The 226,423-nt window shown below is 72.2% G+C and carries 199 protein-coding genes, 6 tRNA genes, 4 pseudogenes and 1 riboswitch (2 of these 210 cut by a window edge); of the genes and pseudogenes, 95 read left to right on the top strand and 114 right to left on the bottom strand.

Annotated elements, in window-relative coordinates; translation table 11 throughout:
- Positions 1-6, top strand: partial view of an RdgB/HAM1 family non-canonical purine NTP pyrophosphatase gene (rdgB, locus tag ABZ567_RS04965; RefSeq protein ID WP_360784793.1) — the 3' end only. Its footprint begins 597 nt before the window's first position; the window shows 6 of its 603 coding nt (coding positions 598-603); the start codon falls outside the window, past its left edge; the stop codon is at positions 4-6.
- A 43-nt stretch (positions 7-49) separates the two neighbouring features.
- On the opposite strand, the gene ABZ567_RS04960 is transcribed toward rdgB, so the two are convergent.
- The 4 genes and pseudogenes from ABZ567_RS04960 to bcp form a co-directional block, all read right to left on the bottom strand.
- Positions 50-136, bottom strand: a tRNA-Leu gene (locus tag ABZ567_RS04960).
- A gap of 20 nt (positions 137-156) precedes the next feature.
- Positions 157-264 (bottom strand): annotated as a pseudogene (locus ABZ567_RS04955) (HNH endonuclease); the annotation flags it as partial.
- A gap of 10 nt (positions 265-274) precedes the next feature.
- Positions 275-1,771: a glycine betaine/L-proline transporter ProP gene (gene proP / locus ABZ567_RS04950; protein WP_360784791.1), complete on the bottom strand. Its 1,497-nt coding sequence runs from the start codon at positions 1,769-1,771 to the stop codon at positions 275-277.
- Between the two features lie 111 nt (positions 1,772-1,882).
- Entirely contained in the window at positions 1,883-2,365 is a 483-nt protein-coding gene (bcp, locus tag ABZ567_RS04945) for a thioredoxin-dependent thiol peroxidase (RefSeq protein ID WP_360784789.1), read from the bottom strand.
- A gap of 136 nt (positions 2,366-2,501) precedes the next feature.
- Between bcp and ABZ567_RS04940 the strand changes: the two genes are divergently transcribed.
- From ABZ567_RS04940 to ABZ567_RS04930, 3 genes are all read left to right on the top strand, one after another.
- Positions 2,502-2,843: a DUF3618 domain-containing protein gene (locus ABZ567_RS04940; protein WP_360784787.1), complete on the top strand. Its 342-nt coding sequence runs from the start codon at positions 2,502-2,504 to the stop codon at positions 2,841-2,843.
- 56 nt (positions 2,844-2,899) lie between these two features.
- Positions 2,900-3,238, top strand: coding sequence for a co-chaperone GroES (locus ABZ567_RS04935; RefSeq protein ID WP_073807849.1), 339 nt, complete (start codon positions 2,900-2,902; stop codon positions 3,236-3,238).
- 48 nt (positions 3,239-3,286) lie between these two features.
- A riboswitch (guanidine-III (ykkC-III) riboswitch) is annotated at positions 3,287-3,358 on the top strand.
- Between the two features lie 33 nt (positions 3,359-3,391).
- Complete coding sequence (locus ABZ567_RS04930) at positions 3,392-3,712, top strand: multidrug efflux SMR transporter (RefSeq protein WP_028811654.1); 321 nt, start codon at positions 3,392-3,394, stop codon at positions 3,710-3,712.
- Here ABZ567_RS04930 and ABZ567_RS04925 read toward each other — a convergent pair.
- Positions 3,706-5,997: a transglycosylase domain-containing protein gene (locus ABZ567_RS04925; protein ID WP_360784785.1), complete on the bottom strand. Its 2,292-nt coding sequence runs from the start codon at positions 5,995-5,997 to the stop codon at positions 3,706-3,708. The genes ABZ567_RS04930 and ABZ567_RS04925 overlap by 7 nt on opposite strands.
- Before the next feature lie 139 nt (positions 5,998-6,136).
- Between ABZ567_RS04925 and ABZ567_RS04920 the strand changes: the two genes are divergently transcribed.
- The 4 genes from ABZ567_RS04920 (at position 6,137) to ABZ567_RS04905 (ending at position 10,103) form a co-directional block, all read left to right on the top strand.
- Positions 6,137-6,940 (top strand): ABC-2 family transporter protein, encoded by an 804-nt coding sequence (locus ABZ567_RS04920; protein ID WP_360785053.1) that lies wholly within the window; start codon positions 6,137-6,139, stop codon positions 6,938-6,940.
- An 82-nt stretch (positions 6,941-7,022) separates the two neighbouring features.
- Positions 7,023-7,799 (top strand): ABC transporter permease, encoded by a 777-nt coding sequence (locus ABZ567_RS04915; RefSeq protein ID WP_360785052.1) that lies wholly within the window; start codon positions 7,023-7,025, stop codon positions 7,797-7,799.
- Between the two features lie 43 nt (positions 7,800-7,842).
- The gene (locus tag ABZ567_RS04910; RefSeq protein WP_360784783.1) at positions 7,843-8,823 is read left to right on the top strand and encodes an ATP-binding cassette domain-containing protein; all 981 of its coding nucleotides are present in this window, start codon (positions 7,843-7,845) and stop codon (positions 8,821-8,823) included.
- An 11-nt stretch (positions 8,824-8,834) separates the two neighbouring features.
- Positions 8,835-10,103 carry a DUF445 domain-containing protein gene (locus ABZ567_RS04905; protein WP_360784781.1) on the top strand — a complete coding sequence of 423 codons (1,269 nt, stop codon included), beginning with the start codon at positions 8,835-8,837 and terminating at the stop codon, positions 10,101-10,103.
- Between the two features lie 3 nt (positions 10,104-10,106).
- Here ABZ567_RS04905 and ABZ567_RS04900 read toward each other — a convergent pair whose 3' ends face one another.
- The 4 genes from ABZ567_RS04900 to ABZ567_RS04885 all read right to left on the bottom strand — a co-directional run bounded on the left by ABZ567_RS04900 (position 10,107) and on the right by ABZ567_RS04885 (position 12,782).
- Positions 10,107-10,409 carry a hypothetical protein gene (locus ABZ567_RS04900; RefSeq protein WP_360784779.1) on the bottom strand — a complete coding sequence of 101 codons (303 nt, stop codon included), beginning with the start codon at positions 10,407-10,409 and terminating at the stop codon, positions 10,107-10,109.
- A 38-nt stretch (positions 10,410-10,447) separates the two neighbouring features.
- Complete coding sequence (locus ABZ567_RS04895) at positions 10,448-11,491, bottom strand: hypothetical protein (protein ID WP_360784777.1); 1,044 nt, start codon at positions 11,489-11,491, stop codon at positions 10,448-10,450.
- 239 nt (positions 11,492-11,730) lie between these two features.
- Positions 11,731-11,937, bottom strand: a complete 207-nt coding sequence (locus tag ABZ567_RS04890) for a DUF397 domain-containing protein (protein WP_360784775.1) — start codon at positions 11,935-11,937, stop codon at positions 11,731-11,733.
- The gene (locus ABZ567_RS04885) at positions 11,934-12,782 is read right to left on the bottom strand and encodes a helix-turn-helix transcriptional regulator (RefSeq protein ID WP_360784773.1); all 849 of its coding nucleotides are present in this window, start codon (positions 12,780-12,782) and stop codon (positions 11,934-11,936) included. The genes ABZ567_RS04890 and ABZ567_RS04885 overlap by 4 nt, the downstream gene beginning before the upstream one ends.
- A gap of 167 nt (positions 12,783-12,949) precedes the next feature.
- Here ABZ567_RS04885 and ABZ567_RS04880 point away from each other — a divergent pair, with 167 nt between their 5' ends.
- Together ABZ567_RS04880 and ABZ567_RS04875 are read left to right on the top strand one after the other, a co-directional pair.
- The gene (locus ABZ567_RS04880) at positions 12,950-13,591 is read left to right on the top strand and encodes an ATP-binding protein (RefSeq protein WP_360784771.1); all 642 of its coding nucleotides are present in this window, start codon (positions 12,950-12,952) and stop codon (positions 13,589-13,591) included.
- A 72-nt stretch (positions 13,592-13,663) separates the two neighbouring features.
- Positions 13,664-14,794 carry a DUF3578 domain-containing protein gene (locus ABZ567_RS04875; protein WP_360784770.1) on the top strand — a complete coding sequence of 377 codons (1,131 nt, stop codon included), beginning with the start codon at positions 13,664-13,666 and terminating at the stop codon, positions 14,792-14,794.
- 7 nt (positions 14,795-14,801) lie between these two features.
- On the opposite strand, the gene ABZ567_RS04870 is transcribed toward ABZ567_RS04875, so the two are convergent.
- Complete coding sequence (locus ABZ567_RS04870) at positions 14,802-15,803, bottom strand: SEC-C domain-containing protein (protein ID WP_360785050.1); 1,002 nt, start codon at positions 15,801-15,803, stop codon at positions 14,802-14,804.
- 412 nt (positions 15,804-16,215) lie between these two features.
- Between ABZ567_RS04870 and ABZ567_RS04865 the strand changes: the two genes are divergently transcribed.
- Complete coding sequence (locus ABZ567_RS04865) at positions 16,216-16,350, top strand: hypothetical protein (protein ID WP_360784768.1); 135 nt, start codon at positions 16,216-16,218, stop codon at positions 16,348-16,350.
- Here ABZ567_RS04865 and ABZ567_RS04860 read toward each other — a convergent pair.
- Positions 16,308-17,756: an MFS transporter gene (locus ABZ567_RS04860; protein WP_360784766.1), complete on the bottom strand. Its 1,449-nt coding sequence runs from the start codon at positions 17,754-17,756 to the stop codon at positions 16,308-16,310. The two genes, ABZ567_RS04865 and ABZ567_RS04860, sit on opposite strands and share 43 nt — an antisense overlap.
- Before the next feature lie 102 nt (positions 17,757-17,858).
- On the opposite strand from ABZ567_RS04860, the gene ABZ567_RS04855 reads away from it, so the two are divergent.
- The 4 genes from ABZ567_RS04855 (at position 17,859) to ABZ567_RS04840 (ending at position 20,606) form a co-directional block, all read left to right on the top strand.
- The gene (locus ABZ567_RS04855; RefSeq protein ID WP_360784764.1) at positions 17,859-18,401 is read left to right on the top strand and encodes a helix-turn-helix domain-containing protein; all 543 of its coding nucleotides are present in this window, start codon (positions 17,859-17,861) and stop codon (positions 18,399-18,401) included.
- Positions 18,402-18,496: 95 nt separating this feature from the next.
- Positions 18,497-18,793 carry a DUF6412 domain-containing protein gene (locus ABZ567_RS04850; RefSeq protein WP_360784762.1) on the top strand — a complete coding sequence of 99 codons (297 nt, stop codon included), beginning with the start codon at positions 18,497-18,499 and terminating at the stop codon, positions 18,791-18,793.
- Positions 18,794-18,891: 98 nt separating this feature from the next.
- Complete coding sequence (locus ABZ567_RS04845; RefSeq protein WP_360784760.1) at positions 18,892-19,611, top strand: YidC/Oxa1 family membrane protein insertase; 720 nt, start codon at positions 18,892-18,894, stop codon at positions 19,609-19,611.
- A 137-nt stretch (positions 19,612-19,748) separates the two neighbouring features.
- On the top strand, positions 19,749-20,606 hold the full coding sequence (locus ABZ567_RS04840) for a fumarylacetoacetate hydrolase family protein (protein ID WP_360784758.1): 858 nt from the start codon (positions 19,749-19,751) through the stop codon (positions 20,604-20,606).
- Between the two features lie 93 nt (positions 20,607-20,699).
- On the opposite strand, the gene ABZ567_RS04835 is transcribed toward ABZ567_RS04840, so the two are convergent.
- Together ABZ567_RS04835 and ABZ567_RS04830 are read right to left on the bottom strand one after the other, a co-directional pair.
- On the bottom strand, positions 20,700-21,164 hold the full coding sequence (locus ABZ567_RS04835) for a heme-degrading domain-containing protein (protein ID WP_360785048.1): 465 nt from the start codon (positions 21,162-21,164) through the stop codon (positions 20,700-20,702).
- Between the two features lie 266 nt (positions 21,165-21,430).
- Positions 21,431-22,540 carry a Gfo/Idh/MocA family oxidoreductase gene (locus ABZ567_RS04830; protein WP_360784756.1) on the bottom strand — a complete coding sequence of 370 codons (1,110 nt, stop codon included), beginning with the start codon at positions 22,538-22,540 and terminating at the stop codon, positions 21,431-21,433.
- A 56-nt stretch (positions 22,541-22,596) separates the two neighbouring features.
- On the opposite strand from ABZ567_RS04830, the gene ABZ567_RS04825 reads away from it, so the two are divergent.
- From ABZ567_RS04825 to ABZ567_RS04795, 7 genes are all read left to right on the top strand, one after another.
- Positions 22,597-23,817 carry an ROK family transcriptional regulator gene (locus tag ABZ567_RS04825; RefSeq protein WP_360784754.1) on the top strand — a complete coding sequence of 407 codons (1,221 nt, stop codon included), beginning with the start codon at positions 22,597-22,599 and terminating at the stop codon, positions 23,815-23,817.
- A 125-nt stretch (positions 23,818-23,942) separates the two neighbouring features.
- Positions 23,943-25,148, top strand: a complete 1,206-nt coding sequence (locus ABZ567_RS04820; RefSeq protein ID WP_360784752.1) for a hypothetical protein — start codon at positions 23,943-23,945, stop codon at positions 25,146-25,148.
- A 106-nt stretch (positions 25,149-25,254) separates the two neighbouring features.
- Positions 25,255-25,386: a hypothetical protein gene (locus tag ABZ567_RS04815; protein ID WP_360784750.1), complete on the top strand. Its 132-nt coding sequence runs from the start codon at positions 25,255-25,257 to the stop codon at positions 25,384-25,386.
- Positions 25,387-25,494: 108 nt separating this feature from the next.
- Positions 25,495-26,274 carry an HAD-IIA family hydrolase gene (locus ABZ567_RS04810; protein WP_360784748.1) on the top strand — a complete coding sequence of 260 codons (780 nt, stop codon included), beginning with the start codon at positions 25,495-25,497 and terminating at the stop codon, positions 26,272-26,274.
- A gap of 75 nt (positions 26,275-26,349) precedes the next feature.
- A complete protein-coding gene (locus ABZ567_RS04805) occupies positions 26,350-27,003 on the top strand; it encodes a hypothetical protein (protein ID WP_360784746.1) in 654 nt (217 codons plus the stop codon).
- A gap of 2 nt (positions 27,004-27,005) precedes the next feature.
- Positions 27,006-27,686 carry a class F sortase gene (locus ABZ567_RS04800; protein WP_360784745.1) on the top strand — a complete coding sequence of 227 codons (681 nt, stop codon included), beginning with the start codon at positions 27,006-27,008 and terminating at the stop codon, positions 27,684-27,686.
- Positions 27,687-27,924: 238 nt separating this feature from the next.
- On the top strand, positions 27,925-28,989 hold the full coding sequence (locus tag ABZ567_RS04795; protein ID WP_360784743.1) for a glycoside hydrolase family 6 protein: 1,065 nt from the start codon (positions 27,925-27,927) through the stop codon (positions 28,987-28,989).
- A 67-nt stretch (positions 28,990-29,056) separates the two neighbouring features.
- Here the strand turns inward: ABZ567_RS04795 and ABZ567_RS04790 are convergent.
- Positions 29,057-29,130, bottom strand: a tRNA-Lys gene (locus ABZ567_RS04790).
- A 184-nt stretch (positions 29,131-29,314) separates the two neighbouring features.
- On the opposite strand from ABZ567_RS04790, the gene ABZ567_RS04785 reads away from it, so the two are divergent.
- The 5 genes from ABZ567_RS04785 to ABZ567_RS04765 all read left to right on the top strand — a co-directional run bounded on the left by ABZ567_RS04785 (position 29,315) and on the right by ABZ567_RS04765 (position 36,096).
- Positions 29,315-30,733, top strand: coding sequence for a peptidoglycan-binding protein (locus ABZ567_RS04785; RefSeq protein WP_360784741.1), 1,419 nt, complete (start codon positions 29,315-29,317; stop codon positions 30,731-30,733).
- An 881-nt stretch (positions 30,734-31,614) separates the two neighbouring features.
- Positions 31,615-33,312, top strand: coding sequence for an SPFH domain-containing protein (locus ABZ567_RS04780; protein ID WP_360784739.1), 1,698 nt, complete (start codon positions 31,615-31,617; stop codon positions 33,310-33,312).
- 156 nt (positions 33,313-33,468) lie between these two features.
- Positions 33,469-34,062: a lytic polysaccharide monooxygenase gene (locus ABZ567_RS04775; RefSeq protein WP_360784737.1), complete on the top strand. Its 594-nt coding sequence runs from the start codon at positions 33,469-33,471 to the stop codon at positions 34,060-34,062.
- A gap of 139 nt (positions 34,063-34,201) precedes the next feature.
- A complete protein-coding gene (locus ABZ567_RS04770) occupies positions 34,202-35,503 on the top strand; it encodes a sensor domain-containing protein (RefSeq protein ID WP_360784735.1) in 1,302 nt (433 codons plus the stop codon).
- The gene (locus tag ABZ567_RS04765; RefSeq protein ID WP_360784733.1) at positions 35,434-36,096 is read left to right on the top strand and encodes a response regulator transcription factor; all 663 of its coding nucleotides are present in this window, start codon (positions 35,434-35,436) and stop codon (positions 36,094-36,096) included. Before ABZ567_RS04770 ends, ABZ567_RS04765 begins: the two co-directional genes overlap by 70 nt.
- Positions 36,097-36,149: 53 nt before the next feature.
- Here ABZ567_RS04765 and ABZ567_RS04760 read toward each other — a convergent pair.
- A tRNA-Lys gene (locus ABZ567_RS04760) sits at positions 36,150-36,223 on the bottom strand.
- Positions 36,224-36,308: 85 nt separating this feature from the next.
- Positions 36,309-37,067: an IclR family transcriptional regulator C-terminal domain-containing protein gene (locus tag ABZ567_RS04755; RefSeq protein ID WP_360784731.1), complete on the bottom strand. Its 759-nt coding sequence runs from the start codon at positions 37,065-37,067 to the stop codon at positions 36,309-36,311.
- Between the two features lie 408 nt (positions 37,068-37,475).
- Here ABZ567_RS04755 and ABZ567_RS04750 point away from each other — a divergent pair, with 408 nt between their 5' ends.
- Complete coding sequence (locus ABZ567_RS04750) at positions 37,476-38,552, top strand: LLM class flavin-dependent oxidoreductase (protein ID WP_360784729.1); 1,077 nt, start codon at positions 37,476-37,478, stop codon at positions 38,550-38,552.
- 354 nt (positions 38,553-38,906) lie between these two features.
- On the top strand, positions 38,907-40,607 hold the full coding sequence (locus tag ABZ567_RS04745) for a glycosyl hydrolase family 18 protein (protein WP_360784728.1): 1,701 nt from the start codon (positions 38,907-38,909) through the stop codon (positions 40,605-40,607).
- 93 nt (positions 40,608-40,700) lie between these two features.
- Here ABZ567_RS04745 and ABZ567_RS04740 read toward each other — a convergent pair whose 3' ends face one another.
- Positions 40,701-42,581, bottom strand: coding sequence for an EAL domain-containing protein (locus tag ABZ567_RS04740; RefSeq protein ID WP_360784726.1), 1,881 nt, complete (start codon positions 42,579-42,581; stop codon positions 40,701-40,703).
- A gap of 354 nt (positions 42,582-42,935) precedes the next feature.
- Between ABZ567_RS04740 and ABZ567_RS04735 the strand changes: the two genes are divergently transcribed.
- Positions 42,936-44,183 (top strand): M6 family metalloprotease domain-containing protein, encoded by a 1,248-nt coding sequence (locus tag ABZ567_RS04735; protein ID WP_360784724.1) that lies wholly within the window; start codon positions 42,936-42,938, stop codon positions 44,181-44,183.
- Positions 44,184-44,245: 62 nt separating this feature from the next.
- Here the strand turns inward: ABZ567_RS04735 and ABZ567_RS04730 are convergent.
- The 8 genes and pseudogenes from ABZ567_RS04730 to ABZ567_RS04695 all read right to left on the bottom strand — a co-directional run.
- A tRNA-Lys gene (locus ABZ567_RS04730) sits at positions 44,246-44,319 on the bottom strand.
- A complete protein-coding gene (locus ABZ567_RS04725) occupies positions 44,310-44,954 on the bottom strand; it encodes a hypothetical protein (protein ID WP_360784723.1) in 645 nt (214 codons plus the stop codon). The genes ABZ567_RS04730 and ABZ567_RS04725 overlap by 10 nt, the downstream gene beginning before the upstream one ends.
- Positions 44,955-45,088: 134 nt before the next feature.
- Positions 45,089-45,445 carry a hypothetical protein gene (locus ABZ567_RS04720; RefSeq protein WP_360784721.1) on the bottom strand — a complete coding sequence of 119 codons (357 nt, stop codon included), beginning with the start codon at positions 45,443-45,445 and terminating at the stop codon, positions 45,089-45,091.
- Between the two features lie 118 nt (positions 45,446-45,563).
- The gene (locus tag ABZ567_RS04715; protein ID WP_360784719.1) at positions 45,564-46,007 is read right to left on the bottom strand and encodes a TetR/AcrR family transcriptional regulator C-terminal domain-containing protein; all 444 of its coding nucleotides are present in this window, start codon (positions 46,005-46,007) and stop codon (positions 45,564-45,566) included.
- A 13-nt stretch (positions 46,008-46,020) separates the two neighbouring features.
- Complete coding sequence (locus tag ABZ567_RS04710) at positions 46,021-47,352, bottom strand: AAA family ATPase (protein ID WP_360784717.1); 1,332 nt, start codon at positions 47,350-47,352, stop codon at positions 46,021-46,023.
- A complete protein-coding gene (locus ABZ567_RS04705; protein WP_360784715.1) occupies positions 47,349-48,938 on the bottom strand; it encodes a hypothetical protein in 1,590 nt (529 codons plus the stop codon). The genes ABZ567_RS04710 and ABZ567_RS04705 overlap by 4 nt, the downstream gene beginning before the upstream one ends.
- On the bottom strand, positions 48,929-50,077 hold the full coding sequence (locus tag ABZ567_RS04700) for a hypothetical protein (RefSeq protein ID WP_360784714.1): 1,149 nt from the start codon (positions 50,075-50,077) through the stop codon (positions 48,929-48,931). Before ABZ567_RS04700 ends, ABZ567_RS04705 begins: the two co-directional genes overlap by 10 nt.
- A pseudogene (locus tag ABZ567_RS04695) lies at positions 50,010-50,415 on the bottom strand (phosphatase PAP2 family protein); the annotation flags it as partial. The pseudogene ABZ567_RS04695 and the gene ABZ567_RS04700, both read right to left, overlap by 68 nt.
- 226 nt (positions 50,416-50,641) lie before the next feature.
- Here ABZ567_RS04695 and ABZ567_RS04690 point away from each other — a divergent pair.
- Entirely contained in the window at positions 50,642-51,262 is a 621-nt protein-coding gene (locus ABZ567_RS04690) for a histidine phosphatase family protein (protein ID WP_360784712.1), read from the top strand.
- A 119-nt stretch (positions 51,263-51,381) separates the two neighbouring features.
- Here ABZ567_RS04690 and ABZ567_RS04685 read toward each other — a convergent pair whose 3' ends face one another.
- A complete protein-coding gene (locus ABZ567_RS04685) occupies positions 51,382-52,668 on the bottom strand; it encodes a tetratricopeptide repeat protein (RefSeq protein WP_360784710.1) in 1,287 nt (428 codons plus the stop codon).
- A gap of 229 nt (positions 52,669-52,897) precedes the next feature.
- On the opposite strand from ABZ567_RS04685, the gene ABZ567_RS04680 reads away from it, so the two are divergent.
- Positions 52,898-53,341, top strand: a complete 444-nt coding sequence (locus ABZ567_RS04680; RefSeq protein ID WP_360784709.1) for a hypothetical protein — start codon at positions 52,898-52,900, stop codon at positions 53,339-53,341.
- A 45-nt stretch (positions 53,342-53,386) separates the two neighbouring features.
- Positions 53,387-54,262 (top strand): fused MFS/spermidine synthase, encoded by an 876-nt coding sequence (locus ABZ567_RS04675; RefSeq protein WP_360784707.1) that lies wholly within the window; start codon positions 53,387-53,389, stop codon positions 54,260-54,262.
- A 24-nt stretch (positions 54,263-54,286) separates the two neighbouring features.
- On the opposite strand, the gene ABZ567_RS04670 is transcribed toward ABZ567_RS04675, so the two are convergent.
- Positions 54,287-54,865 carry a hypothetical protein gene (locus tag ABZ567_RS04670; protein WP_360784705.1) on the bottom strand — a complete coding sequence of 193 codons (579 nt, stop codon included), beginning with the start codon at positions 54,863-54,865 and terminating at the stop codon, positions 54,287-54,289.
- Positions 54,866-54,944: 79 nt separating this feature from the next.
- Here ABZ567_RS04670 and ABZ567_RS04665 point away from each other — a divergent pair, with 79 nt between their 5' ends.
- The 3 genes from ABZ567_RS04665 (at position 54,945) to ABZ567_RS04655 (ending at position 58,793) form a co-directional block, all read left to right on the top strand.
- Positions 54,945-55,676 (top strand): response regulator transcription factor, encoded by a 732-nt coding sequence (locus ABZ567_RS04665; protein WP_360784703.1) that lies wholly within the window; start codon positions 54,945-54,947, stop codon positions 55,674-55,676.
- A complete protein-coding gene (locus ABZ567_RS04660) occupies positions 55,673-57,082 on the top strand; it encodes a HAMP domain-containing sensor histidine kinase (RefSeq protein WP_360784701.1) in 1,410 nt (469 codons plus the stop codon). The genes ABZ567_RS04665 and ABZ567_RS04660 overlap by 4 nt, the downstream gene beginning before the upstream one ends.
- 193 nt (positions 57,083-57,275) lie before the next feature.
- Positions 57,276-58,793, top strand: a complete 1,518-nt coding sequence (locus ABZ567_RS04655; protein ID WP_360784699.1) for a cellulose binding domain-containing protein — start codon at positions 57,276-57,278, stop codon at positions 58,791-58,793.
- Between the two features lie 84 nt (positions 58,794-58,877).
- Here the strand turns inward: ABZ567_RS04655 and ABZ567_RS04650 are convergent, their stop codons facing one another.
- The 5 genes from ABZ567_RS04650 to ABZ567_RS04630 form a co-directional block, all read right to left on the bottom strand.
- Positions 58,878-60,527, bottom strand: a complete 1,650-nt coding sequence (locus ABZ567_RS04650; RefSeq protein ID WP_360784697.1) for a bifunctional aspartate transaminase/aspartate 4-decarboxylase — start codon at positions 60,525-60,527, stop codon at positions 58,878-58,880.
- Positions 60,528-60,598: 71 nt separating this feature from the next.
- On the bottom strand, positions 60,599-60,739 hold the full coding sequence (locus tag ABZ567_RS04645) for a hypothetical protein (RefSeq protein WP_360785065.1): 141 nt from the start codon (positions 60,737-60,739) through the stop codon (positions 60,599-60,601).
- Positions 60,740-60,815: 76 nt separating this feature from the next.
- A complete protein-coding gene (locus ABZ567_RS04640; protein ID WP_360784695.1) occupies positions 60,816-61,640 on the bottom strand; it encodes a carbohydrate ABC transporter permease in 825 nt (274 codons plus the stop codon).
- Positions 61,640-62,644: a sugar ABC transporter permease gene (locus ABZ567_RS04635; RefSeq protein WP_360784693.1), complete on the bottom strand. Its 1,005-nt coding sequence runs from the start codon at positions 62,642-62,644 to the stop codon at positions 61,640-61,642. The genes ABZ567_RS04640 and ABZ567_RS04635 overlap by 1 nt, the downstream gene beginning before the upstream one ends.
- 6 nt (positions 62,645-62,650) lie before the next feature.
- On the bottom strand, positions 62,651-64,120 hold the full coding sequence (locus ABZ567_RS04630; RefSeq protein ID WP_360784692.1) for an ABC transporter substrate-binding protein: 1,470 nt from the start codon (positions 64,118-64,120) through the stop codon (positions 62,651-62,653).
- A 167-nt stretch (positions 64,121-64,287) separates the two neighbouring features.
- On the opposite strand from ABZ567_RS04630, the gene ABZ567_RS04625 reads away from it, so the two are divergent.
- Entirely contained in the window at positions 64,288-66,927 is a 2,640-nt protein-coding gene (locus ABZ567_RS04625) for a cellulose binding domain-containing protein (RefSeq protein ID WP_360784690.1), read from the top strand.
- 47 nt (positions 66,928-66,974) lie between these two features.
- Here the strand turns inward: ABZ567_RS04625 and ABZ567_RS04620 are convergent.
- The 4 genes from ABZ567_RS04620 to ABZ567_RS04605 all read right to left on the bottom strand — a co-directional run bounded on the left by ABZ567_RS04620 (position 66,975) and on the right by ABZ567_RS04605 (position 69,810).
- Positions 66,975-67,047: transfer RNA gene (locus ABZ567_RS04620), tRNA-His, on the bottom strand.
- 129 nt (positions 67,048-67,176) lie between these two features.
- Positions 67,177-67,779, bottom strand: coding sequence for an oligoribonuclease (gene orn, locus ABZ567_RS04615; RefSeq protein ID WP_360784689.1), 603 nt, complete (start codon positions 67,777-67,779; stop codon positions 67,177-67,179).
- Positions 67,780-67,910: 131 nt separating this feature from the next.
- A complete protein-coding gene (locus ABZ567_RS04610) occupies positions 67,911-69,080 on the bottom strand; it encodes a helix-turn-helix domain-containing protein (RefSeq protein ID WP_360784688.1) in 1,170 nt (389 codons plus the stop codon).
- Positions 69,081-69,522: 442 nt separating this feature from the next.
- The gene (locus ABZ567_RS04605; RefSeq protein WP_360785046.1) at positions 69,523-69,810 is read right to left on the bottom strand and encodes a hypothetical protein; all 288 of its coding nucleotides are present in this window, start codon (positions 69,808-69,810) and stop codon (positions 69,523-69,525) included.
- A gap of 510 nt (positions 69,811-70,320) precedes the next feature.
- Here ABZ567_RS04605 and ABZ567_RS04600 point away from each other — a divergent pair.
- Positions 70,321-70,842 carry a universal stress protein gene (locus ABZ567_RS04600; protein ID WP_073807719.1) on the top strand — a complete coding sequence of 174 codons (522 nt, stop codon included), beginning with the start codon at positions 70,321-70,323 and terminating at the stop codon, positions 70,840-70,842.
- A gap of 211 nt (positions 70,843-71,053) precedes the next feature.
- Positions 71,054-71,620 (top strand): GPR1/FUN34/YaaH family transporter, encoded by a 567-nt coding sequence (locus ABZ567_RS04595; protein WP_360784685.1) that lies wholly within the window; start codon positions 71,054-71,056, stop codon positions 71,618-71,620.
- Positions 71,621-71,786: 166 nt separating this feature from the next.
- Here ABZ567_RS04595 and glmS read toward each other — a convergent pair whose 3' ends face one another.
- Positions 71,787-73,604: a glutamine--fructose-6-phosphate transaminase (isomerizing) gene (gene glmS, locus ABZ567_RS04590; protein WP_360784682.1), complete on the bottom strand. Its 1,818-nt coding sequence runs from the start codon at positions 73,602-73,604 to the stop codon at positions 71,787-71,789.
- A gap of 36 nt (positions 73,605-73,640) precedes the next feature.
- A complete protein-coding gene (locus ABZ567_RS04585; protein ID WP_360784679.1) occupies positions 73,641-73,916 on the bottom strand; it encodes a hypothetical protein in 276 nt (91 codons plus the stop codon).
- 196 nt (positions 73,917-74,112) lie between these two features.
- On the opposite strand from ABZ567_RS04585, the gene ABZ567_RS04580 reads away from it, so the two are divergent.
- Complete coding sequence (locus tag ABZ567_RS04580; RefSeq protein ID WP_360784676.1) at positions 74,113-75,753, top strand: beta-N-acetylhexosaminidase; 1,641 nt, start codon at positions 74,113-74,115, stop codon at positions 75,751-75,753.
- A gap of 58 nt (positions 75,754-75,811) precedes the next feature.
- On the opposite strand, the gene ABZ567_RS04575 is transcribed toward ABZ567_RS04580, so the two are convergent.
- Both ABZ567_RS04575 and ABZ567_RS04570 read right to left on the bottom strand, forming a co-directional pair.
- Positions 75,812-76,021 (bottom strand): DUF397 domain-containing protein, encoded by a 210-nt coding sequence (locus ABZ567_RS04575; protein WP_360784673.1) that lies wholly within the window; start codon positions 76,019-76,021, stop codon positions 75,812-75,814.
- Positions 76,018-76,797, bottom strand: a complete 780-nt coding sequence (locus ABZ567_RS04570) for a helix-turn-helix transcriptional regulator (RefSeq protein ID WP_360785045.1) — start codon at positions 76,795-76,797, stop codon at positions 76,018-76,020. The genes ABZ567_RS04575 and ABZ567_RS04570 overlap by 4 nt, the downstream gene beginning before the upstream one ends.
- 8 nt (positions 76,798-76,805) lie before the next feature.
- Between ABZ567_RS04570 and ABZ567_RS04565 the strand changes: the two genes are divergently transcribed.
- Positions 76,806-77,189: a hypothetical protein gene (locus tag ABZ567_RS04565; RefSeq protein WP_360784670.1), complete on the top strand. Its 384-nt coding sequence runs from the start codon at positions 76,806-76,808 to the stop codon at positions 77,187-77,189.
- A 605-nt stretch (positions 77,190-77,794) separates the two neighbouring features.
- Here the strand turns inward: ABZ567_RS04565 and ABZ567_RS04560 are convergent.
- The 9 genes from ABZ567_RS04560 to ABZ567_RS04520 form a co-directional block, all read right to left on the bottom strand.
- A complete protein-coding gene (locus tag ABZ567_RS04560) occupies positions 77,795-79,582 on the bottom strand; it encodes an IucA/IucC family siderophore biosynthesis protein (RefSeq protein WP_360784668.1) in 1,788 nt (595 codons plus the stop codon).
- Positions 79,579-80,109, bottom strand: coding sequence for a GNAT family N-acetyltransferase (locus ABZ567_RS04555; RefSeq protein ID WP_360784665.1), 531 nt, complete (start codon positions 80,107-80,109; stop codon positions 79,579-79,581). The genes ABZ567_RS04560 and ABZ567_RS04555 overlap by 4 nt, the downstream gene beginning before the upstream one ends.
- Positions 80,106-81,389, bottom strand: a complete 1,284-nt coding sequence (locus ABZ567_RS04550; RefSeq protein ID WP_360784662.1) for a lysine N(6)-hydroxylase/L-ornithine N(5)-oxygenase family protein — start codon at positions 81,387-81,389, stop codon at positions 80,106-80,108. Before ABZ567_RS04550 ends, ABZ567_RS04555 begins: the two co-directional genes overlap by 4 nt.
- Positions 81,376-82,815 carry an aspartate aminotransferase family protein gene (locus tag ABZ567_RS04545; protein WP_360784659.1) on the bottom strand — a complete coding sequence of 480 codons (1,440 nt, stop codon included), beginning with the start codon at positions 82,813-82,815 and terminating at the stop codon, positions 81,376-81,378. The genes ABZ567_RS04550 and ABZ567_RS04545 overlap by 14 nt, the downstream gene beginning before the upstream one ends.
- A 144-nt stretch (positions 82,816-82,959) precedes the next feature.
- Positions 82,960-83,808 (bottom strand): siderophore-interacting protein, encoded by an 849-nt coding sequence (locus tag ABZ567_RS04540; RefSeq protein ID WP_360784656.1) that lies wholly within the window; start codon positions 83,806-83,808, stop codon positions 82,960-82,962.
- Between the two features lie 217 nt (positions 83,809-84,025).
- The gene (locus tag ABZ567_RS04535; RefSeq protein WP_360784653.1) at positions 84,026-85,201 is read right to left on the bottom strand and encodes an acyl-CoA dehydrogenase family protein; all 1,176 of its coding nucleotides are present in this window, start codon (positions 85,199-85,201) and stop codon (positions 84,026-84,028) included.
- Positions 85,202-85,209: 8 nt separating this feature from the next.
- Entirely contained in the window at positions 85,210-86,145 is a 936-nt protein-coding gene (locus tag ABZ567_RS04530) for a hydroxymethylglutaryl-CoA lyase (RefSeq protein ID WP_360784650.1), read from the bottom strand.
- On the bottom strand, positions 86,142-88,070 hold the full coding sequence (locus ABZ567_RS04525) for an acetyl/propionyl/methylcrotonyl-CoA carboxylase subunit alpha (RefSeq protein ID WP_360784647.1): 1,929 nt from the start codon (positions 88,068-88,070) through the stop codon (positions 86,142-86,144). Before ABZ567_RS04525 ends, ABZ567_RS04530 begins: the two co-directional genes overlap by 4 nt.
- 14 nt (positions 88,071-88,084) lie before the next feature.
- Positions 88,085-89,692 (bottom strand): carboxyl transferase domain-containing protein, encoded by a 1,608-nt coding sequence (locus ABZ567_RS04520; RefSeq protein ID WP_360784644.1) that lies wholly within the window; start codon positions 89,690-89,692, stop codon positions 88,085-88,087.
- An 86-nt stretch (positions 89,693-89,778) separates the two neighbouring features.
- Between ABZ567_RS04520 and ABZ567_RS04515 the strand changes: the two genes are divergently transcribed.
- Positions 89,779-90,366, top strand: a complete 588-nt coding sequence (locus ABZ567_RS04515; RefSeq protein ID WP_360784641.1) for a TetR/AcrR family transcriptional regulator — start codon at positions 89,779-89,781, stop codon at positions 90,364-90,366.
- A gap of 50 nt (positions 90,367-90,416) precedes the next feature.
- Here the strand turns inward: ABZ567_RS04515 and ABZ567_RS04510 are convergent, their stop codons facing one another.
- The 6 genes from ABZ567_RS04510 to ABZ567_RS04485 all read right to left on the bottom strand — a co-directional run bounded on the left by ABZ567_RS04510 (position 90,417) and on the right by ABZ567_RS04485 (position 96,801).
- Positions 90,417-91,454, bottom strand: coding sequence for a TauD/TfdA family dioxygenase (locus ABZ567_RS04510; protein ID WP_360784638.1), 1,038 nt, complete (start codon positions 91,452-91,454; stop codon positions 90,417-90,419).
- Between the two features lie 66 nt (positions 91,455-91,520).
- Positions 91,521-92,495, bottom strand: a complete 975-nt coding sequence (locus tag ABZ567_RS04505) for a ThiF family adenylyltransferase (RefSeq protein ID WP_360784635.1) — start codon at positions 92,493-92,495, stop codon at positions 91,521-91,523.
- Positions 92,492-93,379: a hypothetical protein gene (locus tag ABZ567_RS04500; RefSeq protein WP_360784632.1), complete on the bottom strand. Its 888-nt coding sequence runs from the start codon at positions 93,377-93,379 to the stop codon at positions 92,492-92,494. Before ABZ567_RS04500 ends, ABZ567_RS04505 begins: the two co-directional genes overlap by 4 nt.
- Entirely contained in the window at positions 93,376-94,587 is a 1,212-nt protein-coding gene (locus ABZ567_RS04495) for an acyl-CoA dehydrogenase family protein (RefSeq protein ID WP_360784629.1), read from the bottom strand. Before ABZ567_RS04495 ends, ABZ567_RS04500 begins: the two co-directional genes overlap by 4 nt.
- Before the next feature lie 43 nt (positions 94,588-94,630).
- On the bottom strand, positions 94,631-94,951 hold the full coding sequence (locus ABZ567_RS04490; protein ID WP_360784626.1) for a hypothetical protein: 321 nt from the start codon (positions 94,949-94,951) through the stop codon (positions 94,631-94,633).
- Between the two features lie 407 nt (positions 94,952-95,358).
- Positions 95,359-96,801 carry an MFS transporter gene (locus tag ABZ567_RS04485; RefSeq protein ID WP_360784623.1) on the bottom strand — a complete coding sequence of 481 codons (1,443 nt, stop codon included), beginning with the start codon at positions 96,799-96,801 and terminating at the stop codon, positions 95,359-95,361.
- A gap of 114 nt (positions 96,802-96,915) precedes the next feature.
- Here ABZ567_RS04485 and ABZ567_RS04480 point away from each other — a divergent pair, with 114 nt between their 5' ends.
- From ABZ567_RS04480 to ABZ567_RS04470, 3 genes are all read left to right on the top strand, one after another.
- On the top strand, positions 96,916-97,335 hold the full coding sequence (locus ABZ567_RS04480; protein ID WP_360784620.1) for a MarR family transcriptional regulator: 420 nt from the start codon (positions 96,916-96,918) through the stop codon (positions 97,333-97,335).
- 245 nt (positions 97,336-97,580) lie between these two features.
- Positions 97,581-98,975 (top strand): BTAD domain-containing putative transcriptional regulator, encoded by a 1,395-nt coding sequence (locus ABZ567_RS04475; protein ID WP_360784617.1) that lies wholly within the window; start codon positions 97,581-97,583, stop codon positions 98,973-98,975.
- Positions 98,976-99,072: 97 nt separating this feature from the next.
- Complete coding sequence (locus ABZ567_RS04470) at positions 99,073-99,849, top strand: phosphatase (RefSeq protein WP_360784615.1); 777 nt, start codon at positions 99,073-99,075, stop codon at positions 99,847-99,849.
- Positions 99,850-99,886: 37 nt separating this feature from the next.
- Here ABZ567_RS04470 and ABZ567_RS04465 read toward each other — a convergent pair whose 3' ends face one another.
- From ABZ567_RS04465 to ABZ567_RS04450, 4 genes are all read right to left on the bottom strand, one after another.
- A complete protein-coding gene (locus tag ABZ567_RS04465; RefSeq protein WP_360784613.1) occupies positions 99,887-100,813 on the bottom strand; it encodes a cation diffusion facilitator family transporter in 927 nt (308 codons plus the stop codon).
- Between the two features lie 21 nt (positions 100,814-100,834).
- Positions 100,835-101,707: an acyl-CoA thioesterase II gene (gene tesB / locus ABZ567_RS04460; RefSeq protein WP_360784611.1), complete on the bottom strand. Its 873-nt coding sequence runs from the start codon at positions 101,705-101,707 to the stop codon at positions 100,835-100,837.
- 5 nt (positions 101,708-101,712) lie between these two features.
- Positions 101,713-102,870 (bottom strand): acyl-CoA dehydrogenase family protein, encoded by a 1,158-nt coding sequence (locus ABZ567_RS04455; protein WP_360784608.1) that lies wholly within the window; start codon positions 102,868-102,870, stop codon positions 101,713-101,715.
- Between the two features lie 90 nt (positions 102,871-102,960).
- Positions 102,961-104,181, bottom strand: coding sequence for a helix-turn-helix domain-containing protein (locus ABZ567_RS04450; protein WP_360784605.1), 1,221 nt, complete (start codon positions 104,179-104,181; stop codon positions 102,961-102,963).
- A gap of 163 nt (positions 104,182-104,344) precedes the next feature.
- Here ABZ567_RS04450 and ABZ567_RS04445 point away from each other — a divergent pair, with 163 nt between their 5' ends.
- Positions 104,345-104,950: a hypothetical protein gene (locus tag ABZ567_RS04445; RefSeq protein ID WP_360784603.1), complete on the top strand. Its 606-nt coding sequence runs from the start codon at positions 104,345-104,347 to the stop codon at positions 104,948-104,950.
- Between the two features lie 357 nt (positions 104,951-105,307).
- On the opposite strand, the gene ABZ567_RS04440 is transcribed toward ABZ567_RS04445, so the two are convergent.
- Positions 105,308-105,520, bottom strand: coding sequence for a DUF397 domain-containing protein (locus tag ABZ567_RS04440; RefSeq protein ID WP_360784600.1), 213 nt, complete (start codon positions 105,518-105,520; stop codon positions 105,308-105,310).
- Complete coding sequence (locus ABZ567_RS04435; protein ID WP_360784597.1) at positions 105,513-106,307, bottom strand: helix-turn-helix transcriptional regulator; 795 nt, start codon at positions 106,305-106,307, stop codon at positions 105,513-105,515. Before ABZ567_RS04435 ends, ABZ567_RS04440 begins: the two co-directional genes overlap by 8 nt.
- A 201-nt stretch (positions 106,308-106,508) precedes the next feature.
- On the opposite strand from ABZ567_RS04435, the gene ABZ567_RS04430 reads away from it, so the two are divergent.
- A complete protein-coding gene (locus tag ABZ567_RS04430) occupies positions 106,509-106,826 on the top strand; it encodes a hypothetical protein (RefSeq protein WP_360784594.1) in 318 nt (105 codons plus the stop codon).
- Positions 106,823-107,137, top strand: coding sequence for a hypothetical protein (locus ABZ567_RS04425; RefSeq protein WP_360784591.1), 315 nt, complete (start codon positions 106,823-106,825; stop codon positions 107,135-107,137). The genes ABZ567_RS04430 and ABZ567_RS04425 overlap by 4 nt, the downstream gene beginning before the upstream one ends.
- 27 nt (positions 107,138-107,164) lie before the next feature.
- Here the strand turns inward: ABZ567_RS04425 and ABZ567_RS04420 are convergent, their stop codons facing one another.
- Positions 107,165-108,604 (bottom strand): PucR family transcriptional regulator, encoded by a 1,440-nt coding sequence (locus tag ABZ567_RS04420; RefSeq protein WP_360784590.1) that lies wholly within the window; start codon positions 108,602-108,604, stop codon positions 107,165-107,167.
- A 131-nt stretch (positions 108,605-108,735) separates the two neighbouring features.
- On the opposite strand from ABZ567_RS04420, the gene speB reads away from it, so the two are divergent.
- Positions 108,736-109,710 carry an agmatinase gene (speB, locus tag ABZ567_RS04415; RefSeq protein WP_360784587.1) on the top strand — a complete coding sequence of 325 codons (975 nt, stop codon included), beginning with the start codon at positions 108,736-108,738 and terminating at the stop codon, positions 109,708-109,710.
- A gap of 123 nt (positions 109,711-109,833) precedes the next feature.
- Positions 109,834-111,516, top strand: coding sequence for a thiamine pyrophosphate-binding protein (locus ABZ567_RS04410; RefSeq protein ID WP_360784584.1), 1,683 nt, complete (start codon positions 109,834-109,836; stop codon positions 111,514-111,516).
- 55 nt (positions 111,517-111,571) lie between these two features.
- Here ABZ567_RS04410 and ABZ567_RS04405 read toward each other — a convergent pair whose 3' ends face one another.
- On the bottom strand, positions 111,572-111,946 hold the full coding sequence (locus tag ABZ567_RS04405) for a hypothetical protein (RefSeq protein ID WP_360784581.1): 375 nt from the start codon (positions 111,944-111,946) through the stop codon (positions 111,572-111,574).
- A 192-nt stretch (positions 111,947-112,138) separates the two neighbouring features.
- Between ABZ567_RS04405 and ABZ567_RS04400 the strand changes: the two genes are divergently transcribed.
- From ABZ567_RS04400 to ABZ567_RS04390, 3 genes are all read left to right on the top strand, one after another.
- Positions 112,139-115,885, top strand: coding sequence for an ABC transporter ATP-binding protein (locus ABZ567_RS04400; protein ID WP_360784579.1), 3,747 nt, complete (start codon positions 112,139-112,141; stop codon positions 115,883-115,885).
- A gap of 132 nt (positions 115,886-116,017) precedes the next feature.
- On the top strand, positions 116,018-116,419 hold the full coding sequence (locus ABZ567_RS04395) for a hypothetical protein (protein WP_360785043.1): 402 nt from the start codon (positions 116,018-116,020) through the stop codon (positions 116,417-116,419).
- A gap of 99 nt (positions 116,420-116,518) precedes the next feature.
- On the top strand, positions 116,519-117,967 hold the full coding sequence (locus ABZ567_RS04390) for an aminopeptidase (RefSeq protein WP_360784577.1): 1,449 nt from the start codon (positions 116,519-116,521) through the stop codon (positions 117,965-117,967).
- 73 nt (positions 117,968-118,040) lie between these two features.
- Here the strand turns inward: ABZ567_RS04390 and ABZ567_RS04385 are convergent, their stop codons facing one another.
- Both ABZ567_RS04385 and ABZ567_RS04380 read right to left on the bottom strand, forming a co-directional pair.
- Positions 118,041-119,855: a glycoside hydrolase family 3 protein gene (locus ABZ567_RS04385; protein WP_360784574.1), complete on the bottom strand. Its 1,815-nt coding sequence runs from the start codon at positions 119,853-119,855 to the stop codon at positions 118,041-118,043.
- A 632-nt stretch (positions 119,856-120,487) separates the two neighbouring features.
- Positions 120,488-121,534: a LacI family DNA-binding transcriptional regulator gene (locus ABZ567_RS04380; RefSeq protein ID WP_360784571.1), complete on the bottom strand. Its 1,047-nt coding sequence runs from the start codon at positions 121,532-121,534 to the stop codon at positions 120,488-120,490.
- Positions 121,535-121,645: 111 nt separating this feature from the next.
- Here ABZ567_RS04380 and ABZ567_RS04375 point away from each other — a divergent pair, with 111 nt between their 5' ends.
- The 3 genes from ABZ567_RS04375 to ABZ567_RS04365 are packed head-to-tail and all read left to right on the top strand — an operon-like array spanning position 121,646 to position 124,745.
- Complete coding sequence (locus ABZ567_RS04375) at positions 121,646-122,797, top strand: Gfo/Idh/MocA family oxidoreductase (RefSeq protein WP_360784568.1); 1,152 nt, start codon at positions 121,646-121,648, stop codon at positions 122,795-122,797.
- Positions 122,794-123,945 carry a dihydrodipicolinate synthase family protein gene (locus ABZ567_RS04370; RefSeq protein ID WP_360784565.1) on the top strand — a complete coding sequence of 384 codons (1,152 nt, stop codon included), beginning with the start codon at positions 122,794-122,796 and terminating at the stop codon, positions 123,943-123,945. The genes ABZ567_RS04375 and ABZ567_RS04370 overlap by 4 nt, the downstream gene beginning before the upstream one ends.
- Complete coding sequence (locus ABZ567_RS04365) at positions 123,942-124,745, top strand: sugar phosphate isomerase/epimerase family protein (RefSeq protein WP_360784563.1); 804 nt, start codon at positions 123,942-123,944, stop codon at positions 124,743-124,745. The genes ABZ567_RS04370 and ABZ567_RS04365 overlap by 4 nt, the downstream gene beginning before the upstream one ends.
- Positions 124,746-124,847: 102 nt before the next feature.
- On the opposite strand, the pseudogene ABZ567_RS04360 reads toward ABZ567_RS04365, so the two are convergent.
- A pseudogene (locus ABZ567_RS04360) lies at positions 124,848-125,006 on the bottom strand (PIN domain-containing protein); the annotation flags it as partial.
- A gap of 161 nt (positions 125,007-125,167) precedes the next feature.
- Between ABZ567_RS04360 and ABZ567_RS04355 the strand changes: the two are divergent.
- Positions 125,168-125,314 carry a hypothetical protein gene (locus tag ABZ567_RS04355; RefSeq protein ID WP_360784560.1) on the top strand — a complete coding sequence of 49 codons (147 nt, stop codon included), beginning with the start codon at positions 125,168-125,170 and terminating at the stop codon, positions 125,312-125,314.
- A gap of 70 nt (positions 125,315-125,384) precedes the next feature.
- Here ABZ567_RS04355 and ABZ567_RS04350 read toward each other — a convergent pair whose 3' ends face one another.
- Together ABZ567_RS04350 and ABZ567_RS04345 are read right to left on the bottom strand one after the other, a co-directional pair.
- Positions 125,385-125,609, bottom strand: a complete 225-nt coding sequence (locus ABZ567_RS04350; protein ID WP_360784557.1) for a DUF397 domain-containing protein — start codon at positions 125,607-125,609, stop codon at positions 125,385-125,387.
- Entirely contained in the window at positions 125,596-126,420 is an 825-nt protein-coding gene (locus ABZ567_RS04345) for a helix-turn-helix transcriptional regulator (RefSeq protein ID WP_360784554.1), read from the bottom strand. Before ABZ567_RS04345 ends, ABZ567_RS04350 begins: the two co-directional genes overlap by 14 nt.
- Before the next feature lie 117 nt (positions 126,421-126,537).
- Here ABZ567_RS04345 and ABZ567_RS04340 point away from each other — a divergent pair, with 117 nt between their 5' ends.
- The 4 genes from ABZ567_RS04340 to ABZ567_RS04325 all read left to right on the top strand — a co-directional run bounded on the left by ABZ567_RS04340 (position 126,538) and on the right by ABZ567_RS04325 (position 130,870).
- Positions 126,538-126,843 carry a hypothetical protein gene (locus ABZ567_RS04340; RefSeq protein WP_360784551.1) on the top strand — a complete coding sequence of 102 codons (306 nt, stop codon included), beginning with the start codon at positions 126,538-126,540 and terminating at the stop codon, positions 126,841-126,843.
- Complete coding sequence (locus tag ABZ567_RS04335; protein WP_360784548.1) at positions 126,840-127,121, top strand: hypothetical protein; 282 nt, start codon at positions 126,840-126,842, stop codon at positions 127,119-127,121. Before ABZ567_RS04340 ends, ABZ567_RS04335 begins: the two co-directional genes overlap by 4 nt.
- A 54-nt stretch (positions 127,122-127,175) precedes the next feature.
- Positions 127,176-129,401, top strand: a complete 2,226-nt coding sequence (locus ABZ567_RS04330) for an ATP-dependent RecD-like DNA helicase (protein ID WP_360784545.1) — start codon at positions 127,176-127,178, stop codon at positions 129,399-129,401.
- A 179-nt stretch (positions 129,402-129,580) separates the two neighbouring features.
- Entirely contained in the window at positions 129,581-130,870 is a 1,290-nt protein-coding gene (locus tag ABZ567_RS04325; RefSeq protein ID WP_360784542.1) for a citrate synthase, read from the top strand.
- 406 nt (positions 130,871-131,276) lie between these two features.
- Here the strand turns inward: ABZ567_RS04325 and ABZ567_RS04320 are convergent, their stop codons facing one another.
- Together ABZ567_RS04320 and ABZ567_RS04315 are read right to left on the bottom strand one after the other, a co-directional pair.
- Positions 131,277-133,484, bottom strand: coding sequence for a heavy metal translocating P-type ATPase (locus tag ABZ567_RS04320; RefSeq protein WP_360784539.1), 2,208 nt, complete (start codon positions 133,482-133,484; stop codon positions 131,277-131,279).
- 73 nt (positions 133,485-133,557) lie between these two features.
- Entirely contained in the window at positions 133,558-133,782 is a 225-nt protein-coding gene (locus tag ABZ567_RS04315; protein ID WP_360784537.1) for a cation transporter, read from the bottom strand.
- Between the two features lie 110 nt (positions 133,783-133,892).
- On the opposite strand from ABZ567_RS04315, the gene ABZ567_RS04310 reads away from it, so the two are divergent.
- Entirely contained in the window at positions 133,893-134,051 is a 159-nt protein-coding gene (locus ABZ567_RS04310) for a hypothetical protein (RefSeq protein ID WP_360784534.1), read from the top strand.
- On the opposite strand, the gene ABZ567_RS04305 is transcribed toward ABZ567_RS04310, so the two are convergent.
- Entirely contained in the window at positions 134,029-134,757 is a 729-nt protein-coding gene (locus ABZ567_RS04305) for a TetR/AcrR family transcriptional regulator (RefSeq protein WP_360784531.1), read from the bottom strand. The two genes, ABZ567_RS04310 and ABZ567_RS04305, sit on opposite strands and share 23 nt — an antisense overlap.
- Positions 134,758-134,920: 163 nt before the next feature.
- Here ABZ567_RS04305 and ABZ567_RS04300 point away from each other — a divergent pair.
- Positions 134,921-137,119: pseudogene (locus tag ABZ567_RS04300) on the top strand (MMPL family transporter); the annotation flags it as partial.
- A gap of 662 nt (positions 137,120-137,781) precedes the next feature.
- Here the strand turns inward: ABZ567_RS04300 and ABZ567_RS04295 are convergent.
- Positions 137,782-138,717, bottom strand: coding sequence for a sugar phosphate isomerase/epimerase (locus tag ABZ567_RS04295; RefSeq protein ID WP_360784528.1), 936 nt, complete (start codon positions 138,715-138,717; stop codon positions 137,782-137,784).
- A gap of 142 nt (positions 138,718-138,859) precedes the next feature.
- On the opposite strand from ABZ567_RS04295, the gene iolC reads away from it, so the two are divergent.
- The 6 genes from iolC (at position 138,860) to ABZ567_RS04265 (ending at position 148,015) form a co-directional block, all read left to right on the top strand.
- Entirely contained in the window at positions 138,860-139,972 is a 1,113-nt protein-coding gene (iolC, locus tag ABZ567_RS04290) for a 5-dehydro-2-deoxygluconokinase (RefSeq protein ID WP_360784525.1), read from the top strand.
- A 9-nt stretch (positions 139,973-139,981) separates the two neighbouring features.
- Complete coding sequence (gene iolB / locus ABZ567_RS04285; protein ID WP_360784522.1) at positions 139,982-140,806, top strand: 5-deoxy-glucuronate isomerase; 825 nt, start codon at positions 139,982-139,984, stop codon at positions 140,804-140,806.
- Positions 140,803-142,662 (top strand): 3D-(3,5/4)-trihydroxycyclohexane-1,2-dione acylhydrolase (decyclizing), encoded by a 1,860-nt coding sequence (gene iolD, locus ABZ567_RS04280; RefSeq protein WP_360784519.1) that lies wholly within the window; start codon positions 140,803-140,805, stop codon positions 142,660-142,662. The genes iolB and iolD overlap by 4 nt, the downstream gene beginning before the upstream one ends.
- 14 nt (positions 142,663-142,676) lie before the next feature.
- A complete protein-coding gene (gene mmsA / locus ABZ567_RS04275; RefSeq protein WP_360784517.1) occupies positions 142,677-144,179 on the top strand; it encodes a CoA-acylating methylmalonate-semialdehyde dehydrogenase in 1,503 nt (500 codons plus the stop codon).
- A gap of 207 nt (positions 144,180-144,386) precedes the next feature.
- A complete protein-coding gene (locus ABZ567_RS04270; protein ID WP_360784515.1) occupies positions 144,387-147,134 on the top strand; it encodes a CocE/NonD family hydrolase in 2,748 nt (915 codons plus the stop codon).
- The gene (locus ABZ567_RS04265) at positions 147,131-148,015 is read left to right on the top strand and encodes an ABC transporter permease (protein WP_360784513.1); all 885 of its coding nucleotides are present in this window, start codon (positions 147,131-147,133) and stop codon (positions 148,013-148,015) included. The genes ABZ567_RS04270 and ABZ567_RS04265 overlap by 4 nt, the downstream gene beginning before the upstream one ends.
- Positions 148,016-148,058: 43 nt before the next feature.
- Here the strand turns inward: ABZ567_RS04265 and ABZ567_RS04260 are convergent, their stop codons facing one another.
- Entirely contained in the window at positions 148,059-148,781 is a 723-nt protein-coding gene (locus ABZ567_RS04260) for a DNA-binding response regulator (RefSeq protein WP_360784510.1), read from the bottom strand.
- A gap of 215 nt (positions 148,782-148,996) precedes the next feature.
- On the opposite strand from ABZ567_RS04260, the gene ABZ567_RS04255 reads away from it, so the two are divergent.
- The 4 genes from ABZ567_RS04255 (at position 148,997) to ABZ567_RS04240 (ending at position 154,605) form a co-directional block, all read left to right on the top strand.
- Positions 148,997-150,649, top strand: a complete 1,653-nt coding sequence (locus ABZ567_RS04255; RefSeq protein ID WP_360784507.1) for a von Willebrand factor type A domain-containing protein — start codon at positions 148,997-148,999, stop codon at positions 150,647-150,649.
- Positions 150,650-150,682: 33 nt separating this feature from the next.
- Positions 150,683-151,150, top strand: a complete 468-nt coding sequence (locus tag ABZ567_RS04250) for an anthrone oxygenase family protein (protein WP_360784504.1) — start codon at positions 150,683-150,685, stop codon at positions 151,148-151,150.
- Positions 151,151-151,538: 388 nt separating this feature from the next.
- Positions 151,539-152,423, top strand: a complete 885-nt coding sequence (locus tag ABZ567_RS04245) for an AfsR/SARP family transcriptional regulator (RefSeq protein WP_360784501.1) — start codon at positions 151,539-151,541, stop codon at positions 152,421-152,423.
- Positions 152,424-152,577: 154 nt separating this feature from the next.
- Complete coding sequence (locus ABZ567_RS04240; RefSeq protein WP_360784498.1) at positions 152,578-154,605, top strand: helix-turn-helix domain-containing protein; 2,028 nt, start codon at positions 152,578-152,580, stop codon at positions 154,603-154,605.
- Between the two features lie 151 nt (positions 154,606-154,756).
- Here the strand turns inward: ABZ567_RS04240 and ABZ567_RS04235 are convergent, their stop codons facing one another.
- Positions 154,757-156,019, bottom strand: coding sequence for a transposase (locus tag ABZ567_RS04235; protein WP_360784495.1), 1,263 nt, complete (start codon positions 156,017-156,019; stop codon positions 154,757-154,759).
- A 384-nt stretch (positions 156,020-156,403) separates the two neighbouring features.
- Between ABZ567_RS04235 and crcB (ABZ567_RS04230) the strand changes: the two genes are divergently transcribed.
- From crcB (ABZ567_RS04230) to ABZ567_RS04205, 6 genes are all read left to right on the top strand, one after another.
- Positions 156,404-156,817, top strand: coding sequence for a fluoride efflux transporter CrcB (gene crcB / locus ABZ567_RS04230; RefSeq protein ID WP_360784492.1), 414 nt, complete (start codon positions 156,404-156,406; stop codon positions 156,815-156,817).
- Complete coding sequence (gene crcB, locus ABZ567_RS04225; protein WP_360784489.1) at positions 156,814-157,167, top strand: fluoride efflux transporter CrcB; 354 nt, start codon at positions 156,814-156,816, stop codon at positions 157,165-157,167. Before crcB (ABZ567_RS04230) ends, crcB (ABZ567_RS04225) begins: the two co-directional genes overlap by 4 nt.
- Positions 157,168-157,423: 256 nt before the next feature.
- Positions 157,424-157,513, top strand: coding sequence for a K(+)-transporting ATPase subunit F (gene kdpF, locus ABZ567_RS04220; RefSeq protein ID WP_033204243.1), 90 nt, complete (start codon positions 157,424-157,426; stop codon positions 157,511-157,513).
- Between the two features lie 9 nt (positions 157,514-157,522).
- Positions 157,523-159,187 (top strand): potassium-transporting ATPase subunit KdpA, encoded by a 1,665-nt coding sequence (gene kdpA / locus ABZ567_RS04215; RefSeq protein ID WP_360784486.1) that lies wholly within the window; start codon positions 157,523-157,525, stop codon positions 159,185-159,187.
- Complete coding sequence (gene kdpB, locus ABZ567_RS04210; RefSeq protein ID WP_360784483.1) at positions 159,184-161,289, top strand: potassium-transporting ATPase subunit KdpB; 2,106 nt, start codon at positions 159,184-159,186, stop codon at positions 161,287-161,289. Before kdpA ends, kdpB begins: the two co-directional genes overlap by 4 nt.
- A gap of 23 nt (positions 161,290-161,312) precedes the next feature.
- Positions 161,313-161,978, top strand: coding sequence for a potassium-transporting ATPase subunit C (locus ABZ567_RS04205; protein ID WP_360784480.1), 666 nt, complete (start codon positions 161,313-161,315; stop codon positions 161,976-161,978).
- A 57-nt stretch (positions 161,979-162,035) separates the two neighbouring features.
- On the opposite strand, the gene ABZ567_RS04200 is transcribed toward ABZ567_RS04205, so the two are convergent.
- Entirely contained in the window at positions 162,036-163,187 is a 1,152-nt protein-coding gene (locus tag ABZ567_RS04200; RefSeq protein ID WP_360784477.1) for a winged helix DNA-binding domain-containing protein, read from the bottom strand.
- A 359-nt stretch (positions 163,188-163,546) separates the two neighbouring features.
- Here ABZ567_RS04200 and ABZ567_RS04195 point away from each other — a divergent pair, with 359 nt between their 5' ends.
- The gene (locus ABZ567_RS04195; protein WP_360784474.1) at positions 163,547-165,112 is read left to right on the top strand and encodes a DUF2079 domain-containing protein; all 1,566 of its coding nucleotides are present in this window, start codon (positions 163,547-163,549) and stop codon (positions 165,110-165,112) included.
- A gap of 9 nt (positions 165,113-165,121) precedes the next feature.
- On the opposite strand, the gene ABZ567_RS04190 is transcribed toward ABZ567_RS04195, so the two are convergent.
- Positions 165,122-165,757 carry an endonuclease gene (locus ABZ567_RS04190; RefSeq protein ID WP_360784471.1) on the bottom strand — a complete coding sequence of 212 codons (636 nt, stop codon included), beginning with the start codon at positions 165,755-165,757 and terminating at the stop codon, positions 165,122-165,124.
- A gap of 586 nt (positions 165,758-166,343) precedes the next feature.
- The gene (locus tag ABZ567_RS04185) at positions 166,344-166,712 is read right to left on the bottom strand and encodes a metalloregulator ArsR/SmtB family transcription factor (RefSeq protein ID WP_360784468.1); all 369 of its coding nucleotides are present in this window, start codon (positions 166,710-166,712) and stop codon (positions 166,344-166,346) included.
- Between the two features lie 678 nt (positions 166,713-167,390).
- On the opposite strand from ABZ567_RS04185, the gene ABZ567_RS04180 reads away from it, so the two are divergent.
- On the top strand, positions 167,391-167,594 hold the full coding sequence (locus tag ABZ567_RS04180; RefSeq protein ID WP_004986771.1) for a cold-shock protein: 204 nt from the start codon (positions 167,391-167,393) through the stop codon (positions 167,592-167,594).
- A gap of 287 nt (positions 167,595-167,881) precedes the next feature.
- On the opposite strand, the gene ABZ567_RS04175 is transcribed toward ABZ567_RS04180, so the two are convergent.
- The gene (locus ABZ567_RS04175; protein WP_360784464.1) at positions 167,882-168,271 is read right to left on the bottom strand and encodes an ATP-binding protein; all 390 of its coding nucleotides are present in this window, start codon (positions 168,269-168,271) and stop codon (positions 167,882-167,884) included.
- Positions 168,272-169,200: 929 nt separating this feature from the next.
- Here ABZ567_RS04175 and ABZ567_RS04170 point away from each other — a divergent pair.
- Together ABZ567_RS04170 and ABZ567_RS04165 are read left to right on the top strand one after the other, a co-directional pair.
- The gene (locus tag ABZ567_RS04170; RefSeq protein ID WP_360784462.1) at positions 169,201-169,539 is read left to right on the top strand and encodes a MerR family transcriptional regulator; all 339 of its coding nucleotides are present in this window, start codon (positions 169,201-169,203) and stop codon (positions 169,537-169,539) included.
- Positions 169,540-169,772: 233 nt separating this feature from the next.
- Complete coding sequence (locus ABZ567_RS04165; RefSeq protein WP_030052720.1) at positions 169,773-169,976, top strand: cold-shock protein; 204 nt, start codon at positions 169,773-169,775, stop codon at positions 169,974-169,976.
- Between the two features lie 782 nt (positions 169,977-170,758).
- Here the strand turns inward: ABZ567_RS04165 and ABZ567_RS04160 are convergent.
- The 3 genes from ABZ567_RS04160 to ABZ567_RS04150 form a co-directional block, all read right to left on the bottom strand.
- On the bottom strand, positions 170,759-171,043 hold the full coding sequence (locus ABZ567_RS04160) for a hypothetical protein (protein WP_360784460.1): 285 nt from the start codon (positions 171,041-171,043) through the stop codon (positions 170,759-170,761).
- Positions 171,044-171,306: 263 nt separating this feature from the next.
- Entirely contained in the window at positions 171,307-173,526 is a 2,220-nt protein-coding gene (locus ABZ567_RS04155; RefSeq protein WP_360784459.1) for a DUF3987 domain-containing protein, read from the bottom strand.
- Between the two features lie 63 nt (positions 173,527-173,589).
- Complete coding sequence (locus ABZ567_RS04150) at positions 173,590-173,916, bottom strand: hypothetical protein (protein WP_360784456.1); 327 nt, start codon at positions 173,914-173,916, stop codon at positions 173,590-173,592.
- A 731-nt stretch (positions 173,917-174,647) separates the two neighbouring features.
- On the opposite strand from ABZ567_RS04150, the gene ABZ567_RS04145 reads away from it, so the two are divergent.
- The gene (locus ABZ567_RS04145; RefSeq protein WP_360784453.1) at positions 174,648-174,971 is read left to right on the top strand and encodes a hypothetical protein; all 324 of its coding nucleotides are present in this window, start codon (positions 174,648-174,650) and stop codon (positions 174,969-174,971) included.
- A gap of 147 nt (positions 174,972-175,118) precedes the next feature.
- Here ABZ567_RS04145 and ABZ567_RS04140 read toward each other — a convergent pair whose 3' ends face one another.
- From ABZ567_RS04140 to ABZ567_RS04105, 8 genes are all read right to left on the bottom strand, one after another.
- The gene (locus ABZ567_RS04140) at positions 175,119-175,682 is read right to left on the bottom strand and encodes a hypothetical protein (protein ID WP_360784451.1); all 564 of its coding nucleotides are present in this window, start codon (positions 175,680-175,682) and stop codon (positions 175,119-175,121) included.
- Between the two features lie 656 nt (positions 175,683-176,338).
- The gene (locus ABZ567_RS04135; RefSeq protein ID WP_360784448.1) at positions 176,339-176,542 is read right to left on the bottom strand and encodes a hypothetical protein; all 204 of its coding nucleotides are present in this window, start codon (positions 176,540-176,542) and stop codon (positions 176,339-176,341) included.
- Positions 176,535-176,789: a hypothetical protein gene (locus tag ABZ567_RS04130; protein WP_360784445.1), complete on the bottom strand. Its 255-nt coding sequence runs from the start codon at positions 176,787-176,789 to the stop codon at positions 176,535-176,537. The genes ABZ567_RS04135 and ABZ567_RS04130 overlap by 8 nt, the downstream gene beginning before the upstream one ends.
- Positions 176,786-177,019 carry a hypothetical protein gene (locus ABZ567_RS04125; RefSeq protein WP_360784443.1) on the bottom strand — a complete coding sequence of 78 codons (234 nt, stop codon included), beginning with the start codon at positions 177,017-177,019 and terminating at the stop codon, positions 176,786-176,788. Before ABZ567_RS04125 ends, ABZ567_RS04130 begins: the two co-directional genes overlap by 4 nt.
- A gap of 54 nt (positions 177,020-177,073) precedes the next feature.
- The gene (locus ABZ567_RS04120) at positions 177,074-177,616 is read right to left on the bottom strand and encodes a hypothetical protein (RefSeq protein WP_360784440.1); all 543 of its coding nucleotides are present in this window, start codon (positions 177,614-177,616) and stop codon (positions 177,074-177,076) included.
- Positions 177,617-178,648: 1,032 nt separating this feature from the next.
- On the bottom strand, positions 178,649-178,903 hold the full coding sequence (locus tag ABZ567_RS04115) for a hypothetical protein (RefSeq protein WP_360784437.1): 255 nt from the start codon (positions 178,901-178,903) through the stop codon (positions 178,649-178,651).
- Between the two features lie 359 nt (positions 178,904-179,262).
- A complete protein-coding gene (locus tag ABZ567_RS04110) occupies positions 179,263-179,553 on the bottom strand; it encodes a hypothetical protein (RefSeq protein ID WP_360784436.1) in 291 nt (96 codons plus the stop codon).
- The gene (locus ABZ567_RS04105) at positions 179,550-179,834 is read right to left on the bottom strand and encodes a hypothetical protein (RefSeq protein ID WP_360784433.1); all 285 of its coding nucleotides are present in this window, start codon (positions 179,832-179,834) and stop codon (positions 179,550-179,552) included. The genes ABZ567_RS04110 and ABZ567_RS04105 overlap by 4 nt, the downstream gene beginning before the upstream one ends.
- Positions 179,835-179,984: 150 nt before the next feature.
- Between ABZ567_RS04105 and ABZ567_RS04100 the strand changes: the two genes are divergently transcribed.
- On the top strand, positions 179,985-180,218 hold the full coding sequence (locus ABZ567_RS04100) for a GntR family transcriptional regulator (RefSeq protein WP_360784430.1): 234 nt from the start codon (positions 179,985-179,987) through the stop codon (positions 180,216-180,218).
- Positions 180,219-180,331: 113 nt separating this feature from the next.
- Here the strand turns inward: ABZ567_RS04100 and ABZ567_RS04095 are convergent, their stop codons facing one another.
- The 5 genes from ABZ567_RS04095 to ABZ567_RS04075 form a co-directional block, all read right to left on the bottom strand.
- Entirely contained in the window at positions 180,332-181,183 is an 852-nt protein-coding gene (locus ABZ567_RS04095; protein WP_360784427.1) for a helix-turn-helix transcriptional regulator, read from the bottom strand.
- Positions 181,184-181,210: 27 nt separating this feature from the next.
- On the bottom strand, positions 181,211-181,735 hold the full coding sequence (locus ABZ567_RS04090; protein WP_360784425.1) for a DUF6879 family protein: 525 nt from the start codon (positions 181,733-181,735) through the stop codon (positions 181,211-181,213).
- On the bottom strand, positions 181,704-181,949 hold the full coding sequence (locus ABZ567_RS04085) for a hypothetical protein (protein ID WP_360784423.1): 246 nt from the start codon (positions 181,947-181,949) through the stop codon (positions 181,704-181,706). Before ABZ567_RS04085 ends, ABZ567_RS04090 begins: the two co-directional genes overlap by 32 nt.
- 230 nt (positions 181,950-182,179) lie before the next feature.
- Complete coding sequence (locus ABZ567_RS04080; protein WP_360784421.1) at positions 182,180-183,208, bottom strand: tyrosine-type recombinase/integrase; 1,029 nt, start codon at positions 183,206-183,208, stop codon at positions 182,180-182,182.
- Between the two features lie 242 nt (positions 183,209-183,450).
- A tRNA-Arg gene (locus tag ABZ567_RS04075) sits at positions 183,451-183,523 on the bottom strand.
- Between the two features lie 302 nt (positions 183,524-183,825).
- Between ABZ567_RS04075 and ABZ567_RS04070 the strand changes: the two genes are divergently transcribed.
- From ABZ567_RS04070 to ABZ567_RS04040, 7 genes are all read left to right on the top strand, one after another.
- The gene (locus ABZ567_RS04070; RefSeq protein ID WP_360785041.1) at positions 183,826-185,430 is read left to right on the top strand and encodes a dynamin family protein; all 1,605 of its coding nucleotides are present in this window, start codon (positions 183,826-183,828) and stop codon (positions 185,428-185,430) included.
- 190 nt (positions 185,431-185,620) lie between these two features.
- Complete coding sequence (locus ABZ567_RS04065) at positions 185,621-187,381, top strand: GTPase (protein WP_360785040.1); 1,761 nt, start codon at positions 185,621-185,623, stop codon at positions 187,379-187,381.
- A 150-nt stretch (positions 187,382-187,531) separates the two neighbouring features.
- Positions 187,532-188,077: a single-stranded DNA-binding protein gene (locus ABZ567_RS04060; protein WP_360784419.1), complete on the top strand. Its 546-nt coding sequence runs from the start codon at positions 187,532-187,534 to the stop codon at positions 188,075-188,077.
- A 226-nt stretch (positions 188,078-188,303) separates the two neighbouring features.
- Positions 188,304-189,770 carry an LAETG motif-containing sortase-dependent surface protein gene (locus ABZ567_RS04055; protein WP_360784418.1) on the top strand — a complete coding sequence of 489 codons (1,467 nt, stop codon included), beginning with the start codon at positions 188,304-188,306 and terminating at the stop codon, positions 189,768-189,770.
- Positions 189,771-190,090: 320 nt separating this feature from the next.
- Positions 190,091-191,755 carry an energy-dependent translational throttle protein EttA gene (gene ettA / locus ABZ567_RS04050; RefSeq protein WP_360784416.1) on the top strand — a complete coding sequence of 555 codons (1,665 nt, stop codon included), beginning with the start codon at positions 190,091-190,093 and terminating at the stop codon, positions 191,753-191,755.
- A gap of 5 nt (positions 191,756-191,760) precedes the next feature.
- Entirely contained in the window at positions 191,761-192,186 is a 426-nt protein-coding gene (locus ABZ567_RS04045; protein ID WP_360784414.1) for a thioesterase family protein, read from the top strand.
- The gene (locus tag ABZ567_RS04040; protein WP_360784411.1) at positions 192,183-192,848 is read left to right on the top strand and encodes a hypothetical protein; all 666 of its coding nucleotides are present in this window, start codon (positions 192,183-192,185) and stop codon (positions 192,846-192,848) included. The genes ABZ567_RS04045 and ABZ567_RS04040 overlap by 4 nt, the downstream gene beginning before the upstream one ends.
- Before the next feature lie 142 nt (positions 192,849-192,990).
- On the opposite strand, the gene ABZ567_RS04035 is transcribed toward ABZ567_RS04040, so the two are convergent.
- The 5 genes from ABZ567_RS04035 to ABZ567_RS04015 form a co-directional block, all read right to left on the bottom strand.
- Positions 192,991-193,587 (bottom strand): hypothetical protein, encoded by a 597-nt coding sequence (locus ABZ567_RS04035; protein ID WP_360784409.1) that lies wholly within the window; start codon positions 193,585-193,587, stop codon positions 192,991-192,993.
- 255 nt (positions 193,588-193,842) lie between these two features.
- A complete protein-coding gene (locus ABZ567_RS04030) occupies positions 193,843-194,811 on the bottom strand; it encodes an ABC transporter ATP-binding protein (RefSeq protein ID WP_360784408.1) in 969 nt (322 codons plus the stop codon).
- Complete coding sequence (locus ABZ567_RS04025; protein WP_360785038.1) at positions 194,808-197,594, bottom strand: FtsX-like permease family protein; 2,787 nt, start codon at positions 197,592-197,594, stop codon at positions 194,808-194,810. The genes ABZ567_RS04030 and ABZ567_RS04025 overlap by 4 nt, the downstream gene beginning before the upstream one ends.
- A 251-nt stretch (positions 197,595-197,845) precedes the next feature.
- Positions 197,846-201,193: an ABC transporter permease gene (locus tag ABZ567_RS04020; protein ID WP_360784405.1), complete on the bottom strand. Its 3,348-nt coding sequence runs from the start codon at positions 201,191-201,193 to the stop codon at positions 197,846-197,848.
- A gap of 203 nt (positions 201,194-201,396) precedes the next feature.
- The gene (locus ABZ567_RS04015; RefSeq protein WP_360784402.1) at positions 201,397-201,801 is read right to left on the bottom strand and encodes a globin; all 405 of its coding nucleotides are present in this window, start codon (positions 201,799-201,801) and stop codon (positions 201,397-201,399) included.
- A gap of 85 nt (positions 201,802-201,886) precedes the next feature.
- Between ABZ567_RS04015 and ABZ567_RS04010 the strand changes: the two genes are divergently transcribed.
- Positions 201,887-202,840, top strand: a complete 954-nt coding sequence (locus ABZ567_RS04010; RefSeq protein ID WP_360784399.1) for a methyltransferase domain-containing protein — start codon at positions 201,887-201,889, stop codon at positions 202,838-202,840.
- A gap of 9 nt (positions 202,841-202,849) precedes the next feature.
- On the opposite strand, the gene ABZ567_RS04005 is transcribed toward ABZ567_RS04010, so the two are convergent.
- The 14 genes from ABZ567_RS04005 to ABZ567_RS03940 form a co-directional block, all read right to left on the bottom strand.
- The gene (locus tag ABZ567_RS04005; RefSeq protein WP_360784396.1) at positions 202,850-204,229 is read right to left on the bottom strand and encodes an FHA domain-containing protein; all 1,380 of its coding nucleotides are present in this window, start codon (positions 204,227-204,229) and stop codon (positions 202,850-202,852) included.
- 41 nt (positions 204,230-204,270) lie between these two features.
- Complete coding sequence (locus ABZ567_RS04000) at positions 204,271-205,599, bottom strand: VWA domain-containing protein (RefSeq protein ID WP_360784393.1); 1,329 nt, start codon at positions 205,597-205,599, stop codon at positions 204,271-204,273.
- Between the two features lie 53 nt (positions 205,600-205,652).
- Positions 205,653-207,191: a PP2C family serine/threonine-protein phosphatase gene (locus tag ABZ567_RS03995; protein WP_360784391.1), complete on the bottom strand. Its 1,539-nt coding sequence runs from the start codon at positions 207,189-207,191 to the stop codon at positions 205,653-205,655.
- 2 nt (positions 207,192-207,193) lie between these two features.
- Entirely contained in the window at positions 207,194-209,764 is a 2,571-nt protein-coding gene (locus ABZ567_RS03990; protein WP_360785036.1) for a tetratricopeptide repeat protein, read from the bottom strand.
- Positions 209,765-209,823: 59 nt separating this feature from the next.
- Positions 209,824-211,101 (bottom strand): hypothetical protein, encoded by a 1,278-nt coding sequence (locus tag ABZ567_RS03985; protein WP_360784388.1) that lies wholly within the window; start codon positions 211,099-211,101, stop codon positions 209,824-209,826.
- Between the two features lie 48 nt (positions 211,102-211,149).
- Positions 211,150-212,187 carry a glutamate ABC transporter substrate-binding protein gene (locus ABZ567_RS03980; RefSeq protein ID WP_360784385.1) on the bottom strand — a complete coding sequence of 346 codons (1,038 nt, stop codon included), beginning with the start codon at positions 212,185-212,187 and terminating at the stop codon, positions 211,150-211,152.
- A gap of 11 nt (positions 212,188-212,198) precedes the next feature.
- The gene (locus ABZ567_RS03975) at positions 212,199-213,494 is read right to left on the bottom strand and encodes a hypothetical protein (protein ID WP_360785035.1); all 1,296 of its coding nucleotides are present in this window, start codon (positions 213,492-213,494) and stop codon (positions 212,199-212,201) included.
- Between the two features lie 495 nt (positions 213,495-213,989).
- Positions 213,990-214,964 carry a BadF/BadG/BcrA/BcrD ATPase family protein gene (locus ABZ567_RS03970; RefSeq protein ID WP_360784382.1) on the bottom strand — a complete coding sequence of 325 codons (975 nt, stop codon included), beginning with the start codon at positions 214,962-214,964 and terminating at the stop codon, positions 213,990-213,992.
- Entirely contained in the window at positions 214,955-216,220 is a 1,266-nt protein-coding gene (locus ABZ567_RS03965) for a 6-phospho-beta-glucosidase (protein WP_360784379.1), read from the bottom strand. The genes ABZ567_RS03970 and ABZ567_RS03965 overlap by 10 nt, the downstream gene beginning before the upstream one ends.
- A gap of 7 nt (positions 216,221-216,227) precedes the next feature.
- Positions 216,228-217,124, bottom strand: a complete 897-nt coding sequence (locus tag ABZ567_RS03960; protein ID WP_360784377.1) for a carbohydrate ABC transporter permease — start codon at positions 217,122-217,124, stop codon at positions 216,228-216,230.
- A gap of 2 nt (positions 217,125-217,126) precedes the next feature.
- Positions 217,127-218,092, bottom strand: a complete 966-nt coding sequence (locus ABZ567_RS03955; RefSeq protein ID WP_360784374.1) for a sugar ABC transporter permease — start codon at positions 218,090-218,092, stop codon at positions 217,127-217,129.
- A gap of 19 nt (positions 218,093-218,111) precedes the next feature.
- Complete coding sequence (locus ABZ567_RS03950; RefSeq protein WP_360784371.1) at positions 218,112-219,449, bottom strand: ABC transporter substrate-binding protein; 1,338 nt, start codon at positions 219,447-219,449, stop codon at positions 218,112-218,114.
- Between the two features lie 48 nt (positions 219,450-219,497).
- Positions 219,498-220,712 (bottom strand): ROK family transcriptional regulator, encoded by a 1,215-nt coding sequence (locus ABZ567_RS03945; RefSeq protein ID WP_360784368.1) that lies wholly within the window; start codon positions 220,710-220,712, stop codon positions 219,498-219,500.
- A gap of 183 nt (positions 220,713-220,895) precedes the next feature.
- Entirely contained in the window at positions 220,896-221,915 is a 1,020-nt protein-coding gene (locus ABZ567_RS03940; protein WP_360785034.1) for a mechanosensitive ion channel family protein, read from the bottom strand.
- Between the two features lie 313 nt (positions 221,916-222,228).
- Between ABZ567_RS03940 and ABZ567_RS03935 the strand changes: the two genes are divergently transcribed.
- Positions 222,229-222,792, top strand: a complete 564-nt coding sequence (locus ABZ567_RS03935; protein ID WP_360784367.1) for an HNH endonuclease — start codon at positions 222,229-222,231, stop codon at positions 222,790-222,792.
- Positions 222,793-222,834: 42 nt separating this feature from the next.
- Here the strand turns inward: ABZ567_RS03935 and ABZ567_RS03930 are convergent, their stop codons facing one another.
- Positions 222,835-226,041 (bottom strand): beta-N-acetylglucosaminidase domain-containing protein, encoded by a 3,207-nt coding sequence (locus ABZ567_RS03930; RefSeq protein WP_360784363.1) that lies wholly within the window; start codon positions 226,039-226,041, stop codon positions 222,835-222,837.
- Between the two features lie 235 nt (positions 226,042-226,276).
- Here ABZ567_RS03930 and ABZ567_RS03925 point away from each other — a divergent pair, with 235 nt between their 5' ends.
- Positions 226,277-226,423 carry the 5' portion of a hypothetical protein gene (locus ABZ567_RS03925; protein ID WP_360785063.1) on the top strand. 54 nt of this gene lie beyond the right edge of the window, so 147 of the gene's 201 nt are visible here — the first part of the coding sequence; it begins with the start codon at positions 226,277-226,279; its stop codon lies beyond the right edge, outside the window.

Genomic DNA, 226,423 nt, shown 5'->3' with positions numbered 1-226,423 from the left:
GGCTGAGGATTGAAGCCGAGAAGAGCCGCCCTTCGGGCGGCTCTTCGAGTGGTGCGGCCGATGGGATTCGAACCCACATGGACGAAACGCCCAGAGGCACCTAAAACCTCCGCTTATACCATTCAGCAACGGCCGCGTGCACGGCCATGGTAGCGGTCACGCGGTATCCGGTCGCGAGGTGCGCCGATGTTTCCCGCGGCACCACGTCTCCGTCATCGAATGGCAGTTGGGGCAGAGGGAGCGAAGGTTCTCCCGGCGGTTGTCGAGCCTGGGGTCAGAACTTCGGACCCGGGGTCTGGGCCAGCACCAGTTCCGTCGCCTCCTCCGGGGTCTCCACCGACGGGGGTGAGCCTTGCAGGGGCCGGCGGGCCGTCTCCTTCATGCAGGCGACGGCGATGACGCCGACCAGGGCCGCGCCCATCGCGTAGTACGCCGGCATCAGGTTGTTCCCCGTCGCGCCGATCAGGGCCGTGATGACCAGCGGGGTCGTACCGCCGAAGAGCGACGTGGACAGGTTGTAGCCCACGGACAGCGAGCCGTACCGCACGTCCGTCGGGAAGAGCGCCGGGAGCGCCGCCGACATGGTGCCCAGCATGCAGACGAGCGACAGGCCGAGCATCAGCATGCCGAGGGAGACGGCCGGTATGCCGCCCTGGCCGATCAGCAGGAACGCGGGCAGCGACAGGAAGAGGAAGCCGAGCATGCCCGCCATCAGGACCGGCTTGCGTCCGAAGCGGTCGTTGAGGCGGCCGACCTGCGTGATGATCGCCATCAGGAGGACCATCACGAGGAGCAGGATCAGCAGTCCGTGCGTCTCGCTGTAGCCGAGCTCGTCGGAGAGGTACGTCGGCATGTACGACAGCAGCATGTAGTCGGTGATGTTGTACGCGCCGACGAGCGCGATGCACAGGATCAGCGCCGGCCACTGCTGGCGGAAGATCTTCGCGAGGTCGCCCTTGGTCGTCGCCCCCACCGCGTCCGCGGCCTCGGAGGCGGTCGACGCGTCGGACTCCAGCTTCTGGAAGGCGGGCGTCTCGTCGAGCCGCATCCGCAGGTAGAGGCCGACCAGGCCCAGCGGGCCCGCGACGAGGAACGGCACGCGCCACCCCCACGCCTCCATCGTGTCGGAGCCGAGCCACGCGGTGAGCGCCGTCACCAGGCCGGCCGCGCCGACGTAGCCCGCGAGCGTGCCGAACTCCAGGAAGCTGCCGAAGTAGCCGCGGCGGCGGTCGGGCGCGTACTCGGCGATGAAGGTGGACGCCCCGCCGTACTCGCCGCCGGTCGAGAAGCCCTGGACCATGCGGAAGAACACCAGGAGGACGGGTGCCCAGAAGCCGATGGAGGCGTACGAGGGGATGAGGCCGATCGCGAACGTGCCGACGGCCATGAGGATCATGGTGAGGGCGAGGACCTTCTTGCGGCCGAGGCGGTCACCCATCGGGCCGAACACCATGCCGCCGAGCGGTCGGATCAGGAAGGCCACCGCGAAGGTCGCGAACGACGACAGGAGCTGGACCGTGTCGTTGCCGGACGGGAAGAAGACGTGGCCGAGGGTGACGGCGAGGTAGGCGTAGATGCCGAAGTCGAACCACTCCATGGCGTTGCCCAGGGAGGCCGCCCGTACGGCCCGCTTGACCGCCGCCTCGTCCGTCACCGTGATGTCGGTGCGTCGGAGCTTGGGCCGGCGGCGTCGGGTGACGGCTCTGAACAGACGCGGATGGCGTCTGCGGGCAGCGGGATCGGCCGCGGGATCGCGGTCTGTGGCCGACATGACCGTACGTCCTCTCTGGGGGAGTCACTCCAGGGGGCGCTTCTGCACGGTCATGCCGTTCACAAACGGAACCCGTCCCTGATTGGGACGTCCGTCACGTCGTGGGGGGTCTCAGGCCCCGGGGGCCCCGATGGAGAGGTCCTTGAGGATCTTGGCGACGTGGCCGGTGGCCTTCACGTTGTAGAAGGCGTGCTCCACCTTGCCGTCCTCGTCGACGACGACGGTCGAGCGGATCACGCCTGTCACCGTCTTGCCGTAGAGCTTCTTCTCGCCGAAGGCGCCGTACGCCTCCAGGGTCGTCTTCTCCGGGTCGCCGACCAGCGTGACCTGGAGGTTCTCCTTCTCGCGGAACTTCGCCAGCTTCTCCGGCTTGTCGGGGGAGACGCCGATGACGTCGTAGCCCGCCGCGGCCAGCACGTCCAGGTTGTCCGTGAAGTCGCAGGCCTGCTTGGTGCAGCCGGGGGTGAGGGCGGCCGGGTAGAAGTAGACGATGACCTTGCGGCCCTTGTGGTCCGCGAGGGAGACCTCGTTGCCGTCCGCGTCGGGCAGGGTGAAGGCGGGGGCGGTGTCGCCGGGCTGCAGTCGCTCGCTCATGGCTCTCCTCGGGATGGTTCGCGTACGCGAGGAGAGCCTAATGGGGGACGGCTGTCGGGGGTCGGGGGCGGCCCATCGGCGGCGGAGCTGACAGACTGTCCGTCAACGACCGGAATACGACTACGGAGGCAGCGCGGTGTCGGAGTCCAGGACCCCTGCGCAGATCGAGGCGGACATCGTCCGCCGGCGCGAGCAGCTCGCCGTCACTCTCGACGAGATCGGCATTCGGATGCACCCGAAGACGATCATCGGGGACGCGAAGGCCAAGGTCGCTTCGACGGTCGACCAGACCGCCGGGCGGGCCTTCGTCGCCGTGAACCGGACCGTCTCGGACGTGAAGGCACGTTTCACCCATGAGGACGGAGCGCCCCGCCTGGAGCGGGTGGTACCGGTGGCGCTGGTGGCCGTGGCGCTCGTCGGGCTGCTCGCCGTGTCCTCCCGCAGGGGCGGCGGCTCCTCCCGCAAGCGCCGGCGGTGACCCGGGACGCCCCCTCCCCGCCACGGGTCCCGCACCCGGGCAGGTAGGTTCACCCCGTGAGCGAGAACACGCACGACAAGCTGCCCATCCGGATGCTCCACGACCGGGTCCTGGTCCGCACCGACTCCCCGGAGGGGGAGCGGCGTTCCGGCGGGGGCATCCTGATTCCGGCGACCGCCGCCGTCGGCCGTCGTCTCGCCTGGGCCGAGGTGGTCGCGGTCGGTCAGAACGTCCGTACCGTCGAGATCGGTGACCGGGTGCTCTACGACCCCGAGGACCGTGCCGAGGTCGAGGTGCGGGGGGTCGCGTACGTCCTGATGCGGGAGCGCGATCTGCACGCGGTGGCCGCGGACCGGTTCCAGGGCGCGACGGACTCGACCGGGCTGTATCTGTAGGGAGCTTCGGGTTCGGGGCCCCGGTGACGACGGTCACCGGGGCCTTCGTCCGTCCTTTGCTAGCCTGGAGGGACCCCGACGAGACGCGCCGTACCGGGTTCTTCGACAAGACGACGCACTCCTGTTGTTCCGTCTCGCGGAGGTGTCGTCGTCATGGCCTGGGTTCTTCTCGTCGTCGCGGGTCTGCTGGAAGTCGGCTGGTCGATCGGTATGAAGTACACCGACGGTTTCACCCGCCTGTGGCCCAGTGTGTTCACCGGCGCCGGGATCGTCGCCTCGATGCTGCTGCTCTCGCATGCCGCGAAGACGCTGCCGATCGGTACGGCGTACGGCGTGTGGGTGGGGATCGGCGCGGCCGGTGCGGCGGTGCTCGGCATGGTGGTGCTGGGTGAGCCGGCGACCGCCGCCCGGATCTTCTTCGTGTGTCTGCTCCTGGTCGCGGTGGTGGGTCTGAAGGCGACCTCGGGTCACTGACCGGGAGCGGTACGGGGGGCCAGGGGGCTGCGGGAGACCACGCCGCCGGGCTCCGCCCCACCCGGCCCGCCGGGCCCCGCCCCACCCGTCTCGCCCGGCCCCGCCTCGTCCGGACGCACGGCGCCGGGCCCCGCCTCGCCCGTCTCCGGGGTCTCCTGCGACTCGTAGGACTCGACGGAGCCGTCGGCCCCCTCCGGGTCGTCAAGGCCGTCCGGCAGCGCTGCCTCCGGTGGCATCTCCTCCGTCCCCGGCATGAGCCGGAGGTCGAAGTCCCGTGGCGGTGTCGCGGCCAGGGCCTCGCGGGTGAACCGGCCCCAGATCTCGGCGGGTGCCCCGCCGCCGTTGATCCTCGGCAGTCCGAGGGCCCCGTACAGCGGTTCCTGGCGGCCCGACTCGGGGTCCTGGCCCATGAGGGCGACGACGGTCGCGAGTTCGGGGGTGTAGCCGGCGAACCAGGCGGCCTTGTCGTCCTCCGCCGTGCCCGTCTTGCCCGCCGCGGGGCGGCCCGCGGCCTGCGCGGCCGTTCCCGTGCCCGTGTCGACGACGCTCCGCAGGATCGCGGTCGTCGTGTCGGCGGCCTCCCGGCTCACGGCCTGCCGGGCCGGTGCGGCGGGCACGGACAGCTCGTGGCCGTCCCTGCTGATCCGCTCGACCAGGGTGTGGGCGCCGTGCCGGCCGTGTGCGGCGAGGGTGGCGTACGCCGTCGCCATGTCGAGGACGCTGGCGGTGGCGGGGCCGAGTGCGATGGAGGGGGAGGCGGTGAGGTCGGGGGTGGAGCCGGGCAGGCCGAGGGCGACGGCGGTCCGCCGTACGTGCCCGGGGCCGACGTCGACGGCCATCTGGGCGTACACGGCGTTCACCGAGAGGTCGGTGGCGGTGCCGACGGGGATCTCCCCGTAGCTCTGGTCGTCCTCGTTGGCGGGGTCGTACGGGTGGCCGTTCCAGCCTTCGACCGGACGCCGGTTGGTGCCGTCGTACAGGGTGTGCGGGGTGATCGGTTCGCCGTGCTGGGTCTGCGCCCCGCTCTGTACGGCTGCGGTGAAGACGAACGGCTTGAAGGTGGAGCCGACCTGGTAGTCGCGGCGGGTGGCGTTGTTGACGTACTGCCGGGTGTAGTCGACGCCGCCGTACATGGCGAGGACCCTGCCGCTCGCCGGGTCGACGGCCGCCGCCCCGACCCGTACGTACCGGTCGGCGGGGACCCTCGCCGGGTCGAGCCGGGAGGTGACGCGGTCCTCGACGGCCTGGACGAGCGCGTCCTGTTTGGCCGGTTCCAGGGTGGTGGTGATGCGGAAGCCGCCGCCGGCGAGGGTCTTCTCGTCGACGATCCCGCGGGCCGTGAGGTACTCCTCGACGGCCTGCACGAGGTAGCCGCGCTGTCCGGAGAGGCCGGTGGCGGGGCGGGCGGTCTGCGGGTCGGGGAAGCGGGCGGCGCCGCGGTCGGCGGGGGTCAGCCAGCCCTCGGTGACCATGCCGTCGAGGACGTAGTCCCAGCGGGCGACGGCCTTGGCGCGGTTCTCGGGGTGGGTGGTGACGTCGTAGGCGCTGGGGGCCTTGAGGAGGGAGGCGAGGTACGCGCCTTCGGCGGTGTCGAGGTCCTGGACGTCCTTGCCGTAGTAGGCGCGGGCGGCGGCCTGGACGCCGTACGCGTTCCGGCCGAAGTAGCTGGTGTTCAGATAGCCCTGGAGGATCTCCTCCCTGCTCTTCTCGCGGCCGAGCCTGATCGCGATGAAGAACTCCTTCGCCTTGCGGGTGAGGGTCTGCTCCTGGCCCAGGTAGTAGTTCTTGACGTACTGCTGGGTGATGGTGGAGCCGGACTGGCGGCCCTTGCCGGTGACGGTGTTCCAGGCGGCGCGGAGCATCGCCTTGGGGTCGACGGCGCGGGAGGTGTGGAAGTCGCGGTCCTCGGCGGCGAGGACGGCCTGCCGGACGGGGAGGGGGACGCGGTCGAGCCGTACGTTCTCGCGGTTGACCTCGCCGTCGCGGGCGAGGGGGCTGCCGTCCCGGTAGAGGTAGACGTTGGACTGGGCGACGGCGGCGGCGTTGGCGGGCGGGATCTCGACCAGGAGGTAGCCGGCGGCGAGGGCGCCGGCGAGCAGCAGGACGGAGAGCAGGAGGAGCCCGAAGAGGGTGCGCAGGACGCGGCGGGGGCGGGAGCGTCCGGCGGGGCGGGGCGGGGGTGTTCGTGCGGGGAGGGTGGGGTCCCTCGGCTCCCAGCCTCGCTCCCGGGCCGGGCGGGGCGGCCGGGGGGTGTCGGAGTCGCTCATGCCGGAGGAAAGGGACATGACATCAGATAGTGCACCGAAAGGGGCGAAACTGCCGAACGCGACCCGGATCTGTCGCGAAATCCCGTCGCGGCACCCCCGACCCGACCACTAGGGTCGTGCGCTTCGCTGTCCTCCACGCCGGAAAGGGAGCCTCATGCTGCGGCTGTACGCGACGGTGGCCGCGGGCGGGTTCCGGCGCCACGCCGCCTACCGGGTGGCGACGGCGGCGGGGGTCTTCACCAACAGCGTCTTCGGCTTCATCCTGTCGTACACCTACATCGCCCTCTGGGACGAACGGCCGCGGCTCGGCGGCTACTCGATGGACGACGCCCTCGCCTACGTGTGGATCGGACAGGCGCTCCTCACCGTCTGCGGCCTGATGGGCGGCGGCTTCGAGGACGAGCTGATCGAGCGGATCAGGACCGGGGACATCGCCGTCGACCTCTACCGCCCGGCCGACCTCCAGGCCTGGTGGTTCTCGGCCAACGCGGGCAGGTGCGCCTTCCAGCTGCTCGGCCGCGGGGCCGCCCCGATGGCGATCGGAGCGCTTGCCTTCCGGTTCACGACGCCGTCGGGACCGGGCGGCTGGCTCGCCTTCCTGGTGGCCGTGGCGCTGGGCTCGACGGTCAGCTTCGCGATCTGGTACCTGGCGGCGATGAGCGCGTTCTGGCTGCTCGACGGCCAGGGCGTGGTCCAGGTGGTGTGGCTGGGCGGGCTGTTCTTCTCGGGGATGCTGCTCCCGCTGAACGTGTTCCCCGGCACCCTGGGCGAGATCGCGCGGATGCTGCCCTGGGCGTCCCTGCTCCAGGTGCCGGCCGACGTGTACCTCGGGAAGTACGAGGGGGCCGCCGAGCTGGCGGGGGCGTACGCCTTCCAGGGCTGCTGGGCGCTCGTCCTGCTCGCGGCGGGACGGCTGGTGCAGTCGGCGGCGACGCGGAAGGTGGTGGTGCAGGGTGGCTGAGACGGCGGCCGGCGCCCGTCGGGACCGGGACTCCCCGCGTACGTACCGGGGGAGGTCGGCGGACGCCTGGCGTACGTACCGGATGGTGGCGGGCATGTGGATCCGGTCCACGATGACGTACCGCTCGTCCTTCGCGCTCACGGTCGTCACCAGCTTCTGCGTCACCTTCTTCGACTTCGTCGTCATCCTCCTGATGTTCGGTCAGGTGAAGGGACTGGGCGGCTTCACCTTCGCGGAGGTCGCCCTCCTTTACGGGACGGCGGGCACGTCGTTCGGGATCGCGGACCTGACGATGGGCTCGATGCAGCGGATGGGCAGGCGGGTGCGGGACGGCTCGCTCGACACCTTCCTCATGCGCCCGGCGCCGCTCCTCGCCCAGGTCGCGGCGGACAAGTTCGCGCTGCGACGGCTCGGCCGGGTCGCACAGGGCCTGTTCGTCCTGGTCTGGTCCCTTGTCCTGCTCGACGTGGACTGGACGCCGGTGAAGGTGGTGCTGCTGCCGGTGACGGTGGTCTGCGGGGCGGTGATCTTCGCCGCGGTGATGGTCCTCGGGGCGTCGGCGCTGTTCTGGATGCAGGACGCGGCGGAGGTGACGAGCTCCTTCACGTACGGCGGGAACACCCTCCTCGCCTACCCGCCGACGATCTTCGCGCAGGAGCTGGTGCGGGGTGTCGTGTACGTCGTACCGCTGGCGTTCGTGAACTGGCTGCCCGCCCTGTACGTACTCGACCGGCCGACCCCGGCGGGCGTACCGGGGTGGACGGTCTTCGCCTCGCCGCTGGTGGCCCTGGTCTGCTGCGGGGTGGCGGGGATCGCGTGGCGGGCGGGCATCCGCTCGTACCGCTCGACGGGAAGCTGACGGCGACTGCCGGAAGCTCAGCGACTGGGAGGAGCCGAGGGGCGTGCCGTTCATCGAACTGGAATCACTGGAGAAGGTCTTCACGGTCCGCCGGAAGGCAGCCGGCCTGCTCCGCCGCGAGAAGAAGGAGGTCCGGGCGGTCGACGGCATCAGCTTCGGCGTCGAGCGCGGCGAGATGGTCGGCTACATCGGCCCGAACGGCGCCGGGAAGTCCACCACGATCAAGATGCTGACCGGCATCCTCACCCCCAGCGGCGGCCGGCTGAGGGTCGCGGGCATCGACCCGGCGCGCGAACGGACCCGGCTCGCCCAGCGGATAGGGGTCGTCTTCGGACAGCGGACGACGCTCTGGTGGGACCTGCCGCTGAAGGACTCGTACCGGCTGATGCACCGCATGTACCGCATCCCCGACGCCCGCTACCGGGAGAACCTCGGCCGCTGCGTGGAGCTCCTGGAGCTCGGCGAGCTGCTGGACGTGCCGGTCCGGCAGCTCTCCCTGGGCCAGCGGATGCGCGGGGACATCGCGGCGGCGCTGCTGCACGACCCGGAGGTGCTGTACCTGGACGAGCCGACGATCGGCCTCGACGTCGTCTCGAAGGGGCGGGTACGGGAGTTCCTCCGCGACCTGAACACCGCGCAGGGCACCACGGTCCTGCTCACCACACACGACCTGACCGACATCGAGCAGCTCTGCTCCCGGGTCATGGTCATCGACCACGGACGCCTGATGTACGACGGCGAACTCGCCGGCCTGCACGCCGTGGGCGAGAGCGAACGGCTCCTGGTCGTGGACCTGGAACGGGAACTGCCCCCGATCGACGTGCCCGGAGCCCGCCACGTACGGTCTGAGGGGCCCCGCCAGTGGCTGGCCTTCCCGGCCGCGGCGTCGGCGGCGCCACTGGTGGCGACGGTGGCCGCGGGGTACCCGCTCGTCGACCTCTCGGTGCGGGAGCCGGACATCGAGGCGGTGATCGCGAAGATGTACGGGGGAACTCGGGACGAGCGCCGGGAGTCCCTGAGGTAGGAGGTCGACTGATGGTGAGTTTCTCGTACACGGCGGCGGACGAGGAGAAGAGCAGGGGCGTCCGGCGCATGAAGACGCTGGCGACGTCCCTGCTCGCGGCGGTCGCCGTGGTCTACGCCCTGGCCACCTGGGCGGAGAACGCGGGGTGGGGGGCCTGGACGGGCTATGTCGCGGCGGCGGCCGAGGCCGGGATGGTCGGCGCGCTCGCGGACTGGTTCGCGGTCACGGCCCTCTTCCGGCACCCGCTGGGCGTACCGATCCCGCACACGGCGATCATCCCGAAGAAGAAGGACCAGCTGGGCGCGTCGCTCGGCTCCTTCGTCGGTGAGAACTTCCTCTCCGCCGACGTCGTACGGGGCAGGCTGCACGCCTTCGGCATCGGCGGCCGCCTCGGCGCGTGGCTCGCGGACCCGGCGCACGCGGACCGCGTCACGGCGGAGGCGTCGACGGCGCTACGGGGCGCGCTGACGGTGCTCCGCGACTCGGACGTCCAGGCGGTCGTCGGGGAGGCGATCACCCGGCGGGCCGAGGCCGTGGAGATCGCGCCCGGCCTCGGCAAGACCCTGGAGAAGATCGTCACGGACGGAGCCCACCACAGGGCCGTCGACCTGGTGTGCACCCGCGCCCACGACTGGCTGGTGACGCACGGCGAGTCGGTCATGGACGCGGTGCAGGGCGGCGCGCCGGGCTGGACCCCCCGCTTCGTCGACAAGCGCATCGGCGAGCGCGTCTACAAGGAACTCCTCCGCTTCGTGACCGAGGTGCGGGACATGCCGGGCCACCCGGCGCGCGGCGCGATCGACCGCTTCCTCACGGACTTCGCGACCGACCTGCAGGGCGACACGGACACCCGCGCGCGCGTCGAACGGCTCAAGTCGGACCTCCTGGCCCGCCCGGAGATCCAGGACATCATCGCCTCGGCGTGGTCCTCGGTCCGGGCGCTGATCCTCGCGGCGGCGGAGGACGACCGCAGCCAACTCCGCCTCCGCGCCCGCGCGTCCCTGATCTCCCTGGGCAACCGCCTGTCGACGGACACCCGCCTCCAGGAGAAGGTCGAGGGGTGGGCCGAGGACGCGGCGGCGTACGTGGTCACGACGTACCGCCGCGAGATCACGTCCCTGATCAGCGACACGGTCGCCGGCTGGGACGCCACCCAGACCTCGAAGAAGATCGAGGCGAACATCGGCAGGGACCTCCAGTTCATCCGCATCAACGGCACGGTGGTGGGAGCGCTGGCGGGCCTGCTGATCTACACGGTGAGCCATGGGGTGGGGGGCTGAGGGTCAGCCTTTGGTACGGGTGACAGCCCAGGAGGCGACGGCCATACCGCCGGCGACGGAGAACACGGCGGGCCAGGCCCCGATCTTCTTGGCGAGCGGATGGGACCCGGCGAACGCGGCGACGTAGGCGGCACCGAGCCCGGCGGCCACCTTCCCGCCGCCCACCTGCTGCCACTCCCTGGCGGCCACTCCACCGGCCACGGCGAGCACGGCGCCCCCGAGGGGCCGGTTCTTGGTCCACCGGGCGACGGCGTACCCACCGACGAGCCCGACGGCGGCGACGGCGGGGGAGGGGATACGGGGCATGGCGGAGGTCTTCCGACTAGGGGTTTCGTCCTGTGAGCCTACGAGGGGGTGCGAAGGAGTGGGTCGCACGCGCCGCAGAGGGTCTCGTCGGCGAGGGGTCGGAAGAGCATGGGCTGGGTGTGGTCACCGGAGCATTCGCGGGTGCCGTGGAGCCGGGCGGAGAGCCGGTGGGCGGACGGTGAGGGCGGGGACGGCGAGGACGGCGGGGACGGCGGGGACGGCGGGGCGAGTGGAGGCACGTCGCGGAGCAGGTACCGCACGAGCCCACCGGGCCGGTGGACGGACGTCCCGGCACCGGGCAGGCCGCGCAGGACGTGTTCGTGGACGTCGGTGGAGGTGTGTCCGGCGTCGAGCCAGCGGGCGGCGAGGCGGGTGAGTTCGTCGCGCATGGCGGGTGGGATGTGGCGGAGGGCGGGGGAGAGGAGGGGCAGGGCGCCGACGAGGGCGCGGGCGTCGGGGAGGTGAGGGCTCGGGGTGTGGTCGGTCACGGGGCTTTCGCCGGTCCTGGCCGCCTCGTCTGCCTCGTCTGCCTCGTCCGCCTCGGCCGTCTCCTCCGTCTCGGCCGGAAGGTTGGAGGTGTCTTCCTTCGGGTCTTTCTTTGGATGACGGTCGGTGGGCGGGGTGCCCGGTTCACCGACGGCCGGTTTCCGGGGACTCGGTACGACCTGCGGGGATGCCTGGTCCGCACAGGTGAGGAGGGGTGTCCGGGCGAGGAGCTTGACGGCCTGGTCGGCGGTCAACGGGGTGTTGGAGACGAGCTGTTGGGTCATCCAGTGACCGCCGGCGCCCTGGACGCGCCGCTCGTGCACGAAGCCTTCCTCCTTGAGCTGCCGCTTGGCGCGGGTGAACGCGGATGCCCCGATCCGGGCACGTTCGGCGGTCCGGGAGAGTGACTCGCGGGCGCCCTGGGGAAGGGAGAGCTGCCAGGTCAGAAGCCGGACGGCGTCGGAGGAGAGCCGAGGGTGCCGGATGAGTTCGTGCGAGAACTGACTGAAGGCACGGGAGGGCGCGTTAAAGTGCCGGTAGATCACGGTGGGCTGCTTCCACTGGTGGTTCAGGCCCCCGCCGACGGTTCCAGCCATCGACGGGGGCCGTTTTGCGTGAACGTACCGCACAAATTGCGTTCATCCGATCGCGAAGAGTGAAGAACGCTCGTGTGGGTGACGGGAAGGGCCAACAGGACTGGAGGGCAGTCCCACCAGAAGCCAACGAACCCGGCCCGCCCGAAGGGTCGACTTCCCAGCCGGATGGTGTCCGCATGGTGCCGTCCCCGGGATCGCTGGTTTCCCGGGGCGCCTACCGCAGCCGGGCCGTCAGTCGCTCACTCTTGGGCGGGCAGCGAGTCGACGAAAGTCTGCCAGGGGGCGGATTGCATAGAGATGGTGGGTCCTTGTGTAAATTTTGAGTCGCGTATGAAAATCTTCGTCTTTGTTTGTGCGCACTCTAGACATTCGCCACCCGAGCCGTTGCTGTAGGACGACTTTTTCCAATTAAGGTTAGGGGATGGTTTGCTCGTTATGCGCTTCATCTCGTTTTCTCCTTCAAGAGGTTGTTGATCAGTTGGGTCGATCGGTGGGGGCTTGCGGCCGCCGCTCGCAGATTGTCGAAGGCTCTGGCGTATGCGCGCACCTCCTCACGCCCCTCCATGTAGATCGCGTCAGTAATGCCATCCCGATACACGATGTCAGGGTCCTCGGGGTCGGGGAATCCCAGCATGGTGAAGGATCCCGTTGCCGGATAGGGGCCAGCGTCAAAGGGCATGACCTGGACAGTGACGTTGGGGAGCTCGCCGGTCTCGAGCAAGGCCTCCAGCTGCTCACGCATGAGGGAATGGTCTCCGACGATGGTCCGGAGCGCGCTCTCGTGCACCACGAACCAGGCATCTGGCGCTTGGAGCGATCGAAGCCTTTCCTGGCGTTCCATGCGGACCTGTACGGCCCGCTGGATGTCTTCGCCGCTCATGTGGTTGGTTGCGCGATGTAGTTCGCTCGCGTACGTGGGTGTCTGCATGAGGCCAGGGATGAACTCGTTCTGGTACTGGCGAAACGTAGAGGCGTCTTGCTCCAAGCCGATGTAGCTGGAGAACCAGGAAGGAACTCCGCTTCCGTGGGATTGCCACCAGCCCTTCTGTTTGGCTTGCTTCGCCAGAGACTTGAGAAATTCTCTTAGTTCGTCGTCCACTTCGTAGAACCGGCAGAGGGCTTCAACGTCGGAAGGTTGGACCCGGCCACTGCCTGTTTCCATGCGGTTGACCTTGGATCCACTCCAGTCCAGGGCGTCTCCGACCTGCGCGCAGGTGAAGTCGTTCGCCTCGCGGAGCTTCTTCAACTCGATCGACAGTCGCCGACGGCGAGCGGTGGGCGAGCCAGCCATGTCCTTCTCCCCTCACTAGCGGATGTCCAGTCTGCGCACCAGATGATGGCCCGCCAATCGCTCGTTAGTGGGAATCTCGCTGTGCACATTGCAAGAAGGGATGCGCACCGCCCACTCTGATGATCCGTCACTGGCTGTCAAGAAGCATGTGGATGTGGGAGGTTGGCGTGAACGACGACGGATGTATGGTGCGCAAGCCGTGGGAGCTTTCGTTCTTGGCGGAACCGCGGGAAGTTGCCGGGCTTCGCCGTGTTGTGGGACTCCACCTGAAGCTCTGGGGGCTGGTGCGGCAGATCGCGGCTGCTCAGCTCTGCGTCACTGAACTGGTCACGAACGTGATTCGCCACGTGGGGGTGGGTACCCCGACCTCGCTCCGTCTGATGATGAACGGCACCTACTTGCGGATCGAGGTACGTGATCCGGAATGTCACATGTTGCCGACGATGTCCACCGTTGGGCCTGAGGCCGAGACCGGCAGAGGTTTGGCATTGGTCGACGGGATCACGGATCGTTGGGGCGTCCTGCTGGGAGCGGACCGCAAGGTCACATGGTGTGAGATTGCGACCGACCTCACGACGCCCCATGGACACAGTGGCGGCATGCGTGTCACGCGGGCGGAAGCCATGATCTCCCTCTACGGTACCGTCGCTTCTCCCCGGGCGGTCAACGCGAGTCGGCTGACTACGGTTGTGGCCAAGGATGCCGCGATCGATGTGATCGTCGACCTCCTGCACTGGATGGGCGCCCACGGATATGACGTCGACGATGCTCTGGACGCGGCCCAAGTGCGCTTTGAAGCTGGGGCGTGAGCGTCGCGGACAACGTGACGAGGTAGCGCGATCTCCTATCTGCGTCGAGGCGTTCTGATCTAGATTCTCTGCATGGGGATTCGAGACTTGTTGGGCGAGGTCACCAACACGTACGACCGTAACGCTGGTTCGGGGCGTGAAGTCAAGGGGCAGCAGGTGCTGCGGGGGGTCGCGAGCCGTACGGACCTTGCCCTTCCACCAGGTTTCAGAGCCAAAGGGCATGGAGGTCAGACGACTCCGGCAGCGACGCCGTGGATCGGCGTCTTCGACGAGCAAGGGATGCGAGACCCTAAGAAGGGCTTGTATCTCGCCTACATCTTCAGCGCTGACCTGAAGAACGTGACCCTGACCTTGCAGCAAGGGATTACCTGGTTGGAAGACGCGCTGGGGAAAGGCAGAGCGCGCGAGGAGCACCTACGTCATCACGCGGCGAGACTCCGTCGGGCTGTGAGACGGCAGGAGAATCTTGAGTGGGTGGACGAACCGGCTCTAAGGGATGGAGCGGCGCGACCGAGGGCGTACGAGGCGGCCAGCGTGATTGCCAAGGTGTATGACACCGCCGCCTTGCCGAGCGACGTCGCGCTGTTGGAGGACCTCTTGCTCGGCGTCCAATCTCTGCGGCGGGCTGAAGAGTTTGATCGTGTCTGGTGGATGAGTAACGACGCTGACGCTCTCGAGCTTGCCTACGACCTGAGCGGCCACGCTCGACAGACCACTGAATCCGCGGCTGACTTCGATCCGCTCGCTGGCTTCCAGCCGAAGGCCAGTGATGAGTACACGGCGCAGATCAGAGCCCGTCAGCAGGTCAAGCAGCGAAGCCATGAGGACCTCGTCAAGGACTTCGGCCTCTACGTCGCAGGTCGTGGGTACACCCCCATAACGCGGCTACAGCACCCGAAAGACCTGGTTCTGCGACAGCAGCACGTCTCTGAGGGGCCCGGGGACGAGTGGCTTGTCGAAGCGAAGATCGTCCGTCACGGGAACCCGACGGTGGCGGTACGCGAGGCTCTAGGGCAACTCTACGAGTACCGCCACTTCCTCTACCGGAAACAGCCGGAGCCCTTCCTTGTAGGCCTCTTCTCCGAAGAGATCGGGGTGTACGCCCCGTACCTGGAAGAGCAGGGGATCGCTTCGGTCTGGCGGTGCGATGACGGATGGGGAGGTTCCCCCAGCGCACGGGACTGGGGGATGACGACGGAGTAGCGCCGGGTTACGTGGAGGCACCCCCGTGGCACTCCCCGTACGTCCGACCCGACCCGCACCAGCACGCCGAGGAGCGCGCCGGAGGCCAAGCCGTAGCGCGCCCACGGGCCGCCAAGGTCGTCGCGTACTGGGGGAGGAGGTCCGCGTTCGAGGGGTGGGTGGATTCCGAGGCGGCGAAGGCTTCGTAGGAGGGGACCGTGGCGCGGACGATGCCCAGGTTGGGGGTGCCGGCCTGGGAGAGTTCGCGGAGGGAGGCCTCGATGTCGGTCAGGTGTGCCCGGTAGGTGGGGTACTCGGCTTCCAGTTCCGGGTACGAGGCGAGCAACTCGTCCAGTTCCGGTTCCAGCCAGTGGAGGACCGCCACCGGGAACGGGCGGGAGAGGGCCGTGCGGTAGGTGCCGAGTTCCGAGCGGAGGCGGTCGATCTCCGCCTGGAGTTCCGCCGGGTCCTCGGAGCCCAGCGACCACAGGCGCTTCGGGTCGTGCAGTTCGTCCAGGGGGACCGCCCCGCTGTGCAGCCGGTCCGCCTGCACGTCCCGGTCGTCGTGCGGCAGCGCCAGCATCCTGCGGACCCGGTGCCGGGTGATCAGGAGCGACTGGGTCGCGTGGGGGAGTTCCGGTGAGGTGACGAGGAGGTCCGCCGCCTCCGTCAGCGTGGACTCCGCCGCCTCCAGTTCGTCGTGGGCCTCCAGCGTCTCCGCCGCGATCTCCCACGGCGCCGCCTCCGAGGGCCGTGCGCTCCGGAGGCCGTCGATGATCGCCCGCGCCTCGGCCTCGTGGCCGTACTCCCACAGGTTCGCCGCCTTCAGCGCCCTGATCAGGTGCGGCTCCGCCGGCGCGGACGACAGGAGCGAGTCGTAGAGGGCTGCCGCCCCCGGGCGGTCGCCCGCCAGCTCCAGGTGGGCCGCGGCCTGGAGGAGCAGGGGCTCCCGGTCCTCCGGGTACTGCGCGGCGGTGCGCAGCAGGCGCTCGGCTTCGGCGGCGTGGGCGGCAGGTGTGTCGGGGCGCATGCGCTCCACCGTACTGCTGTACATGCCTGGAGAGTTGGCGCCCCAGCCCTTGTCGTGCCCCGCGTGCGAGCCAGGGTCGGGCAGCGGATACCGGTCCTCGTCCCGTCGCGGGGACGGTGCCGTCCGGGTGCCCGTGTGCTGTGCGTGGCTGCCGAGACCGCTGTCACCTGTGGTGTCGTCCTGCGGCTCCTTCCCGTCCACCAGCTCCGGTGGACCCGCCAGCAGGCCGCGCCGAGGTCCGTCAACAGGTGTACGCGCCGGAGCGGGAGTGGGGCATCTCTCCCTCCGGTGATTCCCCCCGGTTCTCCTCCTGTCCCGCCTTCCGCCTCTCCCCCTGGCGCTTCAGGGGGGCGGCCTTCCTCCGTGGCCTCTCCCGTACCGCGCTCCCCGTGACATCGGGGTCATCCGGGCCGTGCCCCGCTCCCTCGTCAGGCCCTCGTACGGGTACGACGCCCCCGGCACCCATTTCACCCTCACCACCTGCACCCCCGAGCTCAGCAGCGCCTACCGGCTCGTCGTCCGGGCGAAGCTCGTCCCGGGCCGGTGACCCCGCCCCAGTACGAGGGTGAGGACGGCGCCGATCAGGGCCAGGCCCGCCGAGACGAGGACCGCCCTGTCCGGTCCCGCCGTCGCCAGGGCGAGCGTCAGGGCCACACCCGCCGAGGAACCGATGTAGCGCGCGGTGTTGTTGGCGCCCGAGCCCATCGCCGCCCGCTCCGGCGGTACGGAGTCGACCGCGAGCCGGGGCAGCGCCGCGTTCAGGAGGCCACTGCCCGCGCCCGCCACCACCAGGCCCGGGATCAGCCGGGGCCACGAGCCGGCCGGCCCCTCGATCGTGCCGAGCAGGGCGAGGACCCCCGCCGCCGACAGGACGAACCCCAGAGTCAGTTGGTACGGGGCGGAGAGCCGGGCCGGGAGGCGGCGCGCCTGCAGGGCCACCACGAACGCCGTGCCCGACCAGAGCACGAACAGCCCGGCCGCCCCCAGCGGAGACATCCCGGCCCCGCTCTGGACCAGTGCGGGCACCACGCTGAACAGGCCGATCACCGCCAGGCCCGTGAACAGCGCCCCCAGGGTCGACGCCAGGAACGCGGGCCGCCGCAGCAACGCCAGGTCCACCATGGGCGTACGGCTCCGGCGTTCGACCGCCACGAAGAGGGCGATCAGGGCGACGGCGGCCAGCAGCAGGAGGCCCACGCGGGGGCGCAGCCAGCCGTCCCGGCCGAGGGTGAGTGCCGTGAGCAGGGCCGCGAGCGCCAGGCCGAGGGCCGCCGCGCCCGCGATGTCGGGGCGGGGCCTTGCCGCGTCCCTCGTCGGCCGGTCGTCCGGCAGCGTCCGCGCGCCGATCGTCGCCCCCTCCTGCGGCAGCGTCCGCGCACCGATCGTCGCCGTCGCCAGTGCCGCCGCCCCCAGGGCCGCGTACGCGAGGCGCCAGTCCGCGAGGCTCAGGGCGCCCGCGAGCAGGGGGCCGAGGGCGATGCCGCCGCTGACGGCGGCGCCCCAGATGCCGGTGGCCCTGACCCGGTCGCGGCCCGTCGGGTACGCGTGGGCCAGCAGGCCCAGGCTGCCCGCGAGGACCGCCGCGCTCGCCGCGCCCTGGGCGACCCGGGCCAGGGTGAAGGTGAGCGTGGAGGCCGCGAGGGCGCCGAGGGCGGTGGTGAGGCCGAGGGCGAGGGTGCCGAGCAGGAAGACCCGGCGGCGCCCGTGGGCGTCGGCGAGGCTGCCGGCCACCAGGAGGAGGACGGCGAGGCCGAGCGGGGTGCCGTTGAGGAGCCAGGCCTGGGCGGAGGCCGGGGTCGCGAAGGCGGCGGCCATGTCGGGGAGGGTGACCATCGGCGCCGTGTAGTTCATCAGCGCGATCGCCGTCGCCGTGGCGGTGACGGCGAGGGCGGCCCCCGGGCGGGAGCCGCGGGGCGGGGCGGCGGGAGGTGCGGTGGACGCGAGCTGGGGCACGGCGGGGACCTCCACCGGTCGGTTCGGTCAATGAACTCAACGCGAGGATTTACGGTAGCAGGTTGGTTCAATCAATGAACCTTGCCGGTTACGATGGGTCCCATGGCTCTCGGCAAGGACTACGCCCACCAGCAGTGCACCATCGCCCGCGCCCTCGAAGTCATCGGTGAGCGCTGGACCCTCCTCGTCGTCCGCGACGCCTTCTACGGCGTCCGCCGCTACAGCGACTTTCTCGTCCACCTCGGCGCACCCCGCGCCGTCCTCGCCGCCCGCCTCCAGGCCCTCGTCGAGGCAGGCGTCCTCGACCGGCGGCGCTACCAGGAGTCACCCCCGCGCGACGAGTACGTGCTCACCGCGCGCGGCCTCGCCCTCTGGCCCGTGCTGCGCTCGCTCGGCGCCTGGGGCCGGGCCGAGGTCCCCGGAGCCGTACCGGTACGCCACTTCCACCACGCCGACTGCGGCACCGAACTCGGCCCGTACGGCGAGTGCCCGGCCTGCCGCGTCCCCGTACCGCCCGCCGACGTCGAGATGCGCCCCGGCACGGGACTCGATGCGGACCCCGCCGATCCGGTCAGCCGCGCCCTCCTCGGACCCCGCCGTCTCCTCGTACCCCTCCAACTCCCCTCGCGTGACGGGAACTCCTGAGACGCGCCGCGCGTCCTCCCGGTGAGACATCGAAGAGGGCGAGATCCGAGACCGCGGGGTCGCGGGATCGCAGGGGCGGGAGAGGAGGTGGCGGGATGACGGTCAGGGATCTGGTGCTGCGGTTCGTCGCGCCGCTGTTCTTCCTGCTCGCCCTCGCCGAACTGCTCCTCTCCGACGGCGGTGGCGTCTCCGCCGCCTTCGCCCTCGCCGCGACCACCGTCGTCTGCGCCCTGATCGGAGCTCGTACGGCTCCGGCCGTGCCGCCCACCGCCGTGCGTACCGCCATCCGGGACCGCGAGCGGCGCACCGCCTTCCTGCCCCAGCGCGACCCCGACGCCGCGGGGCGGCGCAGACCCCGCGCTCCCGGCCGTCCCCTCCCGACGGCCGCGTAGGAGCCCCCGCACACCACACCGGACGAGCGCTCACGCGGATCCGTCATGCCGAGACCCGACATCTCCCCGGCACGACGAGACCCCACGGAGGGCTCCCCATGTCCGTCTTCGCTTCCCTGGTCGAGCGGCTCGCCGACCTGCTCCAGCCGCTCTTCGCCACCACCGCGACGGCCGCCGCGATCGTCGTCTTCACCCTGCTCGTCCGGCTCGCGATCCACCCCCTTTCCCGGGCCTCGGCCCGGGGCCAGAAGGCCCGCACCCGGATCGCGCCGCAACTCGCCGCGCTCCGCGAGAAGCACGCCAAGAACCCCGAGCGGCTGAGGAAGGCGATCACCGAGCTGCACGCGCGGGAGAAGGTCTCGCCCTTCGCCGGCATCCTGCCCGCCCTGCTCCAGGCGCCCGCGTTCCTGCTGATGTACCACCTGTTCGCCGGTGACCGGATGGCCGGGCACACCCTCTTCGCCGCCCCGCTCGGCGACCGCTGGGCCGACGCCCTCGGCGACGGCGGTGTGTTCGGCCCGGCCGGGGTCGTCTACCTGGTCCTGTTCGCGCTCGTCGCCGCCGTCGCCACGTTCACCTACCGGCGTACGAAGCGGCAGCTCGCCGCCCAGCCCCTCGACCTGGGACAGCCCACGCCCGGCGCCGGCGCCATTGCCACGATCATGCCGCTGCTGTCCTTCGCCACCCTGATCACGGTCGCCGTCGTCCCGCTCGCCGCCGCCCTCTACGTGGTCACCAGCACCACCTGGGCCGCAGCCGAACGCGCCTTCCTCTTCCGCGAGGAGGAGGGCGCCGCAGCCGTTGCTACTCGCGCGTAAGGGTCCACTGCGTGAACGGGGTCTTGCAGAGTGACCTTTTGTCTTGGAGGATCGACCAATCCTCCGATGGCCGCACTCCATCGGCCGGGGTACCTCAGGGCCCTTCCCGGGCCCGCCTCGACCACAGGGAGAAGTCCATGAAGCTGCTGCGTGTCGGCCCGCCCGGAGCCGAACGTCCCGCCCTCCTCGACCAGGACGGGACGCTCCGCGACCTGTCCGCCCTCGTCGACGACATCGACGGCAGTCTGCTCGCCGACGCCTCCGCCCTCGACCGGATACGGGCCGCCGCCGGAGCCGGTGTGCTGCCCGCGCTCGACGCCACCGGGCTGCGCGTCGGCCCGCCCGTCGCCCGGATCGGCAAGGTCGTGTGCATCGGGCTCAACTACCACGGGCACGCCGCCGAGACCGGCCAGGCCACCCCGGCCGAGCCCGTCGTCTTCCTCAAGGCCGCCGACACCGTCGTCGGCCCGGACGACACCGTGCTCGTACCGCGCGGATCCGTGAAGACCGACTGGGAGGTGGAGCTCGCCATCGTCATCGGGCGCACCGCCCGCTACCTGGAGACCGACGAGCAGGCCCTCGCGCACGTCGCCGGGTACGCCGTCGCCCACGACGTCTCCGAGCGCGAGTTCCAGATCGAGCGCGGCGGCACCTGGGACAAGGGCAAGAACTGCGAGACCTTCAACCCGCTCGGGCCCTGGCTGGTCACCGCCGACGAGGTGCCCGACCCGCAGGCCCTCGGCCTCCGGCTCTGGGTCAACGGCGAGCTGAAGCAGGACGGCCGCACCTCCGACCAGATCTTCCCGGTCGCGGAGGTCGTCCGGTACGTCAGCCGGTTCATGACCCTCTACCCCGGCGACATCATCAACACCGGCACCCCGGCCGGCGTCGCCATGGGACAGCCCGACCCCAAGCCGTACCTGCGGCCCGGTGACGTCGTCGAGCTGGAGGTCGACGGCCTCGGCCGCCAGCGGCAGGAACTGAAAAGCGCCTAGACCGTCACCGTCAGGGGCGCCGCCGCCGTCGGTTCCCCCGCCGGTCCCGCCGCCGCCGTGGGCCCCGCCCCGGCGGCGGCGCGCTGGTTCCCCTCAGCCGGTGGCGGAGACGGAGGCGTACGAGGCGAGGAGCAGTTCCAGCGCCTCGACGACCAGGGCGTGGTCCTCGGCCTGGGGCAGCCCCGAGACCGTGACCGAGCCGATCACGCCCGCCCCCTCGACCGCGACCGGGAACGACCCGCCATGGGCCGCGTACCGGTCGGGGTCGAGTCGCGAGGACGCCTCGAACGTCGTCCCCTTGGCGCGGAACCGCGCGCCCACCAGGAACGAGCTCACGCCGTACCGCTCCACCACCCGTCGCTTGCGGTCGATCCAGGCGTCGTTGTCGGCGCTGGACCCGGGCAGCGCGCAGTGGAACAACTGCTGCGGACCGCGCCGGATGTCGATCGCGACCGGCGCCCCGCGCTCCCGGGCCATGCCGACGAGCAGGGTGCCGAGCGCCCAGGCGTCCTCGTACGTGAACCGGGGGAGGACGAGCCGGGCCTCCTGGGCCTCCAGGGTGTCGACCTCGCTCGTACCCGGAGCACCGACCGGCGGCCGGTCCTCGTCCGTACGCCGGTCCTCGCTCGTACGCCGGTCCTCGCCCGTACGCCGATCCCCGTTCGTCCGTCGGTCCTCGTCCGTAAGCCGGTCCTCGCTCGTACGCCGGTCCTCGCCCGTACGCCGATCCCCGTTCGTCCGTCGGTCCTCGTCCGTACGCCGATCCCCGTTCGTCCGTCGGTCCTCGTCCGTACGCCGGTCCTCGCTCGTACGCCGGTCCTCGCTCACGCGTCGATCCTCGCCGTGACGCCCTCGCGGGCCGACCTCTTCGCCGCCTCCAGGACATCGAGCGCGGCGGCCGCCTCGTACGCCGTGACCGGGTTCTCGCCGGTGCCGCGCAGGGCGGCGGCGACGGCCGCGTAGTACGCCGGGTAGTCACCCGGCAACGACTCGACGGGGGTGCCGCCGCCGGTCAGCGGCGACTCGCCGGAGCCGAGCCGGCCCCACAGCGCCTCCGGTTCCGCGCCCCAGATCGTGCCCGGTACGGGCCGAAGGCCCTCGCGCAGGGCCGCCTCCTGCGGGTCGAGGCCGTACTTCACGAACCCCGCGCGCTGCCCCAGCACCCGGAAGCGGGGGCCGAGCTGGGCGGTGGTGGCGCTCACGTACAGGTGGGAGCGGACGCCGTTCGCGTGGGTGAGGGCGAGGAAGGTGTCGTCGTCGGCCCCGGCGCCCGGCCTGCGGACGTCCGACTCCGCGTACACCGAGACCACCGGCCCGAAGAGGACGAGGGCCTGGTCGACGACGTGGCTGCCGAGGTCGTACAGGAGCCCGCCGATCTCCGTCGGCGCGCCGGACTCGCGCCAGCCGCCCTTGGGGAGGGGGCGCCACCGCTCGAACCGGGACTCGAAGCGCTGGACCTCGCCGAGCGCGTCCTCGGCGAGCAGGTGGCGCAGGGTGCGGAAGTCGTTGTCCCAGCGGCGGTTCTGGAAGACCGAGAGCAGCAGGCCCCGCTCGTCGGCGAGGGCGGCGAGCTCGCGGGCCTCGGCGGCGGTCCCGGCCAGCGGCTTGTCGACGACGACAGGGAGGCCGGCCTGCAGGGCGGCGGTGGCGAGCGCGACGTGCGTCTTGTTGGGGGAGGCGACGACGATCAGGTCGAGCTCGCCCGCCCCGCCCTCCCACAGCTCCTCGGGGGCGGCGGCGACGCGGACGCCCGGGTGGGCGGCGCGGGCCTCCGCCGCCCGCTCCGGGTTGCCGGTGGTGACGGCGGCGAGGACCAGGTCCTCGGACGCGGCGATCAGCGGGGCGTGGAAGACGGAACCCGCCAGGCCGTAGCCGACGAGTCCGACGCGGAGGGGGGTGGGGGGTGCGGTGCCAGTCGAGTCCGTGCCAGTCATACGGCCCACTTAAGCAACGGTGTTGCCAAAGTGCAAGCGACGGGGACAATGGGCGGGTGAAGACGGACCTGGGTGGAGTGAACGTGCCGGCGCTGCGCAGCCACAACGCGGCGCTCGTGCTCGACCTGCTGCGTACGGCGGGGGAGCCGGGCATCAGCCGCCTGGAGCTGGCCGAGCGGACGGGACTGACCCCACAGGCCGTCAGCAAGATCACCGCCAGGCTCCGGGCGGAGGGCCTCGTCGCGGAGGCCGGCCGGCGCGCCTCGACCGGCGGCAAGCCCCGCACGGTCCTGCGGCTCGTCGCCTCCGCCGGGTACGCCGTCGGCGTCCACCTCGACCGCGACGAGCTGACGACGCTCCTCACCGATCTGGCGGGCACGGTCGTGACCCGACGCCGACGGGGCCTGGACCTGGGGGCGGGGACGGGGCCGGTCCTGGACGCCGTGACGGAGGAGGTGGGGGCGCTGACGGCGGGCGGACCCGACGTGATCGGCGTCGGGGTCGCCATGCCCGGTCCCCTGGACCACCGCGCGGGGGTGCCCGGTCGGGTGACGGGGTTCCCGGAGTGGGACGGTCACCCGGTACGCGCGGAGCTCGCCCGGCGTCTCGGGCTGCCCGTCGTCCTGGACAAGGACACCAACGCGGCCGCCCTCCGCCTCGCCCTGCGCCCCGCCGCCCCCGGCTCCTTCGCCTACCTCCACCTCGGTACGGGTCTGGGCGCCGGCCTCGTCCTCGGCGGGGCGCTGCTGCGCGGGGACAGGACCGGGGCGGGCGAACTCGGCCACCAGACCGTGCGGCTCGACGGGCCCCCCTGCGGCTGCGGCGGGCGCGGCTGCCTGGAGGTCCTGTGCCTGGCGGCGGTCGGGCGCGGCGAACTCGTCGAGGCGGCGCGCATCCTCGGTGCCGGCGCCGCCAACCTCGTACGGCTCCTCGACATCGACCAGGTCCTCCTGGGCGGGCGGGTGGTGCTGTCGGCGCCTGCGGTGTTCGTCGACGGGGTCCGGGAAGCCCTGGCGGGGCTCGGCCTGACGGCCCTGGTGGGACTCGCGGCGGAGGGTGAGGCGGACGGGGACGGGGACGGGGACGCGGTGGCGGACGAGGGCGCGGTGGCGGGCGGGGACGGGGATGCCGTGGCGCACGGAGACGGGGACGGGGACGCCGTGGCGCACGGAGACGGGGACCGGGACGGGGATGCCGTGGCGCGCGGAGACGGGGACGGGGGCGCGGTCGCCGAGGGCGCCGCCTGGCTCATCCTCGCTCCGATCTTCGGAAAATAGGCTGATCGGGCGGATCGGACGGGCCGTCCGGGGGTGCGGGCGGTGTCGCCGTCCGGGCCCGCCCGTTCCGGCGTGGCAGGGTCGCGGCCGACCCGTACGCCCGCGAGCAGCAAAGGCCCCGCCCCATGGCATCAGCCCCTCTGCGACCGCGCAGCGCCCGCGCCCTGACGACGGCAGCCGCGATGGCAGCCACCGCCACGGCCCAGCTGACCCTGCTCCCACCGGCCCTGGCGGCGGAGGCGGAGACAGGCCCGGCCCGTACCTCGGCGGCCGAAGCGCGACCGACCCCGATCCCGGCCTCGGCGGCCGAAGGAGGGCCGGCCCTCACCCCGCAGTCGGCAACCGCGACCCCGCCGCTCCTCGCCGCGCCCCCGCCGCTCCTGACCGGGACCCCGCCGCTTCTGACCCCGGCCCCGCCGCTCCTCGCCCCCGCAGCCGAAGCCCCACCGGCCCAGGTCCCCGCACTGGCCCCCACCCCCGCCCTGGCCCCCCGCGCCCCCGCCCCCGATCCCCCCACCCCCCTCTGCGGGACGGCCCCCGGGGGCGGGTTCCCGCTCGACACCGAGCTGCACGGCGGGCCCGTCGACTACGCCGCCGGCGGGCCCCCGCAGGAGTGGAGGCTCGACCTCACCAACCGCACCGACGCGTCCTGCTCCGGCATCCACCCCGTGCTCGTCCTCACCGACCGGGAGCGGACGCTGCGGCCCGAGCAGATCCGGTTCGAGTTCTACGACGACGGGGCCGCGCGCTGGCGACCCGTGGCCTTCGAGGCGACCGAAGAGGCGGAGAACGTGGGGGCGTTCACCGGGTTCGGCGGCTTCGCGGTCCCCGCGGGCAAGACCCTGACCGTCCCCGTGCGCCTGGCCTTCGACGCGGGGACCGCCCCCGACGACGTCGTCGTCAACGCCGCCGTCGTGCAACGCCGTGGCACCGACGGCGACTGGGTCGGCGAGTCCGGCGACTACCGCCTCACCGTCGGGCCCTCAGACTCCGAGGCCCCCGCCGCCGAACCCACCGCGCCCGGCACCCCCGCCCCCTCCCGTTCGCCCGGGACCGCGTCGCGCCCCCCGGCCCCGACAGCCGCCCCGAGGGACCCGACGGTCGACCCCGGGGATCCGACGGTCGACCCCAGGGATCCGACGGCCGACCCCAGGGACCCGACGGTCGACCCGACGGCTCCCAGCGCCCGCCCGCCGGACCCGGAGCTCGCCCATACCGGACGGGAGGACACGGAGGCGTACGCGCGAGCCCTCGCCCCGCTCGCCGGAGCGCTCGTCCTGCTCGGCGCCGTCCTCGTCCGCTTCCGCCGCCACTGGCACCGGCACCGTTGAGTCCCGCCGGCCGCCACCGGCACCGTTGAGTCCCGCCGACCCCTCTACGGGTCACTGACCGGCCGCGTCGACGAGACCGGCATCCGTCAAGAGCTGCACGGCCGACGTGATCTCCAAGCCACAGTCCCTCTCGGTCGCCGTCCCCGCCGGCGCCTCCAGCGTGAGCTTCCGCTTCCGCTACACCGGTGCCAACAACTGGGACTGGACGATCGACGCGGTCAAGGTCACCGCATCCTGAACGTCAGGGTCAGGATCGAGACATCCTGACTAGGCTTGGGGCGTCGCCACAGCGCTGTCGCGGCGCCCCCAGCACACCGCACGTTTGTACGGCAGGAGTCCCGCACCCATGGCAGAGCGCAAGCCGATCGAATCCTGGCTGACCGACATGGACGGCGTCCTCATCCACGAGGGCGTGCCGATCCCCGGTGCCGACGCGTTCATCAAGAAGCTGCGGGAGACCGGGAAGCCGTTCCTGGTCCTCACCAACAACTCGATGTACACCGCTCGCGACCTGCACGCCCGCCTGTTCCGGATGGGTCTCGAAGTCCCCGTCGAGAACATCTGGACCTCGGCCCTCGCCACCGCCAAGTTCCTCGACGACCAGCGCCCCGGCGGCACCGCGTACGTCATCGGCGAGGCCGGTCTCACCACCGCGCTGCACGACATCGGCTACGTCCTCACCGACCACGCCCCGGACTACGTGGTGCTCGGCGAGACCCGCACGTACTCCTTCGAGGCGATGACCAAGGCCGTCCGCCTCATCAACGGCGGCGCCCGCTTCATCTGCACCAACCCCGACGAGACCGGCCCCTCCCTCGAAGGGCCGCTGCCGGCCACCGGCTCCGTCGCCGCGCTCATCACGAAGGCCACCGGCAAGGAGCCGTACTTCGCCGGCAAGCCGAACCCGCTCATGATGCGCACCGGCCTCAACGCGATCGGCGCCCACTCCGAGTCCAGCGCCATGATCGGCGACCGGATGGACACCGACATCCTGGCGGGCCTGGAGGCGGGCATGCAGACCTTCCTGGTGCTGACCGGTCTGACGACGCAGGCGGAGATCGACCGCTTCCCGTTCCGCCCGTCGAAGATCGTCCCGTCGATCGCGGACATCGTCGACCGCGTCTGAGGGCCTCCCCCAGCCGCCCCCTGCGGATGCGAGCCGGGCCGATCCGGGTGACGCTGCCAGTACCAGGAGGTCACGATGCGTTCAGGTTCCATTGCTTTCGGTGCCGCAGGGGCGGCCTTGGTACTCGTGCTGGCACCCACGGCCGGTGGCGCGTACGCCCACGACGGGGTGAAGGTCACCGTCACCCCGTCCACCGCCTCGCCCGGCGCCGACGTCGACGTCCGCGTCCAGGGCTGCAAGGGCACGACCGGTGCCGCGAAGTCGCAGGCGTTCGTCGCCGACGCGGAACTCACCGGCCGCGACGGCGGGGGCGCCCCGCTGTTCGGCGACACCACCATCAGGTCCGGTCTCGAGAACGGCACGTACAAGGTGGGCGTGACCTGCGACGGCCACGACCACCCGGACGTCGGCACCGTCCGGGTCGGGCATCACAAGCCGACCCACAAGCCGACCCACAAGCCGACCCACAAGCCGACCCACGAGCCCACCCACAAGCCGACCCACCACGCCAGCCCGGTCGCCCCGGTCCGCGCGGGCGGCGGCGGCACCGCCGCGTTCGCCGCGCCGGCCGCCCCCGGCGTCGCCCAGACCACCAGCGAGAGCGGCCTCGGCACCCCGTACACCCTGCTCGGCCTCGGCATGGCCGCCGTCGCCGCCGTGGCGGTCGCCTTCCGCAGCTCCCGCCGCCACCGCGCCACCGGCTCCGGCACGGACACGGGCGCGGAGTGACCGTGTCGTCCGGATCCCGCCCGGCGGGCACCGGGCGACTCGTCACCGGCGTGGCCTGGGCCGTCCTGCTGCTCGGCCTCTGGCTCTGGGGCCGCGAGGCCACCCAGGGCCCCGGAAGCAGCTCCGCGCCGACCACCGGCGACATCGCCGCGGTCGGCCGCCCGCTCGGCACGGCGCTGCCCCCGCCCCGCGCCCCGCTCGCACCCGTCGCACCACGGCGGGTCGAGATCCCCTCCCTCGGCATCACCGCGGCCGTCGTGGCGCGCGGCCTCGACGCCACGGGAGCGATCGACCCGCCGCCCTACGAGACGCCCCGTACGGTCGGCTGGTTCGGCGCCGGCACCCCGCCGGGCGCGGCCGGCCCGGCCCTCCTCGTGGGCCACGTCGACACCGACACCCGCCCGGCCGTCTTCTACGGCCTCAGCGCGGCCCGGCCCGGCGCCGAGGTCCGCGTCACCCGGACGGACGGATCCGTCGCCGTGTTCACCGTCGACGACGTCCAGGTCTACCCCCGGGAGGACTTCGACGCCCGTGAGGTCTACGGCGCCAGGGTCCCCCACCGCGCCGAACTCCGCCTGATCACCTGTGGCGGCACGTTCGACCGCAGGGCGGGCACCTACTCGGCGAACGTGGTCGTGTCGGCGTACCTGACGGGGACGGAACCGGGGCGCTCCCGCCCCTGACGGCCCTGGGATCCCCGGCGGAACCGGAGGACCTGGCCGCGGCCGGCGGGGCGCGTCCCGGGCCGCCGCCGACCGGGCCGGTCCTCGACCGCGGGGCTCACGGGCGCGGAAGAAGCCCGGTGCCGCCCGCGGGAGGTCGGGGGTCGGCGGACACTGTAGAGGCCGCGCCTCGCCCGGCCCAGAGGGTCACCGTGTCACGATGGTCACCCATCGCTCCGCACGTGCCCGAGGGGCCCGCATGTCCGCACGTACACACGCGTGCCGAGCCGGGTTCGTCCTCCCGGCCGCCGCGCTCCTGCTCCTCCTCTCCGCCTGTACGAGCCCCGCCCCGCCGCCCGCCCGCGACGCGCCCGGCGTGTCCGGCGCACGCGGCCCGAGTCCGGCCCCGGCCGCCCAGGGGCGGAGCGCCGCCGCCCCCGGCCCGAGGGACGTCCCCTACTGGGTGAACCCCGAGGGGAAGGCGGCCCGCGCGGTGGCCGGGCACCTCGCCGCGGGCCGTACCGCCGAGGCCGCGCTGCTCCGGAGGATCTCCTCCCGGCCGCAGGCCGAGTGGCTCGGCCCGGACCGGTCCGAGACGGAGACCCGGGCGCTCACGGAGGCCGCCACCCGCGCCGGCCGTGAGGCGCTCCTCGTGCTCTACGCCATCCCGAACCGCGACTGCGGCCTGCATTCGGCGGGCGGCGCCGCGGACGCCGCCGCCTACGGCGCCTGGGTCGACGGGGTCGCCCGCGGCATCGGCGGACGGCGCGCCACCGTCGTCCTGGAGCCGGACGCCGTGATGCACGTCGTCGACGGCTGTACGGAGGGACGGCTCCGCGACGAGCGGTACGCGCTGCTCAAGGAGGCGGTCCAGCGCCTGAAGCGCCAGCCGGCCACCACCGTCTACCTCGACGCGGGCAACGCGGGCTGGGGCAGGCCGGCGGACCTGCGGCTCCCGCTCCAAGCGGCGGGCATCGCGGAGGCCGACGGCTTCGCGGTCAACGTCTCGAACTTCCAGACGACCGCGGAGAGCACCGCGTACGGCAGACAGCTCTCGGCCCTGGTCGGCGGCAAGCCCTTCGTGATCGACACCAGCCGGAACGGAAACGGCCCCGCCACGGAGGGCGACCCGGCGGAGAACTGGTGCAACCCGCCGGGCCGCGCGCTCGGCGCGGCGCCGACCCGGAGCACGGGGGACCCGCTGGTGGCGGCGCACCTGTGGATCAAGCGGCCCGGCGAGTCGGACGGCCCGTGCCGGGGCGGCCCGGAGGCGGGGGAGTGGTTCGACGCCTACGCCCGGGAACTCGCCGGAGACGCACGGTAGTTCGAGCGACAGGGCCGAAAAACGACCAAGACCCCCTCACCATCGGTGAGGGGGTCTTGACTGTGCGTGCGCCGCCAGGGACTCGAACCCCGGACCCGCTGATTAAGAGTCAGCTGCTCTAACCAACTGAGCTAGCGGCGCCTGCTGACAGAGAGAACTGTACCTGACCTGCGGGCGTGCTCCTGACCAATTTCGGTCGTCACCGGCCTGTCGGATGGTCGTATCAGGCCTTCAATCCGTCAAAATGCGATTTGTCCAGACAGTTGAGACACTGACGCCCCAAACCAAGGGTCAAAAGATCTTGACGAGTGTGGAGGGGAATCGCATGAGCGTGCCGGTCTTCGAGGAGTTCGAACCCGCGGCCGACTGCGCCTGCCCGGGGTGCGCCCGGCAGCGGCGCGACCTCGCGCTTGGCCTGCCCGTCCGGGCGGGCGGACATCCCGCGGCCCACGGCGCCCGCCGTGCCCTGGTCCTGGTGACGGCGGCGGGAGTGGTCCTGGGCGGAGGCGGAGCCGCGGTGGCGACGGCCCTCCCGCCGCCGCCGGTCCCGTTCACCCCGGTGGACCTGACGGGCGGCGCGGACCGGCCGGACGGGTCGGACCCGGCGGACGGACCGGGGCCGGACGCGGCCCACCCCGGGCCCGACACGCCGCAGGGCGGACGGGGGCCCCTGCACGGCGCGCCCGGCCCCGGACCCCAGCCCCTCCCCGGGGCGACGCCGACGACCGGTCAGATCCCGACCGGCACCCTGCGCAAGGCGACCCGGACCGAGATCATCAACCGCGCCAAGCTGTGGGTCACCGCCCAGGTCCCGTACTCCATGGAGAAGTACTGGTCGGACGGCTACCGGCAGGACTGCTCCGGCTACATCTCCATGGCCTGGAACCTGCGCAGCAACGAGTGGACCGGCAGCCTCGACCGCTTCGCCGACCGGATCGACCGCACCGAACTCCTGCCCGGCGACATCCTGCTCTTCCACAACCCCGCCGACCCGGCGCGCGGCTCACACGTCACGATCTTCGGCGGCTGGACCGACTACACCCACACCTCCTACACCGCGTACGAGCAGACCAAGCCGCGCACGCGGAAACAGGCCACGCCGATGGCGTACTGGCAGCACTCCAGCCGCTACGTGGCCTACCGCTACAAGGGCGTGGTCAGCGGCGCCGGCACGGGCGGGACCGGCGGGACCGGCAGCGGGGCGAAGCCCACGGCGACGCCGTACCCCGGCGCGGCGATGTTCGGCACCGGCGCCGACAACGCGTACGTCACCCAGCTCGGGCGGCTCCTCGTCGACCGCGGCGGCAGGAAGTACTACAGCGCCGGACCCGGCCCGAAGTGGGGCGAGGCGGACCGGCGCGCGACCCAGGCGTTCCAGCGGGCGCAGGGCTGGAAGGGCGGCGAGGCGGACGGCCTGCCGGGCCCGGAGACGTGGAAGCTGCTCGTGACCGGCGGGGGCAGGAGCATCGGCGGTTCGAGTGGTTCGGGCGGCCCGAGCGCACATGCGACGGACTTTCCCGGGCGTGGCTCCTTCCGTCCGGGCCAATCCAACGCATATGTGGAGAAGCTGGGCAAACAACTGGTGAAGCGGGGCTTCGGCAAGCACTACCTGTCGGGACCCGGTCCGCGCTGGACGGAGGCGGACCGCCGCAACGTCGAGGCGTTCCAGCGGGCACAGGGCTGGCGCGGCGCAGCGGCCGACGGCTACCCGGGCCCGGAGACCTGGCGGCGTGTGTTCCGATGACCCCGAGAGCATGAGGTGGACCCCGAATGACGGCATCGACCCCGAACCCCGCGGATTCCGGCGCGGCGGCCTCCCGAGACGCGGCCCGCACGGCGAGACGCCTGACGGACGGCAGACTCCCCCGCACGACCCCACCCCACACCTCACCCCCGAGCACCCCCCCGCCCCACCAGAACGAACCGGCGACGCCGCCGACAGCACTCGAGTCGACTCCGGGGGAGACCCCGGGCGTGGCGGAGGCGCCGGGCGCGGGCGGTACGGAGACGTGGGGTCGGGCGGCCACTGCGGTGGGTGGTGTGGCGGCGCCTGACGTGGAGGGTGCCGCCACTGCCGTGGGCGGGGCGGGGGTGTCCACGCCGACAGGGGGACCCGGGACTGCGGGGAGCGCGGAGTCGGCACCTCCGCGTGCAGGGGAGCCGACGCCGCCCGCGCCGGGCGTGAGCGGTGACGGCGGCGCCGCCGTCACCGTCTCCCCCTGCGCCGATACGCCACCGGGGCACGCGGCGTGCCCTGGCGGGGTGTCAACGGAGCACGCCGAGGTGTCGCTGGAGCGCTCTGGGGAGCCCGCCGGGGCGGTGCCGGAGCACTCGGGGAAGCCTGCCGGAGCGGCGTCGGCCGACCTGACAGGACGTTCCGGCCCACTGCCGACGCGCGGGGCCCAGCCCACCTCCACCGCCACCCCGCCGGTCCACCCGGCCGGTCCCGCTGACGGCGTGTCGGCGGTTCGGGCGGCGGGGCCGTCCGGCGTGTCGGCGATCATCTCGGCAGGGGTCGCGGGGACTTCGCGGCCGGACCGACCGGTCTCCGCGACCGGCCCCGCCGACCCCTCACCGCAGGCGTCCCGCGTCCCCGCGCGCGCCGGCGGTCCGGCTCCCGCCCCCGTGTCCACTTCCGCGCCGCAGACGCCCCCCGCCTCCGAGCCGCAGGCGACGCACCCGGCCGCCGAGTCGAAGGCACCCCCCGTCCCCGGCTCCGAGGCCGAGCGAAGGACCCCCGGCTCCGAGGCCGAGCGCGGCACCCCCGCCCCCGAGGCCGAGCGAAGCACCCCCGGCTCCGAGGCCGAGCGCGGCGACCCCGGCCCCGAGGCCAAGCGAAGCACCCCCGGCTCCGAGGCCGAGCGCGGCGACCCCAGCTCCGGGGCCAAGCGAAGCACCCCCGCCTCCGAGGCCAAGCGCAGCGTCCCCGCCCCCGAGGTCGAAGCCCATCGCATCGCCTCCGCTCCCGCGCCCGCCTCCGAGGCCCAGGCCGAGGCCAAGCGCAGCGACGCCGCCGCCAACCGCAGCGCCCCCGCCCCCGAGGCCGAGCGCAGCGACCCCGCGCCCGTCGGTGCCGTCGCCGGGCCCGTCGCCGCCGCGGCTCGGGTGGTGCGCCGGAAGAACGTGATCGGGGCCGAGACCACCGGCTCCATCCCCGTCCACCTGCTGTTCCGGGACGGTCCGAGCACCACCCCGCCGCCGGCGGCGGGCGACGACGACGGGGGTCCCGACACCGTCGCCATGGCCGCGCCGGTCCAGGGGATGAAGGGCCGTGGGTCCGTCATCCCGACCTTGTCCGCGGCTGCGACCCCTTCGAGGGGTGGGGCGGCCGTGGCCGAGACCACCCACAGGACCCGGCCCACGCCGCAGGCCAAGGCCCCCACCCCCGCCTCCTCCTCCCGACCCGCCCCCACCGCCGACCCCGACCTCGTCGAGCGGCCGGCGTCGGTGCTGCCCGGGTGGGTCGGGGTGGTCGGCGGCGCCCTCGCGCTCGCGGGGTGCGCGGCGGTCGTGTGGTGGGCCGGGGCGGTGCCCGCGGAGGCGGCGCGGATGCTGCGGCTGCCGGAACGCCCGTACCACGGTGTCCACCTCGGCCAGTGGGCGCTGCTCGCGCTCGGTGTCGTGCTGGTCCTGTTCGCGCTCGGCGGTCTCGGCCGCGGCCGGGTCGGCTACGCCTGGGTGCTGACCCTGTTCGGCGACTACCGCGGCACGGTCCGCCGTACCGGTCTGGTCTGGGTCAGCCCGCTCCTGCTGCGCCGCCGGGTCGACGTACGGCTGCGGCACTGGCGCAGTGAGCCGTTGTCGGCCGTGGACGCGAAGGGGACCGCGCTGGACGTCGTCGTCCTCGTGGTGTGGCGGGTGCGGGACACGGTCAGGGCGGCGCTCGGGGTCGACGGGCACGAGGACTACCTGCGCGAGCAGGTGGAGGCGGCGATGGCGCGGGTCCTTTCGCAGCTTCCGGCGGACGCCTTCCACGAGGACGCCCCGACGCTCCGGGACGCGGAGGCGGTCGGCGAGGCCCTGACGCGGATGCTGTCGGCGGAGTGCGCCCCGGTCGGGGTGGACGTGTTCTCGGCGCAGCCGACGCGGATCGAGTACGCGCCGGAGGTGGCGGCGGCGATGCGGCGGCGCCGGATCGCGGCGATCGACGCGAAGCACCGGGACAGCGTGCTGACCTCGGTGGTGGACGCGGTGGACGACGTGGTCCACCGGCTGACCAGTCGTGGTCTGGTGGAGCTGGACGACTACGAGCGCAAGGCGCTGGTCAAGGACCTGACGGTGGCGTTCTACACGGGTCGGACGGGTCCGGTAGAAGGGGCGTGAAGGGATGGACATGTGCAAGGTCCGTCCATACCTTGGTACTTGGTCCAGACCAAAATCGGGGCCCCGTGAGCCTCGCGGGCCCCGCAGCACCCGCAAGACCCGCACGCGTGCGCGCACGACCCAACGGAACTCCCCACGTTCTCCTGGAGCGACAGCATGCGCAAAAAGTCAGTCGGGGCGGCGGTGGTGGCGCTCGGCGTCGCCGGCGCCACCCTCTTCGCCACCGGTAGTGCCGGCAGCCACGGCTACACCGACTCGCCGATCAGTCGTCAGAAGCTCTGCGCCAACGGCACCGTGACCAACTGCGGCTCCATACAGTGGGAGCCGCAGTCGGTCGAGGGCCTCAAGGGCTTCCCCGCCGCCGGTCCCGCCGACGGCAAGATCTGTTCCGCCGGGCTCACGCAGTTCGCCCAGCTCGACGACCCCCGGGGCGGCGCGTGGCCCGCCACGCAGCTCACGGCGGGGCAGAGCCACAGCTTCCGCTGGCAGTTCACGGCCCGGCACCGCACCACCGACTTCAAGTACTACATCACCAGAAACGGCTGGGACCCGAGTCAGAAGCTGACCCGGGCCGCGCTGGACCCCCAGCCGTTCCTTACCGTCCCCTACAACAGTCAGCAGCCGCCGGCGACCCTCTCGCACTCCGGGACGATCCCGGCGGGCAAGACGGGCCGTCACCTCATCCTGGCCGTGTGGACGGTCGCGGACACCGCGAACGCCTTCTACGCCTGCTCGGACGTCAAGTTCTGACGGACCGGCCGGGACGGCGCCCCAGGGCGCCGTCCCGTGGGTCCCACCTCCCCCGGACCCCGCCCGGGGGCCCACCACCAGCAGGGCGGCGGCCCCCACGGAGACCCGGCCCCGCCCCACCCGCCTACCGTGGGCGCCCATGGACCCCCGCAACCCCTGGCAGGCGCTCACCCGCCCTCGTTTCCCCCGTAGCTCCTGGCCCTGGCGGGCCGCCGCGTACCTGGCCACCGGGGGGCTCGTCGGGGGCGCCGCCTGTCTCGTGTTCCTGGTGCTCGGCGTGTTCTCGCTGCTGCTCGTCGGGCTGCCGCTGCTCGTGCTCTCCGGGCCCGCCGTCGGCGCCGTCGAGCGGCTGCGGCTCCGGCTGGTCGACCGGGACCCCGCCCCCGACCCGCACGGCGTCCCCACCGCGCCCGGTCTCGCCGCCTGGCTCCGGCTGCGGGTCGGGGAGCAGGCGACCTGGCGGGAGCTCGGGTACGCCCTGCTGCTCGCCACCGTCCTGTGGCCGCTCGACCTCGTCGCGCTCGCCGTCGGCGTCGGCCTGCCCGTCGTGCTCCTCAGTACGCCGTTCCAGCTGGCGGCGGACGGCCGGGAGACGAAGGTCGTCAAGGCGTACCTGGTCACCTCCTACCCCGAGGCCCTCGCCGCCGCCCTCCTCGGCGCGCTCCTCCTCGTCGCCCTCGCCTACCCCCTCGCCGCCGTCGCCGGGGCCCGCGCCGCCCTCGCCCGCGCCCTGCTCACGCCCCGCGAGACCGGACCCCAGGACGGCATCGGTGAGGTCATCGCCTCCCGGGCGCGCCTCGTCGACGCCTTCGAGGCGGAGCGGCGCCGCATCGAGCGAGACCTCCACGACGGGGCCCAGCAGCGCCTCGTCGCCCTCACCATGACCCTCGGTCTCGCCAGGCTCGACGCCCCGCCGGGACCGCTCGCCGACCAGCTGGCGAAGGCGCACGCGGAGGCCGGTCACGTCCTGACCGAGCTGCGGGAGCTGATCCACGGCATCCACCCCCAGGTCCTGGCCGACTACGGGCTCGGCGCGGCCCTCGCGGACGCCGCCGACCGCTCGGCCGTCCCCGTGGACACCGACATGGAGCTGCCGCGCCTCCCCGTGCCCGTCGAGAGCGCGGCCTACTTCGCCGGCTGCGAGGCGCTCGCCAACATCGGCAGGCACAGCGGCGCGACCCGGGCGCGGATCACCGCCCGGCATACCGACGGCGTCCTGCGCCTGGACGTCGAGGACGACGGGCGGGGCGGCGCGGACCCGGCCGGCGGCAGCGGCCTCACGGGACTGGCCGACCGGATCGCCGTCCTCGATGGCACACTGACGATCATGAGCCCGGAGGGCGGCCCGACCCTTCTGCGAGTGGAGATCCCGTGTCCCGCACCGACCGAAAGCTCCGCGTCGTCCTCGCCGAGGACGGCGTCCTCCTCCGGGAGGGGCTGATCGGACTCCTGGCCCGCTTCGGGCACGAGGTCGTCGCCGCCGTCGGTGACGCCGACGCCCTGCGCGAGGCGGTCGCCGCCCACGACCCGGACATCGTCGTGACCGACGTCCGGATGCCGCCCGGCTTCCAGGACGAGGGGCTGCGCGCCGCGGTCGCGCTCCGCGCCGAGCGGCCCGCCCTGCCGGTCCTCGTCCTCAGCCAGTACGTGCAGCGCAGCTACGCCGCCGACCTCCTCGACGCGGGCGACGGCACCGGCGTCGGCTATCTGCTGAAGGACCGGGTCGGGCAGGTGGAGGAGTTCCTGGACGCGCTGGCCCGGGTCGCGGCCGGCGGCACGGTCGTCGATCCCGAGGTCGTACGGCAGCTGCTGCGGCGGCACCGCGATCCGCTGGAGGCGCTGACCCCGCGCGAGCGCGAGGTCCTCGGCCTCGTCGCCGAGGGCCGTTCGAACGGGTCGATCGCCCGCCGCCTGGTCGTGACCGAGGCGGCCGTCGGCAAGCACATCGGCAACATCCTGGCGAAGCTGGACCTGCCGCCGGCCGAGGACACCCACCGCCGGGTCCTGGCCGTCCTCACCTACCTCCGTGCGTGAGGGCCCGGAGCACGAAGAAGCCCCCCGCTCGCGCGAGGGGCTTCTTCCGTCTGTGCGCCGCCAGGGACTCGAACCCCGGACCCGCTGATTAAGAGTCAGCTGCTCTAACCAACTGAGCTAGCGGCGCCTGCTGACAGAGAAAATACTACCCGGTCCTCCAGGGTGCTTCCGACCACCCCGCCGGCCCCGCGCGTCCGGGTCCCTCCCCGGCCTCAGATCGCCAGCGAGAGCACCACCGGCGCGGCCCTGCGGTTCAGCGTGTCGGCCGCCGAGCGCAGCCGGTGGGCGTGCTCGATCGGCAGGGAGAGCGCCAGGCAGCCCACGGCGGAGCCCGCCGTCAGCGGGACGGCGGCGCAGACCGTGCCCACCGCGTATTCCTGGAGGTCGAGCACGGGGACGGTCGGCGGCTGGCTGTCGAGCTTGGAGAAGAGGATCCGCTCACTGGTGATCGTCCGGGAGGTCAGCCGGGCGATCTTGTGCCGGGAGAGGTGGTCCCGCCGCCCGTTCTGGTCGAGCTGGGTGAGCAGGCACTTGCCGACCGCGCTGGCGTGCGCGGCCGAGCGGAAGTCCACCCACTCGTTGACCTTGGGCGTGCGCGGGCCGTCGGCGAACTGGGTGATCTTCACCTCGCCGTCGATGTACCGGCTGATGTAGACCGCCGCGCCGACGGAGTCGCGCAGCTCGGTCAGGGTCTCCTGGAGCTTGGCCTCCAGGGCCTCGCGGCGGGTCATGCCGGAGCCGAGGAGGACGAGGGAGTCCCCGATCACGTACGCGCCGTCGGCGACCTGTTCGACGTACCCCTCGCGGCGCAGCATGAGGAGCAGCGAGGAGAGGTGGGCGACGGGCAGGCCGGTCTCGCGCGCGATCTGGACGTCTGTCACTCCGCCACCGTGCCGCGAGATCGTCTCGAGGACGCGCAGGGCGTATTGCACCGAGTGGAACGGCGCGGTGGGCTCGGGCTTCAGCGCCACGGTTTCCCCCTAGCAGGTTGTGACCGCAAGCTTTCGTCCCACGATAACCGCCAAGCACCTTTTACGGGGCGGCTGTTGGCGAGAATGATGCGGAGGATCCGGGCCCTGTCCTGGGGCGCACCACCCTGGCATATGCCAAGGTCATGCGTGGGGGAGAGAGTCTGAGGTCAGGGCCGTGTGTGGCGGTGTTCGCGCAGACGTTCGGCTCGCGGGCGACGGAAGATTTTCCGGGAGAAGGCGGAGCCGGAGGCGGCCCTTCCGTTGGCTGAGAACCGTCGGTCGCCCCGAGAGCCGACGATCACGGCGAGAAGCCGTCGCTCACCCCAGGAGCCGACGGAATAAACGGAGACACCCTCCCGTTATGGCTCCGGCGATGTACCCGCACGTGTACCGAGGAGGGTCCCGAAGGTGACCGACGTTATTCGAGGAGAGGCGCGGGGGACCGCACCCGTCCCCCTGTCCGTTCTTGACCTGGTGACCGTCGGCAGCGGAAGGACCGCGACCCAGGCCCTTGCCACCAGCGTCGAGCTCAGCCGGCTCGCCGAGCGGCGCGGCTTCCACCGGCACTGGGTGGCCGAACACCACTCCATGCCCGGCGTGGCCTCTTCTTCCCCCGCGGTCATCCTCGCCCACCTCGCCGCGCACACCCGACGCATCCGCCTCGGCTCGGGCGGCGTCATGCTCCCCAACCACGCCCCGCTCGTCATCGCCGAGCAGTTCGGCACCCTGGAGGCCTTCGCCCCGGGCCGGATCGACCTCGGTCTCGGGCGCGCCCCCGGCACCGACGGGGCCACGGCCGCCGCCCTGCGCCGCAGCGACACCCTGAACGAGAGTGCCGAGGATTTTCCGGAGCAGCTGTCCGAGCTGACCCGGTTCCTGGACGACGACTTCCCGGACGGGCACCCGTACGCCCGGATCCACGCCGTGCCCGGACCCGTGCAGGGCCCGAAGGGGCGCCCGCCGATCTGGCTGCTCGGCTCGTCCGGCTTCAGTGCCCGCCTCGCCGGCCTGCTCGGGCTGCCCTTCGCCTTCGCCCACCACTTCTCGGCCAGGAACACGATTCCCGCGCTCGATCTCTACCGGGACTCGTTCCGGCCGTCGGAGCACCTCGACGCCCCGTACGCCATGATCGGCGTCTCGGCGCTCGCCGCCGACGAGGCGGAACAGGCCCGACGTCAGGTGCTGACGGGCGCGCTGTCGATGCTGCGGCTGCGTACCGGCCGGCCGGGTCTCATCCCGACGCCCGACGAGGCGGAGGCATACGCGTTCAGCCCCGCCGAGCGGGAGTTCGTGGACGGCTGGCTCGCGAACGTCGTCCACGGGACCGCCGACGAGGTCCGTGCGGGTCTGGACGACCTGCGGAAGCGGACGGGCGCGGACGAGCTGATGATCACGGCGAACGCGCACGGCGGGGAGGCGCGGCTGCGGAGTTACGCACTCATCGCGGACGCGTACGACCTTCCGGAGCTGCCGGACCTCCCGTAGGTTCGTCGGTCCCCGGTGCTGCCCGAGTGCCCGCAGGCCGCCGGACCTCCCGTAGCCGTCGCTCGCCCCCGGGTCGCGGAGGTAAAAACCCTGGTCCGCGTGGCCGGTTGGTTCCTTCTCCGCCCGCCCTCGCCGCACTCCTAAGTGAACCTTAAACCGCTCGTCACCGATGGTGGCGAGCGGTTCCGCTTTGTGCTGCACCCCCCTGACAAGGCCTTTCTCCGGCGAATTGGTCTAGTCCGCAATCTGGTTCAGACCATTGACGCACTGTTCACGTGCCGGTTATCACTGCTCCATCACCGCTCAAGACCCAGTACGGCACCACCCCCGCACTCCCCCCGATGGAGGCCGCACGTGCACCCCCGTAAGCCCCTGATCGCCGCGCTCCTCAGCTCGGCCCTCGCCGCCGGCGCCCTCGCGGCGACCGTCGGCATCGGCTCCGCCCAGGCGGCCGACACGACCACCGCTGCCTCCGCGGGCAATGTGCGCATCGCGTACTACGACCAGTGGAGCGTCTACGGCAACGCGTTCTACCCCAAGCACCTCGACACCCGGGGCATCGCGAGCAAACTGGACGTCATCAACTACTCGTTCGGCAACATCCACCCCACCAACCTCACCTGTTTCATGGCCAACAAGGCCGCGGGGGACGACAACAACCCCAACGCGGGTGACGGTGCGGGCGACTCGTACGCCGACTACCAGAAGACCTTCAGCGCGGCCGACTCCGTCGACGGCGTCGCCGACACGTGGAACCAGCCGATCGTGGGCGTCTTCAACCAGTTCAAGGAACTGAAGGCGAAGTACCCCCACCTGAAGATCAACATCTCGCTCGGCGGCTGGACCTACTCCAAGTACTTCCACGACGCGGCGAAGACGGACGCGAGCCGCAAGAAGCTCGTCTCCTCCTGCATCGACCAGTACATCAAGGGCAACCTGCCGGTCGAGGGCGGCTTCGGCGGCGCGGGCACGGCGGCCGGCATCTTCGACGGCATCGACATCGACTGGGAGTACCCCGGCTCCGCCAACGGCCACCTGGGCAACCACTACGGCCCCGAGGACAAGCAGAACTTCACGCTGCTCCTCGCCGAGTTCCGCAGGCAGCTCGACGCGCACGGCGCGGCCAACGGCGGCAAGAAGTACATGCTGACCTCGGCCCTCCCGGCCGGCCAGGACAAGATCAAGTACATCGAGACCGACAAGATCGGCCAGTACTTGGACTACGCCAACATCATGACGTACGACATGCACGGCGCCTGGGACGGCGACGGGCCGACGTACCACCAGTCCCCGCTGTACCCCTCGCCGAACGACCCGACCGACCCGATCGCGCCCGGCACCCAGAAGTACAGCGTCGACGCGGCCATCGACTCCTGGATCGACGGCAACCCGGCCTACGGCATCGCGGGCGGCTTCCCCGCCAACAAGCTGACCCTGGGCTACGAGTTCTACTACCGCGGCTGGAAGGGCGTCCCGGCCGGCACCACCAACGGTCTCGCGCAGACCGCGACCGGCGGCTCCAACGCCCGCCCGCTCTCGCAGCAGGCCGGCATCGCCCACTACAAGGAGCTCGGCGGGATCGTCGACAACGCGGCGACCACCTTCTGGGACGACCAGTCCAAGTCCTCGTACTTCTACAAGGACGGCGAGTTCTTCACCGGCCTCAACCAGAAGTCCATCCAGGCCCGCGTGGACTACGGCAAGCAGCGCGGCCTGGCCGGCGCGATGATGTACTCGCTCCTCGGCCTGGACAACAACGCCACCCTGCTGACGCAGATCAACACGGCGCTCGGCGGCACCACCGCACCGCCCACCACGACGCCGCCGACCACCCCGCCGACGACGCCCCCGACCAGCCCGCCCACCACGCCCCCGACGACGCCGCCCACCACGGGCTGCGGCACGGTCCCGGCGTACGCGGCCGGCACGGTCTACAACGGCGGCTCGGTCGTCTCCCACAACGGCCGCAAGTGGCTCGCCCAGTGGTGGACCCAGAACGAGACCCCCGGCACCACCGGTGAGTGGGGCGTCTGGAAGGACCAGGGCGCCTGCTGAGGCCCTGACCCGCTGAACCACCCATGAACCGCTGCCCCCGCCCGGGATGTCCCTCCGGCCGGGGGCAGTCCCATGCCCACCGACCCCCGCGGGTCACACCCGCAGGGGTTCGGCCCCGATCAGCGCGGCGATACGGTCCGGGGCCACCGCCCGCGAGTACAGCCAGCCCTGACCGGTGTCGCAGCCGATCCGGCGCAACCGGTTCGCCTGCCCCGACGTCTCGACGCACTCGGCGGTGACCGTGAGCCCCAGCCGGTGCGCGAGGTGGACGAGCGCCTCGACGATCAGCTCGTCCGCCGGGTTGGCGTGCTCCTCGTCCTGGAAGCCGCGGACGAAGGAGCCGTCCAGCTTGAGCACCGAGACCGGCAGCCGGCTCAGATAGGCGAGGTTCGAGTAGCCGGTGCCGAAGTCGTCGATCGCGATCCGCACGCCCATGTCGCTCAGCGCCTGGAGCGCCTGGAGCGGCCGCCCCGCCGAGCCCATCACGGCGGACTCCGTCAGCTCCAGCTGCAACAGATGCGGGGCCAGGCCGGTCTCCGCGAGGATGCCGGCCACGTCCGCGACCAGGTCGGAGTCCCAGACCTGACGGACCGCCACATTGACGCTCACGAAGATCGGGCGCTCGCACGGATGGTCCTTCTGCCACTGCCGGGCCTGGCGGCAGGCAGTCCGCAGCACCCAGCGGCCCAGCTCCACGATGGAGCCGTCCTCCTCGGCGATCCCGATGAACCGATTCGGCGCCAGGGAGCCGAACTGCGGGTGGTTCCAGCGCACCAGCGCCTCCACCCCGCGCACCGCTCCGTCCGCCAGGTCCACGAGCGGCTGGTACTCCAGACCGAACTCCCCGCGCTCCACGGCGGGCCGCAGCGTGGAGGAGAGCGCCTGCCGGGTCATCCGGTGCGCGTTGCGCTCCGGGTCGAAGAGGGTCCAGCGGGCCTTGCCGTCCGCCTTCGCCCAGTACAGCGTGGTGTCCGCGGCCTGCATCAGGGCGGTCGCGGTCGTCCCGTACCCGGAGCGCTCGACCACGCCGATCGAGGCGGAGACCGCGAGCCGCTGACCGGCCAGGTCGAAGGGGTCCTGGAGCGCGTCGAGCACCGAACGCGCCAGATCCGCGAGTTGCTCGGTGCCGGTGGAGTCCTCGACCAGGATCGCGAACTCGTCCCCGCCGAGCCGCGCCACCAGATGGCCGCCGCCGCGGGTGTAGCCGTCGCTGTCCGCGCACTCGGTCAGCCGGCCGGCGACGGCGGCGAGGAGCCGGTCGCCGACCCGGTGCCCGAGGGTGTCGTTGACGGCCTTGAACCCGTCGAGATCGAGGTAGCAGAGGCCGATCCGCCCTGTTCTGCCATACCCGTAGGACTCGTACGAAGAGCTGATCGTGTCCTCGGTCTCTCCCGCGTCCTCGGCGTCCTGGGCCGAGGCCTCCAGGGCGGCGGAGAGGCGCTCGAAGAACAGCGCGCGATTGGGCAGCCGGGTCACCGGGTCGTGCATCTGGAGGTGACGGAGCCGCGCCTGGAGCTCGCGGCGGTCGCTGATGTCCGCGATGGAGAGCAGCACGCGGCGGCTGTCGGGCACGGGGGCGACGGTCACCTCCGCCCACAGGGAACGCCCGTCGGGGTGCTTGAGGCGGCGGGTGCAGCGGAAGCGGGAGCGGCGGCCGCGCAGCACCTCGCGGTACGCGTGCCAGGTGCGCCCGTCGGACGCGAGGTCGACGAGATCGGCGGCGGCCTGCTCCCGGAGCCCCTCGGCCTCGGCGCCGAGGAGGGCGCAGAAGGAGTCGTTGGCGGTGACGACGACTCCGTCCTCGTCCACGACGGCCATCGCGAGCTGCGCGACCCGGAAGGCGGCGCGGTAGTCGCGGAGTTCGGCGGCGCGGCGCTCGGGCGGGAGCGTGGAGTGACGCTCCGTGAGTGCGGGCTCCGCCGCGTACGTCTCCGGCGGCTCTGGGTGCACCGGCCCTTCGGGGATTGTGCTCACCGCTCGCTCCCGTAGTGCAGTCGGGCCGGTCACATGGGGCGGGACGGTCGGCCGAGGAAGAGTGAGCCGATCATAGAGCCAGCGCGGGGGAACGTTCCAGCTCCGGGGCGCCTTCCGGGGGCGCACGACGCTGTGAGGCTGCCCACCGTCGGCCGTGCACGATCGTTTCTCTTCGGGTCTGGCGCGGGTCGACAGCGTCGTGACCGAATGTGACTTTCCGTGAGCTGAATGGCGCTCGTTTCGCGTCGACCCCTCGGCGCGCCCTCACCCGACCGGGGCAGCGGAAATATGCGAAACCCGGCAAACCATCACAAGGTGGGTGGGGAGTCCCGCATTCGCGATCCGGAGGTCCACGTGAGGGGTCAGCAGCCACCCGGGGGAGTGGAGCGCTCACGGCTGCGTGCCGGCGCGGCGGCGTTCACCTCGCTCGTCGCCCTGGCCGCCACCGGGCTCGTCGCAGGCCCCGCCGTCGGCGTCTCGGCGAGTCCCTGCGCCCTGCCCCGCACCGCGGCCCATCACTCACTCGGCCTCGACACCTGGAACGGGTCGTACCCCAGGCCCGACCGCGCCCTCGACGCGGTCATGATCTTCCTGTCCTTCCCGGACGCCGAGCCGCTCACCACACCGGCCGACCTCGCCGCCGACCACTTCCCCGCCACCAGCGAGTACTTCTCGCGCGCCTCCTACGGGCGCTTCACCCTGCGCCCGCACCCCCAGGCCGCCTGGACCCCCATGCCGAAGGAGTCGGGCGCGTACGACATACGGCGCGACTGGGACGCCGGGCAGCGCGCGGCCTACCTCCGCGACGCGGTCGCCGCCGCCGACGCGAGCGTCGACTTCTCCCGGTACGACATCGTCTACCTGGTCGCCGACCCGGACGCGCCCGGCGTGGACTCCGACGCGACCAAGGTGGTCAACCTCGAACGTCCGCTGGAGGTCGACGGCACCGAGATCAAGCGGGTCGTCACCGTCTTCGAACGACACCCGCCCGACCGCAACGTGCTCGCCCACGAGACCGGGCACGTCTTCGACCTGCCCGACCTCTACCACCGCCCGGCGGACGGCAAGGGCGACTGGGACACCCATGTGGGTGACTGGGACGTCATGGGCAGCCAGTTCGGGCTCTCCCCCGACCTCTTCGGCTGGCACAAGTGGAAGCTCGGCTGGCTCTCCACCGCCCAGGTGGCCTGCGTCCAGGGCGCCGACCCCCGGATGGTCACCCTGGAGCCGACCGACGCCCCACCGCCGGCCGGCGGCACCCTCGGCACCCGGCTCGCGGTGGTCCGCACCGGCCCCGACAGCGTCCTCGCGGTCGAGGCCCGGACCGACGCCGGGAACAACGCCGACACCTGCACCGAAGGCGTGCTCGTCTACCGGGTCCGGGGCGGCGCCCCCTCCGGCGACGGTCCGGTCGAGGTCGTCGACGCCCACCCGCGCACCGACGCCTGCTGGGAGCGCTCCGTCTACCCGCCGCTCGCGGACGCCCCGCTGGAGGAGGGCGAGACCCTCACCGTGCCGGGGACCGGGGTCCGGGTCGAGGTCATGGACCGCACGGAGACGGACGGCTGGACGGTCAGGGTCACCCCGCAGGTCGCCGACTGAGACAAGCGGCGACCCGGAACACGAAGAAGCCCCCCGCTCGCGCGAGGGGCTTCTTCCGTCTGTGCGCCGCCAGGGACTCGAACCCCGGACCCGCTGATTAAGAGTCAGCTGCTCTAACCAACTGAGCTAGCGGCGCCTGCTGACGTCGTAGACATTAGCACCCGGATCGGCGGGAGGAAAAATCGATACCCGCACGTCGGCGGCGGAGAGCGCCCGGACGGCCCGCACGCAGGCCCAGAGCACGACCTCGGGCCCGGGCAGCCAGGGATGCCGGGTGTCGGGGGCCACCAGCCAGCGGGGTCCCGCGGTGCCGGAGGGCGCGAGCGGCGGCACGGTCACCGCGTCCCCGACCCCGTGGCAGAACGGCCGCGGGACCTCCTCGCCCCACTCCTCCCAGTCGAGCAGGGCCGGCAGTCGCTGCGCCGTGCCCGGCGCGGCGAACAGCATCATCCGCCCCCGGTGCACGGCGACGGGCCCCGACCCCGGCCCCTCCGACCACAGCCGGTCCAGCATCCGCCGCCCGAAGACCGGGTCCACGTTCACGACGTCGAAGACCGTCCCGCACGGCAGTACCGCGGGCGACGCCGGCCGCGCCTCCCAGCGGGCGAGCGCGGCCCCGCGGCCCCCGGCGGCAACGCGGCCCCCGGCGGCCGAGGCGAGCCAGGCGGCCCCGTCGGAGGTCACCCGAGCCGTCTGGTGCCGGCCCTCGTCGCCTTCCCGGAGGAACCGGAAGATGTCGTGCGGGGTCTCGTCGCGCAGCCAGGTCGTCATGACTCCAGATCTACCGGGAGTGACGTGACGGTAGCCGAGAGTTCACGAAAACACGGACAGGAGGGGGCGGCGAGGGGTATCGTGCGGCCCGCATATGCCAGGTGGCACGTCGGAGGGCCCGGAGCCCCGCCCGCCTACTCCTCCGCCGAGCGGCCGTTCGTGCGGATCAGGTCGCGGCCGAACTCGATCATCTTGAGGGCGTAGTCCTCGGTCCACTGCGCCCGCTCGGCCACGTCCGCGGCCGTCAGCCGGTCGAACCGGCGCGGATCCGCGAGCTGGGCCGCCGCGATGGCCTGGAACTCGGTCGCCCGGTCCGTCGCCGCGCGGAACGCGAGCGTCAGCTCCGTCGCGCGGGACAGCAGCTCCCGGGGGTCCTCCAGGGACTCCAGGTCGAAGAAGTGCTCCGGGTCGGCGGTCGCCTCGGCGGGCTCGAAGATCAGCGGGGCCGGCCTGAGCCGCCGCTGTCCGCTGCGTTCCGCGGGTTCCGCCATCGTTCGTCTCCTCCTCGCACAGGCACGGCCCGGAGCCCCGGGCCGGCTCCCATTGTCCCGCGCCCCGCAAGAGCGCGTACCTTCCACCGCACGCCCCCGGGAGCCTCCTCGGGGGTCGTCAGCCGTCGAGGCCGCGCAGGAGCAGCCGAAGGCCGCCGAAGAACTCCTGCTCCGGGGTGACCGAGCGGGCGGCGCGGGCGGTCTCCGTCAGAGGGGGGAAACGGTCCTCCGGCAGCGCGGCGATGACCGTCGTGCCCCGGCCGGCGAGCGGCCCCAGGTGTTCGAGCTGGATCGCTCCGGTGAGGTAGCCGTGGAGCGCGCGCAGGGCGACGACGCGCTGCTCGCCCTCGACTCCCGCCTCGGCCAGGATCCCGAGCACGGTCTCGGGCCAGCGCAGTCCCCCGGTGGCGCGGTGCCGGTGGGCGAGCGTGAGGGGGATGGCCTCCGGGTGGGCGGCGACGCCGTCGCGCAGCCGTCCGACCATGACCTCGATCCGCTCCCGCCAGGGCGTGTCGGGGCTGGGCGGCGTGGCGTCGACCGTGGCCAGGACGCGCTCGGCCACGAGCCCCTCCGGATCACGGAGTCCAGGCCACCCGGTGCTCCCCCAGATGGGAGAGCACCGCGTGGTTCGCCTCCCAGCCGTCGGGGAACGACACCGCGACACCCAGGCGCACCGGCTCCGTCGACGGATGCTCGTCGAGGAGCTCCGCCACACCCGCGCGGCAGACGACCACGCACGCGTGCCGGTGCCGGGACGCGAGGACGCAGAGCCGGCCCGTCTCCAGATGGAACGCCGTCGCGTCCGGCCGCCCCGACAGCGGGTGGAGGACGACCGTCACGTCGTACTCACGTCCCTGGAGCCGGTTCGCGGTGTCCACCGTCACGCCCGTCACGCCGAGCCCCGCGAGCGCCGCCCGGACCGCGGCCGCCTGGTCCCGGTGGGCGGTGCCGACCGCGACCCGGTCCGGCGTCAGGGGCACGGGGGTCTCCGAGCGCTCCGAGACCGCCGCCCCACCCCGGTCGAGGAGCCGGCGCACCACCAGGGCCACCGCCCCCACGGCCTCGGGATCGGTGCGCGGGGTGTGCCGGGCCGGCAGTTCGAGCAGGCCCCAGCCCGACTCCGCCGCCTCGTCGAGGACCCGGTCGGGAGCCGAACCGTCCGACGGCACCCCGAAGGACAGCCTCCGGTCCCCGTGCCCGGTGCCGCTGCGGAACGGCGTGAACGGATAGAAGGCGTCCGACACCAGCGGCGCCGCCGAGGCGGGCAGCCGCCAGGACACCGGCAGCCGGTGCTGCGGCAATTCCGGGTTGTGCGCGAGCAGGGTGGAGACCGCGCTCGCCGACGGGTCGTACGTGAGCCCCGCCCACTGCTCCGCGCCCACCACCGAGAAGGGGTCAAGCTGCCCGGGGTCGCCCACGAACAGCGCCCGCTCGAAGAGCCCCGCCACGGCGAGCAGCGCGTCCGAACGCATCTGGTACGCCTCGTCGACGATCGCGTGCGCCCAGGGCTCCACGTTCTTCACGTGCCCCCACTTGGCGGCCGTGGAGATCACCACCGGAAGCCCGGCGAGCTCACCCGCCTTCGCCGACTTGCGTACGTTGGCCAGGTCGTCGAGCGCCTTGTCGTACGGGTCGGCGTCGTTCGAGTGCAGCCGGCCCACATCGAGGCCGGGCTCCTTCTCGGCGAGCCGCAGCACCAGGTCGTCCACCTGCGCGTTCGTCTGGGCCACCACCATCAGGGGGCGCCCCGCCGCGGCCAGTTCGAGCGCGGCCCGCACCACGAGCGTCGACTTCCCGGCACCGGGCGGGGAGTCCACGACGACACCGCGCGCGGTGCCGTGCAGGGTGTCCGCCAGGATGGCGTCCGTCGCCCGCCCGGCCTCGGCGGAAGGATCGAACACGGTCACAGCACGTCCTCGGGGGTCACGGCGTCGGGCAGTTCCACGGCGTCCGTCCGGGGAGGACCACCGTGCGTCCAGGGCGTCTCCTCCGCGTCCGGCAGCTGCGGCCCCATCCGCTGGTCGTGCTCGAACAGCGTCCAGGCGATCCGCTCGCCCTTCTCCGGCACCGAACCCTCCGCGGGCTCCCTCGACCGGCCCATCCGGTCCAGGACCCGCAGGAGCAGTGAGCCGTCCTCCTCGTACCGCACGAACTCCGCCGTCTGCGGCTTCCCGTCGAGCGAGCGGTACACCCGCGTCCGCTCGCCCAGGTGCGGCCGGTCGTCCGTGCGGACCGTGAGCAGCGGGCGCGGCGCGGGCCGCTTCGACTCCGTCCACGCCATCGTCACCTCGGTCACCTCGGCCGCGAACGCCTCGCCCGCGAGCCGCCGCCCGGCGAGCACCAGCGGATCGTCGAGCGCCTCCTGCGCCTCCAGCTGGCCCTGCGCCTGCTCGCGGGCCGCGAGCTTCCGGGCCGCCGTCACGGCGTCGTCCCGGCGCGGCTGCGGCGGCTCACCGGCCGCGACCCGGTCCCGATGGGCGGTGAAGGACCAGCGGTCCCGGGTCCAGCGGTCCTCGACCCTGGCCCCCTCCGGCAGCTCCCGCAGCAGGTCGAGCGCCCGCCAGACCGCGTCCCAGGTCGGCTTCAGCTGGGAGCCGACCAGGCGGCGCAGCTCCCGCTCGGCCGCGTGCAGCTCACCGAGACCCGAGTCGGCGCTCTCGCCGTCCTCGGCCGTGCCCAGCGCCTGCCGGGCCCGGTCGTACCGCTCGATCGCCGGCGCGAGCAGCCGGTTGTCGAAGGCCGGGTCGGTGGCGGGCCCGGCCGGCGGGCACAGCAGCTGCCCCCGCTCGTCCCGGCCCACCTCGGCCCGCAGCGCCCCCTCCGCGCCCGTCTCCCCGTCGCGGGGGTCGATCCAGGCGAGCAGCGCGCCCAGATGCTGGTCCTCCAGGGACGACTGGCCCGTCGCCCAGTGCCGGTTGAGCAGATCGGTCGCCGCGAGCAGCAGCGAGGAGCCCGGCACCCGGGCCCGGTCGCCGAAGTGCGTCAGCCAGCGCCCCAGCAGCGGCACGCGCGGCGGGGCGGGGAACGGCGTCTCCGGGTCCTGCTCGGCCGTCCGCCGGAACCGCGTCGACCGCCCGAGGAGCCGTACGTACTCGATGCCGGCCCGGCTCGGCACGATCAGCTGCGGCGCGTCCGCGCACAGCTCGACCTCGACCTTCACCTTCTTGCCGGTCTCCGGATCGACCTCGCTCCTCTCCGCCGACTCGACGACCTCCGCGAACGAGTCGACGTACGGCAGGACCTCCTCCGCCAGGTCGGCGAGGAACGCGAACCGCAGGTCCCGGTCCCGCGGCTGGGTCACCACCAGGAGCCGGGGCTCCTCCCGGTCGGTGCCGACGAGGGCGCCCAGCGGCGCACCCGCCTCACCGGCCGTCGTCAGCGGCACGAGGACGAGGGGCCGCTCGGACAGCCGCCGGTGCCGGACGGTCGCCAGGGGCTGCGCCCGGCCCGACTCGACCGCCTCCATCCGGGCCAGGGTGGAGATCAGCGACATGACCGGCCACCCCGCTCCGAGGCCACGCCGGCGGCCCCGAGGGCCTCCTCGCGCAACGCCCGCGCCCGGCGCAGCGCCGCCACCGCCGGGTCCTCCGGGTCGCCCTCCTCGCCGCGCGAGGCCGCGAGGACCGCGCCGACCGTCGGCAGGCCGCCCAGCTCACCCCGTACCGAACGGCCCAGGGTCTCCACCGCGTCCGCCTCACGGGACCGGGCCCGGCAGTGGAAGGCCAGCTCGCAGGCGGCCAGGCACTCCGGCGCGTACTGGTGGGGGACGGACTCCACGGCCGCCGTCAGCTCCGCCGCCGAGCGCTCCACCACGTCGAAGCTCGTGCCCTCCGGCAGGGCGTCCGCGATCTCGTCGACCCGGGTCAGCCGGGCGAGCTGACGCCGGGTCACCGCCCGCTGCTTGCGCACGTCGACGACCGACGCCGTCGGCACGTTCGAGAAGTCCTTGGGGCACACGAGCAGCACCGACTGCGCGACCCGCGCGCCCTCCGTCACCGCCGCGACCCGCTCCAGCGCCAGCACGTACACCGCGGCCTGACGGGCCGCCGCACCCACCTTCGACGCGTCGGCCGCGCCGTCCACCATCGGGAACGACTTGATCTCCACGACCGTCCAGGCGCCGTCGGGACGGACCACCACCGCGTCCGGCTCCAGATACACCGGCGAGCCCGCCACCTCCAGGGCGAGCAGCGGATGGTCGAGCAGCGTCCACGTCCCGGCCCCGGTCGCCTCCCGCAGCGCGAGCGCCGTGCGCGCCACCCGGCCCTGCGGCCCGGCCGCCGCCAGATCGGGCACGGACACCGCGCCCGGCTCCTCGACCCCGATCAGGCGGAGCAGCTCACGGCCGCCGTCCGCCTTGACCTTCGCCTCGAAGGAGTTGCCCCGCACGATCGCGAACTGCGACTGCCCGAACGGGGCCGGCGAGCCGAGCTTCGCGGCCAGCGCCGACTTGTCGACTCCGGCTCCGTCGAGCAGGGCCCGCCGCCGGCAGCCGGGATTGGCGGCGAGCGCCGCGAGCGCCCGCGCGTCCAGCGGACGCGGCACGGTGGCCGGTCCGCGCAGTTCAGCGAACAGCTGTAGACGTGCCGTCCGCGGTGTGGGTGACAGACCGCTGTCCAGGGATGCGCTCACCCGTGGAAGTCTCGCATCCGCCACTGACAACCGGAGGCGCTTCGACCGTTCCGCGCACCCGGCCGGCGAGCCGCAGCGCGTACGGGGTCAGCAGCAGACCGGCGCCCGTCACCGCCGCGCCCGCGACCGCGTCGAGCAGACAGTGATTGGCGGTACCCCTCACGACGACGGTCGTGAGCAGCGGATACGCCCACCCCGACGGCCTTCGCCGCGGGCGTCCGCCCGTACCGCCACAGCAGCACCCCGCACCACAGCGCCCAGCCGACGTGGAGGCTGGGCACGGCCGCGTACTGGTTGGTCAGACCGCCGAGCCCGCGGGGCGCGCTGGACTCGCCGCCCCGCACGAGCAACCGCCCGCCGGTGTAGGTGGCGGTACACGACGCCGATCAGTGACAGCTCGGCCCACCAGCGTGGTCTGCGCATCGAGAAGCCCCCCGACGGTGATCGCCCCGGGAGGGGGACGCCCCGCGCCGCCGGAAGGTTGCCCGGACGTCACCCCGAATCCACGTGGGCGATGATGGGAGAGGCACGTCCGCACCGTGAAACCCCTGGAGCGTCCTTCCCATGGCACCGCGCATCCTGCTCGCCCGGCACGGCCAGACCGAGTGGTCACTTCTCGGCCGGCACACCGGCAGGACCGACATCCCGCTGCTCGACGAGGGGAAGCGGGGTGCGAAGCTGCTCGGTGAGCGCCTGCACCGCGGCCCCTGGCAGGGCCTGCCCGGCGTGGAGGTGCGCACCAGCCCGCTGGTCCGCGCGAGCGAGACCTGCGAGCTGGCCGGCTTCGGCGACCGGGCCGAGCCCTGGGACGCGCTGATGGAGTGGGACTACGGGGCGTACGAGGGGATGACCCCGCTTGAGATCCGGGCGGTCCAGCCCGGCTGGTTCATCTGGCGCGACGGCGTCCCCGTGGGGGTCCCCTCGGCGGAGCGAGGGGGAGAGACCCTGGCGCAGCTGTCGGACCGCGCCGACGAGGTCGTGAACTGGGCCCGCTCCGCCGACCGTGACGTGCTGGTCTTCGCCCACGGGCACATCCTGCGCTCGATCGCCGCCCGCTGGCTCGGCGAGGACGTCTCCTTCGCCTCCCGCATCCGTCTCGACCCGACGAGCCTCTCCGTCCTCGGCTGGGCATACGACGCCCCGGCGCTGGAGCGCTGGAACGACACCGGCCACCTGGAGCGCTAGCCGCGGCGCGGGGCCACGCGCGCGAGGCGTCCGGGCGCGCCCAGTACGCGCTCCCGGGCGCGCCCTGGGGACACGTCCTTCAGTACGCGACCGGGACCCGGCGGGTCTCGGCCACGTCCTCAGTACGCGGCCAGGACCCGGCGGGTCTCGGTGAGCATCCCGCGGATCCGCGCCGAGGCGATGCCGTCGAGCGAGTCCGCCACCCGCTTCGCCTCGGCCGCCGCCTCGTCCGGGCGTCCGGCGTGCGCCAGGTCCTTCGCGAGATGGGCCCGGTAGAGCGCCAGGTTCCGGGCGAAGTGCGGGTTCTGCAGGACCGTGGCCCGGTGGGCGTGCCGGGCGGCCCGGCCCCAGTCCCCGAGCGCCGACCAGCACTGGGCCTCAAGCGCCTCCCGCTCCGGCTCCCCGAAGAACGACATCCACTCGGGGTCGCCGTCGGCCGGCCCCCGGTCGAAGAAGCCGTGGGCGCGGCCGAGCGCCTGCTCGCAGGCGGACCGGTCGCCGAGCCCCGCCCACGCGCCCGCCTCCCGCAGCGACAGCAGGGACAGCAGTCGGGCCGAGTCCAGCGGCTGCGCGGCCCGGAGCCCGGCCTGGGCCGCCCGCACCGCCTCGCGGTACCGGCCGGTGTCCCGGGCCAGGAAGGACGTGTTGCAGAAGGCGTGCGCCTCCAGGGCCGCGTCCCCCGACACGCGCGCGGTGGCGAGGGCCTCGGCGTAGTGCGAGCGCGCGTCCTCGTGCCGGCCGGAGTCGTGGGCCAGCCAGCCGACGGAGAGGGACAGCTCGCCCGCGCCCGCGTGCAGCCGGTCCTCGGTGGAGCGGCGGGCCATGGTGCCCGCGTCGAGCAGCGCGTACGCCGCGCGGAGCGGCTGGGCGGCGACCTTGTAGAGCCCGTCGGCGCCGTGCCGGTCGTCCAGCAGACGGATCCGCCGTACGGCCTCCTCGACGGCCCGCACCTCGGCCTCTCCGACGCGATGGGTGCCGCGGGGGGTGGGGATCGCGGCGGCGGGACCGCCGAGTCCCAGCGAGGCGGCCGCCAGGGTGGCGGAGCCGCTCATCATGAATGCGCGACGCAGCACGTCGCTCTCCTCATCGTTCCGGGTGGTGATGGCGGCGGGAGGCGCTGTCCCGGCCGGTACGGCCTGCCGCCGGCCGCGCACCGTCTCCCGCGCGGAGAACCCCAGGTCGGCGAGGCCGAGACCGGGGAACATGTGCAGGAAGACCCGCTCGTACGCGTAGTTGGGGCAACGGATCTCGCCCGCTTCCACGCGCCCGATGTAGCGGGCGTCGCACGCGACCTGTTCGCCGATCTCCCGCGCCGCCCGACGGACCGCCGCGGCGAACTCCGCCGGCGACTGCTGTCCGCGGAGCCTGCGGAAGACGAGATTGGGAACTGCCCGTGACGTCGCCATGGCCGAGCCCTCTCCTGTGCTGCCGGTGGTGGTCCGGCAGCACAGGAACGTACCTGCTGTGACCGGACGCGTACGCAGAGTTTGGCTACAAATCGGATATCTCGCCTGTGATCTGCCATGAACTGCCATCCTTTGCGGCGGCATGGCGCCGTAGCCGTTGACGCGCACGGGCGTTGAACCGTAAAGGGAGAGACGGAACGTGTCTCCTCAGGAGCGAGGAGGGGTCCCCATGTCGGAGATCGGTTCGCAGTCGGCCACGTGGAACGCACCCGCCCCGGACGCCGACGGGCCCAAGCTCGCCGCCGGAGCCTGGGACCTGGTGACGGTCCCCGTCCGCCAGGGCCTCGAGGCCGTGGACATCCTCCGGCGCGGCGCCACCCCCGCCGTCGGCCCCGTCGTGCACGACGGCGCCTGCGACACCCTCGGCTTCCTGGTACCGCCGGGCACCGCCGCCGCCTGGGACATGCCGGGCAGCGCCTGTACGGGCACCTCGGGGCGCGGCTTCCGACTCCCCGAACTGCCGGAGCTGCCCGAACCGGCGGGCGACGCGCCCCGCCCGACCGGCTGGCTGCTGCCGCCGGGGGACACCGACCCCGTCACCGACCCCGCCGTACTGCGCAAGGCGCTCGGCGAGGCGGCCCGTCTCATCGAAGCGGCCGACGGCTGCCACTGAGGTGGCGGGCCCGCGTGGGCGGGGCCCCGGCCGTTTGCCCGGATAATGGGGCACGTGGCCAGGAACAAGCAGCGCGACCGGGCGGCCTCCGCCGCCTCCGTCGCCGAGACCGTCGACGGCGGGCTCGCCGAACTCATACCCGACCGGGAACGCCCCCGCGCCTGGACGCTGCTCATCGACGGCGCCCCCCAGTCCCACGTGGACCTCGACGACCCGGCCCACCTCGCCTTCGAGTACCAGCGCCGCCTCGGCCACGTCGCGGACCTCGCCGCACCGCCGAACCGGCCCCTCCAGGTCGTCCACCTCGGCGGCGGCGCCTTCACCCTCGCCCGTTACGTCGCCGCCACCCGGCCCCGCTCCACTCAGCAGATCGTGGAGGTCGACGGGCCCCTCGTCCAGTTCGTCCGCCGGGAGCTGCCGCTCGACGGCGGGGCCCGCGTCCGGGTCCGCTCCACCGACGCCCGCGCCGGACTGGCCAGGATCCAGGACGGCTGGGCCGACCTCGTCATCGCGGACGTGTTCAGCGGGGCCCGCACCCCCGCCCATCTGACCAGCACCGAGTTCCTCACCGAGGTCCGGCGGGTGCTGCGCCCCGGCGGCCTCTACACGGCGAACCTGGCCGACGGCCCACCCCTGACCCATCTGCGCGGCCAGATCGCCACGGCCGCCGCCGTCTTCCCCGAGCTGGCGCTGACCGCCGACCCGACGGTGCTGCGCGGACGCCGCTTCGGCAACGCGGTGCTGCTCGCCTCGGACCGCGAGCTGCCGGTGGCCGAGCTGACCCGGCGGGTCGCCACCGACCCGCACCCGGGCCGGGTCGAACACGGGCGCGCCCTGGCCGACTTCGCCGGGGGAGCGGCGCCGGTCACCGACGCGAGCGCCAAGCCCTCACCCGTACCGCCGCCGTCCGTCTTCCGCTGAGCGTCGCCTGACGGTCCGGAGGCCTCAGGTGGCGCGGTCCGCGATCTCCACGCGGGGCGCCGTGTCGTGCCAGACGCAGAAGACGGACAGCTCCCGGCCGTCCGCGGTGAACGTGACCCGGATCCAGGTCGGCTGCTTCCACACCTGCATCTGCCAGCCGGAGGCGGGAATCGCGGAGACCAGCTCGGCCGAGGTCGCGCCCAGGTCGAAGGCGACCCGTCCGCCGTCGACCGTGTAGCTCTTCACGTTCGAGGGCGGGTCGGGCGGGGTGGTGGTCGCCGGCGCCTCGGTCGTGGGCCTCGCCGTCCGGGAGGGGGTCGCCGTGGGCGTGGCCGGGGTCGTGCGGCCGGTGCTCGGCGTGGGCTTCACCGTCGCGGGCGCGGACGGCCCGGTGGTGGTGGGCGACCGGGTCGATGAGGTCAGCGGACCGCTGCCGTCCGACACCGGCTCGTCGGCGCCGACCGGAAGGGGCAGCGCGCGCGGAGGGTCGTACACCGTGCCGGACAGCACCGTGTGCACCCCCCACCAGGACAGCGTGACCGCCGCGCCGGTGGCGAGCGACCAGGCCAGGGCGTGAACGAGTCCTCTTCGCATCGGGGCCATACTGCACCACACCGCCCGCACCCCCGGCGGAGGGTGGTCCTTGCCCTCGGCCTCACCCGAATGGCGTACGGTGCGGCCCATGGCAAGTGTGCTCGTGGTCGAGGACGACCAGTTCGTGCGCTCCGCCCTCATCCGGCAGCTGACCGAGGCCTCCCACACGGTACGGAGCGTCGGCACGGCTCTGGAGGCGTTGCGCGAGGTCGCCCATTTCCGTTTCGACGTGGTCGTCCTGGACCTCGGACTGCCCGACCTGGACGGGTCGGAGGCGCTCAAGATGCTGCGCGGGATCACCGACGTACCGGTGATCATCGCGACGGCCCGGGACGACGAGGCGGAGATCGTACGGCTCCTCCACGCCGGCGCCGACGACTACCTCGTGAAGCCCTTCTCGGTCGACCACCTCTCGGCCCGGATGGCCGCCGTGCTGCGCCGGGCGCGGGCCGGGGCGGGCGAGGCGCCGCCGTCCCGGGCGATCCGCGTCGGCGGGCTGACCGTCGACCCGCTGCGCCGTCAGGCGGAGCTCGACGGGACCCCGCTGGACCTGACCCGGCGCGAGTTCGACCTGCTCGCCTTCCTCGCCGGGCGGCCCGGGGTCGTCGTCCCGCGCAAGGAACTGCTCGCCGAGGTGTGGCAGCAGTCCTACGGGGACGACCAGACCATCGACGTCCATCTGTCCTGGCTGCGCAGGAAACTGGGTGAGACGGCCGCCCGGCCCCGCTACCTGCACACCCTGCGCGGGGTCGGCGTGAAGCTGGAGCCGCCCCGCGAGGCGGAGCCGGTGCCGGGGCGGCCGTCGGAGCCGCAGCCGTGAGATGGGCGCTCGTCAAGGTGTCGCTGGCCGTCACCGTCATGGTCGTCGTCGCCTTCGCCGTACCCCTCGGGCTCGTCGTCAAGGAGATGGCCCGCGACCGGGCGTTCTCCAACGCCGAACGGCGGGCGTCGGGGCTCGCGCCCGTCCTCGCCATCACCACCGACCGCGACGAACTCGACCGGGCCGTCGCCACCACCGAGGACGGTGCCGCCGGACGCCTCGCCGTCCACGTGCCCGCCGGTGAACCCGGCGCCACGGCCCTGGAGATCGGCACCCGGCGGGCCGGTGAGGAGGAACTCGCCACCACCCGCAGGCTCGGCCGGGCCTCCATCGCCGAGGTCCCGGGCGGCTTCGCGCTGCTCCAGCCCACCGCCCTCAGCAGCGGCGAGGTCGCCGTCGTCGAACTGTTCGTGCCCGAGGGCGAGGTGTCCAACGGGGTCGCCACCGCCTGGCTGGTCCTCGCCGGCGTCGGCATCGCCCTGATCGTCGGCTCCGTCGCCGTCGCCGACCGGCTCGGCGTCCGGATGGTCCGGCCCGCTCAGCGGCTCGCCGGCGCCGCCCACGACCTCGGCGAGGGCAGGCTCGGCGCCCGCGTCCCCGAGGAGGGGCCGCCCGAACTCAAGTCGGCCGCGGTCGCGTTCAACTCCATGGCCGACCAGGTCGTGCAACTCCTCGCCAACGAGCGGGAACTCGCCGCCGACCTCTCCCACCGGCTCCGCACCCCGCTCACGGTGCTCCGGCTCAACGCGGCCTCGCTCGGCTCGGGACCGGCCGCCGAGCAGACCCGCGCGGCCGTCGAGCAGCTGGAGCGCGAGGTCGACATCATCATCCGTACGGCCCGCGACGCGAAGCCGCAGACCCAGGCGACCGGGCCCGGATCCGGCTGCGACGCCGCAGAGGTGGTGCGCGAGCGGATGGAGTTCTGGTCGGCGCTCGCCGAGGACGAGGACCGCCGGGTACGGGTCGCGGGCGTCGAGCGTCCGGTGCGCATCCCGGTCGCCCGCCCCGAACTGGTCGCCGCGCTCGACGCCCTGCTCGGCAACGTCTTCCGGCACACCCCCGAGGGCACCGCCTTCTCGATCGACCTCCACAACGGCGACGACGCCGTCATCGTCCTGGTCTCCGACGCGGGCCCCGGCATCGCCGACCCGGCCGCCGCCCTGGCCCGGGGCAACAGCGGCGGGCGGGACGGCTCCACGGGTCTCGGACTCGACATCGTGCGGCGGATGGCGGAGGCCACCGGCGGCGACGTCCGCATCGGACACTCGGTCCTCGGCGGTACGGAGGTCCGCGTCTGGATCGGGCTCGACGGGCGCCGCCCGGGCGGCACGGCCGGACGCCGGGACCGCCGCCCGCCCCGCCGCCGCCGCGGTGCCACGGGCACCCGCAGGGCCGCCGACGCCTGAGCCGTGCGGGGGACCTGCCGGGCCCTCGCCGAGTGAGCCGTGCGGGGTGAACCTTTCCTGGTTCCGATGCCTTCCTTAAGCGGGTCCTAAGAATCCCCGCCCCCGCCCCCCGACACCCTTTTGTCCGCTTTCCAGTCGCTAGCGTGCTGCCGCACCCCCTCCCCACCCCCCAGCACGCAGAGGCAGGCACGCGATGGGCACCAGTTCGCACCGGCGCAGGGCGAGCACCAGGAGCAAGATCGTCGGCGCGGTCGTCGCGGCGGCGGTCGTCGGCGGCGCGGCCGTCGCGCTCACCGGTACGGCCCAGGCCGCCGCCGTCGGCGCCGCCTACACCCGTACCAGCGCCTGGACCGGCGGCTACACCGGCCAGTACGTCGTCACCAACGAGACGTCCACCGTCCGGTCCGACTGGACCCTGGAGTTCGACCTCCCGGCCGGGACGACCATCGGGTCCCTCTGGAACGGCGAGCACACCGTCTCCGGACGGCACGTCACCGTGAAGCCCGCGAGCTGGAACAGGCAGCTGGCGCCCGGCGCCTCCGTCACCGTCGGCTTCGTCACCTCCGCCGCCGGAGAGGCCGGTGACCCCGCGAACTGCCTCATCGACAAGACGGCCTGCTCCGCCGGCGGCACCGCCCCCACCCCCAGCGGCCGCCCCACCGACCCGCCCACCGCCACGGCGTCCCCCTCGGCCACCACGAGCCCGAAGCCGACCGCCACCGCCACCGCCACCGCGAGCCCGAAGCCCACCGCCACCACGACGACGGCGCCGCCCCCCAGCCCGACGCCCACCGCGACCGCCACCGGCGCCCCCGTCACGGCCGCGAAGTACGCCCCCTACGTCGACACCTCCCTCTACCCGGCGTACGACCTGCTCGCCACCGCCGACGCCACCGGCGTGAAGGAGTTCAACCTCGCGTTCATCACCTCCGGCGGCTCCTGCGCCCCGCTGTGGGGCGGGGTCACCGACCTGGCGAACGACAGGGTCGCGGCCCAGATCGGCGCCCTGCGCGCCAAGGGCGGTGACGTCCGGGTCTCCTTCGGTGGCGCCGCCGGCCACGAGCTGGCCCTGAACTGCTCCTCGTCCTCGGCGCTGGCCGCCGCGTACGGCAAGGTCATCGACCACTACAAGCTGACCAAGGTCGACTTCGACGTCGAGGGCGCGGCCCTGCCGGACACCGCCGCCAACACCCGCCGCTCGCAGGCCATCGCGCAGCTCCAGAAGTCCCACCCGGGCCTGAACGTCTCCTTCACCCTGCCCGTCATGCCCGAGGGCCTGACCCAGCCGGGCGTCGACCTGCTCGCCGACGCGAAGCGGAACGGCGTCCGCGTCGACGCCGTCAACATCATGGCGATGGACTACGGCCCGGCGTACAGCGCCGACATGGGCACGTACGCCGTCCAGGCCGCGACCGCGACCCAGGCCCAGGTCAAGGGCGTCCTCGGGCTCTCCGACGCGGCCGCCTGGAAGGCCGTCGCCGTCACCCCGATGATCGGCGTCAACGACGTCGTCACCGAGATCTTCACGGTCGACGACGCCACCCAGCTCGTCGACTTCGCGAAGTCCAAGGGCATCGGATGGCTGTCGATGTGGTCCTCGACCCGTGACAAGCAGTGCGCGGCCGGCGCGGTGAACCACGCCGACGCCACCTGCTCCTCGATCCTCCAGCAGCCGCTGGCCTTCACGAAGGCCTTCGCCGCCTACAAGTAGGCCGCCCCAGGCCCCCCACACCGCGCGCCCCGGCCGGAACCACCCCACCGCCGGCCGGGGCGCGCACCCCTTCTCCCGTACCGCTCAGGCCCGTGCGGCCTTCCACTCCTCCGCGTAGTCGTTGAAGATCGCCCGCAGATGGTGGCCGATCTTCAGGTAGTCCAGGTCGTCCAGGTTGGCGAGGGACACCCGCACGGACCACTCGGGGCCGTCGAAGCCGCCGCCGTTCAGGAGGACCACACCGGTCTGCTCGGCGAGCCGGAACAGCGGGTCGACCGGCTCGTAGTTCTTCTCCAGGAAGTCCGCGAAGTCCCTCCCGTGCACCCGCTCCCCCTCGGCGAGGAGGTCGAGCTCGACGTAGTACCCGGCCCGCTCCGGGTCGTGGGCGATCTTCATCCGGGCACCTTCGAGGAGCAGGCCGAGGCGCCGGCGCACGATCCCCCGGATCCTCTCCTTGTACGCCTGGCCCTCGTCCAGCAGGTCGAAGAGGGAGAACAGCGTCATCATGACCTGCTGGGGGAGCGAGAGCCCCGCCGTGTGGTTGAGGGCGACCTGCCGGGAGTCGGCCACCAGCCGGTCGATGAACCGGATCTTCTCCGGTTGGAGGCTCAGCGTCCCGTACCGCTTGCCCAGGCGGTCCTTCTCGGCAGCCGGCAGGTTCGCGATCATCTCGTCGACGACGTTGTCGTCGTGGAGGCCGATGACACCGAGCCGGTGGCCCGTGCAGCCGTAGTGCTTGGAGTACGAGTACACCAGGAGCGTGTTGCGCGGCAGGTCGGCGGCGAGCGAGCGGAACCCCTCGACGAAGGTGCCGTACACGTCGTCCGTGACGATCAGCAGGTTCGGGTTCGGACCGGCGACGATGTCCTTGATCTGGTCCGTCACCCGCTTGCTGAGCGCCAGCGACGGCGGGTTGGACGGGTTGACGACGCAGACCAGCCTGACCGACGGGTCGGCCAGCTTCTCGACCTCCTCGGCCGGATAGCGCCACTCGCGCACACCGGTCTCCGCGAAGAGGCTCGCCTGGACGGTGACGACGTCGAAGTCGTACGTGTCGAGCTCGGGGATCTCGATGTACGGGGTGAAGACCGGCACCATCAGGGCGATCCGGTCGCCCTTCCGCAGGATCCCGTTCTTCATCAGGGAGTCGAAGATGTAGCACATGGCGGCCGTGCCGCCCTCGGTCGCGAAGAGCGACAGGGTCCCGGCCGGCGGCCGCCCGTCGAACATCTCGTCGGCGAGGTAGCCGCGGACGACCTGCTCGGTGTGGGTCAGGATCCGGTCCGGTACGGGGTAGTTGTCGCCGATCGTGCTGTCGGTCAGCTCGTGCAGGAAGGCGTCCTTGTCGAAGCCGAACCGCGCGACCCCGTACTCCACGCACCGCTGGAGCAGGTCGATCCCGGGGAGGTCCGGGTGCTGCCGTGCGAAGGTGTCGAAGCGGGCGCCGGAGCCGGGGCGCTCGGGCATGCCGCCGAGGTTGTCGGCGGTCCAGACCCGGCGGGACTCCGAGAGCGCGAAGTAGCCGAGCGCGAAGAAGGCCTCGCGGGGGCCGGTGGCGACCCAGTTCGGATTGCCGCGGCCCGCGTTGAGCATCTGGGACTGCGACTTGTCCTTCTGACCGGACTCGTCGGCCTGCGCCGCCTGTGCGATCTGGATGAACTTGTCCTTCAGCTCGAACGGCGAGAGCTGCGCGAAGGCCTGGATCTGCTCACGGGTGAAAGTGGTCTCGGGCACGGGGGACTCTCATTTCCGTCAGTGGGGGAGGACGACGAACACGGCGCCCCCGGCGGGGTCCTGGGTCCTCTCTACGCCCCGAGGACGCCGACGATGAGGGTGCCGCAGATGCCGCCGAGCGTGATGGGGCCGACCCGGAGCTTGCCGAGGAGGTAGCCGGCGGAGAGGCAGAGGAAGAGGGCGAGTTCGGGATGGTCACGCAGGACTCCCATCCACTTTCACCGCGCCCAAATCGGCCTAAAGGTAAAGATAATGGACATAAAGGGACGCTAGCAGGGGGTGAAGGGCTCAGCCCTTCACCGCGCCCCGCATCACCCCGCCCACGATGTGCCGCCCGAACAGCGCGAGCACCACGAGCAGCGGCAGCGTCCCGAGCAGCGCCCCCGCCATCACCACCGAGGTGTCCGGCACGTGCCCCCGCCCCAGGCCCGTCAGCGCCACCTGCACCGTCGGGTTCCCGGTCTGCGTCAGCACCAGCACCGGCCAGAAGAAGTCGTTCCACGCCGCCACGAAGGACAGCATCCCGAGCACCGCCATCGCCGGACGCGCCGCCGGGAACACCAGATGCCACACCACCCGCAGCGTCCCCGCCCCGTCCACCCGCGCCGCCTCCACGAGCTCGGCCGGCAGCGCCCGCAGAAGGTGCTGACGCATGAAGAACACCCCGAAGGCCGAGACGAGCGAGGGCAGGACCACCGCCTGGAGCTCGTCCGTCCAGCGCAGCCGCGCGATCAACAGATAGAGCGGGACGACCCCCAGCTGCGGCGGGATCAGCATCGTCGTCCCCACGAGCAGCAGCAGCGCGCCCCGGAACCGGAAGCGCAGCCGGGCGAAGGCGAACCCGGCGAGCGTCGAGAAGAGGACCGTGCCCGCCGCGACCGCGCCCGCGACCACGGTGGTGTTGGCGAGCGCCACGCCGAGCCCGCCCTCGGACCAGGCGATCCCCAGGTTCCGCGGCAGGTTCTGCCCGAACCGGAACGGGGGCGGCGCCGACGCCAGCCGCGTACTCGTCCGCGAGGCCGCCACCGCCGTCCACAGCAACGGGAAGAGGGAGACCACCGTGAAGAGACCGAGGAGCGTGTACGTGCCCCAGCCCGCCCGCACCGTCCGCATCAGACGCCCCTCCCGCGCAGCACCGGACGCAGCAGCCGGGCCGCTCCGAACACCACCACCAGGATCAGCAGCATCGCCCAGGCGATGGCCGCCGCCCGCCCGAGGTGCAGGTTCACCCACCCCTGCTCGTACAGATAGAGCCCCAGCGTCTGGTACTGGTGGTCCGCCCCGCCGGACGCGCCCGCCCCGCTGTTGAACAGCAGCGGCTCACCGAACAGCTGGGTCGCGCCGATCGTCGACACGAGCACCGTGAAGAGCAGCGCGGGCCGCAGCCCCGGCAGCGTCACGTGCAGGAACTGCCGCCACCGCGAGGCCCCGTCGAGTGCCGCCGCCTCGTACAGCTCGCGCGGGACGGTCTGCATCGCCGCCAGGTAGATCAGCGCGTTGTAGCCGGTCCAGCGCCAGATCACGATCGACGAGACGGCGACCTTCGACGCCCACGGGCCGTTCTGCCAGTCCACCGGAGCGATCCCCACCAGCCCCAGCGCCCAGTTGACCATCCCCTGGTCCCGGCCGAAGAGCAGCGCGAAGACGAGCGTCGCCGCGGCCACCGACGTCGCGTACGGGGCGAGCGCCACGACCCGGAGGGCCAGCCGCCCGCGCAGCCGCACGTCCAGCAGGTGCGCCACGCCGAGGGCGAGCAGCAGTTGGGGGACGGTGGCGAGGACACCGATGGCGACGGTGTTGAACAGGGCGTTCCAGAAGAACTCGTCGTGCAGCAGCCGGGCGTAGTTCTGAAGACCCACCCACTCCCGGGCCTCCGGCGCGGTCAGCTCCACCCGGAACAGCGACGCCCAGGCGGTCGCGACCAGCGGGAACAGACCGAACGCCCCGAAGAGCAGGAAGAAGGGGGCCACGAGCACGTACGGCGCGGAGCGCGACCGCAGCGGCCCGAGACGCCCCCGCCCCGGACCCGGTTCCGTCCTCGGGGGCGCGACGGCGGGCGCGACGGGCGAACCGGCGGGCGGCGGGAACGGATCCACGGGGTGTCTCGTCTCGGTCACGGGTGCTCACCGGTCCAGCGCGTTGTCGATCGCCCGCATCGCCGCCCGCCAGGCCGACTCGGGCGGGCGTCCGGTCTGGTCGACCTGGAGCATCCCGGTGTCGGAGAGGATCTGGTTGACCAGCCCGTCCTTCGGGCCGACCGGGGCCAGCGGCACGCCCCGGGCCGCCGCCGCGTAGAGCGGGCCGGTCGGCGCGTCGCCGAAGTAGGGGTGCCGCGCGTCCGCCACCTCCGGCAGCCGGTACGCGGCGGAGGCGCTCGGGAAGCCGCCGCGCCGGGCGAACAGCCGGGCCTGCTGCTCGGGCGCGGTCAGCCAGGCCGCGAGCCGGGCGGCCTCGGCCCGCTGCCGTCCGGCGGACGGGACGACGAGGAAGGAGCCGCCCCAGTTGCCGGGCCGGGGCGCCACCGTCACGTCCCACCGCCCGCGCGCGGCCGGCCCGGACTTGTCCTGGATGTAGGCGAGCATCCAGGCCGGGCAGGCGATCGTGGCGAAGTCCCCGCGCGCGAACGCCTGGTCCCAGTCGGGCGTGAACTGCTGGAGCCGGGCGGTGAGACCCTGCCGGGCGAAGTCGGCGGCGAGGTCCCAGGCGGCCCGTACGTGCGGGTTGGTCGCCACCACCAGCTCGCCGCGGGCGTCGTAGTAGCGCAGCGGCACGCCGGAGACGACGGCGGCGAGCACCCCGGAGGCGGAGTCGGTGAACGCCACGCCCTCGGGAGCCCGTTCGGCGAAGCGCCGCCCGACCTCCTCGTACTTCCGCCAGTCCCCGGCCCACAGGCGTCCGACGGTCTCCCGGTCGGTGGGCAGGCCGGCCGCGGCGAAGTGGTCCTTGCGGTAGCAGAGGGCCAGCGGGCCGATGTCCGTGCCGAGCCCGAGGGTGCGGCCGTCGGGCGTGGTGGCCTGCGCCCACTTCCACGGCAGGAAGGCGTGCTCGTCGACGCCGGGTGCGGAGCCGAGGTCGTCGAGCCGTCCGGCCTGGGTGTCGACGACCTCGGCGATGTTGCCGACCTCGACGGCCTGGACGTCGGCGAGGCCGGAGCCGGCGGTGAGGTGGGTGAGCAGCTGCGGGTAGTAGACGTCGTTGCGGGCGAGTGAGGTCTGCCGGATCGCGACGTCCGGACGGAGCCGCATGTACGTGTCGTACAGCCCGGCCTCCTGGTAGCCGAACTCCCCGAAGACGCCGACGGTGAGGGTGATCGGCCGCCCGGCGCCGTCGATGCGCTCGCGGTCGGGCACGGGGGACGGTTCCGGCGGGTCGGTGGCGCACCCGGCGCAGAGCGCGACACTCAGGAGGAGGGCGAGGACGAGGGCGGGGTGGCGTCCGGGGGCGGCGGCGGGGACCCGGCCGCGTACGAGGCCTCCGCGGGCGGGGACCCGGCCGCGTACGAGGCGTCCGCGTCCGGCGGCGGAGGGGGTGCGGGGGCCGCGTACGAGGCGTCCGTGTCCGGCGGCGCCGGGCCGCGTCCTCCTCCACCACATGGTCCCGACCGTAGTGCGCGGGACTTCCGGGGGTGGGGAGCCCACCGTCCGCACCACCCGTCCGGCCGAGCGTCGTCGAACGTCTTCGACGACGCCCGGACCTTGACCGTGTTCTGACAGCCGTCCAATAGTGGGAGCGCTCCCACCTCATCGTCGACAGGACCCCCATGCGCAGAACGCGACACCTCCTGGCGGGGCTCGCCCTGACCGTCGGCCTCCTCGCGGGGGCGGTACCGGCCACCGCCGCGCCCGCCGAGCCCGCACCGGCCCCCGCCGCGGCAGCCCCTTCGTACACCTGGAAGAACGTCCGGATCGACGGTGGCGGCTTCGTCCCCGGCATCGTCTTCAACCGCAGCGAGCGGAACCTCGTCTACGCCCGCACCGACATCGGCGGCGCCTACCGCTGGAACCAGGCCGCCTCCACCTGGACCCCGCTCCTCGACCACGTCGGCTGGGACGACTGGGGCCACACCGGAGTCGTCGGGCTCGCCACCGACGCCGTCGACCCCGACCGCGTGTACGCCGCCGTCGGCACCTACACCAACGACTGGGACCCCGGCAACGGCGCCGTCCTGCGCTCCGCCGACCGGGGCGCCACCTGGCGGCGCGCCGACCTCCCCTTCAAGCTCGGCGGCAACATGCCGGGGCGCGGCATGGGCGAACGCCTCGCGATCGACCCGCACCGGAACAGCGTCCTCTACCTCGGCACCCCCAGCGGCAACGGCCTCTGGCGCTCCACCGACTCCGGCGTCACCTGGGCGAAGGTGACCTCCTTCACCAACCCCGGCAACCACCAGCAGGACCCGACCGACACCAGCGGCTACAACTCCGACGAACAGGGCATCGTCTGGATCACCTTCGACGAGTCCACCGGCAGCCCCGGCAGCGCGACGAGCACGATCTACGTCGGTGTCGGCGACAAGCAGAACGCCGTCTACCGCTCCACCGACGCGGGCGCCACCTGGACCCGCCTGCCCGGGCAGCCCACCGGGTACCTCGCCCACAAGGGCGTGCTCGACGCGGAGAACGGCTACCTCTACCTCGCGTACAGCGACACCGCCGGCCCGTACGACGGCGCCAAGGGCCAGGTCTGGCGGTACGCCACGGCCACCGGCGCCTGGACGGACATCAGCCCCGTCGCCGAGGCCGACACCTACTACGGCTTCAGCGGCCTCACCGTCGACCGGCGGAACCCCGGCACGGTCATGGTCTCCGGCTACAGCTCCTGGTACCCCGACACCCAGATCTTCCGCTCCACCGACAGCGGCGCCCACTGGACCAGGGCCTGGGACTACACGGCGTACCCGAACCGCGCCGACCGCTACACCATGGACGTCTCCTCCGCGCCCTGGCTGACCTGGGGCGCCAGCCCCGCCCCGCCCGAGCAGACCCCGAAGCTCGGCTGGATGACCGAGGCCCTGGAGATCGACCCGTTCGACTCGAACCGCATGATGTACGGCACCGGCGCCACGATCTACGGCACCACCGAGCTGACCCGGTGGGACGCGGGGACGAAGTTCACGATCAGGCCCATGGTCCAGGGCCTGGAGGAGACCGCGGTCCTCGACCTGGCCTCGCCACCCTTGGGGGCCCCGCTGATCAGCGCCCTCGGAGACATCGGCGGCTTCCGGCACACGGACCTCACCAAGGTCCCGTCGATGATGTTCACCGGCCCCAACTTCACCTCCACCACCAGCGTCGACTTCGCCGAGACCACGCCCGACACCGTCGTGCGCGCCGGGCACCTCGAAGGCGGCCCGCGCGTCGCCTTCTCCTCCGACAACGGCGCCACCTGGCGCCCCGGCCAGGAACCCCCGGGCGTCACCGGCGGGGGCACGGTCGCCGCGTCGGCGGACGGCACCCGCTTCGTCTGGAGCCCCGACGGCGCCGCTGTCCACACCGGCACCGGCGGCGCGTGGACGGCGTCGACCGGCATCCCGGCCGGCGCGACCGTCGAGTCCGACCGGGTCGACCCGCGCACCTTCTACGGCTTCTCGGCCGGCACCTTCCACGCCAGTACGGACGGCGGCCTGACCTTCACCGCCAAGGCCGTCGGCCTCCCCGCCAAGGGCAACGTCCGCTTCAAGGCCGTCCCCGGCCGGAAGGGCGACATCTGGCTCGCCGGCGGCGCCCCCGACGCCACGTACGGCCTCTGGCACTCCACCGACGGCGGCGCCACCTTCACCCGGGTCGCCGGGGTCGAGCAGGCCGACACGATCGGCTTCGGCAAGGCCGCGCCCGGAGCCGCGTACCCCACCCTCTACACGAGCGCGAAGATCGGCGGCGTACGCGGCATCTTCCGCTCCACCGACGCGGGCGCGAGCTGGGTGAGGATCAACGACGACGCCCACCAGTGGGGCTGGACGGGCGCGGCGATCACCGGCGACCCCCGGGTCTACGGCCGGGTGTACGTCTCCACCAACGGCCGCGGCATCCTCTACGGCGACACGGCCGAGACCGGCGGCGGTGGCGGCGGCACCGACCCGGGAACCCCGACGGGCGCCTGCGCGGCCGCGTACCAGGTGACCAGCCAGTGGCAGGGCGGCTTCACGGCCCAGGTCACCGTCCGCAACACGGGTACGGCTCCGCTGGCCGGCTGGACCGTCCGCTGGACGCAGCCCGCGGGCCAGCGCGTCACCCAGGCCTGGAACACGGCGCTGACCCAGACGGGCGCGGAGGTGACGGCCACCCACCTCCCGTACAACGCGACGGTCCCACCGGGCGGCTCGGCCGCCTTCGGCTTCAACGGCACCTGGACGGGCACCAACCCGCCGCCGACGCCCCTCGTCTGCGCGTCGGGAACGTGAGAACGACTCAGGCCCCGGTTCCTGGGAACCGGGGCCTGAGCCTTCAGGGTGAGTAACGGGACTTGAACCCGCGACATCCTGGACCACAACCAGGTGCTCTGCCAGCTGAGCTATACCCACCATGTCCGGCGGTGTCCCCGAAGGTTTCCCCGACCGGCCGAGAAGAAGTCTACAGGGTCCTGGAGGGTGCTCGCGCCCGCGTTTTCCCGAGGGGGTGGCGAGGGCGCGAGCGGCCCTACACGGAAGGGGTCATTCGGCCGGTACGACGTGACGGGCCGCGATCTGCTTCGCGGTCTCCGAGTCGGGGCCGGGCTGCGGGACGAAGACCGCCTCCCGGTAGTAGCGCAGTTCCGCGATGGACTCACGGATGTCGGCGAGCGCCCGGTGGTTGCCGTTCTTGTCCGGACTGTTGAAGTACGCCCTCGGGTACCAGCGGCGGGCCAGCTCCTTGACCGAGGAGACATCGACGATCCGGTAGTGCAGGTGGCTCTCCAGGGCGGGCATGTCCCGGGCGAGGAAGCCGCGGTCCGTGGAGACCGAGTTCCCGCACAGGGGCGCCTTGCCGGGCTCCTTGACGTGCTCGCGGATGTACGCGAGGACCTGGGCCTCGGCGTCGGCCAGCGTGGTGCCGCCGGGCAGCGCGTCGAGCAGCCCCGAGGCCGTGTGCATCTGGCGCACGATCTCCGGCATGGTCTCCAGGGCCGCGTCCGGCGGGCGGATCACGATGTCCACCCCGTCGCCGAGCACGTTCAGTTCCGAGTCGGTGACCAGCGCGGCCACCTCGATGAGTGCGTCATCCGTCAACGAGAGCCCGGTCATCTCGCAGTCGATCCACACCATGCGATCGTTCATGCGTCCTACCTTAGGGGGTCTCCCGCCACCCGGGGCGTCGCGCCGAGCAGGCCGAAGGGCGCCCGGGGGAGGTGTCCCCGGGCGCCCTTCGGTCCTGCGGTGCGCCGCTCGTGGCCGCGCGGGTCGCTGAGTTACGGCGCGCTGCGCTGGCCCGGCAGCGAAGCCCGCCCGGCCGCGAAGGCGTCGGACTGCGGCTTGCCCGGCTCCAGCGGGGGCACCGGACGCCGGATTCCCGCCGAGACCTGGACCGGCACGACCGCGTCGAGCATCGCCGTACCGCTCTCGCCCTGCGGCCGCCGCGCGCGGTACGCCGCCCGGTAGGCGGCCGGCGAGGAGCCGAGCTGCCGTCGGAAGTGGCCCCGCAGCGCCACCGGCGAACGGAAGCCGCACCGGCCGGCCACCTCGTCGACCGAGTAGTCGGAGGTCTCCAGGAGTCGCTGCGCCTGGAGCACCCGCTGGGTGATCAGCCACTGGAGGGGGGCCGAACCGGTCAGCGAGCGGAACCGGCGGTCGAAGGTCCGCCGTGACATGTACGCACGGGCCGCCAGGGTCTCCACGTCGAACTGCTCGTGGAGGTGCTCAAGGGCCCAGGCGACGACCTCGGCCAGCGGGTCGGCACCGATCTCCTCTGGTAAAGACCTGTCGAGGTAGCGCTCCTGGCCGCCGCTGCGCCGCGGCGGGACGACCAGCCGGCGCGCCAGGGCGCCCGCGGCCTCCGTGCCGTGGTCGGTCCGCACGATGTGCAGACACAGATCGATTCCGGCCGCGGTCCCGGCGGAGGTCAGCACGTCCCCGTCGTCGACGAAGAGCTCCCGGGGGTCCACATGGACCGACGGGTAGCGCTTGGCGAGCGTCGGCGCGTACATCCAGTGCGTCGTCGCCGGTCGTCCGTCGAGCAGGCCGGCCGCGGCGAGGACGAAGGCGCCGGTGCAGAGACCGACGATCCTCGCGCCCTCCTCGTGGGCACGGCGCAGCGCCTCGAGCGCCTCCGGCGGCGGCGGCGAGGTGATCGACCGCCAGGCCGGGACGACGACGGTGCCCGCACGGCTGATGGCCTCGAGGCCGTACGGCGCCGTCAGTTCGAGTCCACCGGTGGTCCGCAGCGGGCCGTCCTCGCCCGCACAGACCAGCAGCCGGTAGCGTGGCACTCCGGCGTCCTGCCGGTCGATGCCGAACACGGAGAGCGGGATGGAGCTCTCGAAGATGGGGCCGCCGCTGAACAGCAGCACCGCGACGACTTCGCGACGGCGGCGCCCGGTAAGTTTCCGTGCGGTCTCCGGCGCAATGGAGTCCTGGCTCATGACGCTAAGCCCCCCTCGGTGTTCGCGTCTCCCTGGTCGTGTCGCTCCTGCACGTTTCCCCTCGGTTTTGCACGAGACCCCAGTCTTCGGTACCCATGATCGAATCTACTGCGTCCCGTAGCGTCGGCGTGACAAGTTCTCCATCCGGTGGATTGTCGACAAGGCCACTTGGCGCGAAGCGATCGATCGCGAAGTCTGCCGTCCGGCGGGCGCCCGGGGGAGGGGCGGTGCGGCGAACGCCCCGTACGCGGGGGGTGCGGGCCCCTGGAGCGGGGCATATGCGGGTGTCGGCGCCGGGGTTGGACAATCGTTCCGCCAAGGACGCGCCGACAGATGGAACTTGGCTGAAAACGTACGGGCGCGCGTGTACGAACCTGTCAACTCGAAGAGCGGCGGGCAGTTCCGGGGGTGCCGCGGAACGCCGATCCCGGCCGGATTTGTCCTAGCTGGTCCGGCCCGACCGGCGGGACGCTCCCCAGCTCCGCCCGTCCCCGCCCGACGGTGCCTCATCGTGCCGCCTGCCGCGTCCGCGCTCCTCACGTACCCCACTCTCCTCACGCAACCCGCTCTCCTCGCGGAGCCCGCGCTCCGCGCGGCGCAGCAGGATCCGGCAGGCCGCCGTCACCGAGACCAGACCGAGCGCGGTGCCGGCGGCGCCGCCGACCGAGGTGCCGTAGGCGACGAGGACCACCGGGACCAGGGCGCAGCAGAAGACCGCCCAGCGGACCACGTCACCGGCCGGGTCCGCCGCGCCCGCCCCCGGCGCCGCCCCCGCCGCCCGTCCCGGGTCGGCGGGTGGGGAGGAGGCGAGGGCCCTCCGGTGGCCACGGGGCGGGGCGAGCACGGAGGCGGGCGGGGCGGAGGTCTGGCCGGCGGCGGTCGACGGTGCGGGCACGGAAGGTCTCCCTGCGACGGTGGGCTGGACCTGTGGGCAACGAGGAACGGAACGTTCCGGTCACTCTGCGCGACGTCCGTTTGGCCCCCGTACGGACGCCTGTAGGACACAACCGGCATTGCCAGATCCCGAGCCGCTCGTGCATGCTCCCTGGAACGCCGTGCGCGAGCGGCGGGCACGCCGGGAGCGGCACGGTGGGCTCTGGGCAGGAGAGGAGTGGCGCCGTACCCTTGGGGGTATGGGCTTGGGAAGATGATTCCCGGACACTCAGCTCCGCCGCCACCCTTGTTCCGCACCCCCCCTTCCCCGTCCCTTCCCACGAGGACCCTCTTCGCCGAGACATCGATGGCCGGTCACGAATTCTCCGAACCCGCGGACCGCAAGCGCGTCGCCGACTCCACGGTCGACCCCCTGGCGGTAGAACAGCCACGTCATGCCTGCGACCCGGCCTTCCGGCACGGGGTCGTCGTCGGCTTCGACGGCTCCACGTCCAGTGAGCGCGCCCTGGCGTACGCCATCGGGATGGCCCGGCGCTCAGGCTCGGGCCTGATCATCGTGCACGTGGCCAACCGGCTGCCCACCACGGTGTGGGCCGGCTGCGAGCCCCCCGTCTTCGTCGACGTGCCCGACCACCGCACCGAGGTCCTCGGTCTCGAGCTCGCCTGCGCCGAGCACCTCTCCGAGGTGCCCTGGATCCTCGTCGAGCGCGGCGGGGACATCTGCCACGAGCTGGAGGAGGTCGGCCGCGAGTACTCGGCCGACGCGATCGTGGTCGGTTCCACGCACGGGATCGTCGGACGGATCTTCGGCTCGGTGGCCGGACGTCTCGCGCGGCGCGCCCAGCGTCCCGTGATCGTCATCCCGTAGGGACCTCGCGGGGGGATCTCGTAGGGACCTCAAGAGGGCCTCTCAGGGGCGCCCGCAGGGCCCCGCTCCCCGGGCTCCCTCCCTCAACTGCCGTCATCCGGCCATAAATTCGGCCTCGCTCAGGTGAATTGTGTACTTGTGAAGGGTAGATAAGGGTCACCGGATCACAGCAGCTCACGCAGCACGACTGCACTCCTGAAGGGAGCCCGCCGTGGACAACGACGTCGCCGCGGGAAACAGCACCTCCACCCTCGGCCACCTCGCACTCGGACTGACCCTCCTGGCCTTCGGCCTCGGCGGTACGGGTGTCATCGACAACGTCGCGGCAGCGGATGCCGCGGGCCTCGCCACCTGGGTCGGCGGGGTGGCGCTCTTCCTCGTCGGCATGCTCGCCCTGCGCGCGGGCGACAAGGGCGAGGGCACGGCGTTCGCGGCGCTCGGCGCCTTCTGGTTCACCTGGGGCACCGCGGCGGGCGGCGGCGCCTCGGCCGACGCGGTCGGTGTCTTCATGCTCCTGTGGGCGCTCCTCGCGCTCACGCTGACGATGGCGGCCTCGGGCAGCGGGGTGTTCGGACAGGGCGTGTACGGGCTGCTGTTCGTCGCGCTCCTGCTGCTCGGCATCGGGGCGCTCGTCGACAACGGGGGCCTCGGCAAGGCGGGCGGCTGGGTCGCGGCCGTCGCGGGCCTCGTCGCCTGGTACGGGGCCACGGCGGCGGTGGCGGGCTGGCCGACCGCCTTCCGCCGCACGGCGGGCACCAGCGCCCCGGCCACGGGCTGAGGTCGACGAGGCCGGCGCCCACGAGCGCACCGGAGGCGAACCGAGCCCCAAAAAAACGGTCCCCCGCGCACCTGGGTGTGCGCGGGGGACCGTTCTCGTGTCCGGTCGATCCGCCGGGGGACAGGCCCGGCGGCGCGGCTCGGGGGGACAGGCCCCGAGGGCGCTGCTACTCGACCGTGACGGACTTGGCCAGGTTGCGCGGCTTGTCGATGTCGCGGCCCATGGCGAGCGCCGTGTGGTAGGCGAGGAGCTGGAGCGGGATGCCCATGAGGATCGGGTCCAGCTCGTCCTCGTTCTTCGGCACGATGATGGTGTGGTCGGCCTTCGCCTGCGGCTGGTGCGCGACCGCGAGGATGCGGCCGCTGCGGGCCTTGATCTCCTCGAGGGCGGCGCGGTTCTTCTCCAGCAGGTCGTCGTCGGGGACGATCGCGACCGTCGGCAGGGCCGGCTCGATGAGGGCGAGCGGGCCGTGCTTCAGCTCGGAGGCCGGGTAGGCCTCGGCGTGGATGTAGGAGATCTCCTTGAGCTTCAGGGAGGCCTCCAGGGCGACCGGGTAACCCCGGACACGGCCGATGAACATCATCGACTGGGCGCCGGCGTACGCCTCGGCGATCTTCTTGATCTCGTCCTCGGTGCGGAGGATCTCGCTGATCTGCTCGGGCAGCTTGCGCAGGCCCTCGATGATCCGCTTGCCGTCGGTGACGGACAGGTCGCGGATGCGGCCGAGGTGCAGGGCGAGCAGCGCGAAGGCGGTCACCGTGTTGGTGAAGCACTTGGTGGAGACGACGCAGACCTCGGGGCCCGCGTGGACGTAGATGCCGCCGTCGGCCTCGCGGGCGATGGCGGAGCCGACCACGTTGACCACGCCGAGGACGCGGGCGCCCTTGCGCTTGAGCTCCTGCACGGCGGCGAGCACGTCGTAGGTCTCGCCGGACTGGGAGACGGCGATGTAGAGGGTGTCGGGGTCCACGACCGGGTTGCGGTAGCGGAACTCCGAGGCCGGCTCGGCGTCGGCGGGGATGCGGGCCATGGACTCGATGAGCCCGGCGCCGATGAGGCCGGCGTGGTACGAGGTGCCGCAGCCGAGGATCTTGATCCGGCGGATGGTGCGGGCCTCACGCGGGTCCAGGTTCAGGCCGCCGAGGTGCACGGTGGAGAAGCGGTCGTCGATCCGGCCGCGCAGCACGCGGTCGACCGCGTCGGGCTGCTCGCTGATCTCCTTGTGCATGAAGGTGTCGTGGCCGCCCATGTCGAAGGAGGCGGCCTCCCACTCGACGGTCTCCGGGGTGGGCGTGGTGGTGGCGCCGGAGATCGTGTAGGTGCGGAAGTCGTCGGCCTTGAGGGTGGCCATCTCGCCGTCGTCGAGGGTGACGACCTGGCGGGTGTGGGCGATCAGGGCGGCGACGTCGGAGGCGACGAGCATCTCCTTCTCGCCGATGCCGAGGATGACCGGGGAGCCGTTGCGGGCCACCACGATGCGGTCGTTGAAGTCGGCGTGCATCACGGCGATGCCGTAGGTGCCCTCGATGACCTTGAGCGCCTCGCGGACCTTCTCCTCCAGGGTCACGGCCTGGGAGCGGGCGATGAGGTGGGTGATGACCTCGGTGTCCGTCTCGGAGGCGAAGACGACGCCGTCGGCCTCCAGCTTGGCGCGGAGCTCCTGGGCGTTGTCGACGATGCCGTTGTGGACGACGGCGACCTTGTTCTCGGGGTCCAGGTGCGGGTGCGAGTTGACGTCGCTGGGTGCGCCGTGGGTGGCCCAGCGGGTGTGGGCGATGCCGGTGGTGCCGGTGAAGCGCTTGGGGACGCGGGCCTCCAGGTCACGGACCCGGCCCTTGGCCTTGACCATCTTCAGGCCGGAGGCCTTCGGGCTGGTGACGACCATGCCGGCGGAGTCGTAACCCCGGTACTCCAGGCGCGCCAGGCCTTCGAGCAGCAGGGGGGCGACGTCGCGCTTTCCGATGTAACCGACAATTCCGCACATAAAGGTAAAACCCCTCCAGGTTTGGGATGGTGCTTCTCAGCCGTAGACGATGCGGCGCAGTTGCCGGAGCGAGAGCTCCGGTGGCGCCACCGCCCGGTGCGGCAGCTCCGCCGCGATCCGTTCGAAGATCTCGGTGTTCACCGCGCCGCCGGACTGCAGTTCGCGATGGCGGCGGCGGACGAACTCCTCGGCCGTCTCGTCGAAGTACGCCAGCACGTCGAGCACCACCCGGGCGGCCTCACCGCGCTGGAGCGCGGTGCTGCGGACCAGATGGTCGACGAGGTCGTCGTGCGACGGGCGGCGTTCGAGCACCCGTGCATATTGATGGGTGCGGGCCGCCTTTCGCAAGAATCCTGCCCGATATCGGGCAGGAGGGTCATGATCGACGCGAAAACCGGCGTCTTGGTCCAGACCTTGACGCGCGGTGCTGTCGGTGCCGCACACGGAGGGTGTCGCCGGATATACGTAATGACAGGACGACGGATGTGTTGATCACCCGAAGGGGACCATGCCTGTGAGACAGAGCCGCCGCATTCACCGCCTCATCGGATCCCTGCTCCTGGTCGCGGCCGCCGGAGTCGCCTGCGGCGAATCCGCCGCCGACACCGGGACCGACGACGGAAAGGGAGCCGCCGCCGAACCCGAGGTGCGCCCCCTCGGCCGCATCGTGCCCGTACCCGCCTCCGTCACCCCCGACGGCGAGCCGTACGCCCTCACCCCCACCACCCGCATCGGCGTGGACGGCACCTCCCGCGAGACCAAGGCCATCGGCCGCTACCTCGCCGGCCTCCTCCGCCCCGCCACCGGCTACCCGCTGCCCGTCGTCGACGAGGCCGCCGCCGCCGGCGGCATCCGGCTCCGGCTCAGCCCCGGCGACACCGCGCTCGGCGAGGAGGGCTACCGGCTCCGCTCCGCACCCGACGGCCTCACCCTCACCGCCCGCGAGCCCGCCGGACTCTTCCGCGGTGTCCAGACCCTGCGCCAGCAGCTGCCCGCCGCCGTCGAGCGGGACTCCGTACAGCCGGGCCCCTGGAAGATCGCGGGCGGCACCATCACCGACACCCCGCGCTACGCCTACCGGGGCGCCATGCTCGACGTCTCCCGCCACTTCTTCACCGTCGACGAGGTGAAGCGGTACATCGACCAGCTCGCCCTCTACAAGATCAACACCCTCCACCTCCACCTCACCGACGACCAGGGCTGGCGCATCACCGTCGACTCCTGGCCCCGGCTCACCGGCCACGGCGGCTCCACCGAGGTCGGCGGCGGTCCCGGCGGCTTCTACACCAAGGAGCAGTACCGGGAGATCGTCCAGTACGCCGCCTCCCGCTACCAGGAGGTGATCCCCGAGATCGACATGCCGGGCCACACCTTCGCGGCCCTCGCCTCCTACGCCGAACTCAACTGCGACAACATCGCGCCGCCCCTCTACACCGGCATCAAGGTCGGCCTCAGCTCCCTGTGCGTGCCCAAGGAGATCACGTACGACTTCGTCAACGACGTCATCCGGGAGATCGCGGCCCTCACTCCCGGCCGCTACCTCCACATCGGGGGTGACGAGGCCCACTCCACGCCCCACGCCGACTACGTGGCCTTCATGGACCGGGTACAGCCCGTCGTCGCGCAGTACGGCAAGAAGGTCGTCGGCTGGCACCAGCTGACGAGCACCACGCCCGCCGAAGGGGCCCTCGTCCAGTACTGGGGTCTCGACCGCACCCCCGCCGCCGAGAAGGAACGGGTCGCCGCCGCCGCGCGCAACGGCACCGGCCTGATCCTCTCGCCCGCCGACCGCACCTACCTCGACATGAAGTACACCAAGGACACCCCGCTCGGCCTCGCCTGGGCCGGACACGTCGAGGTACGCCAGTCGTACGACTGGAACCCGGCCACCTACCTGCCGGGCGCGCCGGAGAGCGCCGTCCGCGGCGTCGAGGCCCCGCTCTGGACGGAGACCCTGTCCACCACCGCCGACCTCGACGTCATGGCCTTCCCCCGCCTCCCGGGCGTGGCCGAACTCGGCTGGTCCCCGGCGGAGACCCACGACTGGAACACGTACAAGACCCGACTCGCGGAACAGGCGCCGCGCTTCGAGGCGCTGGGCATCGACTTCTACCGGTCACCGCAGGTGCCTTGGCCGGCGAAGCGGTAGCCCGTACGGAGACGTGAGACGCCCGGCCCGGCAAACCCCGGCCGGGCGTCTTCGGCGCTCAGACGGAGCCGAGCCCGCTGTTCCTGACACCCGCCACGAACGCGGTGAACGCGGTGGTGGTGACGTCGAGGACGGGGCCGGTGGGACGCGTGGAGTCCCGGACGGGGACGATGCCGTGGGAAGCGATCAGGTTGGTGGCGACCTCGACGCAGTTGCCGCCGTTGTCGCTGTAGGAGGACTTGAACCAGCGGGGGTTTTCGGTCGTCACGAGGTGCCCTTTCGCGCTTCTTGGATCACGGCCACGGATTCCGCCTGGGAGAGCGATGCGGCCTGAAGCTGATGGTAGGCCGTCAACATGGGGACCACAGACGTCATTTCCCGGTCGAAGTGCCCCTGCGTCTGCGACTCGGCGTAGCACACCACGGCCCGGTCGGCGAGGGTGAGAAGGTTGACCGGCAGGTTGAACGTGCGGCGCTCTCCTATGGCATACGGGGCGATCTGCAGCAAGGTGGTCGGGCGGTCCGCGTACTCGACGAGCCGTTCCAGTTGGGCGTTCATCACCTTCGGGCCCCCGACCGGACGCCGAATGCAGCTCTCGTCCATCACCAGGAAGATCATGGGCGGATGCTCCCGTTCGAGCGCTGCCTGGCGCGAAGCCAGGAACGCGACACGCTCGTCGGCCTGGTCGGGGGTGATGGCTCCTCGCTTCACGGCGCTGTTCGCCAGCACTCGGGCGTACTCGGGGGTCTGGAGCAGACCCGGGATGATCCCGATCTCGAACAACCGGATCTCCACCGCCCGACCCTCGTAACCGACGTACTCCGGGAAGCCCTCCAGCAGTACGCCGTGCCGCATGTCCCGCCACTCGCGTTCGAGCGACTCGCTGGTCCCGGCGAGGCCGAAGAGCTGGTCGGCCTTACGCGAGAAAGGCAGGGTCGGCGGTTTGCGACACGTTTCCACGGCGGAGATGTGCTGGCTGGTGCAGCCCATGGGGCCGGCCAGGTCCTCCTGGGTCCAGCCCCGCTCCTCACGCAACCTGCGCAGATGATTTCGTGGCCGACACCGGCAACGGAACGACCCGGCTCGGCAGGGTGTCGCGCAGCCAGGCCGGGAAGGTCTACCTGCGTCCCCCGGGCGGCGGTGCCGAGTGGGTCGCCGCGCCCGAGGACCTGCGTGCCCCGACCGAGGACGAGTGGTCGCGCATCCGTGTCCTCACCACCCCCGTACCTCCCACGCTCGTCCTCTCCGCCGACCACGGGCTCCGCCCCCGGCCCGAGCCGGTCCCGGACTGCACGCCGTGCGCGTACCTGGCGGCACGGTTCGACGACTGCATGCGCAGAGGGCCGCAGCACGACGAATCCGCGGCCGTCGACTGCGTGGTGGAGATCCGCAACCACCCCCACGACCCGCCGAAGATGCGGGTCGAGGCGCCGTGACGGCCCAGTACGTCGCCCGGGTGACGGACGGCTCCGGGTGAGGCTCCACGCGGTGGCCGTGACCGCCGTGGGAGTCATCGGCGTCCTGGCCATGGCCCTGGCCGTCACGCGGTAGTCCGCGAAGAAGAGTCCGCTCCCTCCGCATGGGCGGGGCTACGTTGCGCCCGTGACACAGCACTGGCACGCGTACCCGTACACCGGCCGGGTCTACCCGGACTCGGCGATTCGCCGGGGTGAGGTTCCCGCCGACCACCCGCCGATCGAGATCAAGGACTGGTTGCGGCGGCCCGGTGCGCAGGTGGTGGCCACGTACACCGACGTGGAGGCGGCTGTCGCCTGGATCGAGGGGGAGCTGACGCGGAACCCTCCCGTCGATCAGGAGTACTTCCCGATCTGGGACCGGCTCCAGCGCACCGGGGAGGCGCTCCGGCTGGCTGTGGGAAACGACGTCGTCCAGGGGTACTGCTCCAAAGCGCAGCAGTACGTGTCCCGTGCGCTCATCGCGTGTCCGCGTGAGGAAGGGGACTCCTGTCCCTACGGGGCATGGACGCGAGCCCCGCCGGAGGACCGTACTCCGGTGGGGCTCGCGTCGGTTCAGGGAAGGGTCAGGCGAAGCGGGCCAGTGGGTTGGCCAGGTCGCCGATCAGTTGGAGGGCCGCCGACGGGTCCGCGAGGTCGACCATCTGCTTGTTGTTGCGGAGCTGGAGGCGGTTCAGGGCCGACAGGGCGAACGTTTCCGCGAACATGTCGTACTGGGCGAACTTGTCCGCCAGCTCCGGCTTGGACTCCTCGTAGGCGCGCACGCACTCCGCCACCGTCCGCCAGAAGTCGTCCTCCGCGAGGACGCCCTCCGCCGCCAGGGTCGCGCCCAGGAAGCGGAAGAAGCAGTCGAAGACGTCCGTGAAGACCGAGAGGAGCTTCATGTCCTCCGGGATCTCCGCGCGGACGCGCTCCACCGCCGGCGGCAGGACCGCCGTCGGGTCCATGACGACGATCTCCTCCGCGATGTCCTTGAAGATCGCCCGCGCCACCGCGCCGCGCTCGTCGAGGACCAGGATCACGTTCTCGCCGTGCGGCATGAACGCCAGGTCGTACGCGTAGAAGCTGTGCAGGACCGGGAGGAGGTACGCGTCCAGGTAGCGGCGGAGCCATGCCGTCGGCTCCAGGCCCGACTCCTTGATCAGGGCGCCCGCGAACGACGCTCCCGCGTGGTCCACGTGGAGGAGCGAGGCCATCGTCGCCAGGCGCTCGCCCTCGGCGAGCGACGGCACCGGGGACTCGCGCCAGAGCGCCGCCAGCATCTTGCGGTAGGGCGAGTACCGGTCGGTCGCCGCCTCGTACTCCAGGTGCCGGTAGCCGACGGCCGCCCGCTCGCGGATGATCGAGAACCGGGCCGACCGGAAGGTCGGGTCCGACTCGATGAGCTGGTGCAGCCAGTCGTTGATGGCCGGGGTGGCCTCCATGTACGCGGCCGAGAGGCCCCGCATGAAGCCCATGTTCAGGACCGACAGGGCCGTCTTCACATAGTGCTTCGTCGGGTCCGAGGTGTTGAAGAACGTACGGATCGACTGCTGCGCCAGATACGTGTCGTCGCCCTCGCCCAGGTAGACGAGCCGCTGCTGCGCCACCTCGGCCGCGAAGGTGACCGACAGCTTGTTCCACCACTGCCAGGGGTGGCAGGGCATGAGGAGGTAGTCGGCCGGGTCCAGACCGCGGGCGGTCAGGGTCGCGGCGAAGCCGTCCACCGTCGCGTCGCCCAGCTCGGCGCGGACGAACGTCTCGTACTCGATGTCCGCGCCCGCGGTGAACGTGGTGCGGTCGCGACGCGCCGCGAGCCAGATCAGGTGGATGTCACTGGCGGCCTCGGGGGCGTACGCGCGGAACTCGTCGACGCCGAAGCCCAGACGCCCGTTGTTGGCGACGAAGCAGGGGTGGCCCTCGGTCATCCCCGTCTCGATCGCCTGGAAGCCGGCGTGGGCCAGCTCGGCGGAGGTCACCCGCGGCTTGGTCGACTTGTAGGCCGTGCCGGCGAGGGTGGAGGAGATCTCCTCCAGGTAGACCGGCAGGACCTCGTCGCTCAGGCCGAGGGCGCCGCGCAGTTCGGTGATGAACTGGAGCGCGTCGAGCGGCAGCTGCTCGTCCCCCCGGTGGCGGCTGATGGACTCGGCGTAGACCTGCCAGTGGTCCAGGGCGAACCGGTCCGCGGTGAAGCGGTACTCGGTCGTGCCGTCGTCGGCGAGGACCGCGTAGCGGCTCTCACCCAGCTCGCGCGGGTCGATCAGCCGCTCGTGGGCGAACTCGGCGAGGCCCTTGCGGATCAGGGCGCGGTTGGCATCGGCCCAGCGCTCGGGGGTGAGGTGGGCGACGGGGTCGCGGCGGTCGACGGTGCTCATACGGCGGCTCCCACGGCGGCCTCGAACTGCGCGCGGGTGCAGAAGCTCAGCAGGGCCTTCTTCTCCGGCTTCTGGATCTCGCGCTCGGGCACGAAGCCGACGGCCGCGTTGAGCGCGTGGACGGCCTCGTTGGCGACATCGGGCTCGACGACCACGCGTACGGTCGCCGGGTCCGCGAACAGCTCCGCCATGACGGCGGTGATCACGGTCCGGGTGAAGCCGTGCACGGGGGTGTCGGTGGGCGCGACGAGGAAGTGCATGCCGACGTCACCCGGCTGCGGCTCGTAGAGCCCGACCAGCTCCAGCTCCGCCGGGTCGTACCGCTCCATCAGGAAGGACGGCTCGCCGTCGACCAGGCCGATGAAGGCGTCGTGGTGCGGGTGGGCGGTGATCGCGGTGTACTCGCGCTCGACGTCCTGGAGCGTCGCGCCCTGCATCATCCAGAAGGCGGCCTTGGGGTGGGTGACCCACGGATGGATCAGCCGGGCGTCCTTCGACGGGTCGAAGGGACGTATCGATACGGTCATGCCGCGAACTCCTGGAAAGCGATGGTCTTCTCTACGGGGTAGTAGTCGTATCCCAGCATCGCCCCGATGATGTACGCGTTGCGGTACGCCCCCATGCCGAGGTCGGGCGAGGTGATCGAGTGGGTGTGCACGCCGGCGTTCTGCAGGAAGACCCCGCGGCCGGTGGTGTCGATCGCGTAGTTGCGGGCCACGTCGAAGCGGCCCCGGCCGTCCCAGTTGAGGCGGTCGCGGACCGGTTCGAGGAAGGCGGGGACGGCGTACTTGTACCCGGTGGCGAGGATCAGGCCCTCGGTGTCCAGGGTGAAGTCCTTCTCCTGCTCCTCCTGGCGGAAGCCGAGGGTGTACGTGCCGCTGGTGTCGTCGTACGCGGCGGCGTGCAGTGCGGAGTTGGTGAGGAGCCGGGTGGGCACGGGGCCGTTCAGGTTCTTCTGGTAGAGCAGGTCGAAGATGGCGTCGATCAGCTCGCCGTCGATGCCCTTGAAGAGGCCCTTCTGCTGGGTCTCCAGGCGGTAGCGGGTCTGCTCGGGCAGCGCGTGGAAGTAGTCCACGTACTCCGGGGAGGTCATCTCCAGGGTGAGCTTGGTGTACTCCAGCGGGAAGAAGCGCGGGGAGCGGGTCACCCAGTTCAGCCGGTAGCCGTGGACGTCGATCTCGCTGAGGAGGTCGTAGTAGATCTCGGCGGCGCTCTGACCGCTGCCGACCAGGGTGATCGACTTCTTCTTCTGGAGCTCCGCCTTGTTCGGCAGGTAGCGCGAGTTGTGGATGAGGTCGCCGCCGAGGCCCCGGCAGGTCTCGGGGACGTACGCGGGGGTGCCGGTGCCGAGGACGAGCCGACGCGAGCGGAACGTTTCTCCGGACTCGGTGGACACCTCGTACACCTCGGCGGTCCCGTCGAAGGTCACGGAGGCGACGGTGGTCGAGAAGCGGACCGAGGAGAGCTTCCCGGCGGCCCAGCGGCAGTAGTCGTTGTACTCGGTCCGCAGCGGGTAGAAGTTCTCCCGGATGTAGAACGAGTACAGCCGGCCCTTCTCCTTCAGGTAGTTGAGGAAGGAGTACGGCGAGGTGGGGTCGGCCATCGTGACCAGGTCCGACATGAACGGGGTCTGGAGGTGGGCGCCTTCGAGGAACATCCCCGAGTGCCACTCGAAGTCCGGCTTCGACTCCAGGAAGAGGCCGTTCAGCTCGTCGATCGGCTCGGTCAGGCAGGCGAGTCCGAGATTGAACGGACCGAGCCCGATGCCGATGAAGTCGTACGTCTCGGGCGTCTCAGGCGTGGACAAGGTTCTCTCCCAGGTACTGCTCGGCGTGGCCGGCGATCAGATCGAGGACGGCGGCGATGTCGGCCGTGGTCGTCTCGGGGTTGAGCAAGGTGAACTTGAGGTACTGGCGGCCGTCGACCTTGGTCCCGGCGACGACGGCCTCGCCCGAGGCGAACAGGGCCTTGCGGGCGTGCAGATTGGCCCGGTCGATGTCCTCGGGGGAGGTGACGGCGGCCGGGATGTAGCGGTAGACGAGGGTGGAGAGCTGCGGCTCGACCACGACGTCGTAGCGGGGGTCGGCGGCGAGCAGCGCGAAGCCCTCGGCGGCCAGGTCGCAGACCTCGTCGAAGAGCTGTCCGACACCGTCGGCGCCCATCACGCGCAGGGTCATCCAGAGCTTGAGGGCGTCGAACCGGCGGGTGGTCTGGAGCGACTTGTCGACCTGGTTGGGTATGAGCTCGGCAACCGTGCGCAGCGGGTTCAGGTAGTCCGCGTGGTAGGTCGCGTGGCGCAGGGTGGCTCCGTCACGGACCAGGACGGCCGAGGAACTCACCGGCTGGAAGAAGGACTTGTGGAAGTCGACGGTGACCGAGTCGGCCCGCTCGATGCCGTCCAGGAGGTGGCGGCGGGTCGGCGAGGCGAGCAGTCCGCAGCCGTAGGCGGCGTCGACGTGCATCCAGGCGCCGTACTCGTCGGCCAGGGCGGCGATCTCGGACAGCGGGTCGATGGAGCCGAAGTCGGTGGTGCCGGCGGTGGCGACGATCGCCATCGGCACGAGGCCCTCGGCGCGGCAGGCCGCCAGCTCGGCGGCGAGGACGACGGACTGCATCCGCTTGTCGCGGTCGACCGGGACGGAGACGACGGCGTCGCTCCCCAGGCCGAGGAGGGAGGCCGACTTCTGGACGCTGAAGTGGCTGCACTCGGAGGAGAAGATCCGGAGCCTGGACAGGTCGTCCGTCTTGGCCTCCTCGCGGGCGAGGAGCAGGGCCTGGAGGTTGGACTGCGTGCCGCCGCTGGTGAACACGCCGTCCGCGGCGGGGCCGAGGCCGATGCGGCCGGTGGTCCAGTCGATGAGCTTGCGCTCGATCAGGGTGCCGCCCGCGCTCTGGTCCCAGGTGTCGAGCGAGGAGTTGACCGCCGAGAGGACGGCCTCGCCGAGGACGGCGGGGATGACCACGGGGCAGTTGAGGTGACCCAGGTAGCGGGGGTGGTGGAAGTAGACGGCGTCGCGGAGGTAGACGCTCTCCAGCTCGTCGAGGGCGGCGGAGGAGTCGCCGAGCGGCCGGTCGAGGTCGACGGCGTCGATGACGGGCGCCAGCTCGGCGGGCGTCACACCGGTGAACGGGCTTCGCGTGGACGCGAGTTTGGCCGCCACGCGCTCGACCCCTTCGGTGACGGAGCGGCGGTAGCTCTCCGCCGTGGCGTCATTGAGCAGGTGGGAGCGCATGTGGGGGGCCTCCGGACAGCAGAGAGGGACGAGGGGGCGATGCGTTATTAGGTTAGCCTAACCTAATAATCCGTCGCAACGTCCCCTCGCCCCTCTCAGGTCACGCCCGATGAACGGAAGTTGAACGTCCGGATCGAGGGGCGCCTACACGTCCTCCTGCGTCTCGTCCGGGACCTCGCGCAACGCGTCCTCGGAAAGCCCCTTGCGCCAGTAGCCGACGAACGTCACCCGGCGCCGGTCGAGTCCGAGGTCCCGCACGAAGTGCCGGCGCAGCGCCTTCACCGCCCCGGACTCGCCCGCGATCCAGACGTACGGGGCCTCGCCCGGCAGCTCGACGCCGCGCACCGCGTCCACGGCGGACGGCGCCCCCTCCTCCCGTACGAGCCAGGTGACCGTCGCGTCGGCCCGCGTCGCCAGTTCCATGCGGTCGCCCGCGTACGGCACTTCGAGGAACACCCGGGCGCGGGTCTCGGCGGGCAGCCACTCCAGAATCGCGGAGGCGGCCGGGAGCGCCGTCTCGTCCGCCCAGATCAGGACGGAGTCGGCGTCCTCGGGCAGCCGGAAGCGGACGCCGGTGTTCTCGGCGATCGCGGGACCGAGGACGACCACCCGGTCACCGGGCCTGGCGCGCCCGGCCCAGCGGCAGGCGGGGCCGCCGTCCTCGTGGACGGCGAAGTCGATGTCGACCTCGGCGGGTTCGGTGCGCTGCTCGCGGACGGTGTACGAGCGCATGACGGCCCGCTCGTCGTCCGGCATCGCCCGCCAGGCGCCCAGGATCGCGTACATGTCCGGGTCGTCCAGCGGGGGCAGGACGGGCGCCTCCTGGCCGGGGTGCGGCAGGAAGAGGGAGAGCGACTGGTCCCGGCCGCCGGCGGCGAAGCCCTTCAGGTCGTCCCCGGTGAAGGTGACCCGGACCAGGGACGGGCCGAGTCGCCGGGTCCGGTCGACCTGGAGGCGGAAGAACTGGAAGGGGGCGGTCTCGGCGTGCGTCATGGGGCAGGACACCTTTGCGGTACGGGCGAGGGTGCTCCGAGAGGAGTTGAAGATAGGTTAGCCTAACCTCATGACGGAGGGTAAGGGCGGGGGCCGTGCCGGAAGGTGAGAACGAGCCGACGGCGAGGGCGGGGGGCCCATGACGGCCGTCGGGCGCCCACACGGCTGAGCCCGCCACCCGGGAAGGGGCGACGGGCTCCGCGTACCGGAGGAGCTCTCAGGCCTGGAGGCCCAACTCCCGTGCGATCAGCATCCGCTGGACCTCGCTCGTGCCCTCGCCGATCTCCAGGATCTTCGAGTCGCGCCACATCCGGGCCACCGGGTACTCGTTCATGAAGCCGTAGCCGCCGTGGATCTGGGTCGCCTCACGCGCGTTGTCCACCGCCACCGTGGAGGAGTACAGCTTCGCGATCGCCGCCTCCTTCTTGAACGGCTCGCCCAGGACGAGCCGCGAGGCCGCGTCCCGCCAGCCGATCCGCGCCATGTGCGCCCGCATCTCCATGTCGGCGATCTTGAACTGGATGGACTGGTTGTCCCCGATCGGCCGGCCGAAGGCGTGACGTTCCTTCGCGTACTTCACCGACTCGTCGACACAGCCCTGCGCGAGTCCCGTCGCGAGCGCCGCGATGGCGACCCGGCCCTCGTCCAGGATCCGCAGGAACTGCGCGTACCCACGGCCCTCCTCGCCGAGCAGGTTCCCCACCGGCACCCGGACGTCGTCGAAGGACAGCTCACGGGTGTCCGAGGCGTTCCAGCCGACCTTCGAGTAGGGGGCGGCGACCGTGAAGCCGGGGGTGCCGGACGGCACGATGATCGAGGAGATCAGCGGCCGGCCGGCGCCGGAGGAATCGGACTCGGTGCGGCCGGTGACCGCCGTGACCGTCACCAGACCCGTGATGTCCGTACCGGAGTTGGTGATGAAGCACTTCGAACCGTTGATCACCCAGTGGTCGCCGTCGCGGACGGCGGTCGTACGGGTCCCGCCCGCGTCCGAGCCGGCACCCGGCTCCGTCAGGCCGAACGCGCCGAGCATCTCGCCCGAGGTCAGCTTCGGCAGCCACTCCCGCTTCTGCTCCTCCGTACCGAAGAGGAACACCGGCATCGCACCGAGCGAGACGCCCGCCTCCAGGGTGATCGCGACCGAGGAGTCGACCCGGGCCAGCTCCTCGAGGGCGATGCCGAGCGCCAGGTAGTCGCCGCCCATGCCGCCGTACTCCTCGGGGAACGGCAGCCCGAACAGGCCCATGCGGCCCATCTCGCGGACGATCTCGTACGGGAACTCGTGCCGCTCGTAGAAGTCGCCGATCTTCGGCGCCACGACGTCGTGCGCGAACGCCTCGACGGTACGGCGGAGTTCCTCGTGCTCTGCGGTGAGCCGGTGGTCGAGGGACATGGGTGTCGTCACTCCTTGTGGGAGAGGGCGCGGACGGTACGGGAGGGGCTGGGCCGGCCCAGCTGTTCGGCCATCCACACGCTTGTGGCGGTGAGGGCGGCCAGATCGACTCCGGTCTCGATGCCGAGACCGTCGAGCATCCACACGAGGTCCTCGGTGGCGAGATTGCCGGTCGCGCTCTTCGCGTACGGGCAGCCGCCGAGGCCGCCGGCGGAGGCGTCGACGGTGGTCACCCCGTGGCGCAGCGCGGCCAGGGTGTTGGAGAGGGCCTGGCCGTAGGTGTCGTGGAAGTGCACGGCGACACGGGAGGTGGGGACCCCGGCCTCGTTCAACTCCCGGAGCAGCCGGGCGACGTGCCCCGGGGTGGCGACCCCGATGGTGTCCCCGAGGCTCAGCTCGTCACAGCCCATGTCGGCCAGCGCCCTGGTGACGCGGACGACCTGCTCGATCGGGACGGCGCCCTCCCAGGGGTCCCCGAAGCACATCGAGAGGTAGCCGCGCACGCGGAGGCCCGCCTCAATGGCACGGGTGACGGTCGGCGCGAACAGCGCGAGGGACTCGTCGACGGTCCGGTTCAGGTTGGCCTTCGCGAAGGACTCCGTGGCGGAGGCGAACACGGCGATCTCCCGGACGCCGAGGGCGAGCGCCCGGTCGAGACCGCGCTCGTTCGGCACGAGCGCCGGGAGGCGCACCGGCAGGTCACGGACGAGCGGGAACAGGTCCTCCGCGTCCGCCAGCTGGGGCACCCACTTCGGGTGCACGAAGCTGGTCGCCTCGACGGTGGAGAGGCCGGCGGCGGCGAGCCGCCGGATGAACTCCGCCTTCACGGCGGTAGGGACGGCCGTCTTCTCGTTCTGCAGCCCGTCCCGGGCGCCGACCTCGTGGATCCGGACCCGCGCCGGCAGCGCGGGATCGGTCACGGTCATGGGCAGGCCCGTGGTCATGACTCCTCCCGGGGGGCGACGACGGCCAGGATCTGGTCCATGGCGACGGTGCTGCCGGGCGTGACGTCCAGCTCCGTGACGGTGCCGGCGTGCGGGGCGGAGATGACGTGCTCCATCTTCATCGCCTCGACGACGAGCAGACTCTGCCCGGCCTCCACCTCGTCCCCGACCGCCACCTTGACGACGGTCACGGTCCCCGGCATCGGCGCGGCGAGCGTGTCCGCCCCGCCGTGCCGGGCGCCGGACAGCGCGGCCTCCACCGGGTCGTGGTCCAGGACGTGCCAGGAGTCGCCGTCACGGCCGAGCCAGTCGCCGCCGCGGTGGAAGTGATGGGTGAGCCCCTCCACGGTGACCGTCACCGTGGAGTCGGTGACCCCGGCGCCACCCGGCGCCTCCACCATGACCGGTTCGTGTCCCGGGACCCGCAGACCGAAGGGCAGCGGAGCCGGACGGCCGCCGAGACGCCAGCCGCTCGGCGCCGAGAACGGGTCCGACCAGCCGTCCCGCGTCACCGGCGCCAGCCGCGCGAGCCGTACGGCGGCCGCCGCGGCGTACACCTCGTCCGGCACGCCCTGCGGGACCAGGCTCTCCGCGTCCCGCTCCACCAGACCCGTGTCCAGGGCCCCGGAGACGACGTCGGGGTGGGCCAGGAGCCTGCGCAGGAAGCCCGCGTTCGTCGGGACGCCCAGGGTGACCGTGTCCGCCAGGGCCGCGCGCAGCTTGCGCAGCGCCGTGGGGCGGTCCTTCGCGTGGACGATGACCTTCGACAGCATCGGGTCGTACAGGCTGCCGACCTCCGTGCCCTCGCTCAGACCCGAGTCCGTGCGGACCCCGTCCCCCTGCGGCTCCCGCAGGGCCAGGACCGTGCCGCCCGACGGCAGGAAGCCCCGCGACGGGTCTTCCGCGCACAGCCGGGCCTCGATCGCCCAGCCGTCCAGGCGGATGTCGTCCTGCGCGAAGGGCAGCGGCTCGCCCGCCGCCACCCTCAGCTGCCACTCGACCAGATCGACACCGGTGATCAGCTCGGTCACCGGGTGCTCGACCTGGAGGCGGGTGTTCATCTCCATGAAGTAGTACGAGGCGGGGTCGCCGCCCGGCACGATGAACTCGACCGTGCCCGCGCCCACATAGCCGCAGGACCGCGCCGCCTCCACCGCCGCCGCGCCCATCGCCGCCCGGATCTCCGGGGTGAGCAGGACGCTCGGCGCCTCCTCGATGATCTTCTGGTGGCGCCGCTGGAGCGAGCACTCGCGCTCACCCAGGTGGATCACGTTCCCGTGGGCGTCCGCCAGGACCTGGATCTCGATGTGCCGGGGCCGGTCGATCCACCGCTCCACGAGCAGCGTGTCGTCACCGAACGAGGAGCGGGCCTCACGGCGGGCCGCCGCGATCTCGTCCTCCAGGACCGCGAGGTCCCGGACGAGCCGCATGCCCTTTCCGCCGCCGCCCGCGCTCGGCTTCAGGAGCACGGGCGCGCCCAGCTCGCGGGCGGCCTCGGCCAGTTCGGGATCGGCGGCGCCGGGCACGACCGGCACGCCCGCCGCCTTCACGGTCTCCTTCGCCCTGATCTTGTCGCCCATGAGGGAGATCGCGGAGGCCGGAGGGCCGATGAAGACCAGGCCCGCGTCCGCGCACGCCTGCGCGAAGCCCGCGTTCTCCGCGAGGAAGCCGTAACCCGGGTGGACGGCCTGTGCGCCGGTCCGCCGCGCCGCTTCGAGCAGCGCGGGGACGGACAGATACGACTCGGCGGCCGGCGGCGGACCGATCCGTACCGCCGTGTCCGCCTCCCGTACGTGCCGGGCGTCGGCGTCCGCGTCGCTGTACACGGCCACCGAGCGCACGCCCATCGCCCGCAGGGTGCGGATGACACGGACGGCGATCTCACCCCGGTTGGCCACGAGGACGGTGTCGAACATGCTCTGCATCTCCTGGGGGCCCCTCACATCCGGAAGACGCCGAACTGGGGGTCACCCAGGGGCGCGTTGGCACAGGCGGTCAGGGCGAGGCCGAGGACCTGCCGGGTCTCCAGCGGGTCGATGACCCCGTCGTCCCAGAGCCGGGCGGTCGCGTAGTAGGCGTTGCCCTGGCTCTCGTACTGCTCGCGGATCGGAGCCTTGAAGGCCTCTTCCTCCTCCGCGCTCCATCCGTCACCGAGCTGGTCGCGCTTGACGGTGGCGAGGACCGACGCGGCCTGCTCGCCGCCCATGACCGAGATCTTGGCGTTGGGCCACATCCACAGGAAGCGGGGGGAGTACGCCCGGCCGCACATCGAGTAGTTGCCCGCCCCGTACGAGCCGCCGACGACCACCGTCAGCTTCGGCACCCGGGTCGTGGCCACCGCCGTCACCATCTTCGCGCCGTGCTTCGCGATCCCGCCGTGCTCGTACGCCTTGCCGACCATGAACCCGGTGATGTTCTGCAGGAACACCAGCGGGATCCCGCGCTGGTCGCACAGCTCGATGAAGTGCGCGCCCTTCTGGGCGGACTCCGCGAACAGGATGCCGTTGTTGGCGACGATCCCGACCGGATGCCCGTGGATCCGGGCGAAACCGGTGACCAGCGTCTGCCCGTACTCGGACTTGAACTCCTGGAAACGGGAGCCGTCCACGACCCGGGCGATCACCTCGCGCACGTCGTACGGGGTACGGGAGTCCACCGGGACCGCGCCGTACAGACCGTACGGGTCGACCTTCGGCTCCTCGACCGGCTCCACCGACCACGGCAGCGGGCCGCGCTCCGGGAGCGTGGCGACGATGTTCCGCACGATCCGCAGGGCGTGGGCGTCGTCCTCGGCCAGATGGTCGGTGACACCGGAGATCCGGGAGTGGACCTCGCCGCCGCCCAGCTCCTCCGCCGTGACGACCTCACCGGTCGCCGCCTTCACCAGCGGTGGACCGCCCAGGAAGATGGTCCCCTGGTTCCGTACGATCACGGCCTCGTCGCTCATCGCCGGGACGTACGCGCCGCCCGCCGTGCAGGAGCCGAGGACCGCCGCGATCTGCGGGATGCCCGCGCCCGACATCCGGGCCTGGTTGTAGAAGATCCGGCCGAAGTGCTCCCGGTCCGGGAAGACCTCGTCCTGCATCGGCAGGAAGGCGCCGCCCGAGTCGACCAGGTAGAGGCAGGGGAGACGATTCTCCAGCGCCACCTCCTGGGCCCGCAGGTGCTTCTTCACCGTCATCGGGTAGTACGTGCCGCCCTTGACGGTCGCGTCGTTCGCGACGATCACGCACTCGCGCCCGCCGACCCGGCCGATACCGGCGATGACCCCGGCCGCCGGGGCCTGGTCGCCGTACATCCCGTGCGCCGCGAGCGGGGCCAGCTCCAGGAAGGGCGACCCCGGGTCGAGAAGGGTGTCCACCCGGTCCCGGGGCAGCAGCTTGCCGCGAGCGGTGTGCCGGGCCCGGGACTTCTCACCCCCGCCCAGCGCGGCCGCCGCGAGCTTGGCGCGCAGGGTCGCGGCCAGCTCGTGGTGCGCCGCCTCGTTCGCCTGCCAGGCCGCCGACGCGGGATCCGCCGCACTCGTCAGCACAGGTGCCTGCTGCATCCCTCGAGCTCCCTTGCTCGGTTAATGAGCGTTAACGTACGCCGCTCAGGTTAACGACCGCTAACCGGGTTGTCTAGAATCGCATCATGACCACGACCGCCAGGACCGACGCCCCGACGCGACGCGAGCAGATCCTCAGGGAGGCCGCCCGCCTCTTCGCCGAGCGCGGCTTCCACGGCGTGGGCGTCGACGAGATAGGGGCCGCCGTCGGCATCAGCGGCCCCGGTCTCTACCGGCACTTCCCCGGCAAGGACGCGATGCTCGCGGAACTCCTCGTCGGCATCAGCGAGCGGCTCCTCGACGGCGGGCGGATGCGGGCCGGCGCGACCACCGGCGACCCCGAGGCCCTGCTCGGCTCCCTCATCGACGGGCACATCGACTTCGCCCTCGACGACCGGCCGCTCATCACCCTGCACGACCGCGAGCTCGACCGGCTCAAGGACGAGGACCGCAAGCGGGTACGGCAGCTCCAGCGGCAGTACGTCGAACTGTGGGTGACGGTGGTGCGGGAGCTGTACCCCGACGCGGCCGAGAGCGAGGTGCGGACGGCGGTCCACGCCGTGTTCGGCCTGCTCAACTCGACCCCCCACCTGGGTGTCCCGCTGAGCCGCTCCGAGATGGAACGCCTCCTCAGGAACCTGGCCCACGGCGCCCTCGGCGCGCTGGCGGCCTGACATGCCGATGTCCGGGCCCGCACAGATGTGCGGGCCCGGACATCGGGGTGTCAGACGGCCGCCATCACGGGCGTCGGAGCGGGCGCGGTGACCGGTTCGTGGCTCCGGCCCTCACCGAGGTGGCCGAGGACCGGCCGCAGGTCGGCCAGGGCGAAGGAACGTCGCAGCCAGCGGTCCTCGCCGTCGTACCGCGGGGTGAAACCGGTGCGGCCGTGCACCGTCCGCCGGTTGTCGAGGATGATCAGCTCGCCCGGCCGGAGCACGATCCCGCGCAGCGCGTCGAGCATCGCCCCCTGCAGCGTGGCCAGGGCGTCGCGGGCCTCGGGGGTCACGCCGACCGTGCCGTGGAAGTCCACCCGCAGGTCCGGGTCGTGAGCGGGGCCGGAGAGGACCGGCATCGGCGGGGTCAGCACCTCTTCGTCGGTGTCGTGCACGAAGGAGCTGGAGAACCGGGTCCGGAACTCGGGCCGGCGCAGCGTCTCGACGGTCAGCGCGTCGAGGGTCGGCAGCACGTCCCCGATCCCTGCGGTGACGGTGGCGGCCACCCCGTCCCGGTCGCCGCGCAGGCAGATCAGGCTCAGGAAGTGCGGGGCGGCCGGGTGGAAGCCGTCCTCCGTGTGCAGCTCCAGCAGGATGGAGCCGCTGTTCTCCTGGCGCGCCTCGGCCCCGCGCTTGGGGCTGACGTCCTGGACGAGGTCGCCGTTCTTCTCGTCGCTGTAGGAGATCGAGCGGCCCAGCACGGACATCACCATGAGCTGCGCGACCGTCGCCACCGCGACCTCGGTCCAGGCGGGTTCGTCCTCCACCCGGTCCGGGGTGGGGGGCAGTGCGCCGACGGGCAGGCCGCGCAGCAGCAGGGTGCCGCTCTCGTTCCCCCGGTCGCGGAAGGAGATGAGGGCGCGGCGGACGTGCGCGGGCAGGGCGGCGGCGGCGAGCTCCACGGCGTGCAGCAGGTCGGTGCCGTGCAGGGAGTGACCGGCGTACTCGTCGGCGATCCTGAGGGCGGACGCCTCGACGATCTCCGCCTCGGTCCCGCTCAGCACGATGCCGGTCGCGCGCGCGTCGGCGTACGCGAATTCTTTTCTCATGCGTCCTTTCCTTCTCTGCGTCCTGTTCCGTGTCCTTCTCTGTCCTTCGTTCCGCCCGGGCGCCGGTCAGGCCGCCCGTTCGGTGCGCCGGGCGGCCCGGTAGACGGCCCCCGGCGCGAAGCCCCGCCAGGCCTGCTCGGGCGGCAGCTTCCGCAGGAAGCGGGCCTTCTCCCAGTGACGGCTCACCCGGTTGGCGGCCCGGCGACCGGGTGCCAGGGCGATGTGGTGGACGTCGACGGCGACCGTGCGCGGCACGTTCTCGCCGGCCACCAGCTGGTTGACCATGTGCACGGCGAGCGACCCGAACTGGGTGGCCGCCTCGGTCAGCTGCGGGACGCTGTAGTCGGGCCTGCCGAGGCCGCGGCGCAGCTCCCGGTACATCTCGCCGGGGATGTGGCCGCGCGGGGCGATCCGGAAGATCACCTCCCAGGTGCCGAGCCGTTCCGCGTCCTCCGCCAGCAGCTGGCCGTCGAAGATCCGCCGGACCAGCCGGTAGTCGAAGCACTGGGCGGCGAGCATGCCGGCCATGTCCCAGCCGGTGACCAGCGGCTTGCGCTGACGGCACGCCTCCTGGTGGAGGGCGACCTTGGCGAGCAGTCCCGACCGGGTCGTGACGTCGACGCCGTCGACGATCACCTCGGCGCGGCGGACGAGCTCGCGGACGTTCTCCGGGGTGATGCCCTCGGGTACGACCTCGGCCCGGACATGCGGGTTGATGGCGCGCAGGGCGGCGGCGCCCACCTCGGCCTTGTTGCGGCCGAGGTCGTCGACGGTGGCGTGCTGCCGGTTGAGGTTGTTCAGTTCGTAGGTGCCGACGTCCGCGAGGACGAAGTCGCGGTACCCCATGCGGCCGAGCGGCTGGACGGTGGCGCCGCCGATGGAGCCGCAGCCGGCGATGAGCAGCGGCGCGTGCCGGATGCGGTCCTGGAGGTCGGCGGGGACGAGGCCGCGGTTGCGCTGGGTCAGCGAGGCGTAGAAGTCCTCCTCGGCCAGCTCTCGGGCCTCCGTGGGCGTGCCGACGTCGGGCGGTGTGGCGTTCATGAGCGGGCCTCCCGGAAGGCGGTGAGCCGGGCGCCGACCGAGCCGGGTTCCCCGGACACGAGAATCGCGTCGAGGTGCGCGAGGGTGGGACGCAGGGCGCCCTCGTCGGTGAGGACGAAGGGGTACGAGCGCTGCTGCTGGTCCCACATCGGCGCGAACAGGTCCTCGGGGTCCGAGGGCCGCGCGGGCACGTCGAGCATGCGCGCCGCGAAACCGAGCAGGCCCAGTTGGTGGATGGCGACCCCGGGCTTTCCGTCGCCGACGACGGCCGCGCCCTCCTCGGCGAGGGCCCGGACGCAGCCCTCCGCCCAGCCCCGGTAGACCCACCAGGGGACGGAGGCGCCGGCCTGGGAGCGTTCCATGGCGTAGTCGCGGACCAGGCGCTTGCCCTCCCGGACGTGGGCGGCGGGGGTGGCGGCGCCGAGGTGGTCGGCGAGCCGGAGCTCGTAGTCGCGCTCGACGGCGAAGGGGTGGTGCGCCGGGTCGCCGAGGAGGGTGCCGGCCGGGCCGCGGGCGGCGACCAGGGTCCCGTACCCGCGCAGCCGGCCGGTCTCCGCCTCGACGACCAGCGTGTGCTGGTCGGTGAGGGCGGACACGTCGTACGGCTCCGCGTCGAGGCCGCGCGCGGCGGCGGCCTCCTCGTTGACCCAGCCCCGCTGGAGGTACTGGGCGAGGCGGAAGCGGTAGACGTCCGCGAGGTACGGGGCGGGCAGCTGCGCGCCGCGGACGGTGAGGGTGAGGAGGCCTTCCGGGCTCGCGGCCCGGAAGAGCGGCTCGCCCTCGACGACGGACTCCAGGTCGGGCAGGACGATCGCCCGGGTGGTGCGCAGGAGGCGGACCCGGTACTCGGTCAGCTCGGCGGGTGAGGCCGGGGCGGTGGTCATCGGACCTCCGGGAGGCCGAACAGCTCGCCGGTGACGACCAGGGCGAGAGCCTCGGGGCTGCCCTCGTAGATGCGGGGGCCGTAGGCGTCGCGGAGGACCCGGTCCATGCCGTCCTCGCGCTGGAAGGCGGCGGCGCCGATGAGGGACATGGCGGCGTCGGCGTTGTCGATGGCGGCGCGGTCGGCGACCATCTTGGCGACGGCCGGTTCGTAGGCCGGGGTGGGGATGACGGTGTCGGCCTTGAGCACCGCGTCCAGGTAGAGGGCGCGGGAGGCGGAGACGCGGGCGGCCATGTCGGCCAGCTTGCGGGCGGACATCTGGTGCTCGAAGAGGAGCTTGCCGCCCTGGCGGCGGGTGCCGGCCCAGGCGACGGCGCGGTCCAGGGCGTGGCGGGCGATGCCGGTGGCGACGGCGGCGCAGGTGACCCGGGTGAGGTTGCCGATGGCGACGTTGAGGTCCCAGCCGCCGCGCTCGTCGCCGAGCACGTTCTCCTCGGGTACGCGCGCGCCGTCGAGGATCAGCTCGCCGGCCGGTGCGGTGCGGTAGCCGACCTTGTCGTGGATCTCGCCGCGGGTGACGCCGTCCTGCTCCAGGTCCGTGACGAAGCAGGTGAGGCCGGTGGAGCCGGGGGCGTCCTCCAGGTTCGCCATGATCGTGGCGTAGGTGGCGACCGGGGCGTTGGTGATGTACCGCTTGGTGCCGGTGAGGAGGTACTCGCTGCCGGAGCGGCGGGCGACGGTCATGTCCTGGGCGTACGGCGCGTGCTGAGGCAGGACCAGGTCGGTGCCGTTGCGCTCCTCGGCGACGGCGTTGCAGGCGAGGACGGGCTCCGGGCCGAGGAACTTCGGCAGGTACTTCTCCTGCAGCTCGGGCTTCTCGCAGATGAGCAGCGGAGTCTGGAAGAGCCCCGTGGCCCCGAAGACCAGTGCCATGCCGGGGTCGGCGGCGGCCAGCTCCTCCAGGGTGAGGGCGATGCCCAGCTGGCTGAGGCCCAGGCCGCCGAAGTCGCGGGGGATGGCCATGCGGAGCAGTCCGAGGGCGTGGCCCTTGCGGACGGTCTCCCAGTCGACCTGGCCCTTCTCGATGCGGTCGCGCTCGGCGGCGCCGGGGGCGACCTCGTCCCGGGCGAAGGCGGTGACCTCGCGCAGGATGCCGGCATCGGTGGCGTCGAGCAGCGGGTGGTCGGCCGGGTTGTGCGTGTACGTCATGGTGATTCCTTGTCTGAGGGGTGCGGGGCCCGGGGCGGTGGGGTCAGCCCGCGAGGGAGAAGGTCGTCAGGGCCTGGCCGACGGCGAAGGTCTGCATGACGGGGCCGCGGGCGGTGACGCGGCGGGAGGTCACGGTCCGCAGGAACGTGCGGCGGCCGGCGGTGAGGTCCAGCAGGTCGGCATGGGTGATGCCGAGGACGTGGGTGGGCTCGTCCTCGGTGACGGCGCCCTGTGGGTCGAGCGTGAACTCGGCGTCCGGGTCGGAGATCACGAAGCGGACGGTGGCGCCGGTGGCCTGCCAGGCCGCGGAGGACCGGGCGGCCTCGGACAGGGTGCGGGAGATCTCTTCGGGCGAGATGGCCATGCGGAATTCCTTCGCTCTGGGAGGGCGGGGAGAGAGGGGCGGGATCCGGTCGCGGTTTCCGCGGTCACGGGACCCGTGGGCGGAGCCGGTGACGGAGTCCCGCCGGGGGGCCGACACAGCCGCCGCCCCCTCGGACGAGTTCGACGTTACCGATCGGTAGCGAGGCCTGTCCACGATGTAAAGCAAGGGTCCATGGCGTGGGAATCGGTCATCCAGGCTCCGGTAATCGGCCATCCATCAGGGGGAGTTGGCCAGCTCGCGCAACCCGCGGTAACCCCCGGAAACGCCGAGTGGGCCTGCGGCCGGGGGAGCCGCAAGCCCACGTTCGGGGAGGGGAGGGGGAGAGATGTGACGGTGTGACAGGGCGGCGCCGGAGGACGCCAGGGAGCTGCGGGACCGCTCCTCGGCTACGCGGCCGCCGGCTGCTCGTCGCGGGTCAGATGGCGCAGCGCGAGGGCGATGACGATGGCGATGGCCGCGCAGACCGCGAGGGCGAGGAAGCCGTTGGCGACGCCGGAGGTGGTCGCGGCCGAGGCGGAGGCACCCTCCTTCAGGCGCCCGTCGACGGAGGTCGCGAGGACGGTGCCGATCACGGCGATGCCCAGGGCGGCGCCGCTCTCGTTGAAGGTGTTCAGCAGACCGGAACCGACGCCCGCCTCCTCCACCCTGACGTGCGCGGTGCCGATGCCGAACAGCGGGACGAAGCAGGCCGGCAGGCCCGCGCCGATGGCGGCGAGCGCCACGACGGTCATCCAGACCGAGTCGGTGCCGGTGGCGAGGAAGCCCGTGCCGACGAGCTGGAGCGCGGCGCCCGCCGCGTACATCCCGCCGAGACCCAGCGCGCCGGCGAGCACCGGGGCGACCAGGGCGACGACGAGGGCGGCGAGACCCATGGGCAGCAGCGAGAGGCCGGTGACGAAGGCGCTCATCCCGTGGACCTGCTGGAAGTACATGCTGGCGAGGAAGGAGCTGCTGATCATCACGCTGGCGACGAGGAGCAGGCCGATGCTGGACAGCCAGTAGGTGGGCTTGCGCAGCAGGTGCAGCGGGAGCAGCGGGTCGTCCTTGCCCAGCTCCATGAAGGTCACCAGGGTGAGCAGGACCACGGCGGCGCCCAGGCTGATCCAGGCGGTGGGGTCACCGAAGCCCTCGTGGAGGCGGATCAGGCCGAAGGAGAGGGCGGCGAGTCCGGCCGTGGACACGACGGCCGAGGGGAAGCGGAGCCTGCGGCCCGAGGCGGTCCGGAGCGACGGCATGCTGCGCAGCGCGCCGACGAAGGCCGCGATGCTGACGGGGAGGTTGATCAGGAAGGCCCAGCGCCAGTTGATCGCGGTGACGATCAACCCGCCGAGCACCACGCCGATCGTGGCCCCGATCACGCCGAGGCCGCTCCAGGCGGTCAGCGCGATCTTGCGCTGATCCTCGTCCTGGTAGACCTCCAGGATGATCGAGAGGGCGGCGGCGGAGAGCAGTGCGGCGCCGACGCCCTGCGCGGCGCGTCCGGCGACCAGCAGTTCCTGGTTGCCCGCGATGCCGCAGAGCGCGGAGGCCACGGCGAAGAGGGTGAGGCCGGTGAGGAAGGTGCGCCGCCTGCCGAAGACGTCCGACACGCGGCCGCCGAAGAGGAGCAGGCTGCCGAACATCAGGACGTAGGCGCTGATCGTCCACTGCAGGCTCGTCTGGTCGGCGGGCAGGTCCGCGCCGATGGTGGGCAGGGCCACGTTCACGACCGTCGAGTCGAGCATCACCATCAACTGGGCGACGCCGACCACGACGAGGGTGGTCCAGGGCGCCTTGGCCGGCGCGTCCTGCGCCTGCTCGGTGGGGGGTGCCAGCGTCTGCTCGGTCACCGGGTCTCCTCGCTCGAAAGAATCTGATCCATGCGAATGCATCGAATTGCTTCGGCACACTACATTCATGCGCACGCATAGACAAGGGAGTGAAGGGAACCTAGTATCGGAGAGGTGACGGATACAGCTCTGACCGACCGATGGATGGCCGTGATCCGCGCCGGCGCGCAGATCGTCCAGGCGGCGGAACGCCGGCTCTCCGACGAGTACGGCCTGTGCACCAGCGCCTTCGAGATCATGGACGTCATGGCACGGGAGGACGACTGGATCCGGGCCGGGGAGCTGAGCGCCCGTGCCGCCCGGAGTCAGCCCCAGGTCTCCCGCCTGCTGGCGCAGATGGTGAACGCGGGGTACGTGGAGCGCCGGCCCTGCGCCAACGACCGGCGCGGCTTCGACGTCCGCCTCACCGCATCCGGCAGGCGGCTCTTCGGCCGGTCCACCGTCACCATGGAGGAGCTGCTGCGCGAGCTCTCCGAGGCGAGTCCCGAGGTGCGCGGGGTGCTCGGCGCCCCGAGGGACCGATCTGACGCATAGTTGCCAGGGGCACCCTTCGAATGCGTACTCACTGGTAGCCTCCGGGCGTCGACGCCCCGAGGCCGCCTTTCACGTCCGTGATCGCAGGGCCCGGGAGGCGACATTCCGGGGGGAATCAGGGCCCGTGCGCGCACGGGCCACGACAGGGCGCCGCGCACCGGCGCCCTCGGCATGCCGACCCCCGGTGAACCACCGGCACCGGAACCGTCTCCGGTGCCACACGCTCCTACCAAGGAGCGACTGACATGGGGGAAAACATCGTGCTGAGCCAACCCGTCCTGCAACCGAAACCCGTCGCCGCCCCGGCCGCCCGGCGCCTCGCGCACGCCGCCGCCCCGCCGGGGCGCGCGCCCGGCGGCCCCGCGCGCCCGCCCCGCATACGCCCGCCCGTCATGACCGAACGCGGTGTCTCCTTCCGCCTCCTCGGACCCCTGGAGATCGCGACGGCGAACGGCCGGCTGCCGCTCAAGGGCATGAACCAGCGGCTCGTCCTCGCCTTACTGCTCCTCAACGCCAACCACGTCGTGCCCACCACCGACCTGATGGACGTGCTCTGGCCGGACGGCCGCCCGCCCGCCACCGGCCGCAAGAGCCTCCAGAACACCATCTCGGCCCTCCGCGGCGTCCTGGCACGCGGCGGCGTCCCCGAGCGCATCGCCTCCCTGACCAGCGAGGGCTCCGGCTACATGCTCAAGACCGCCCCCGAGAACCTGGACCTGACGCGCTTCCGTCTCCTCGCCGACAAGGGACGGGACGCGCTCGCCGCCGGGGACACCGAGGAGGCCGCCCGGCTGCTGCGCGGCGCCCTCGGCCTGTGGCGCGGCCGCGCCCTGGCGGAACTCGCCGACGCCGGCCTCGACTGGCCGCAGACGACCGCCGCCGACGGAGCCCGGCTGCACGCCCTCGAGGAGTACTGCGAGGCCGAACTCGCCAACGGACGACCGCACGAGGTCATCCAGCGGCTGGAGAGCGCGGCCGCCGCCGACCCGTCCCGGGAGCGCACCCAGCGGCTCCTGATGACCGCCCTCTACCGCTCCAGCCGCCGCGACGACGCCCTGCGCGCCTACGAACGGCTCCACCAGCAGCTGCGGGACGACCTCGGCGCCGCCCCCAGCCGGGAGCTCCAGGACCTGCACGGCGCCATCGTCCGGCAGGACCCCCTCCTCGCCCCGGGCGGGACCCCCGCCCCGCGCGGCAGCAGGCCCCGCCCGTCCGCCGACCCCGAACTCGGCGTACTGCACGCCCTCCTGGACCTGGTCCGCCGACAGAACCGCCCGCACGTCGTCGCCCTCACCGGCGACGCCGAGGAGCGCCAGGCCGCCCTCGTCGCCCGGCTGATGAGCGGGCTCAAGCAGGACGACCGGGCCGCCGTCTGGCACGTGCAGCCAGGACCCGAGGGCGTTGACCTCGCCCACGACCTGCGAGCCGCGCTGCGCCGGGCCACCCCCGAACGGCCCATGGTGGCCGTCGCCGAACACCTCCACCAGGCCGGACACCTCGTGCCCGAGTGCGTCGGGGACATCGTGACGGAGGCGGGCCGCACCCCGCTGCTCATCGTCCTCACCGCCCGCACCGGATCCCACGGCCTCTGGCCCGGCTGGGACAAGGCCGTCCCCCGGTTCACCACGATCACCGTCTAGGGTCCTTCGTTGGATCGTGCCGGGCTCGCGGGCCCCCGGCGTCCCGGTGTCCGGTCACCCGGGACGCCGGGGGGCGCGGCCCGGCAGAATGTTCCCCATGCCGATACTCAGCCGCCCCGCCCTCGTCGAGCACCTCGTCCGCACCCGGATCGCGGGAGACGTCGCCACCCCGCGCGACAACAACCTCGCCCACTACCGCAAGCTCGCCAACGGCGACCGGCACTACTGGCTCGGCCTGGAACTCGGCGACCGCTGGACCGACGAGCAGGACGTGCTCGCCGTGATGGCCGAGCGCTGCGGGGTCGTCGACGACCCGGCCCACCGCGCCGGCCAGGACACCATCGACCCCGAGCTCACCGTCGACGGCCTCGACCGGATGGCCGCCCGGCTCCGCAAGGCCGCCGCCGGCAAGGAGCGCGTCCTCTTCGCCACCGGCCACCCCGGCGCGCTGATCGACGTCCACAGCCGGGTCGCCGCCGCGCTGCGCGCCCAGGGCTGCGACATCGTCCGCATCCCGGGCGGGCTCGTCGCCGACGAGGGGTACGTCGTGCAGTTCGCGGACGTCGCCGTCTTCGAACGCGGGGCGAGCCTCTGGCACACCCACTCCCCGGAGCCGATGAACGCGATCCTCGACGGGCTCGGTGAGGACGGCCGGCCGGACCTGGTGATCGCGGACCACGGCTGGGCCGGGCGCGCGGGACAGCGCGGGATCGATTCCGTCGGCTACGCGGACTGCAACGACCCGGCGCTGTTCATCGGGGAGGCGGAGGGCACGATGCAGGTGACGATCCCGCTCGACGACCACGTCCTGGACCCGCGCTTCTACGAACCGCTGACGGCGTACACGCTGAACGCGGCGGGCCTGCCGGTCTGAGCCCCGCGCTGCCGCGCGGGTGCTTGCCCGCGAGGGGTCACGGACCCGGCGTCGGGTCCAGGTAGACGCGGCGGATCGACGGGAAGCGTTCGCGCAGGCGGGACTCCGCCAGCTCGCACGCCTCTTCCACCTCCGCCGCCGACACCACGTCCCGGAAGTCCACCTTCGCGGCCACCAGCACCTCGCCCGGCCCCTGGATGAGCGTCGTCAGGTCGAGGACGTCGACGACGTGCGGGACGGAGCGCAGTTCCTCGCGGACGGCGTCCCGCATCTCCCGCGGCAGCGGCCGGCCGATGAGCAGTTCGGCGTTGGACCGGCCGAGGACCCAGGCCACGTACACGAGCAGGACGCCGATGAGGATCGACGCGACGCCGTCCCAGACGCCGGAGCCGGTGATCTGGCCGCCGAGCAGACCGCCCGTCGCCAGCATCAGGCCGGCGAGCGCGGCGGAGTCCTCCAGGACGACCGCCTTGACGGTGGTGTCGGGGGTGAGCCGCAGATAGCGGGCGAAGGGGGCCCGTGCCCGCTCCGCCTCGGCCTTGACCTGCCGGATTCCGGTCCGCAGGGAGAAGCCCTCCAGGACGAAGGCGAGGCCGAGGACCACGTACGAGGGCAGCGGGTCGCCGAGGTCCTCGCCGTGGGTGAGGGTGTGGATGCCGTCGTAGACGGAGAAGACCGCGCCGCCGACGAAGGTGGCGACGGCCGCGAGCATCGCCCAGACGTAGCGTTCGCCGGCGTGACCGACCGGGTGGTCCTCGTCGGCCGGTTTCTCGCTCCGCTTGAGCGCGGTGAGCAGCATGACCTCGGTGACCGTGTCGGCGAGCGAGTGGGCCGCCTCCGACATCATCGCGCTCGACCCGCTGACGAGGCCCGCGACGGCTTTGGCGGCGGCGATCCCCAGGTTCGCCACCGCCGCCACGATCACCGTGAAGGTGCTCTCTCCGTTCCCCGCATCCTTGGTCATGACATCGGACCGTATGTCCGGTCAGGAACGGGGCACGCGAACGACACCCTCCTGGATGACGGAGATCGCGAGTCTCCCGTCCCGCGTCCAGATCCTGGCCTGGCCTAGGCCGCGCCCGGCGGAGGCCGAGGGCGACTCCTGGTCGTACAGGAGCCATTCGTCGGCCCGGAACGGCCGGTGGAACCACATCGCGTGGTCCAGGGATGCCCCGACCACGTCCCCGAGGGCCCAGCCGCCCCGCCCGTGCGCGAGCAGCACGGAGTCGAGCAGCGTCATGTCGGAGACGTACGTCGCCAGGCAGACGTGCAGCAGATGGTCGTCGGCCAGCTTGCCGTTCGTACGGAACCACACCTGGGAACGCGGCTCGCGCGGCTCCCCGACGGAACCCCAGGGCGGGGTGTCGGCGTACCGCAGGTCCACCGCCGCCCGCGCCTCGACGAGCCGGGTCGCGATCTCCTCCGGCAGGTGCCGGGGAAGCATCTCGGCGGCCGTCGGCAGCGACTCCGGGTCCGGCGCGGCCGGCATGTCGGCCTGGTGGTCGAGCCCCTCCTCGTACGCCTGGAAGGAGGCGGAGAGGTGGAATATCGGCTGCCCGTGCTGGACGGCGACGACCCGGCGGGTGGTGAAGGAGCGGCCGTCGCGGATCCGGTCGACCGTGTAGACGATCGGCGCCCCCGGGTCCCCGGGACGGAGGAAGTACGCGTGGAGCGAGTGCGCCAGGCGGTCCTCCGGTACGGTCCTGCCCGCCGCCACCAGCGCCTGGGCGGCCACCTGGCCGCCGAAGACGCGGGGGACGAGCGCGGAGCGGGACTCGCCCCGGAAGATGTCCCGCTCGATCCGCTCCAGGTCGAGCAGATCGAGCAGGGCATCCAGGGCGCTGTGCGCTTCGGGCACCTGGACTACAGGCCCATCGACTTGGCGATGATCGACTTCATGATCTCGCTGGTGCCGCCGTAGATGCGGTTGACGCGGTTGTCGGCGTACAGGCGGGCGATCGGGTACTCGTTCATGTAGCCGTAGCCGCCGTGCAGCTGGAGGCAGCGGTCGATGACGCGGTGCGCGACCTCGGTGGTGAAGAGCTTGGCGCTGGCGGCCTCGGCGGGGCTGAGTTCGCCCGCGTCCAGGGCCTCCAGGGCGCGGTCGGCGACGGCCTCGGCGGCGTCGACCTCGGCCTGGCAGGCGGCCAGCTCGAACTTGGTGTTCTGGAAGTGCGCGACCGGCTTGCCGAAGACCGTGCGGTCCGTCACGTACTGCTGGGCGAACCGGACGGCGGCCTTGGCCTGCGCGTACGCGCCGAAGGCGATGCCCCAGCGCTCGGAGGCCAGGTTGTGGCCGAGGTAGGAGAAGCCCTTGCCCTCCTCGCCCATCAGGTCCTCGACCGGCACCTTGACGTCGACGAAGGCCAGCTCGGCCGTGTCGGACGTGCGCAGGCCCAGCTTGTCCAGCTTGCGGCCGATGGAGTAGCCCTCGGACTTGGTGTCCACGGCGAAGAGGGAGATGCCGAAGCGGCGGTCCTCGGCCGAGGGGGCGGAGGTGCGGGCGCAGACGATCACGCGGTCGGCGTGGACGCCGCCGGTGATGAAGGTCTTGGAGCCGTTGAGGACGTAGTGCGTGCCGTCCTCGGAGAGCTTGGCGGTGGTCTTCATGCCCGCGACGTCGGAGCCGGTGCCCGGCTCGGTCATCGCGAGGGCCCACATCTCCTCCCCGGTGACGAACTTCGGCAGGTAGCGCTTCTTCTGGTCGTCGGTGGCGAGCATCTTGATGTACGGCAGGGCGAGCAGCACGTGCACGCCGGAGCCGCCGAACTGGACGCCCGCGCGCGCGGTCTCCTCGTAGAGGACGGCCTCGAACTTGTGGGTGTCCAGGCCCGCGCCGCCGAACTCCTCGGGCACGTTGATGCCGAAGACGCCCAGGTCGCCGAGCTTGCCGTAGAACTCGCGAGGCGCCTGGCCGGCCGCGAACCAGTCGTCGTAGACGGGGACGACCTCGGCCTCGATGAAGGCCCGGATGGTCTCCCGGAACGCCTCGTGGTCCTCGTTGAATACGGTACGGCGCACGAGCCGCCTCCTTGGGTTCCGGTCCTGGTCCGACGCCCTGACGCTTGTCTAAGCGCTTGCTCAGGGTTCTTCCTCGAAGTTACCCATCGGTCACCCGCTCTGTCCAGAGCTCTCGCCTGTGATCCAGGCCCGCCCCACGGAGTCGTACCCGTACACGGGCCGCCCCTTCGCCGCGCTCGTCCGAAAGGGTGCGCCGTCCTCGTCCCCGATCCGGACCGTGCCCCGGCGCCCTTCCGAACTCCACTCCAGCTCCAGGTACCAGCGGCAGTCGCACCCCGCCGTCCCCGCCGACACCAGCAGCTCCTCCGGCTCGGCGGCGCTGACCACGTACGGGAAGGAGACCGCCGGGAGCGTCCGGCCCTCCTCCCCGGAGGCGTCGTACCCGGCCAGCGCCCGCGCCACCGGCCGCGGCCGGTCCAGGTCCACCTCGAAACGGCGCGGCGTCACCGCCCCGCCGCACCCGTCGTCCATCCGGTACGCCGCCCACGGCAGCGGCGCGCCCCGCTCCACCACCCGCACGTGCAGCGCCTGGAGCACCACCGCCGCCGCGCCCTTCCCCTGCACCGACACCCGCACCATCGTCTCCCCGCCGTCCACGGCCCCCCGCGCCGCCGCCCAGCTCCGCGCGTCGGCCGCCTCCGGCGGGGGAGGGGGCGTCCGCTCCACGAGGTAGGTGTGCCCGCACCCGTTCTTCCAGATGTGCGAGGCGACCGTCCACGTCAGCGGCGCCGGTGGTTCGGCGGCCCGCTCCGGGGTCCTCCCGGGCAGGAGTACGGCTCCGAGCGTCACCGTCCCCATGACCGCCAGGGCCCCGCAGACCACGCCCACCCACCCCCACCGGCGCCTCCGCCGTTCGGACGGGAGGCCCGGCACGCGCGCGTGCACGGGCTCCAGCTCGGGCGCGGGCTCGGACGCAGGCTCCGGGGGCGGCGCGGGCTCCCGCACGGGCTCTGGCTCGGGTTCCGGCGCCGGCTTCGGTTCCGCGCCGGGCTCGGGCCCCGCGCCGGGCTCGGGCCCCGCGTCGGGCTCTGGCTCCGCGTCGGGCTCCGGCACCGGAGGGCGACGGGTGCGGTCCGCGCGGCTCCAGGCCACCTCCAGGGCCCGCCGCCCCTCCTCGTCCGCCCCGCACAGCAGGGCGAGGCGGTCGACCACGGCGAACTCCTCCGGGACGGTCGCGCCCGAGCAGTAGCGGTGGAGGGTGGACGCGCTGACGCTCAGGCGCCGGCCCAGCGCCTCGTAACTGCGCCCGTCCCGCGCCTTCAACGCGCGCACGAGCCGCGCGAACTCCTCGACGGCGGCGTCCTTCGGCATTCCATCCCCCTCGACCCTGTGTCCCACCCTTCACGTCCTTGCACGTCAGCGGGGGTGGAATGGTTCCGGGACGGATGGGGGGCGCGTCACCGTTGCAGGCGGCGGGCGCCGGCCCGACGCTGGTGGAGCACTGACCGAACGACCCGACGGGGGATCCACCACCATGAACAAGCTCCGTACCGCACTCGCCACCGCCGCCGCTGCCGCCCTGGGCCTCGCGGCCCTCGCCACGGCCCCGGCGCAGGCCGCCGCCCAGCCCGCCTTCCTCGCCGCCTCCCAGATGCCGCCGTCGTCGACGCCGTGGACCGCCACCCAGGTCTTCACCGGCATCCCGGAGAACGGCGGCGCCCTCTGCGCCCCGTACAAGATCCCGGCGCAGAACACCCGCTACCGGGAGTTCAGCACCGAGCTCGACACCAACGGCGTCCAGATCACCACCGTCGCCCGCACCGAGGCCGACGCCGTGAAGCTGGTCGACACCCTCCGCAAGTCCCTCGCCGGCTGCGGGCCCCTGCTTGAGCAGCAGAACCCGGGCCTGCACGCCGTCAGCGCCTTCCACGGCAAGCTCGCCGTCGAGGAGGGCGCCTGGGTCTACAGCCTGGACACCGCCGACCCGCAGATCGGCATCACCGACATCCACCTCTTCTCCGTCGGCCGCGACGGCCGCACCGTCACCCTCGTCCGCTGGGGCCAGATGGGCGACTTCAAGGACGCCCCGCTGACCGCCTTCCGCACGACGACGAAGACCGCCGTCAACAAGCTCTACTGATCTGAGGGCTCTCCCAAGGGCTCACCACAGCTCCGCAGCGGCGCGGCCCGAACCTGGGCGCGCCGCTGTCGTGCCCACCTACTACGCTGACGGCGGAGAGGTCCGGATCGCCAACGAGTCCGCGCCAGGATCACAGCGGAAACCCATCACCAGGCTCGTAGAAGACGGTGACGTGGCCAAGCTCAGGTGCCTCGCCGGCTCATGCTGCCGGATCTAGTTTTCCGGTTGGTACCCAAGGTGGGCATCTGTTCTGGGCGTTACCTGGGTGAGGTGCTGGCGGCGCCGCTGGTGCGACGGCGGATTGTCTGCCGATTCCGCTGCACCAGCGGGCAGTTCCACTCGCCGAGGGCGGCGGGGCTATCGTCGGGTTTTGAGAGCAGCCACGAATGCGATCCAACCGGTCGCGGAAAAGACGAGCGCCGGACCGTACGGGACCTTCGAGTCGCGGACCGGAACACCCGATGGGTAGTCGTCCAGGATCTCCACGCAACTGCCGCCATCCCCGCTGCTGTACGACGACTTGCGCCAGCCGCTCAGTGCGGCCGCGTTCGGGATGGTGCGCTCAGTCATGGTGCCCGTATTCCTTTGCCGTGGCCCTCAGTAGGGCAAGCGACTCCTTGCGGGGGAGCGCATCGCCCAAGGCGAGAGTGTAGGTGCGCTGCAAGGTCTCGACCAGGGAAGGCGAGTCGTGCAGCTTGCCCATGAGCACCCCCTCGCCGTAGGCGACCGGAGGCTGGTCATCGAACATCATCAGCGACAGCATCCCCTGGAGCAGCGGGTGGTAGCCCGCCCCGAAGGGCAGTACGTGCACGCGAACCCGCTCGCACTCCACCATGCCGATGATGTGGGTCAGTTGCTCCGCCATGATCTCCGGGCTCCCGACATGACGGCGTAGTACCGCCTCGTCCACGAGGGCGCAGAACAGTGGAGTGACGGGGTCGGAGAGGATCTTTCCTCGATTCAGCCGTGTGACAAGGAGCCTGTCACATTCCTCTTCACTCCGGGGAGTGACGCTCGGCCGCAGAACCGCACGGGCGTACCCCTCCGTCTGGAGGACGCCGGGCACGAGGGACAGGGCGAACTCCTGGATCACCGTCGCCTGCTGCTCAAGCTCCAGCGCCGCCTCGAAGTAGTCCGCGACCGCCACATCCTGCTTCGGCAGGAAGCTCTGCAGGACATCGCCCGTGCCCAGTGCCCTGTCCAGCCTCCGCGCGTCCTCCTGTGACGGGATCCGGCGGCCCGCCTCGATGTGGGCGATGTGTGAGCGCGTCATGATCGCGATGTCGGCCAGCTCCTGCTGGGTGAGGCCGGCCGCCTCGCGCTGCGCCTTCAGCCACTCGCCGTAGACGTTGGTCATCGTCAACTCCCTTGTGACAAACGCTGCGTCACACCGAACCCCCTGTTCAGGGTAGCCATGCCGGTCTCACGCTGTGAGGGAATCGCTACAGAGTGCAGTTCCGGCGAGCGGATGAGCCCGGCGGAGCCGCACACGCGAGACCCCCGCGACCGACATGAACGGTCCGGGGGCATGGCCCTCAACTACAGAGAAGTTGACGACGTGTTGCACGCTATCGCCCGGATGCTCGACCCACTGCTGCGGCTCCTGTGGCCTCCGCCGCCCGGCCGCCACCGCCCGCCGTGCGCCCACATCCTCTCCGTACGCCCCCTGCCCGAGCCCGGCCCCAGGCCCGTCCCCGCCCCCGAGCCGTATCTCCGGGGAGAGGACAGCCCCCTCGTCCGGCCCTACCTCCTTGCCCACGAGCGCCGTCAGGCCGAGGCCCGGCGTCAGCGAGGCCGCCGCCGTGCCCTCTGGCTCGCCGTGCACGGCATCGACATCGGCCCCCGCGTCATCCACGGAAGGGAGGTCGCGGCATGATCCGGCACACCACGCAGGCCGCCCGGCTGCTTCCCTGGACCGGCGAGGAGGGGAAGCCCTGTTATCTCCTCGGTGACGGCGGGGGCTACGTCTCCCGCGTCGCCGACAACATCGAGAGCGTGCAGCTCGGCATGGCCGCCGATCTCCTCGGTCACGTCGAGGACCTGCTGAGCGACCGTTCGGCGACGCCCGAGCAGCTCCGCTACGCCGTCGCCCGCCTGTCGGAGTCCCTGCGCGAGGTGCACCGTGTCGCGCGGAGCCGGGGCGCGCGGCTGGCGGTGGCGTCCGTCCGAGCCGACCACCCCGAGTAGCGGGAGTCGTCCGAAACCCAGCTTGGTTCACGGAGCGCTGAGCGCGAACCACAGCTCCATCCGCACGTCCGGATCGTCCAGGTCCCGGTCCAGGAGGGCCGCGCAGCGGACGATGCGCTGGCGGACGGTGTTGCGGTGGATGTCCAGGGCGACGGCCGTGCGGTCCCAGCTGCCGTGCAGGGAGAGCCAGGTGCGCAGGGTCTCCCTGAGTGGGTCCGGCAGCGGGGCGAGGAGGGTCCGGGCGTGGGCCGCCGCCTCGGCGGGGTCCACCAGGGCCGCGAGGCCTGCGGGGCGGTGCCGTACGAGGGGGGCGCGGGTCGCCTGCGCCCGGCGCAGGGCCCGCGCCGCCTGGGCGTCGGCCGCGGCCAGGCCGTCCGGCTCGACGGCCGCGCTCACCCCGAGCGTCCAGCCCCCCTGGACGGTGACGGCGGCAGGGGCGGGGAGGAGCAGCCGTACGGTTCCGTCGCCCGCCCCTGTCTCCACCAGCGGCGTCCCCAGCGCCGCCGCCAGCGACGCCGCCGCGAACGGGGTGCCGTCGCCTCCCGAGGCGTGGACCACCGTCCACGGGCCCGGGCCCAGTGCGCCCGCGACCTCCGCCGGGCGCGCGCCGAGCAGCAGCCGGACCAGGGCCCCGTCCCGTACCGTCACGTCCGCGCCCCGGTGCGGGGCCGTCAGGAGCGAGAGCAGGACGACGGCGACCCCCGCGATCGTGTGGTCGCCGGGGTCACGCCGTTCCGTCGCCACCCCCAGCGTCAGCCCGTCGCCGCCGCCCAACGCGTACGCCGCCAGCCGCAGCCCCCCGCCGTCCCCACTCGCCGACGCCGGGCCGCCCGGCCGTGGCCCGAGCACCCCCGCGAGGTCCCGCAGCGCGCGTGCCGCGTCCGCCGGGACCTCCCGGCCGGCCGACACCGACTCCGTGCCGTCCGCGCCGTAGAGGACCGCCCGTCCCGCGAGGCGGGAGGCCAGCGCGCCGAGGACCGCCGGGACCGGGGACGGCCGGGCCGCGGCCGTCGCCAGGGACTGCTGCGCCTCCGTCACCCGGCGCAGCTCGTACAGCCGGGCCTCCGCCATCAGCCGCCACAGCGCCCGCGCGACCGCGGTGAACGGCGTCCTCGGCGGGACCTCGACCAGCGGCAGCCCGTGCCGCGCGCAGGCCTCCACGAGCTCCGCGGGGACCGTGTCGTAGACCGGTGTCACCCCGAAGGCGAGCGCCGCCGCCCCCGCCTCCACCACCCGCCCCACGTAGTGCGCCGGGTCGGTGAGCAGCACGCCCGCCGTCATGAGCAGCTCACCGCCGAGGAGGTACGGATAGGGGTCGGCCATCTCCGAGGTGTGCACCCAGTGGAGCGGGACGTCCTCCGACCCCGCGAGCAGCCGCAGGCCGAGGTCCCGGCGGGCGAGCAGCGCGGCCAGCGGGACGGGCGGTGCCGGGGGAGTGGAGAGGGCCTCCGAACGGGGCGTCGTCATGGACCCTTCGTACAGCATCGGCTCGTAGAGTGGAGGGAACGCACACTTCTGTGCCGCTTTCCGGACGCCTACTGTCGTGGCATCCAGCGGGCCGGAGCCCCATCCCCGCCACATTCAGGAGGACCCCGACCATGAGCAGCAGCGACCAGAACACCCCGCGCGGCCCGATCGACTCGTCCCGCATCCCGCGGTACGCCGGGCCCGCGACGTTCGCCCGGCTGCCGCGACTCGACGAGGTCGGCACCGCCGACATCGCCGTGGTCGGCGTCCCCTTCGACAGCGGCGTCTCCTACCGCCCCGGCGCCCGCTTCGGCGGCAACGCCATCCGCGAGGCCTCCCGCCTGCTCCGCCCCTACAACCCGGCCCAGGACGCCTCCCCGTTCGCCCTCGCCCAGGTCGCGGACGCCGGCGACATCGCCGCCAACCCGTTCAACATCAACGAGGCGGTCGAGACCATCGAGGCCGCGGCCGACGACCTGCTCGGCACCGGCGCCCGCATGATGACCCTCGGCGGCGACCACACCATCGCGCTGCCGCTGCTCCGCTCCGTCGCCAAGAAGCACGGCCCCGTCGCCCTGCTCCACTTCGACGCGCACCTCGACACCTGGGACACGTACTTCGGCGCCGAGTACACCCACGGCACCCCGTTCCGCCGGGCCGTCGAGGAGGGCATCCTCGACACCGAGGCGCTCTCCCACGTCGGCACCCGCGGCCCGCTCTACGGCAAGCAGGACCTCACCGACGACGAGAAGATGGGCTTCGGCATCGTCACCTCGGCCGACATCTACCGCCGCGGCGCCGACGAGGTCGCCGACCAGCTCCGCCAGCGCATCGGGAACCGCCCGCTGTACATCTCCATCGACATCGACTGCCTCGACCCGGCGCACGCCCCCGGCACCGGCACCCCCGAGGCCGGCGGCATGACCTCCCGCGAACTCCTGGAGATCCTCCGCGGCCTCTCCTCCTGCAACCTGGTGTCGGCGGACGTGGTGGAGGTCGCCCCCGCGTACGACCACGCCGAGATCACGGCGGTCGCCGCGTCGCACACGGCGTACGAACTGACGACGATCATGTCCCGCCAGATCGCGGAGAGCCGGGCGAAGTAGCCTCCTGGTGGGTTGTGGGCATTCGTTCCGCAGGGCCATGGGGGTCCCCCGGACGGAGTCTGGGGGAGGGTGCCCACAACCCACCCGCCGGCCCGCACCCGCCCATCCAGCCAAGGGACGACCATGACTCACGACCATGACCTCGTGCTGAGGCCGACGGTCGCCCAGACCGCGGCCGCCCTGAACCCGCCCGCCGGGCGCACCGGTGGTGACCTCGTCGTCGAGACCCTCACCGGCCTCGGCGCCACCACCGTCTTCGGCCTCCCCGGCCAGCACGCCCTCGGCATGTTCGACGCGCTGCGCCGCTCCCGCCTCCGTTACGTCGGCCTCCGCGTCGAGAACAACGCGGGCTTCGCCGCCGACGCGTACGGCCGGATCACCGGCGAGGCCGCCCCGCTGCTCCTCTCCACCGGACCCGGCGCGCTCATGTCGCTCGCCGCGCTCCAGGAGGCAGCCGCAGCCTCCGCGCCCGTCCTCGCCATCGGCAGCCAGGTCCCGGCGGCGGGCCTCGGCGGCGGCAGGCACGGCTACCTCCACGAGCTGCGCGATCAGCAGGCGTCCTTCCGCGGCATCGTGAAGTCCGTCCACACCGTCCGTACGCAGTCCCAGATCCCCTCCGCCGTCGCGGCGGCCTGGGAGTCGGCGCTCACCGCCCCCCACGGGCCGGTCTGGGTCGAGATCCCGCAGGACGTGCTGCTCGCGGAGACGATCCTGCCCGTGGTCACGGCGATGGACGCGACACCGGAGGAGGTCGTGCCGCGGCCCGAGCTGACGGCCGTCGCCGCCCACCTCCTGGCGAACGCCGAGCGCCCCGCGATCATCGCGGGCGGCGGAGTCGTACGCTCCGACGCCTCCGGCAAGCTCCTCGCCCTCGCGGAGCGCCTCGACGTGCCCGTCGTCACCACCTTCGGCGGCAAGGGCGCGTTCCCCTGGGAGCACCCGCTCTCGCTCCAGTCGTGGCTGGAGGACCGGCACACCACCGAATTCCTCGAGGACGCCGACGTGCTCCTCGTCGTCGGTTCGGGCCTCGGCGAGCTGTCCTCGAACTACCACACGTTCGCCCCGCGCGGCCGGGTGATCCAGATCGAGGCCGACGCGGGGAAGCTGGAGTCCAACCATCCGGCGCTCGGCATCCACGCCGACGCCCGCCTCGCCCTCCAGGCGCTCCTGGAGACGGTCCCCGAGCGGCGGGACCCGGCGGCCCCCGGACGCGTGGCGGCCGTCCTCGGCAGGGTCCGGGACCGGATCGCCGCCCAGGACCTGGGCCTGGAGCAGCGGATCGTCGCGGCCGTACGGGAGGCGCTCCCGGACCGGTCCCCGAGCTTCTGGGACATGACGATCCTCGCGTACTGGGCATGGTCGGCCTTCGACGCCCGGTACCCGAACACCATGCACTCCGCCCAGGGCGCGGGCGGCCTCGGCTACGGCTTCCCCGCCGCCCTCGGCGCGGCCGCCGCGGACCCGGGCCACCCCGTGCTCGCGGTCTCCGGCGACGGCGGCGCGATGTACTCGATCGCGGAACTGGCGACGGCGAGGCAGTACGGCCTCGACGTGACCTGGCTGATCGTCGACGACGGCGGCTACGGCATCCTGCGGGAGTACATGACGGACGCGTTCGGCGAGGCCACGGCCACCGAGCTCACGCGGCCGGACTTCGTCGCCCTCGCGGAGTCCTTCGGCGTCCCCGGCACCCTGACGACCCCGGAGACCCTGACGGCGGACCTCACCAAGGCCCTCGCGACCCCGGGCCCGTCGGTCGTGGTCCTGCCGGCGCTGCTGCGGATGTTCGAGCCGACGCACCTGTGAGCCGGGCGGGCGCCCGGCCGCCGCCGCCGGGCGGGCCGGGTGCCGTGCCACCAGCTCAGTCGAAGAACCCCTCCCACTCCTTCCGGTAGCCGGCGATCTGTGCCTCGTACCCCTGCCGGAACTCCTCCGCCTCGGCCCGCGAGAGCGTCCCCAGGGGCATGCGCTCCGGGGGGACCAGCGTCGCGATGTCGGCGAAGACCACCGCGGCGGCCCCGGCGTGGGTTCCGCCCCTCTCGCGGGCCGCGAACAGCTGGAGTCCCACGTTCCTCAGCAGGGCCCGGGTGATGTTCCGCGGGTTGCCCGCCGTCTGCCGCACCTCCGCCGCCGGCACCGACGCGACCCTCCCGGCCACCGCGAGCCCCCTCAGCGTCCGCAACGCCGCGTACAACCGCCCCCACGCGTACGGCCTCCCGTCCTCGACCCGTGTCACGGACCTCCCCTTCCCTCGTCGGCCAGAGATCCCTACCCAGGACGGGCCCCGCCACCGCGAGCGGACGGCGGGCATCCGGCGACTTCCCCGTGAGGTCCTAGGACCAAAGCCCGGTCTTTGTTGCGGGGGGATGAAATCGCACGTCGGCCGTGTTGGGCCTTCCGGTAGAGCAGGACGGACGGGAGGCCATTCGTGGCGGCGGTGGGGCAGAAACAGACGGCGGAACAGCAGCAGGGCTGGGCTCGGAGGCTCACCGGCTACGCCTGGCGGTACAAGGCGAACGTGGTCCTCGCGCTCGGGTCCTCCCTGCTCGGGATGGCCGTGCTCGCCCTCGTACCGCTCGTCACCAAGGTGATCATCGACGACGTCATCGGGACGAAGACCCGCGACCTCGGCGTCTGGACCGGTTTCCTCATCGGCGCGGCCGTCATCGTCTACGCCCTCACCTACGTCCGCCGCTACTACGGCGGACGCCTCGCCCTCGACGTCCAGCACGATCTGCGTACCGACATGTACGCCACGGTCACCCGGCTCGACGGGCGGCGGCAGGACGAGCTGTCCACCGGGCAGGTCGTCGGGCGGGCCACCAGCGACCTGCAACTCATCCAGGGTCTCCTCTTCATGCTCCCGATGACCATCGGGAACGTGCTGCTCTTCGTCATCTCCCTGGCCGTCATGGCCTGGCTCTCGATCCCCCTGACCCTCGTCGCCCTCGCCGTCGCCCCCGCCCTCTGGTTCATCGCCAAGCGCAGCCGCACCCGTCTCCACCCCGCCACATGGCACGCGCAGCAGCAGGCCGGCGTCGTCGCCGGCGTCGTCGACGGGGCCGTGACCGGCGTCCGGGTCGTCAAGGGCTTCGGCCAGGAGGACCAGGAGACCGGCAAGATCCGCGAGGCCGGGCGGAAGCTGTTCGCCGGCCGGCTGCGGACGATCCGGCTGAACTCCCGGTACACCCCGGCCCTCCAGGCCGTCCCCGCCCTCGGCCAGGTCGCCGTCCTCGCCCTCGGCGGCTGGCTCGCCTACCGCGGCGAGATCACCCTCGGCACCTTCGTCGCCTTCTCCGCCTACCTGGCCTCCCTCGTCGGCCCGGTCCGGATGCTCGCCATGGTCCTCACCGTCGGCCAGCAGGCCCGCGCGGGCGTCGACCGGGTCCTCGACCTCATCGACACCGAGCCGGTCATCAAGGACGGCACCAGGGAACTCCCCGCCGACGCCCCCGCCACCGTCGAGTTCGACGACGTGTCCTTCGCGTACGACGACGGCACCCCCGTCCTCGACGGCTTCTCCATGGACATCCGCCCCGGCGAGACCGTCGCCGTCGTCGGCGCCTCCGGCTCCGGCAAGTCCACCGTCTCCCTCCTCCTGCCCCGCTTCTACGACGTCTCCCACGGCGCCGTCCTCGTCGGCGGCCACGACGTCCGCGAACTCACCCTCGACTCCCTGCGGGCCGCCATCGGCCTCGTCCCCGAGGACTCCTTCCTCTTCTCCGACACCGTCCGCGCCAACATCGCGTACGGCCTCCCGGAGGCCACCCAGGAGCAGATCGAGACCGCCGCCCGCGCCGCCCAGGCCGACCGGTTCATCGCCGAGCTGCCCGACGGGTACGACACCAAGGTCGGCGAGCACGGCCTCACCCTCTCCGGCGGCCAGCGCCAGCGCGTCGCGCTCGCCCGCGCGATCCTCACCGACCCCCGGCTCCTGCTCCTCGACGACGCCACGTCCGCCGTCGACGCCAAGGTCGAGCACGAGATCCACGAGGCCCTGAAGTCGGTGATGGCGGGCCGCACGACCCTGCTCATCGCCCACCGCCGCTCCACCCTCAACCTCGCCGACCGCATCGCCGTCCTGGAGGACGGCCGGCTCGCCGACATCGGCACCTACGCGGAACTGGAGGAGCGCTCCCCGCTCTTCCGCCGCCTCCTCACCGACCCCGACGAACTGGGCGCCGTCTCACCCGGGCACATCACCCCGCCCGACGTCCCCGAGGACCGCACCCTGCGGGCCGAGCTCGACGCGGAGTTCGACGCGGAGCGGGGCATCACCCCGACCCTGTGGGTACGGGACGAGGCCGCCGACCGGGAGAGCCCCGCGCCCGGGGCCACCCCCGAACTGCTCGCCGCCGTCGAGGCCCTCCCGCCCGCCGTCGACACCCCCGACATCGACGAGGCCCGCGCGGTGTCCCCCGAGGACACGTACGGCCTGCGCCGGCTCCTGCGCGGCTTCGGCGTCCCGCTGCTCATCAGCCTCGGACTCGTCGCCGTCGACGCCGGCATGGGCCTGCTGCTGCCCATCCTCATCCGGCACGGGATCGACGAGGGCGTGAACCGGCTCGCGGTCGGCGCCGTCTGGGCGGCCTCCGCGCTCGCCCTGGTCGCCGTCCTCGTGCAGTGGGTGGCGCAGACCGCCGAGACGCGGATGACCGGCCGCACCGGCGAGCGGGTCCTCTACGCGCTGCGCCTGAAGATCTTCTCCCAGCTCCAGCGGCTCGGCCTCGACTACTACGAGCGCGAGCTCACCGGCCGGATCATGACCCGGATGACCACGGACGTGGACGCCCTGTCCACCTTCCTCCAGACGGGTCTCGTCACCGCCTTCGTCTCCGTCGTGACCTTCTTCGGGATCATGGTCGCGCTGCTCGTGCTCGACCTCCACCTCGCCCTCGTCGTCTTCGCTACCCTGCCCGTCCTCGCCGTCGCCACCTACTTCTTCCGCCGCTCCAGCGTGAAGGCGTACGAGCTGGCGCGCGAGCGGATCAGCGTCGTCAACGGCGACCTCCAGGAGTCGGTCTCCGGTCTGCGGATCGTGCAGGCCTTCCGCCGCGAGCGGTCGGGCGCGGCCCGGTTCGCCGAGCGCAGCGACTCCTACCGGCAGGCGCGCGTCCGGGGCCAGTGGCTGATCTCGATCTACTTCCCGTTCGTGACGCTGCTGTCGTCGGCCGCGGCCGCCGCCGTCCTGATCGTCGGGGCGAACCGGATCGAGGCGGGCACGCTCACCACCGGCGCGCTCGTCGCCTACCTCCTCTACATCGACCTGTTCTTCGCTCCCGTGCAGCAGCTCTCCCAGGTCTTCGACGGCTACCAGCAGGCCGCCGTCTCGCTGAAGAGGATGCAGGAACTCCTCCAGGAGCCGACGTCGACGGCCGCCGCCGACGCGCCCCTCGACGTGCGCTCGCTGCGCGGCGAGATCGCCTTCGAGGACGTCTCCTTCGCGTACGGGGGAGAGGACGGCGCCGCGAAGGAGGAGACCGCGCTCACCGGCATCGACCTGCGCATCCCGGCCGGGCAGACGGTCGCCTTCGTCGGCGAGACCGGTGCGGGCAAGTCCACCCTGGTCAAGCTGGTCGCCCGGTTCTACGACCCGACGGGCGGCCGGGTCACCGTCGACGGCACCGACCTGCGGCACCTCGACCTCACCGCGTACCGGCACCGCCTCGGCGTCGTCCCGCAGGAGGCGTACCTCTTCGCGGGGACGGTCCGGGACGCCATCGCGTACGGGCGTCCCGGGGCGACCGACGCCGAGGTGGAGGCGGCGGCCCGCGCGGTCGGCGCCCACGACATGATCGCGACCCTGGAGGGCGGCTACCTCCACGAGGTGGCCGAGCGGGGCCGGAACCTCTCCGCCGGGCAGCGCCAGCTCATCGCCCTCGCCCGCGCCGAGCTCGTCGACCCGGACGTCCTGCTCCTCGACGAGGCCACGGCGGCCCTCGACCTGGCCTCCGAGGCCCAGGTCAACCAGGCCACCGACCGTCTCGCCGGCCGCCGCACCACCCTGGTCGTCGCCCACCGCCTGACCACGGCGGCCCGCGCGGACCGGGTGGTCGTCATGGACCACGGCCGGGTGGCGGAGGACGGCACGCACGAGGAACTGCTCGCCCTGGGCGGCCGGTACGCGTCGCTGTGGAGCACGTTCATCGGAGAGGCGGAGCCGGAGCGCGTCTGAGGCGGGGGCCCGGGGGGAGCGGCGGCCACCGGGCGGGCACGAGCAGAGCCGGAGGCAACCGTTCCGGGAGTGGGTGCGTCGTACGCCCGTACGTCGATCCATCCGGAAGGGGACCGTATGCCCACGGACACGATGCCCGCACGACGGGGCCGACGACTGCTCGTCCGTGTCCTCGGGCCGTTCCTCGGCGCCCTCGCCCTGCTCCTGGTCCCCGGCATCGGCCCCGGGGCCCCGCCCGCCGACGCCGCCTCCGTCTGCCACGGCCGGCCCGCCAGGACCCTCGTCTTCACCACCGGCGAGCTGCGCCTCTACAAGACCCGCCACTACGTCTGCGCCGTCACCGTCGCCAAGCGGCCCGGCGCGCGCAGGCCGATGGCCGTCTCGCTCCAGCCGCGCGGCGCCCGCCCCGCCGTCCGCGCCGGACGGTTCGACCGGCAGGCCGGCCCCGTCACCGTCCACGCGCTCAACCGCTGCGTCCGCGCGACCGGCTCGGTGGCCGGGCGGGGCGCGTCCACGGGCTGGATCCTGTGCTGATGTACAGGAATGTCCAAGGGTAAGGACCAACTGGGTCTGGCGGTCCGCACGTTGCCCCCGCTAGGTTCGCGACACCGTTGTGAACCAAGGGGAGGACGAATGCGCAAGTCGCTCAGATGGCTGGTGTCGCTCTCGGTGCTCATAGGCACCGTCGGCTCCACGGGCGTGGCCACCGCCGCGGACACGGAGGCCGACCGCACCACGTCCGTCGCCGACTCGCAGAGCACGGACATCAAGGACCGCATCCTGGCGATCCCCGGGATGAGCCTGATCGAGGAGAAGCCGTACGCCGGCTACCGCTTCCTCGTCCTGAACTACGAGCAGCCGATCGACCACCGACGCCCGTGGGCGGGCACGTTCCAGCAGCGGATCTCCGTCCTCCACAAGGACACGGACCGCCCCACCGTCTTCCGCACCAGTGGCTACGGCCTGAGCACCACCCCGAGCCGCGCCGAACCGACGCGGATCGTCGACGGCAACCAGATTTCCATGGAGTATCGGTTCTTCACGCCGTCCCGCCCGCAGCCCGCCGACTGGTCCAAGCTCGACATCTGGCAGGCGGCAAGCGACCAGCACCGGATCTTCACCGCCCTGAAGAAGGTCTACGGCAAGAAGTGGCTGTCCACCGGCGGCTCGAAGGGCGGCATGACCGCCACCTACTACGAGCGCTTCTACCCGCGTGACATGGACGGCGTCGTCGCGTACGTCGCCCCGAACGACGTGGTGAACAACGAGGACTCGGCCTACGACCGGTTCTTCGCCGGCGTCGGCACCAAGGAGTGCCGCGACCGCCTGAACGGCATGCAGCGCGAGGCCCTCGTCCGCCGTGAGCCGCTGCAGAAGAAGTACAAGGAGTGGGCCGAGACCGAGGGCGCCACCTTCAACACCATCGGCACGCTGGACAAGGCCTACGAGGCCGTTGTCCTCGACTTCGTGTGGGGCTTCTGGCAGTACTACGGCGAGGACGTCTGCGACCAGATCCCGGACGCGAGGACCGCGAGCGACGACACCGTCTACGAGACGATCGACGCCTACTCCGGCTGGTCCGCCTACACCGACCAGGGCCTGGAGTACTACACGCCGTACTACTACCAGGCGGCGACCCAGCTCGGCTCGCCCTCCATCAAGCAGCCGCACCTCGCGGGTCTCAGCCGCTACGGCTACCAGCCGGCCCGCAACTTCGTGCCGAGCTCGATCCCGATGAGGTTCCAGCCGCACGTCATGCGGGACGTCGACGACTGGGTCCGCAAGAACGCGACCCGGATGCTCTTCGTCAACGGCCAGAACGACCCGTGGAGCGCCGAACCGTTCCGCCTCGGCAGGGGCGCCCGCGACAGCTACGTCTACACCGCGCCGGGCGCGAACCACGGCGCGAACGTCGCCGGGCTCGCCGACGCCGAGCGCGAGCACGCCACCGCCCGCATCCTGGCCTGGGCCGGTGTCCCCGCCCCGGCCGTCCGGGCGGCGCAGCCGCTGGCCCGCTTCGACGCCCGCCTCGACAAGCCGGTCGACGAGGACGTGACGCGGGAGCACGGCGTGCGGCCGTAACCCTCCCCGTACGGTGAGGGGGGTGTGCCCGGACCGGGCACACCCCCCTCGTCCGTCGGCGGTACGACCGACCTCAGCGGTACGACAGACCGTGCCCGACCGGGTAGAGCACCTTCGCCGGGTCGTCCGCACTCTGCACGGGCACCGGCAGGCGGCCCCTCGGCCGGGCCCGGCCCGCCAGGACCCTTACGGCGGCCCGGAGTTCGACATCGGTCCAGGAGTAGGCGGCGAGCGTCGCCCGCTGGCCGGCGATCCGGGCGACGTCGTACGGGTTGCGGATCGCGATCGTCACGACGGGCACCCCGGTCGCCACCAGCCGCGCCACCAGGGTGCGCTGCGGGCTGCTCGCGGTGACGTTGTACGTGCCGACGACGACCACGTCCTTGCCCGCGGCCGCCGCCACCGCCTCCTCGATCCTCGCCGCCGTCGGGGTGATCCCGGTGGAGATCGCGGTGGCCGTGAACCCGAGCTCCCCCAGCGCCGTCGCCAGGGTCGTGGTGGGCGGTCCCGTGGTCCCGGACGGCGAGGCGGGATCGGCGCCGACGACGAGGACCGAGCCGTGCGAGGTCGGGCTCAGCGGCAGGAACTCGCCCTCGTTGACGAGCAGCGTCGTGGTGGTCTCGGCGATCCGGTCGGCCTGCGCGAGGTGGGCGGCGGTGCCGACCACCCGCTCCACACCGGCCCGGGACACGTACGCGTTCCGGAAGAGGCCGAGCTTCGACTTCAGCCGCAGGATCCGCAGGATCGATTCGTCGAGCCGGTCCTCCGTCAGTTCGCCGTCCCTGACCGCCTTCAGGACCGCGTTCCACGCCACGTCCAGCTTCGGCGGGTTGAGCAGCTGGTCCACGCCGGCCTTCAGCGCGAGGACCGGGACGCGGTCGTCCCCGTACTTGGTGCGCACCCCCTCCATGGCCAGCGAGTCGGTGACCACCACCCCGTCGTAGCCGAGCTGTTCGCGCAGGATGCCGGTGAGGATGGGCCGGGAGAGGGTCGCCGGGTCCTCGCTGGGGTCGAGCGCAGGGACCACGATGTGCGCGGTCATGATCGAGTCGATCCCGGCGGCGACCGCCGACCGGAAGGGCGGGGCGTCCAGCTCCGCCCACTGCGCCCGGGTGTGAGTGATCGTCGGCAGCCCGTAGTGACTGTCGACCGCGGTGTCCCCGTGCCCCGGGAAGTGCTTGGAGGTGGCCGCGACCCCGGCCCGCTGGTACCCCTTGACCTGCGCGGCGACCAGGCCCGCGACCGCCGCCGGGTCGGAGCCGAAGGAGCGGACGCCGATGACCGGGTTGGCCGGGTTGACGTTGACGTCGGCGACCGGGGCGTAGTTCTGCCGGATGCCGACGGCCGCGAGTTCGGCGCCCGCGATCTGCGCGGCCTTACGGGCGTCCGCGTGCGAGCCGCCCGCGCCGAGGGCCATCGCCCCGGGCACCAGGGTGGCGGGTTCGCCCACCCTGCACACGATGCCGTGCTCCTGGTCGGTGGAGATGAGCACCGGGACCGGGGTGGGCTGCGCGAGCGCCGCCTGCTGGATGCCGTTGGACAGCTCGGCGATCTGCTGCGGGTCGCGGGTGTTGTGGGCCCAGGTGAAGTAGATGACCCCGCCGACGTGGTAGCGCTCGACCAGCTCGGCGGCCGTACGGACGCCGATCTCCTGGAGGTTGGCGTCGATGTCGGCCTGGTCCGGGGCGGTCGCGGAGTGCCCGTACACCCGCATCACGAAGAGCTGGCCGACCTTCTCCTCAAGGGACATGCGGTCGATGATCCGCCGGAGCCTGTGGTCCTGGTCGGCATGGGCGGGCGTGCTCACTCCGGTGACGGCCGCGGCGGCGGCTGCGGCGGTCACCGTGAGGAGGGTGCGTCGCGAGGGGGCGGGGGCGCGGTGGTGCACTGATGCTCCTTCCGGCCGTGCGAGGTTGAAGGAAACTTCCAAGAGTCACGGATAGCCCGAAAGTAACTGCCAGGTCAAGGACCCGCGCACGAATCGCCCACGGCGGCGATCCCGGGCCGGAGTCCCTGGAGCGTACGAACCCCCCGCCGAATCCCCACGCGCCGCGCCGCCGCGGTCCGCCACATGGCACCGGGCCGGGCGGCCCGTCCGCCACAGGGCACCAGGTCGGGCGGCCCGGGAATCGCCAAGGTCCGGGCCCGCCCGGGGGCGGGGAAAGGTCCTCCAGCCGAAGGCCGGCCCGCCCCGGGCCGGGCCGGGCCCTCCGACCGCGACCGCCTGTCCAGGGTCCGGGGCCCGCCCGGGACCGGAGGTGTTCATGTGCCGCGACCCTCTGCCCCCGGAGGCGGGCCCGCCCGGGACCCGGAGGTGTTCTTGTGCCGCGACCCGGCCCGCCCGGGGCCGGGAGGTGCTCTTGTGCCGCGACCCCCTACCCCCGGAGGCGGGCCCGCCCGGGGCCGGGAGGTGCACTTGTGTCGCGACCGACTATCCCCGGAGGCGGGCCCGCCCGGGACCGGGAAGTGCCCCGAGCGCTGCCCGCCCGGGGCCGGGAAGTGCCCCCCGGGCGCGGTCGACTACCCCCGTGGCCGCCCCGTCGACGCCCGTACAACCAGTTCCGCCGGGACCGTCTCCAGGCCGTCCGCCGGAGGCTCCTCCGTGCCCATCGCCAGGCGGCCCGCGCGGACCCCGGCCTCGTGGAGCGGGAGGCGTACGGTCGTCAGGGCCGGGACCGCGTCCACCGAGAACGGCAGGTCGTCGAAGCCCGCCACGGACACGTCGCCCGGGATGTCCAGACCCCGCTCCCGCAGGGCCGCGCAGACACCGAGCGCGACGGTGTCGTTGGCGGCGACGACCGCCGTCAGGTCGGGGTCGAGGGCGAGGAGCCGGGCCGTGGCCTCGTAGCCGGCCTGCCGGTCGTACGCCCCGTGGACCGTCGGGCCCTCCGTGACGCCCGCCTCCGCGAGCGCCGCCCGGTGCCCTTCCAGGCGGTGCCGGGTGGTGGTCCGGTCGGCCGGTCCGGCCGCGTAGCCGATGCGCCGGTGGCCGAGCCCGAGCAGGTGCTCGGTGAGGCGCAGCGCGCCGGTCCTGTTGTCGAAGGCGAGCACGGCCGCGTTCGCGTCGCCCGGCACCGGCGGCCGCCCGCACAGCACGACCCGGGTCCCCGCCTCCGCCAGCTTGGCGAGCTTGCCCGCCGTCGCCGCCAGGTGCCCGGGGTCCTCCAGGGAGCCGCCCATGAGGATCACGGCCGCGGCCCGTTGCCGCTGGAGCAGGGTGAGGTAGGTCAGCTCGCGGGCGGGGGAGCCGCCGGTGTTGCAGACGACGGCGAGCTTCTCGCCGCCGCCCCGCCCCGACGCGCCCTCCCCGATCGCGCTCTGCGCCGCGCTCGCCATGATCCCGAAGAAGGGGTCGGCGATGTCGTTGACGAGGACGCCGACCAGGTCGGAGGTGGCGGCGGCCAGCGAGCTCGCGGGGCCGTTGAGGACGTAGTCCAGCTCGTCCACCGCCCGCAGGACCCGTTCGCGGGTGGACTCGGCGACCGGGTAGTTGCCGTTGAGGACGCGGGAGACGGTCGCGGGGGAGACCCGCGCGCGGGCGGCCACGTCCGCCAAGGTGACGGTCATCGAGTGCGTACCTCCAGGGCCTTGTCGGCGGCGATGTCGGCAGGCTAGCGTCCTCCTCGATAGAAAGCGCTTTCCATGGGGGGCGCGGCGCCACCGGGAGAGGAACGTTTCGTGACACGTAGGACAGTCCGCATCGCCATGAACGGCGTCACCGGACGCATGGGATACCGCCAGCACCTCGTCCGCTCGATCCTCGCCCTGCGCGAACAGGGCGGTCTCGACCTCGGCAACGGCGAGATCCTCTGGCCCGAGCCCGTCCTCGTCGGCCGCCGCGAACACGCCCTGCGCGCCCTCGCCGAGCGCCACGGCCTCACCGAGTGGTCCACCGACCTCGACGCCGTCCTCGCCGACGACACCGTCGACATCTACTTCGACGCCCAGGTCACCTCCGCCCGCGTCGGCGCGCTCACCAAGGCCATCGACGCCGGGAAGCACATCTACACCGAGAAGCCCACCGCCGCCGACCTCGCGGGCGCCCTCGACCTCGCCCGCCGCGCCACCGACAAGGGCATCAAGCACGGCGTCGTCCAGGACAAGCTGTTCCTGCCGGGCCTGCTCAAGCTCAAGCGGCTCATCGACGGCGGCTTCTTCGGCGAGATCCTCTCCGTGCGCGGCGAGTTCGGCTACTGGGTCTTCGAGGGCGACTGGCAGGACGCCCAGCGCCCCAGCTGGAACTACCGCTCGGAGGACGGCGGCGGCATCGTCGTCGACATGTTCCCGCACTGGGAGTACGTGCTCCACGAGCTGTTCGGCCGGGTCACCTCCGTCACCGCCCAGGTCGCCACCCACGTCCCGCGCCGCTGGGACGAGCAGGGCAAGCCGTACGAGGCCACCGCCGACGACGCGGCGTACGGCATCTTCCAGCTGGAGGGCGGCGCCATCGCCCAGATCAACTCCTCCTGGACGGTGCGCGTCAACCGCGACGAACTCGTCGAGTTCCAGGTCGACGGCACCCACGGCTCCGCCGTCGCCGGGCTGCGCGGCTGCCGCGTCCAGCACCGCTCGGCCACCCCGAAGCCCGTCTGGAACCCGGACATCCCCGTCACCGAGTCCTTCCGCGACCAGTGGCAGGAGATCCCCGACAACGCCGAGTTCGACAACGGCTTCAAGGCCCAGTGGGAGCTGTTCCTGCGGCACGTCACCCTCGGCGAGCCGTACCACTGGGACCTCCTCGCCGGCGCCCGGGGCGTCCAGCTCGCCGAGCTGGGCCTGCGGTCCGCCGCCGAGGGCCGCCGCCTCGACGTCCCGGAGGTCGGCCTGTGATCCGCCTGCCCGCGACCGACGGCGGCGTACGGGAGTACGCGCCGCGCACCGAGCCCCTCGCCGTGTCCGGCGGCGGCCCCCTCGTCTCCCGCACGGTCTTCTCCGCCGCCCACGTCGTCGCCGACCCGTACGCCGACACGAGCCCTGACTCCCCTGCGGCCGTCGACTGGGACGCCACCCTCGCCTTCCGCCGTCACCTCTGGTCCCACGGCCTCGGTGTCGCGGAGGCCATGGACACCGCCCAGCGCGGCATGGGCCTCGACTGGGCCGGCGCCGCCGAACTGATCCGCCGCAGCGCGGCGGAGGCCCGCGGCGTCGGCGGCCTGATCGCCTGCGGCGTCGGCACCGACCAGCTCACCGGCCCCGCCGACCTGCCGGCCGTCCGCAAGGCGTACGAGGAACAGCTCGCCCTCGTCGAGGAGACCGGATCTCAGGCCATCCTGATGGCCTCCCGGGCGCTCGCCGCCGCCGCCTCCGGCCCGGACGACTACCTCGACCTGTACGGACACCTCCTGCGCCAGGCGAGCGAACCGGTGATCCTGCACTGGCTCGGCCCCATGTTCGACCCGGCGCTCGACGGCTACTGGGGCTCGGCCGACCTCGACACCGCCACCGAGACCTTCCTCGACGTGATCGCCGCGCACCCCGACAAGGTCGACGGCATCAAGGTCTCCCTCCTCGACGCCCGGCGCGAGGTCGAACTCCGCCGCCGCCTCCCGGAGGGCGTCCGCTGCTACACGGGCGACGACTTCCATTACCCGGAGCTGATCGCGGGTGACGACCAGGGCTTCAGCCACGCCCTGCTCGGCATCTTCGACCCGCTGGCCCCGCTGGCGGCGCAGGCCGTCAGGACCCTGGACACGGGAGACGCCGAGGGCTTCCGTGCGACCCTCGACCCGACGGTCGCCCTCTCCCGGCACCTCTTCCAGGCCCCGACCCGCTTCTACAAGACGGGCGTGGTCCTGCTCGCCTGGCTGGCCGGCCACCAGGACCACTTCACGATGGTCGGCGGACTCCAGTCCGCCCGCTCGCTCCCGCACCTCGCGCGCGCGTACGAACTCGCCGACGGACTCGGCCTGTTCCCCGACCCGGCGCTCGCGGAGGCCCGGATGCGTTCCCTCCTCACGGTGTACGGAGTGCCGCGGTGAACATCGACCGATTCAGCGTCAACCAGATGACGGTCAGACAGCTCACTCTGCCCGACCTCGTCTCCCACTGCCGCCGCCTCGGGGTCCCGGGCGTGGGCCTGTGGCGGGCACCGGTCCAGGAGTACGGGGTGGAGGCGGCGGCCGCGCTGGTCCGGGACGCCGGGCTCCGGGTCACCACCCTCTGCCGGGGCGGCTTCTTCACGGCGGACGGGTGGGAGGAGGACAACCGCGCGGCGATCGACGAGGCGGTGACGCTCGGCACCGACACCCTCGTCCTGGTCTCCGGCGGCCTCACCCCCGCCTGCCCCGATCTGCCGTCGGCCCGGTCCCGCATCGCGGAGGCGATCGGCGAACTGGCCCCGTACGCGGGGGAGCGGGGTGTCCGCCTCGCCATCGAACCGCTCCACCCGATGTACGCCTCCGACCGGTGCGCGGTCTCCACCCTCGACCAGGCCCTGGACATCGCGGAGCGCTTCCCCGCCTCCCAGGTGGGCGTCACGGTCGACACGTACCACCTGTGGTGGGACGACCGGGCCCCGGCGGCGGTGGAACGCGCGGGCGCGGCGGGCCGGATCCACTCCTTCCAGCTCGCCGACTGGACCACCCCGCTGCCGGCGGGAGTCCTCAACGGCCGGGGCCAGCTGGGCGACGGGGCGATCGACCTGCGCGCCTGGGCGGACCTGGTGGAGAAGGCGGGCTACACGGGCCCGGTCGAGGTGGAGCTCTTCAACGACGAACTCTGGGCCCGCGACGGCGTGGAGGTCCTGGAGGAGACGCTGGAACGCTTCCTGACCATCTGAGACCGCGCGGCCCCGGTGCGGAGGGGTCGAGGCGAGGCCGCCCGGCCGTGCGGGGCCGGGCGGCCGTGGGCGTACGGGGACCGGCGCGCTGCCTGTGAGCGGTCACCCACCCGGGTGCCGCACGTCCTGCTGCTCGACCTCCTTGAGGACGCGGGCGACCGTGGCGAAGTCGTTGTCCCTGTGGAGGACGGTCAGTCCGTGATGGACCGCTGTGGCGCAGAGGAGCAGATCCACCACGCCCGCCGCGCGATGCCGGCCCTCGATCTCGGCTTCCCAGCGCCGCTGGGCCGCCGGATCGGTCATACATCGCAGCCCCGGGGCACCGGAAGCCGCCACAGGCGCGTCCCCGGCGCCTTGGGCGCCCCGCCGGGGGAAACCCTCCCGCCCGCCACCGGCGTCCGGGAAGGCAGGGGGTGGGGAGTGTGCCGGATTGGCTGTGGGCGGTGTTGATCCCGGCCGGTCTGGTCGGGGTGGGTCTCGGCGGGTTCCTGATCTGGGCGAAGCTCGGGACGGACCGGCCCGTGGAGCATCACCGCGTGGAGCAGAAGGAGTGGGATCCCGGCGGCTGAGCCCGCAGGGGTGCGGTCGAGGCCGGGCCGGACACCGTCCCGAACCTCCGGGCATGTGGGGTGCGGAGGGTCAGGCGGGGAAGCGGCCGTCCTTGACGGCGGTGACGAAGGAGGACCAGCCGTGGGCCGAGAAGACGACGGCGGGCCCGGTCACAGCCTTGCTGTCACGGACGGGGACACCGGCGTGGCCACGGGCGACCTCAAGGCACTCGCCCTGACCGCCGCCGCTGTAGCTGGACTTGTACCACCCGGTAAGGACGGACGCGTCGGAAACGGTGTGCTCACTGTGGACCATATGCGTATTCCTCTGCTGCTGCCCTCACGAGGGCCAGTGACTCCTGTCGCGACAGCGCGTCGCTCAGAGCCAGAGCGTAGGCCGTGCGACTGGCGTTCACCAGGGACGGATCGTCCATCAGATTGCCCGTGAGGAAACCTTCCACGTAGGCCACGGGGGCGGAGTCCTCGAAGCTCATGAGGGTCAACAGGCTCTCCATGAGCGCGTGCGCACCGGCGCTGTTCGGCAGCACGTGCAGCCGGATCCGTCCGGCCTCGGCCAAGTCCACGATCCTGCAGAGCTGTTCAGCCATCACCTGACGCCCCCCGACCTCGCGCCGGAGCACGGCCTCGTCGAGCAGCGTCCAGATGACAGGATTTGCCGCTCCTTCGAGGATGCGGGCACGCTTTGTTCGGATGACAACGGCCTCGTCAAGTTCCTCCGGCGTGTGGTTCGGCCGGTACGCCCGGAACAGAGCGCGCGCGTACTCAGGAGTCTGGAGCACGCCGGGGACCAGCGACAGCGCGAACTGTTCGATCGTAGAGGCCTGGGGTTCCAGCTCGGCCGCCGCCGCGAAGTGGTCGGCGTACTTGGACTCCAGGTCCTCAAGCCAGCGCTCGAAGAACCCGTCCGTCCCCAGCGCCCGGTCGATCCGCCGCGCGTCATCCGGCTTCGGGAGCCGTCTGCCCGCCTCGAAGTGGCTGATCAGTGTGGGCGAGCACACCACCAGGTCACCCAGCGCCTCCTGCGTGAGTCCGGCGGCGACGCGCCGGAGCCTCAACTCCTCCCCGTACTTCTCGCGTGGCGTACGCGGCTTACGGCGCTGATCCATGCACTCAACTCCCCGACCTGACCGATGCGCTGTCAAGGCTCCACCCCTGGCAGCGTAGTCAGCGGCGACCCCAGGCTGTGAGGGATTCGACACACAAAGCGACGAAAGTGGGTCCCCATGTCCTCTCGCCTCACACAACTGAGGGAGGCACTCGCCCGGTGCCTCCGTCCCTTCCGGTGGTGGGACGCGCACTCCCGGCCGGCCCCGCCCCACCCCACGTACCCGTACTCCTGCGTGTACGTCCACGGGCCGACCGCGCACCGCACCGGGAGCCTTCCTCCGCGCGGCGAGGACAGCCCCCTGGTACGTCCGTACCTGCTCGCCCACGAGCGGCGGACGGTCGCCCGGCGCGCCTTGCGGATCGTCGGGCCGGGAGCGGACATCGGTGCGCTCCCGACGCTCCCCGCCGGCGTGGCGCGGTGAACGCCGGACGGCTGCTGCCCTGGACGGGGGAGGACGGGCGCCCCTGCTACCTGCTCTCGGACGGATCGGGCCGGGTGGCCAGGCTCGCCGACGACATCGAGACCCTCCAGCTCGGGATGGCGGGTGAACTCCTCGCCCACGCCGCCGAGCTCCTCGCGGACCGCCGGGCGTCCAGCGGCGAACTGCGCTACCTCGCACGCTGCCTGGCCGGGTCCCTGCGCGACGTGAAACGGGTCGCGGACAGCCGGGGAGGACAGTTGGCGCGGCGGGAGCCCTGACCGTTCTCCACAGGCGGCCCCCCGGCTGTCCGAGGCCTTCGCTACGGTCGGTGCATGTCCAACGAGGGTCGCGGTCCGGCAGTGCTCGAAGGGGTCCTGGAGCGGATCACCTACGCGAACGAGGAGAGCGGGTACACGGTCGCCCGGGTCGACACCGGCCGGGGCGCCGGGGACCTGCTCACGGTCGTCGGTTCGCTGCTCGGGGCGCAGCCGGGGGAGTCGCTGCGGATGGAGGGCCGCTGGGGCTCCCACCCGCAGTACGGCAAGCAGTTCACCATCGACAACTACACGACGGTCCTGCCCGCCACCGTCCAGGGCATCCGCCGCTATCTCGGCTCCGGTCTCATCAAGGGCATCGGTCCCGTCTTCGCCGACCGCATCACCTCGCACTTCGGCCTCGACACCCTGGACATCCTCGAAGAGGCTCCCGCGCGCCTGATCGAGGTCCCGGGTCTCGGCCCCAAGCGCGTCAAGAACATCACCGCGGCCTGGGAGGAGCAGAAGGCGATCAAGGAGGTGATGGTCTTCCTCCAGGAGGTCGGCGTCTCCACCTCCATCGCGGTCCGGATCTACAAGAAGTACGGGGACGCCTCGATCTCCGTCGTGCGGAACCAGCCCTACCGGCTCGCCGCCGACGTCTGGGGCATCGGGTTCCTCACCGCCGACCGCATCGCGCAGGCCGTGGGCATCCCGCACGACAGCCCGGACCGGGTGAAGGCGGGACTCCAGTACGCGTTGTCGCAGTCGAGCGACCAGGGCCACTGCTTCCTGCCGGAGGAACGGCTGATCGCGGACGCCGTGAAGCTCCTCCAGGTCGACACGGGCCTGGTCATCGAGTGCCTGGCCGAGCTGGCCGAGGACCCCGAGGGGGTCGTACGGGAGGTGGTGCCGGGCCCCGAGGGGACGCCCGTCACGGCGGTGTACCTGATCCCGTTCCACCGGGCCGAGCTGTCGCTCGCGGGGCAGATCCGCCGGCTGCTCGGCGCGGAGGAGGACCGGATGGCCGCCTTCGGGGACGTGGCCTGGGACAAGGCCCTCGCCTGGCTCGCGGACCGGACCGGGGCCTCGCTGGCGCCCGAGCAGGAGGAGGCCGTCCGGTTGGCCCTCACCCGCAAGGTCGCCGTGCTCACCGGCGGACCCGGCTGCGGCAAGTCCTTCACGGTCCGCTCCATCGTGGAACTGGCCCGCGCCAAGAAGGCCAGGGTCGTCCTCGCCGCCCCCACCGGGCGGGCCGCGAAGCGGCTGGCCGAGCTGACCGGCGCCGAGGCCTCCACCGTCCACCGGCTCCTGGAGCTCAGGCCCGGCGGCGACGCGGCCTACGACCGGGACCGCCCCCTCGACGCCGACCTGGTGGTGGTCGACGAGGCCTCCATGCTCGACCTGCTCCTGGCGAACAAGCTGGTGAAGGCGGTGGCGCCGGGCGCCCATCTGCTGCTCGTGGGCGACGTCGACCAGCTTCCCTCGGTGGGCGCGGGCGAGGTCCTCGGTGATCTCCTCGCGCCGGGCAGCCCCGTACCGGCGGTGCGTCTGACCCGGATCTTCCGGCAGGCGCAAGAGTCCGGCGTCGTCATCAACGCGCACCGGATCAACGCCGGGACCCCGCCCAGGACCGAGGGGCTGCCGGACTTCTTCCTCTTCGCGGAGGAGGAGACCGAGGACGCGGCGCGGGTCGCCGTGGAGGTCGCGGCCCGCCGGATCCCGGCCAAATTCGGGCTCGACCCGCGCCGGGACGTCCAGGTCCTCGCTCCCATGCACCGGGGCCCGGCGGGCGCGGGCTCGCTCAACGGGCTGCTCCAGCAGGCGATCACGCCGGCCCGCCCGGACGTGCCGGAGAAGCGGTTCGGCGGCCGGGTCTTCCGGGTCGGCGACAAGGTCACCCAGATCCGGAACAACTACGAGAAGGGGGCCAACGGGGTCTTCAACGGGACGGTCGGCGTCGTCACGTCCCTCGACCTCGTCGAGCAGCGGCTGACCGTGCGGACGGACGAGGACGAGGAGGTGCCGTACGACTTCGACGAGCTGGACGAGCTGGCGCACGCGTACGCCGTCACCATCCACCGCTCGCAGGGCAGCGAGTATCCGGCGGTGGTGATCCCGGTCACCATGAGCGCCTGGATGATGCTGCAGCGGAACCTGCTCTACACGGCGGTGACCCGGGCCCGGAAGCTGGTCGTCCTGGTCGGCTCACGGCGGGCGATCGCCCAGGCGGTCCGTACGGTCTCCGCGGGCCGGCGCTTTACCGGACTCGCCTTCCGGCTCACAGGTCGCACCCTCGTGTGAAAGATCACGGAGGACTACCGGAACCGGGGCGAAGGGGGCAGGATATGAAGGTTGGCGGCACTGAGTGCCGCCGATTGGCCCAATGGTCGACCCCGAGTGCACTCTCCTGAGCCAAATGGGGGATGGTAGAGACAGTCAGGGCACCTCGAATATGAGGCACTACGTCGGTGAGGGATGACGTGAGCGACAACTCTGTAGTACTGCGGTACGCGGACGGTGAACACACCTACCCGGTGGTCGAGAGCACCGTCGGCGACAAGGGCTTCGACATCGGGAAACTCCGAGCCCAGACCGGTCTGGTCACCCTGGACAGCGGATACGGCAACACCGCCGCCTATAAATCCGCGATCACCTACCTCGACGGTGAGCAGGGCATTCTGCGGTACCGCGGCTACCCCATCGAGCAGCTGGCCGAGCGCTCCACCTTCCTTGAGGTGGCGTACCTGCTGATCAACGGTGAGCTGCCCAAGGTCGACGAGCTGGCGACCTTCAAGAACGAGATCACGCAGCACACGCTCGTCCACGAGGACGTCAAGAACTTCTTCCGCGGCTTCCCGCGGGACGCCCACCCGATGGCGATGCTGTCCTCGGTGGTCTCCGCGCTGTCGACGTTCTACCAGGACAGCCACAACCCGTTCGACGAGGAGCAGCGCCACCTCTCCACGATCCGGCTGCTGGCGAAGCTGCCGACGATCGCGGCGTACGCGTACAAGAAGTCGATCGGTCACCCCTTCGTCTACCCGCGCAACGACCTCGGGTACGTCGAGAACTTCCTGCGCATGACCTTCTCGGTCCCGGCGCAGGAGTACGAGCTGGACCCGGTCGTGGTCTCGGCGCTCGACAAGCTGCTCATCCTGCACGCGGACCATGAGCAGAACTGCTCGACCTCCACCGTGCGTCTGGTCGGCTCCTCGCAGGCGAACATGTTCGCCTCGATCTCCGCCGGCATCTCGGCCCTCTGGGGCCCGCTGCACGGCGGCGCCAACCAGTCGGTCCTGGAGATGCTGGAGGGCATCAAGGCCAACGGCGGCGATGTCGACTCCTTCATCCGCAAGGTGAAGAACAAGGAGGACGGCGTCCGCCTGATGGGCTTCGGCCACCGGGTGTACAAGTCCTTCGACCCGCGCGCCAAGATCATCAAGGCGGCGGCGCACGATGTCCTCTCGGCCCTCGGCAAGTCCGACGAGCTGCTCGACATCGCGCTGAAGCTGGAGGAGCACGCGCTCTCCGACGAGTACTTCGTCTCGCGCAACCTGTACCCGAACGTGGACTTCTACACGGGTCTGATCTACCGCGCGATGGGCTTCCCGACCGAGATGTTCACCGTGCTCTTCGCGCTCGGCCGCCTTCCCGGCTGGATCGCCCAGTGGCACGAGATGATCAAGGAGCCCGGCTCCCGCATCGGCCGCCCGCGCCAGATCTACACGGGCGAGGTCCTGCGCGACTTCGTCCCGGTCGAGTCCCGCTAGTCGCTTCGCCGGACGGACGACGCGTCCCTCCTGGAAAGAAGAGCGAGAAGCGCCCCGCTATCGATCCCCCCACGGGTCGGTAGTCGGGGCGCTTCCCATGTCCCGGTGCGGATTCCCCCCACGGGATCCTGGCCGGGCGTCTGCCGGGCGTCAGCAACTGCTGCGCGGGTCGGGCGCGACGCGGTCTGCCGGGGTACGCGTACGGGAGGGCCGCTCAAGCTCCCCGGTGCACGTGCCCCGGCCAACGCCTGCCTGACGGGACGTCCCCCAAGACCTCCCGACGAACGTCCCCCAAGACGTTCTCGGCATCGCCCACTTAGACTCGCGATCAGCCCAGATGGTTACCCCCCAATATCTGTGATCTAGGTCTCCCTGTGAAGGTCCTGTGCGTCACGTGTGGGTGAATTCACGTGAACCGGCGCAGCCGCAGGCTGTTGGATACGACGAAGACGGACGAAAGGGCCATGGCCAGGCCCGCGATCATCGGGTTGAGCAGTCCGGCCGCGGCCAGCGGCAGCGCCGCGACGTTGTAGCCGAAGGCCCAGCCCAGGTTTCCCCTGATCGTCGCGAGGGTCCGCCGGGAGAGCCTGATGGCGTCCGCCGCGACCCGCAGATCACCCCGGACCAGGGTCAGATCGCTCGCCTCGATGGCCGCGTCCGTACCCGTCCCCATCGCCAGGCCCAGATCCGCCGTGGCGAGCGCGGCGGCGTCGTTCACGCCGTCGCCCACCATCGCGACCGTCCGGCCCTCCGCCTGGAGCCGCCGGACCACCTCGGCCTTCTCCTCGGGCAGCACCTCCGCGATCACCTCGTCGATGCCGACCTCGGCCGCCACGGCCTCCGCCACCGCCCGGTGGTCCCCGGTGAGCAGCACGGGCCGCAGCCCCAGGCCGCGCAGCCGGGCGACCGCCTCGGCGCTGGTGTCCTTGACGGTGTCGGCGACGGTCAGGGTGCCCCGGGCCACCCCGTCCCAGGCGACGTGCACGGCGCCGGGCTCGGGCGTGCCCGCCGGGACCTCGACGCCCTCCGCCGCGAGCAGCGCGGCGCGGCCGACGAGGACCAGGTGGCCGTCGACGGAGCCGCGCACGCCGAGGCCGGGGACGTTCTCGAAGGTCTTCGGTACGGGGAGCTCCCCGCACCGCTCGGCGGCGCCGGCCGCGACCGCGCGGGCCACCGGGTGCTCGGAGGAGTGCTCGAGGGCGCCCGCGAGCCGCAGCAGCCGGACCTCGTCGGTGCCGTCGGTGCCGTACCGCCCCCCGTACACGCGGACGCCGGCCAGCCGCATCCGGCCGGTGGTGACCGTCCCCGTCTTGTCGAGGACGACCGTGTCGACCCGGCGGGTGGACTCCAGGACCTCGGGTCCCTTGATGAGGATGCCGAGCTGGGCGCCGCGCCCGGTGCCGACCAGGAGGGCGGTCGGGGTGGCGAGGCCGAGGGCGCAGGGGCAGGCGATGATCAGTACGGCGACGGCGGCGGTGAACGAGGCGGTCGGGTCGTCGGTGACGAGCAGCCAGGTGACGAGGGTGCCGAGCGCGATGAGGAGCACCACGGGGACGAAGACGGCGGAGATCCGGTCGGCGAGCCGCTGCACCTCGGCCTTGCCGTTCTGGGCGTCCTCGACGAGCTTCGTCATCCGGGCGAGCCGGGTGTCGGCGCCGACCCGGGTGGCCCGGACGACCAGCCGGCCGGAGACGTTGACGCAGCCGCCGGTGACGGTGCCGCCCTCGGTGACGTCGAGCGGCAGTGACTCGCCGGTGAGCAGGGAGGCGTCGACCGCGGACGCGCCCTCGGTGACGGTGCCGTCGGTGGCGATCTTCTCGCCGGGGCGTACGACGAAGAGGTCGCCGGCCCGCAGCGCGGTCACCGGGATCCGTACCTCCGTGGTCCCCCTGAGGACGGCCACGTCCTTGGCGCCGAGGTCCATCAGGGCCCGGAGCGCCGCACCGGCCTTCCGTTTGGCCCGTGCCTCCAGGTACCGGCCGAGCAGGATGAAGGTGACGACTCCGGCCGCGACCTCCAGGTAGATCGCGGAGGTGCCGTCGGAGCGGTCGACGGTGAGGTCGAAGCCGTGCCGCATGCCGGGCATGCCCGCGTCGCCCAGGAAGAGGGCCCACAGGGACCAGCCGAAGGCGGCGAGGGTGCCGACCGAGACGAGGGTGTCCATGGTGGCGGCGCCGTGCCGGAGGTTGGTCGCGGCGGCCCGGTGGAAGGGCAGCCCGCCCCAGACGACGGCGGGCGCGGCGAGGGTGAGGGAGAGCCACTGCCAGTTGTCGAACTGGAGCGCCGGAACCATGGCGAGCAGGACGACGGGCGCGGCGAGGAGCGCGGTGACGGTGAGCCGCTGCCGGAGGGAGGCGAGTTCGGGGTCCTCGGGGACCTCCTCCTCCACCGCCGGCGGAAGGGGTTCCTCGGCGGTGTAGCCGGTCTTCACGACGGTGGCGATCAGCGCGTCGACGCCGACGTCCGGCGCGTGTTCGACGCGCGCCCGCTCCGTGGCGTAGTTGACGGTGGCGGTGACGCCGTCCATCCGGTTGAGCTTCTTCTCGACGCGGGCCGCGCAGGAGGCGCAGGTCATCCCGCCGATGGTCAGCTCGGTGACGGTGGTGGGGGGCATGTGTGGTTCCCAAGGGGAGCAGGGCCGTACCCAGGTAACGGTACGGCCCTGCCCTGTGTCGTTCGAAGCGCGGTCAGACCAGCTCGTAGCCGGCCTCGTCCACGGCGGCGGCCACGGCCTCGCGGTCGAGGGGGGCGGCCGAGACGACGGTGACCTCACCGGTCTTGGCGACGGCCGCGACGGAGGAGACGCCGGGCAGCTCGGAGATCTCACCGGAGACGGCGCCCTCGCAGTGCCCGCAGGTCATGCCCTTGACCTGGTAGACGGTGGTGAGTTCGGTCTTCGTCTCTGCGGTCATCGCGTTCTCCTCGTGGGTTCAGAGCCGTACGGATTCGACTTTATACCCCTAGGGGGTATGAGTTCCAGTCGTGCCGCGCCCGCCCTCGGACTCCATGGTAGATGCCCGATATGTCACATTCGGGGACCACGCTCATCCTCGCCATGTCGATCGCCGTCCTGGCGGCGCTCCTCGCCTACGCCGTCGGCCGGAGGCTCTGGGAGTCGGGCGCGGGCGCGGGAGGCACCGACGGGCCCGGGGGCTCCGTCAGCGGTTCCGAGTCGTGGTGACCGGCGGCACCGCGTACGCCCCTTCGGTCACCGGGGTCAGATAGCGGAGCAGGACGGTCTTGAGCTCGACGATCGTCGCGTCCCGCTCGGGCCCCTCGGGCGCGGCGAGCACGAGGCCCACTCCGCCCTTGAAGGTGGCGAAGGCCATGTCGGCGACGCGGACGCGGTCCGCGGCGGGCAGGCCGGGCGCGTAGTGGGCGAGCACCTCCTGCACCCGGGCGAGCAGCGAGACGTGCAGGGCGTCGTGCTCCTCGGCGATTCGGCCGGGCACCTCGGAGCCCTGCATGAGGGCGAGGAAGGCCGGGTTCTGGCAGTTGAACTCGATCATCGGGTCGACCACGGCGTCCAGCAGCTCGGGGAGCGGCAGGGAGAGGTTCTCCGGGGTGAAGGCCTGGCCGTGGGCCTCCCGCATCTCGTGCAGGAGGCGCTCGCCGAGCTCGATCGCGATGGCCTCCTTGTTCGGGAAGTACTGGTAGAGCGTGCCGGGCGAGACATGGGCCTCGCGCGCGATCGCGTTGGTGCTCGCCGCCGTGTAGCCGTTCGCGCAGAAGACGTTCGCGGCGGCCTGGAGCAGCTGCGCGATGCGGCGCTCGCCGCGCGCCTGGCGGCGGCGCGGCCTCACCTCTCCGGACGGGTCTCCGGACGTCTCTTCCGACACGGCTCCGGAGGCTGCTCCGGGCAGGTCCTCGGGCCTGTCTTCGGACATGACTGTCCCCAGCTTTCCTCAACACGTTTGACAAACACGAGAGGTCGCTCGCATTCTTGAGAAACGCGAGTGATCGCTCGTGTTTGCCAGTCTATGGCAACGGGTGACCCATGTGACCTGCCGGGAAGCGAGCACACGGGTCAGGTGAAGGGGACACCTCGTCATGGCCGAAGTCAAGAAATCACCGCCCGGCGGGGCCGCGCGCCATGACGGGCCACCGCGCGGAGCCGGAGGGTGGACGCGGTTCGTGACCGCCCGGCCGCGCCTCACGCTCCTCGTGGCCCTCGTCCTCACCGCCCTCGCCGTCCTGGTCGGCGGCGGGGTCGCCGACCGGATGGGCAGCGGAGGCTGGGAGGACCCGGCCGCCGAGTCCACGTACGCGACGGAGGCCCTGGAGCGCCGATTCCCCGGCTCCCAGCCCAACTTGGTCCTGCTCGTCGACGCCGGGCCGGCCGGAGTCGACGCCCCGGCGGCCGCCGCCGAGGCCCGCGCGCTCGCCGAGCGGCTCGATGCCGAGCCGGGCGTCGACGGTGTCGGCTCCTACTGGTCCACCGGCTCGCCCGCGCTCCGCTCCGAGGACGGCCGGCGGGCCGTCATCGCCGCCCGGATCGCCGGCGAGGAGAAGGACGCCGCCGCGGTCCTCGACCGGATCGCCCCCGAGTACCGGGGCGCGCACGGCCCCGTGGACGTCTCCCTCGGCGGAGCCCTCGCGGTCCGCCACGAGATGCAGGTCGTCATCCAGGAGGACCTGCTGCGGGCCGAGCTCATAGCCCTGCCCCTCACCCTCGTCCTGCTCGTCATGGTCTTCGGCAGTGCCGTCGCCGCCCTGCTGCCCCTCGGCGTCGGCATCGTCGCCATCCTCGGCACCAACGCGGTCCTGCGCGGCCTCACCGAGTTCACCGACGTCTCCGTCTTCGCGCAGAACCTGACGACCGCCCTCGGACTCGGACTCGCCATCGACTACGCCCTGTTCGTCGTCCGCCGCTACCGTGAGGAACTCGCCGCGGGCGCCGACGCGTACACCGCCGTGCGCACCACCCTGCGCACCGCGGGGCGGACGGTGCTCTTCTCGGCCCTCACCGTCGCCGTCTCGCTCGCCGCGATGCTGGTCTTCCCGCAGTACTTCCTGCGTTCCTTCGCGTACGCCGGGATCGCTGTGGTCCTGCTCGCCGCCACCGCCGCGCTCACCCTGCTCCCCGCGGCCCTCGTCCTGCTCGGCGACCGGGTCGACGCGCTCGACCTGCGGCGCCTCCTCCGCCGTCGCCGTCCCCCGAGGGACACCGCCGACGGCGGCGGCGAGGGAGCCGGCTGGGCGCGGGCCGCCGCGCTCGTGATGCGCAGGGCGCCGGTCTTCGCCGTCCTCACCACCGCCGGCCTCGTCCTCCTCGGACTGCCCTTCCTCGGTGTCGAGTTGGGCACCGCCGACGACCGCCAGCTCCCCGTCACCGCCTCCTCCCGGGTCGTCCAGGACCGGCTGCGGGATGGCTTCCCCGGAGACCCGGGCGGCGGGATCACCGTCCTCGCCGAGGGCCCGGCCACCCCCGCGCAGTACGCGGACTACCGCGAGCGGATCAGCACCCTCGACGGCGTCGTGCGGGCCGAGGGACCGGTGACCGCGGGCAGCGGCCACGCCTACTTCACCGTCGTGGCCGAGGGGGAGACCGTCGGCAAGGAGGCCCAGCGGGCCGTGGCGGAACTGCGCGCCGCACCTGCCCCGTTCGAGACCTCCGTCACTGGACAGGCCGCCGTCCTCGTCGACTCCAAGGACGCCCTCGCCGAGCGGCTGCCCTGGGCGGCGGCGATCATCGTCCTGGTCACGCTGCTCCTGGTGTTCCTGCTGACCGGCAGCGTCCTCATCCCCGTCCAGGCCGTCGCCCTCAACGCCCTCAGCCTCACGGCGATGTTCGGGGCCGTCGTCTGGGTCTTCCAGGACGGACACCTCTCCGGCCTCCTCGGCTTCACCCCCACCGGCGACATCGAGACCACCCTGCCCGTGCTCATGTTCTGCGTGGCCTTCGGGCTCTCCATGGACTACGGGGTGTTCCTGCTCTCCCGCGTCAAGGAGGAGTACGACGCCACCGGCGACCACGAGCACTCCGTCCGCTTCGGCCTGCGCCACACCGGAGGCCTCATCACCGCCGCCGCCGTGATCCTCGCCGTCGTCATGATCGCCATCGGCACCTCCCGCGTCACCAACACCAAGATGCTCGGCCTCGGCGTCGCCCTCGCCGTCCTCATGGACGCCATGGTCGTCCGCAGCCTCCTCGTCCCCTCCGTGATGAAGCTGACCGGCCGTCTCACCTGGTGGGCGCCGGGACCGCTGCGCCGCTTCCACGACCGCTTCGGCATCAGCGAGTCGGACACGCCCAGCCCTTCGGCGGGCCCGGATGCCGAAGAGGCGTCCCAGAGGTGGCGGGAACCCACTTCACTGCGCGGCTGGGGAGAACCCCGGGGGCTTCGTGTTCTGACGGCCCCCACCCACCCCGCCACCGATCTCGCAACGGCGGGACGCCGGGCCCGGACGATTCCGGGGCCGGCGTCCCCGCGCGACCGACGCGTCCCGTCAGTCGCGGCGGCCCCGGTTGCCGGGGCGGGTGGCGACCCAGGCGCGGATCGTGTCCGCGTACCAGTAGGGCTTCCCCGATTCCACGTGGTCGGGATTCGGCAGCAGCCCGTGCTTCCGGTAGGAGCGGACCGTGTCGGGCTGCACCTTGATGTGTGCGGCGATGTCCTTGTACGACCAGAGCCGTTCGTCCGTCATGCCTGGTACCTCCCTGCTCACCGCGCAGCGGCGGCGGGGGTGCCGTTCGGGGGCGCTGCGGGCGGGCGTTGGCGATCACTGAGCCTGTGCCCCCTGCAACGGCCGCTGCAGACAGGAGGAGAGCGCCTGTCGAGCGTCTGTGACGGAAAACCCGCGTAACGCGGACAAGCGTGACGACGAGCGGACGCACGTGACAGAAGTGACGCATCGCGCCCCCGGCGTGTCCGCGTGCGTCACCCCTGATCAGAGAGGTATGCGCCCCGTCACACGCCGCAGGAGCGCAGAAAGCGCCGGGTGCGCAGCGCGATCGGGTACGGGACGTCCGGCTCACACGGGTACATGTCCTGCTCGACGATCGCGAACAGGTCCACATCCAGCGCCGACGCGGCGGCGAGCACCGGTTCGAGCGCCGGCACCCCCGACGGCGGTTCGCACATCACGCCCCGCGCCACGGCCGGTCCGAACGGCACCCCCTCGGCCACCACCCCGGCCAGGATCTCCGGATCGACCTGCTTGAGATGGAGGTAGCCGATCCGCTCGCCGTACGTCCGGATCAGCTTGACGCTGTCCCCGCCCGCGTACGCGTAGTGCCCGGTGTCCAGGCACAGCGAGACCGCGTCCGGGTCGGTGGCGTCGAGGAACCGGGTGACGCTCTCCTCACCGTCCAGATGCGTGTCGGCGTGCGGATGGACGACGATCCGCAGCCCGTACCGCTCGCGCACCTCCCGGCCGAGACGCTCGGTCAGCCGCGTCAGGTCCCGCCACTGGTCCGGGGTCAGCTCCCGGTCCTCCAGGACCTCGCCCGTGCGGTCGTCCCGCCAGAACGACGGGATGACGACGAGCTGGTCCGCGCCCATCGCCTGCGCGAGGGCCGCGTTCTCGGCGACGTGCGCCCACGTGCGGTCCCAGACGCCGGGGCCGCGGTGGAGGCCGGTGAAGACCGTCCCCGCGGAGACCCGCAGGCCGCGCCGGGAGGTCTCCTCCGTGAGGACGGCCGGATCGGTGGGCAGATAGCCGTACGGGCCGAGCTCGATCCATTCGTAGCCCGCGCCGGACACCTCGTCGAGGAAGCGCTGCCAGGGCACCTGCCGGGGATCGTCGGGGAACCACACCCCCCAGGAGTCCGGGGCGGAGCCGATCCGGATGCGGGACGGCGAAGGAGTCGGGGGCGAGGTCGGCTGCGGTGACGGCTTCGTCATGCCTGCCACCATCGCCGCGGCCCGAGAGCAGCGTCAAGCACGCCGCTCCGGCTCGTTCGTCCGAATGTCCGGACATATCGTTGACACGCCTCCCGCCAGGCGGCTAGACCTGGGTGCGGAGACCCGATGCGAGAGGTGGCGCGTGCAGACGGAGCCGTACGACCTGATCACCATGGGGCGCCTCGGCGTGGACCTGTACCCGCTCCAGACCGGGGTCGGGCTCGACCGGGTCGAGACCTTCGGCAGGTTCCTCGGCGGCTCCCCGGCCAACGTGGCGGTCGCCGCCGCCCGGCTCGGCCGCCGCACCGCCCTCGTCTCCCGCACGGGCGCCGACGCCTTCGGTGCCTATCTGCGCCGCGAACTCAAGGGCTTCGGGGTGGACGACCGCTGGGTGACCGAGGTCGACGCGTACCCGACGCCCCTCACCTTCTGCGCCCTCTTCCCGCCCGACGACTTCCCGCTCACCTTCTACCGGCGGCCCCAGGCACCCGACCTGGAGATCCACCCGCACGAGCTCGACCTCGACGCGATCCGCGCCGCCCGGGTCTTCTGGGCGACCGGCACCGGCCTGAGCGCCGAGCCGAGCCGCACCGCGACCCTGGAGGCGCTGCGGGCCCGGTCCGGCCGTGACGTGACGGTCCTCGACCTGGACTGGCGGCCGATGTTCTGGGCGGACCCGGCGGCGGCCCGCCCGCACTACGCCGAGGCGCTGCGGCACGCGACCGTCGCCGTCGGCAACCTCGACGAGTGCGAGGTGGCGACGGGGGAGCGCGAGCCGTACGCCGCCGCCCGTGCCCTGCTGGCCTCCGACGGCGGCCGGAACCTGCGGCTCGCCGTGGTCAAGCAGGGCCCCGCGGGCGTCCTCGCCCTGGCCGCCGACGGGACGTGCGCCGAGGTGCCGCCGCTGCCGGTTGACGTCGTCAACGGGCTCGGCGCGGGCGACGCGTTCGGCGGGGCGCTCGTCGACGGCCTCCTCGCCGGCCGGGACCTGGAGACGGTCCTGCGCCACGCCAACGCCGCGGGGGCGATCGTCGCGGGCCGCCTCGCCTGCTCGTCCGCCATGCCGTACGCCGCCGAGATCGCCGAAGCCCTCACGACGGGAAGCGGCACCCTGCCGGAGACCGGGGGCGACGGACCGGAGATCGACGGCGACGTGTCGCAGACCGACGGCGACGCGCCGCAGACCGACGGCGACGCGCCGGAGACCAGGGTTGACGCCTCGCAGACCAGGGGCGACGCGTCGGGAAAGGGGTAGGGATGCGCCATGAGCCCTGACCGACCCCCGTCCCTGCACCTGCCCGCCGGGACCGCCGCCCGAGGCCCGTACGCCGTCGACATCGACCCCGCGCGGGCCGGGTGGACGTACTCCGCCCTGCGGGTCCTCACCCTCGGGCCGGGGGAGATCCACTCCTTCGGGAGCGGGGATTCCGAATGGGTCGTGCTTCCCCTCTCCGGTGCCTGTAGCGTGCGCGTCGACGGCGAGATCATCGAACTCCTGGGCCGCGCGAGCGTGTTCGAAGGGGTGAGCGACTTCGCCTACGTGCCCCGCGACGCCCACGCCCAGATCGCCTCCGGTGCGGGAGGCCGCTTCGCTTTGGCAGGAGCGAAGTGCGAGCGACGACTCCCCGCCCGCTACGGCCCCGCGCCGGAGGTTCCCGTCGAGACCCGGGGCAGCGGCAACCGGGCCCGCCAGGTGCGGAACTTCGCCTCGGCGGACGCCTTCGACTGCGACCGGCTCATCGCCGTCGAGGTCATCACGCCCGGCGGCAACTGGTCCTCCTATCCGCCGCACAAGCACGACGAGCACCGGCCCGGGGCCGAGTCCGTCCTCGAGGAGATCTACTACTACGAGATCGACGGCCCGGACGGCCTCGCCTACCAGCGGATCTCGCCCTCCCGGCCCGGCGGCGCCGACCTCCTCGCCGAGGTGCGCGACGGCGACGCCGTCCTCGTCCCCGACGGCTGGCACGGCCCCTCGATCGCCCAGCCGGGTCACACCCTCCACTACCTCAACGTCATGGCGGGCCCCGGTCCCGAGCGGGAGTGGAAGATCTGCTTCCACCCGGACCACACGGAGGGCTACGCATGAGCGTCCGACTGACCGTCGCCCAGGCGCTCGTGCGCTTCCTCGCCGCCCAGTACACCGAGCGCGACGGAGCCCGGCACCGGCTGATCGCCGCCACCTGGGGCATCTTCGGCCACGGGAACGTCGCCGGGATCGGCCAGGCCCTCGTCGAGGAACCCGGGCTCATGCCCTTCCACCAGGGCCGTAACGAACAGGCCATGGTCCACGCCGCCGTCGGCTACGCCCGCCAGCGGGGCCGGCTCTCCGCGCACGCCGTCACCACCTCCATCGGCCCCGGCGCCACCAACCTCGTCACCGGCGCCGCCCTCGCCACCGTCAACCACCTCCCGGTCCTGCTCCTGCCCGGCGACACCTTCGCCGGCCGCCCCGCCGACCCCGTACTCCAGCAGCTCCAGGTCCCGTACGCGGGCGACGTGTCGGTCAACGACTGCCTGCGCCCCGTCTCGCGCTACTTCGACCGGGTCACCCGGCCCGAGGCCCTGATCCCGGCCGCCCTCGAAGCCGCGCGGGTCCTCTCCGACCCCGCCGCGACCGGCGCCGTCACCCTCGCCCTGCCGCAGGACGTCCAGGCGGAGGCGTACGACTGGCCCGAGGAGTTCCTCGCCGAGCGGATCTGGCGGGTCCGCCGACCCCGCCCCGACGCGGCCGAACTCGACGCCGCCGTACGGGCGGTGCGGACCGCCGTACGGCCGCTGATCATCGCCGGTGGCGGGGTGAGGTACAGCGGCGCCGAGGACGCTCTGCGGGCGTTCGCCGAGCGGACCGGCATCCCCGTCGCCACCACCCAGGCCGGCAAGGGCGTCCTGCCGTACGACCATCCATGCGAGACCGGAGGCATCGGCCACACCGGCAGTTCCACCGCGAACGCCCTGGCCCGCACCAGCGATCTGGTCATCGGGGTCGGCACCCGCTACACCGACTTCACCACCGCCTCCGGCACCCTCTTCCCCGAAGGCGTCCGCTTCCTCAACCTCAACATCACCGGCTTCGACGCCCACAAGCAGGGCGCGCTGCCGCTCGTCGCCGACGCCCGCGAGGGCCTGACCGCCCTTGCCGAGGCCCTCGGCGACCACCGCAAGGACATGACGCGGTGGACGTCCTCCCGGCGGGACTGGCAGGAACGGGTCGACGCCGCCTACGCCGTCCCCGACGAGGACGCCCGCCCCACCCAGACGCAGGTCCTGGGCGTACTCGACACTCTGGTCGACGGCAGCGACATCCTGATCAACGCCGCCGGCTCGCTCCCCGGGGACCTCCACAAGCTGTGGCGGACCCGCTCACCGGACCAGTACCACGTCGAGTACGGCTACTCCTGCATGGGCTACGAGATCCCGGCCGCCGTCGGCGTCCTCCTCGCCGCACCCGACCGGCCCGTCTGGGCACTCGTCGGCGACGGTACGTATCTGATGAACCCCACCGAAATCGTCACCGCCGTGCAGGAACGCCTGCCCCTGCGGCTGATCGTCCTCCAGAACCACGGCTACGCCTCCATCGGCGGCCTCTCGGAGGCGGTCGGCGCCGAAAGGTACGGCACCGACTACCGGCACCGGGACCCGGACGGCGGCTTCACAGGACCGCCGCTCCCCGTCGACCTCGGAGCCAACGCCGCCTCCCTCGGCATGCGGGTGCTGCGCCCCCGCACCGTGCGTGACCTGCGGGAAGCCCTCGCGGACGCACGGAACGCGACGGTTCCCACATGTGTCTACGTCGAGACCGAAACGGCAGACACAGTGTCGGGCCCGCCCCCGGCCCAGGCATGGTGGGATGTGCCCGTGGCCGAGACGTCGACCCGCCCGTCGGCGGCCAAGGCCCGCGAGGAGTACGACCGGCACGTCATCGCCCGACGCCGCCATCTCTGAAGGAGTAACTCGTCATGACGAAGACCGTCCACCACTGGATCGGTGGCAAGACCGTCGAGGGCACGTCGGGCAACTGGGGCCCGGTCACCGACCCGGCCACCGGCGCCGTCACCACCCGGGTCGCGCTCGCCTCCGTCGACGAGGTCGACGCCGCCGTCGCCGCCGCGAAGGACGCGTATCTCACCTGGGGCACCTCCTCGCTCGCCCAGCGCACCACCATCCTCTTCGCGTTCCGCGCCCTGCTCGACGCCAACCGCGACGCCATCGCCGAGCTGATCGTCGCCGAGCACGGCAAGGTCCACTCGGACGCGCTCGGCGAGGTCGCCCGCGGCCTGGAGATCGTCGACCTGGCCTGCGGCATCACCACCCAGCTCAAGGGCGAGCTGTCCACCCAGGTGTCGAACCGCGTGGACGTGGCGTCGATCCGCCAGCCGGTCGGCGTCGTCGCCGGCATCACGCCCTTCAACTTCCCGGCCATGGTGCCGATGTGGATGTTCCCGATCGCCATCGCGACCGGCAACACCTTCATCCTCAAGCCCAGCGAGAAGGACCCGTCTCCGTCCCTGAAGATCGCCGAGCTGCTCGCCGAGGCGGGCCTCCCGGACGGCGTCTTCAACGTCCTGCACGGCGACAAGGTGGCCGTCGACCGTCTCCTGGAGCACCCGGACGTCGCCGCGATCTCCTTCGTCGGCTCGACCCCGATCGCCCGCCACATCCACACCACCGCCTCCGCCAACGGCAAGCGCGTACAGGCCCTCGGCGGCGCGAAGAACCACATGCTGGTCCTCCCGGACGCCGACCTCGACGCGGCGGCCGACGCGGCCGTCTCCGCCGCGTACGGCTCCGCCGGCGAGCGCTGCATGGCGATCTCGGCGGTCGTCGCCGTCGGCGCCATCGGCGACGAGCTGGTGCAGAAGATCCGCGAGCGCGCCGAGAAGATCAAGATCGGCCCCGGCAACGACCCCACCTCCGAGATGGGCCCCCTCATCACGGCCGTCCACCGCGACAAGGTCGCCTCCTACGTCCACGGCGCGGCGGACGAGGGCTGCGAGGTCGTCCTCGACGGCACCGGATACACGGTCGAGGGCCACGAGGACGGCCACTGGATCGGCCTCTCCCTCCTGGACCACGTGCCCACCACGGCCAAGGCATACCAGGACGAGATCTTCGGCCCGGTGCTCTGCGTGCTGCGCGCCGAGACGTACGACGAGGGCCTCGCCCTCATCAACGCCTCCCCGTTCGGCAACGGCACCGCGATCTTCACGCGCGACGGCGGGGCGGCCCGCCGCTTCCAGCTGGAGGTCGAGGCCGGCATGGTCGGCGTGAACGTGCCGATCCCCGTGCCCGTCGGCTACCACTCCTTCGGTGGCTGGAAGGACTCGCTCTTCGGAGACCACCACATCTACGGCAACGACGGCGTGCACTTCTACACCCGCGGCAAGGTCGTCACCACCCGCTGGCCGGACCCCTCCGACGCCCCGGCGGGCGTGGACCTGGGCTTCCCGCGCAACCACTGACACCAGGACGAACCACCGGCACGGGCCCCCGGAGCGCACCCCGCGCCCCGGGGGCCCGCCCGTCGCCGCTTCCCGGAGCCTCCGCCGCCCGGACCGCGGATACCGCGCCCGTGGTACGGGCCGGGCCCGCCGTACGACTCCAGGAGGGCGGGCACCTCCGCCCCCGGGCAGCCGTGTTCCGCGGCGCGCCCGCTTAGGCTCGACACCATGCCATTCCGAATTCCCCGGTGGGCCGCGGTCACCGCCGTCCTCGCCGTCCTCGCGGGTGCCGGCACCCTGACCGCCGTCGCCTCGGACGATCCGCCGCCCGTGCACCGAGCGGACCGGATGCTCGACCTCGACGGGGTACGGCTCGACACCTCGTACTTCACCGGCGACGGCGACGGTCGGCGGCCCGCCGTCCTCCTCGGCCACGGCTTCGGCGGCTCCAAGGACGACGTCCGCGCCCAGGCCGAGCAGCTCGCTCGGGACGGGTACGCCGTCCTCACCTGGTCCGCCCGCGGTTTCGGCGCCTCCACCGGTCAGATCGGCCTCAACGACCCGGCCCACGAGGTCGCGGACGCCCGCGGGCTGGTCGACTGGCTCGCCGCCCGGCCCGAGGTCCTCCTCGACAAGCCGGGCGATCCGCGCGTCGGTGTCACCGGCGCCTCCTACGGCGGGGCGATCTCCCTGCTCGCCGCCGGACACGACCCGCGCGTCGACGCCATCGCGCCCCAGATCACCTACTGGAACCTCGCCGACGCGCTGTTCCCCGACGGTGTCTTCAAGAAGCTGTGGGCCGGCATCTTCTTCTCCGCGGGCGCCCAGCCGGCGGCGGCGGGCGAGCGGCCCGCGACCGCGCCGCCGACGGGCGCCGGGGCGGGGAAGGCAGCCGGGGGGGTGGGGAAGGCCGCCGGGCCGGGGCAGGCCGCCGGGAAGGCCGCCGCCGAGCCCGGCGCCTGCGGGCGCTTCACCCCCGAACTCTGCGCCCTCTACCAGCGCGTCGCCGTCTCCGGGAAGCCCGACGCCGCCGCCCGCGCGCTCCTCGAAGCCCGCAGCCCGTCCGCCGTCGGGTCCCGTATCAAGGTGCCCGCCCTCCTCGTCCAGGGCCAGTCGGACTCGCTGTTCACCCTGGCCCAGTCCGACGCCATGGCCAAGGCGCTCACCGCCAACGGCGCCCCCGTCGCCGTCGACTGGATCTCCGGCGGCCACGACGGCGGCGACCGCGAGACCGAGCGCGTCGAGCGCCGCGTCAGCACCTGGTTCGACCGCTGGCTGAAGCGCGACACCTCCGTCGACACCGGCCCCGGCTTCCGCGTCAGCCGTACCGGCGGCGTCGACTCCACCGACGGCCGGGCCACCCTGCGCGCCGCGACCGCCGACCGCTATCCGGGACTCACCGCCGGCACCACCGCCGTCCCCCTGACCGGACGGCCGCAGACCTTCACCAACCCCGCCGGCGCCTCCCCGCCCGCCGTCTCCGCGGTCCCCGGTCTCGGCGGCGGAGTCGCCGGGCTCTCCTCGCTCGGCGTCGGGATCTCCCTCGACTTCCCCGGCCAGCACGCCCGGTTCGACGCGAAGCCGCAGGGCGAACCGCTCCGGATCACCGGCACCCCGACCGCCCGCGTCAAGGTCACCTCGACCGCCGCCGACGGCTCCGCGGTCCTCTTCGCCAAGGTGTACGACGTCGGGCCGGACGGCCGGCAGCAGGTCCTTCCCGCCCAGCTCGTCACCCCCGTCCGCGTCGAGGGCGCCACGGCCGGGAAGAGCGTCACGCTCACCCTGCCCGCGATCGACCACGAGGTGGAGGCCGGGCACCGGCTCCGGCTCGTCGTCGCCGCGACCGACCTCGGCTACGCCTCCCCGGTCGTCCCCGCCGGCTACACCGTCGCCGTCGAGGGCCCGCTCACCGTCCCGACCGCGCCCGGCGTCGACACCCAGGCCGCCGCCCTGCCCTGGTGGGTCTGGGGCCTGCCGCTCCTCGGTCTCGCCGCCGCCGTCGCCCTGCTGTTCGCGGCCCGGCGCCGCACCGCCGCCCCCGCGCCCGACCCCGCCCTGACCGCCGTACCGCTCCAGATCACCGGTCTCTCCAAGAAGTACAAGGGCGGCGACCGGTACAGCGTCAAGGACGTGACCTTCCGCGTCGAACAGGGCCAGATCCTCGGCCTCCTCGGACCCAACGGCGCCGGCAAGACGACCACCCTGCGCATGCTGATGGGCCTGATCACCCCCGACGAGGGCGAGATCCGGGTCTTCGGCCAGGCCATCCGGCCCGGCGCCCCGGTCCTCTCCCGGGTCGGCTCCTTCGTCGAGGGCGCCGGCTTCCTGCCGCACCTCAACGGCCGGGAGAACCTCGACCTGTACTGGAAGGCCACCGGCCGCCCCGCCGAGGACGCCCACGTGGAGGAGGCCCTGCGGATCGCGAACCTAGGCGGCGCCCTCGAACGCGCGGTGCGCACCTACTCGCAGGGCATGCGCCAGCGTCTCGCCCTCGCCCAGGCCATGCTCGGCCTGCCGGACCTGCTGATCCTGGACGAGCCCACCAACGGACTCGACCCGCCGCAGATCCGCGAGATGCGGGAGGTGATGATCCGGTACGCGGCCGGTGGCCGTACCGTCATCGTCTCCAGCCACCTCCTCTCGGAGGTCGAACAGTCCTGCACCCATCTCGTCGTCATGGACCGGGGACAGCTCGTGCAGGCGGGCCCCGTCGCCGAGATCACCGGCTCCGGTGACACCCTGCTCGTGACGCTGGCCGGGGAGGTCGACGACGCGCTCGTCGAGAAGGCAGGCGCCCTGCCCGGCGTCGACTCGGTCACCCGCACCGACGGCGGACTCCTGGTCCGTCTCGACGGCACCGACGCCACCACCCTCATCGGCGAACTCGTGCGCCTCGACGTGCCGCTGACCGGCGTCGGGCCGCACCGGCGCCTCGAAGACGCGTTCCTGACCCTGATCGGAGGAGGAGCCGCATGAGCCGGCTGCTCGACACCCCCACGGCGTCCCCGGCCCCCACGGATTCCGCCCCCGGCTACCGCGCCGGACGCACCCTGCCGCTGCGCGTCGAGGCCCTCCGCCAGTGGAAGCGCCGCCGCACCCTGATCATGGCCGGCATCCTGGTCGCCCTGCCGTTCATCCTGGTCATCGCCTTCGCGATCGGCGGCGAGGACGGCGACCGCAACGGCCGCATCACCCTGATGGACACGGCGACCGCCTCGGGCGCCAACTTCGCGGCGACCTGCCTGTTCGTCTCTGCCGGGTTCCTCCTCGTCATCCCGGTGGCGCTGTTCTGCGGGGACACCGTCGCCTCCGAGGCGAGCTGGTCCTCGCTGCGCTACCTCCTGGCCGCGCCCGTACCCAGGTCCCGGCTCCTCGCCTCCAAGCTGACGGTCGCCCTCGGCTACAGCGCGGCCGCGATGGTCCTCCTTCCGCTCGTGGCCCTGGCCGTCGGCACGGTCGCCTACGGCTGGGGTCCGCTCCAGCTGCCGACCGGCGGCTCGGTGCCCCCCGGGGACGCGCTGCTCCGCATCGGCGTCGCCGTGGCGTTCGTCTTCGCCTCCCAGCTCGTCACCGCGGGTCTGGCCTTCTGGCTGTCCACCCGCACCGACGCCCCGCTCGGCGCGGTGGGCGGGGCCGTCGGCCTGACGATCGTCGGCAACGTCCTGGACGCCGTCACCGCGCTCGGCGACTGGCGCGAGTTCCTTCCCGCGCACTGGCAGTTCGCCTGGATCGACGCGCTCCAGCCCCAGCTGGAGTGGGGCGGGATGGTGAAGGGGACCGCGATCTCCCTGACGTACGCCCTGGTCCTCTTCGCGCTCGCCTTCCGCGGTTTCGCCCGCAAGGACATCGTGTCGTAGGCCCCGCACGGCGTGAGCCCCTGAGCAGGGGCTCACCGTCTCCTCACAGCCACCCCCTCCGAGCCGCTTCCGCCCCCGCGCGGAAGCGGCTCGTCGTGCCGAGGGCCGCCATCAACTCGCCCACCCGGCGGCTGTACGTCCGGGCGGACATGCCGAGCCGGGCCGCCGCCGTCTCGTCCGTGAGCCCCGCCAGGAGGGCGTCGAGCACCGGGCGCAGCTGCGGCGGCAGATCGCCCGCCGGCGCCGGAGGCGGCGCCGGGGCGTACGACAGCTCCTCGGCCGTCGCCCAGCAGGCGTGATGGGCCCGGGCGAGGGCCTGCACCACCACCGGGTCCCGGATCAGCAGCAGTCCGTTGTAGAGCAGTTCCAGATCGAGCGGGATCGCCGCCACCGTGCGGTCGACGACGATCATCTTGAAGGGGATGGCCTCCGCGAAGCGGGCCCGGCCGGGCAGCGGGGGACCGCTTTCGAGGTGGGGCAGGGCGTGCCGCGGCACGATCCTTCTGACCTCGTCGGCCCGCTCCGCCGCCGCCCGCATGCACGCCCCGGCCAGTTCGAGGAACGGCCCGGGGATCGCGAAGGCCGCCGACGCGGCCGGGTCGTCGAAGGTCAACAGCTCGTACCGGGTGGAAGCGGCCAGGCCGGCGAGCGCCGCGCTGATGCGCCGCGCGCCCCGGACCGGCCGCCCCGCGGGCCGCCCGCCCTCGGTCACGGCCCGGTTCATCGCCGAACGGGCGAGCATCACGGAGCCCGCGCTCTCTGCCACCGCTGACCACCCCCGCCGATCGATGTCCACTCCATGTACGCATGCGACTGCACACGGTGACAACCCCTGTTGAGAAGGATGGCGAATCCATGCCACCCGGCTCGACCCCCGTCCGTCGTTGCCGCATCGAGATCCATCCGCAACTCCTTCGACGGCTCCCCGCGCGCCTTCCGTCCGTCACATTCGCAAGTGCCGCACTACGACGGGGAGATGACATGGAACGACACGAGGGACGACCGCCCGGGCGCCGAGGGGCACGGTTCTCGGCCGCGATCGCGGCCCTGCTCGCGGCCGGACTCGCCGTCGGCGGCTGCTCGGCGGGCGGTGACGGTACCCACGCCGACCGGCCGGCCCACGAGCAGGGCCGGACCGCCTCCGGGGCCCCCGACGGGCGAGGGAACGCCCGCCCCGACGCCACACAGGGGAGCGCCCGCCCCGACGCCTCCGCCGGGGGCGGCAACGAGGACGCGGGCGGCACCCGGGCGCCCGCTCCCGACTACCTGTCCACCTTCGCCCTGGACGTGGACACCGCCTCGTACGGCTACGCCCGCCGGACCCTCGCCGAGGGGCGGCTGCCCGACCCGGCGACCGTGCGCCCCGAGGAGTTCGTCAACAGCTTCCGTCCCGACTACCCACGCCCCGCCGACAACGGCTTCAGCGTGACGCTCGACGGGGCCCGCGCCGGGGCCGGCGGCTGGTCCCTGGTCCGGGTCGGGCTCGCCACCCGGGGCACCGACCCGGCCGCCGAACGGCCGCCCGCGGCCCTCACCTTCGTCGTCGACATCTCCGGCTCGATGGCGGAGCCGGGGCGGCTGGACCTCGTCAAGGAGTCCCTCGGGCTGCTCGCGGACCGGCTCCGTGACGACGACTCGTTCGCCCTCGTCACCTTCAGCGACGAGGCCGAGACCCGGCTGCCCATGACCCGGGTGGGGGAGGCCCGCGGCCGGATCCGCGAGATCGTCGACTCCCTCGCGACGACCTCGTCCACCAATGTCGAGGCAGGTGTCCGCGCCGGTTACGACGTGGCCGTCGACGGGCACAGGAAGGGCGCCACCAACCGGGTCGTGCTGCTCTCCGACGCGCTCGCCAACACCGGAGCCACCGAGGCCGCGACGATCCTCGAGCGCATCGACGAGGAGCGCAGGGAGTACGGGATCACCCTCTTCGGCGTCGGCGTCGGCAGCGAGTTCGGCGACTCGTTCATGGAGCGGCTCGCCGACCGGGGCGACGGCCAGACGACGTACGTCTCCACCTCCGCGCAGGCCCGCAAGGTCTTCGTCGACCAGCTGCCCGCCCACGTCGAGCTGCGCGCCCGCGACGCCAAGGCGCAGGTCTCCTTCGACCGGCGGACCGTCGAGACGTTCCGGCTGATCGGCTACGAGAACCGGGAGGTCGCCGACGAGGACTTCCGCGACGACCGGGTCGACGGCGGCGAGGTCGGGGCGGGCCACACCGTCACCGCGCTGTACGCGGTCAGGACACGGCCCGGCGCGTCCGGCCCGGTCGCCACGGCCACCGTCCGCTGGCTCGACCCGGCCACCCGGGCGCCGCGCGAGCGGTCCGGCACCGTCGCCACCGGTGGGCTCGCGGCCGACGTCTGGGGCGGCGGGCACGACAGCCTCCAGCTGACCGCGATCAGCGCCTACTTCGCGGACGCCCTGCGGGGCGGCGGGCTGCCCGGGGCCCCGGGGCTCCCGGCGCTCGCGGAGCGCGCCGACGCGATCGCCGGCCGGTCGGGTTCGGCGGTGGTCAGGGAACTCGCCGAGGCCGTACGGCAGGCCGACGCGCTGTTCGGTCCACGGGACGACGCAACGGGTGAAGGGCCGTCCCGGGAGGGAGAGTTGAGGTCGGGCGACCCGTACAGCTGACGCGCGCGGCGGGCAGCGGGCCAGAATGGGCCCATGGCCTCCCTGCTGCTCGCCCTCGCCGTCGGATGCACCGGGCTCTACGCCGGTTTCATGCTGATCTTCCAGACCGGGATCATGCCCGCGCTCGCCCGTCTGACGGACGCCGAGTTCGTCACGGCGATGCGCCGGATCAACGAATCCGTGCCGCGGGCCGTGTTCATGACCGTCTTCCTCGGTGTGCTCGTCTTCCCCGCCGCGGCGTACTTCGTCCCCGGCGACGGGCGCACGGACACCCAGCAGTGGCTGGTGCTCGCGGGGTCGGTGGGCGCGGTGCTCAACCACGCGGTCACCGTCGGCGGCAACGTCCCGCTCAACAACGCCCTCGCCGCGTCGGAGGCCCCGGGCGACGGCCCGGCCGCGGTCCGCGCCGCCTTCGAGAAGCGCTGGAACGGTCTCCACCGGGTCCGTACGGCCCTGATCACCCTCGCGTTCGGCCTGCTCACGGCCGCGGCCGTGTTGTAGACGCCGCCCTCAGGACCCTGATCCGCCGGACACCCCCCGGGCGCGTCCGGCCCGCCACCCCCGACACGTCGCCGCACCGGCCGCTCCCGAAACCGTACCGGGCGGCCGGATTCTGGCGTGAACTCGTGCGTGTCGCCTCTTCCGGCATCCCCGAGGACCTCCCGAAAGCGTACCCCTGAGTCCGGAAACAGTCTTCCGGTGCGTGTTCGTCTGCGCCAGTGACGAAAACCCTACGCCTCAATACCCCCATAAAGGGGGTGAATCACCCCGATATCCCGGATGGGGTTTCCGTACCCTCCGGTTTCTTATTGACATGCCTACGGGGGTCTTTTCTAATCAACGAGAGTCATCCCGCGCGCAGACACCGCACAGGCACTGAGGGGGCAAGGTGGACGTCCGGATCCTGGGGGGACTGTCGGTACGTGAGCACGGGGTGTCCATCACCCCGACGGCAGCCGCGCCCCGGCAGCTCCTCGCCCTGCTCACGGCCAGCGCCGACCAGGTCGTGCCCGTCACGGTACTGACAGAGGAGCTGTGGCCGTCCGGCGCTCCCCGCGGCGCCCGCGCCGAACTCCAGTCCCACATAACGGATTTGCGCGCCCTCATCGCCGGAGCACTGCGGCGCGGCGCCGAGCCGGCCGAGCCCGGCCCCGGCTGGTCCGAGCGGCGCACCGCCGACGCGGTCCTGGTCTCCCAGCCCGGCGGCTACCGCCTCGACACCGGTGGCGGAGCCCACGACGTGTGGCAGTTCGAGCGCGCGGCCGGCGCCGGCTACCGCGCCATGGAGGCGGGCGACCTCTCCCGTGCCGCGCTCCGTCTCGGCGAGGCGCTGGCCCTGTGGCGCGGCGAACCCTACGCGGGCGTCGCCGCGGGGCCCCGCCTCCGCCGCGAGATCGAGCGCCTCGAAGCCTCCCGGCTCAGTGTCCTCGACCAGTGGGTGGAAGCGCAGCTGGGCCTCGGCCGGCACGCCGAGCTGCTCTCCGAACTCTCCGGACTCGTCGCCCGCTACCGCACCAACGAGCCGCTCCACGCCCACTACATGGTCGCCCTGCTGCGCTGCGGACAGCACGACGAGGCCCTCACGGTGTACGAGCGGCTGCGCGTGGCGCTCAAGGGGGAGAGCGGCATGGAGCCCTCCGCCCGGCTCCGCCGCCTCCAGAGCTCGGTCCTCACCGTACGGAACTCCGCGATCCGCCCCGTGTACGCTCCCCGTATCCCCGCCCAGTACGGCCCGGCACGCGCCAGGCTCGTCCCGGTCGGCTCCGTCGGCTGACCACCGGCGCGGCAGGGGTGCCCGGGGGGACACCCCCCGGGAATGAAGTGCGGCACCTCGCCGTTGACCGACTCCCGAAGCCGAATTAGTTTCGGCGAGCAGGACGGGTTTCCGCCGAGGTGCCCGATTTCGCTCGACCACGGGGGACGGGACCATGACCTTGCACGGCACCGACGGAGCCGGTGGTGCCGACGCGCTGCTCACGGTCCTCGAACTGCTCGCCGAGCGGGCCCCGGCCGCCCGCCTCGACGCCCTCCTCGACGGGGCCCGCCGCAGCGGACTCGCCGGCGAGGAACTCCGCCGCCTCGAACGGGCCGTCGCACTGGCCGGGGAGGTCCACCGGGGCCGCGCGGACGAGGCGCGCCGCGAGGCCGGACTCGCCGCCCTCACCGACACCGCCCGCGACCTGACCTCCGCCTACGACCTCGACAGCCTCCTGCGCGTCATCACCCGCCGCGCCCGCCGGCTGCTCGACCTCGACCTGGCGTACGTCACCCTGCGCGGTCCGAACGGAGCCTGGTACGTCCACACGACGGAGGGCTCCCGCAGCGGCCGCGCCGAAGGGCCGCGGCTCGTTCCCGGCCTGAGGATCGCCGAGGGGTACGGGCTCGGCGGCGCCGTCCAGCTCCACGGCGAACCCGTCTGGACCGCCGACTACCTCGCCGACGAGCGTTTCGCCCCCTCCGGTTCCCTCGACGCCGGCGTCCACGCCCCGGCCTTCGACGAAGCCGCCGAAGCGGCCCTGCGCGCCGAGGACGTGCACGCCATGGTGACCGCGCCGCTGCGCACCGGCGACACCGTGATCGGCGCCCTCCACGGCGCCGACCGCCGCGTCCGCCACCACACCTCCGAGGAGATCCAACTCCTCGCCGCGCTCGCCGACCTCGCCGCCCTCGCGGTCGAGAAGACCGGCCTCCTCGACCGCACCAGGGCCGAGGTCTCCGAACTGGAACGGGACAGCGCCCGCGTCCGCACGAGCCTCGCCCGCATGCGGCACGTCAGCGAGGCCCACGGCCGCATCATGAACCTCGTCCTCGCGGGCGGCGACCTCTGCAACGTCGCCAAGGCCGCCGCCGACGCCCTCGACGCGACCGTCATGATCCGCGACCAGGGCGGCCGCTGCCTCGCCACCGCCGGAGACATCCCCGGCCTCGACGAGGCGGCCGTCGCCAAGGCCTCGCTCGACGCGCACGCCCGCCGCCGCCCCGTCCTCGCCGCCGACGACACCTGGGTCGCGCCCGTCATCGCCGGCTCCGAGGACCTCGGCGGTCTCGTCATCCGCGCCGCCGGTGGGCTGACCGGCGAGGACGAGCGGCTCCTCGAACTGGCCGCCCAGTCCGTCGCCTTCCTCCTCCTCATGCGGCGCTCCACCGCCGTCGCCGAAGGACCCGTCCGCGACGAGCTCCTCGACGACCTCATCGCCGACCCGCCGCACGCGCCGCAGCAGATCGCCCAGCGGGCCCGCCGCCTCGGCGTCGACCTGCGAAAACCGCACGTCCTCGTGCTGGCGAGGCCCGAGGGCGGGGAACAGGGCAGGGCCGTCGTCTGGGCGTCCTCGTACGCGTACCGCCTCTCCGGTCTGAAGACCGTGCAGGGCGGCTGCATCGTGCTGCTGCTCCCGGGGATCGACGCCTCCGCCGCCGCCAGGGCCGTCGCCGCGGAACTCTCCCCGCTGCTCGGGCACCCCGTCTCGGTCGCCGCCGCCGGACCCGGCTGGAGCCCCGACGGCGTGGCCCGCATGCACCAGGAGGCCGGACGCTGCCTGGACGCGATGAGCGCGCTCGGCGGCACCGGATCGGCGGCGTCCGTGCAGGACCTGGGGTTCCTGGGGCTGCTGCTCTCCGACGACAACGACGTCGACGGCTTCGTCGAGGCGGCGATCGGACCCGTACTCGACTACGACGCCGAGCGGTTCACCGATCTGACCCGCACCCTGGAGGCGTACTTCGCGTCCGGCGGCAGCCCGACGAACGCGGCCGAGGCGCTGCACGTCCACCCCAACACGGTGTCCCGGCGCCTCGAACGGATCGGTGAACTCCTCGGCCCCGAGTGGCAGAAACCGGGCCAGGTCCTCGAGGTCCAGCTCGCCCTGCGCCTCCAGCGCACCCGGGAGGTCCTGGCCAGGGGCCGCGCCACGACGGACCTGGCCCGCCAGCCCGCCCCACCGGAGCGCGGCACCTGACGAACCGGCACCGTGCGCGCAACCCGCGCCGCGACCACCCGTCAGCTCGCCGTGCGTGAACGCGCCTCTCGGCAGCCGGCCGCCCTCCCGGCGCCGCCGCTCCCGGCGCCCGCTGCCCCGGTCCACTCGCCGCCCGTCCGCTCGCCGTGCGTCAGCTCGCCGTGCGTCCCGAGCCGTAGGTGGGGCCGTAGGCCGCCTCCCAGTCGGTGGCGGACATGACCGTCGCCGCGTGGGCCGCCGACGCCAGCGTGATGTGACGGTGCCAGCCACGGAACGAGCGGCCCACGAAGTCCCGCAGTCCCGCCCCCTCCCCGACCTCCACGAAGTCCCGCTCCACCCGGCGGGCCAGCTTCGTCAGCCGCAGCAGGGAGCCGACCGGCGACCCGGTCAGATCGCTGATCCACACCCGGGCCGGGGCCCGCCGGGGGTCGTCCCACTCGCCGAGCAGCACCAGCGGACGCATCCGCTCCCCGCCCGGCGTGGGCAGCGCCACCCGGACGGCCGTGGCGAGCGACGTACGCGAGGTCCGCGCGCCGCCCACGGTGTCCACCCAGCTCACCGGCCTGCGCAGCCCCTTGAGCGACTCCAGGATCTGTACGGCGGTCAGCGGGCCCGCCCCGAAGCCGGGCAGCGACCGGTCGGCGATCGCGAGCCGGGAGCCCGGACCGATCCGGGCCACGACCGGCACCCCCGCCCCGGCGAGCCGGGTGAGGGCCGCCCGGCCCGCGCCGCCCCGGATGTCGAGCAGCACCGGCTTGCGGGTGACGTCGGACCAGCGAGCGGTGTCGAGCGCCGCCGCGACCGCGCACTCCTCCATGGTCTCCTCGCCGGCCTCCTGGGGGACCTCCGCCCGGTCGCGCCGGGTCCGGTCGTTGACCCAGGGGTCCGGCAGGAACAGACGCCAGTTCACGGGGACGCTCAGCTCGTCGCTGGCGAACCACACCCCGAACGCCTGCTGGCCGTGGAAGACCTGGCCGCGCTCCGGGTCGAACCGCCGGTCCACGCCCACCGAGTGCTCCCCGGCCTTCGGGATGGGCATGGGCCGCACCACCCAGGCCTGCGGGCAGCTGTTCCGCTCCAGGAACCGGGCGAGCGCGGCCCGCATGGGCTGCCAGTCCCAGGTCGAACTGGACACGAAGTGGTGCAGGCTCTGCTCGGCGGCGGGCCCGCCGATCTGGGCGGCGATGTTACGGATGGACTTGCGGCCCTGCGCGGTCAGCAGGCCGTGCAGGTACTGCTCGGCCTTCAGACGCTGGTCGCGACGCGGGAAGCCGGAGAACAGCGCGCCGCACAGCTCGGCGTAGACGTCCTCGCGCGAGCCGGCCGTGCCGACGGACCTGACGACGCCCAGGGGAACGGCCGGCGGAACAGCCCCGGCGACGGCCCTGCGCTTGATTGCGACGGATGTACTCACGACACTCCTGCCCGAAGGTTGCGCAGCTCCCTCCCGCTGCCCCACCACCGTCGCCCGACCCCGCCTCCCGGGACGAGGTGTACCCGGCACCCGAATCGGCCGCCGGATGGTGGCCGGACCACCTCCCCTCGTGTCGTCGCAGGTCAGAGGCCCTCTCCAGCATCGCGGCGCGGCCCGACGACTGCCTTTCCGGCCACCCCGTGGGGCGGGCGCGGGGGATCTGACAGACTCACCGACCCGGCTTTGACCCGTAGCAGGGCGTGGCCGGACCATCGCAGGGCGAGGCCGCACGGGCCGGCCCCCGGTTAATGCCCCAGGCCGGAGACCGCGCCTGTGCGCCTCGCCTCGAACCGCCCCGTGCGCCCGTCCTCGTACCCTGGGCGCATGGGCCTGCGCGCGGAACTGCCGGTCGTCGGGGCGGTGGCCGCCGGCGGCGCCCTCGGTGCGACCGCGCGCTACGGCGCGGCGCTGCTCTGGCCGACCCCCGAAGGCGCCTTCCCCTGGACGACGTTCACGGTGAACGCGAGCGGCTGCGCGCTGCTCGGTGTCCTGATGGTCCTCCTGACGGAGCCTCCCGCCGCGCCGCACCCGCTCCTGCGCCCCCTCCTCGGCACCGGGTTCTGCGGCGGGTTCACCACGTTCTCGACGTACAGCCTCGACACGCAGCGTCTGCTGAGCGCGGGCGACCCGACGCGCGGCCTGCTCTACCTGGGCGCGACCGTGGTCACCGCGCTCGCCGCCGTCCTGATCGGGATCGTCGTGACCAGGGCCGTACGCGGACGGGCGGCGCCCGCGTGAACTGGCTGCTCGTCGTCGCGGGAGCCGCCGTCGGCGCGCCCCTGCGGTACCTCACGGACCGTGCGATGAAGGCGTGGTTCGGCCCCGGCCTCCCCTGGGGCACGTTCACGGTGAACGTCGTCGGCTCGTTCGTGCTCGGACTGCTGGCCGGGGTCGCCTCCGCGCAGACGTACCTGCTTCTCGGCACGGGCCTGTGCGGCGCCCTCACGACGTACTCGACCTTCTCGTACGAGACGTACGCCCTGTACGAGCGCGGGGCGAAGGGGTACGCGGTGCTGAACGTGGCCGGGAGCCTCGCCGCCGGACTCGGAGCCGTATGGCTGGGAGTGACGACGGCCGGGCTGCTGTGAGGCCAGGCCACAGGCATTGTCGCCGGTCAGCCGGGGGCCGGGCGTAGAGGACGCGTCAAGACGGGCACGCGGCGCGTCAGAGGCACGTCAACGACCGCGGTGGGCGGCCGGGCGCGAGGTTTCCTCATCTCGTCCGAGAATCCGTTCTTCCCTCTTCCTGCATCCGGGAGCTCACGATGGCCGACGTGGCCTTCGTCGTCACCACGGTCGCGGTCTTCGCGCTGGTGGCCTTCATCGCCAAGGGGGTGGCCAAGCTGTGAGCGCCGAGAACATCGTCGGTCTCCTCGTGGCCGCCGCCCTGCTTGGCTATCTCGTCCTCGCCCTCGTCAAGCCCGAGAGGTTCTGAGGCCGCCCCATGAGTCCCGTCCTGGCTGGAGTCCTCCAGCTGCTCGCCCTGGTCGTCGCGCTCGGCCTCTCGTACCGCCCGCTCGGTGACCACATGGCCCGGGTCTACTCCTCCGACCGGCACCTCCGGGTGGAGAAGTGGATCTACCGGGGCATCGGCGCCGACCCCACGGTGGAGATGCGCTGGCCCGCCTACCTGCGCGGCGTCCTGGCCTTCTCCGCCGTCGGTGTCCTCTTCCTCTACCTGCTCCAGCGGGCGCAGGGCGCGCTGCCCGGCTCGCTCGGCTTCGCGTCGATCGACCCGGACCAGGCGTTCAACACCGCCGCCTCCTTCGTGTCCAACACCAACTGGCAGTCGTACTACGGCGAACAGGCCATGGGCCACGTCGTGCAGACCGGCGGCCTCGCGGTGCAGAACTTCGTCTCCGCGGCGGTCGGGATCGCGGTCGCGGTGGCGTTCGTCCGTGGCTTCGCCCGCTCGCGCACGGGCGAGCTCGGCAACTTCTGGGCCGACCTGGTCCAGGGTGTCGTCCGGATCCTGCTGCCGATCTCCGTGATCGGCGCCCTCGTCCTCGTCGCCTGTGGCGCGATCCAGAACTTCTCCGGCATCCACGAGGTCGGGCAGTTCACGGGCGGGACGCAGCAGTGGAACGGCGGCGCGGTCGCCTCGCAGGAGGTCATCAAGGAGCTGGGCACGAACGGCGGCGGATACTTCAACGCCAACTCGGCCCACCCCTTCGAGAACCCGAACGGTCTGTCGAACCTCTTCGAGATCTACCTGATCCTGCTGATCCCCTTCGCGCTGACCCGGACCTTCGGCCGGATGGTCGGCAGCGTCAAGCAGGGGTACGCGATCCTCGGCACGATGGCCACGATCTGGCTCGGCTTCACCGCGCTCATGATGGGGACCGAGTTCGCGCACCACGGCCCCGCCTTCGACCTCGCGGGCGGTGCCATGGAAGGCAAGGAGACCCGGTTCGGGATCGCCGGCTCCTCGCTCTTCGCGGTGGCGACCACGCTCACCTCCACCGGCGCGGTGAACTCCTTCCACTCCTCGTACACCGGTCTCGGCGGCGGGATCACGATGCTGGGCATGCAGCTCGGCGAGCTCGCGCCCGGCGGGGTCGGCTCCGGCCTCTACGGCATGCTGGTCATGGCGGTCATCGCGGTGTTCATCGCCGGACTGATGGTCGGCCGCACCCCGGAGTACCTGGGGAAGAAGATCGGCGTCCGCGAGATCAAGCACGCCGCCTGCTACCTCCTCGTCACCCCCGCGCTCGTCCTCGGCTTCACCGCCGTCGCCATGGCCCTGGACACCCCGTCGCAGTCGATGACCAACACCGGCGCGCACGGCTTCTCCGAGATCCTCTACGCCTACACGTCCGGCGCCCACAACAACGGCTCCGCGTTCGCCGGTCTCGACGCCGACACCCCGTGGTTCAACACGACCCTCGGCATCGTGATGCTCCTCGGCCGGTTCCTGCCCATGGTGTTCGTCCTCGCGCTCGCCGGTTCGCTGGCCGAGCAGACGCCCGTACCGAAGACGGCGGGCACCCTGCGGACCGAGAAACCGCTGTTCACCGGTCTCCTCGGCGGCACGATCCTCGTCGTCGCCGGCCTCACCTACTTCCCGGCCCTCGCGCTGGGACCGCTCGCCGAAGGGCTCGCAGCATGAGCACCACCACTCCCACCCGGCCCCCACGGACCGAGGTGCCCACCGCCCGGCCGGCCGGAGCCGGACGCGTCGGCGGCGGACTGTTCGACCCGAAACAGCTGGTGACGTCCCTCCCCGACGCGATCAGGAAGCTCGACCCCCGGGTCATGGCCAGGTCGCCCGTCATGTTCGTGGTGCTCGTCGGCTCGCTGCTCACCACCGTCCTCGCCGCCATGGACCCGGGGGACCGGTTCGGCTGGGCGATCACCGCCTGGCTGTGGCTCACCACGGTCTTCGCCAACCTGGCGGAGGCGGTGGCCGAGGGCCGGGGCAAGGCACAGGCCGACACCCTGCGCAGGGCCAGGACGGACACGGTCGCGCGCAGGCTCACCGGCGCGGACGAGGAACGGGTGCCCGGCACCGAACTGCGCGTCGGAGACCTGGTGGTCTGCGAGGCCGGCGACGTCGTCCCCGGCGACGGGGACGTCGTCGAGGGAGTGGCGTCCGTCGACGAGTCCGCGATCACGGGCGAGTCGGCGCCGGTGATCCGCGAGTCCGGCGGCGACCGCTGCGCGGTGACGGGCGGGACGAAGGTGCTGTCGGACCGGATCGTCGTGAAGATCACGACGAGGCCCGGCGAGACGTTCGTCGACCGGATGATCGGCCTCGTGGAGGGCGCCGCACGGCAGAAGACCCCCAACGAGATCGCGCTCGACATCCTCCTCGCCTCCCTGACCATCGTCTTCCTGCTGGCCGTCGTCACCCTCAAGCCCTTCGCGATCTACGCGGGTGCCGACGAGCAGACGTCGATGATCGTCCTGACGGCCCTGCTGGTGTGCCTGATCCCGACGACGATCGGCGCCCTGCTCTCCGCGATCGGCATCGCCGGCATGGACCGGCTCGTCCAGCGCAACGTCCTCGCGACATCGGGCCGCGCGGTCGAGGCGGCGGGCGACGTGTCGACGCTGCTGCTCGACAAGACGGGCACGATCACCCTGGGCGACCGGCGGGCGGCGGAGTTCGTGCCGGTCCGGGGCGCCACCGAGGCCGAACTGGCGGACGCCGCCCAGCTGTCCTCGCTCGCCGACGAGACCCCGGAGGGCCGCTCGATCGTCGTCCTCGCCGAGGAGCGGTACGGCCTCCGCGAACGCCACCCGGGCGAACTGACGGGAGCCGTGTGGACCGGGTTCACCGCCAGGACCCGCATGTCCGGCGTGGACGTCGACGGGCGCAGCGTACGCAAGGGCGCGGCCGGGTCGGTCATGGCGTGGGTGAAGGAACGGGGAGGCGGCGTCTGCGAGGACGTGCGGGCGCTGGCCGACCGGATCTCCGAAGCCGGCGGTACGCCGCTGCTCGTCGCCCTGGAGGACGACGGGGGCGCCCGGGTCCTCGGGGTCGTCCACCTCAAGGACGTCGTCAAGGACGGCATGCCGGAGCGTTTCGACGAGTTGCGCCGCATGGGCATCCGTACCGTCATGATCACCGGCGACAACCCGCTCACCGCGAAGGCGATCGCCGAGGAGGCGGGCGTCGACGACTTCCTCGCGGAGGCGACGCCCGAGGACAAGATGGCGCTCATCAAGCGCGAGCAGGCCGGCGGGAAGCTCGTCGCCATGACCGGCGACGGCACGCACGACGCCCCGGCGCTCGCCCAGGCGGACGTCGGCGTGGCGATGAACACGGGCACGTCGGCCGCGAAGGAGGCCGGCAACATGGTCGACCTCGACTCCGACCCGACGAAGCTCATCGAGATCGTCGGGATCGGCAAGCAACTCCTCATCACCCGGGGCGCCCTGACGACGTTCTCGATCGCCAACGACGTCGCCAAGTACTTCGCGATCATCCCCGCCATGTTCACGGTGGCCTACCCGGGCCTCGACCGGCTGAACATCATGGGCCTGGCCTCGCCCCAGTCCGCGATCCTCTCGGCCGTCGTCTTCAACGCGTTGGTCATCGTCGCCCTGGTGCCGCTCGCCCTGAGGGGCGTGCGGTACCGGCCGAGCAGCGCCGACGCGATGCTCCGCCGGAACCTCGGCCTCTACGGCCTCGGCGGACTCATCGCCCCCTTCATCGGCATCAAGACCATCGACCTGCTCCTCTCCCTCGTCCCCGGGCTGAGCTGAACCGGAAAGCGTGCTGACCGACCATGACGAACACCTCCGCAGGAAACACGGGACGCCTGCTCCGGGCGGGCCTGCGCGCCCTCCTCGTCCTCACCGCCGTGTGCGGCGTCCTCTACCCGATGGCCGTCACCGGCGTCGCCCAACTCGCCTTCCCCGCCCAGGCGAACGGCTCCCAGCTCAAGGACGGCAGCGGGAGGACCGTCGGCTCCTCGCTCATCGGCCAGACCTATCCGGCCGACGGGAAGCCCGACCCGCGCTGGTTCCGGCCGCGCCCGTCCCACGGCCTGGGTGCCAACAGCGTCAACACCCGGTACGAGCTGATCCTCTCCGGCGCCACCAACCGCTCCGGCGACAACGCCGAACTCATCCAGTGGGTCGAGGAGGCCAAGGCAACCGTGATCCGGGACGACTCGGTCCCCGGCCACCCGGTGCGGCCCTCCGACGTGCCGCCGGACGCCGTCACCTCCTCCGGCTCCGGCCTGGACCCGCACATCTCCCCGGCGTACGCGGAGCTCCAGGTCCACCGGGTCGCGGCCCGCAACCACCTCACCGTCGCCCAGGTCGCCGGGCTGGTCGCCGACCACACCGAGGACCGGATCCTCGGCTTCATCGGCGAGCCCCGGGTGAACGTGCTGCGACTGAACATCGCGCTGAGGGAGCTGGTGGCGTCGACGGCGGCCTCCGGCTGAGAACGGCGCTGCGGGAGGCGGTGTCGCCCACGGCGCCCTCCGATCGAGGAGCGCCCGTCAGAGGTCCGTCGGCAGGATCCGGCTCTCGACCGCCGGCAGGCCCTTGACCCACCAGTGGTCGTAGCGGCGGTAGAGGAACGGGTCCCGGCCGGCGAGGAGAGCGCCGAGGGCCCCCGCCTCCGCCGCGAGGGCCTCCCAGACGTCGGCGGGCAGCGGGTGGAAGGCCGAGGCCTCGATGCCGCCGGCGACCGGCCGCCAGACCCCGGCGACGTACCCGTCGACGAGGAGCGTCGGCAGCGTGTCGCCGTTCACGCGGATCACCTGCTTGCGGTACGCGGCCGGGAGGACCCGGCCCCGGTCCGCGTAGGCCAGCAGGACGCTGTCCCACATGGCCATGAACCGGGGCGGCGCGGGGACGTCCTCACCGGGCAGCGGCGCACCGGGCACGTCGTACAGCACCGTCCCGTCCGGCCCCTCCAGTTGGTCGAGGTGCCCGTCGAGCGCCCGCACCGCCTCGCGCACCTTGCCCCGGGGCGCCGTCGTGAACTGCGCCATGTCGGGGACGGACGCCGGACCGAAGCCCTCCAGATAGCGCCGGATCAGGGTGGCGAGCCCCGCCGTCGCGGCCTCCGGGTCGGCCAGGACCGGCAGCGCGCTCGCCGTCACGAACGCCTGCGCCGTCCCGAACGACCACGGCGGACCCGTCGGCGCGTGCCACAGCGGCGCGTACTGGCGGATCATCCGCCACACCACGGCCTCCACCGGCCCGCCCCGCACCTCCTCGATACGGGACCGCAACTGGGCGCCGGTCCGTGCCTCACCGGCGTACGCGAGGAGGTCGGGCAGCAGCCCGTCGGCGTCGGCGGCCGTGAACCCCGCCGCCTTGTACCGCGGGTCGTGCAGCCGGGAGCCGCGCAGCGTCGGCTCCATGCCCTCCCGGAACGCCCGGTAGTCCCCGGCGTGCACCAGGTGCAGGGTGAGCCGCATCAGGGTCGACCGCACCAACTCGAAGCCGTCGACGGCCTCGTCGAGCCGCGCCGGGTCGAAGCCGGCGACCCGGTTCCACAGGGCCACGTAGGGCGAGCCCGGGTGCTGCGCCTGGAGCGCCACCACCCGCCGTACGGCCTCCTCGACGCCGACCGGAGCCCGGTCGAGGAGCAACTGCCGTGCCAGGGTTGAGCGGTTGAGTGCGCGCGCGCTGATCACCATGGCGCGATTGTCCCCCTGACGCCACGGCGACTCACCGTAGGGTCATGGCCATGGAAGCCACGCCGACCCGCACACCCCCACACCGACCGCGGGAGGAACGGAACACACCGCCGACCACCCCGACGAGGGGCACGCGCGCGGGGGGAGGGCGGAGGACCGGGGAGGCGGAGGGTTCCGGGCCGGCGGATGCTGGAGAGGCGCAGGGCTCCGGACCGGGCCACGTTGGAGAGGCACAAGGCTTGTGGCCGAGGACCGGGGAGGCGCGGGGCACCGGGCTGAGGACCGGGACGCGGCAAGGTTTCGGGCCGAGGGCCGGGGAAGCGCAAGGCACCGGGCCGGGGTCGTGGCGGGACGGCCTCGTGTCGTCCGTCCGGGAGACGGCGCAGGGCTCGGGGCCGCGATCGTGGCGACGCGGTCTCGCGCTGACCGCGCTGTGCTTCCTCGTCTGCTGCGGCCTCGGGATGCAGTCATGGATCGCGCTGCGGCTCACCGGATTCGACCTCGGCATCTTCGACCAGGCGGTCCGCGCGTACGCGAACGGCGAGCTGCCGAGGTCGCCGATCAAGAACGTGCACCATGAGTTCCCGCCCGGATTCTCGCTCCTCGGCGACCACTTCACCCCCGCCCTCGCGCTGCTCGCGCCGCTGTACTGGCTGTGGGACGACCCGCGGGTCCTCGTCCTCGCCCAGGCCGCGCTGTTCGCGGCCGGCGTGCCGGTGGTCCGGCGCATCGCACGGCACTGCTTCGCGGACGCGGACCCGCTGACCGTACGCCGGGCGGCGGACGTCGCCGGGCTCGTGTACGGCCTCGGCTGGCCGCTCCTGAACTCCTCGTACACCGGCTTCCACGAGGTCGCCTTCGCGGTGCCGTTCACCCTCCTCATGCTGGAGCGGGGCCTGGCCCACCGGTACGGCGCGGCGGCCTGCTGGGCGGCCCTGCTGTGCACGGCGAAGGAGGACATGGGGCTCGTCGTCGGAGCGTTCGGCCTGGTCCTGGCGGCGCGGGCCCGTCGCGCCGGCCACCGCGGCGGCCGCACCACGGGGCTCGTGCTCGCCGTGGCCGGGCCGCTGGTCTCCGCCGTCGTCATCGTCCGGTTCCTGCCGGCGATGGGCGGACCGGAGGGCTACTACTGGTCGTACGGACGCCTCGGCGCCGACCCGGGGGACGCGCTCGCCCATGTCGTCGCCCCGTGGGTCCTGCTCCAGGTCGCCGCGACCCCGTTCGTGAAGGTCGCCATGGTGGCCTGGATCGTGGGCAGCCTGGCGCTGCTCCCGCTCCGCTCCCGCACCTTCCTGCTCGCCGTGCCCCTCCTCGCGGAACGGGTCCTCTCGGACAACCCGAACCACTGGCCGGTGATCAACCACTACGACGCCTTCCTGTGGCCCGTCCTGGTGACGGCGGCGCTGGAGGCGGCGGCCGGGCTGCACCGCGGCAACCGCGCGGTGTTCCGCCGGTGGGCGGTCGGCGCGGGCGCCCTCGCCTCGGCGGCGGCCGTCGCCCTCGGCCTCAACCTCCTGTTCCGCCCGGACTTCTGGCGCCCGTCGCCGGACAAGAGCCCCCTCGCGACGGCAGCGGAACTCATCCCGGACGGCGTGACGGTGGAGGCGGACAACACGATCGCCCCCCGTCTCACCGCCCGTACCCACGTGGTCATCGCCGACGCGACACCGCGCGGGGCGGACTGGGTGCTGCTCCGCACGCAGAACCGGACGTTCCCCTTCGCCTCGACCGAGGACCAGCAGGAGCGCGTCCGGCTTCTGCTCGCCCACGGCTACACCCGGGTCTGGGACCACGCCGGCACGGTCCTGCTCCACCGGACCGACCCCGACACCCCCATCCCCGGCATGCGCCTCCCCGGCCCCACCAGCACCCCGGTCCGCGAGTCCGTCCCGGCGGACGTGGGAGGGAACCTGCTGCTCAGGTAGGGAGCGCGTTCACCCGGAGACCGTCTGGGGGCGTTCCTTGGCGAGGCTGACGCGCACGAGGGCGGCGGCGAGCCGGGCCAGGTCCTCGGGCGGGACGTGCCGGGCGAGGCCGGCCGGGGTGTGGGGAAGGCCGAGGCGGCCGGCGGTCGCCAGGGACCGCTCGTCGAAGAACGGGCGCAGCTCAGGCCACACGGCCTGGACCTCGCGGCAGAAGATGCCGGAGCCCACCGGGCCGATCCTGGGCACCTCGCGCAACAGCCGGCGCAGCTCCTCCGCGTCACCGGCCGCCTCCTCGCGGAGCCGGCGCAGATCACCCTGGTACCGGTCGATGACCAGCGCCGCTCCCTTGCCGAGCGCGGTCGCGGTGCTCTCGTCGTACCGCACGTAATGAGCCCGCCCGAAGGCGTCCACGCGTGCCTGCCAGGCGGAGTCCGCCATGGCCCGGGGCGTCCGCAGCCCGGCCGTGAAGAGTTCACGCGCGGCGGCGGTGGCGATGTCGGCCTTGATGCGGACGGAACACAGAACGGTGAGCACGAGGAGCTGGTACAACGGGGCGGGCTCGTCCCGCAACGCGATCCCGGCCTCGTCGGCATAGGTCCGCCCATGCTCCCGCAGAAGCCGGTCGATCGTCTCGGCACTGTTCACGGAACGCTCCTCCGCCGTCGCGCGGTGGCCGGGGGAAATCCCCTCCCCGGGCGGCTACCCCGCGGACGCCCGGTCACCCACCCGTGCGAGCGACACGCCCGTACCACGGACCGGGGTCATGCGGGAGGAACCCTCGCTCGTCCGGAAGGACGGAGAGGTAGACGCTGCACGTCGTGCCCGTGCCGGCGCCCCGGTAGTCGAACCGGATTCCCGATGCCTCGTCGGGCCAGGTGTCGAACACCCAGGTCGCCGAACCGGTGTACGCGGGCCGAACCGTATCGGCGGACTGTCCACAGCCCGTCTCGGGCTCACTCACCCGCTCCAGCTCCGCTGAACCGTTCGCCCGAACCGTCAGACGCCCTGCGCCCGAAGCCGCCCAGACCCCCTCCACGTCAGCGACGGTGAGGGCCGGTCGGCTGTGGGTCGCCGGTCAGGTCCACGAGGAACGCGGCCGCCGTCACGACGAGAGACCCGCCCGCGGCCCCCATCCACCAGACAAGCCTTCGCGGTCGACCAGACACGGCACCCCCTCATCCACCCCCTCGCGCAGGGACTCTGAGGCCCCCGAGGTCAAACCTCGCGGGGATCACGCGGCAGCGGAGGCCGCCTTGGTCAGCAGTTGGCCCATGGCGGCGAGGACGGCGGGTTCGACCCGGTAGTAGACCCAGGTGCCGCGCCGCTCGGAGGAGAGCAGCCCGGCCTCCTTCAGCTTCTTGAGGTGATGGGACACCGTGGGCTGCGAGACGCCGACGTCGGAGATGTCGCAGACGCACGCTTCTCCGCCCTCGTGCGAGGCGACGGCCGAGAACAGCCGCAGCCGGACCGGATCGCCCAGGGCCTTGAACATCAGGGCGGTGCGTTCGGCTTCGTCCGCCGTCAGAGGGCGCTCGTTCAACGGCGGGCAGCAGGCCTCGACGGCGGGTTCCAGGAGCGGCAACACCTTGGCATTCGACATACGTCTATGTTGACACACGTCGAAGCAGGTCCGTGTCGTGAACGCCGCTGACGAGCGCCCTGCGGGGCCCCGCCCCGGCATGGCGACGCTGCCCCGCCCTTGGACGGCAGGAGGGCCGGTCGTGAAGCCCACCCGGATCCGGCCGCGCAGGACCTGCGCCGCCGTCGCGGCGGCACGTGTGCTCGCCCCACCGATAGCGGCGGCTCCCGCGTACGGGGCCGTTCCGGCGGTCTCCCCGTCCGCCGGCCGCTCCCGCCCCGCACGCCGAAGAGCCCCTGTCGACCACGTCTACCCGGGCCCCGAGCCGGTCGCGCCACTACGGCGCGGTTCGAGGCCGGATATAGGTCGACGCGCCGCACCGAACGCCCCTGCTTCCGCAACGCTGCGCTCGGGGTGAAGGAATACCTGCGTCCGCCGCCGGAGAATTTAACATCCTTCGCGGGAAGGCTCTTTATCGCGACACGCAACGGTAAAGGGTTGACCCGCATCGGCCGCGATGGCGTGCTACTGTCGACATCAGTTGCAGTTTTGGTACCCACAAGCTTCAAGCGCCTGAAGTCGGCCTCCGTGCCGCATGGAAGCGTTTTGCATTTCCGGTTTTTCCGGGCGGGGCATCATCGCGGCGACACGCCATCCGTACAGTACGGATGGCGGCGTACTGCCCAAAGGAGATAAGACATGGCTACTGGCACTGTGAAGTGGTTCAACGCGGAAAAGGGTTTCGGCTTCATCGAGCAGGACGGTGGCGGCGCTGACGTGTTCGCCCACTACTCGAACATCGCCGCCCAGGGCTTCCGCGAGCTGCTCGAAGGCCAGAAGGTCTCGTTCGACATCGCGCAGGGCCAGAAGGGCCCGACGGCGGAGAACATCGTTCCCGCCTGACGCTGACGCGCACTTCGTAGCTGGGGCCCACATCCTTCGGGGTGTGGGCCCCAGCTACATGTGTTTTTCGCCGATTCTGTCGCGCCGACGGTGCGGGAACCCTTCCCCCGCGGTGAGTTCTATTCGAGCATTCCCTTCGGGTCGCGGCCGGAATTCCCCACGCGGCGTATGCGCCGCCGAATTCTCGTGGGTGGCGACGGATTCGGCCACCCGATAGAGAGGGAGAACTTTTCCCTTAGCGCGCCGCGCCCCGACCGCCGGCCGCCAGGGCATCGTGACCGGTCGGGCTACCGAGCGAGTAGAGCCGTCACCGTCTTCCCGCCGGAGGCCCTCCGAGTGACCGCGGTCGCTCGGGCGAGCCGGTTGACCATGGCCCAGCCGAAGCCTCCGGTGCCGCTGTCGAGATCAGGGGTACGCATCCGCGGCGCGTGGGGGTTGTGGTCGTGCGCGGCCACCTCGATGCTGTCCGGGTACGCCGTCAGATCGAGGGTGCAGGCGCCGCCGCCGTGGCGCAGGGCGTTGGTGACGAGTTCCGAGACCACGAGGGCCACGATCTCGGCGACCTCGGACGCGAGCGACGGAACGAGTCCGTCGAGGAAGTGCCGAGCGCTGTCGCGCGCGACGGCGACGGATCCCGCAGGGCGGTCGGTCGCGACGTCGACGCTCATCGTGTCCATCAGGTCCCCCTGCTCTCGGGCTGGATCATCCGTGCCGTGTTCTCCCTGCGCGTTGCGTGTGCCCCGACACACGGCGGTCAACCCGTCCGGTGCCTGCTCCGTGCGCCATCCGCGTCCCTGCTCGGGCGAGGCCGATTACCTCACTGACGTGGGCCTGGAAATCTATGTCGGCGGGAGTAGACATTGGGGGGTGTCACAGCTATGGTTTCTCTCGTAGCCCAGAGAGACAGCAGGGCCCGGCAGAGATGAACTGCCGGGCAGCAGTACCAGCAGTACAGCTAGTTGCAGTCGCAGGACGGTGCGGCGGTGGAGTTTCGAAGCCAGGGTGGTTGCAGGACGGCGACGAGGCTGGCGGCCGGACCGGGTAGCCCGCAGTGATCAGGGGCCGCCATGAGGAACGCAGTTCGCAGTACCCAGCAGTGAAGTGATGAAGCAGTGAAGTGGGCAGCACCTCGGTGAAGGCGTCGGCTGCGGACGCGCGCGCCGGGAGGTTCGGCAGTGGGGTTCTAAGCCAGAGCAGACGCAGGATGGGCAACGGGGCTGGCTGCCGAAGAGTGGCGCTGTCGCAGGCCACCGAGCAGTACGCATCACCAGCAGTTCGCGGTAACAGCAGTTCAGTAGTACGCAGTTCAGCAATACGCAGTACACCCGTGGTAAGAAGTTGATCACCGAGGGAAGAACGGAGGGGCGAAGCGCCATCAGGATCGCCCGGACGGAAGTCTTGAGTCCGGGTACCGCAGGACATCGATAGTGAGGTGGTCTCCGGTCAAGCAACCGCGATCCCCGCAATCCCGACAGCAGTCACGTCGGGCCTGCGGACACAGAAGGCCGGCGCAGTCTCAGGGTCGGCCGATGGTGTAGAAGTTCCTTCGGGGCCCTGGTGCCGTACGGCACCAGGGCCCCTCCACGCGTCCCTGAGAGAGGTGCAGATGACAGCAGACGACTCGTACGGCCGTCTCGACGACGACGACTACCCCGCCTTCACGATGGGCAGGGCCGCCGAGATGCTCGGCACCACCCAGGGCTTCCTCCGGGCCATCGGCGAAGCCCGCCTCATCACCCCGCTCCGTTCCGAGGGCGGCCACCGCCGCTACTCCCGCTACCAGCTGCGCATCGCGGCCCGCGCCCGGGAACTCGTCGACCAGGGCACCCCGATCGAGGCCGCCTGCCGCATCATCGTCCTGGAAGACCAGCTCGAAGAAGCCCAGCGCATCAACGCCGAATACCGCCGCGCCGCCGACGCGGCCGACCCGCCGACCGCGGCCTGAGACGGTGCGTGCCCGCCGGACACCGGCGGGCTCCGCGCACACTTCAAGGGCGTTTCCTCTGGTGACACGGTGTGCGGACGTGTACCGTCCCGGTTAGCTGTCGTGGTTCGGAAGTTCCCTTGCCCATGCCTTCGGCGTGGGTTTTTTGCTGTGCTGTGCCGCAGGAACCAGGGCGATCACCTCCGCCTTCCGCATCGTGCGGGAGGCGTTCCATCGACTGGAAGGCATGAGACATGGCTACCGGAACTGTGAAGTGGTTCAACGCGGAGAAGGGCTTCGGCTTCATCGCCCAGGACGGCGGCGGCCCGGACGTCTTCGCCCACTACTCGGCGATCAACTCGACGGGCTTCCGTGAGCTCCAGGAGGGCCAGGCCGTGACGTTCGACGTCACCCAGGGCCAGAAGGGCCCCCAGGCGGAGAACATCAACCTCGCCTGATCTCCCTCAGTCCGTCAGCGGAGCCCCGGGGCACCGGACTCAGGGCGCACGGCTTGTTCGTGCGCCCTGAGCGCCCCCGGGCTCCGCTGACGGCGTTCTCGGCCCCGTGGAGCCCGGCGACGCACGCCGGGCGGCCCGCAGCCCGCAGCCACGCTGTCCGTCCTGCCGCCGAGCCGGAGCCCGAGCTTCCCGAGCCGGAGCCGGGCGCCCCGAGCCGGAGCCCGAGCCTCCTGACCCAGAGGACGAGACCCACTGCCCCGCTGCCGTATCGGGGCCACCTCTGGCCGGTTCGAGCCGGACGGGCCCAACCGTGCGAGATCCTCTTCCCCGCACCCCCGCACCCGACCGAAATCCCCCCGACCAGCAAAAAGACCCTCCCGAAGGAGGGTCTGGCGCGGAGCGCCCCCGGCAGGACTCGAACCTGCGGCCAAGTGCTTAGAAGGCACCTTTTCCAATTCCCCATAGCGCTATGACAAACGCGCAGCTTAGAGAGGTGGCAGCGCCTGGGTCAACGCGGCATTGGAATGCTAAGCACCTAACCCTAGACAGCCTGGAACAGGTGCTTAGACGTTCCAGGTGGACATATGGACGGCGATAGTTTCGTTTTGGCGAAGGCGCAGAGCATCGAGCGCACGCCCGTCACCGTGGCTCTTTAGTTGCTTCGCCGAACTGAGGAACCCTAAGGGATTGGCGTGATTAGCTAGCAGCGGGGACACGTCCCACACCAAGCAACGTCCCGTGTCGTCACCTGCTGTAACACCGCTTAGCTATGCACCGGCTGCTCACGCCAGCCTCTCCAGCTTCTCCAGCCTCTCCCGCTCACGCCTGTTGCGCTCCCTGATCTCAGCCGGAGTCATGCTCGCCAGGTCCACCTCTTCCGCGTCAGCTAGCCCCGAGAAGCCCGCTTCCTCCGCAGCGGCGAACAGCTTCCCGCCTACGCCGTCCACGCACATCGCCTGACCCTCGTCACCCCTCCACGCGACCACAGGCAGGTACGAGACCGTGCCGTCGTCCTCACCCTCGAACCTCGCGAACCACACTCCATGCGGAGCAGCGATCATCGACACCTGTCCCACACCAGCCTTTCGTTGTCAGTCGTCTCTCATATCCGCGTTAGTCGTTGCGTGTTGCTCCCGCGCTCAACACGCAACACGCAACACGCAACGCTGCGAGTTCGAATCGCAACTACCAAAAAACGCCCAGAACTATATAAAGTAAATAATCCACCTTGTATGTATAGGTCCTGCGCCTTCGTCGTTGCGTCTCGCAGCAACTCGCAACGTTGCGTGTTGCTCAACGTTGCGAGTTGCGTTGCGAGTTAGAGGACCCGCTAGAGCTTGATCCAGCTCACGCTGTCCTTTCGCTTCCCCTGTTCCCGTCGAGCCTTCGAGTCGCGCTCCAGTCGCGCCAGAGCCTCCGGCAGGTAGTCCTTGAACCGCGCCGGACAGCGCCGCTTCAACTCGCCCTCCCGCACGCTCCCCTCAGCCTTGAGCTTGTTCCAGGCCCAGTCCTCGGCGTCGTTGACTTTGTGCACCTCCTCAGACGCGGCGATCTGCTCCGCGCCCCGCAGCTTGCCCCGGCTGCGCGCCTCCTCCACGGACATGGCCTTGAGTGCTTCCACCACCCGATCCCGCGTCGCGTCCGAGACACCCATCAGCACACCCGATAGGTCCCAGTCCTCGTCACTGACCGCCGCTCGTCCGTCCAGGAAAGCGAGAATCGCCGCCGCCTTGAGCCTCGACAGGTTCCGGTGCGAGTCCAGCTCATCCACGATCACGCGTCCCCGCATACGGTCGCTGCGGTCCTTGCGGATCTCCCGCCGGATCGCCTCGGAGATCGGCACGGAGTACTGCCCGCCGTTGTTCAGTGCGTGCTCCAGGTCCCCCGTAGGCAGCGCCCAGCTCAGCGGCGCCGGCTCAGGCAGATCGTCGTCCGGTGCATCCAGGTCCCTGGCCGGGAACCAGAGGAACCGCTGAGGCAGACCTGAGCCCGCCGCGTCCAGCAGAGACCGCGCCCGCTTCGGCTGCACGCCGCAGACCAGCGTCAGGCGGTACGTGTGCTCATTCATCGGCAGCCGCTTGCCCTTGTCCACGTAGGCGAAGCCGAGCGGCTCGCCCACCCACGCAGAACACAGGGTTGGGGTGATCGTGGAGGCACTGCGGCTCTGCATAGCCGTGAGGCTGTCGATCTCGTTGACCATGAACATCACGGCCTCGGTGTGCTGGTGAAGTTCGCCGTCCTTCCGCTCCATGAACTGGTGCCCGATGCCTTCACCCGAGCCGAGGTTGATGGACGAGAGGCTGTACCGCGTCTCGATGCAGTCGCGCGCCGTGCCGACCGCCGTGCCCTTGCCCAGGCCCGAGTCGTCCGCGAGGGCGACGAACAGGTTCAGGCTCGCCTTCGTGCCGACCGTCGGCGGCAGGGTGACCCCCGGCGGGATCCATCCCGCCACACGAGCCAGCACGATCCCCAGCACCGCCCACGGCGAGACGAGACGGGAGCGAGAGAAGTCGCGGATGTGAGACAGGTACGGCCGGGCGTTCCAGAACTCGTCGTCCTTCACCGGCTCGGCCTCAGGCTCCGGGTCGTATGCGGTTTCGGGCTGGTGTGGCACAGCCGGAGCGCTGCCCGCCTCTCGCCGCCAGATGCGGGCCACGTCCTTCTGGATGGAGTAGCCGTTCTCCTCCTCCTGCTTGTCCAGCAGCGGCTCGCAGGTCATGGCGTAGGCGTAGGCGACATCTACCGAAAGGCCGCGCTTGATGCACTCCATGACGATGGGGTACGTCGCCATGTAACGACGGTAGGAGGGGTCCTGCCCGAAACGCTGGTTCGCCTTGCGCACCTCGTTCTTGATGAACGGGTGGTCGTTGACCTTGAAGCCCTCGGGGATGGAGGGCAACGCGCTGAGAGCTCCTGTCGGCGTCTCTCGCTCGCTCGTGACACGAGACTGAGCAGTGATGCTCTCGCCGTCCATACGGAGCGCCTGAGCGACGCTGGAGAGCGTCTGACGAGACGACGACAGACGCACAGTGCGACAGCGCACCGGCTCGCCCTTGCGGTTGTACGAGCCAGGCACCCGCAGGAACGACGCCGGGTTCTGCTTGCTGTCCCCTCCAAGAGCCACACGAAGAGCCTGGTTCAGCTCCTTGATGACGCTCGGGGGGTGTGGCGTGTCCAGAGGCACGTAGACGTGGTGACGGCCCGGCCCACCCGATTCGTTCACGGTGGCGTCCAGGCGCTCAATGAGGGCCTGCTGATCCTCGGTGAACTCGTGGTCCACGTCAGACGAGATGACCGCCGCGTCCTGTGCGGTTGCCTCGCTCGGCATTCCACCGCCGCTCATCGGGACCGGCGCGAAGAACAGCTCGGTGTTGCCCTTGGCCGCGTGGCTCAGAAGGTGAGGCATGTACATCGGCTTGGGCTTGATGCGAGCGTGAACCTCAGGGACGATCTTCCCGGCCGAGTTCCTACCAGGGCTGGTGATGAACGTGATTTCTGCGGGCTTAGAGCCATAGATTGTCGTGAAGAAGTCGGCAGTGCTAATCTGCATTTCGCTTAGTTCCTTTCAGATACCTGATGGTCGAAAGAGCCCCTGCTCCCAACAGGGGCTTTTTCATGGCTGCATTTCCAGGCGAATCACTTCGTGGGCGCGGTAGCAGCCTCCGCCGCACCCTGTGCGGTCGATCCATTCCCTCTGATGTTCCGCGCTTTCGCGAGAGGCCCACAGGCTGACGGTTCGCTGATCGCCGTACCGGTAGGGCTTCCGGCAGTTCGAGACCATCGCATAGCGCAGGTCCGTGCCCGGGTCGAATTCGCGGACCCATTCGGCGCTCCGCCACACGCAGCGGGCGAACGACAGGTAGGTCCTGTGGTGCCTCTCGCAGTTGTGCCGGCGATACACCTTCGGCATCGGACGGAAGTCGATTTCCTGGAGGGTCATGATTCATCGGTCCTGTTCTTCCCTCGGTTCATCGGGTGGGTGATTACAGCTCGTTGATGAGCTTGGTCATGAGTCCCTTGCGGCGAGTGCACCAAGCCTTGGCGTGGCTCGTGTTGTCGTGCTCGCAGTTCGCGTGAAGGTTTCCCTGTCGGCAAGCCTTACGACCTGCCTGGGTGTTGTCGTGGTCACAGGTGCTGTGATCGATATACGTGCGGACGATCCTGGTGTCAGGCTTGTTGAGCATTACGCCCTCCAAATCACGTTGGGTTCCTTTGATCAATCTTCTCGGGTTCGGATTCCTACTCCAAAATTCCGCGCGGCAATACGGGTGCAATGCTTTACGATCTCTTCACAATCGAGCCCATACGCAGAGAGACCCCGCACCAGATTTCAGTACGGGGTCTCTCGTGAATCGACGTGCGCGCACGCGTGTCGGCAATACGCCTCCTCTTGCCGCTAAGCGGATCTCGGCTGGTGTGGAAGATCGCACTGCCACACCCAGCAACGCAAGCGAGCCCGACTACGCTCCGTGTCGAGTTGAAAATGGCGTACCAACCAAGGGTCGAGAAAAGCGCAGGTCACGTGGACGCGTATGGCGTCCGTCACATTCTCGCGCTCTTCGTTCTTTTGGGTGAGTTCCTGGCCCGAGTGCCGCGATCGAGGCATTTTCAAGTGACGGTAATGGGTCTTACGTTCTCGTCGTCAGCAGAAAGCGCGACAGAGGAGAAGCCGTGTACCTGGAAGAGTTCGTGACTGCCCTGTCCGGCGAGTCCGTCGAAACCGCCGTATCCGAGGGGCGGTGCCTGGCCGAGCCGATCGGCTGCGGTGAGTCCACGGTCGACGAGAACGGGAACCTGGAGTACGACTCGGACGACCCGACCGACGAGGTCTGGTACAGCCTGGACTGGCAGATGACGGGCCTATGCCCTGCCTGCCAGGACGAGCTGGACGAGCCGGATGATTACCTGGCTGCGCCGAGCGAGGAGGCCATCGAGACCGCTGTCAGTCTGCTGGACCTCTGGACCGAGCTGGAGCCGGACGACGATAGCGAGTGAGCGCGCGAGACGTAGACGCTATCGACGTCTGTTAGGACGCTAGAACGCGCCTGTAAGGCGCTCAGACTCGCTCGCCGGCGCTCTCGTATCTCGACTATGCGAGAGCGCCCGAGCGGAGCGCACAGGCGATGCCTATGGGTTTAGCACTTACTTGTTAGCCGCTAGCCAAGCTAGGCGACACTTCCTGTTCTGGCGTTTTTCGAGACGGTGACCGCAGGATCGGTGACTGAAGGGGTATGGCTTTCCCGCCATAGCCGCAATCTCCTTCTCGGTCACCCCGATTGCGTTCGGCACCTTCTCTGCCCTCGGGATGCGGAACTGAAGAACACCGCTCTCGTAGGTGGCGGTCGGGCGAGTGCCCCGACACACGCAGAAGTACCCCAGGCGACGGCGGAACTGCCAGACGTCGATTCCATACGCCTCGCTGATTTCGTCATCGGTAAGGGTATGGATCTGGTCGTCCGCGTAATTTCTCCAGGGAACACGGATTACGGCTCCTGCGGTTCGTTCTGCGAGCGGCTGCCACATCCGCTGCTTGCGAATGGTGGTGAGTTCGATCAATCCATCTTCACGAAGTTGATCCAGATACGCCGTGGTGGCGTCACAGTCCTCGGGGAAGAACTTCAAGGCAACGGTTTTCCCCTTAACCCACATCCCGTTCCAGATGAACTCCCTTACGGACGCGAGTAGGTCAGGGTCAAGCTCGGCCATCTGTCACCACCGCTTTCATCATTGCGTGCCACATCGCATCGGCGTATGGGCGTTTCTCCTGGCTCCGACGCTCGGTCGGCTTCGATTGAGCGAGGAGCCGCTTACGGGCCTTGTTCCTTTTCTTCGCCACGGTCAGTACCGGCCCTGACCGAATACTTCTTCAATGTGGCCGTGCCAATGCAGCGTGGCTATCGCGTCTGTGACGTCGTCAGGGTTCTCTTCGAGGAACGCCAGTCGAACCCACAGCCAAGTGAAAGGCTGCTCTCCCAGGTTCGCCCGCATATGCCGAAGGATTTCCCAGGAGAGAGCGGGCATGGGGCCGTATCCGCGACGACGCCTCCGGTTCCGCTTGTAAAGGCGCTTCGGCGCTGGCGGTAGCTCTTGACCCGAACGCCTCATCTCACGGCGGCATCGTGCGCGGGCGACGTTGGTGCCCTCGTGCTCACAGTCAGCGTGCGGGCGGTTGATCCAGTCCAGCCGGTAAACGCTGGTGTGAACTCGGCTCATGGCTTGTCACCTCCCGCGGAATTGAAAATGGATGGCGAAGAAGCTGGGTGTGGTACGGAGCACGGAGAAACGCACCACACCCAGCTTCTATCGGTCAGTGCGGGGTGCCCTCTGGAAGACCTCTCCCACACCGACCGGTCTGTGCGCCGCTAGGCGATCTGGGAGGTCATCAGCGGCGGGCCGGACTGCACGGGCTCGTCGTAGACGTCCTGGGTGCCGTTCGGTACGAACCATCGGTTCAGGTAGCGCATGCCGCCCATGGAGTTCTGTCCCGGCGGGAACGGCGGACGACCCGGCGTCGGCTCGGCCTCGCCGTCGATGACCTTCTGTACGAACTCGGGGATCTCAGCCATGATTCGGCCCTTCCTGTGCGGCTGTGTTGGGGTAGGTGACCCAGCGCGCTACGCGGCGGTCGGTCACCACGTCGAGACCGATCAGGCCGTCGTCGTAGAGGCCCTGGAGGATGCTCTCCATACGGTCGTAGCCGAGGCCGGGGAACTTCGCGTTCAGCTCCCGGTGGGTCAGACCCTCGGCCCTCTCCTGGAGAGCGGCGAGCACCTTCTCAGGGACCGTTACCGCGACGGCCCGCCCGGCGCTCATGACGCGGCCGCGATGGCGGTCTTGGCGCGGGCGACGACCTGCTGGATCGGGTCGATGGTGGCGCTCGGGCTGGACGGAGTGACGGCGACGCTCTCCACACCCGAAGCGGTGGACTGACCCGCCTTGGCCCGGCCGGTGTTGTAGAGGTCCAGGAACATCGCCCGGCGGCGGGCCGTGCCCAGCCCCATCAGGCTGTTGAAGTCCTGGAGGTCCATCGTGATGCTGGCCATCTCCGGGCCCGCCTTTCTTCGAGTAGGTGTGTGGTGCAGTTGGCCGGCTGAGGGCTAGACGTCCCTGCTGCCGAAGAGCCGGGCCATGTGCTTGGAGCTGACGCGGTCGAGCTGGTGCCCGGCGATCTCGCCGTCCGAGGTGACATACGGTTCACCGGGCTGAGCGGCTCCTCGGATCGGTGCCTGGGCTAGCTCTTCCGCCTGGTGGCGCTCCCGCTCGCCCTTGCTGTTCTGCTGGAGCGCCTCATGCACCATGCGGTGACGCTCGTGCTCTCGGGCGGCCTGGTCCTCCTTGGCGATCTCGCGCCGGGCCGTCGCATCGGCCAGGTAGGAGTTTTCGCCCTGAGCCCGGAGCTCACGGGCCCGCTTGGTGACTCGGGCCTCGTAAGCGTTCCGGGCCTTGGCTTCCGCGTGCTGGCGCTCCGAGCGCCGCTGCTCGACCTCCTCGTGGGTCCCGCCGAACCACTCTTCGGCCATCTCCACGGACCTCTGGTCCACTCGCTTGTTGGGGTTCTCGGCAGGCGTGAGGGCGTGGGCGCCGGGCTCGCCCCGTAGCCGGGCCATCAGGATCTCGCCGGTGGTCATGCCCTGGGACATGATTGCTCCGTTTCATTGGATGAGGGTTGGGAGCCGCTTTCTCCTATGCACTTAACGAATCGCATCCGCGTATTCGAGAAGGGGGCGTTTCTTTCCGTCCGGAATTTGCCGCCCTTGTGGGTCATTGCCGCTGTTTCGAGAATGACAGACGCTTGACAAAATGGCAAGGAATTGGTATGGCGCGCGAGTATGGGTGAAGCCGCAGAATCCTGGATATCGTGGCTTTATGAGTAATCGATACGCGGATGCCTTCACCCGTTTCGTGGATAACGTCGATATCGCCGCTGGGCCTGATTCATGCTGGCTATGGAGGGGGCGACTCAATGAGAAGGGTTACGGCATCTTTCGCGTGGGAAATAAGAGAGTCCGCGCGCACCGGTGGCTAATCGAGCGAACCATTGGGTGCGAGCTGGAAGGTGACGAACTGATCACCCATGACTGCGACACGGCCGCGTGCGTGAACCCGAGGCATCTGGCCATCGGTGACCAGGAAAGCAACATGCGGGAGAGGGCCGAGCGAGGGCGACACTGGTGCACCCAAAAGACGCAGTGCCCCGAGGGCCACAGCTACACCCCTGAGAACACCTACGTGGATCCGAGGGGATATCGGAACTGCCGGGCGTGTGCGCGTGAGCGGCACAGACGGCGACGTTCCACACCAGCCCTGTGAAGCCTCTCGATCCCGACGAATCTGGTTTCGCAATCTGCGAAAGCAGGTCGAGGAACGGCGTGGTCCAGAGTCGAGAGATGTCCGTCATCTACGAAGAGGGCATGTGGGAACTCATCTTCCGCAGCACTCTCGTCGCGCGCTGCGCTTACTACTGCGCTTCGCAGTGCACGTTAGGGCGACAGGGCAGCGTCTCTAGGCACCCAGCAGAGCGAGTGCGACAGAAGACACGCACGCGCTAGCCGATCTCTCCTGACGCGCTCTCAGAGCTTTCGCCGGCTCACGCGTCCGCGCAGGTCAGCCCATGCGAAAGCCCCGAGCACTCTGGGGGAGTGTCGGGGCTCTCTGGTCGGGCTGGTGTGGGACTACTCGGCAGGCTCGGTCTCCGGCTCGGCCTCGGTCACGGGCTCAGCCGGAGCGACGGTCTTGATGGGCGACTTCTTCGGGGCGACGGGCTTGGCCACGGGGCCCTTCTTGGCCGCTGCCTTCTTCGCCATCGGCTTGGGGCCCGTGGTCGTCGCTGCAACGGCGCTTTCTCGCAGGTCCTTGCGGCACTTCGCGCGCCCGGCCTTGGTCTTCGGGTGCTCACAGTTGCTGTGGTCAAGACGGATCTTCGTCACGGTACTTCCCTCGGTTCGTCGTGTCTTGCTGGTAGGTCGAACGTAGGAATCCGGCAAGCTCCCTCCGAAGGGCGTGGCTCAGATTCCTAGGCGAGTCGTTACGGAGCGGCGGCCAGAGCTGGATAGGCGCGGTCACGGCACCCACTTCGGCAGGAGACCGCCCGCGCACTCCGGGCAGGGGACCTTGAACGTGTGCAGGCACGTCCTGCACCCAGCGAAGCCACCGCAGTCTGGGCACCAGACGGCGCGTGCTCCCGCGCAGTAGCCGCACAGGTCCCCGTACGACCAGAGTGACCAAGGGCGCTCGCCGCCTGTACGTCCGGCTCGTGGGACCCGATGCCTTCGCTCGGTCGGAGCCGTCATGCCGACTTGGCTTTGATCTCGGGCTCGAAGACCCGGCGCAGAACCCGGCTGATCTCACACTCGGCCTCGTGGTTGCACTCCCAGCAGTCAGCCGCATGGAAGAGCCAGAGGATCCGTGCGCCGAGAGCGCTCAGGTGCTTGGGCGCACACGTGAGGCACGCGTACAGACTCCAGCCGATCCCGTCCTTGGGCTCTATGCGCTGGACCAGTACCGGCTGATCGGTGATCTGCTCGCAGTCCGAGCACATCCGGATCGCAGCCTGACGCCGTCGCGGGTTCCTGCTCATGACGTCACCGCCCCGTGGACGATGCCGTTGCGGTACTCGTGGAGAAGCAGGTACGGACGGATCAGCGCGACGTCCTCACCGCGCAGCCGCTCGGGCTGGCGAGGCGAGCGGAGAGAGGGGAGTCCCACACCCAGCGGGACGGCGTCACGCGTGATGACCAGCCGGACGGTCGGGGAATCCGCGGGAGGGGTACGCACAATCGGCATACCCTTCGCGGCTGCTCGTCGCCTGCCTGTGGAGGGCATGAGCCGGGAGAAGAGGAGGGCAAGTACGCTACGCACGTCGGTCACTCCTTGGGTGATCGGCCACGCCCCCGGACTGTTCGCGCAGTCGCGGGGGTCTTCTGTTGTCGCTCTCTCGGAGCATACGCGCGTATGCGTATTCGCGTATACGCGGTCGCGTGAACACGCATATGTACAGAGCCTTGCCCTATGGATCTCGACCGCAGCAAACCCGTATGGCCTCAGGTAGCCGATGAACTGCGCCGACGCCTGGACGCGGGCGAGTGGAAGGCAGGGGAGAGGTTCCCCGCCGTCAACCAGTTGGCCGCCGAGCTGGACGTGGTGCCGTCGACCGTTCAGAAGGCCGTGGTCGCCCTGCGCGAAGAGGGACGGATCTACACCGTGCTCGGTAAGGGCTCGTTCGTGACGGACGGCAAGGAGTAACGGCACCTGGGTTTGGTCTTCCATGCCGCTCCCTGCGTCGTCTGCGTGACGACCACGCTAGGAAGCCGGAGAGATCAAGCCCAAGGAAGTTCTACGCGGTTGCACGCGAGTTCTCAGCCCAGCGCGGCAAGAGCATCAGCCACACATGCGCGTGCCTCTGAGCCGTAGACGGCCATCTCTCGAAGGTCTCCGAAGGCTCGTACGTACATCGCCACTTCACCCGGAGCGGTGAGGGTCACCTGAGCCGTCAGAAGTTCCACATGGACCCGAGCATCGTCGAAGATGTCGAACGTCTCCAGGGTCCACATGCTTCGGTCTCGGGCCGCGAAGGGGATCACGCCGACTGAGACGGAGGGCAGCGACATGACCGACAGCAGGTGCCCGAGCTGCCCGGCCATGCACTCGGCGTCGCCGAGCTGATACCGCAGGACGGCTTCCTCCAGGAGGAAGGCGAAGCGGTGTCCTGGCTTACGCAACACGTGCGCTCGGGCCATGCGCGCTTCCACCGCTTCGGCCGTGTCCTTCGGCGCTCGATGGAACCGCCCAACCGCGCTGAGCAGGGCAGATGCGTACGCCGGCGTTTGGAACAGACCCGGCACGACGTGCGACGCGTAGCCACGGTGGAGCTTGGTCTGCTCGTACAGCGGGACGCGGGATTCTTGCAGCCGTCGCAGGCCCGTGCGCTGGAGGCGCCTCCACTCCAGGTACATGGAGTCAGCCGTGCGAGACGCGGCGATGATGTCTGGGGCCTGATCCTCCGCACCACACCCAGCGCACCAGTCACGGATGTCCGCGTCGGACGGGGGAGTGATCGCGTTCTCGATCCGCGACACCTTGGATTTGTGCCAACCGCAGGACGCTGCCAGCTCATGCCCTTTCAGCCCCGAGTCACGGCGGATCTCCCGCAGACGCGCGGCGACGTTCTTACGCGCGGCCTCGACACTGGATGACTGGTAACTGGGCATGAGCTGGTGGCGAACCGCTGGAGCGGGTTAGACCGTGAACCTCTCGTGTGGTGTGGCGCGTTCCCAGACCGACTCGAACGCGTCGGCGCAGAGCTTGACCACCTCGGGGTCGTCATTCATCTCGTGGCTCACGAACTGCCCGTCCCCGGCGAAGTGCCCGAAGCGGATCAGCCGGTCATCGAACAACCAGAAGTCGGCTCCGGGCAAAGCCAGCGTGGCGGCTTTAGGGCGAGGAAGCCAGCGGATCAACTCACCGGCCTCGACGTTCAGGTACGTACCCGCGTGCTCGTACCGGATGTACTCACTGACCGGGACGGACACGATGCGGGCACGGCGCATGACGACGCCACGAGCGGTTGCGTCGTGCACCAGGTCGAGCCAGTCACGACGGCGCTCGGCGGACGCAAAGCTGATCTCTCCCCGCTCGCGCCACTCTGCAAAGTCCTCATCCTCCGAGGCGATGCCGTACGAGTCCCGCAGCTCCAGGTGGACAGCCGACCGCTGACACCCGGCGATCAGATCACTGAACGGCGGCACGCTGCTCGGCTTCATCACACGCCTTCCTGATCTGATCCACCATGCTCGCCGGGATGCGGAAGACACCCTCGGTCTCGGGGATGCTGCCTACCTTGAGGCATTCCGCTTTGGTCGCCTCGTCGGCCTTCCAACCCTGGAGGACGAGATCCGCCGACCGCTCGTCCACCCATACGCTGGGGCAGTTGTCGCCGTTGCTGTTGGGGTCCTTGCCGAAGAAGACTAGAGCCATGGTCTTGCTCCCTGACTACTCGGTTGCGTCTGGTTGCATGAGCCTGGCCGCCTCGACTGGGCATGGTCAAGACTGCCCTCGGCCAGCTTGAGACGCTGGGTGTGGAACGAAGATGATGGACGTCCCACACCCAGCGTCTTTTTTCTGCACGCTCAGAAAGAGGGAGTCGAAGAGGACGTGACGGTAGAACGAATCGTTACCCCTTCGCGTGGCTCAGGCTGAGCCGGCAGTCAGTACCTGTCGCCCATGCGCTTCACTGCGGTGACGGCGCGAGAGCTGGCCATGTCCGCCGCGTACCGGCGCAGCATCGTGGAGTCCTTCCACCCGGCGATGGTCATCACGTCGCCCTCGGAGACGCCCGCCGACAAGAGGTCGTCCACGGTCGTGTGCCGGAACTGGTGCGGGTGAACGATGCTCTTGGACTCGGGGTTGTCGGGATTGCCGTACCCGGCGTCAGCGGCTCGACGGTTCAGCATCCGGTACAGACCCGAGTACGTGAGCTGAGGCCTTCCCCTTGTCCCGAGCCAGAGCCAGTCGGTGTAGTCGGGACTGTTCGGGTTCGCTCGCCGGTGGTTCTCTCGCGCTCGCAGGTACCGCGTGATCGCCACGATGGTCTTGGGCTGGAGCGGGATGATCCGCCCCTCTCCGCTGGCTCGTGCTTCTTTCAGCGGGACGACCGGACCGAGTAGGCCCTGTTCGAGGTGCAGGTGGTCGAGACGGAGAGACAACAGTTCCTCGGCTCGCAGACCCTCGGTGAGTACGCGGATGATCGCGTGATCTCGCACCTTCTCGAACGCACGGACCCGAGGATTACCCCCGCCGGTGATCTGGAGAAGATCGCGGATGAACTCCACGGAGAGCGTCTGCGGGCGAACGTCGGTCGGGTGCGCGTAGCGCTGGAGCCGTTCGTCGTCCCAGGGGCTCGGGTGGTCGTACTCCTCAGACAGCCACTTGAAGAAGGGGCGCAGATTGCGCTGGAGCGTGTGGGTCCCGCCCTGTCGCTCGCCCTTCCCGCCGTCGTAGTGCGCGCGGAAGAAGACGTTCAGCGCTGGCGCGTCGCAGTGGATGAACTCGGTGAGTGCCACACCAGCCCTGCTGTGTGAGCCGGGGGTGTCTGACGTGCTGCTTTGCTCCCCGGCTGTGATCCAGCGGTCTAGGGTGCGAGCCGCCTTGACGTACGACGTGATCGTCTTCTCGGCGTAGGGCCGACCCCGCTTGTTGTTGCTGGCTCGAAGGTGCGTTGCGTAGTCGCTCAGCATGTGTGCGCGCGTGTCTGCGGCGTCCTGACGTGCGCGTGCGCTCGGTACGGACGTCAGACGACGTGCGCTCTTGCTCGTGCTCTGCTGCGTGCGCAGCGGGCTCCGTGTCATGCCTGTGGGCTCTCTCGTGAGAGCTGGGCAAGAGTGAGTCAGCGACTCACCTTGTCCAACTTTCGGACGGGTGAGTCACAGCGCTACGGCTAGGGCGTCTGACCCGCGTTTCCGCAGGTCAGACTGTGTTGCGCCCCCGGCAGGACTCGAACCTGCGGCCAAGTGCTTAGAAGGCACCTGCTCTATCCACTGAGCTACGGGGGCCGGGTGGTGGTCGTGTGGTCAGGAGCCCCTTGTGGGTGGGGTGTGGCCTGCCGGGACAAGGATAGGGCTCCGATCACCTTGGCCCGGTTGCTTCACCTGCGTGGCACGATGTGGAGGTTCGGTGAAGCGGAACGATAATCGCAGGCAGGTGCGATTTGCGCAGCGCTTTTCGCATCGCTCGGGGCGGGTGTTGTGCACTCGTTATGCCTGAGGTTCCGGTCATCACCCCTCACTTCGGCGCGCAGGGCCGCAATAGGCTTCAAAAACACTCATAAATTGGGCATTCTTCGCATGTGGTGACCTTGGACGAACGGCCTCAGCTGATCGACGCACTCTCCGCCCTGCGCGACCGTGTCGCCGCCGTGCGTCTCCCCCTGCCCCTTCCTGACACGCCACGCGCCCGGCAGACCCGGGCCGAGTTGCTCGCCCAGCTCGACGACTACCTGGTACCGCGCCTGAAGGATCCCGACGCCCCGCTCCTCGCCGTCGTCGGCGGATCCACCGGCGCCGGGAAGTCCACGCTCGTCAACTCCCTTGTCGGACGGCGCGTCAGCGAGTCCGGCGTGCTCAGACCCACCACCCGCACACCCGTGCTCGTGTGCCACCCCGAGGACCACCACTGGTTCGCCGGAATGCGCGTCCTGCCGCAGCTCACCCGCGTCTGGCTGCCCCAGGCCGACGAGGACCACCCCGAGGAGCCCCCCGAGGAGAACGCCCTGCGCGTCGAGACGGCCTCATCCGTGCCCCGGGGGCTCGCCCTCCTCGACGCGCCCGACATCGACTCCCTCGTCGTCGAGAACCGGCTCCTCGCCGCCGAGTTGATGTGCGCCGCCGACATCTGGGTCATGGTCACCACCGCCTCCCGCTACGCCGACGCCGTGCCCTGGCACCTGCTCCGTACCGCCAAGGAGTACGACGCCACCCTCGTCACCGTCCTCGACCGCGTCCCCCACCAGGTCATCGGCGAGGTCTCCCGGCAGTACGGGGCCCTGCTCGACAAGGCGGGCCTCGGCGACGTACCCCGGTTCACCATCCCCGAGCTGCCCGAGTCCGCCGCCGGCGGCAGTGGGCTGCTGCCCGACAGCGCCGTCGCCGCCCTGCGCGGCTGGCTCGCCCACTGCGCCGAGGACCCGGCCGCCCGCCAGCAGGCCGCCGCCCGGACCGCCACCGGCGTCATCGACTCCCTCGACGCCCGGCTCCCCGAGCTGGCCGCCGCCGTCGCCGCGCAGTACGCCGCCGCCGTCCGCCTCGGCGGCGCCGTGGAAGCCGCGTACACCGAGCAGGGCAGACGCGTCCGCACCCTCCTCGGCCGCGGCGCCGTCCTCGCCGGCGACGCCCGGACCCGCTGGCGCGGCTACCCCCGCGACAGCACCGCCGACGAACTCCTCGACGCCCTCGTGGAGTCCCTCGCCGCCCTCCTCCACTGCGCGGTCTCCGCCGCCGAGGAGACCGTCCACGACGCCTGGCGCCGCGAACCCGCCTCCGGCGCCCTGGGCCCCGTCCGCACCGGCGGCGACCGCGAGGCGGGGGAGCGGGTCGGCGTCGAGGTGCGGCGCTGGCGGCGCGTCCTCGAAGAGCTCGCAGAGGACGAGGTACGCGGCGTGGAGCGCCCCTCCGCCTCCCGTACGGCCGTCCCCGAGGCCGACACCGTCGCCGCCCTCCTCGCCGCCGCCCTCCTCGGCGGCCGGCGCACCCGGCCCGCCGGTGAACGCCTCGCCGAACTCCTCGGCGCCCAGGCCGCGCTCCGCCTGCGCGACAAGGGCGGCGAACTCGTCCTCTCGTGCGTCGACCGAGTCCTGCACGCCGAACGCGACCGGCTCCTCGCGCCCCTCGAAGCGCTCGACGTGACCCCCGAGCCGCAGGCGGAGCTGATCGCCGCGCTCTCCGTACTGCAGAAGGAGAAGTGACAGCGTGGATGTCGATGCGGATGTGAACACGGGCGCGGGTGCCGGTGAGCGTGGGGCCGGAGAGGTGGACGCGGATCCGGGCCGCCTCCGGAAGCGCCATCGGGGTGACCCCGACCCGGAGCCCGGCCGCGGTCATGACGGTGACGGCGATGCCGGCGGTGACCGCGGCCGCCGGCGCTGGGACGACGGGCTGATCGCCCGGCGCGCCGGTGAGCGGGGCGCCGCGGCAGGGGTCGGCGTCCACCCGGGTGGGGCGGACCCCGAGGAGGAAGACGCCCTGCCGCCCCTCGGCGGGGCCTACGGCGGCGCCCTCCGTATGCGCCTCGACGCCCTTCACGAACTCGTCGGGCTCTCCCGTACGCGGGTCGAGAGCGAGGCCCTCGCCGAGGCCGGGCGGGTGCTCGACGAGGCCGCCGCCCGGCAGCGGCTCTCCTCCCGGCACACCGTGATCGCCATCGCCGGCGCCACCGGCAGCGGAAAGTCGACGCTCTTCAACGCCCTCGCCGGCGTACCCGTCTCCGAGACCGGCCTGCGCCGCCCCACCACCTCCGCGCCCATCGCCCTCAGCTGGTCCGAGGGCTCCGCCGGGCTCCTCGACCGGCTCGCCGTCCCCGGCCGGCTCCGCCGCCGACCCCTCGCGGGCGGCGCGGCCGACACCGAACTCCAGGGGCTCGTCCTCATCGACCTGCCCGACCACGACTCGGCGGTCACCGCCCACCGCGACCAGGTCGACCGGGTCCTCGGCCTCGTCGACGCCGTCATCTGGGTCGTCGACCCCGAGAAGTACGCGGACGCCGCCCTCCACGAGCGCTACCTCCGGCCGCTCGCCGGGCACGCCGAGGTCACCTTCGTCGTCCTCAACCAGATCGACCGGCTCGGTACGGAAGCCGCCGACCTCGTCCTCGACGACCTGCGCCGCCTTCTCGACGAGGACGGCGTGGCACTCGGCGAGCACGGCGAACCCGGCGCCACCGTCCTCGCCGTCTCCGCGGCGACCGGCGACGGCGTCCCCGAACTCCGGGAACTGATCGCCCGTTTCGTCCAGGAACGCACCGCCCCCGAACGCCGGCTCGCCGCCGACGTCGACGCCGCCGCCGTCCGGCTGCGCCCGGCGTACCTGGCCGACGGGCGGCCCGGCCTCGACGAGCGGGCCCGCGAGGCCTTCACGGACCGGCTCGCGGCCGCCGTCGGCGCCCAGGCCGCGGGCGAGGCGGCCGAACGGGTCTGGCGCCGGGGCGCCATCCGCGCCTGCGGCACCCCCTGGCTACGGCTCTACCGCTGGTACGAGCGGATGCGCGCCCACGGCTCCACCGACCCGCGCCTCACCTCCCCGGTCGAAGAGGAACTGACGGCACGCCAGCGCGTGGAACAGGCGGTACGGATCGTCGCCGACGAGGCCTCGCGCGGGCTCCCCGCCCCCTGGGCGCAGGCCGTGCGCGAGGCGGCGGCACGCGGGGCGGAGGGACTGCCCGAGGCCCTGGACGAGCTGACGGTCACCGTCGGGGACCCGGCGGCCCGCCCGCCCCGGCCCGCCTGGTGGCCCGCGGCCGTGCTCGCCCAGGTCGTGATGACCCTCCTGCAGATCTTCGGCGCGCTGTGGCTGGTGGCTCAGATCGTCGGTGTCGTCGAACCGGGGCTGCTCCCGCCGGTCCTCGTGATGCTCGGCGGCATCATCGGCGGACCGCTGGTCGAATGGGCCTGCGAGGGCGCGGTGAAGGGCCCGGCCAAGCGGTACGGGCAGGAGGCCGAACGGCGCCTGCGGGAGGCGGCGGCGGCCTGCGGCCGCGCCCGGGTGCTCGACCCGGTGGCGGCGGAGCTGATGCGCTACCGGGAGGTGCGCGAGCAGTACGCGACGGTGGCGGGAACCCGGTCCTCGGCGCGGATCGTCGGCGGGAGCCGCATGGGCGCGAACCGGCTGGGTGCGACGCGGGCGGGTGTACGGGGGAGGTGACGGCGGCCGTGTGCCGACGGGGTTCCGGTCCCCCTCCCGGGTGAGGCGGTTGTCCCCAACCGCGCGGCTGTCCACAGGCACGGGCGGGAACTCCCCGCCTGTTCCACCATGGTGGCGACCGAGAGAAACACAGAGGTTGGGGGCGGGACCATGAACGACACGACCGTGACGCTCGTCGGCAATGTGGCGACGGCGGTGGAGTACCGGGACACGGCGACCGGCGGGGTGGCCAGGTTCCGCTTCGCGGTGACCGCCCGCCGCTGGGACCGGGAGCGGGGGCTCTGGTCCGACGGGAACACCAGCTTCTACACGGTTTCGGCCTGGCGGTCGCTCGGGGCCAATCTCGCGGCCTCGGTCTCCGTGGGGGAGCCGCTTGTGGTGCATGGCCGTCTGAGGGTCCGTGAGGACGAGCGCGACGGACAGCGCAAGACCTTCGTGGACGTGGACGCGCTGGCCGTGGGCCACGATCTGACGCGGGGTACGGCGGCCTTCCGGCGTGCGGCGCGTACGGAGTCCAAGCAGCGGACGGAACAAGCGGAGGGACTTGTTCCGGCGCCGGATCGGGACCCGTGGACGGAGGCCGCGACGGCGGCGATGGAGGAGGCGGTGGCGGCCGCCGCGGGGGAGAGGGGCGTGGCAGAGGGATCCACGGAGTGGTCCGCCGGGGAGTCGACGCTTCTGGTGACCGCGCCCTGACCTTGTGTCATAGCGATTTGTCGACCAACTCGCCGTGGGTGATAACGATTCCGAGTCGGAATGGTTATCTGATCGTATGGCCGGGCACCGGGGGCCTCCGCATCCCTAGGATTCGCGGGTACTCATGTGGCACATGAGCCCATCGGGTCTGTGAATCTGCTGGCGTGCGCTCCCCCCACGCGAAAGTGACTGTGTTCGCGGAGCGACTCGCCCGGAGGGGAATGCAATGTTTTCAGTTCGAGGGCGCGGCGCTGCCCGCCTTGCCGCTGCGACCCTGGTCTCCGGCCTCGTCGCGGTCGGTTCGATCGCGACCGCCGGTCCGGCGCTCGCCGATGACGCCACGCCGGGTTCCGGTGGCGTCATGGCGAAGCTCCACGGTATGACCGAGGACGCCGCCGACGTCGAGATCACCGAGAAGAACGGTGACAAGTGGTCGGTCGGCGGCGGTCTGTTCAAGATGGAGGTGGACGGCGGGGGCACTCTCTTCACCTACTGCATCGACCTCCGCACCGGAGCGAAGGAAGACTTCGACTACAAGGAAGTCGGCTGGGACGAATCCTCCCTGCACGACAACGGGAACGCGGGCAAGATCCTCTGGATCCTGGAGAACGCCTACCCGAAGCTCTCGGCCGAGGCCCTCGGCGGCAAGCTGGACGTCGACCTCTCCAAGAAGGAGGCCGCGGCGGGCACGCAGGCCGCCATCTGGACCCTCTCCGACGACGTCACCGCGACGCCGAAGGACGAGGACGCCCAGAAGCTGACGGCGTACCTGCTCGAGAAGGCCGTCCAGCTCGACGAGCCGACCGCCTCCCTGAGCATCTCCCCGGCCACCATCGCGGGTAAGGCCGGAAGCAAGCTCGGCCCCATCAGCGTCGACACCACCGCCGCGACCGCCAAGGTCTCGCTCGCCCCCGGCGCCCCCGCGGGCGTCACGGTCGTCGACAAGGACGGCAAGCCCGTCACCGAGGTCGCCAAGGGCAAGACCGAGGTCTTCTTCGACGTTCCCGCCGGCACCGCCGACGGCGCCGCCGAGCTGACCGCCGCGGCCACCACCAAGGTCTCCCTGGGCCGCGCCTTCGTCTCCGTCGACGGCCCGTCCCAGACCCTGATCCTGGCCGGCTCCAGCGAGTCGACCGTCACCGGCAAGGCGTCCGCGACCTGGGCGAAGCAGGGTGCTGTCCCGGCCGTCACCGTCGCCAAGGACTGCGCCAAGGGTGGCCTGGAGGTCATCGCGTCCAACAAGGGCGACGAGGCCTGGACCTTCGACCTGAAGGGCACCTCGCACACCATCGCCCCGGGCGAGACCAAGACCATCACGGTCCCGCTCGCCGAGGACGAGGCGTACAAGTTCACGGTCACCGGCCCGAACTTCGAGGAGACCTTCGAGGGCGTCCTGGACTGCGAGACGGCCACCCCCGGCACGAAGCCGTCCGAGAACCCCACCACGGAGCCCTCGGCCGAGCCCACCCCGTCGACCTCTCCGTCGACCTCCACCGGCACCACCGGTGACACCACGGGCGGCGCCACCGGCACCACCGGCTCCACCGGTACCACCACCACCGGTGGCGGCGACCTCGCCGAGACCGGCAGCTCCAACGCCACCCCGATGATCGCGGGCATCGCCTTCGCGCTCGTCGTGATCGGCGGCGGCGCGGTGTTCTTCCTCCGCAAGAAGAAGACCGCCGGCGCCTGAGCCCAGGCCCCCGGTGCCGGCCCCGCCGGCACCGGGACACCGGCTGACCCCACCGGGTGATCCGCGTCACACCGGACCCGCCCCGTGACCCCGCACGACCCCGGACCGCATCCGCGCCCGGGGTCGTCGCACGTCCGGGCCCCGTTCCGTCCCCGTTCCGACCCGTACCGCCCGGTACGGACCCGTCCCCCTACTGCCCGGTACGCCCTCGCCGCGACCCCCTCCGAGCCCCCGCCCCCGTCTTACCGGTTTCCGCCCGGGGGTGGCGGTCAGGCAAGATGGGGTGTATCTGCCCACTCACTTCTGCCGGACGGTTTCTCTTGGCTGAGTACATCTACACGATGCGCAAGACGCGCAAGGCGCACGGCGACAAGGTCATCCTCGATGACGTGACGCTGAGCTTCCTGCCGGGTGCGAAGATCGGTGTGGTCGGCCCGAACGGTGCCGGAAAGTCCACCGTTCTGAAGATCATGGCGGGCCTTGAGCAGCCGTCCAACGGTGACGCGTTCCTGTCGCCCGGCTACAGCGTCGGCATCCTCATGCAGGAGCCGAAGCTGGACGAGAGCAAGACGGTCCTGGAGAACGTCCAGGACGGCGCGGCCGAGATCATGGGCAAGCTCAAGCGCTTCAACGAGGTCGCCGAGCTCATGGCGACCGACTACTCGGACGCGCTGATGGACGAGATGGGCAAGCTTCAGGAAGACCTGGACCACGCCAACGCCTGGGACCTCGACGCGCAGCTGGAGCAGGCCATGGACGCGCTGGGCTGCCCGCCCGGCGACTGGCCGGTCACCAACCTCTCCGGTGGCGAGAAGCGCCGCGTCGCGCTCTGCAAGCTGCTGATCGAGGCCCCGGACCTGCTCCTCCTCGACGAGCCCACCAACCACCTCGACGCCGAGTCGGTGAACTGGCTGGAGCAGCACCTCTCGAAGTACGCGGGCGCCGTCGTCGCCGTCACGCACGACCGGTACTTCCTGAACAACGTCGCCGAGTGGATCCTCGAGCTCGACCGCGGCCGCGCGATCCCCTACGAGGGCAACTACTCCACGTACCTGGAGAAGAAGGCCACCCGTCTCAAGGTCGAGGGCCGCAAGGACGAGAAGCGCGCCAAGCGCCTCAAGGAAGAGCTGGAGTGGGTCCGGTCCAACGCCAAGGGCCGTCAGACCAAGTCCAAGGCCCGTCTCGCTCGCTACGAGGAGATGGCCGCCGAGGCCGACAAGATGCGGAAGCTGGACTTCGAGGAGATCCAGATCCCGCCGGGCCCGCGCCTGGGCTCCATCGTCGTCGAGGTCGAGAACCTCTCCAAGGCCTTCGGCGACAAGGTCCTCGTCGACGACCTGTCCTTCACCCTGCCTCGTAACGGCATCGTCGGCATCATCGGCCCGAACGGTGCCGGCAAGACCACGCTGTTCAAGATGATCCAGGGCCTCGAGGCCCCGGACTCGGGCTCGGTCAAGATCGGCGACACGGTCAAGATCAGCTACGTCGACCAGACCCGCGCCAACATCGACCCCAAGAAGACCCTCTGGGCCGTCGTGTCGGACGAGCTGGACTACATCAACGTCGGCCAGGTCGAGATGCCGTCCCGCGCGTACGTCAGCGCCTTCGGCTTCAAGGGACCGGACCAGCAGAAGCCCGCCGGTGTCCTCTCCGGTGGTGAGCGCAACCGCCTGAACCTGGCGCTCACGCTCAAGGAGGGCGGCAACCTGCTGCTCCTCGACGAGCCCACCAACGACCTCGACGTCGAGACGCTGTCCTCACTGGAGAACGCGCTCCTGGAGTTCCCCGGTGCGGCCGTGGTCATCTCCCACGACCGCTGGTTCCTGGACAGGGTCGCCACGCACATCCTGGCGTACGAGGGCGACTCGAAGTGGTACTGGTTCGAGGGCAACTTCGAGTCCTACGAGAAGAACAAGATCGAGCGTCTCGGCCCGGACGCGGCCCGTCCGCACCGCGCCACGTACAAGAAGCTGACCCGAGGCTGAGGTCAGTGACCAGGCACATCTACAGCTGTCCCCTGCGCTGGTCGGACATGGACGCCTTCGGGCACGTCAACAACGTCGTCTTCCTGCGGTACCTGGAAGAGGCGCGGATCGACTTCATGTTCCGGCTGGCGCCGGGGGACGGTTCCCCCTCGTTCTCCGGCGGGTCCGTCGTGGCCCGGCACGAGATCGACTACCTGCGACCCCTCGTCCACCGGCACGCGCCGGTGACGGTCGAGTCCTGGGTGACGAAGATCGGGGCGGCGTCGCTGACGATCGCGTACGAGATCAAGGACCCCGACGTCACGTACGTACGGGCGTCCACGGTCGTCGTGCCCTTCGACCTGGAGGCGCAGCGACCCCGGCGCATCACCGCCGAGGAGCGCAGCTTCCTGGAGGAGTACGTGGACGACGGGATGACGTCCGCCCCATGAGCGTGCTCGCTCCGCTCCACTTCGACGACGCCAGGGAGGCGGCGGCCCTCGCCGCCTTCCTGACCCGGCTCGTCCACTACGACCGGGCCGCAGCCGTCCGCCTCCAGGCCGGCGGCGGGGCGCTGGCCGTCTTCGGACGACCGGCGTCCTTCGAGGTGCTCGCGATCCGCACGGCCCGTCTCGTCGACGCGGTCGATGTCGACGTGACCGTCTCCGCCGGTGAACTCCTCGAAGGAATCGAGGAGTCGGCGGGCAAGGCGGTCGTCCCTGCCTCCGTGACCGGGCCGTCCTGGGCGGGTGTGCTCCCGCCGCGCACCGGATGGGCGCCGGTCGCCGGGCTGCCGGACGCCGCGGAGATGCGGGGCGCGGTCGCCGCCGCCGTCGCCGAGTTCCGCGCGCGGGACGAGCGGCTGCCCGAGGAGTCGCGGACCAGGGCGGAGCGCGACCGCGTCGGCCGCGAGATCTGGTCCCGGACCCTCGGCCCCACCGGGCTGCCGCTCCGGGCCGTGCACGCCGCCCAGTCGCTGGGCTTCCTGCCGCCCACACCGGAGCCGACGCCGGTCGCGCTGTTCGCCTCCGGTCCGTGGCTCAGACTCCGCACCCCGTACGGCTCGATCGCCCTGCGCACCGCACCGATGTCCCTGTCGGTCGCGCCCCGTTGACCGGTGGGGCCTCGGTGCCCCGCTCGTAGGGGCCGCCGCCGAAGCCGTCGGCAGCGCGGCGTGCGCCCGCCGCACGGGGACGTCGGGCCGCACCTCACCGCCTTCCACGAGCGGTGAGGCCTCAGGGACACCGCGGCCGGACTCATGCCGCCGGACGGCCCCGCCGGCTGAACCGCCTCGCCCCCGCGGTGGCCGCGGCCAGCAGCAGCATGGCCAGGACCGCTTGCCGCAGCGGCGAGCTGGAACCCTCGAGAGCCGGGGCCACCCGCTGCCGGGGGTCGTAGGCCACCCGCACCTCCCCGCCGTCCGGCGCGGCCCGGTGGGCCTCCGTGACGGTCGACGGGTAGCCGCCCGGGCAGCGCAGGGTGTGGTGGTACACCACCGTCGTGGCGCCGCCCTCGCCGACCTGCGTCCGCTCCTCCGCACGGACCTTCACCACGACACACGCGGCGACCGCGCCACGCGAGGCCGCCTGGTCCGCGGCGGCCACGGTCAGCAGCAGCCCGCCGACCAGCGCGAGCGCGCCGAAGAGGCCCATGGCTCCGTCGACGAGCAGGAAGTACGCCACGGCCGCCGCGAGGATCGCCGCCCCGCCGACCGATATCGCGACCGTGGTGGACGGCGCGCTCGCGCCTCCGAAGCACCAGGCCGACCAGGCGTAGAGCGCGGCCGCGCAGACCGCGGGCAGGGCCACGACGCCCCAGGTCCGCATGTTCTCCGACGACTCCGTCGATGACATGGACATCACCCCGGGAGTGGGACGTCCGCCGCCGCTCCCCGGTTTCACCCGGACCCGGACCCGGACCCGGACGCGAACCCGGACGCGGACGCGAACCCGGGCCCGCATCTGGACCCGGGCCCGCCCCTGAACCCGGACCGGACCCGGACCCGGACCTGGACCTGGACCTGGATCCGGACCGGACCCGCGCCTCCGCCGCCCCCGCGCCCAGCCCCCCGCCCCCGGGACCCCGGCCCCCCGCCCCGCTCGCCCCCCTCAGCTCTCCGTGCCGTCCGGCCACACCCCGATGTGGTCCTGCTCGAGCTCCAGTGCCACCCGGTGCTCCATCCCGAGCGCCTGCGTGTACTCCGCCGGCAGCTGGAGCCGGCCCGCGCGGTCGAGCATCGCGTACTCCCGGGCCACCAGCGATTCCTGGCCCTGCTCGTCGACCTCCGTGCGGCGCAGCACCTCCGAGGAGGTGCGGCCGTCGCGGATGGCGACCGTGCGCCGTACCTCGGAGGCGACCGCCTGGTCGTGGGTGACGATCACGATCGTCGTGCCCAGTTCGTCGTTGGCTCGGCGGAAGGCCGCGAAGACCTGCTCACCGGTGGCCGAGTCCAGCTCGCCCGTCGGCTCGTCGGCGAGGAGCACGGACGGGTTGTTGGCGAGGGCGACCGCGATCGCCACCCGCTGCTGCTGGCCGCCGGACAGCTGGTGCGGCCGCCGGTCCCGGGCCTCCGCGATGCCCAGCATCGCGAGGAGCTCCTCGGCCCGCCGCGCCTTCTGTTTGGACCGGCCCCGCAACTGCATCGGCAGGGCCACGTTCTGCGCCGCCGTCAGATACGGCAGCAGGTTGCGGGCGGTCTGCTGCCAGACGAAGCCGACGACCTCGCGCCGGTAGCGCAGCCGCGCCCTGCCGTCCATCGCGAGCAGGTCGCACCCGGCGACCCGGGCCGCGCCGGCGGTCGGTACGTCCAGGCCCGCCAGGATGTTCATGAGCGTCGACTTGCCCGACCCGGAGGCACCGACCAGGGCCATCAACTCACCCTCCTTGACGAGCAGATCGAGACCCTGGAGGGCCTGCACCTCCACCCCGTCCGTGGTGAAGATCCGGACCAGCCGGTCGCAGGCGATGAGCGCGTCATGACCGTACGAGGGCCGGTCGCGCCGCGCGGTCACCCGCCGCTCCAGCTCCTCGAGGGTGGTGTCAGAAGCGGCGCTGGGGATCGTCCCGGTCTTCGTCATCGTGCGTCTCCTGCCCTGAGTTCCTTGATCGAGCCCTTCCGCCCCGCCCACCAGGCCTGTCCGGCCGTCGCCACCGCCGTGAGGGCGACGACCGCGAGCGCCGGCACCACCAGCGACCACGGGTCCGCCCGCAGCGGCGCGCCGACCGGCGGGGCGAACCCCGGGGTCGTCGCGAGCGCGAGCCGGAACAGGTCGATGCCCGGCGCGAGCAGCGGCACCGTCGCCCAGCCGGCCAGCGTCCCGCCCAGCGCCGCCAGGACCGCCTGCGGCACCGCTTCGAGTCCCAGCAGCCGCCGCCCCTGCTTCCGGGTCAGCCCCATCGTCCGCAGCCGCGCGAGGAGCGTCGTCCGCTCCGGCGCGCTCTGCATCAGGGAGAGCAGCACGGCCACCACGGCGAACCCGGCGCCCACCCCGATCGCGCCCAGGTACATCCGCTCGGCCCCCGACTGGAGCGGCGAGTCCACGTAGCCCACCCGCTCCTCGGTGCGCGTCGACACCACGAGCGCGTCGGACCGCGCCTCCACGGCCGCCCGCAGCGCGGCCCCGTCCTCCGGGCCCGTGACGAGCAGTGTCGTGGGGGTCCGGTGGGTGAGGTCGGCGGCGTTGACGAGGAGGAAGTCGGCGCCGGGCAGCGCGGGGGTCGCCGCCCGGACGGCCACCACCTTCACCCGGAACACCCCGGCCGCCGATACGATCTCCTGCGGCGCCGTGCCGAGCCGTTCGGCGACCGAGGGCGAGGCGATCGCGGGCAGCACCCGCTCGGTGTCCGCCACGGCCCCCTTGCCGCCCTTCCCCGTCGACGCCAGCAGCCCCGCCGGGAACGGGCCGAACCCCGTGCGCTCCGCGTGCCGGGTGTACGAGCCGGGTTCGACGCCCACGAGCGTGCCGCTCATCGGCCGGGCGGAGGTGCCCTCCCGGGACCGCAGGGACACCCCGTACTCGATCTGCAGCGGGGCCACGTCCCGTACCCCCGCCGTACCGCGCACCGCGTCGGCCAGACCGGCCGGCAGCGCGGTCCACTCCACCGAGCCGTCGATCCGGGCGTCCGCGCCGGTCGCCAGCAGCGCGGCCCGGTCGCGGGCGTCGGCGACGCCGGCCAGGACCGAGCCGCCGAACGCCGCCGTCGTCAGCGCCAGCACGAGCGCGAGCAGCGGGAGCGTGCCGGCGGGGGACGAGCGCCCGGCGCGCGCCAGGGCCAGCGGGCCGACCGCCCCGCGCAGCCGGCGGGCCGGCCGGCCAAGCCACCGCAGCGGCAGCGGATGGATCCGTACGAGCAGCGAGGCGGCGATCAGGCCGACGAGCACCGGTGCGGCACTCACCAGATGGTCGCCGGAGTCGCCGGTTCCGCGCAGCCGCAGGGAGGCGACCGCGCCCACGGCGAGGACGAGCAAGGTGAGTTCGGCGACCGTACGGCGCCGGGAGGGGCGCGCGGTGAGGAGGTCGTCGCGTCCGCCGTGCAGGCGCGGGCGCCGGTGCAGGACGACCGCCCGCAGCGGCAGGACGAGCATCGCGAGCAGAGCGACGGCCGAGGCGGCGAGCAGGGAGGGGCCGAGGGGGATCCCGCCCGACCCGCCGGGCGCCCGTACCGTCACCACCGCGAGGACGAGGGCGAGTGCCGCTGCCGGTACCGCGACCGCCGAGGTCTCGCCGAGGAGCCGCAGACCGATGCCGGTCAGGGAGGCGCCACGGGAGCGGAGCAGCGCCAGTTCGCCGTCGCGGCGGGCGACGAACAGCCCGCCCGTCATGGCGAGGACGACCGCCGCGACCGCGCCGATCCCGAAGACGGCGACGGCGACGACCGGACCGATGGCCGCGCGCATCGAACCGTACGCGTCGACGATGCCGTCGAGTTCGGTGGTCACGGCCCCCGTGGGCCCCACCACCTTGCGCATCCCGACCAGGCCGGGACCGCCGGCCGCCGAGTCGAGCGCGGCGGCGAGCCGGTCGGTGTCCCGGCCGGTGAGATGGTCGGACGTGGGCGCGAACCGGAAGAAGACCTCCAGCTCGTTGGTGAGGGAGAGCACGGCGGCCGCGGACGCGGGGGAGAGGAGCAGCGCCCCCTGCCAGTAGTGCTTCACCTCGCCGCCGGCGACCAGCGGGGCGAGCGCGGGGGTACGCAGGAGCGGTTCCACCGCCCAGTACGACGACTCGGGGCCGCGCGGCTCCACGATCCCGGTGACCGTCACGGCGAGCGGCGCCGTGCCGGACTTGTCCGGCAGGTGTACGACGGAGCCGGGCTTCAGGCGCAGGGCGGCGGCGGTCTCCGCGGTCACCACCGCTTCCGGCGCGCGGGCCGTACCCGCGGCGAGCCTGCCCTTCTGCAGCGTGGCGTGCTCGGTGAGGGAGGACGGGGAGGAGAGCACGAACTCCGGGGACACGCCGTCGGGCCGGGGCAGCCAGGGGTCGGTCCCCTCGACCCGCTTGACCGTACGGACTCCGTGGACGCTCTGCCCCGGGTCGGTGCGGATCGGCTCGGGAAACAGGGCGCGCACCTCGTCGCGCTGCCTCCGCAGGACCCCGGGGGCCAGGCTCGCCCCGGTCGTGGACAGGGCGAGCGGGTTGGTGAGTTCGAGGACGGTGGCGCGGGGCGCGGATTCCCGGATGTCGTGCCGTAGCCCCTCGGTCTCGTACGCGTCCACCGCGCGCGGCAGGGCGGCCGCCAGGTAGGCGGTGACCAGGACGAGGAGGGCGAGGGAGGCGGCGGCCCAGGGCGCGGTCCGCAGCCGGGTCCGCACCCAGGGCGCCACGGTGCGGGCGGGCTTGTCGGACCGGGACCGGGGCATGTCGGGAGCCTTCCTGCGTACGGCGGGGACATCCGGGTTCTCCCCGGTTCCGGCGTCCTTCCTGCGTACGGCGGGGACGTCCGGGTTCTCTCCGGTTCCGGCGTCCTTCCTGCGTACGGCGGGGACATCCGGGTTCTCCCCGGTTCCGGCGTCCTTCCTGCGTACGGCGGGGACGTCCCGGTTCTCTCCGGTTCCGGCGTCCTTCCTGTGTACGGCGGGGACGTCCGGGTTCTCCCCGGTTCCGGCGGACATCAGTTGTCTCCCTGGTGGCGCAGGGTCACGGCCGGGTCCGTGCGGCGCAGGGCGATCACGGCGACCATGGCGAGCGGCAGCGCGGCGACGCCGGCGAGCAGCAGGGCGACGTGGCCGAGGGGCAGTTCGACCAGGACCGGGGGGACGGGGCGGGCGGCCTGCCCGGTCAGGACGACCAGCGGGACGACGGCGCGGGTCAGGACGGCGCCGAGTCCGATGCCGACGAGCAGGCCGATGCCGATGAGCAGTCCCTGTTCCGCGGCGACGAGGCGGGCGAGGCGGCGGCGTGGCGCGCCGAGCGCCCGCAGCACCCTGAACTCGGCGGACCGTTCCCGCATCGCGCCGGCCGAGCCGACCGCGAAGCCGACGGCGGCGAGCGCGGCCGCGGCGGCGGCGACCGCCATCAGGGCGGCGTTGGGGCCCGCGCCGAGCGGGTCGCCGAGCAGTTCGGCGGCGATCTCGTCGCGGACGAGGACCTGGGCGAGGTCCGCGTCGGACCGGGTGCGCAGGGCGGTGGCGACCTCGTCCGCCCGGCCGGGTGCGACGGTCAGCCACCATTCGGTGGGCGGGACGGTCGAGGCCGTGCCGGTGGACAGGTACTGGTTGACGGCCGCCAGATCGAGGAGAACCGTTCCGCCGTCCTCGGGGGCGACGACGGGGGTGAGGGCGGAGGCCGCCCGGGCGCCCGGGCCGGTGGTGGGCAGCTCGTCGACGACGTGGGAGACGGTGACGCCGACGCCCCGGCCGCCGACGGCGACCTCGATCTCGTCGCCAGGCCCGGCCCCGGTCGCCCTCATGAAGGCCCCGGTGGCCACGGCGTACAGCCGGCCGGGCGCCTTCGGGCCGGGGGCGGTCATCCGCAGGGTGAACTCCTCGGGCCCTCGTTGGTCTCCGGCGGGCGTGCCGGGAACGGCGGTCGAGACGGTGTACGGGGCGGGGCGGCCGCCGGGGCCGGGGGCGCCGGGGACGCCGGACGTGGGCCCCCCGCCCTCGCCTGTGGCCCCGGTCTGCTCGGAGGCGTGCGTCCAGGCGGCGAGGACCCGCCCGGGCGCGTGGACCTGCTCGCCGCCGTCGGCGCGGACGACGCCGAACCGCTCGACGCGCAGGACCTGCGTGCCCTTCGCGCCGTCGACGAAACGGCCGCCGAACTCCAGCCCCGTCAGGGTGAGCAGGCCGCCGGAGCCGCGGCTCGCGTCGGTGCCCGGTACGGCGGTCAGAGCGCCGAGGTCCAGGGTCAGCCGGTGCGTCCGGCCGTCGGAGGGCACCGATCCCATGGTCCGCCGGTACGGGACGCCGCTCGGGTCCTCCAGGACGGCCGTCACCCGGGCGGCGCCGGTCGGTCCGGCGAGCCGCAGGTCGGCGGTGAGCGCCCGGGTGCCCGCGGGCAGTGCCAGGCCGGGGCGGGTGGTCGCCCGGGGTGCGAGCGGGGCGAGGAGGGAGCGGACGGGGACGTCGGCGAGGTCGGGGCGCATCAGCAGCCCACCGGCGGCGTTGCGGGTGTCGACGGCCAGGACGGTCGCGTTCTTCCCGGCCACGTCCAGGGTGGTGCGGTGCACCGGGGCCACGGCACGGACACCGGGGACGGCGCCCAACTGCTCGGTCCTGGTGGGTTCACCGGGGCCCGCGCCGAGGACACGGACGGCCGCGCCGGCCTGGAAGTCTGCCTGCTCGCGCTGCGAACGCTCCCATGACCCGCTCTGCCCGATGGCGAGCATGCCCATCGCCACCGCGAGGACCAGGAGGAGGACGGGACCCGCACCCCGCAGCGGCCGGCGGCTGAACTGCCAGCCGGCGAGCGCGGCGGACAGACCACGCCCTCCCGCCGCCCGCCGCTCGGCCAGCTTCGCGACGGGCGGCAGCAGCCGCAGGGTCAGGACGGTGCCGGCGAGCAGGGCGAGGGCGGGAGCGGCGACGAGCACCGGATCGACGGAGTCCCCGCCGGACCCTTCCGTGCCGAGCGTGCCGCCGGCGGCCGTGGGGCGCTGCAACTGCCAGTACGCGACGGCGGCGACGGCGAGCAGACCGAGATCGGCCCCGGCCCGCAGGGGACCGGGCAGCGACGCCGAGCGGGCCTCGCGCAGCGGGACGACGGATCCGTCCCCGGCGGCCAGCGCGGGGGCGACGACGGCCCCCGCGCAGCACAGGGCCACGGCGGCGGCGACCAGCCACACCTGGAGCGAGGGGGTCGTGTCCAGCCGGACGCCGAGGGAGGACAGCGCCGACCGCTCGGCGAAGAGCCGGGTCAGCGGCCCCGAGAGGAGCGGGGCGGCGAGCGCCGCGGGCAGCGCGAGCAGCAGCGCCTCGGCGGCGGCGAGGCCGGCGATCCGGCGCCGCGAACCGCCACGGGCCCGCAGCAGCGCGGTCTCCCCCGAGCGCTCGGTGCTGAGCAGCCGGGCGACGAGCAGCAGTGCGTACGCGGCGAGCAGCACCAGCTGGACGGCGACGATCAGCAGGGTGGAACGGGAGACGAGCAGGGACCGCTGGGTCTGCTCCAGGACGGTCGGCAGCGCGGTGGACGCGGAGATCGTCGTACCGAAGCGGGCGGAGGCCTCGGCCAGCGCCTTCGGGCCCTCGGTCGCCGTGGCGCGCAGGGCGTCGATGCGGTCGGTGGTGAGGCCGGTGAAGTCGGCGGAGCCGAGCCAGGACGTGTCGCCGGAGCTCAGCGCCCCGGAGGCGAGTACCGCCGGGTCGGCGAGGAGCGGCCCGTACGTCGTGAAGGCGACCGTCCGTACCCCGCGGCCGCCCGCCAGGTCCAGCTGCCAGTACGGGTCACCGGTGTCGACGGGCCGGTAGACGCCGGTGATCCGGGTCCGCACCCGCCGGTCGTCGAACCGGTCCCTCAGATCGAGAACGGTCCCGGGGCCGACCCGCATCCGCCGGGCCGCCTCCTCGGGCAGCGCCGTCTCGACCACGCCGGCCGTCCGGGCGGCGGAGGGCCAGGTGCCGCGCACGAGGGAGAGCTTCGAACGGTCGAGTGCGGCGAAGTGGGTCAGGTCGGGGTCGGTCTCGGGGGCGCCGGCCGCCCGGGGACCGCGGGGCAGCGCGTACGGCCCGGAGTGTTCGAGCCGTCGTACGGTGACGGGCAGCCCGTCGAAGGTCGCCCGCATCCCCTCCCGGACCGCTTCCTCGGCACCGGCCCGCTGTGCGGCCGGTATCTGCCCTTTCACCAGCAGCGAGGCGGCGGCCGCGGACCGGCCCCGCAGCCCGGCCTGGAGCGCGGCGTCCCCGATGGCCCCGGAGAACGAGGCGAGGGTGGCGAGCACCGAGGTGGTCAGGAGCACGGCGAGCAGTGCCGCGGCGAGCAGTAGCCGGTGTGCCCTGACGCGCAGAAATACGAACCCCGTCACCCATCCCCCTGGCCACCCTGATCGCGGTGCGCACGTCGAACGCGGTCGAACGCTCCCGGACTTCCCCCGGATGTTTTCAGAGGGCATGTGCCGCTGGAAACCGCTTACGGGCGCACCTTGATCCGATCGTGACCGTTATCCGGGGTTCCGTCTCCGGAATGTGCCCGTCCGTGCGCGGTCGGGACCGTACGGGTGAGGGGTCGTCAGCCTGCCGTGTTCACCATCGAGGCCGCCGCGTAGGTCATGTAGCGCCAGAGCTCGGCCTCGTGCTCGGGTGCCAGGTCCAGGTCGTCCAGAGCCGCCCGCATGTGGCGGAGCCAGGCGTCGTGGGCGGCCTGGTCCACGGTGAACGGAGCGTGGCGCATCCGGAGCCGGGGGTGGCCGCGGTCGTCGCTGTAGGTCCGGGGGCCGCCCCAGTACTGCATCAGGAAGAGGGCGAGCCGCTCCTCCGCGGGGCCGAGGTCCTCCTCGGGGTACATCGGGCGCAGCAGCGGGTCCTCCGCGACCCCCTCGTAGAACCGGCGGACCAGACGCCGGAAGGTCTCCTCGCCGCCGACCTGCTCGTAGAAGGTCTGCTCCTGCACTGCTTCCCCGGGAATCTCGTTCACCATCCCATCGTCTCAGATGCCCCGTCCTAGGACCGGAGGACGAGGACCGCTCGCCCCGGGCCCCCGGCGGCGGGAGAGTGGAGGCATGGATGAGCGGCGGGACGAGTTCGCCGAGGGCGGCGCGCGGGCACGGCGGGCGCTCGTGCGGGAGATCGAGGCTTACGGCGCGCTGACCGACCCCGCCTGGCGGGACGCCTTCGCCACCGTCCCGCGCCACCTCTTCGTCCCCTACTACTACGTCCCCGGGAACGGCGGCTACGAGCGGCTCTGGTGCGGCGACCCGGACCCCGGGCAGCGGGACCGCTGGCTGCGCGGCGCCTACGAGGACACCGCCGTCGCCACCCGGGTACGGGACGGGGAACTGCTCTCCTCCGCCAGCCAGCCGTCCCTGATGGCTCTGATGCTCCACGCCCTGGACGTACGCGACGGGGACGACGTCCTGGAGATCGGCGCCGGGACCGGCTACAACGCGGCCCTGCTCTGCCACCGGCTCGGCGAGGAGCACGTCACCACCGTCGACCTGGACGAGGAGATCACCGAGTCCGCCCGGACCCATCTGGCCGCCGCCGGATACCGCCCCGCGGTCGTCACCGCCGACGGCGCCCGGGGCTGTCCCGAGCGCGCCCCCTACGACCGGATCGTCGCGACCTGCGCGGTGCCCTCGGTCCCGTACCCCTGGATCGCCCGGTGCCGGCCCGGCGCCCTCGTCCTCACCCCGCTCTCCACCGGGCTGCTCCTGCTGCGGGTGCGCGACCGGGCGCACGCGGAGGGACGGTTCCTCGCGACCTCCGCGTACTTCGTGGCGCTCCGGGGCGCCGCGGGCCGCGTCCCGCGCCCCGATCCGGCCGGGGACGAGCGCTTCCGCTTCCTGTGGGGTCTTGTCGGCGGGACCCTCGACAGACGCGAAGCGCTCTCGCTCTGGCTGCGCGAGCGGCGGCCGGAACGGGAGCGCTTCGGGGTGACGGTCAGCGGCGACCGGCAGTGGGCATGGCTGGACGACCCCGCAGGGCCGTACGCCTGGCCGCTGCCGGACGCGTGAACGTACGGGTCAGCCCAGACGGATCGTGATCGTCGTCCACGCGCCGACGTGCACCCGGTCGCCGTCCTGGAGCTGGACGGGGACGTAGGGCTGGATCGGCTCCTCGCCGCCGTTGACCGTGGTGCCGTTGGTGGAGTTCTGGTCCACCACCGCCCACGAACCGTCCGGCTGCTGCACGAGCACCGCGTGCTGGTGCGAGACACCCGGGTCCTCCGGCGGCACCGACAGGTCGATGTCGGGGGACTCGCCGGTGGAGTGCCGGCGACGGCCGATGGAGATCTGGTTGCCCTGCAACGGCAGATGCTTGGCGGGGGAGTACGCGGGCAGGTTCAGGCCCGTCGCCTCGGGACCGCTGCGCTGCATCATCGCCATGAAGTAGTCGCGGTCCGGACCGATGACCGCGGTCCACGACAGGGGCTGCCGCGGGGGCTGGAACTGCTGCGGGGGCTGACCCTGGGGCTGGTCTTGGTGCTGAGCTTGGTGCTGAGCTTGGTGTTGACCGTGGTGCTGCGGGGGCTGCTGGTGCTGAGGGGGCTGCTGTGGTGCCTGGTGCTGCGGAGGTCCCTGGGGCGCCTGGTGCTGCGGAGGCTGCGGAGGCTGCGGAGGAGCCTGAGGCGCGTGATGCTGCGGGGGCGCCTGGTGCTGCGGGGGCGCCTGCGGCGTCTGCGACGGCGGGGACAGGACCCAGTCGTCGTCGGCGCGCGGCTGCGGCGGTGCGGGCGGCGCCGGAGCCTGGGCCGGAGCCTGGAGGTACGCGGGCGGGCCGGGCGGCTGCTGCTGCGCCGGCGGCTGCTGCGCCGACGGGCGCTGCGGAGGAGCCTGGTGGTGCGTGGGGTCGCCCCCCAGCGGCTCGGCCGGGCGGTTCACCTGCGAGGGCCGCGATCCCTGGTAGCCGAACGGATCCTGGGGCTGCTGAGGCGGCTGCGGCTGCTGTGACGGCGGCTGCGGCGGCGAGGACTGGAAGCCCGGAGGCAGGTTCAGACCGGGCGGCGGACCGTGCTGCTGCGGCGGGGACGGGGCGTTCTGCGGGGCCAGCGGCGTGTAGGAGGTCGCCGTGTTCGTGAGGAAGTTCCAGCGGCACTCCTCGCAGAACGGCGCCATGTACTCGCGCGGCGTACGGCACTGCGGGCACAGCTCCGCCTGGGCCGTCGCGTTCGGGTCGCCACCGGGGCCGAAGCCACCGGGGCCACCGGGACCGGGCGCGCCGGGCGGCGGGCCGGTCGGGGGCCGGCCGGGACCACCGGGGCCGGGGTATCCGTACGCGGGAGGCGGCGGCGGGGGAGGTGGCGGTACGGCACCCGTCGGCGCACCCGCCCCGGCCATGCGATGGCCGCAGACCTCGCACCAGTCGTCGGAGACCGACTGGTGTCCGTTCGGGCAGGTCGGCATGTCGGCGCTTCCCCCTCTCCTCGTCCGGCCCGGTGGCCGGGCTACCTCTTGACGCGAACGGTCTTGGTGGAGCGCGTTTCGAGTGTCATCTCGTCCGCATCCGCGACCTTCGCCTTCAAACGCACAGTACCGGTCGCCGCATCGACGACGTCGACCACCTTCGAAAGCAGTTTCGCCGTATCCGCGTTCCCGGAGGCGGCCGCGAGTTGCACGGCGCGGCCCAGTTTCGCCGTCGCCCCGTCGTGATCGCCCGATTTGCGGGCATCGAGGCCCTGTTGGATGACGTCCGCCAGCTCGGCCTGGCCCGTGTAGTGCGCCACCTGCGGGTTGATCGACGTCGACATCGCCAGGTCGTCCGTCCACACGGCCCGTACCAGTCCTTGAGACAGCGGGCGCGGATCGCCGCCCGCCGGGTCCGGGGCGATCAGGGAGACCCGGGCGGCGAGCATCTCCTGACCTACCGCGGCCCGGGGGACCCGCACGCTGACGTGGTAGTCGCGGGACTCGTCGCCCCACGAGCCCGTCGGGTAGTCACCGGCGCGCGGCCCGGCCTCGGTGCGGCGCCCGGTCAGGTCCTCGACCGTCGGCGCCACCTGCTTCACGAAGGCGATCTCCACCCCGACCGGCGTCCACAGCCGCAGCGCGACGTCCGCGACGCCCTTGCCCATCGCCTGCTCCATCATCGCCGTGAAGTCGGCGGCGAGCGCGGACGGGTCGGCGACGATGTCGGCGGTGCCGAGGAGCGCCGAGGCGATTCCGGTGACCTCCTTGACCTCCCAGTCGGTGCCCACCCCGCGCGCGTCACAGGTGAAGCGGCCCGCGCAGGCGTCGAGGGCGGCCCGCAGCTCCTCCGGCGACTCGTGCTCGTTGCGGCCGTCCGTGAGCAGGATGCCGTGCCGGATGGTGAGCTCGGCGGAGGAGAGCAGCCGGTCCGCGAGCCGCAGCCAGGTGCCGATCGCCGTGCCCCCGCCGGCGTTCAGCCGGCGCAGCGACTCCTTGGCCTCGGCCCGGGTGTGGGCGTCGGCCACGGCGAGGCGGCCGTTCCCCGGGTAGACCTCCCTGGCGACGTGCGTGCCGTCGACGACGGCGAAGGACGTGCCGTCGCGCAGGGTGTCGACGGCGGCCGCGGTCGCCTCCCGGGCGCCCCGCATCTTGGTGGCGGGATAGTCCATCGAGCCGGAGCAGTCCACCATGATCACGACACCGGCCCCGGCGCCCGCCGGACCGGACAGCCGCTGTCCACCGGTGCCGCCCCCGGTCGACGTGACCGTGACGATCGCGCTGACGTCACGGCCGCCCTCGGGCAGGAACTCGTTCTGGTAGACGTCCACCGAGAACTGGGGGCCGGTCGGTTTGGAGAAGTTCGCCATCGGTCAGGGCTCCTCGGGCAACAACGGGCAGGGGACGGGGGATCGGCGACCGCTCAGGCGGATCCTGCCCCGTGGTGCGAGACGGTGAACGGCACGAGGGCGACCGTGATGTTGTCGTGGCCTCCACCGTCCAGGGCGTGACCGACCAGCACCTGGGCGCTGTGCAGAGGGCGGTCCGCCGCGTCGGCGGGGACGACCCGGGCCATGTCGTCGGCGCCTTCTGCGTAGTTCCACAGGCCGTCCGTGCAGACCACCACCACCCCGGACCGGTCCGGTTTGAACGCGGCCGTGTGCGGTTCCAGTTCGTACGCGTCGGCGCCGAGCCAGCCGGTGATCGCGTGGGCGCGCTCGTCCGCGTACGCCTCGGCCTCGTTCATCAGACCCGCCGCGACCATCTGGGCGGCCCACGAGTCGTCCTCGGTGAGCCGGGCGGGCGGGGTGGCGCGGTCGTCCGGCACCCAGTAGACGCGGCTGTCGCCGACCCAGCCCACGACGAGCAGGCCGTCGGCGACGACGGAGCCCACGATGGTGCACGCCGGGGCGTTGCGATGGCGGTGCGGGTCCTGCTCCGTCCCGTCCCGGTCCGGCTCCCCGGCGAGGGAGTTGACGGCCTCGGCGGCGGCCACGATCGCCTCGTGCATCGCCTGCTGCGGGTGGGTGCCCCGGGGCAGCGCCGCGAGCAGCGAGGCACCGGCCGCCTCGGCGGCGGCGGCGGAGGCCTCGTCGGGCCGGGTCGCGGAGGACACGCCGTCGCAGACGATCGCGACGGTGGCGGGGGAGCCGTCGGGGAGCGTGGTCGTGGACACGGTGAACGCGTCCTCGTTGCGGTGGTGGCGCAGCCCCCGGTCGCTGACGGCGGCGACGCCGCCGATGTCCCGCTCCATGTGGTCGCGCTCACGGGGCTGGGCGTGCCCGCAGTTCTCGCAGTACCCGTCGGTGTCCACCCGCCCGGCCCGACAGGCCACGCACACGACGACGACGGGGGCGGTGCCCTGCGCGGCCGGAGCGGGAGAGGCGGCGGGCACGGGGGGAGCGGCGGGTGCGGGGGGGACGGCGGGCGCCGGGGCATGAGCAGGAGGCTCTGGTACCTGGGCCGCGGCCGGGGCATGAGCAGGAGGTTCCGGGACCTGGACAGACGCGTGGACCGGGGCTGCCGGCGGGGCGGCCGGGGCGGCCGGGGCGTGGACCGGGGCTGTCGGCGGGGCGGCCGGGGCCGCCCGTACCGCCGTACGCGGGTCGGGGGCGGCCAGCTCGAAGTCCCCGCTGCCCGCCGTGGTGTTCCCGCCGGGCGGCACCGGGACGTCCGTGCGGACCGCCATCGTCGGCAGGTCACGGCCACCGGAGTCGGTGCCCGGGAGATCTCCGGGGTGCTGGGTCATGGTGGACAGCGAACCGGGCTCCCGCGGCGGGGCGTCCGGCCAGTCCACGGGGGTGCCGATCACCACGGTCGGGCGGTCCGGCTCCACCCCGGCGGCCGGTACGGCCATCAGGTCGTGACCGCACGCCCCGCAGTACCGGTCACCCGAGTCCAGCGGCTCCGCGCAGTCCGGGCAGACGGCGAGTCCGTGCGACGGCTTCGGCTTCTGGGACATCCTCACACCCACGTCCGGGGGCGGAAACGGTTGGCCCGCTCCACCAGTTCGATCCTCTCCTCGCCCCGCTGGGCGAGCCGGGCCAGCACCCGGTACGAGCGTTCGAGGCCGAAGCGCAGTCCGCGCTCGTCCAGTTCACTTCCGAGCAGCAGCGCGCCACCGCTCGGTTCCGCACCAGGACTACCGGAGAGTACCCAGTCGAGGGCCGCTCCGAGGACCTCCGTCGACAACTGCTCCCGCCGCACCGCGTCAAGACCGAAGCCCTGGAGCGCGGAGACCTGCGCCGCGGCCGCCGTCAGATCGGCGCCGATCGGCTCCCACGCCGGGCGCCGCCGCAGCCGCGCCCGTACGGTCGCGACACGGGCCGCCGTGTAGTGGATCGAGGCCTCGGGTACGGATTCCAGGGTCGCGACGGCGCCGGTACGGTCGCCCGCCGCGAGCCGCACCCGGGCGAGTCCGAAGGCAGCGCTGACGAAGCTGGGGTCCGTGGCCCACACCAGGCGGTAGTACTCGGCGGCGTTGTCCAACTGCCCGAGCACCTCGGCACAGATCCCGAGGGCCAGCTTCGGCGCCGGCTCCCCGGGGAAGGCGTCGTAGATCGCGTCGAAGGCCAGCGCCGCGTGCTCGTGGTCCCCGGTCACCAGGGAGGTGACGCCCCGGTACCAGACGGCCCGCCAGTCGTCCGGGTCCCGCTCCTCGATCCCGGCGAGGGTCCGCACGGCAGAGGGCAGGTCGCCGAGCTCCAGCTGGGCCCGCAGGGTGCGCAGCCACAGCTCGGCGGAGGGCGCGGGCGCGGCCTGGAGCGCGCCGAGAAGCTCACCCGGAGCGGCGGCGGCCAGACCGGCGAGGAAGCCGGCGTTGGGATCGCCCGGGTCGACGCGCGGCACGGGCAGCGCGAGCGCGGTGGCGGGCGTGTCGAGCGGCGCGAGCAACTCCCCGAGCCCGGACCCGGCCCCGCCGACGTGAGGCACCGCACCCGGCCCGGTCCCGCAGGGGTCAGGCGGCACCGCACCCGGCCCGCCGGGGCCAGGCGACACCGCACCCGGCCCGGCGGGCGGAGGCGCCGACGCCGGAGCGGTCCCCGCCGCCGTCCGCTGCCGGCGGCCCGCCCCGCGGCCTCCGAGCCGCGACACGTCCTCCGGCAGTTCGGCGAAGAGCGCGGTGTCCGTGACACGGACCTCCGTGCCGAACAGCGTCGAGAGCGCGGGACGGGGCCGCCCCGACTGGAGCGCCACCACCTCCCGCAGCACACCCGTCAGCTGCTCCGCCATCTCCTGCGCCGAGGAGAACCGGCGCGCGGGATCGGGGTCGGTGGCGCGGACCAGGAAACGGTAGAACGACTCGTACGTCCGGAAGACCGCGATGTTGTCCGGGTCGGGCAGCGAATCCACGAAGACGTTCGTGTAGCCCTGGAAGTCGAAGGTCATCACGGCGAGCGTGCGCGCCACCGTGTACAGGTCGCTCGCCACCGAGGGGCCGACCTCGGCCACCTCCGGCGCCTGATAGCCGACCGTGCCGTAGATCGCGGACTCGTCGTCGTCCATCCGCCGGACCGCGCCCATGTCGATCAGCTTCAGCTGGTCCTCGGACTGGATCGCGTTGTCGACCTTGAAGTCGCAGTACAGCAGGTTGCGGCTGTGCAGGTGCCCGAGCGCCTCAAGGGCCTCGATGCCGTACGCGCAGGCCTGCTCGACCGGCAGCGGATCGCGCCGGCCGTCCGGGGTGCGCCGGTCGTTGGCGATCTCCTTGAGCGACTTGCCCCCGACGTACTCCATGACGATGTAGCCGTCGAGGGAGCCGGTGCGCTGGTCGAGGTGCTCGACGAAGTTGTAGATGCGGACGATGTTGGAGTGCTCGATCTCGGCGAGGAAGCGGCGCTCGGAGATCGCGGCGGCCATGGCGTCCTGGTCACCGGTGTCGAGGAGGCCCTTGAGGACGACCCACCGGTCGGAGACGGCCCGGTCGACGGCGAGGTAGACCCAGCCGAGGCCGCCGTGCGCGAGACAGCCCGCCACCTCGTACTGGCCGTGCACGATGTCCCCGCCGCGCAGCTTCGGCACGAAGGAGTACGGGTGCCCGCACGTGGTGCAGAAACCCTCCGTGCGTCCCGGCCGGTCACCCCGCGAACGCCCCACCGGGGCCCCGCAGTCGGAGCGGGAGCAGAATCGCTTCCGCTCGGGCACCTCGGGGTTCTCCATGACCGCGCCCCGCGGGTCGGGGCGCGGCACCTCCGGGATCGACACCAGGCCCGCGCCCAGCCGGTTCCTCGCGGACTGGCCGGTCGACGAGCCCGAGCTGCGCACCGACACCGAACGGGACGGGGAGGAGGCCCCGGAGAGCGCGCGCGAGAGCCGCCCGGAGACCGAACGCCGGGAGGTCGAGGAGCGCGAGGAGGCCCGCGACGACGCCCGCGAACTGCTCCGCGAGGAGCTGGAGTCCGGCCCGCCGACGCCGCTCGTCCCGGTTCCCCTGCCGGGCACGGCCACCCCGGTCGGCGTCGAGCCGATGAGCCCTCCGGGCGCCACCACGGGGGCGAGCCCGCAGGTGTCGCAGTACAGCTCGCCGCCTCCCATGTCCTCGTACGAACCCTCGCACGAAGGACGCTGACAGCTCCCCACGCCCGTCTCCCCGCTCACCACTGCCGTCCTCCCGCGTCTCCCGGGCCGGACAGTACGTCCGCCACCGCCTGCTGGTAGCGCAGCACGGCCTGCTCCGCGACCCGCAGGTCGCAGGGCGCGCTCCACAGCATCCGGCGGGCCGCGTCGTACCGCTCCATGAGCAGCGGGTCCTCCGCCGCGCCCAGCCGTGCCACCTTCGCCCTGTACGCGTCCAGCCGGCCGCGCAGTTCGGCCCGGACCGCCAGCGGCGCCGTCACCGCGGTCAGCGACTCCCGGGCCCGGAGCAGCTCGTCCTCCGCATCCCGCTCCAGGGACTCCAGGAGCGGGGAGAGCCGGTGCCACTGGGCGTGCCTGCGGTACTCCGCGGCGGCGGCGAGCCGCTCCTGGAGCACGATCGGCGGCCCGCTGACGGCCGGCACCTCGGAGGCGGCGATCTTCGCGAGGACCTCGCCCCGCGCGGCGCGCGCCTCGGCGAGCGTACGGTCCGCCCGCGAGAGCACGTCACGCAGTCTGAGCAGCCGGTCCTCGGAGTCCTGCCGGACCGCGAGCACCGCCTCGATCTCCCGCCGTACGTCCTCGAGAGCCAGGGCCGCCCTGTCGTACCGCTCGGTGTCGGGCCGGCCGCCACCGGGCGCCGAACTGCCCGACGCAGGACGCCAGAACGCCAGCGGATCGGTCACCACCTGGGAGCGCAGCCGGGTCAGCTCGGCCGTGATGTCCTCCAGGTCGTCCCCGGCCGGGTGCTCCCCGGGCCGCACACCGACCGAGTGGGCGAGTGAGCGCGTACGGCGCAGCTCGGCGGCCAGCAGGTCTATCCGGGCCGGCAGCGCCGACCAGACGGCGTCGGCGGTGACCACCAGGTCGAGCGAGGACGCGTACAGCTCGTTCATCCGCCGGACGAGGCCCTCCAGGCTGAACCGCTCGGACAGCAGTCCCTGTTCGCCCGCGCCGCCCGCGACGAGCACGCTCTCGCCCCGCAGCCGGTCGGTCAGCTCCACCAGGTCGTCACGGCCGGGCCAGCGCCGCCGGGCGCGCACCTCGCGAGCGTCCCGCAGGGCCCCGGTGTACACGTCGAAGCAGGTCCAGAGCAGGGTGATGGTCCGCTCGGTCGCCGCCCAGCGGTCCCGGGTCGTCCCGGTCAGCTCGGCCCCTTCGAGCAGTCTGCGGCCCGCGTGGTCCTGGAGTGCGAAGAGCGAGTCCTCGATCGCCTTGTGCTCGGCGCCGAGCCGCGCCAGCGCACGGTCCACCTCGTCCCGGTCCATCACCGGCCCAGGGGTTCCCGTGACGCCCATCGATCACCTCTTCCTCTCCGTGTACCAGGGCTGTCGTGCGGGGCGGGGCTACTTGTAGAGGGGAGCGGGTGGGCCGGATATGCCGGGCAGGTCCTTCTCCAGCCAGTTCTTGTACGCCTTCTGCCAGGGGCCCTGCCGGTAGTTCACGAGGACCTGGTTGACCCGGCGGACCAGGTCGTCGTTGCCGAGCTTGGCGGCCACCCCGTAGAACTCGGTGGTGAACGGCCGGCCCTTCAGCTCGACGGCGGGGTCCTGGGCGGCCTGACCGGCCGCGAGGGCGTTGTCGGTGACGACGGCGTCGACCTCGCCCAGCTGGAGCCGGGCCAGGCAGTCCAGCTGGTTGGGGACGGTCAGCAGGTCCTTGTCGTCCTTGGTGCCGTCCGCCTCGTCCTTGAAGAGCGCGCCGAAGGAGTTCTCCTCCAGGGCCTCGTAGGCGGTGGAGCCCTCGGCGGTGCAGATCCGCTTGCCGCGCAGCGAGGAGTCGTAGCCGGTGATGTCCTCGGCGCGCTTGGGCGCCAGGACCTGCTGCCCGGCCTGGAAGTAGGCGGTGGAGAAGGCGACCTGCTCGATCCGCCTGCAGTTGATCGTCATCGTGCGCACGACGAGGTCGACCTTGCCGCTGTCCAGGGCGGCGATCCGCTGGTTCGTCGGGATCGCCCGGAAGATGACGGCGTTCTCGTCGCCCAGGATGTCCCGTGCGATGGCGCGGGCCAGATCGATGTCGAAGCCCTCCAGGGTGCCCTTCTCCGGGTTCCGGTAGCCCCAGCGGTAGCTGGACTGGTCGACGCCGACGACCAGCTTCCCGCGGTCCTTCACGGCCCGGATCGACGGGCCGTCCGCCGTCGAGGGCCGCAGGGAGGCCTCCGGCTTCTCACAGGTGTCCGCCTTGACCTGGACACCCGTGCCGACGCCGGGTCCCGGGCTGTGCATGCCGGGGGTGGCCGCCGCGTCGCCGCCGTCGTGGGTCAGCGGAAGCAGGGTGAGCGAGGCGGTGAGCCCGCAGGCCACGGCCATGGCGGCCACCCCGCCCCAGCCCCGGAACCGTTCCGCCGTCCGCCGCACCAGCGGGTACGTGCCGCTCGGCATCCCGCCCCCTCTCACCGGTACTCCGACAGTCTGCGGTTGATGCCGAGCACGGCGCCGGCCGCGCCCAGGATCCCGAGGGCCGCCGCGCCCAGGGGCAGCGCCGCCAGCGCGTCCCTCGCGTCCCCGGCGGAGCGGGTGAACTCGGTCTGCTCGTGCGCCAGGGCGCGTTCGAGGGCGGCGTCGACCTGGTCGAAGGACTGCCCCGTCGACTCCTCCGGCCCGACGATGCGGCTCAGCGCGCCGTCGAAGTCCCCGGCCTCGTCCTTCGCGCGGGCGTCCTTGTGGCGCTTCTGCCACTCGCCCGTGCGGGAGGCGGCCTCGTCGACCGGGGTCCGGCCGGCGTCGTCGTCGGCACGCTCGCGCGCCGTGGCGAGCGCGGTCGTCAGGGCGTCCATGCTCGCCGTGTACTCCGCCTCGTACTTGTCGTTCTTGCCGTCCTCGGTGAGGACGGCGCCCCGGGCGACCAGGGTCAGGTTCTCGTTGGCGCGGGCCGTGAGCGAGCTGATCCGCGCCGAGTTGAGGACCTGGAGGGACTCCTGCCCGTGTGCCCGCGCGCTGTCGAGCCCGCTGCGCGCGACCGTGTGCGCGGCGAGGAGCCAGACCAGGACGACCACGGTGGCTGCGGTGGCGGCGAGCAGTCCGTGGTTGAAGACCCGGTGCGTCCTGACGTAGTTGCGGCGCTGCGCCCAGCCGAGGACGGCGAGGGTGAGCAGCCCGAGGCCGAGGGCGAGGAACGGCCAGGTGCGGGCCGACTCGTCGTCCTCCTGGAGCCGTACGGTCTCCGCCGCGTACAGGCGCTCGGCGGCGGGCAGCAGCGTGCTGGTCATCTGCTGGTTGGCGTACCGCAGATAGGCCCCGCCCAGCGGGAGGCCCTGCCGGTTGGCGGCCCGCGCGCGCTCGACCAGGCCCGTGTAGCGGGGGAGCTGCTGGTTGAGGATGGCGATCTCACGGGCCGACTCGCTCGAACCGCCGGTGCCCGCGGCCGCCTTGACGAGGAGCCGGGCGGCGGTCGCGATGTCGCGGTCGTACCGCGCGCGCGAGTCCGCCGGCTCCAGGGTGCCCGCGAGGAAGCCGCTGGCGGCGGTGGTGTCGGCGTCGGCGAGGGAACGGTAGATCGCGGCGGCGTCGGCGGACAGCGGCTGGCTGCGGCTGACGACGTCGTCGGCGGCGGTGGCCCGGTCGTCGACCTGGAGGGCGGTGACGGCCCCGAACGCGACGACGAGCAGCGCGAGGACGGCGCCGAGGATCTGGAGGCGGCCGGGCTCGGTCGTGGCGGCGACCCGCAGCCGCTCCCGTCCCACGGCCAGAGCCCCACGCCCCGCGGGCGGGACGGCGCCGGGTGCGGGCGACGGCTGCGCGGGCACACCGACCGGGCGTACGGGCGCGGCTGCCGTGCTCCGCGCCGCCGAGGCGGCGGGCGCGTTCGGCGGGTGTGTCACTTGACCTCCCCCTCGGTCGCTGACGTCGGCCCGTCCGGCCGGTCCTGCGGTGACCACCGGCCGACGGTGGACGACCACCCGGCCAGCAGTATGGCCCCAGGGGGCCGTCCGCACACCGGTATTGGCGCGATCTTGTTCTTATCCTGCCGTATGCCTCCGGCACATCCGCGGGCGAACCCCCTCACGACCCCCTCATGCCGCCCTCACGCCCCCCTCGTGACCGCTCACGACCCCCCCATGACCCCTCACCTTGAATACGTCGCCGGGCCGGGATCGGTTCCGTATCCGGCGTCGCTCGAACAGGTGAACATGCCTGCGGGGCCCCCCTCCGAGAGGAGGGAACGCCCCGCCACCGACCTCGTCTCAGGCCCCGTAGTGCCTCCGTAGCCGGGCCGCCGCCTCCGGACCCGCACCCGTCTCGTCCAGGGCGAGCAGCCCCGCCCCGAGGACCGGCGGCGCCGTCACGAAGCCGACGACGGCCTTCGGCGCCCGCTCGGCGAGGAGGTCGAGGATCCGCCGCTCTAGCTGCGGGTGACGCGCGGCGAGCACGCTGCCGCCCAGCATCACCGGAGCCTCCTCGTCCAGCAGACCGAGCCGCCCGAGGGCGACCGCCGACAGGGCCACGACCTCCTCGGCGAGCCGGTGCACCAGCGACAGGGCGACCGGGTCCCCGGCCGCGCTCACCCGGAACAGCACGGGCGTCAGCTCGTGCCGTCGCGCGAAGGGCACCCGGCCCAGGTGCAGGGCCTCGATCAGCGCGTACATCGTCTCCAGGCCGAAGTGCGCCGGCAGCGCCCGCGCCAGCTCGGTCGGTTCACCCCGCCCGTCCTCGGCGCGCGCCGCGAACCAGAGCGCCTCCTCGGCCAGGCCGCTGCCGCCGCCCCAGTCCCCGGAGATCTTCCCAATGGCGGGGAAACGCGCGGTCCTGCCGTCCGGGGTCATCCCGACGCAGTTGATCCCGGCCCCGCACACCACCGCCACACCGCGCGGCTCGTCGAGCCCCGCGCGCAGGATGGCGAAGGTGTCGTTGTGCACCCGGACCGACCGGCTCCAGCCCCTGCCGAGGAGTGCGGCCCGCAGAGCGGTCTCCTCGACGGGCAGGTCGGCGTTGGCGAGACAGGCCGACACATGGGCGAACGAGGCCGGGAGCCCCGCCTCGGCGCCCGCCCGGCCGACGGTCTCCGCCAGCGCGTCGACCGCCGCCGCCACCCCCACCAGAGGCGGTTGGAACCCGCCGCCGCGGGCCGCGCCGAGGACGGTGCCGTCCGCGCCGAGGACCGCGACGTCGGTCTTGCTGTTGCCGGCGTCGATGGCCAGCACGGTTCCGGTCACGCCCACGCGAGGTGCTCCCGGTTGTGTGCGATCAGCCGGTCGGTGAGCCCGTCGGCGTACGCGAACTGCCCCACCAGCGGGTGCGCGAGCAGTGCCTTGAACACCCGGTCGCGGCCTCCGCGCAGTGCCGCTTCGAGCGCCAGGTCCTCGTAGGCCGTGACGTTGGCGATCAGGCCGGCGTACAGCGGGTCGACCTGCGCGACCGGGAGCGGCGCGGCACCCTGGGGGCCCACCGCCGCCTGCGTCTCGATGACGGCGTCGTCCGGCAGGAACGGCAGCGTCCCGTTGTTGTACGTGTTCACCACCTGGTACGGCGAACCGCCTCCGCCGAGCAGGGAGGCCGCCAGGTCCACGGCCGCCTCCGAGTAGAAGGCGCCCCCGCGCTTGCCGAGCAGCGCAGGCTTCTCGTCCAGGGCCGGGTCCCCGTACATCTCCAGGAGTTCCTTCTCCATCGCGGCGACCTCGGCGGCCCGTGAGGGCTTCGTGCCGAGCTCCCGCACCACCTCGTCGTGCGCGTAGAAGTAGCGCAGGTAGTAGGAGGGGACGACGCCGAGCCGGTCCAGGACCGGCAGCGGCAGCCGCAGGTCGTCCGCGACCGCGTCGCCGTGTTCGGCGAGCAGCCGGGGCAGCACGTTCTCGCCCTCGGGCCCCCCGATCCGTACCGCCGTCTCCCAGGTCAGGTGGTTCAGCCCGACGTGGTCAAGGTGGATCTCGGACGGGGCGACGCCGAGGAGCCCCGCGAACTTGCGCTGGAAGCCGATCGCCACGTTGCACAGGCCGACGGCCTTGTGCCCGGCCTGGAGCAACGCGCGCGTGACGATGCCGACGGGATTGGTGAAGTCGATGATCCAGGCGTCGGGGTTGGCGCGCCGTACCCGTTCCGCGATGTCCAGGACCACGGGGACGGTACGGAGGGCCTTGGCGAGCCCGCCGGCGCCGGTGGTCTCCTGCCCGACGCAGCCGCACTCCAGCGGCCAGGTCTCGTCCTGCTGCCGGGCGGCCTGCCCGCCGACCCGCAGCTGGAGCAGGACGGCGTCGGCACCCTCGACCCCGGCGTCGAGGTCGGTGGTGGTGACGACCTTCCCCGCGTGGTCCTGTTTGGCGAAGATCCGCCGGGCGAGACCGCCGACCAGGTCGAGCCGCCCGGCGGCCGGGTCGACGAGGACGAGTTCGGTGAGGGGCAGGGTGTCGCGCAGGCGCGCGAAGCCGTCCACGAGTTCGGGGGTGTAGGTGGAACCGCCCCCCACGACAGTGAGCTTCATGTGTGAGTCAGCCCTTCACTCCGGTCAGTGTGACTCCCTCGACGAACGCCTTCTGGGCGAAGAAGAAGACGAGGATCACAGGGGCCATGACCAGGACGGTCGCGGCCATGGTCAGATTCCAGTCGGTGTGGTGCGCGCCCTTGAAGGACTCAAGGCCGTAACTCAGCGTGTATGCCGCCGGGTTCTCCGAGGTGTAGATCTGCGGCCCGAAGTAGTCGTTCCAGCAGGAGAAGAACTGGAACAGGGCGACGGCGGCGATGCCGGGCTTCGCCATCGGGAGCACGACCCGGAGCAGGGTGCGCAGTTCGCCGCAGCCGTCGATCCGTGCCGCTTCGATGTACTCGTTCGGGATGGTCAGCAGGAACTGGCGCAGCAGGAAGATGGCGAAGGCGTCACCGAAGGCCATCGGGACGATCAGCGGCCACAGCGTGCCGGAGAGGTCCATCTGCTTGGCCCAGAACAGGTACATCGGGATGATGACGACCTGCGGCGGCAGCATCATCATCGAGATGACGAGCAGCAGCGACAGATGCCGGCCGCGGAAGCGGAACTTGGCGAGTGCGTACGCCACGGGGACCGACGACACCACGACGAGGGCGGTGCCGAGCCCCGCGTACAGCAGGGAGTTCTTCCACCAGTCGAGGAAGCCCTCCGTCCGGAACACCCGGACGTAGTTGTCCCAGTGCCAGCTGTTCGGGGTGAGGTCCCGGGTCAGTGCCTGCTGGTCGCTCATCAGCGACGTCAGGAGGACGAAGACGAACGGCAGCACGAAGAACAGGGCCGCGGCGATCCCGAGGGAGTGCACGGCGATCCAGTGCAGGAGCGCCTTGCGCCGTGCCGTCTTCTCGGCGGCCACCGCGGACGTCCCGCGCACGGGACGGTCGAGCGTGGATACGGAGGTCATGATCAGTCACCCGAGCCGATCAGGCCGCCCCGCCGGCGCATGAGCAGCGCGGTGAAGGCCATGGAGAGGGCGAACAGGACGAGGGCCACGACGCTGGCGGCGCCGTAGTCGAAGCGGCCGAAGCCGAGGTTGTAGACCAGCTGCGGCAGGGTCAGCGTGGAGTCGTCGGGGTAGCCCGGTTCGAAGGTCTGGCCCGAGCCGCCCATCACCCCGGACGCGACCTTGGCGGCCACGATCGGCTGGGTGTAGTACTGCATCGCGCCGATGATCCCGGTGACGACCGCGAAGAGCACGATCGGCGAGATGTTCGGCAGGGTGACGTAGCGGAACCGTTGCCAGGCCGAGGCCCCGTCCAGCTCCGCCGCCTCGTACTGCTCCTTCGGGACGTCGAGCAGCGCGGCCATGAAGATGACCATGAGGTCTCCGACACCCCACACGGCGAGGACGGTCAGGGCCGGCTTGGCCCACGCGGTGTCGTTGAACCACGAGGGCGCGGGGATGCCGACGGCTTCGAGGAGCGAGTTGACCGGTCCCGTACCCGGGTTGAGCAAGAAGACGAAGGCCAGCGTCGCGGCCACCGGCGGAGCCAGATAGGGCAGGTAGAACAGGGTGCGGAAGATCCCCGCGCCCGTCTTGATCCGGGTGACGAGCAGGCCGACGCCGAGGCCGAACACCACCCGGCAGGCGACCATGACGACGGCGAGCCAGAGGGTGTTCTGCATCGCCGGCCAGAACTTCGGCAGGTCGGCGAAGACGTACGTCCAGTTGTCCGGGCCCCGCCAGGTCGGCGGGTTGATGCCGTCGTACTTCATCAGCGAGAAGTAGACGGTCGAGGCGAGCGGGTACGCGAAGAAGAAGCCGAAGCCGATCAGCCAGGGCGACATGAACGCCGTGGTGCGCAGCGCGCCGCGTACGCGCTTCGACCGCAGCGCCGCCCTGCGCCCCGCGAGATGGGTGTCGGTGGACATGAGGTACCGGCCCCGGGCCTTACTTCGCCTGCGCGATGTCGCGGTCGATCTGGGCGGCGGTCTCCTCAAGACCCTTCTGCAGGTCCTTGACCTCGCCCTTCTCGTACTTCTGGGCGAAGTCCTGGAAGGTGTCCTGGTAGGTGCTGCCGTTCACCGCGCCGTCGGAGGTGGAGGACGCGGGGTGCCGCGCGATGTCCAGGAAGACCTTGAAGCGCGCGTCGACCTTCAGGTTCGGCGACTTCAGGGCCTCCAGGGTGGAGGGGACGTTGCCGATGCCGTTGGCGAACTGGACCACGGCATCGGTGTCCATGGTCATGTACTTGATCAGTTCCCAGGCCGCGTTCTGCTTCCTGCTCTGCGGGGCGAGGCCGATGATCGTGCCGGACAGGTATCCCTTGCCGTACTCGGCCACCTCGTCGTCCGCGACGGGCAGCGGCGCGACGCCGACCTCGAAGGGGACCTTGGCGTCCCTGATGAAGTTCAGCCGCCACTCGCCGTCGAGCTGCATGGCGACCTGGCCGGTGTGGAAGGGGTGCTTGACGCCCCACTCGTCACCGAAGGTGGTGCGGTACCTGTCCAGCTTCTTGAACCCTCCCAGGCCGTCGACCAGCGACTTCTGGTAGGTCAGCATCTTGGCGAAGCCGGGGTCCTTGGCCAGGTTCGACTTGCCGTTCGCGTCGAAGTACGTGTGCTTCCACTGCGACATGTAGTGACTGGGGACCGTCTCGTAGCCGAGGTAGTTCGGCATGAAGCCGAGCTGCTCGTAGCTGTCGCCCTTCTCCTTGGTCAGCTTCTTCGCGACCCGCGTGAACTCCGACCAGGTCTTCGGCGGCGCGGTGATGCCGGCCGCCTCGAAGGCGTCCTTGTTGTAGTAGAGCCCGTACGCGTCGGAGAGCAGCGGCAGCGCGCAGCGCCTGCCCTCGAACCGGGTGTAGTCCTGGAGGACCTTCGAGAAGGTCTTGTCCAGGTCGACCTCGTCCTTCTCCAGGAAGGGCCCCAGGTCGGCGAGCGCGCCGGTGTGACAGAACTTCCCGACGTTGGACGTGGTGAAGGAGGCGGCCACGTCGGGCCCGTTCGAACCGCCCGCGCGGAGCGCCTGGCTGAGCTTGTCGTCGTTGATGTTGCCGACGACCTTCACCTTGATGTTCGGGTGGGCCCTCTCGAACCGGGCGACGTTGTCCTTGATCGCCTTGACCTCGGACGGCGCCGACCACCCGTGCCAGAAGGTGATGGTCGTCTCCGCCTTGGGGTCGTCGGAGGCCGCGTTGTCCGCGGAGCCCGTACAGGCGGAGGCGAAGAGGGAGATCGATGCGGTGGCGGCGAGCGCGACGACGGCTCTGCGGGCGCGTACGGGCATGGCGGTGTCTCCCTGTGGCGGAGGGCTTACGGGGGAAGGGCGGAAGGGTCAGCGCGAGGTGTCGAAGACCTCGTCGCGCGTGGTGGCGAGGGCGCTTTCGAGGGCGCCGCGCAGGACGGGCCGCTCCGGTACGGCGCTGAGGACGAGCCGTGGTCGGGAGGCGGCGAGGTCGGCGAGTTCGGACTGCACGCGGGCGCGCAGGGGTTCGCCGCCGGCGACGAGGACGTCACCGGACAGCACGATCAGCTCGGGGTCGAGGACGGCGACGATCGAGGCGAGCCCGGTGGCGACCCGCTCGGCGTACTGATCGAGCAGTCGCGCGTACCGGGGGTCCTCGCCGTGGGCCACGGCGGCGTGGCCGAGCAGGGAGGAGGCGACCGGGACGAAGGGCTGTTCGGGCGTGTCGATCCCGAGGGCGCGGGCGATCCGGGGGACGGCCTGGACGCCCGCGAGTTCCTGGTAGCCGCCGGAGTTGGCCTTGGTGACCTGCCGTACGAGCGGGGTGCCGGGCACGGGCAGGAAGCCGACCTCGCCGGCGCCGCCGGTGAAGCCGCGGTGGAGGCGTCCGCCGAGGACGAGGGCGGCGCCGAGGCCCTCCTGGTTCCACAGCAGGGCGAAGTCGTCGTGACCGCGGGCGGCGCCCACGCGCTGTTCGGCGACGGCGACGAGGTTGACGTCGTTCTCGTACTCGAACGGCATGGGCAGGACGGCGGCCAGCTCCTCCAGGAGGGTGGGGGAGTGCCAGCCGGGCAGGTGGGAGGCGTACCGCAGCCGCCCGGTGGCCGGGTCGAAGGCGCCGGGGGTGCCGATGACCAGGCGCCGGACCTCCTCGCGGGTGATCCCGGCCGCCTCTGCGGCCCGGTCGAGGGCGCCGGTGACCTGGCCGACGACGCCGGACGAGGAGCGGCCGGGGGTGCGGAGCTCGTACTCGCCGACGATCGCGCCGGTGATGTCGGCGACGGCGGCGTGGATGCGGTGCTGGTTGACGTCGAGTCCCGCGGCGTACGCGGCCCGCGCGTTCACCGTGTAGAGCTGGGCGTTCGGGCCGGGCCGGCCCTCGGTGGTGCCGGTGGCGACGACAAGACCGGCCGCTTCGAGGCGGGCGAGCAGCTGAGAAGCGGTCGGCTTGGACAGGCCGGTGAGCTTGCCGATCCGGGTGCGCGAGAGCGGGCCGTGCTCCAGGAGCAGGTCGAGGGCGGCCCGGTCGTTCATGGCACGCAGGACGCGCGGCGTGCCGGGGGTTCCCGGGGTCGTACCGGCCATGACGGTCGCACCTGCCTTCGCACCACACTGTTAGGAAAGTTTCCTGTTCTGTGGGAAGGAAGGTAGGGCGGCGGTCGCCGGGCGTCAATACCCGGACACGCGAGACGCCCCCGAAGGCAGCCGGAGCGCTACCCGCGGGGGCGTCCTGCCGGCCCGTACGCCGGCCGGGGAAACCCGTACGTCCTACTTGGCGAGATCGGACCTCGGCAGCGGAGTGGCCGCAGCCGACTGCGGCGACGTCGTCGAGGCGAACGCCGACGGGGCCGCCATCCCGGCGGTGGGATCGGCCCCCGCCTCCTCGGCCTGGGCCGGGAGACCGCCCACGATGCGGATGCCCGCCTCGTCCAGGCCCTTCTTGATGCGCCAGCGCAGCTCGCGCTCCACGGAGAGCGCCTTGCCCGGCATCGTCTTCGCCGAGACCCGGACGGTCATCGAGTCGAGGAGCACCTCGTTCAGACCGAGGACCTCCACCGGACCCCACAGGCGCTCGTTCCACGGCTCTTCCTTCGCCATGGCCTCCGCCACCTCCATGATCACCGAGCGCACCCGGTCCAGGTCCTCCGTCGGCCGGACCGTCACGTCGACGCCGGCCGTCGCCCAGCCCTGGCTGAGGTTCCCGATCCGCTTGATCTCGCCGTTGCGCACGTACCAGATCTCGCCGTCCTCGCCGCGCAGCTTCGTCACCCGCAGGCCCACCTCGACGACCTCGCCGGAGGCCACGCCCGCGTCGACCGAGTCACCGACGCCGTACTGGTCCTCAAGGATCATGAAGACACCCGACAGGAAGTCCGTCACGAGGTTCCTCGCGCCGAAACCGATCGCCACACCGGCGACACCGGCCGAGGCGAGCAGCGGCGCGAGATCGATCTTGAACGCGCCGAGGACCATCAGCCCGGCCGTGCCCAGGATCAGGAAGGACGCCACCGAACGCAGCACCGAGCCGATCGCCTCCGAGCGCTGACGCCGCCGCTCGGTGTTGACCAGCAGACCGCCGAGGGCCGTGCCCTCCACGGCCTGCGCCGAACGGTTCATCCGCTCGATCAGCCTCGTCAGGGCACGGCGGAACGCCATCCGGAGCAACACCGCGACGACCAGGATCAGCAGGATCCGCAACCCGGTGTTCAGCCAGGTGGACCAGTTCTGCTCCACCCAGCTGGCCGCGTTCGTGGCCCTCTCCGCCGCCTCGTCCAGGGTCGCCGGCATCGGCTCGGGTTCGGTGGCAGCCGCCAGGGCGGACCAGGACACGGGAGACCTCCAGGCATCGCGTACGCAGGCCATCCACAGTAACGGGGTGGCGGGGGTGGTCCCGTTGTCCTGTTCGAGGGAGAGACGGACCTCACCCGGGCAGACAGAGGGACAGAGAGAGGAGGACAGACATGCCGATGTGGTCGAGAACACCCCCGGCCCGTCACCCCGATCCCGCATACGTGGTGGCGTTCCGACCAGGCATGAGGAGAAACTGAGAGCAGTTCGTCCCGGCGCGAGCCACGCGCCGCCGGCGTCATAGGAGGCATCCGTGCCGCATGTCCTGGTCCTCAACGCGTCGTACGAGCCGCTCGGCGTCGTACCGCTCCGCCGCGCACTCGTCCTCGTACTGGAGAACAAGGCTCTCTGCCTCGAGGAATCCGGCGCCTTCCTGCACAGCGAGACCCAAGTCGTCCCCGCGCCCAGCGTGGTGCGACTGAAACGCTTCGTGCGGGTCCCCTACCGGGGGCCCGTTCCCTTGACCCGCAGAGCCCTCTTCGCCCGGGACGGCGGGCGCTGCATGTACTGCGGGGCCGTCGCGACCAGCGTCGACCACGTCATCCCCCGCAGCCGCGGGGGCACGCACGCCTGGGACAACGTGGTGGCGGCCTGCCGCCGCTGCAACCACGTCAAGGCAGACCGGCACCTGCGCGAGATCGGCTGGCGGCTGCGCCACCCCCCGGCCCCGCCGACCGGCCTGGCCTGGCGGATCATCGGGACCGGACACCGGGACCCGCGCTGGCTGCCGTACCTCGAGGCCTACGGCGCCGAGGACGTGATGGCCCGGATCGACGCCGTCGCCGACGCCCCCGTGAGGGCGCTGTCGACGGGTTGAGCCGGGCCTTTCGCGTACGGGAGGCCGGGAGCGGCGTGCCCCTCAGGGGGCGGGCCGCTCCTCCGGCGCGCCCGCGGTAAGGCCCGACGGCTGCCGCGTCGCGCCCTCGGCAGGATCCGACGGGTCCTCCGGTGCGGCCTCGGTCGGCTCCTGGGCGGGAGGGGCCGCGTCCTCGGCGGGGCGGACCGGCTTCTCGGGAGGGGCCGCTACGGCGTACGTCTCCACCGACCAGAGCGAGTAGCCGTACGGGGTCGCCCGCTTCTCGCCCTGCACCCGCACGAAGCGCGTGTCCGCCGCGTCCATCCGGACCGCCTCCCGGCCGCCCCGGCCGGCCTCGACCGTCGCCGCCGTACGCCAGACCCGCCCGTCGGCCGAGACCTGGACCCGGTAGCGCGAGGCGTACGCGTCCTGCCAGTGCAGCACCACCTGCCCTATCCGGGCAGGCCGGGGCAGCTCCAGCTGCCACCAGGCGTCGTCCTGCGCCGGGGAGGACCAGCGGGTCGCCGGATCGCCGTCCACCGCGGAGGACGCCGGGAAGTCCGCCGTCTCGTCGCCCGACGACGAGGCCGTCGCCGTCCGGGCCAGGTCCGGGCCCGCCGTACGGGGGAAGGCCCGTACCGTCAGGACCCGCTCCTCGCCCGCGAACGACACCGGCACCCGGTACGCGCCCGTGGGGACGTCCGGCGCCACCGACACCTCGAGGGGGACGGTCGTCCGCGCGCCGCGCTCCACCGCCGCCTGCTTCGGCAGCCGGACCGTGATCCCCTTCGGGGCCTTCGCCGTCAGCGGCCCGCGCACCACCCCGGCGCGCCGGCCCGACAGCTCCACGGCCACCCGCTGGGCCGGGCCGCCGATCTCCGCGTCCGTCTCCGCACGGGCCAGGTCGAGACCCGCCCGCGGCCCGTCCGCGAACCACGGCACCAGGGAACGCACCTCGGGAGCTGGGCCCTCGCCGCTCCACACCACCCGCAGTGCCTCGGCCCTCAGCCCCTTGAGCTCGGTCTGCGTCCAGCCGGACGCCGACAGCGGACCGAGCGGTCGCCAGCCCTCGCCGGAGACGTACGCCTCCACGCGCGCGTCCGTGCCCGGTGCGCCCGCCGCGGCCGGTTCGGCCATCACCGTCAGGGCCTCCACGGGCCGGGCCCGGTCGAGCCGCACGGTGTACGAGCCGGTGGCACGGTCGGCGCGGGCCGCCGGGGTCCGGTCGGTGCCGGTCCACGCCGCCGCACGCTCCACCGCGCGCGTGAGGAACGGGTCGAGCACCCCCGCCCCGACCGTCACCCGGCTCGCCCCCAGGTCCTTCCGCAGCCCTTCCAGCCGCAGCTGCGCCCGCCAGGCCGCCGCGCCGTCACCGGCCGTCTGCGCCGTCAGCATGTCGACGGCCGTCTCGCCCGCCAGGCCGTACCGGGAGAGCTGGTCGAGCCAGGGGCCGGTCTCGTCGTCGAGGACGCCGTCGGCGGTGTCCGCGAGCCGCTCGGGAGCCTCCCGCATCACGGTGAACGCGGCCCGCAGTTCCTCGGCCGCCCGCTGCCGGGCCGTGCCGTCGCCGCCCGCCCTGGAGGCCCAGAAGGCGGACAGGAGCGGCTTCAGATAGGCCGATTCGCCCGCCGGGTCGAGGACCGAGGAGGCGCCGTTCCCGGCGAGCGCCCGCAGCGCCTCGCGGGCGGCCGGCTCCGGGCCCGCCAGCTCGTCGACGGCCGCCCGCCAGGACTCCTGGGGGCGGTAGCCGCGCGGGTTCCAGGCGTAGTCGGCGGCGGTGAAGAGCGGGATGCGGGAGGCCGCGGGCTGCTCCATGGCGTGGGCGAGGAAGGCGGCGGAGCCGGCCGCCACAGCAGGCTCGCGGCCCGTGGCGGGGCCGAGGAAGAGACGGTCCTGCGCGTAGTCGTTGACCGGGTAGTTGTCCATGGTGACCAGCGGGTGGCGCAGGGCACCGCGCGCCCCGGCCAGTTCGCCGCCGGTGATCGTGCGCGGCACGACGCCGACGCCCGTCCACGCCACCCGCACGTCCGTGTCGAGTGCCTCGGCGAGCTTCGCGCGGTACGCGGTCGTGCCGTCCTGGTAGTACTCCGTCGGCATCACGGTCAGCGGCCCGGCGTCGGGGTGGCGTTCGGCGAGGTGGCGGGCGACCGCGTTCGCCACGCGCGCGTGGGCGGCGGCGGCCGCCTCGGGACCGCGACCGAAGGTGTCGGCGTCCCGGTCGCAGTGCCACTCGTCGTACGAGGCGTCCTGGAACTGGAGCTGGAAGGCGCGCACCCCGAGCTCCGACATGGCGTCGAGCTTCCCGGTCAGCGCCTTCAGGTCGCCTGCCGACGACAGGCACATGGACTGGGCGGGCGCCACCGCCCAGCCGAGCGTCACGTGCCGGGCGCGGGCCCGCTCGGCGAGCGCGCGGAACTCCTCCTGCTGCGCGGCCGGGTAGGGCTCGCGCCACTGCACCCCCCGGTAGGGGTCGTCACCGGGCGCGTACAGATAGAGGTTCTGCTTGGTCCGGCCGAGGAAGTCGATCTGGGCGAGCCGCTGCTCGGCGGTCCAGGGGCGGCCGTAGAAGCCCTCGGTGATCCCGCGCTCGGCCGTACCCGGCCAGTCGCGCACGACGATGCCGGGGACCTCCCGGCCGGCGCCGAGGAGCTGACGCAGCGTCTGCACGGCGTGGAACAGCCCGTCCTCGCCCACCCCGTCGAGGACGACCGTGTCGCGGCCGTCGAGGCGGCCCGTGGCGAGCCGGTAGCCGCCTCGCGGCAGATCGAGCCGGTCGGGCACGCGCAGGGCGGTCAACGCCTCCCCGGCGGCCTCGCCCGAGTGGCCCGAGGCCCGCAGGACGGGCCCGCGGCCAGGGAGCCCGGTGTGGACGGTCCGCACCCCGGCGGCCCGCAGCAGCTCGCGCAGCGCGTCGAGGGCGTACGGATCGGCGTCGTCGTCCGCGACCAGCGTCACCTCGTCCCCGAGCCGTACGGAGGGCCCGCCGGCGGCCAACGACTGCGGCCGGGGCCAGACGGAGGGGCTGTCCGTCGGCGGGGCGGCCGGGGACACCGGGGGCAGTGGTGCGCGCGGTGCCAGTGGCGCCGCCAGGGACAGAGGGGCCGCGGCGCCGAGGAGCGCGGTGGTCACCGGCGGGGCCGTCGGGGCGCGGAGGGCCAGCGGCGCCCTCGGGACCGCCTGGGCCGCGCCCGGAGCCGCGCCGCCGAGGAGGCCGCCGATGACGGCGGCGGCCACGGCCGTCGCCGTGCGCTTCCTGCGCCCGAGGTGCACGGGGTCTCCCTTCGGCGGTGCCGGTTGCTCCGCCGGTTGGTCACGAGTGGGTCACGAGCCCACCACCCGTCGTACTGAGGTGTCAATGTGCCTGGCCGATGTGTCGCCTTTGCCCGGCGATCCGTCGGCGAGGTGACGTCACTCCACCACTTTTCGCCGGTAAAACGAGGTGCGGTGGGTAGGTCTCAGTCGCTACCCCTGGTCCCACCTGTCGAGACGAAACCGGGAGACCCCCGTGACCACGACCGCCCACCACCTCGGACGGATACGGATGCCGCAGCAGCCGGCCCCCGCCGGCGAACCGCTGACCAGCGAACCGCCCCTCCCCGACGCCGCCCCCCTCACCAGCGAACCGCCCCTGACCGAGGCGGCCCCCCTCACC

The sequence above is a fragment of the Streptomyces sp. NPDC016459 genome, assembly GCF_040632845.1.
Taxonomy (GTDB): Bacteria; Actinomycetota; Actinomycetes; order Streptomycetales; family Streptomycetaceae; genus Streptomyces.
The sequence above is the reverse complement of the archived record's forward strand: the minus strand, read 5'-3'. Positions and strand labels throughout refer to the sequence as shown.

Excerpts from the sequence above, each read along its gene's own strand:
- proP (WP_360784791.1), bottom strand. The coding sequence starts at position 1,771 with ATGTCGGCCACAGACCGCGATCCCGCGGCCGATCCCGCTGCCCGCAGA.
- bcp (WP_360784789.1), bottom strand. The coding sequence starts at position 2,365 with ATGAGCGAGCGACTGCAGCCCGGCGACACCGCCCCCGCCTTCACCCTG.
- ABZ567_RS04930 (WP_028811654.1), top strand. The coding sequence starts at position 3,392 with ATGGCCTGGGTTCTTCTCGTCGTCGCGGGTCTGCTGGAAGTCGGCTGG.
- ABZ567_RS04925 (WP_360784785.1), bottom strand. The coding sequence starts at position 5,997 with ATGTCCCTTTCCTCCGGCATGAGCGACTCCGACACCCCCCGGCCGCCC.
- ABZ567_RS04915 (WP_360785052.1), top strand. The coding sequence starts at position 7,023 with ATGGTGGCGGGCATGTGGATCCGGTCCACGATGACGTACCGCTCGTCC.
- ABZ567_RS04905 (WP_360784781.1), top strand. The coding sequence starts at position 8,835 with ATGGTGAGTTTCTCGTACACGGCGGCGGACGAGGAGAAGAGCAGGGGC.
- ABZ567_RS04900 (WP_360784779.1), bottom strand. The coding sequence starts at position 10,409 with ATGCCCCGTATCCCCTCCCCCGCCGTCGCCGCCGTCGGGCTCGTCGGT.
- ABZ567_RS04895 (WP_360784777.1), bottom strand. The coding sequence starts at position 11,491 with ATGGCTGGAACCGTCGGCGGGGGCCTGAACCACCAGTGGAAGCAGCCC.
- ABZ567_RS04890 (WP_360784775.1), bottom strand. The coding sequence starts at position 11,937 with ATGAAGCGCATAACGAGCAAACCATCCCCTAACCTTAATTGGAAAAAG.
- ABZ567_RS04885 (WP_360784773.1), bottom strand. The coding sequence starts at position 12,782 with ATGGCTGGCTCGCCCACCGCTCGCCGTCGGCGACTGTCGATCGAGTTG.
- ABZ567_RS04875 (WP_360784770.1), top strand. The coding sequence starts at position 13,664 with ATGGGGATTCGAGACTTGTTGGGCGAGGTCACCAACACGTACGACCGT.
- ABZ567_RS04870 (WP_360785050.1), bottom strand. The coding sequence starts at position 15,803 with ATGCGCCCCGACACACCTGCCGCCCACGCCGCCGAAGCCGAGCGCCTG.
- ABZ567_RS04855 (WP_360784764.1), top strand. The coding sequence starts at position 17,859 with ATGGCTCTCGGCAAGGACTACGCCCACCAGCAGTGCACCATCGCCCGC.
- ABZ567_RS04850 (WP_360784762.1), top strand. The coding sequence starts at position 18,497 with ATGACGGTCAGGGATCTGGTGCTGCGGTTCGTCGCGCCGCTGTTCTTC.
- ABZ567_RS04845 (WP_360784760.1), top strand. The coding sequence starts at position 18,892 with ATGTCCGTCTTCGCTTCCCTGGTCGAGCGGCTCGCCGACCTGCTCCAG.
- ABZ567_RS04840 (WP_360784758.1), top strand. The coding sequence starts at position 19,749 with ATGAAGCTGCTGCGTGTCGGCCCGCCCGGAGCCGAACGTCCCGCCCTC.
- ABZ567_RS04830 (WP_360784756.1), bottom strand. The coding sequence starts at position 22,540 with ATGACTGGCACGGACTCGACTGGCACCGCACCCCCCACCCCCCTCCGC.
- ABZ567_RS04820 (WP_360784752.1), top strand. The coding sequence starts at position 23,943 with ATGGCATCAGCCCCTCTGCGACCGCGCAGCGCCCGCGCCCTGACGACG.
- ABZ567_RS04810 (WP_360784748.1), top strand. The coding sequence starts at position 25,495 with ATGGCAGAGCGCAAGCCGATCGAATCCTGGCTGACCGACATGGACGGC.
- ABZ567_RS04805 (WP_360784746.1), top strand. The coding sequence starts at position 26,350 with ATGCGTTCAGGTTCCATTGCTTTCGGTGCCGCAGGGGCGGCCTTGGTA.
- ABZ567_RS04795 (WP_360784743.1), top strand. The coding sequence starts at position 27,925 with ATGTCCGCACGTACACACGCGTGCCGAGCCGGGTTCGTCCTCCCGGCC.
- ABZ567_RS04785 (WP_360784741.1), top strand. The coding sequence starts at position 29,315 with ATGAGCGTGCCGGTCTTCGAGGAGTTCGAACCCGCGGCCGACTGCGCC.
- ABZ567_RS04775 (WP_360784737.1), top strand. The coding sequence starts at position 33,469 with ATGCGCAAAAAGTCAGTCGGGGCGGCGGTGGTGGCGCTCGGCGTCGCC.
- ABZ567_RS04770 (WP_360784735.1), top strand. The coding sequence starts at position 34,202 with ATGGACCCCCGCAACCCCTGGCAGGCGCTCACCCGCCCTCGTTTCCCC.
- ABZ567_RS04725 (WP_360784723.1), bottom strand. The coding sequence starts at position 44,954 with ATGACGACCTGGCTGCGCGACGAGACCCCGCACGACATCTTCCGGTTC.
- ABZ567_RS04720 (WP_360784721.1), bottom strand. The coding sequence starts at position 45,445 with ATGGCGGAACCCGCGGAACGCAGCGGACAGCGGCGGCTCAGGCCGGCC.
- ABZ567_RS04705 (WP_360784715.1), bottom strand. The coding sequence starts at position 48,938 with ATGTCGCTGATCTCCACCCTGGCCCGGATGGAGGCGGTCGAGTCGGGC.
- ABZ567_RS04690 (WP_360784712.1), top strand. The coding sequence starts at position 50,642 with ATGGCACCGCGCATCCTGCTCGCCCGGCACGGCCAGACCGAGTGGTCA.
- ABZ567_RS04685 (WP_360784710.1), bottom strand. The coding sequence starts at position 52,668 with ATGGCGACGTCACGGGCAGTTCCCAATCTCGTCTTCCGCAGGCTCCGC.
- ABZ567_RS04680 (WP_360784709.1), top strand. The coding sequence starts at position 52,898 with ATGTCGGAGATCGGTTCGCAGTCGGCCACGTGGAACGCACCCGCCCCG.
- ABZ567_RS04675 (WP_360784707.1), top strand. The coding sequence starts at position 53,387 with ATGGGGCACGTGGCCAGGAACAAGCAGCGCGACCGGGCGGCCTCCGCC.
- ABZ567_RS04670 (WP_360784705.1), bottom strand. The coding sequence starts at position 54,865 with ATGGCCCCGATGCGAAGAGGACTCGTTCACGCCCTGGCCTGGTCGCTC.
- ABZ567_RS04665 (WP_360784703.1), top strand. The coding sequence starts at position 54,945 with ATGGCAAGTGTGCTCGTGGTCGAGGACGACCAGTTCGTGCGCTCCGCC.
- ABZ567_RS04655 (WP_360784699.1), top strand. The coding sequence starts at position 57,276 with ATGGGCACCAGTTCGCACCGGCGCAGGGCGAGCACCAGGAGCAAGATC.
- ABZ567_RS04645 (WP_360785065.1), bottom strand. The coding sequence starts at position 60,739 with ATGGGAGTCCTGCGTGACCATCCCGAACTCGCCCTCTTCCTCTGCCTC.
- ABZ567_RS04640 (WP_360784695.1), bottom strand. The coding sequence starts at position 61,640 with ATGCGGACGGTGCGGGCGGGCTGGGGCACGTACACGCTCCTCGGTCTC.
- ABZ567_RS04630 (WP_360784692.1), bottom strand. The coding sequence starts at position 64,120 with ATGTGGTGGAGGAGGACGCGGCCCGGCGCCGCCGGACACGGACGCCTC.
- ABZ567_RS04625 (WP_360784690.1), top strand. The coding sequence starts at position 64,288 with ATGCGCAGAACGCGACACCTCCTGGCGGGGCTCGCCCTGACCGTCGGC.
- orn (WP_360784689.1), bottom strand. The coding sequence starts at position 67,779 with ATGAACGATCGCATGGTGTGGATCGACTGCGAGATGACCGGGCTCTCG.
- ABZ567_RS04610 (WP_360784688.1), bottom strand. The coding sequence starts at position 69,080 with ATGAGCCAGGACTCCATTGCGCCGGAGACCGCACGGAAACTTACCGGG.
- ABZ567_RS04600 (WP_073807719.1), top strand. The coding sequence starts at position 70,321 with ATGGCCGGTCACGAATTCTCCGAACCCGCGGACCGCAAGCGCGTCGCC.
- glmS (WP_360784682.1), bottom strand. The coding sequence starts at position 73,604 with ATGTGCGGAATTGTCGGTTACATCGGAAAGCGCGACGTCGCCCCCCTG.
- ABZ567_RS04580 (WP_360784676.1), top strand. The coding sequence starts at position 74,113 with ATGCCTGTGAGACAGAGCCGCCGCATTCACCGCCTCATCGGATCCCTG.
- ABZ567_RS04560 (WP_360784668.1), bottom strand. The coding sequence starts at position 79,582 with ATGAGCACCGTCGACCGCCGCGACCCCGTCGCCCACCTCACCCCCGAG.
- ABZ567_RS04555 (WP_360784665.1), bottom strand. The coding sequence starts at position 80,109 with ATGACCGTATCGATACGTCCCTTCGACCCGTCGAAGGACGCCCGGCTG.
- ABZ567_RS04545 (WP_360784659.1), bottom strand. The coding sequence starts at position 82,815 with ATGCGCTCCCACCTGCTCAATGACGCCACGGCGGAGAGCTACCGCCGC.
- ABZ567_RS04540 (WP_360784656.1), bottom strand. The coding sequence starts at position 83,808 with ATGACGCACGCCGAGACCGCCCCCTTCCAGTTCTTCCGCCTCCAGGTC.
- ABZ567_RS04535 (WP_360784653.1), bottom strand. The coding sequence starts at position 85,201 with ATGTCCCTCGACCACCGGCTCACCGCAGAGCACGAGGAACTCCGCCGT.
- ABZ567_RS04530 (WP_360784650.1), bottom strand. The coding sequence starts at position 86,145 with ATGACCACGGGCCTGCCCATGACCGTGACCGATCCCGCGCTGCCGGCG.
- ABZ567_RS04525 (WP_360784647.1), bottom strand. The coding sequence starts at position 88,070 with ATGCAGAGCATGTTCGACACCGTCCTCGTGGCCAACCGGGGTGAGATC.
- ABZ567_RS04520 (WP_360784644.1), bottom strand. The coding sequence starts at position 89,692 with ATGCAGCAGGCACCTGTGCTGACGAGTGCGGCGGATCCCGCGTCGGCG.
- ABZ567_RS04515 (WP_360784641.1), top strand. The coding sequence starts at position 89,779 with ATGACCACGACCGCCAGGACCGACGCCCCGACGCGACGCGAGCAGATC.
- ABZ567_RS04510 (WP_360784638.1), bottom strand. The coding sequence starts at position 91,454 with ATGAGAAAAGAATTCGCGTACGCCGACGCGCGCGCGACCGGCATCGTG.
- ABZ567_RS04505 (WP_360784635.1), bottom strand. The coding sequence starts at position 92,495 with ATGAACGCCACACCGCCCGACGTCGGCACGCCCACGGAGGCCCGAGAG.
- ABZ567_RS04500 (WP_360784632.1), bottom strand. The coding sequence starts at position 93,379 with ATGACCACCGCCCCGGCCTCACCCGCCGAGCTGACCGAGTACCGGGTC.
- ABZ567_RS04495 (WP_360784629.1), bottom strand. The coding sequence starts at position 94,587 with ATGACGTACACGCACAACCCGGCCGACCACCCGCTGCTCGACGCCACC.
- ABZ567_RS04490 (WP_360784626.1), bottom strand. The coding sequence starts at position 94,951 with ATGGCCATCTCGCCCGAAGAGATCTCCCGCACCCTGTCCGAGGCCGCC.
- ABZ567_RS04475 (WP_360784617.1), top strand. The coding sequence starts at position 97,581 with ATGGGGGAAAACATCGTGCTGAGCCAACCCGTCCTGCAACCGAAACCC.
- ABZ567_RS04470 (WP_360784615.1), top strand. The coding sequence starts at position 99,073 with ATGCCGATACTCAGCCGCCCCGCCCTCGTCGAGCACCTCGTCCGCACC.
- ABZ567_RS04465 (WP_360784613.1), bottom strand. The coding sequence starts at position 100,813 with ATGACCAAGGATGCGGGGAACGGAGAGAGCACCTTCACGGTGATCGTG.
- ABZ567_RS04450 (WP_360784605.1), bottom strand. The coding sequence starts at position 104,181 with ATGCCGAAGGACGCCGCCGTCGAGGAGTTCGCGCGGCTCGTGCGCGCG.
- ABZ567_RS04445 (WP_360784603.1), top strand. The coding sequence starts at position 104,345 with ATGAACAAGCTCCGTACCGCACTCGCCACCGCCGCCGCTGCCGCCCTG.
- ABZ567_RS04440 (WP_360784600.1), bottom strand. The coding sequence starts at position 105,520 with ATGACTGAGCGCACCATCCCGAACGCGGCCGCACTGAGCGGCTGGCGC.
- ABZ567_RS04435 (WP_360784597.1), bottom strand. The coding sequence starts at position 106,307 with ATGACCAACGTCTACGGCGAGTGGCTGAAGGCGCAGCGCGAGGCGGCC.
- ABZ567_RS04425 (WP_360784591.1), top strand. The coding sequence starts at position 106,823 with ATGATCCGGCACACCACGCAGGCCGCCCGGCTGCTTCCCTGGACCGGC.
- ABZ567_RS04420 (WP_360784590.1), bottom strand. The coding sequence starts at position 108,604 with ATGACGACGCCCCGTTCGGAGGCCCTCTCCACTCCCCCGGCACCGCCC.
- speB (WP_360784587.1), top strand. The coding sequence starts at position 108,736 with ATGAGCAGCAGCGACCAGAACACCCCGCGCGGCCCGATCGACTCGTCC.
- ABZ567_RS04410 (WP_360784584.1), top strand. The coding sequence starts at position 109,834 with ATGACTCACGACCATGACCTCGTGCTGAGGCCGACGGTCGCCCAGACC.
- ABZ567_RS04395 (WP_360785043.1), top strand. The coding sequence starts at position 116,018 with ATGCCCGCACGACGGGGCCGACGACTGCTCGTCCGTGTCCTCGGGCCG.
- ABZ567_RS04390 (WP_360784577.1), top strand. The coding sequence starts at position 116,519 with ATGCGCAAGTCGCTCAGATGGCTGGTGTCGCTCTCGGTGCTCATAGGC.
- ABZ567_RS04380 (WP_360784571.1), bottom strand. The coding sequence starts at position 121,534 with ATGACCGTCACCTTGGCGGACGTGGCCGCCCGCGCGCGGGTCTCCCCC.
- ABZ567_RS04350 (WP_360784557.1), bottom strand. The coding sequence starts at position 125,609 with ATGGTCCACAGTGAGCACACCGTTTCCGACGCGTCCGTCCTTACCGGG.
- ABZ567_RS04345 (WP_360784554.1), bottom strand. The coding sequence starts at position 126,420 with ATGGATCAGCGCCGTAAGCCGCGTACGCCACGCGAGAAGTACGGGGAG.
- ABZ567_RS04340 (WP_360784551.1), top strand. The coding sequence starts at position 126,538 with ATGTCCTCTCGCCTCACACAACTGAGGGAGGCACTCGCCCGGTGCCTC.
- ABZ567_RS04330 (WP_360784545.1), top strand. The coding sequence starts at position 127,176 with ATGTCCAACGAGGGTCGCGGTCCGGCAGTGCTCGAAGGGGTCCTGGAG.
- ABZ567_RS04320 (WP_360784539.1), bottom strand. The coding sequence starts at position 133,484 with ATGCCCCCCACCACCGTCACCGAGCTGACCATCGGCGGGATGACCTGC.
- ABZ567_RS04315 (WP_360784537.1), bottom strand. The coding sequence starts at position 133,782 with ATGACCGCAGAGACGAAGACCGAACTCACCACCGTCTACCAGGTCAAG.
- ABZ567_RS04310 (WP_360784534.1), top strand. The coding sequence starts at position 133,893 with ATGTCACATTCGGGGACCACGCTCATCCTCGCCATGTCGATCGCCGTC.
- ABZ567_RS04305 (WP_360784531.1), bottom strand. The coding sequence starts at position 134,757 with ATGTCCGAAGACAGGCCCGAGGACCTGCCCGGAGCAGCCTCCGGAGCC.
- ABZ567_RS04295 (WP_360784528.1), bottom strand. The coding sequence starts at position 138,717 with ATGACGAAGCCGTCACCGCAGCCGACCTCGCCCCCGACTCCTTCGCCG.
- iolB (WP_360784522.1), top strand. The coding sequence starts at position 139,982 with ATGAGCCCTGACCGACCCCCGTCCCTGCACCTGCCCGCCGGGACCGCC.
- iolD (WP_360784519.1), top strand. The coding sequence starts at position 140,803 with ATGAGCGTCCGACTGACCGTCGCCCAGGCGCTCGTGCGCTTCCTCGCC.
- mmsA (WP_360784517.1), top strand. The coding sequence starts at position 142,677 with ATGACGAAGACCGTCCACCACTGGATCGGTGGCAAGACCGTCGAGGGC.
- ABZ567_RS04270 (WP_360784515.1), top strand. The coding sequence starts at position 144,387 with ATGCCATTCCGAATTCCCCGGTGGGCCGCGGTCACCGCCGTCCTCGCC.
- ABZ567_RS04265 (WP_360784513.1), top strand. The coding sequence starts at position 147,131 with ATGAGCCGGCTGCTCGACACCCCCACGGCGTCCCCGGCCCCCACGGAT.
- ABZ567_RS04255 (WP_360784507.1), top strand. The coding sequence starts at position 148,997 with ATGGAACGACACGAGGGACGACCGCCCGGGCGCCGAGGGGCACGGTTC.
- ABZ567_RS04250 (WP_360784504.1), top strand. The coding sequence starts at position 150,683 with ATGGCCTCCCTGCTGCTCGCCCTCGCCGTCGGATGCACCGGGCTCTAC.
- ABZ567_RS04240 (WP_360784498.1), top strand. The coding sequence starts at position 152,578 with ATGACCTTGCACGGCACCGACGGAGCCGGTGGTGCCGACGCGCTGCTC.
- crcB (WP_360784492.1), top strand. The coding sequence starts at position 156,404 with ATGGGCCTGCGCGCGGAACTGCCGGTCGTCGGGGCGGTGGCCGCCGGC.
- kdpA (WP_360784486.1), top strand. The coding sequence starts at position 157,523 with ATGAGTCCCGTCCTGGCTGGAGTCCTCCAGCTGCTCGCCCTGGTCGTC.
- kdpB (WP_360784483.1), top strand. The coding sequence starts at position 159,184 with ATGAGCACCACCACTCCCACCCGGCCCCCACGGACCGAGGTGCCCACC.
- ABZ567_RS04205 (WP_360784480.1), top strand. The coding sequence starts at position 161,313 with ATGACGAACACCTCCGCAGGAAACACGGGACGCCTGCTCCGGGCGGGC.
- ABZ567_RS04200 (WP_360784477.1), bottom strand. The coding sequence starts at position 163,187 with ATGGTGATCAGCGCGCGCGCACTCAACCGCTCAACCCTGGCACGGCAG.
- ABZ567_RS04185 (WP_360784468.1), bottom strand. The coding sequence starts at position 166,712 with ATGTCGAATGCCAAGGTGTTGCCGCTCCTGGAACCCGCCGTCGAGGCC.
- ABZ567_RS04180 (WP_004986771.1), top strand. The coding sequence starts at position 167,391 with ATGGCTACTGGCACTGTGAAGTGGTTCAACGCGGAAAAGGGTTTCGGC.
- ABZ567_RS04175 (WP_360784464.1), bottom strand. The coding sequence starts at position 168,271 with ATGGACACGATGAGCGTCGACGTCGCGACCGACCGCCCTGCGGGATCC.
- ABZ567_RS04170 (WP_360784462.1), top strand. The coding sequence starts at position 169,201 with ATGACAGCAGACGACTCGTACGGCCGTCTCGACGACGACGACTACCCC.
- ABZ567_RS04165 (WP_030052720.1), top strand. The coding sequence starts at position 169,773 with ATGGCTACCGGAACTGTGAAGTGGTTCAACGCGGAGAAGGGCTTCGGC.
- ABZ567_RS04155 (WP_360784459.1), bottom strand. The coding sequence starts at position 173,526 with ATGCAGATTAGCACTGCCGACTTCTTCACGACAATCTATGGCTCTAAG.
- ABZ567_RS04150 (WP_360784456.1), bottom strand. The coding sequence starts at position 173,916 with ATGACCCTCCAGGAAATCGACTTCCGTCCGATGCCGAAGGTGTATCGC.
- ABZ567_RS04140 (WP_360784451.1), bottom strand. The coding sequence starts at position 175,682 with ATGGCCGAGCTTGACCCTGACCTACTCGCGTCCGTAAGGGAGTTCATC.
- ABZ567_RS04135 (WP_360784448.1), bottom strand. The coding sequence starts at position 176,542 with ATGGCTGAGATCCCCGAGTTCGTACAGAAGGTCATCGACGGCGAGGCC.
- ABZ567_RS04130 (WP_360784445.1), bottom strand. The coding sequence starts at position 176,789 with ATGAGCGCCGGGCGGGCCGTCGCGGTAACGGTCCCTGAGAAGGTGCTC.
- ABZ567_RS04125 (WP_360784443.1), bottom strand. The coding sequence starts at position 177,019 with ATGGCCAGCATCACGATGGACCTCCAGGACTTCAACAGCCTGATGGGG.
- ABZ567_RS04120 (WP_360784440.1), bottom strand. The coding sequence starts at position 177,616 with ATGTCCCAGGGCATGACCACCGGCGAGATCCTGATGGCCCGGCTACGG.
- ABZ567_RS04110 (WP_360784436.1), bottom strand. The coding sequence starts at position 179,553 with ATGAGCAGGAACCCGCGACGGCGTCAGGCTGCGATCCGGATGTGCTCG.
- ABZ567_RS04100 (WP_360784430.1), top strand. The coding sequence starts at position 179,985 with ATGGATCTCGACCGCAGCAAACCCGTATGGCCTCAGGTAGCCGATGAA.
- ABZ567_RS04095 (WP_360784427.1), bottom strand. The coding sequence starts at position 181,183 with ATGCCCAGTTACCAGTCATCCAGTGTCGAGGCCGCGCGTAAGAACGTC.
- ABZ567_RS04090 (WP_360784425.1), bottom strand. The coding sequence starts at position 181,735 with ATGAAGCCGAGCAGCGTGCCGCCGTTCAGTGATCTGATCGCCGGGTGT.
- ABZ567_RS04085 (WP_360784423.1), bottom strand. The coding sequence starts at position 181,949 with ATGGCTCTAGTCTTCTTCGGCAAGGACCCCAACAGCAACGGCGACAAC.
- ABZ567_RS04080 (WP_360784421.1), bottom strand. The coding sequence starts at position 183,208 with ATGCTGAGCGACTACGCAACGCACCTTCGAGCCAGCAACAACAAGCGG.
- ABZ567_RS04060 (WP_360784419.1), top strand. The coding sequence starts at position 187,532 with ATGAACGACACGACCGTGACGCTCGTCGGCAATGTGGCGACGGCGGTG.
- ABZ567_RS04055 (WP_360784418.1), top strand. The coding sequence starts at position 188,304 with ATGTTTTCAGTTCGAGGGCGCGGCGCTGCCCGCCTTGCCGCTGCGACC.
- ABZ567_RS04040 (WP_360784411.1), top strand. The coding sequence starts at position 192,183 with ATGAGCGTGCTCGCTCCGCTCCACTTCGACGACGCCAGGGAGGCGGCG.
- ABZ567_RS04035 (WP_360784409.1), bottom strand. The coding sequence starts at position 193,587 with ATGTCATCGACGGAGTCGTCGGAGAACATGCGGACCTGGGGCGTCGTG.
- ABZ567_RS04030 (WP_360784408.1), bottom strand. The coding sequence starts at position 194,811 with ATGACGAAGACCGGGACGATCCCCAGCGCCGCTTCTGACACCACCCTC.
- ABZ567_RS04025 (WP_360785038.1), bottom strand. The coding sequence starts at position 197,594 with ATGCCCCGGTCCCGGTCCGACAAGCCCGCCCGCACCGTGGCGCCCTGG.
- ABZ567_RS04010 (WP_360784399.1), top strand. The coding sequence starts at position 201,887 with ATGGATGAGCGGCGGGACGAGTTCGCCGAGGGCGGCGCGCGGGCACGG.
- ABZ567_RS04005 (WP_360784396.1), bottom strand. The coding sequence starts at position 204,229 with ATGCCGACCTGCCCGAACGGACACCAGTCGGTCTCCGACGACTGGTGC.
- ABZ567_RS04000 (WP_360784393.1), bottom strand. The coding sequence starts at position 205,599 with ATGGCGAACTTCTCCAAACCGACCGGCCCCCAGTTCTCGGTGGACGTC.
- ABZ567_RS03995 (WP_360784391.1), bottom strand. The coding sequence starts at position 207,191 with ATGTCCCAGAAGCCGAAGCCGTCGCACGGACTCGCCGTCTGCCCGGAC.
- ABZ567_RS03990 (WP_360785036.1), bottom strand. The coding sequence starts at position 209,764 with ATGGGAGGCGGCGAGCTGTACTGCGACACCTGCGGGCTCGCCCCCGTG.
- ABZ567_RS03985 (WP_360784388.1), bottom strand. The coding sequence starts at position 211,101 with ATGGGCGTCACGGGAACCCCTGGGCCGGTGATGGACCGGGACGAGGTG.
- ABZ567_RS03980 (WP_360784385.1), bottom strand. The coding sequence starts at position 212,187 with ATGCCGAGCGGCACGTACCCGCTGGTGCGGCGGACGGCGGAACGGTTC.
- ABZ567_RS03965 (WP_360784379.1), bottom strand. The coding sequence starts at position 216,220 with ATGAAGCTCACTGTCGTGGGGGGCGGTTCCACCTACACCCCCGAACTC.
- ABZ567_RS03960 (WP_360784377.1), bottom strand. The coding sequence starts at position 217,124 with ATGACCTCCGTATCCACGCTCGACCGTCCCGTGCGCGGGACGTCCGCG.
- ABZ567_RS03955 (WP_360784374.1), bottom strand. The coding sequence starts at position 218,092 with ATGTCCACCGACACCCATCTCGCGGGGCGCAGGGCGGCGCTGCGGTCG.
- ABZ567_RS03950 (WP_360784371.1), bottom strand. The coding sequence starts at position 219,449 with ATGCCCGTACGCGCCCGCAGAGCCGTCGTCGCGCTCGCCGCCACCGCA.
- ABZ567_RS03945 (WP_360784368.1), bottom strand. The coding sequence starts at position 220,712 with ATGGCCGGTACGACCCCGGGAACCCCCGGCACGCCGCGCGTCCTGCGT.
- ABZ567_RS03940 (WP_360785034.1), bottom strand. The coding sequence starts at position 221,915 with ATGCCGGCGACCCTGGACGAGGCGGCGGAGAGGGCCACGAACGCGGCC.